This is a genomic window from Kosakonia sp. N21 (assembly GCF_050587465.1).
In the GTDB taxonomy this organism is placed as follows: domain Bacteria; phylum Pseudomonadota; class Gammaproteobacteria; order Enterobacterales; family Enterobacteriaceae.
Genome location: NZ_JBOBHR010000002.1, coordinates 459,815 through 690,500 on the forward strand (window position 1 = coordinate 459,815; position 230,686 = coordinate 690,500).

The 230,686-nt window shown below is 53.8% G+C and carries 210 protein-coding genes, 2 tRNA genes, 1 other RNA gene, 2 pseudogenes and 1 riboswitch (1 of these 216 only partly in view); of the genes and pseudogenes, 90 read left to right on the forward strand and 125 right to left on the reverse strand.

What is annotated here, in order from left to right; genetic code table 11:
- Window positions 1-532: the 3' portion of a methionine ABC transporter ATP-binding protein gene (locus ACQ3G7_RS05890; protein ID WP_430889173.1), read on the forward strand. Its footprint begins 260 nt before the window's first position; only the last 532 of its 792 coding nucleotides appear in the window; its start codon lies off the left edge, out of view; its stop codon occupies window positions 530-532.
- Window positions 529-1,188 (forward strand): methionine ABC transporter permease, encoded by a 660-nt coding sequence (locus ACQ3G7_RS05895; RefSeq protein WP_263100952.1) that lies wholly within the window; start codon window positions 529-531, stop codon window positions 1,186-1,188. Before ACQ3G7_RS05890 ends, ACQ3G7_RS05895 begins: the two co-directional genes overlap by 4 nt.
- A 1-nt stretch (window position 1,189) precedes the next feature.
- Here ACQ3G7_RS05895 and ACQ3G7_RS05900 read toward each other — a convergent pair whose 3' ends face one another.
- Window positions 1,190-2,560, reverse strand: coding sequence for a PTS transporter subunit EIIC (locus tag ACQ3G7_RS05900; protein WP_430889174.1), 1,371 nt, complete (start codon window positions 2,558-2,560; stop codon window positions 1,190-1,192).
- Between the two features lie 276 nt (window positions 2,561-2,836).
- Between ACQ3G7_RS05900 and ACQ3G7_RS05905 the strand changes: the two genes are divergently transcribed.
- On the forward strand, window positions 2,837-4,036 hold the full coding sequence (locus tag ACQ3G7_RS05905) for an enolase C-terminal domain-like protein (protein WP_430889175.1): 1,200 nt from the start codon (window positions 2,837-2,839) through the stop codon (window positions 4,034-4,036).
- Window positions 4,037-4,038: 2 nt separating this feature from the next.
- Here the strand turns inward: ACQ3G7_RS05905 and ACQ3G7_RS05910 are convergent, their stop codons facing one another.
- Window positions 4,039-4,755 (reverse strand): GntR family transcriptional regulator, encoded by a 717-nt coding sequence (locus tag ACQ3G7_RS05910; RefSeq protein ID WP_430889176.1) that lies wholly within the window; start codon window positions 4,753-4,755, stop codon window positions 4,039-4,041.
- Window positions 4,756-4,854: 99 nt separating this feature from the next.
- On the opposite strand from ACQ3G7_RS05910, the gene pdeB reads away from it, so the two are divergent.
- Together pdeB and ACQ3G7_RS05920 are read left to right on the forward strand one after the other, a co-directional pair.
- Window positions 4,855-6,414, forward strand: coding sequence for a cyclic di-3',5'-guanosine monophosphate phosphodiesterase PdeB (pdeB, locus tag ACQ3G7_RS05915; RefSeq protein ID WP_263097770.1), 1,560 nt, complete (start codon window positions 4,855-4,857; stop codon window positions 6,412-6,414).
- 43 nt (window positions 6,415-6,457) lie between these two features.
- On the forward strand, window positions 6,458-7,003 hold the full coding sequence (locus ACQ3G7_RS05920) for a flavin reductase family protein (protein ID WP_430889340.1): 546 nt from the start codon (window positions 6,458-6,460) through the stop codon (window positions 7,001-7,003).
- Window positions 7,004-7,011: 8 nt separating this feature from the next.
- Here ACQ3G7_RS05920 and ACQ3G7_RS05925 read toward each other — a convergent pair whose 3' ends face one another.
- The 7 genes from ACQ3G7_RS05925 to yczE all read right to left on the reverse strand — a co-directional run bounded on the left by ACQ3G7_RS05925 (window position 7,012) and on the right by yczE (window position 14,015).
- Window positions 7,012-7,365: a DUF1428 domain-containing protein gene (locus ACQ3G7_RS05925; protein WP_263097771.1), complete on the reverse strand. Its 354-nt coding sequence runs from the start codon at window positions 7,363-7,365 to the stop codon at window positions 7,012-7,014.
- 60 nt (window positions 7,366-7,425) lie between these two features.
- A complete protein-coding gene (locus ACQ3G7_RS05930; RefSeq protein WP_430889177.1) occupies window positions 7,426-10,506 on the reverse strand; it encodes a beta-galactosidase in 3,081 nt (1,026 codons plus the stop codon).
- Between the two features lie 106 nt (window positions 10,507-10,612).
- Window positions 10,613-11,692: a LacI family DNA-binding transcriptional regulator gene (locus tag ACQ3G7_RS05935; protein ID WP_430889178.1), complete on the reverse strand. Its 1,080-nt coding sequence runs from the start codon at window positions 11,690-11,692 to the stop codon at window positions 10,613-10,615.
- 251 nt (window positions 11,693-11,943) lie between these two features.
- A complete protein-coding gene (locus tag ACQ3G7_RS05940; RefSeq protein ID WP_263097774.1) occupies window positions 11,944-12,162 on the reverse strand; it encodes a hypothetical protein in 219 nt (72 codons plus the stop codon).
- A complete protein-coding gene (locus ACQ3G7_RS05945) occupies window positions 12,159-12,410 on the reverse strand; it encodes a hypothetical protein (RefSeq protein ID WP_430889179.1) in 252 nt (83 codons plus the stop codon). Before ACQ3G7_RS05945 ends, ACQ3G7_RS05940 begins: the two co-directional genes overlap by 4 nt.
- 387 nt (window positions 12,411-12,797) lie before the next feature.
- A complete protein-coding gene (locus tag ACQ3G7_RS05950) occupies window positions 12,798-13,265 on the reverse strand; it encodes a hypothetical protein (RefSeq protein ID WP_430889180.1) in 468 nt (155 codons plus the stop codon).
- 138 nt (window positions 13,266-13,403) lie between these two features.
- Window positions 13,404-14,015: a membrane protein YczE gene (gene yczE / locus ACQ3G7_RS05955; protein ID WP_430889341.1), complete on the reverse strand. Its 612-nt coding sequence runs from the start codon at window positions 14,013-14,015 to the stop codon at window positions 13,404-13,406.
- An 84-nt stretch (window positions 14,016-14,099) separates the two neighbouring features.
- On the opposite strand from yczE, the gene yczR reads away from it, so the two are divergent.
- The gene (gene yczR, locus ACQ3G7_RS05960; RefSeq protein WP_430889181.1) at window positions 14,100-15,521 is read left to right on the forward strand and encodes a MocR-like transcription factor YczR; all 1,422 of its coding nucleotides are present in this window, start codon (window positions 14,100-14,102) and stop codon (window positions 15,519-15,521) included.
- A 3-nt stretch (window positions 15,522-15,524) separates the two neighbouring features.
- Here the strand turns inward: yczR and ACQ3G7_RS05965 are convergent, their stop codons facing one another.
- A complete protein-coding gene (locus tag ACQ3G7_RS05965) occupies window positions 15,525-16,118 on the reverse strand; it encodes a hypothetical protein (RefSeq protein WP_430889182.1) in 594 nt (197 codons plus the stop codon).
- Window positions 16,119-16,288: 170 nt separating this feature from the next.
- An RNA gene (gene ffs / locus ACQ3G7_RS05970) (signal recognition particle sRNA small type) lies at window positions 16,289-16,385 on the reverse strand.
- Window positions 16,386-16,550: 165 nt separating this feature from the next.
- Between ffs and ACQ3G7_RS05975 the strand changes: the two genes are divergently transcribed.
- The gene (locus ACQ3G7_RS05975) at window positions 16,551-16,862 is read left to right on the forward strand and encodes an MGMT family protein (RefSeq protein ID WP_430889183.1); all 312 of its coding nucleotides are present in this window, start codon (window positions 16,551-16,553) and stop codon (window positions 16,860-16,862) included.
- Between the two features lie 37 nt (window positions 16,863-16,899).
- Here ACQ3G7_RS05975 and ACQ3G7_RS05980 read toward each other — a convergent pair whose 3' ends face one another.
- Window positions 16,900-17,469 (reverse strand): YbaY family lipoprotein, encoded by a 570-nt coding sequence (locus ACQ3G7_RS05980; protein ID WP_430889184.1) that lies wholly within the window; start codon window positions 17,467-17,469, stop codon window positions 16,900-16,902.
- 214 nt (window positions 17,470-17,683) lie between these two features.
- On the opposite strand from ACQ3G7_RS05980, the gene tesB reads away from it, so the two are divergent.
- Window positions 17,684-18,544 carry an acyl-CoA thioesterase II gene (gene tesB, locus ACQ3G7_RS05985; RefSeq protein ID WP_430889185.1) on the forward strand — a complete coding sequence of 287 codons (861 nt, stop codon included), beginning with the start codon at window positions 17,684-17,686 and terminating at the stop codon, window positions 18,542-18,544.
- Between the two features lie 69 nt (window positions 18,545-18,613).
- Here the strand turns inward: tesB and amtB are convergent, their stop codons facing one another.
- The 5 genes from amtB to ACQ3G7_RS06010 form a co-directional block, all read right to left on the reverse strand.
- The gene (gene amtB / locus ACQ3G7_RS05990; protein ID WP_263097783.1) at window positions 18,614-19,900 is read right to left on the reverse strand and encodes an ammonium transporter AmtB; all 1,287 of its coding nucleotides are present in this window, start codon (window positions 19,898-19,900) and stop codon (window positions 18,614-18,616) included.
- Window positions 19,901-19,930: 30 nt separating this feature from the next.
- Window positions 19,931-20,269, reverse strand: a complete 339-nt coding sequence (gene glnK, locus ACQ3G7_RS05995) for a P-II family nitrogen regulator (protein WP_002891893.1) — start codon at window positions 20,267-20,269, stop codon at window positions 19,931-19,933.
- Window positions 20,270-20,525: 256 nt separating this feature from the next.
- Window positions 20,526-22,304, reverse strand: coding sequence for a SmdB family multidrug efflux ABC transporter permease/ATP-binding protein (locus tag ACQ3G7_RS06000; RefSeq protein ID WP_430889186.1), 1,779 nt, complete (start codon window positions 22,302-22,304; stop codon window positions 20,526-20,528).
- On the reverse strand, window positions 22,297-24,060 hold the full coding sequence (locus ACQ3G7_RS06005) for a SmdA family multidrug ABC transporter permease/ATP-binding protein (RefSeq protein ID WP_430889187.1): 1,764 nt from the start codon (window positions 24,058-24,060) through the stop codon (window positions 22,297-22,299). Before ACQ3G7_RS06005 ends, ACQ3G7_RS06000 begins: the two co-directional genes overlap by 8 nt.
- Window positions 24,061-24,112: 52 nt before the next feature.
- Entirely contained in the window at window positions 24,113-24,571 is a 459-nt protein-coding gene (locus ACQ3G7_RS06010) for an Lrp/AsnC family transcriptional regulator (protein WP_263097786.1), read from the reverse strand.
- 115 nt (window positions 24,572-24,686) lie between these two features.
- Here ACQ3G7_RS06010 and ACQ3G7_RS06015 point away from each other — a divergent pair, with 115 nt between their 5' ends.
- Window positions 24,687-25,733 carry a PLP-dependent cysteine synthase family protein gene (locus ACQ3G7_RS06015; RefSeq protein WP_430889188.1) on the forward strand — a complete coding sequence of 349 codons (1,047 nt, stop codon included), beginning with the start codon at window positions 24,687-24,689 and terminating at the stop codon, window positions 25,731-25,733.
- Window positions 25,734-25,777: 44 nt separating this feature from the next.
- On the opposite strand, the gene cof is transcribed toward ACQ3G7_RS06015, so the two are convergent.
- Window positions 25,778-26,596, reverse strand: a complete 819-nt coding sequence (gene cof, locus ACQ3G7_RS06020; protein ID WP_430889189.1) for an HMP-PP phosphatase — start codon at window positions 26,594-26,596, stop codon at window positions 25,778-25,780.
- Window positions 26,597-26,695: 99 nt separating this feature from the next.
- On the opposite strand from cof, the gene ACQ3G7_RS06025 reads away from it, so the two are divergent.
- Both ACQ3G7_RS06025 and queC read left to right on the forward strand, forming a co-directional pair.
- Window positions 26,696-28,393, forward strand: a complete 1,698-nt coding sequence (locus ACQ3G7_RS06025) for an SgrR family transcriptional regulator (protein WP_430889190.1) — start codon at window positions 26,696-26,698, stop codon at window positions 28,391-28,393.
- A gap of 66 nt (window positions 28,394-28,459) precedes the next feature.
- The gene (gene queC / locus ACQ3G7_RS06030) at window positions 28,460-29,155 is read left to right on the forward strand and encodes a 7-cyano-7-deazaguanine synthase QueC (RefSeq protein WP_430889191.1); all 696 of its coding nucleotides are present in this window, start codon (window positions 28,460-28,462) and stop codon (window positions 29,153-29,155) included.
- A gap of 70 nt (window positions 29,156-29,225) precedes the next feature.
- On the opposite strand, the gene ACQ3G7_RS06035 is transcribed toward queC, so the two are convergent.
- The 9 genes from ACQ3G7_RS06035 to bolA form a co-directional block, all read right to left on the reverse strand.
- Entirely contained in the window at window positions 29,226-29,633 is a 408-nt protein-coding gene (locus tag ACQ3G7_RS06035) for a YbgC/FadM family acyl-CoA thioesterase (RefSeq protein WP_263097791.1), read from the reverse strand.
- A gap of 95 nt (window positions 29,634-29,728) precedes the next feature.
- On the reverse strand, window positions 29,729-30,109 hold the full coding sequence (locus tag ACQ3G7_RS06040) for a helix-hairpin-helix domain-containing protein (protein WP_430889342.1): 381 nt from the start codon (window positions 30,107-30,109) through the stop codon (window positions 29,729-29,731).
- 157 nt (window positions 30,110-30,266) lie between these two features.
- Window positions 30,267-32,138: a peptidylprolyl isomerase gene (gene ppiD, locus ACQ3G7_RS06045; RefSeq protein ID WP_430889192.1), complete on the reverse strand. Its 1,872-nt coding sequence runs from the start codon at window positions 32,136-32,138 to the stop codon at window positions 30,267-30,269.
- 206 nt (window positions 32,139-32,344) lie between these two features.
- The gene (gene hupB, locus ACQ3G7_RS06050; RefSeq protein WP_007373541.1) at window positions 32,345-32,617 is read right to left on the reverse strand and encodes a nucleoid-associated protein HU-beta; all 273 of its coding nucleotides are present in this window, start codon (window positions 32,615-32,617) and stop codon (window positions 32,345-32,347) included.
- A 210-nt stretch (window positions 32,618-32,827) separates the two neighbouring features.
- Window positions 32,828-35,182 (reverse strand): endopeptidase La, encoded by a 2,355-nt coding sequence (lon, locus tag ACQ3G7_RS06055; protein WP_263097793.1) that lies wholly within the window; start codon window positions 35,180-35,182, stop codon window positions 32,828-32,830.
- A 183-nt stretch (window positions 35,183-35,365) separates the two neighbouring features.
- Entirely contained in the window at window positions 35,366-36,640 is a 1,275-nt protein-coding gene (gene clpX / locus ACQ3G7_RS06060) for an ATP-dependent protease ATP-binding subunit ClpX (RefSeq protein ID WP_263097794.1), read from the reverse strand.
- Window positions 36,641-36,767: 127 nt separating this feature from the next.
- Entirely contained in the window at window positions 36,768-37,391 is a 624-nt protein-coding gene (clpP, locus tag ACQ3G7_RS06065; RefSeq protein ID WP_017458886.1) for an ATP-dependent Clp endopeptidase proteolytic subunit ClpP, read from the reverse strand.
- A 282-nt stretch (window positions 37,392-37,673) separates the two neighbouring features.
- The gene (gene tig / locus ACQ3G7_RS06070) at window positions 37,674-38,972 is read right to left on the reverse strand and encodes a trigger factor (protein WP_263097795.1); all 1,299 of its coding nucleotides are present in this window, start codon (window positions 38,970-38,972) and stop codon (window positions 37,674-37,676) included.
- A gap of 350 nt (window positions 38,973-39,322) precedes the next feature.
- Window positions 39,323-39,640 (reverse strand): transcriptional regulator BolA, encoded by a 318-nt coding sequence (gene bolA / locus ACQ3G7_RS06075; protein ID WP_061500132.1) that lies wholly within the window; start codon window positions 39,638-39,640, stop codon window positions 39,323-39,325.
- Window positions 39,641-39,943: 303 nt separating this feature from the next.
- Here bolA and ACQ3G7_RS06080 point away from each other — a divergent pair, with 303 nt between their 5' ends.
- Together ACQ3G7_RS06080 and ampG are read left to right on the forward strand one after the other, a co-directional pair.
- Window positions 39,944-40,522, forward strand: coding sequence for a lipoprotein (locus ACQ3G7_RS06080; RefSeq protein ID WP_061497181.1), 579 nt, complete (start codon window positions 39,944-39,946; stop codon window positions 40,520-40,522).
- 40 nt (window positions 40,523-40,562) lie between these two features.
- Window positions 40,563-42,038 (forward strand): muropeptide MFS transporter AmpG, encoded by a 1,476-nt coding sequence (gene ampG / locus ACQ3G7_RS06085; RefSeq protein ID WP_430889193.1) that lies wholly within the window; start codon window positions 40,563-40,565, stop codon window positions 42,036-42,038.
- Window positions 42,039-42,078: 40 nt separating this feature from the next.
- Here ampG and ACQ3G7_RS06090 read toward each other — a convergent pair whose 3' ends face one another.
- The gene (locus ACQ3G7_RS06090) at window positions 42,079-43,410 is read right to left on the reverse strand and encodes a hypothetical protein (RefSeq protein WP_430889194.1); all 1,332 of its coding nucleotides are present in this window, start codon (window positions 43,408-43,410) and stop codon (window positions 42,079-42,081) included.
- A 1-nt stretch (window position 43,411) separates the two neighbouring features.
- Window positions 43,412-45,118, reverse strand: a complete 1,707-nt coding sequence (locus tag ACQ3G7_RS06095) for an Hsp70 family protein (protein WP_430889195.1) — start codon at window positions 45,116-45,118, stop codon at window positions 43,412-43,414.
- Window positions 45,119-45,660: 542 nt separating this feature from the next.
- On the opposite strand from ACQ3G7_RS06095, the gene cyoA reads away from it, so the two are divergent.
- The 6 genes from cyoA to ACQ3G7_RS06125 all read left to right on the forward strand — a co-directional run bounded on the left by cyoA (window position 45,661) and on the right by ACQ3G7_RS06125 (window position 51,956).
- The gene (gene cyoA, locus ACQ3G7_RS06100) at window positions 45,661-46,608 is read left to right on the forward strand and encodes a cytochrome o ubiquinol oxidase subunit II (RefSeq protein ID WP_430889196.1); all 948 of its coding nucleotides are present in this window, start codon (window positions 45,661-45,663) and stop codon (window positions 46,606-46,608) included.
- A gap of 19 nt (window positions 46,609-46,627) precedes the next feature.
- Window positions 46,628-48,619 (forward strand): cytochrome o ubiquinol oxidase subunit I, encoded by a 1,992-nt coding sequence (gene cyoB, locus ACQ3G7_RS06105; protein WP_430889197.1) that lies wholly within the window; start codon window positions 46,628-46,630, stop codon window positions 48,617-48,619.
- Window positions 48,609-49,223 (forward strand): cytochrome o ubiquinol oxidase subunit III, encoded by a 615-nt coding sequence (locus ACQ3G7_RS06110; protein ID WP_430889198.1) that lies wholly within the window; start codon window positions 48,609-48,611, stop codon window positions 49,221-49,223. Before cyoB ends, ACQ3G7_RS06110 begins: the two co-directional genes overlap by 11 nt.
- The gene (locus tag ACQ3G7_RS06115) at window positions 49,223-49,549 is read left to right on the forward strand and encodes a cytochrome o ubiquinol oxidase subunit IV (RefSeq protein ID WP_061497195.1); all 327 of its coding nucleotides are present in this window, start codon (window positions 49,223-49,225) and stop codon (window positions 49,547-49,549) included. Before ACQ3G7_RS06110 ends, ACQ3G7_RS06115 begins: the two co-directional genes overlap by 1 nt.
- 11 nt (window positions 49,550-49,560) lie before the next feature.
- Complete coding sequence (gene cyoE, locus ACQ3G7_RS06120; protein ID WP_263097803.1) at window positions 49,561-50,448, forward strand: heme o synthase; 888 nt, start codon at window positions 49,561-49,563, stop codon at window positions 50,446-50,448.
- 146 nt (window positions 50,449-50,594) lie between these two features.
- Complete coding sequence (locus tag ACQ3G7_RS06125) at window positions 50,595-51,956, forward strand: MFS transporter (RefSeq protein ID WP_430889199.1); 1,362 nt, start codon at window positions 50,595-50,597, stop codon at window positions 51,954-51,956.
- Between the two features lie 37 nt (window positions 51,957-51,993).
- On the opposite strand, the gene ACQ3G7_RS06130 is transcribed toward ACQ3G7_RS06125, so the two are convergent.
- Window positions 51,994-52,485: a YajQ family cyclic di-GMP-binding protein gene (locus ACQ3G7_RS06130; RefSeq protein WP_430889200.1), complete on the reverse strand. Its 492-nt coding sequence runs from the start codon at window positions 52,483-52,485 to the stop codon at window positions 51,994-51,996.
- A gap of 139 nt (window positions 52,486-52,624) precedes the next feature.
- On the opposite strand from ACQ3G7_RS06130, the gene panE reads away from it, so the two are divergent.
- Together panE and yajL are read left to right on the forward strand one after the other, a co-directional pair.
- The gene (panE, locus tag ACQ3G7_RS06135) at window positions 52,625-53,536 is read left to right on the forward strand and encodes a 2-dehydropantoate 2-reductase (protein WP_263097806.1); all 912 of its coding nucleotides are present in this window, start codon (window positions 52,625-52,627) and stop codon (window positions 53,534-53,536) included.
- Window positions 53,499-54,089, forward strand: coding sequence for a protein deglycase YajL (gene yajL / locus ACQ3G7_RS06140; protein ID WP_430889201.1), 591 nt, complete (start codon window positions 53,499-53,501; stop codon window positions 54,087-54,089). Before panE ends, yajL begins: the two co-directional genes overlap by 38 nt.
- Before the next feature lie 45 nt (window positions 54,090-54,134).
- Here yajL and thiI read toward each other — a convergent pair whose 3' ends face one another.
- Window positions 54,135-55,583, reverse strand: coding sequence for a tRNA uracil 4-sulfurtransferase ThiI (gene thiI / locus ACQ3G7_RS06145; protein WP_430889202.1), 1,449 nt, complete (start codon window positions 55,581-55,583; stop codon window positions 54,135-54,137).
- A 213-nt stretch (window positions 55,584-55,796) separates the two neighbouring features.
- Here thiI and xseB point away from each other — a divergent pair, with 213 nt between their 5' ends.
- The 4 genes from xseB to ACQ3G7_RS06165 are packed head-to-tail and all read left to right on the forward strand — an operon-like array spanning window position 55,797 to window position 59,862.
- Entirely contained in the window at window positions 55,797-56,039 is a 243-nt protein-coding gene (gene xseB, locus ACQ3G7_RS06150; RefSeq protein ID WP_061497209.1) for an exodeoxyribonuclease VII small subunit, read from the forward strand.
- Window positions 56,040-56,939 carry a (2E,6E)-farnesyl diphosphate synthase gene (gene ispA, locus ACQ3G7_RS06155; RefSeq protein WP_061497211.1) on the forward strand — a complete coding sequence of 300 codons (900 nt, stop codon included), beginning with the start codon at window positions 56,040-56,042 and terminating at the stop codon, window positions 56,937-56,939.
- Window positions 56,940-56,964: 25 nt separating this feature from the next.
- Window positions 56,965-58,827: a 1-deoxy-D-xylulose-5-phosphate synthase gene (gene dxs, locus ACQ3G7_RS06160; RefSeq protein ID WP_430889203.1), complete on the forward strand. Its 1,863-nt coding sequence runs from the start codon at window positions 56,965-56,967 to the stop codon at window positions 58,825-58,827.
- A 60-nt stretch (window positions 58,828-58,887) separates the two neighbouring features.
- On the forward strand, window positions 58,888-59,862 hold the full coding sequence (locus tag ACQ3G7_RS06165) for an aldo/keto reductase (RefSeq protein WP_430889204.1): 975 nt from the start codon (window positions 58,888-58,890) through the stop codon (window positions 59,860-59,862).
- Between the two features lie 83 nt (window positions 59,863-59,945).
- On the opposite strand, the gene pgpA is transcribed toward ACQ3G7_RS06165, so the two are convergent.
- From pgpA to nrdR, 6 genes are all read right to left on the reverse strand, one after another.
- Window positions 59,946-60,461: a phosphatidylglycerophosphatase A gene (pgpA, locus tag ACQ3G7_RS06170; protein WP_430889205.1), complete on the reverse strand. Its 516-nt coding sequence runs from the start codon at window positions 60,459-60,461 to the stop codon at window positions 59,946-59,948.
- Window positions 60,439-61,416, reverse strand: a complete 978-nt coding sequence (gene thiL / locus ACQ3G7_RS06175) for a thiamine-phosphate kinase (RefSeq protein ID WP_430889206.1) — start codon at window positions 61,414-61,416, stop codon at window positions 60,439-60,441. Before thiL ends, pgpA begins: the two co-directional genes overlap by 23 nt.
- Window positions 61,417-61,491: 75 nt before the next feature.
- Window positions 61,492-61,911, reverse strand: a complete 420-nt coding sequence (nusB, locus tag ACQ3G7_RS06180; RefSeq protein WP_061497221.1) for a transcription antitermination factor NusB — start codon at window positions 61,909-61,911, stop codon at window positions 61,492-61,494.
- A gap of 21 nt (window positions 61,912-61,932) precedes the next feature.
- Entirely contained in the window at window positions 61,933-62,403 is a 471-nt protein-coding gene (gene ribH / locus ACQ3G7_RS06185; RefSeq protein ID WP_263097815.1) for a 6,7-dimethyl-8-ribityllumazine synthase, read from the reverse strand.
- An 89-nt stretch (window positions 62,404-62,492) separates the two neighbouring features.
- Window positions 62,493-63,596, reverse strand: a complete 1,104-nt coding sequence (gene ribD / locus ACQ3G7_RS06190; RefSeq protein ID WP_430889207.1) for a bifunctional diaminohydroxyphosphoribosylaminopyrimidine deaminase/5-amino-6-(5-phosphoribosylamino)uracil reductase RibD — start codon at window positions 63,594-63,596, stop codon at window positions 62,493-62,495.
- Between the two features lie 2 nt (window positions 63,597-63,598).
- Window positions 63,599-64,048, reverse strand: coding sequence for a transcriptional regulator NrdR (nrdR, locus tag ACQ3G7_RS06195; RefSeq protein ID WP_054804396.1), 450 nt, complete (start codon window positions 64,046-64,048; stop codon window positions 63,599-63,601).
- A gap of 153 nt (window positions 64,049-64,201) precedes the next feature.
- On the opposite strand from nrdR, the gene ACQ3G7_RS06200 reads away from it, so the two are divergent.
- Both ACQ3G7_RS06200 and ACQ3G7_RS06205 read left to right on the forward strand, forming a co-directional pair.
- Window positions 64,202-64,744: a SadB/YajI family lipoprotein gene (locus tag ACQ3G7_RS06200; RefSeq protein ID WP_263097817.1), complete on the forward strand. Its 543-nt coding sequence runs from the start codon at window positions 64,202-64,204 to the stop codon at window positions 64,742-64,744.
- A gap of 296 nt (window positions 64,745-65,040) precedes the next feature.
- Entirely contained in the window at window positions 65,041-65,913 is an 873-nt protein-coding gene (locus ACQ3G7_RS06205; protein ID WP_263100956.1) for a nucleoside-specific channel-forming protein Tsx, read from the forward strand.
- An 81-nt stretch (window positions 65,914-65,994) separates the two neighbouring features.
- Here the strand turns inward: ACQ3G7_RS06205 and ACQ3G7_RS06210 are convergent, their stop codons facing one another.
- The 7 genes from ACQ3G7_RS06210 to queA form a co-directional block, all read right to left on the reverse strand.
- Window positions 65,995-66,687: a helix-turn-helix transcriptional regulator gene (locus tag ACQ3G7_RS06210; RefSeq protein WP_263097818.1), complete on the reverse strand. Its 693-nt coding sequence runs from the start codon at window positions 66,685-66,687 to the stop codon at window positions 65,995-65,997.
- A 53-nt stretch (window positions 66,688-66,740) separates the two neighbouring features.
- A complete protein-coding gene (locus ACQ3G7_RS06215) occupies window positions 66,741-67,106 on the reverse strand; it encodes a VOC family protein (RefSeq protein WP_430889208.1) in 366 nt (121 codons plus the stop codon).
- Window positions 67,107-67,236: 130 nt separating this feature from the next.
- Complete coding sequence (gene secF, locus ACQ3G7_RS06220) at window positions 67,237-68,208, reverse strand: protein translocase subunit SecF (RefSeq protein ID WP_430889209.1); 972 nt, start codon at window positions 68,206-68,208, stop codon at window positions 67,237-67,239.
- Window positions 68,209-68,218: 10 nt separating this feature from the next.
- The gene (secD, locus tag ACQ3G7_RS06225) at window positions 68,219-70,066 is read right to left on the reverse strand and encodes a protein translocase subunit SecD (RefSeq protein ID WP_430889210.1); all 1,848 of its coding nucleotides are present in this window, start codon (window positions 70,064-70,066) and stop codon (window positions 68,219-68,221) included.
- 27 nt (window positions 70,067-70,093) lie between these two features.
- A complete protein-coding gene (gene yajC / locus ACQ3G7_RS06230) occupies window positions 70,094-70,426 on the reverse strand; it encodes a preprotein translocase subunit YajC (protein ID WP_061497239.1) in 333 nt (110 codons plus the stop codon).
- A gap of 21 nt (window positions 70,427-70,447) precedes the next feature.
- A complete protein-coding gene (gene tgt, locus ACQ3G7_RS06235; protein WP_263097822.1) occupies window positions 70,448-71,575 on the reverse strand; it encodes a tRNA guanosine(34) transglycosylase Tgt in 1,128 nt (375 codons plus the stop codon).
- A 181-nt stretch (window positions 71,576-71,756) separates the two neighbouring features.
- Window positions 71,757-72,821, reverse strand: coding sequence for a tRNA preQ1(34) S-adenosylmethionine ribosyltransferase-isomerase QueA (gene queA / locus ACQ3G7_RS06240; RefSeq protein WP_430889211.1), 1,065 nt, complete (start codon window positions 72,819-72,821; stop codon window positions 71,757-71,759).
- 92 nt (window positions 72,822-72,913) lie between these two features.
- On the opposite strand from queA, the gene acpH reads away from it, so the two are divergent.
- The gene (acpH, locus tag ACQ3G7_RS06245) at window positions 72,914-73,495 is read left to right on the forward strand and encodes an ACP phosphodiesterase (protein ID WP_430889212.1); all 582 of its coding nucleotides are present in this window, start codon (window positions 72,914-72,916) and stop codon (window positions 73,493-73,495) included.
- Between the two features lie 167 nt (window positions 73,496-73,662).
- Window positions 73,663-74,265 carry a peroxiredoxin C gene (locus ACQ3G7_RS06250; RefSeq protein WP_263097825.1) on the forward strand — a complete coding sequence of 201 codons (603 nt, stop codon included), beginning with the start codon at window positions 73,663-73,665 and terminating at the stop codon, window positions 74,263-74,265.
- A 54-nt stretch (window positions 74,266-74,319) separates the two neighbouring features.
- On the opposite strand, the gene ACQ3G7_RS06255 is transcribed toward ACQ3G7_RS06250, so the two are convergent.
- The 3 genes from ACQ3G7_RS06255 to malZ are packed head-to-tail and all read right to left on the reverse strand — an operon-like array spanning window position 74,320 to window position 80,245.
- On the reverse strand, window positions 74,320-75,696 hold the full coding sequence (locus ACQ3G7_RS06255) for a DUF3999 domain-containing protein (RefSeq protein ID WP_430889213.1): 1,377 nt from the start codon (window positions 75,694-75,696) through the stop codon (window positions 74,320-74,322).
- Complete coding sequence (locus ACQ3G7_RS06260; RefSeq protein WP_430889214.1) at window positions 75,693-78,374, reverse strand: DUF2339 domain-containing protein; 2,682 nt, start codon at window positions 78,372-78,374, stop codon at window positions 75,693-75,695. The genes ACQ3G7_RS06255 and ACQ3G7_RS06260 overlap by 4 nt, the downstream gene beginning before the upstream one ends.
- 53 nt (window positions 78,375-78,427) lie before the next feature.
- Window positions 78,428-80,245: a maltodextrin glucosidase gene (malZ, locus tag ACQ3G7_RS06265; protein WP_430889215.1), complete on the reverse strand. Its 1,818-nt coding sequence runs from the start codon at window positions 80,243-80,245 to the stop codon at window positions 78,428-78,430.
- A 231-nt stretch (window positions 80,246-80,476) separates the two neighbouring features.
- On the opposite strand from malZ, the gene ACQ3G7_RS06270 reads away from it, so the two are divergent.
- A complete protein-coding gene (locus ACQ3G7_RS06270) occupies window positions 80,477-81,415 on the forward strand; it encodes a 2-hydroxyacid dehydrogenase (protein ID WP_430889216.1) in 939 nt (312 codons plus the stop codon).
- A 76-nt stretch (window positions 81,416-81,491) separates the two neighbouring features.
- Here the strand turns inward: ACQ3G7_RS06270 and proY are convergent, their stop codons facing one another.
- The 4 genes from proY to phoB all read right to left on the reverse strand — a co-directional run bounded on the left by proY (window position 81,492) and on the right by phoB (window position 86,665).
- On the reverse strand, window positions 81,492-82,844 hold the full coding sequence (proY, locus tag ACQ3G7_RS06275) for a proline-specific permease ProY (RefSeq protein WP_263097830.1): 1,353 nt from the start codon (window positions 82,842-82,844) through the stop codon (window positions 81,492-81,494).
- A gap of 84 nt (window positions 82,845-82,928) precedes the next feature.
- Window positions 82,929-84,248, reverse strand: coding sequence for a branched-chain amino acid transporter carrier protein BrnQ (gene brnQ / locus ACQ3G7_RS06280; protein WP_263097831.1), 1,320 nt, complete (start codon window positions 84,246-84,248; stop codon window positions 82,929-82,931).
- A gap of 407 nt (window positions 84,249-84,655) precedes the next feature.
- Window positions 84,656-85,954 (reverse strand): phosphate regulon sensor histidine kinase PhoR, encoded by a 1,299-nt coding sequence (phoR, locus tag ACQ3G7_RS06285; RefSeq protein ID WP_430889217.1) that lies wholly within the window; start codon window positions 85,952-85,954, stop codon window positions 84,656-84,658.
- 21 nt (window positions 85,955-85,975) lie between these two features.
- Window positions 85,976-86,665 carry a phosphate response regulator transcription factor PhoB gene (gene phoB / locus ACQ3G7_RS06290; RefSeq protein ID WP_007373472.1) on the reverse strand — a complete coding sequence of 230 codons (690 nt, stop codon included), beginning with the start codon at window positions 86,663-86,665 and terminating at the stop codon, window positions 85,976-85,978.
- 198 nt (window positions 86,666-86,863) lie between these two features.
- On the opposite strand from phoB, the gene sbcD reads away from it, so the two are divergent.
- Both sbcD and sbcC read left to right on the forward strand, forming a co-directional pair.
- A complete protein-coding gene (gene sbcD, locus ACQ3G7_RS06295) occupies window positions 86,864-88,066 on the forward strand; it encodes an exonuclease subunit SbcD (protein WP_430889218.1) in 1,203 nt (400 codons plus the stop codon).
- The gene (sbcC, locus tag ACQ3G7_RS06300) at window positions 88,063-91,209 is read left to right on the forward strand and encodes an exonuclease subunit SbcC (RefSeq protein ID WP_430889219.1); all 3,147 of its coding nucleotides are present in this window, start codon (window positions 88,063-88,065) and stop codon (window positions 91,207-91,209) included. The genes sbcD and sbcC overlap by 4 nt, the downstream gene beginning before the upstream one ends.
- A gap of 56 nt (window positions 91,210-91,265) precedes the next feature.
- Here sbcC and mak read toward each other — a convergent pair whose 3' ends face one another.
- Window positions 91,266-92,174, reverse strand: coding sequence for a fructokinase (gene mak, locus ACQ3G7_RS06305; RefSeq protein ID WP_430889220.1), 909 nt, complete (start codon window positions 92,172-92,174; stop codon window positions 91,266-91,268).
- A 99-nt stretch (window positions 92,175-92,273) separates the two neighbouring features.
- Between mak and rdgC the strand changes: the two genes are divergently transcribed.
- Window positions 92,274-93,185 (forward strand): recombination-associated protein RdgC, encoded by a 912-nt coding sequence (gene rdgC / locus ACQ3G7_RS06310; protein ID WP_263097836.1) that lies wholly within the window; start codon window positions 92,274-92,276, stop codon window positions 93,183-93,185.
- 90 nt (window positions 93,186-93,275) lie between these two features.
- Here rdgC and ppnP read toward each other — a convergent pair whose 3' ends face one another.
- The 5 genes from ppnP to ACQ3G7_RS06335 form a co-directional block, all read right to left on the reverse strand.
- Window positions 93,276-93,560, reverse strand: coding sequence for a pyrimidine/purine nucleoside phosphorylase (gene ppnP, locus ACQ3G7_RS06315; RefSeq protein ID WP_061497265.1), 285 nt, complete (start codon window positions 93,558-93,560; stop codon window positions 93,276-93,278).
- Between the two features lie 85 nt (window positions 93,561-93,645).
- Window positions 93,646-94,323, reverse strand: a complete 678-nt coding sequence (locus tag ACQ3G7_RS06320; RefSeq protein WP_430889221.1) for an AroM family protein — start codon at window positions 94,321-94,323, stop codon at window positions 93,646-93,648.
- A gap of 217 nt (window positions 94,324-94,540) precedes the next feature.
- Window positions 94,541-94,732, reverse strand: coding sequence for a protein YaiA (gene yaiA / locus ACQ3G7_RS06325; RefSeq protein WP_263097838.1), 192 nt, complete (start codon window positions 94,730-94,732; stop codon window positions 94,541-94,543).
- Between the two features lie 50 nt (window positions 94,733-94,782).
- Window positions 94,783-95,307 (reverse strand): shikimate kinase AroL, encoded by a 525-nt coding sequence (gene aroL, locus ACQ3G7_RS06330; protein WP_263097839.1) that lies wholly within the window; start codon window positions 95,305-95,307, stop codon window positions 94,783-94,785.
- Window positions 95,308-95,579: 272 nt separating this feature from the next.
- The gene (locus ACQ3G7_RS06335) at window positions 95,580-96,041 is read right to left on the reverse strand and encodes a YaiI/YqxD family protein (RefSeq protein WP_263097840.1); all 462 of its coding nucleotides are present in this window, start codon (window positions 96,039-96,041) and stop codon (window positions 95,580-95,582) included.
- Window positions 96,042-96,185: 144 nt separating this feature from the next.
- Here ACQ3G7_RS06335 and proC point away from each other — a divergent pair, with 144 nt between their 5' ends.
- Window positions 96,186-96,992: a pyrroline-5-carboxylate reductase gene (proC, locus tag ACQ3G7_RS06340; RefSeq protein WP_430889343.1), complete on the forward strand. Its 807-nt coding sequence runs from the start codon at window positions 96,186-96,188 to the stop codon at window positions 96,990-96,992.
- A 41-nt stretch (window positions 96,993-97,033) separates the two neighbouring features.
- Here proC and ACQ3G7_RS06345 read toward each other — a convergent pair whose 3' ends face one another.
- From ACQ3G7_RS06345 to ACQ3G7_RS06370, 6 genes are all read right to left on the reverse strand, one after another.
- On the reverse strand, window positions 97,034-98,557 hold the full coding sequence (locus ACQ3G7_RS06345; RefSeq protein ID WP_430889344.1) for an FAD-dependent oxidoreductase: 1,524 nt from the start codon (window positions 98,555-98,557) through the stop codon (window positions 97,034-97,036).
- 180 nt (window positions 98,558-98,737) lie between these two features.
- The gene (gene psiF / locus ACQ3G7_RS06350) at window positions 98,738-99,058 is read right to left on the reverse strand and encodes a phosphate starvation-inducible protein PsiF (protein WP_430889222.1); all 321 of its coding nucleotides are present in this window, start codon (window positions 99,056-99,058) and stop codon (window positions 98,738-98,740) included.
- A 91-nt stretch (window positions 99,059-99,149) separates the two neighbouring features.
- Window positions 99,150-100,565, reverse strand: coding sequence for an alkaline phosphatase (gene phoA, locus ACQ3G7_RS06355; protein WP_430889345.1), 1,416 nt, complete (start codon window positions 100,563-100,565; stop codon window positions 99,150-99,152).
- A 102-nt stretch (window positions 100,566-100,667) separates the two neighbouring features.
- Complete coding sequence (iraP, locus tag ACQ3G7_RS06360; RefSeq protein WP_430889223.1) at window positions 100,668-100,928, reverse strand: anti-adapter protein IraP; 261 nt, start codon at window positions 100,926-100,928, stop codon at window positions 100,668-100,670.
- A 261-nt stretch (window positions 100,929-101,189) separates the two neighbouring features.
- Complete coding sequence (locus tag ACQ3G7_RS06365) at window positions 101,190-102,380, reverse strand: multidrug efflux MFS transporter (protein WP_430889224.1); 1,191 nt, start codon at window positions 102,378-102,380, stop codon at window positions 101,190-101,192.
- A 153-nt stretch (window positions 102,381-102,533) separates the two neighbouring features.
- The gene (locus ACQ3G7_RS06370) at window positions 102,534-102,677 is read right to left on the reverse strand and encodes a hypothetical protein (protein WP_430889225.1); all 144 of its coding nucleotides are present in this window, start codon (window positions 102,675-102,677) and stop codon (window positions 102,534-102,536) included.
- Window positions 102,678-102,785: 108 nt separating this feature from the next.
- Between ACQ3G7_RS06370 and ddlA the strand changes: the two genes are divergently transcribed.
- Window positions 102,786-103,886, forward strand: a complete 1,101-nt coding sequence (gene ddlA, locus ACQ3G7_RS06375; protein ID WP_430889346.1) for a D-alanine--D-alanine ligase — start codon at window positions 102,786-102,788, stop codon at window positions 103,884-103,886.
- A gap of 3 nt (window positions 103,887-103,889) precedes the next feature.
- Here the strand turns inward: ddlA and ACQ3G7_RS06380 are convergent, their stop codons facing one another.
- Entirely contained in the window at window positions 103,890-104,111 is a 222-nt protein-coding gene (locus tag ACQ3G7_RS06380) for a DUF2754 domain-containing protein (protein ID WP_430889226.1), read from the reverse strand.
- 279 nt (window positions 104,112-104,390) lie between these two features.
- Here ACQ3G7_RS06380 and ACQ3G7_RS06385 point away from each other — a divergent pair, with 279 nt between their 5' ends.
- Window positions 104,391-104,693, forward strand: coding sequence for a DUF2755 family protein (locus ACQ3G7_RS06385; RefSeq protein WP_430889227.1), 303 nt, complete (start codon window positions 104,391-104,393; stop codon window positions 104,691-104,693).
- Window positions 104,694-104,695: 2 nt separating this feature from the next.
- Here the strand turns inward: ACQ3G7_RS06385 and ACQ3G7_RS06390 are convergent, their stop codons facing one another.
- The 3 genes from ACQ3G7_RS06390 to ACQ3G7_RS06400 form a co-directional block, all read right to left on the reverse strand.
- The gene (locus ACQ3G7_RS06390; RefSeq protein ID WP_430889228.1) at window positions 104,696-105,811 is read right to left on the reverse strand and encodes a DUF1615 domain-containing protein; all 1,116 of its coding nucleotides are present in this window, start codon (window positions 105,809-105,811) and stop codon (window positions 104,696-104,698) included.
- A 13-nt stretch (window positions 105,812-105,824) separates the two neighbouring features.
- The gene (gene sbmA, locus ACQ3G7_RS06395) at window positions 105,825-107,045 is read right to left on the reverse strand and encodes a peptide antibiotic transporter SbmA (RefSeq protein WP_430889229.1); all 1,221 of its coding nucleotides are present in this window, start codon (window positions 107,043-107,045) and stop codon (window positions 105,825-105,827) included.
- 138 nt (window positions 107,046-107,183) lie between these two features.
- Window positions 107,184-107,717 carry a cysteine hydrolase family protein gene (locus ACQ3G7_RS06400; protein ID WP_430889230.1) on the reverse strand — a complete coding sequence of 178 codons (534 nt, stop codon included), beginning with the start codon at window positions 107,715-107,717 and terminating at the stop codon, window positions 107,184-107,186.
- Window positions 107,718-107,908: 191 nt separating this feature from the next.
- On the opposite strand from ACQ3G7_RS06400, the gene ampH reads away from it, so the two are divergent.
- The 12 genes from ampH to ACQ3G7_RS06460 all read left to right on the forward strand — a co-directional run bounded on the left by ampH (window position 107,909) and on the right by ACQ3G7_RS06460 (window position 123,019).
- Window positions 107,909-109,066 (forward strand): D-alanyl-D-alanine-carboxypeptidase/endopeptidase AmpH, encoded by a 1,158-nt coding sequence (gene ampH / locus ACQ3G7_RS06405; protein ID WP_430889231.1) that lies wholly within the window; start codon window positions 107,909-107,911, stop codon window positions 109,064-109,066.
- 122 nt (window positions 109,067-109,188) lie between these two features.
- Window positions 109,189-110,160 carry a porphobilinogen synthase gene (hemB, locus tag ACQ3G7_RS06410; RefSeq protein WP_263097851.1) on the forward strand — a complete coding sequence of 324 codons (972 nt, stop codon included), beginning with the start codon at window positions 109,189-109,191 and terminating at the stop codon, window positions 110,158-110,160.
- Window positions 110,161-110,307: 147 nt separating this feature from the next.
- Window positions 110,308-112,026: a bifunctional ornithine lipid synthase OlsF gene (olsF, locus tag ACQ3G7_RS06415; RefSeq protein WP_430889232.1), complete on the forward strand. Its 1,719-nt coding sequence runs from the start codon at window positions 110,308-110,310 to the stop codon at window positions 112,024-112,026.
- A gap of 665 nt (window positions 112,027-112,691) precedes the next feature.
- Entirely contained in the window at window positions 112,692-114,068 is a 1,377-nt protein-coding gene (eat, locus tag ACQ3G7_RS06420; protein ID WP_430889233.1) for an ethanolamine permease, read from the forward strand.
- Between the two features lie 9 nt (window positions 114,069-114,077).
- Window positions 114,078-115,466, forward strand: a complete 1,389-nt coding sequence (locus tag ACQ3G7_RS06425) for an ethanolamine ammonia-lyase subunit EutB (RefSeq protein ID WP_430889234.1) — start codon at window positions 114,078-114,080, stop codon at window positions 115,464-115,466.
- Complete coding sequence (gene eutC, locus ACQ3G7_RS06430) at window positions 115,463-116,242, forward strand: ethanolamine ammonia-lyase subunit EutC (protein WP_430889235.1); 780 nt, start codon at window positions 115,463-115,465, stop codon at window positions 116,240-116,242. The genes ACQ3G7_RS06425 and eutC overlap by 4 nt, the downstream gene beginning before the upstream one ends.
- Window positions 116,243-116,617: 375 nt before the next feature.
- Entirely contained in the window at window positions 116,618-117,646 is a 1,029-nt protein-coding gene (locus ACQ3G7_RS06435; RefSeq protein WP_430889236.1) for a phosphotransferase family protein, read from the forward strand.
- Window positions 117,643-118,914, forward strand: a complete 1,272-nt coding sequence (eno, locus tag ACQ3G7_RS06440; protein ID WP_430889237.1) for a phosphopyruvate hydratase — start codon at window positions 117,643-117,645, stop codon at window positions 118,912-118,914. Before ACQ3G7_RS06435 ends, eno begins: the two co-directional genes overlap by 4 nt.
- A gap of 143 nt (window positions 118,915-119,057) precedes the next feature.
- On the forward strand, window positions 119,058-120,368 hold the full coding sequence (tcuC, locus tag ACQ3G7_RS06445; protein ID WP_263097858.1) for a tricarballylate/proton symporter TcuC: 1,311 nt from the start codon (window positions 119,058-119,060) through the stop codon (window positions 120,366-120,368).
- Window positions 120,369-120,441: 73 nt separating this feature from the next.
- Window positions 120,442-121,401 carry a D-2-hydroxyacid dehydrogenase gene (locus tag ACQ3G7_RS06450; protein WP_430889238.1) on the forward strand — a complete coding sequence of 320 codons (960 nt, stop codon included), beginning with the start codon at window positions 120,442-120,444 and terminating at the stop codon, window positions 121,399-121,401.
- Between the two features lie 27 nt (window positions 121,402-121,428).
- Window positions 121,429-122,211 carry a 2-keto-4-pentenoate hydratase gene (locus tag ACQ3G7_RS06455; protein ID WP_430889239.1) on the forward strand — a complete coding sequence of 261 codons (783 nt, stop codon included), beginning with the start codon at window positions 121,429-121,431 and terminating at the stop codon, window positions 122,209-122,211.
- A 43-nt stretch (window positions 122,212-122,254) separates the two neighbouring features.
- Window positions 122,255-123,019: an HpcH/HpaI aldolase family protein gene (locus tag ACQ3G7_RS06460; protein ID WP_430889240.1), complete on the forward strand. Its 765-nt coding sequence runs from the start codon at window positions 122,255-122,257 to the stop codon at window positions 123,017-123,019.
- A 71-nt stretch (window positions 123,020-123,090) separates the two neighbouring features.
- Here ACQ3G7_RS06460 and ACQ3G7_RS06465 read toward each other — a convergent pair whose 3' ends face one another.
- The 4 genes from ACQ3G7_RS06465 to dgcN form a co-directional block, all read right to left on the reverse strand.
- A complete protein-coding gene (locus ACQ3G7_RS06465) occupies window positions 123,091-124,119 on the reverse strand; it encodes a LacI family DNA-binding transcriptional regulator (RefSeq protein ID WP_430889241.1) in 1,029 nt (342 codons plus the stop codon).
- A 124-nt stretch (window positions 124,120-124,243) separates the two neighbouring features.
- Window positions 124,244-125,089: a D-amino-acid transaminase gene (locus tag ACQ3G7_RS06470; protein ID WP_430889242.1), complete on the reverse strand. Its 846-nt coding sequence runs from the start codon at window positions 125,087-125,089 to the stop codon at window positions 124,244-124,246.
- A gap of 23 nt (window positions 125,090-125,112) precedes the next feature.
- A complete protein-coding gene (gene dgcA, locus ACQ3G7_RS06475) occupies window positions 125,113-126,090 on the reverse strand; it encodes an N-acetyl-D-Glu racemase DgcA (RefSeq protein ID WP_430889243.1) in 978 nt (325 codons plus the stop codon).
- The gene (dgcN, locus tag ACQ3G7_RS06480) at window positions 126,090-127,091 is read right to left on the reverse strand and encodes an N-acetyltransferase DgcN (RefSeq protein WP_430889244.1); all 1,002 of its coding nucleotides are present in this window, start codon (window positions 127,089-127,091) and stop codon (window positions 126,090-126,092) included. The genes dgcA and dgcN overlap by 1 nt, the downstream gene beginning before the upstream one ends.
- 587 nt (window positions 127,092-127,678) lie before the next feature.
- Between dgcN and ACQ3G7_RS06485 the strand changes: the two genes are divergently transcribed.
- From ACQ3G7_RS06485 to ACQ3G7_RS06505, 5 genes are read left to right on the forward strand one after another with little or no spacing between them, the layout of a single operon-like run.
- Window positions 127,679-128,785: an ABC transporter substrate-binding protein gene (locus tag ACQ3G7_RS06485; protein ID WP_263100961.1), complete on the forward strand. Its 1,107-nt coding sequence runs from the start codon at window positions 127,679-127,681 to the stop codon at window positions 128,783-128,785.
- Window positions 128,786-128,821: 36 nt separating this feature from the next.
- The gene (locus ACQ3G7_RS06490) at window positions 128,822-129,721 is read left to right on the forward strand and encodes a branched-chain amino acid ABC transporter permease (RefSeq protein ID WP_263097866.1); all 900 of its coding nucleotides are present in this window, start codon (window positions 128,822-128,824) and stop codon (window positions 129,719-129,721) included.
- Window positions 129,721-130,767 (forward strand): branched-chain amino acid ABC transporter permease, encoded by a 1,047-nt coding sequence (locus tag ACQ3G7_RS06495; RefSeq protein ID WP_263097867.1) that lies wholly within the window; start codon window positions 129,721-129,723, stop codon window positions 130,765-130,767. Before ACQ3G7_RS06490 ends, ACQ3G7_RS06495 begins: the two co-directional genes overlap by 1 nt.
- Window positions 130,754-131,536 (forward strand): ABC transporter ATP-binding protein, encoded by a 783-nt coding sequence (locus ACQ3G7_RS06500; protein WP_430889245.1) that lies wholly within the window; start codon window positions 130,754-130,756, stop codon window positions 131,534-131,536. Before ACQ3G7_RS06495 ends, ACQ3G7_RS06500 begins: the two co-directional genes overlap by 14 nt.
- Window positions 131,529-132,224, forward strand: a complete 696-nt coding sequence (locus ACQ3G7_RS06505) for an ABC transporter ATP-binding protein (protein ID WP_263097869.1) — start codon at window positions 131,529-131,531, stop codon at window positions 132,222-132,224. Before ACQ3G7_RS06500 ends, ACQ3G7_RS06505 begins: the two co-directional genes overlap by 8 nt.
- Window positions 132,225-132,272: 48 nt before the next feature.
- On the opposite strand, the gene ACQ3G7_RS06510 is transcribed toward ACQ3G7_RS06505, so the two are convergent.
- The 6 genes from ACQ3G7_RS06510 to ACQ3G7_RS06535 form a co-directional block, all read right to left on the reverse strand.
- Window positions 132,273-132,872, reverse strand: coding sequence for a LysR family transcriptional regulator (locus ACQ3G7_RS06510; protein ID WP_411554156.1), 600 nt, complete (start codon window positions 132,870-132,872; stop codon window positions 132,273-132,275).
- Window positions 132,873-132,959: 87 nt separating this feature from the next.
- Complete coding sequence (locus ACQ3G7_RS06515; RefSeq protein ID WP_430889246.1) at window positions 132,960-133,739, reverse strand: heme ABC transporter ATP-binding protein; 780 nt, start codon at window positions 133,737-133,739, stop codon at window positions 132,960-132,962.
- On the reverse strand, window positions 133,732-134,727 hold the full coding sequence (locus ACQ3G7_RS06520) for a FecCD family ABC transporter permease (RefSeq protein WP_430889247.1): 996 nt from the start codon (window positions 134,725-134,727) through the stop codon (window positions 133,732-133,734). The genes ACQ3G7_RS06515 and ACQ3G7_RS06520 overlap by 8 nt, the downstream gene beginning before the upstream one ends.
- A complete protein-coding gene (locus ACQ3G7_RS06525; protein ID WP_061497333.1) occupies window positions 134,724-135,545 on the reverse strand; it encodes a heme/hemin ABC transporter substrate-binding protein in 822 nt (273 codons plus the stop codon). Before ACQ3G7_RS06525 ends, ACQ3G7_RS06520 begins: the two co-directional genes overlap by 4 nt.
- Entirely contained in the window at window positions 135,542-136,600 is a 1,059-nt protein-coding gene (locus tag ACQ3G7_RS06530) for a hemin-degrading factor (RefSeq protein ID WP_430889248.1), read from the reverse strand. The genes ACQ3G7_RS06525 and ACQ3G7_RS06530 overlap by 4 nt, the downstream gene beginning before the upstream one ends.
- 99 nt (window positions 136,601-136,699) lie before the next feature.
- Window positions 136,700-139,063: a TonB-dependent receptor domain-containing protein gene (locus tag ACQ3G7_RS06535; RefSeq protein ID WP_430889249.1), complete on the reverse strand. Its 2,364-nt coding sequence runs from the start codon at window positions 139,061-139,063 to the stop codon at window positions 136,700-136,702.
- A gap of 224 nt (window positions 139,064-139,287) precedes the next feature.
- Between ACQ3G7_RS06535 and ACQ3G7_RS06540 the strand changes: the two genes are divergently transcribed.
- Window positions 139,288-139,569, forward strand: a complete 282-nt coding sequence (locus tag ACQ3G7_RS06540) for an Rdx family protein (RefSeq protein ID WP_430889250.1) — start codon at window positions 139,288-139,290, stop codon at window positions 139,567-139,569.
- Between the two features lie 1,028 nt (window positions 139,570-140,597).
- On the opposite strand, the gene ACQ3G7_RS06545 is transcribed toward ACQ3G7_RS06540, so the two are convergent.
- Window positions 140,598-140,780 (reverse strand): con-10 family general stress protein, encoded by a 183-nt coding sequence (locus ACQ3G7_RS06545; RefSeq protein WP_061497343.1) that lies wholly within the window; start codon window positions 140,778-140,780, stop codon window positions 140,598-140,600.
- A 320-nt stretch (window positions 140,781-141,100) separates the two neighbouring features.
- Window positions 141,101-141,478 (reverse strand): fluoride efflux transporter CrcB, encoded by a 378-nt coding sequence (gene crcB, locus ACQ3G7_RS06550; protein ID WP_430889251.1) that lies wholly within the window; start codon window positions 141,476-141,478, stop codon window positions 141,101-141,103.
- 84 nt (window positions 141,479-141,562) lie between these two features.
- Window positions 141,563-141,632, reverse strand: a riboswitch (Fluoride riboswitch).
- Window positions 141,633-141,788: 156 nt separating this feature from the next.
- On the opposite strand from crcB, the gene zinT reads away from it, so the two are divergent.
- Window positions 141,789-142,433 carry a metal-binding protein ZinT gene (gene zinT, locus ACQ3G7_RS06555; protein ID WP_430889252.1) on the forward strand — a complete coding sequence of 215 codons (645 nt, stop codon included), beginning with the start codon at window positions 141,789-141,791 and terminating at the stop codon, window positions 142,431-142,433.
- Window positions 142,434-142,492: 59 nt separating this feature from the next.
- Here zinT and ACQ3G7_RS06560 read toward each other — a convergent pair whose 3' ends face one another.
- Window positions 142,493-142,852, reverse strand: coding sequence for a hypothetical protein (locus ACQ3G7_RS06560; RefSeq protein ID WP_430889253.1), 360 nt, complete (start codon window positions 142,850-142,852; stop codon window positions 142,493-142,495).
- 392 nt (window positions 142,853-143,244) lie between these two features.
- Here ACQ3G7_RS06560 and ACQ3G7_RS06565 point away from each other — a divergent pair, with 392 nt between their 5' ends.
- From ACQ3G7_RS06565 to ACQ3G7_RS06610, 10 genes are all read left to right on the forward strand, one after another.
- Window positions 143,245-143,502 (forward strand): YjhX family toxin, encoded by a 258-nt coding sequence (locus tag ACQ3G7_RS06565; RefSeq protein ID WP_263097880.1) that lies wholly within the window; start codon window positions 143,245-143,247, stop codon window positions 143,500-143,502.
- Window positions 143,503-143,512: 10 nt separating this feature from the next.
- Window positions 143,513-144,244, forward strand: a complete 732-nt coding sequence (locus tag ACQ3G7_RS06570) for an SAM-dependent methyltransferase (RefSeq protein ID WP_430889254.1) — start codon at window positions 143,513-143,515, stop codon at window positions 144,242-144,244.
- Between the two features lie 203 nt (window positions 144,245-144,447).
- A complete protein-coding gene (locus ACQ3G7_RS06575) occupies window positions 144,448-145,677 on the forward strand; it encodes an oligosaccharide MFS transporter (RefSeq protein ID WP_430889255.1) in 1,230 nt (409 codons plus the stop codon).
- A 15-nt stretch (window positions 145,678-145,692) separates the two neighbouring features.
- Complete coding sequence (locus ACQ3G7_RS06580) at window positions 145,693-147,702, forward strand: beta-galactosidase (protein WP_430889256.1); 2,010 nt, start codon at window positions 145,693-145,695, stop codon at window positions 147,700-147,702.
- A 30-nt stretch (window positions 147,703-147,732) separates the two neighbouring features.
- A complete protein-coding gene (gene araC, locus ACQ3G7_RS06585) occupies window positions 147,733-148,641 on the forward strand; it encodes an arabinose operon transcriptional regulator AraC (protein ID WP_430889257.1) in 909 nt (302 codons plus the stop codon).
- A 283-nt stretch (window positions 148,642-148,924) separates the two neighbouring features.
- The gene (locus ACQ3G7_RS06590) at window positions 148,925-150,061 is read left to right on the forward strand and encodes a D-alanyl-lipoteichoic acid biosynthesis protein DltD (RefSeq protein ID WP_430889258.1); all 1,137 of its coding nucleotides are present in this window, start codon (window positions 148,925-148,927) and stop codon (window positions 150,059-150,061) included.
- On the forward strand, window positions 150,058-150,180 hold the full coding sequence (locus ACQ3G7_RS06595; protein WP_263097886.1) for a hypothetical protein: 123 nt from the start codon (window positions 150,058-150,060) through the stop codon (window positions 150,178-150,180). The genes ACQ3G7_RS06590 and ACQ3G7_RS06595 overlap by 4 nt, the downstream gene beginning before the upstream one ends.
- A gap of 10 nt (window positions 150,181-150,190) precedes the next feature.
- Complete coding sequence (locus tag ACQ3G7_RS06600) at window positions 150,191-151,309, forward strand: membrane-bound O-acyltransferase family protein (RefSeq protein ID WP_430889347.1); 1,119 nt, start codon at window positions 150,191-150,193, stop codon at window positions 151,307-151,309.
- Window positions 151,306-152,739: an AMP-binding protein gene (locus tag ACQ3G7_RS06605; RefSeq protein ID WP_430889259.1), complete on the forward strand. Its 1,434-nt coding sequence runs from the start codon at window positions 151,306-151,308 to the stop codon at window positions 152,737-152,739. Before ACQ3G7_RS06600 ends, ACQ3G7_RS06605 begins: the two co-directional genes overlap by 4 nt.
- Window positions 152,740-152,756: 17 nt before the next feature.
- Window positions 152,757-152,978 carry an acyl carrier protein gene (locus tag ACQ3G7_RS06610; RefSeq protein WP_061497358.1) on the forward strand — a complete coding sequence of 74 codons (222 nt, stop codon included), beginning with the start codon at window positions 152,757-152,759 and terminating at the stop codon, window positions 152,976-152,978.
- A 128-nt stretch (window positions 152,979-153,106) separates the two neighbouring features.
- On the opposite strand, the gene ACQ3G7_RS06615 is transcribed toward ACQ3G7_RS06610, so the two are convergent.
- The gene (locus tag ACQ3G7_RS06615) at window positions 153,107-153,682 is read right to left on the reverse strand and encodes an NAD(P)H-dependent oxidoreductase (protein WP_430889260.1); all 576 of its coding nucleotides are present in this window, start codon (window positions 153,680-153,682) and stop codon (window positions 153,107-153,109) included.
- Between the two features lie 65 nt (window positions 153,683-153,747).
- Entirely contained in the window at window positions 153,748-154,056 is a 309-nt protein-coding gene (locus ACQ3G7_RS06620) for a superoxide dismutase (protein WP_430889261.1), read from the reverse strand.
- A gap of 143 nt (window positions 154,057-154,199) precedes the next feature.
- Here ACQ3G7_RS06620 and ACQ3G7_RS06625 point away from each other — a divergent pair, with 143 nt between their 5' ends.
- The 4 genes from ACQ3G7_RS06625 (at window position 154,200) to ACQ3G7_RS06640 (ending at window position 159,315) form a co-directional block, all read left to right on the forward strand.
- Entirely contained in the window at window positions 154,200-155,096 is an 897-nt protein-coding gene (locus tag ACQ3G7_RS06625; RefSeq protein WP_430889262.1) for a LysR family transcriptional regulator, read from the forward strand.
- 100 nt (window positions 155,097-155,196) lie between these two features.
- Window positions 155,197-156,138 (forward strand): AraC family transcriptional regulator, encoded by a 942-nt coding sequence (locus tag ACQ3G7_RS06630; protein WP_430889263.1) that lies wholly within the window; start codon window positions 155,197-155,199, stop codon window positions 156,136-156,138.
- Window positions 156,139-156,327: 189 nt separating this feature from the next.
- Window positions 156,328-157,659 (forward strand): glycoside-pentoside-hexuronide (GPH):cation symporter, encoded by a 1,332-nt coding sequence (locus tag ACQ3G7_RS06635; protein WP_430889264.1) that lies wholly within the window; start codon window positions 156,328-156,330, stop codon window positions 157,657-157,659.
- A gap of 54 nt (window positions 157,660-157,713) precedes the next feature.
- Window positions 157,714-159,315 (forward strand): glycoside hydrolase family 43 protein, encoded by a 1,602-nt coding sequence (locus ACQ3G7_RS06640; protein WP_430889265.1) that lies wholly within the window; start codon window positions 157,714-157,716, stop codon window positions 159,313-159,315.
- A gap of 163 nt (window positions 159,316-159,478) precedes the next feature.
- Here the strand turns inward: ACQ3G7_RS06640 and ACQ3G7_RS06645 are convergent, their stop codons facing one another.
- The 7 genes from ACQ3G7_RS06645 to ACQ3G7_RS06675 form a co-directional block, all read right to left on the reverse strand.
- On the reverse strand, window positions 159,479-160,993 hold the full coding sequence (locus ACQ3G7_RS06645; RefSeq protein WP_430889266.1) for an EAL domain-containing protein: 1,515 nt from the start codon (window positions 160,991-160,993) through the stop codon (window positions 159,479-159,481).
- Window positions 160,994-161,519: 526 nt separating this feature from the next.
- Window positions 161,520-163,289, reverse strand: a complete 1,770-nt coding sequence (gene uidA / locus ACQ3G7_RS06650) for a beta-glucuronidase (protein WP_430889267.1) — start codon at window positions 163,287-163,289, stop codon at window positions 161,520-161,522.
- Between the two features lie 48 nt (window positions 163,290-163,337).
- On the reverse strand, window positions 163,338-164,612 hold the full coding sequence (uidC, locus tag ACQ3G7_RS06655) for a glucuronide uptake porin UidC (RefSeq protein ID WP_430889348.1): 1,275 nt from the start codon (window positions 164,610-164,612) through the stop codon (window positions 163,338-163,340).
- Between the two features lie 129 nt (window positions 164,613-164,741).
- A complete protein-coding gene (locus tag ACQ3G7_RS06660; protein ID WP_430889268.1) occupies window positions 164,742-166,016 on the reverse strand; it encodes a PTS sugar transporter subunit IIC in 1,275 nt (424 codons plus the stop codon).
- Window positions 166,017-166,073: 57 nt separating this feature from the next.
- Window positions 166,074-166,379 (reverse strand): PTS sugar transporter subunit IIB, encoded by a 306-nt coding sequence (locus ACQ3G7_RS06665; protein ID WP_430889269.1) that lies wholly within the window; start codon window positions 166,377-166,379, stop codon window positions 166,074-166,076.
- 15 nt (window positions 166,380-166,394) lie between these two features.
- Entirely contained in the window at window positions 166,395-166,718 is a 324-nt protein-coding gene (locus ACQ3G7_RS06670; RefSeq protein WP_430889270.1) for a PTS lactose/cellobiose transporter subunit IIA, read from the reverse strand.
- Between the two features lie 105 nt (window positions 166,719-166,823).
- Window positions 166,824-168,872: a BglG family transcription antiterminator gene (locus ACQ3G7_RS06675; RefSeq protein WP_430889349.1), complete on the reverse strand. Its 2,049-nt coding sequence runs from the start codon at window positions 168,870-168,872 to the stop codon at window positions 166,824-166,826.
- 396 nt (window positions 168,873-169,268) lie between these two features.
- Here ACQ3G7_RS06675 and ACQ3G7_RS06680 point away from each other — a divergent pair, with 396 nt between their 5' ends.
- Complete coding sequence (locus tag ACQ3G7_RS06680; protein ID WP_430889271.1) at window positions 169,269-170,543, forward strand: glutamine synthetase family protein; 1,275 nt, start codon at window positions 169,269-169,271, stop codon at window positions 170,541-170,543.
- A gap of 111 nt (window positions 170,544-170,654) precedes the next feature.
- Here ACQ3G7_RS06680 and ACQ3G7_RS06685 read toward each other — a convergent pair whose 3' ends face one another.
- On the reverse strand, window positions 170,655-171,398 hold the full coding sequence (locus ACQ3G7_RS06685) for a GntR family transcriptional regulator (RefSeq protein WP_430889272.1): 744 nt from the start codon (window positions 171,396-171,398) through the stop codon (window positions 170,655-170,657).
- A 237-nt stretch (window positions 171,399-171,635) separates the two neighbouring features.
- Here ACQ3G7_RS06685 and ACQ3G7_RS06690 point away from each other — a divergent pair, with 237 nt between their 5' ends.
- Together ACQ3G7_RS06690 and ACQ3G7_RS06695 are read left to right on the forward strand one after the other, a co-directional pair.
- Window positions 171,636-172,988: a class-II fumarase/aspartase family protein gene (locus ACQ3G7_RS06690; protein WP_430889273.1), complete on the forward strand. Its 1,353-nt coding sequence runs from the start codon at window positions 171,636-171,638 to the stop codon at window positions 172,986-172,988.
- Window positions 172,989-173,011: 23 nt separating this feature from the next.
- Window positions 173,012-174,433 carry a DASS family sodium-coupled anion symporter gene (locus ACQ3G7_RS06695; RefSeq protein WP_430889274.1) on the forward strand — a complete coding sequence of 474 codons (1,422 nt, stop codon included), beginning with the start codon at window positions 173,012-173,014 and terminating at the stop codon, window positions 174,431-174,433.
- Between the two features lie 1,186 nt (window positions 174,434-175,619).
- Here ACQ3G7_RS06695 and ACQ3G7_RS06700 read toward each other — a convergent pair.
- Window positions 175,620-177,446 carry a DUF4365 domain-containing protein gene (locus ACQ3G7_RS06700; protein ID WP_430889275.1) on the reverse strand — a complete coding sequence of 609 codons (1,827 nt, stop codon included), beginning with the start codon at window positions 177,444-177,446 and terminating at the stop codon, window positions 175,620-175,622.
- Window positions 177,447-178,067: 621 nt separating this feature from the next.
- Here ACQ3G7_RS06700 and ACQ3G7_RS06705 point away from each other — a divergent pair.
- Window positions 178,068-178,670, forward strand: a pseudogene (locus ACQ3G7_RS06705) (site-specific integrase); the annotation flags it as partial.
- A 14-nt stretch (window positions 178,671-178,684) separates the two neighbouring features.
- Here ACQ3G7_RS06705 and ACQ3G7_RS06710 read toward each other — a convergent pair.
- Window positions 178,685-178,796 (reverse strand) — tRNA-Ser (locus tag ACQ3G7_RS06710).
- 25 nt (window positions 178,797-178,821) lie between these two features.
- Here ACQ3G7_RS06710 and ACQ3G7_RS06715 point away from each other — a divergent pair.
- From ACQ3G7_RS06715 to ACQ3G7_RS06725, 3 genes are read left to right on the forward strand one after another with little or no spacing between them, the layout of a single operon-like run.
- On the forward strand, window positions 178,822-179,895 hold the full coding sequence (locus ACQ3G7_RS06715) for a site-specific integrase (protein ID WP_430889276.1): 1,074 nt from the start codon (window positions 178,822-178,824) through the stop codon (window positions 179,893-179,895).
- Window positions 179,896-179,904: 9 nt separating this feature from the next.
- Window positions 179,905-180,795 carry a hypothetical protein gene (locus ACQ3G7_RS06720; RefSeq protein ID WP_430889277.1) on the forward strand — a complete coding sequence of 297 codons (891 nt, stop codon included), beginning with the start codon at window positions 179,905-179,907 and terminating at the stop codon, window positions 180,793-180,795.
- Entirely contained in the window at window positions 180,782-181,009 is a 228-nt protein-coding gene (locus ACQ3G7_RS06725) for an antitoxin VbhA family protein (RefSeq protein ID WP_430889278.1), read from the forward strand. Before ACQ3G7_RS06720 ends, ACQ3G7_RS06725 begins: the two co-directional genes overlap by 14 nt.
- Window positions 181,010-181,030: 21 nt before the next feature.
- Here ACQ3G7_RS06725 and ACQ3G7_RS06730 read toward each other — a convergent pair whose 3' ends face one another.
- The 4 genes from ACQ3G7_RS06730 to trbJ all read right to left on the reverse strand — a co-directional run bounded on the left by ACQ3G7_RS06730 (window position 181,031) and on the right by trbJ (window position 183,689).
- Complete coding sequence (locus tag ACQ3G7_RS06730; RefSeq protein ID WP_430889279.1) at window positions 181,031-181,243, reverse strand: hypothetical protein; 213 nt, start codon at window positions 181,241-181,243, stop codon at window positions 181,031-181,033.
- 69 nt (window positions 181,244-181,312) lie between these two features.
- The gene (gene trbL, locus ACQ3G7_RS06735) at window positions 181,313-182,707 is read right to left on the reverse strand and encodes a P-type conjugative transfer protein TrbL (protein WP_430889280.1); all 1,395 of its coding nucleotides are present in this window, start codon (window positions 182,705-182,707) and stop codon (window positions 181,313-181,315) included.
- A gap of 2 nt (window positions 182,708-182,709) precedes the next feature.
- Entirely contained in the window at window positions 182,710-182,883 is a 174-nt protein-coding gene (locus ACQ3G7_RS06740) for a hypothetical protein (protein WP_015965741.1), read from the reverse strand.
- 11 nt (window positions 182,884-182,894) lie between these two features.
- Window positions 182,895-183,689, reverse strand: coding sequence for a P-type conjugative transfer protein TrbJ (trbJ, locus tag ACQ3G7_RS06745; protein WP_430889281.1), 795 nt, complete (start codon window positions 183,687-183,689; stop codon window positions 182,895-182,897).
- Window positions 183,690-184,999: 1,310 nt separating this feature from the next.
- On the opposite strand from trbJ, the gene ACQ3G7_RS06750 reads away from it, so the two are divergent.
- Window positions 185,000-185,251, forward strand: a complete 252-nt coding sequence (locus ACQ3G7_RS06750; RefSeq protein WP_430889282.1) for a HigA family addiction module antitoxin — start codon at window positions 185,000-185,002, stop codon at window positions 185,249-185,251.
- 146 nt (window positions 185,252-185,397) lie between these two features.
- Here the strand turns inward: ACQ3G7_RS06750 and ACQ3G7_RS06755 are convergent, their stop codons facing one another.
- Both ACQ3G7_RS06755 and ACQ3G7_RS06760 read right to left on the reverse strand, forming a co-directional pair.
- On the reverse strand, window positions 185,398-186,516 hold the full coding sequence (locus ACQ3G7_RS06755) for a UvrD-helicase domain-containing protein (RefSeq protein WP_430889283.1): 1,119 nt from the start codon (window positions 186,514-186,516) through the stop codon (window positions 185,398-185,400).
- Window positions 186,513-188,165: an ATP-dependent nuclease gene (locus ACQ3G7_RS06760; RefSeq protein WP_430889284.1), complete on the reverse strand. Its 1,653-nt coding sequence runs from the start codon at window positions 188,163-188,165 to the stop codon at window positions 186,513-186,515. Before ACQ3G7_RS06760 ends, ACQ3G7_RS06755 begins: the two co-directional genes overlap by 4 nt.
- Window positions 188,166-188,523: 358 nt before the next feature.
- On the opposite strand from ACQ3G7_RS06760, the pseudogene ACQ3G7_RS06765 reads away from it, so the two are divergent.
- A pseudogene (locus ACQ3G7_RS06765) lies at window positions 188,524-188,645 on the forward strand (STM2901 family protein); the annotation flags it as partial.
- A gap of 166 nt (window positions 188,646-188,811) precedes the next feature.
- Here the strand turns inward: ACQ3G7_RS06765 and ACQ3G7_RS06770 are convergent.
- From ACQ3G7_RS06770 to proB, 6 genes are all read right to left on the reverse strand, one after another.
- Window positions 188,812-189,555, reverse strand: coding sequence for a hypothetical protein (locus tag ACQ3G7_RS06770; RefSeq protein ID WP_098066955.1), 744 nt, complete (start codon window positions 189,553-189,555; stop codon window positions 188,812-188,814).
- Window positions 189,540-189,935 (reverse strand): hypothetical protein, encoded by a 396-nt coding sequence (locus tag ACQ3G7_RS06775; protein WP_098066956.1) that lies wholly within the window; start codon window positions 189,933-189,935, stop codon window positions 189,540-189,542. Before ACQ3G7_RS06775 ends, ACQ3G7_RS06770 begins: the two co-directional genes overlap by 16 nt.
- A gap of 445 nt (window positions 189,936-190,380) precedes the next feature.
- Window positions 190,381-190,632, reverse strand: coding sequence for a hypothetical protein (locus ACQ3G7_RS06780; RefSeq protein ID WP_430889285.1), 252 nt, complete (start codon window positions 190,630-190,632; stop codon window positions 190,381-190,383).
- A 651-nt stretch (window positions 190,633-191,283) separates the two neighbouring features.
- Window positions 191,284-191,359 (reverse strand) — tRNA-Thr (locus ACQ3G7_RS06785).
- Between the two features lie 111 nt (window positions 191,360-191,470).
- On the reverse strand, window positions 191,471-192,724 hold the full coding sequence (gene proA / locus ACQ3G7_RS06790; protein ID WP_430889286.1) for a glutamate-5-semialdehyde dehydrogenase: 1,254 nt from the start codon (window positions 192,722-192,724) through the stop codon (window positions 191,471-191,473).
- Window positions 192,725-192,735: 11 nt separating this feature from the next.
- Entirely contained in the window at window positions 192,736-193,839 is a 1,104-nt protein-coding gene (proB, locus tag ACQ3G7_RS06795) for a glutamate 5-kinase (protein ID WP_263097917.1), read from the reverse strand.
- A gap of 298 nt (window positions 193,840-194,137) precedes the next feature.
- Here proB and phoE point away from each other — a divergent pair, with 298 nt between their 5' ends.
- On the forward strand, window positions 194,138-195,208 hold the full coding sequence (gene phoE, locus ACQ3G7_RS06800; protein ID WP_430889287.1) for a phosphoporin PhoE: 1,071 nt from the start codon (window positions 194,138-194,140) through the stop codon (window positions 195,206-195,208).
- Between the two features lie 140 nt (window positions 195,209-195,348).
- On the opposite strand, the gene crl is transcribed toward phoE, so the two are convergent.
- The 3 genes from crl to gpt all read right to left on the reverse strand — a co-directional run bounded on the left by crl (window position 195,349) and on the right by gpt (window position 197,615).
- Entirely contained in the window at window positions 195,349-195,747 is a 399-nt protein-coding gene (gene crl, locus ACQ3G7_RS06805) for a sigma factor-binding protein Crl (protein WP_430889288.1), read from the reverse strand.
- Window positions 195,748-195,804: 57 nt separating this feature from the next.
- A complete protein-coding gene (gene frsA / locus ACQ3G7_RS06810) occupies window positions 195,805-197,049 on the reverse strand; it encodes an esterase FrsA (protein ID WP_430889289.1) in 1,245 nt (414 codons plus the stop codon).
- A gap of 107 nt (window positions 197,050-197,156) precedes the next feature.
- Window positions 197,157-197,615, reverse strand: coding sequence for a xanthine phosphoribosyltransferase (gene gpt / locus ACQ3G7_RS06815; protein WP_010427903.1), 459 nt, complete (start codon window positions 197,613-197,615; stop codon window positions 197,157-197,159).
- Between the two features lie 257 nt (window positions 197,616-197,872).
- Here gpt and pepD point away from each other — a divergent pair, with 257 nt between their 5' ends.
- Window positions 197,873-199,330 carry a cytosol nonspecific dipeptidase gene (pepD, locus tag ACQ3G7_RS06820; protein WP_430889290.1) on the forward strand — a complete coding sequence of 486 codons (1,458 nt, stop codon included), beginning with the start codon at window positions 197,873-197,875 and terminating at the stop codon, window positions 199,328-199,330.
- A gap of 223 nt (window positions 199,331-199,553) precedes the next feature.
- Here pepD and dinB read toward each other — a convergent pair whose 3' ends face one another.
- A complete protein-coding gene (gene dinB / locus ACQ3G7_RS06825) occupies window positions 199,554-200,609 on the reverse strand; it encodes a DNA polymerase IV (RefSeq protein WP_430889291.1) in 1,056 nt (351 codons plus the stop codon).
- Window positions 200,610-201,194: 585 nt separating this feature from the next.
- Here dinB and dpaA point away from each other — a divergent pair.
- On the forward strand, window positions 201,195-201,932 hold the full coding sequence (gene dpaA, locus ACQ3G7_RS06830; RefSeq protein ID WP_430889292.1) for a peptidoglycan meso-diaminopimelic acid protein amidase: 738 nt from the start codon (window positions 201,195-201,197) through the stop codon (window positions 201,930-201,932).
- Here dpaA and ACQ3G7_RS06835 read toward each other — a convergent pair.
- Together ACQ3G7_RS06835 and lpcA are read right to left on the reverse strand one after the other, a co-directional pair.
- Window positions 201,903-202,670 carry a class II glutamine amidotransferase gene (locus tag ACQ3G7_RS06835; protein ID WP_263097925.1) on the reverse strand — a complete coding sequence of 256 codons (768 nt, stop codon included), beginning with the start codon at window positions 202,668-202,670 and terminating at the stop codon, window positions 201,903-201,905. The two genes, dpaA and ACQ3G7_RS06835, sit on opposite strands and share 30 nt — an antisense overlap.
- A gap of 152 nt (window positions 202,671-202,822) precedes the next feature.
- Window positions 202,823-203,404, reverse strand: coding sequence for a D-sedoheptulose 7-phosphate isomerase (gene lpcA / locus ACQ3G7_RS06840; protein ID WP_430889293.1), 582 nt, complete (start codon window positions 203,402-203,404; stop codon window positions 202,823-202,825).
- A 239-nt stretch (window positions 203,405-203,643) separates the two neighbouring features.
- On the opposite strand from lpcA, the gene fadE reads away from it, so the two are divergent.
- Complete coding sequence (fadE, locus tag ACQ3G7_RS06845; protein ID WP_430889294.1) at window positions 203,644-206,091, forward strand: acyl-CoA dehydrogenase FadE; 2,448 nt, start codon at window positions 203,644-203,646, stop codon at window positions 206,089-206,091.
- Window positions 206,092-206,208: 117 nt separating this feature from the next.
- Window positions 206,209-206,979, forward strand: a complete 771-nt coding sequence (locus tag ACQ3G7_RS06850) for an amidohydrolase (RefSeq protein ID WP_430889295.1) — start codon at window positions 206,209-206,211, stop codon at window positions 206,977-206,979.
- Between the two features lie 51 nt (window positions 206,980-207,030).
- Here the strand turns inward: ACQ3G7_RS06850 and ACQ3G7_RS06855 are convergent, their stop codons facing one another.
- The 8 genes from ACQ3G7_RS06855 to ACQ3G7_RS06890 all read right to left on the reverse strand — a co-directional run bounded on the left by ACQ3G7_RS06855 (window position 207,031) and on the right by ACQ3G7_RS06890 (window position 216,009).
- Entirely contained in the window at window positions 207,031-208,632 is a 1,602-nt protein-coding gene (locus ACQ3G7_RS06855) for a gamma-glutamyltransferase family protein (RefSeq protein ID WP_430889296.1), read from the reverse strand.
- A 9-nt stretch (window positions 208,633-208,641) separates the two neighbouring features.
- Entirely contained in the window at window positions 208,642-209,517 is an 876-nt protein-coding gene (locus ACQ3G7_RS06860; protein ID WP_263097930.1) for an ABC transporter permease, read from the reverse strand.
- Window positions 209,517-210,461 carry an ABC transporter permease gene (locus tag ACQ3G7_RS06865; RefSeq protein ID WP_430889297.1) on the reverse strand — a complete coding sequence of 315 codons (945 nt, stop codon included), beginning with the start codon at window positions 210,459-210,461 and terminating at the stop codon, window positions 209,517-209,519. Before ACQ3G7_RS06865 ends, ACQ3G7_RS06860 begins: the two co-directional genes overlap by 1 nt.
- A gap of 19 nt (window positions 210,462-210,480) precedes the next feature.
- The gene (locus ACQ3G7_RS06870) at window positions 210,481-211,995 is read right to left on the reverse strand and encodes an ABC transporter substrate-binding protein (protein WP_430889298.1); all 1,515 of its coding nucleotides are present in this window, start codon (window positions 211,993-211,995) and stop codon (window positions 210,481-210,483) included.
- Between the two features lie 12 nt (window positions 211,996-212,007).
- Window positions 212,008-213,075: an ABC transporter ATP-binding protein gene (locus tag ACQ3G7_RS06875; RefSeq protein WP_430889299.1), complete on the reverse strand. Its 1,068-nt coding sequence runs from the start codon at window positions 213,073-213,075 to the stop codon at window positions 212,008-212,010.
- A complete protein-coding gene (locus ACQ3G7_RS06880; protein ID WP_430889300.1) occupies window positions 213,072-214,085 on the reverse strand; it encodes an ABC transporter ATP-binding protein in 1,014 nt (337 codons plus the stop codon). Before ACQ3G7_RS06880 ends, ACQ3G7_RS06875 begins: the two co-directional genes overlap by 4 nt.
- Window positions 214,082-214,798 (reverse strand): FadR/GntR family transcriptional regulator, encoded by a 717-nt coding sequence (locus ACQ3G7_RS06885; RefSeq protein ID WP_263097935.1) that lies wholly within the window; start codon window positions 214,796-214,798, stop codon window positions 214,082-214,084. Before ACQ3G7_RS06885 ends, ACQ3G7_RS06880 begins: the two co-directional genes overlap by 4 nt.
- A gap of 446 nt (window positions 214,799-215,244) precedes the next feature.
- Window positions 215,245-216,009 (reverse strand): DeoR/GlpR family DNA-binding transcription regulator, encoded by a 765-nt coding sequence (locus ACQ3G7_RS06890; RefSeq protein ID WP_430889301.1) that lies wholly within the window; start codon window positions 216,007-216,009, stop codon window positions 215,245-215,247.
- Window positions 216,010-216,146: 137 nt separating this feature from the next.
- Here ACQ3G7_RS06890 and ACQ3G7_RS06895 point away from each other — a divergent pair, with 137 nt between their 5' ends.
- On the forward strand, window positions 216,147-216,551 hold the full coding sequence (locus tag ACQ3G7_RS06895) for a hypothetical protein (protein ID WP_430889302.1): 405 nt from the start codon (window positions 216,147-216,149) through the stop codon (window positions 216,549-216,551).
- An 11-nt stretch (window positions 216,552-216,562) separates the two neighbouring features.
- On the opposite strand, the gene hpxK is transcribed toward ACQ3G7_RS06895, so the two are convergent.
- The 3 genes from hpxK to ACQ3G7_RS06910 form a co-directional block, all read right to left on the reverse strand.
- Window positions 216,563-217,813, reverse strand: coding sequence for an allantoate amidohydrolase (hpxK, locus tag ACQ3G7_RS06900; protein WP_430889303.1), 1,251 nt, complete (start codon window positions 217,811-217,813; stop codon window positions 216,563-216,565).
- Window positions 217,810-219,051: a pyridoxal-phosphate-dependent aminotransferase family protein gene (locus tag ACQ3G7_RS06905; RefSeq protein ID WP_430889304.1), complete on the reverse strand. Its 1,242-nt coding sequence runs from the start codon at window positions 219,049-219,051 to the stop codon at window positions 217,810-217,812. The genes hpxK and ACQ3G7_RS06905 overlap by 4 nt, the downstream gene beginning before the upstream one ends.
- A gap of 204 nt (window positions 219,052-219,255) precedes the next feature.
- Window positions 219,256-220,095, reverse strand: a complete 840-nt coding sequence (locus ACQ3G7_RS06910; RefSeq protein WP_263097940.1) for a MurR/RpiR family transcriptional regulator — start codon at window positions 220,093-220,095, stop codon at window positions 219,256-219,258.
- Window positions 220,096-220,212: 117 nt separating this feature from the next.
- On the opposite strand from ACQ3G7_RS06910, the gene ACQ3G7_RS06915 reads away from it, so the two are divergent.
- Genes ACQ3G7_RS06915 through hpxZ form a run of 4 tightly spaced genes read left to right on the forward strand, consistent with a single transcriptional unit; the run spans window position 220,213 to window position 223,747 of the window.
- Window positions 220,213-221,796 (forward strand): gamma-glutamyltransferase family protein, encoded by a 1,584-nt coding sequence (locus ACQ3G7_RS06915; RefSeq protein ID WP_430889305.1) that lies wholly within the window; start codon window positions 220,213-220,215, stop codon window positions 221,794-221,796.
- A 9-nt stretch (window positions 221,797-221,805) separates the two neighbouring features.
- A complete protein-coding gene (hpxX, locus tag ACQ3G7_RS06920; RefSeq protein ID WP_061497429.1) occupies window positions 221,806-221,994 on the forward strand; it encodes an oxalurate catabolism protein HpxX in 189 nt (62 codons plus the stop codon).
- Window positions 221,991-223,367, forward strand: a complete 1,377-nt coding sequence (locus ACQ3G7_RS06925; protein WP_430889306.1) for an AtzE family amidohydrolase — start codon at window positions 221,991-221,993, stop codon at window positions 223,365-223,367. The genes hpxX and ACQ3G7_RS06925 overlap by 4 nt, the downstream gene beginning before the upstream one ends.
- Entirely contained in the window at window positions 223,364-223,747 is a 384-nt protein-coding gene (gene hpxZ / locus ACQ3G7_RS06930; protein WP_263097943.1) for an oxalurate catabolism protein HpxZ, read from the forward strand. The genes ACQ3G7_RS06925 and hpxZ overlap by 4 nt, the downstream gene beginning before the upstream one ends.
- A 34-nt stretch (window positions 223,748-223,781) precedes the next feature.
- Here hpxZ and cysH read toward each other — a convergent pair whose 3' ends face one another.
- Genes cysH through cysJ form a run of 3 tightly spaced genes read right to left on the reverse strand, consistent with a single transcriptional unit; the run spans window position 223,782 to window position 228,093 of the window.
- Entirely contained in the window at window positions 223,782-224,516 is a 735-nt protein-coding gene (gene cysH / locus ACQ3G7_RS06935) for a phosphoadenosine phosphosulfate reductase (protein WP_430889307.1), read from the reverse strand.
- A 59-nt stretch (window positions 224,517-224,575) separates the two neighbouring features.
- On the reverse strand, window positions 224,576-226,288 hold the full coding sequence (gene cysI / locus ACQ3G7_RS06940) for an assimilatory sulfite reductase (NADPH) hemoprotein subunit (RefSeq protein WP_430889308.1): 1,713 nt from the start codon (window positions 226,286-226,288) through the stop codon (window positions 224,576-224,578).
- Window positions 226,288-228,093, reverse strand: coding sequence for an NADPH-dependent assimilatory sulfite reductase flavoprotein subunit (cysJ, locus tag ACQ3G7_RS06945; protein ID WP_430889309.1), 1,806 nt, complete (start codon window positions 228,091-228,093; stop codon window positions 226,288-226,290). Before cysJ ends, cysI begins: the two co-directional genes overlap by 1 nt.
- A 356-nt stretch (window positions 228,094-228,449) precedes the next feature.
- Between cysJ and queD the strand changes: the two genes are divergently transcribed.
- Window positions 228,450-228,809 carry a 6-carboxytetrahydropterin synthase QueD gene (gene queD / locus ACQ3G7_RS06950; RefSeq protein ID WP_061497441.1) on the forward strand — a complete coding sequence of 120 codons (360 nt, stop codon included), beginning with the start codon at window positions 228,450-228,452 and terminating at the stop codon, window positions 228,807-228,809.
- A 45-nt stretch (window positions 228,810-228,854) separates the two neighbouring features.
- Here the strand turns inward: queD and queE are convergent, their stop codons facing one another.
- Entirely contained in the window at window positions 228,855-229,526 is a 672-nt protein-coding gene (queE, locus tag ACQ3G7_RS06955; RefSeq protein WP_430889350.1) for a 7-carboxy-7-deazaguanine synthase QueE, read from the reverse strand.
- A 203-nt stretch (window positions 229,527-229,729) separates the two neighbouring features.
- Between queE and ACQ3G7_RS06960 the strand changes: the two genes are divergently transcribed.
- The gene (locus tag ACQ3G7_RS06960; RefSeq protein ID WP_430889310.1) at window positions 229,730-230,686 is read left to right on the forward strand and encodes a TPM domain-containing protein; all 957 of its coding nucleotides are present in this window, start codon (window positions 229,730-229,732) and stop codon (window positions 230,684-230,686) included.

A 230,686-nucleotide genomic window follows, 5' to 3' on the forward strand; every position in this document is an offset into this window, starting at 1 on the left:
GCACTTCAATTTACTGCATGCGCGCACGGTGGCCGACAATGTCGCCGTGCCGCTGGAAATCGCTGGCGTACCGAAGGTGTTGCGCCAGGCTCGCGTTGAAGAGTTGCTTTACCTCGTCGGTCTGAGCGAAAAAGCACAGGCTTTTCCTTCTCAGCTCTCCGGTGGTCAGAAGCAGCGCGTTGGCATTGCCCGAGCGCTGGCTGCCAGACCGGATGTCCTGTTGTGCGACGAAGCCACCAGCGCGTTAGATCCGGAAACCACCGCCTCGGTGTTGCAACTTCTTGCCAATATCAACCAACAGTTAAAACTGACCATCGTGCTGATCACCCATGAGCTGGAGGTGGTGAAAACCCTCTGCGATCACGCCGCGTTGCTGGAAAACGGCGAAGTGGTTGAAAGCGGGCGCATCGCCGATCTACTGGTCGCCCCCTGGTCGCGTCTGCGTCAGGCGTTATTGCATGATCCCCAGGCCGAGCGGGATTTCCTCGCCCGCCATGGTTTCGACGGGAGGCCCTTATGCGTGGTCGCATGAACTGGGAAGATCTCTGGCCATTGCTGGTCAACGGCACGCTGGAAACCCTCTATATGGTGGGGCTGGCGGCACTTTTCACCATCCTGATCGGTCTGCCGGTCGGCGTATTATTGTTTATTTCCCGCAGCAATGGCCTGGCGCCAATGCCAAAAATAAATGCCATCCTGGGCACGCTGATCAACATCGGTCGTTCGTTGCCGTTTATCGTGCTGCTGATTGCGTTGATCCCTTTCACTCGTCTGCTAATTGGCACCACGCTTGGCAGCACCGCGGCGGTGGTTCCGGTGACCATTGGCGCGTTTCCCTTTTTTGCCCGCCTGACGGAAAGCGCACTGGATGAAGTCGATTACGGGCGGATAGAAGCCATTCTGTCGATGGGCGGCAATATCTGGCATGTGATCGGCAAAGCATTATTGCCAGAAGCCCTGCCAACGCTGCTGGCAGCGATCACCTTAACCGTGGTGATGCTGATTGGTTTTACTTCGATGGCCGGGGTCATTGGCGGCGGTGGTCTGGGCGATCTGGCTATTCGCTATGGCTATCAGCGGTTTAACGATCAGGTGATGGCCGGAACGGTGATCATACTGGTTGTCATGGTGCAGGGGGTACAAATGACCGGAGAGCGCCTGGTGCGCCGACTGGCGCACCGACGGTAACTTAGGCCTGCGTCTCTTTGCCCACCAGCAGGGTGGTAAGGATAAACGACAGCACCAGCGCGATCGCCACCCCGGAAACGGCAAAGATAAAATAGGGCCCAATGTAGGCAGGCAGGCTGAAAATGCTCGACAAAATATAGCCATACAGCCGTACGCCAAAGAAGGCAATAAACGCGGAAGCGAGCGAGCTGGCGACAGTGGCGGCGATAAACGCTTTTTTGTAGCGCGTCAGTACGCCAAACAGCGCCGGCTCGGTGATCCCCAACAGGGCAGAGATGGCCGCCGACAGCGTAACGGTTTTATCCTGGCGGTTTTTGCTCAGTCGCCAGATAGCAAACGTTGCGCCAGCAATCGCCATATTGGCCATAAACATCATCGGCATCAGCATGTCGTAGCCGCGTTCGCTAAAGTTTTGCAACGCAATCGGCGTCATCGCATGGTGCATGCCGGTGAGGATCGCCACCGGGCGGATCGCCCCGACAATCAACCCGGCAAAGCTGGCGGAGACACTAAACAACCCTTCGATAAACAGCGCCAGCCCTTTGCCCAGGTAAATGCCAATCGGGCCAATCACCACCAGCGCTGCCAGCGCGCCGAGAAACAGCGTCAGGGTTGGCGTAAACACCGTTTTCAGCACATCCGGCATGATGCTATCGACCCAGCGATGAATATAACTGAGCGCCAGTATGGAGAAGATCACCGGGATCACGCTGGCCGAATAGTTAAACACCGATACCGGAACAGCGCTCAGCAGCCAGAACGCGCTCACTGCGCCGTCCTGATGCGCCGCCAGCGCTTTCGCGGCGTCAATCAGCGACGGGTACATCAGGCAAGCGGCAATCGCAGCGGCCAGATACTCGTTGGTTTTGAAGATTTTCGCTGCCGATACGGCAAGGAAAAAGGGCAGAAAATAGAAAACACCGCTGGCGATCAAATCGATGATCACCACCGTGTCGCTCTTCGCCGAAACCACTTTCAGCGCAATCAACCCGGCAAGCAGGCCTTTGATCATCCCGGCCCCGGCAATGGCGGGCACAATCGGCCCGAAAACGCCGGAAACGGTATCCATAAACATCGACACCAGGCTTTTACGGGCTTTTCCCTGCCCTGCCGTATGCTCCGGCGCTTTCCCCAGCATGGTGAGCAGTTGTTCGTACCAACTGGTCACTTTGGGACCAATCACTATCTGGAACTGGTCGCTTTGCAACTGCGCACCCAGCACGCCAGGCAGTTTTTTGATTTCGCCCTGGTCCACTTTGTCATCGTCAATCAAGTCAAAGCGTAACCGTGTCATGCAGTGCCAGACGTTGTTGATATTATCTCGGCCGCCAACCAGGCGAATAATATTGCTGATGGCTTCTTGCGTCCCCATAAAAACTCCTGCCGGAATGTTGTCGTTTTAGTCATTGCTATAAATGGTAGAGAAAGCCAAATCGCAAAACAAACCAATAAAATATGAATTTCATCACAATTAACCACCAACAAGGCAATGAAAACACCTAATAATCAAAATTGGTACGGTTTTTAATTAAAAAATAAAGCAATAACAGACCAAAAAATTTATTCCACAAAATGGTTTACCTTTCCGCAAAATTAGGGCGAAGATAATAGCGTTCAGTCGCTTATTTCACGCTATAAAGGAGTTCCCGTGACGCCAACGCTTATTGAAAATATCGAATGTTTTATTACTCGTCCCGACCGCCATAATCTGGTAACGGTGCGGGTCACAACCGATAAAGGCGTGACGGGGCACGGCTGTGCAACCTTTCAGCAGCGCCCGCTGGCGGTCAAAACGCTGGTTGATGAGTACCTGAAACCATTGCTTATCGGGCGGGATGCCAACCACATTGAAGACCTGTGGCAAATGATGAACGTTAACGCATACTGGCGTAACGGGCCGATTATGAATAACGCCATCTCCGGCGTGGATATGGCGTTGTGGGATATTAAAGGCCAACTGGCTGGCATGCCGCTCTATCAATTGCTGGGGGGAAAATCCCGCGATGCCATCGCTGCTTATAGTCATGCCAGCGGCGAAACGCTGGAAGCGTTGTTCGCCTCGGTGGATACGCTGATCTCACAAGGCTATCGCCATATTCGCTGCCAGCTCGGGTTTTACGGCGGTACGCCTGCGAAAATACATACACCGGAAAACCCGACCGCTGGCGCGTATTACGATCAGCAGGAATATATGACCAATACCGTCGCCATGTTTAAAGCGCTGCGCGAAAAATATGGCTATCGCCTGCACATTCTGCACGATGTTCATGAACGACTGTTCCCGCAGCAGGCGGTGCAACTGGCGAAGCAACTGGAACCCTGGCAACCCTATTTTATTGAAGATATTTTGCCACCCGCGCAAAGCGCATGGCTGGATCAGGTGCGCCAGCACAGCAGCGCACCGCTGGCGATGGGGGAGCTCTTTAATAACCCGGCGGAGTGGCACGATCTGATTGTGAACCGCCGCATCGATTTTATCCGCTGCCATATTTCGCAGATTGGCGGTATCACCCCGGCACTTAAGCTGGCCATCCTTTGCCAGGCCTTCGGCGTACGCCTGGCGTGGCATGGTCCGGGCGATATGACACCGATTGGCGTGGCGGTGAATACGCATCTCAATATTCACCTGCATAATGCGGCAATTCAGGAGTTTATCCCCCGCTCTGCCAGCACCGACGACGTTTTCCCCGGCGCGCCGGTGGTGAAAGATGGCTTTGTTTATGCCACGGAAACAGCAGGTATCGGTGTGGGCTTTAATGAAGAGCGCGCACGCGCATTTCCGGGCTGCTATCGCCCGCATGAGTGGACGCAAAGCCGGATCGCCGATGGCGCGATCCACACGCCGTAGCTTCACCCGCCGCCCTGGCGGAACGTCAGATTTTCACGGTTGTGAGGAATAACGTACGTGCAGGTGTAGTTGATATCAATAATGTCGCTGATTTCATACACCTGCCCGCCTTCAAGAATACCGCGGTTATTGATGTGCATCGCCGGGCTGCCTTTTTTACACCCCAGCAGCGCAGCCTGTTCACGGCTCACGCTTACCGCGCGGTAGGTGGTCAGCAAGTGTGAAATGCGATAGCCCTTACTGAGCACATACTGCTGTAGCGAGCGCTCAATCACTTGCTGATTCAGATCGGTGAAATCCCGTACCGGCATGCTGGACACTTCAATCTGCACCGCCACGTCATCCACAAAACGCAGGCGGCAAAACTGCCAGATAAAACTCTCGTCAGTCAGACCAAAGATTTGCTGTTCATCGCGGCTCGGGCGTTTTTTATGCAGGCTAATCATGCGAAAGCGGATCTGATCGAAACGCTTTTCGGTGATCGAGTTGTACACCATCGGGTTATTGCGCGCCTGCTCGTTAATCCAGATACCGGACCCCTGCACGATGCGGACAACGCCGATGCTGGCCAGTTTTTCCACCGCCTGACGGATGGTAAAACGCGATACGCCATACTCCTGCGCCAGTTGTCTTTCCGGAGGGAGTTTACGCGGGCCTGGTTCGCTGATTTGATAAATTTTGCTTAGCAAATCCTGCGTCACGAAATCTTTTTTCTTCATCCATCCGATCCTGAAAGAAAACAATCACTGCGCCGTGTTATAACATCAGCAAGTTAAAGATACTCTACGTTTATCAGTATCAAAGAGGGATTTTTGGTGATGACGAACCGACGATTGGTGAGTCTTATTACAGGCGTGCTGGTGCTCGCCTTTTTTCTGCCTGTGGCGCTGAGCATCTGGTTCACACACCGCCAGGCTGAAGAAACGTTTATGAATGAACTGGACACTTACTCGGAACTGGCGGATATGCGCACCCAGCGCGTCGTTAATCAGAGTAAGGAAGCGCTCCGGCAACTGGAAAGCTACAAGGGCGAGCGCTGCACCCCGGCGCACCTGCTGGCGATGCGTCGCATCTCCTGGTCCTGGCGCTATGTGCGGGAAGCCATCTCCATGAACGGGTTGCAACCCGAGTGTTCATCAATGGAGATAGACAGCCACGTTCCGCCGTTTCCGCAGCCGGAAAAAATCACCGACGACGGCTTTCGCGCGTGGCTTACACGCCATAACGATGTGGGTTTGTCGCAGTATATGATTGCCATTGGCACCGACCATTATGTGGTGATGACCGACCCGCTGTCGTTTATTGACGTACTCTCGTTTGGCTCCTGGCCGGTGAATGTGGCGTTGATCAGCACCAAAACGCACCAGATCATTGCGGGCAGTTCAACGCTGGATCCGCAGGTACTGACGCAAATCACCCCGGACGGGCCAAAGAAAATGCAAGTCGATGGATCGGCTTACGCCATTCTGCGCGATGCAGATATGGGGCTGGCGATTGTCACCTGGGCATCGCTTGCTCCGCTGGCGCAAAACTGGCATCGGTTGCTGGTGATCTGGCTGCCCTTTGGTTTACTGATGAGCATGCTGATTGCGCTGTTGTTGCTGCGGATATTGCGCCGCTTGCAATCGCCCAAATATCAGTTGCAGGACGCCATCCGCAGCCGCGAAATCAGCATGGTTTATCAACCGATTGTCGCACTGGGCAGCGGGCGAATCGTCGGCGCAGAAGCTCTGGCGCGCTGGCGACAACAGGACGGAAATCTGCTCGCGCCGGATATCTTTGTTCCGCTGGCGGTCCGCAGCGGTTTGATGCCACAGCTCACACAACTGATTATCGAGACGGTGTTTAACAACCTGGGGCGCTGGTTGCAGCAACACCCCCAACAGCATGTCTCGATAAACCTTGAACCCTCCGATCTGCTGGATCCAGCCCTTCCTGCGCTGCTGGCGCACCAGCTCGAACGGTGGCAACTCTCCCCGGCCCAGGTGGCGCTTGAACTGACCGAACGCGGCTTTGCTGACCCGGCCGTGAGCAACCCGGCGATTCACCGATTACGCCAGGCGGGACACGCCATCTACATTGATGATTTTGGCACCGGCTACTCGAGCCTCAGCTATCTGCAAAACCTGGATGTCGATATCATCAAAATCGACAAGTCCTTTGTGGATGCGCTGGAGTACAAAACCGTGGCACCGCATATCATCGAGATGGCAAAAGCGCTGAGGCTGGCGATGGTCGCCGAAGGGATTGAAACCGAAGGCCAGTTGCAGTGGCTCACGGAGTATGGCGTGGAATATGGTCAGGGATGGCTGTACAGCAAAGCGCTACCGACTGAAGAGTTTATCCACTGGGCGGAAAATAATCTGCTGTCCCGCTGAGTTTGCTACTGTTAACAGTAGTTAAACACGCGGAGGAAGCATGATGAAAAAGCAATCCTGGCCGCTGCATGATGTCCGGCACTGGCTGGAACCTGGCCCGGTGGTGCTCTTAAGCAGCCGCTGGCAAGGGCGAAACAATATAATGACCTTAGGTTGGCACACTATTCTGGAGTTCTCGCCGTCGCTGGTCGGCTGCATGATTTCGGCGGGCAACGCCAGCTTTGAGCGCATCCGACAGAGCGGCGAATGTGTGATAAACCTTCCGGATGCGCAGATGATCGACACCGTCGCCCGTATCGGTAACTGCACCGGCGATGAGGTCGACAAGTTTGCCGAATTTGGCCTGACAGCAGAGCAAAGCGAAAAGGTCAGCGCACCGTCCATCGGCGAGTGTTATGGGCAGTTTGAATGCCGCCTCTATGATGACGCCATGGTGGATAACTATAATTTTTTTATTTTTGAAGTGGTTGCCGCGCGGGTTAACCCCCAACCCCAATGGCCGCAAACGCTGCACTATGTGGGTGGGGGCGTATTCCGCACCGATGGCGAGGTGATGGAGCGCAAAGCGCTGTTCACCAAAGTGTCCTGAAGGACAGTTCACTCATCAAGAATAGGAACAAAGCCGCCGTAGATCATACGTTTACCATCAAATGGCATCTCCTCACCCAGTTCACGCATTCTGGGATCGGCCATGATTTTCTGGTTTGCCGCATCGCGCACGGCTTTCGACGGGTATTCTATCCAGCTGAAGACCACCTCTTCGTGGTCTTCGGCTTTTACCGCCATGCGAAAATCAGTGATATTCCCGGCAGGTACATCTTCCGCCCAGCACTCCACAATACGCGTGGCGCCAAACTCCTTAAATAACGGCGCCGCCTTCGCCGCCAGTTGGCGGTACGCGTCTTTTCTGTCCGCCGGAACCGCGACCACAAAACCATCGACATACTTCATGCGTCAGCCCCCGAAGTGACTGCGCGGCAGGAGGGTCCTGCCGCATCAGGCCCGATAAGTTTAGTCCTGCCGCCAGCAAAAGGCGTAACGCACTCTCTCACTGCGCAGAATAAACTCCGGCGACACGCTCGGGCTCCAGGAATCATCACCGCCGACACCCATGTGGAATGCATCCAGATGCAGCCAGCAACCCGCCTCTTCACGCAGCAAATGGTGGTGCGTCGTTTCACGCAACTGCCTGTCGCTATAGCGGCCAAGGGAGAAATGGAAATCCCCGTTCAGATGATGCGTACCATAATGCAGCTCGCGGGTATCACAGCGCAGACCATTTTCGCCCGGGAAAATATACGGCGTGTGCAACGCAGCAAGCGGTAATGTCCATCGCCCTTGGCGCGCCGCCAGTTTACGGTCAGGGTAGTTTTCATGCGGCCCCAGCCCCAGCCAGCTAACCGATGCCTGCACCTCCGCTAACTGACAAACCAGCCCGATACGCGCCGGCGGCGGGATATCGGTCGCCACCTGTACGTCTACCTCACCGTGTAAAACCCCTTCACCATCAATACGCCAACGCTTATGGCTGACAAACCCGGTTTTACCGGCTCCCAGCCAGCGGTGCGTGGTCGTGACCACGATGTCCGCGGCGTGTTCTTCAACCTCACAGGCCAGCAATTCAGCACTGAGATCATACATACCCGCCGCTTTCCAGCGCTCAACCCAGGCGTTAGGATCGATACGCGTCACCTCGCTGATGCCGATGTCATTATCCAGCGGCGCACGGGCAAAACTATCCCTCAGCGGCGTGAGCAGCGTGGGTTGCTCATTTCGCCACCACTGGATCAGCTCACCACTACGGCGGCAGAACTGCCAGCGCTGGTTGCGGTGATGAATCACATAATCGTCCTCACTCACGGCAAGCGTTGGGCGAGAAGAGACCGTCTTACGCGGCGCAATAAAGAGCGGCGACGGCAAGCGCCACTGATCCCAGGCGCAGTGATGATCAGCGTCCGACCAGCGCGTTGCCGCTTTCTGGTACACGTCGACATTCAGCCATACTTCGCCCGGCGCACTCTCCAGTTCGGGAATGGTCAGCGCAATCTGCTGTTTACCTTGCGGGGCGATCTCCAGCGTGGTCTCGCCCTGCGCCAGCACCACACCATCACGAACCACGGCCCAGCGGAGATACTCGTTATCGGTCGCTCGGAACAGGTACTCGCTCTCCACGTCAATAATCAGCGGCGTGGTGCTGAGCAGCCGGAACTGGAAAAATTGTTGCGCGCGCTGCGCCTCGTACAGCGCCGGGTGTGGCGTCCGATCGGGAAAGACCAACCCGTTCATACAGAACTGGCGGTCGTTCGGTGTATCGCCAAAATCACCGCCGTAGGCCCAGAATGCTTGTCCGTTGGCGTCGGTTTTTGTCAGCGCTTGATCAACCCAGTCCCAGACGAAACCGCCCTGCAAACGCGGGGTTTCGCGAAACGCCTGCCAGTATTTGGCAAAGCCGCCGAAGCTGTTGCCCATTGCATGGGCGTACTCGCATAAAATCAGCGGCCGCGTTTCATCCGGCAGGCCGATCCATTTTTTGATTGACCATTTCGGCACCGCCGGGAACGGCTGATCTTCATCGACGCGGGCATACATTGGGCAGATGATATCGGTCGCGGCGGTATTCGCCCCGCCGCCTTCATACTGCACCGGGCGGGTGGGATCGGTGGTTTTCAGCCAGCGGTACAGGGCATCATGACTGGCACCGTGACCGGATTCATTACCCAGCGACCAGATAATGATCGACGGATGGTTGCGGTCACGCTGTACCATACGCGTAACGCGCTCGCTCATCGCTGGCAGCCATTGTGGATCGTCCGACAAGCGACTCATCGGGGTCATACCGTGGGTTTCAATATTGGCTTCATCCACCACGTACAGACCGTACTCGTCACACAGGCGGTACCACAGCGGATGATTTGGATAGTGGGAGCAGCGCACCGCATTGAAGTTGTGCTGCTTCATCAGTTCAATATCGCGGCGCATCGTCGCTTCATCGATAGCCTGACCGTTTTCCGGGTGGTGCTCATGGCGGTTAACCCCACGGATCAGCAGCGGTTTACCGTTAAGTTTCAGCAAACCGTTGCTGATTTCCACTTTGCGAAAGCCCACATCGCAGGCTTCGGCTTCCAGCACATGACCCTGCTCATCAAGCAGCGTCAGGGTCAGGCGGTAAAGGTGCGGCGTTTCCGCGCTCCACAACAGTGGGCCGGAGACGGGCAACGACACGCTGAGGCGCTCTGCCCATGCGCCGCGCTCATCGACAATGGCGCTGCCGGGCGCTTGCTGCGCCTGGGCGATTTTCTCTTCGTCACGCCACAGCGTAACGGCGACGTGACACGCGCGATATTCACCTGCAAGCTGGAGATCCACCTTTACCAGCCCGTGCGTGAACTCTGCGTTCAGTTCCGTAGTGTGGTGGAAATCCGCAATGTGCGTCGCCGGTTTATGCTGGAGCGAAACATCGCGGAAGATACCGCTCATGCGCCACATATCCTGGTCTTCCAGATAACTGCCATCACACCAGCGCAGCACCATTACCGCCAGTCGGTTCTGCCCGACGAGCAGCACATCGCTGAGATCGAACTCTGCCGGTAAGCGGCTGTCCTGGGAGTAACCGATCCACTGACCGTTGCACCACAGATAAAAAGCCGAGTTGACGCCATCAAACACGATACGCGTCTGCGTCTGCCCCTGCGCCAGCGCCTGCTCTGTCATCTCAAATGTGAGCGAGTAACAACCAGTCGGGTTTTGCTGCGGCACAAAGGGCGGATTAACCGGAATCGGGTAGGTCACGTTGGTATAAATCGGCGTATCAAACCCCTGCATCTGCCAGTTAGACGGCACCGGCATAGCAACCGCATCGTCGCTCTCTTCCGTTATCCAGCTCTCCGGCACCGCTTCCGGCGCGGGGAAAAAGCGAAAGCGCCATTCGCCATTCAGCAAACGGCGCGCGGGCGATGGCGTATCGTCTCTCGCCGCGTGTTCATCGCGCCAGCTACGCAGTGGGGCATGGGCCGGTAAACGATGCCAGTGGGTGATCACCGGATTTTCCCAATCACGGCGGGCGATCAACGTACGTAATGCGGAAGCAGACATAGAAACCTCATTTTTGCGAAGCGCTCACAATTCAGAGCACAATGACGCACTTTTCACCGCAGGTAAAGCCACGGATCCGCCGAAAGCGAATGGGATCACAAAAGCGTTAGCGACGATCCAAAAGTACCGCCAGTTGCGCCAGTTCATGTAAGCGTCGGGCCAGCACTTCACCGCTGACCTCCTGCGTTTGCGCCGGTGCGGTGGACAGACGTTCAATCAGCGTCACGGGTAAGCAGATCTGGTTTACTGCATCCTGCTCAGAAGCGTTAAGCAACCAGTCAACGCTCTGCTCTCCCGCCTCTTTAAACGCCTGTCGTACGGTGGTTAGCGGCGGAGAAAACCAGGCGCTGTCAGCAGTGTCATCGTACCCCACCACCGAAATCTGCCCGGGTACAGCAATCCCTTTTTCCGCACAGGCGCGCATCACGCCAAGGGCCATCTGATCGTTCGCCACCAGAATGGCCTGCGGAGGTTGCGCGGCGGTGCTGAGCAGACCATGCGCTTTTTCATAGCCGGACGCTGCGCTCCAGTCGCCACAGGCACTGGCGCACGGGGTCAGACCCGCATCTGCCAGCGCGGTTACCCAACCGGTAAAACGCGCCCGCGCGGAGACCGAGGTTTCCGGTCCACCCAACAGCGCAATACGGCGATGCCCTTGCGCCAGCAGATGCTCAACGCCAAGACGCGCACCCTGCCTGGCATCGAACACCAGACTGTTAACCCCGGCCGTCTCCCCCACATCGAGGAACAGCACCGGCGTGGGATGTACCTGCGCCGCCAGCTGTTGCGCCAATGCATCATCCAGCGGCACATTGATCAACACCCCTTCCACGCGCTGCGCCAGCAACTCTTGCAATGCCGCCACGCAACTGGCGGCGTCGTGCTGTTCAAGCATGGAGATAATCACGCTGGCGGAGGCCTGCCCGGCGCGGGATTTAACGGCAGAGGCAATTTGCGAAGGGGCATGCAGCGCCAAATCGGTCGTCAGCAACCCCAGCGTTTTGCTGCGTTTGCCAGCCAGTTGCTGTGCGCCGCGATTGGGAACGTAATGCAGCTCCGCCATGGCCGCCAGCACCTTCTCACGGGTTCGCGCAGAGACGTGTTCCGCATCGTTGATCACACGGGAAACGGTCTGATAAGAGACCCCCGCTAAACTCGCGACATCGTAAAGGGTGATGGTTTTCATGATGCATCCTGGCTGCAAACAATTTGCGCCAGTATACCCGTTTTACCGGATAGCGCCTGTGAGAGCGGTCAGGGTGAATACATGAGAGGAGGAAATAATGATGAAACCGGCAAAAAGAAATAGCGACGAGCCACAATCGGCCCGCCGTAAACATCATCCTTAATGTGTTTTGAGATGGTTATGTATTGTTATTGTCAAACCATCCTCACATTTTCGAATGCAAATTTAATGACGGTTTCATGACAAAAAGATTACTGCTGGCGTGGAATAGGGAATCCCTTAATGGAAATAATAAAGCTGCTTCCCTCTTTTTTGATTTTCGCGCCAGCGTCACACCAGTCAGATGCGATGCGAAAGAACTCATCGCTTCCGATATTCCAGTCCAGGCGAACTTGTTTTACAAAGCCGGAGCGCAACATCTCGCAGGCTTCGCCATAGTTGCTGGCCGTTTCGAGCAGTTGTTGGGTCATTTTTTCTTCTTCAGAAGTTTGCGTAGTGCTTTGATTTCTTTGGGATTTAACGGAGCGGTATTTTCTTCTTCAGTATGCTGATTATCAATATCTTCTTCCGATACTCCCGCCTCTTCCACTGCCTGAAATGCCACCAGCAGCAGTTTCTCTGTCGCCGTGCTGAGATTTTCACTATTCACTTCCGCGTAATGGCGGAGTTTTTCTTTTAGCGCTTCATCAATTTTTACATTCAATACGGCACTGGTCATGATTATCCCTTCTGTGTGAATAAGCACGCTAATTAATACACGAACTTATGAAAGTGATCCAGAAATATATTTCAAATTTATAACAAGTTAAAAAATTCCCACAACAATTCTGCCTTATTTTTATGACATTTAAATGAAGGAAATATTTCAATAAAATGACAGATTAATGCGAAGCGAATAAATATATCCCCGAAAAGCAGAAATAAACCCGCCAGCCATCACAGCTGACAGGTTTCAGTGATTCAAATTCCGCCATTCTTCACGGGTGTTGATTGCGGCTTTTGCCGCGCACAGGACATCGCGATGCCAGGGGTTCAAGGATCAGTCGTGCTGTTTCAAGCCAGGGGGTTGCCATACACCGTCGCTCCTTTAGACAGGTAAACCGGCTTAATAGGTATTACATACCGTCTGCCAGCCAATCTTATTGCAGTAGGTGGTTTTCGGCATCGTGCTCTGTAGCGTCTGCATGGACTGGTTAATTTGTTGTTGCTGCTGTAGCGCTAACTGTTGTTGCTGGTAAGCCTGCTGTTGCTGCTGGTTACGCTGGATAACGGACACGGAAAAGGCATCACACTGGCTTTTGCCTGGCGGGTTTGTTGCCGCGCTGGCGGCGACCGTTGCAAAAACGGACCGGTAAACAACAGGGTCGTAAGTCCAGCTATTCAAATCCTGGGCGGCAAAGTTTTTTGCCGCCGCAGCGACCTGAAAATCCATATAGCCCAGTTCCGCACACTTGTTGGCCGCCACTTCCTGCACGGCGATCCGTTGGTAATTCTGATAGGGAATGGTGGGTTTTTGCGTTGCACAGCCAGCAAGGGTAGCCGCAGCTATCACAACGACAAGCGGGTATTTCACATCGCGTTCCTCTTAACGGGGACTAAGAACATTCTTATCTTACCCCAGAATCCTCCATCCCTTTTGTAAAGTAAACCCGTATGCTGACTACAAAATTTAGGGTATGGACGGAGGATAACGCGACATGCTACCCCTCCGTCAACTCACAACTTCCGCTGGCGACGCAGGTTTTATCCGGGGGGTGTGGCGAAACCACGGCAGACAAATCTGGATCAGCGGGCCGATCGCCAGCGCGTACAGAACCGTGCCGACGCCAACGGTCCCGCCCAGTAGCCAGCCAATCAGCAGCACCGACACTTCAATAGCTGTGCGTACGCTGCGTACCGACCAGCCCGTGCGGGCGTGGATCCCCGTCATCAATCCATCGCGCGGCCCTGCGCCAAATCCCGCGCCAATATACATCCCGGTGGCGAGGGCGTTTACGATCACCGCAAGCACAAGCAGTGCACCGCGAGCGGGCAATGTCTCCAGCGTTGGCATCAGCGATAGCGCGGCATCCGCCGCCAGACCAATCACAATCACGTTGCTGATGGTTCCGAGCCCTGGACGCTGGCGAATCGGGATCCAGAACAGCAGCACCAGCGCGCCGGTAATGATCATCACCGTGCCGATATCCATCGTCAGCAGTTTCGCTACCCCAAGGTGAAACACGTTCCACGGATCGGCGCCCAAATCCGCGCGCACGAACATGGCGGTGGAAAGACCGTACAGGCTTAAACCAATATAGAGTTGCAGTAATCGACGTAGCATCATTGTTCTCCGGCTGTTCTGGCTTTTATCTTTACCGGAAATGGCATTATGATTAATGTCCAGTTTTCAAATAGTGGACTGCATATGTCATCCCGCCGATTGGGTAGTCAATCGCTACAGCGCCTGTTGGGACGCTGGCAGCAAGCCCCCTCACGCACACCGCTCTGGCGTCAGCTTGCCGATGCCCTGCGCTTGCTGATCCTCGATGGCAGACTGGCGCTGGATACTCGCCTGCCGGGAGAGCGGGAGCTGGCATTAACCCTGGATGTTAGCCGCACCACCGTTGCCAGTGCGCTGGCACATCTGCGTGATGAAGGGTATCTGGAAAGCCGCCATGGCAGCGGTTCCCGCGTGATCCTGCCGGACAATCGCAGCGTTCCGACACTCAGCACTGCGGGCATGTCGCTGGATCTCTCCACCGCCGCGCTCAGTGCTGGCCCGGAAATCCACCAGGCCTATACCCACGCGCTGACCGCTATGACGCCGTGGTTGTCGCAAACGGGCTACGGCCAGCTCGGCCTGCTGCCGCTGCGTGAAGTGATTGCTGCGCGCTATAGCGAACGCGGTTTACCCACGCATGCGGATGAAGTGATGATCGTCAATGGCGCACTCAGTGGACTGGCGCTGGTGCTACGGATGCTCACCGGGCCGGGCGATCGCGTGGTGGTCGATCATCCAACCTACCCGTTGGCTATTGCCGCTATTCAGGGGGCATCCTGCAGGCCGGTTGGCGTATCGCTCCCGCAAAGCGGCTGGGACACCGACGGCTTTGCCGCCACGCTGGCGCAGACTGCGCCCCGTCTGGCATACCTGATGCCTGATTTTCATAACCCTACCGGGCGTTGCATGGACAGCGCCACGCGTGCAGAGATCGCAGCCATTGCCGCACGTACCCGCACCACGCTGGTGGTGGATGAAACAATGGTGGACCTCTGGTATAACGCGTCGCCTCCGCCTCCGCTGGCGGCGTTCGATCCGCAGGGAACGGTCATTACGCTCGGTTCAGCGGGTAAAAGTTTTTGGGGAGGACTGCGTTTGGGCTGGATCCGCGCCTCATCACGCACCATTGCGACGCTTGCCCAGACCCGCGATACCCTGGAACTGGGGTCACCGCTGCTGGAACAACTGGCAACGCAGTGGTTAATGGAGAACGCGCGTAGCTTCTTACCGGCACGCCGGGAGATGCTCAAAACACGTCGCGATCGTTGCGCTGCATTGATGCAGGCACACTTTCCCGACTGGCGTTTTCAGACGCCGGATGGCGGGCTCTCGTTCTGGGTAGAGCTTCCCGACAGACTGTCGACACTCTTTGCCGCTCGGGCGGAGGGGATTGGCATCCATCTCGGTCCGGGCACGCGCTTTGGCCTGCCCGGTGCGTTTGAGCGCTATTTGCGGATGCCGTTCGCACTGGATTCGGCAGAACTTGAGCACGCACTGCTGCGGCTCAAGCCTCTGTGGATGACACTGAATCAACACCACACGCTGGTAAAAAGGAGCATGGTGTGACGATCATGCTGCGGGCGGTGTTAAGGGTTTGATTTTGCTGTTTTCTAACCAGCCGGTGGTGGTTTTACCGCTTTCGCTAACAAACTCGATCTGCGTCCAGTCAGACTGGTTTTTCACCACGCCGACCACGTCGCCTTTGACCAGCCACGCTTTGCGCCGCGTTGCAACATCCGGTGAGTTGCTTAAATAGACCCGCTCACCGCTGACTTCCGCCATCGACAACCAATGGGTCTTCCGCGTACTTTCCAGTTCCAGCCCTTCATCAATTAGCGGCACCATCACATTGATGCAGCCGTCGTGACTTTGCCCCTGCGGAATGCGCAACACGACGCCGTTCTTCGTTGCCGCAATATGCCCCGGCAGTACGTCTGATGACCAGCTGCGGATATCCGCTTCCTGCGATGCATTCACTTTTCCCGCCAGCGCAAAAGAGCAGTTACGGGTGACACCTTGCCCCAGGGTTTCAGAATAGTAACCCGTGACATCCCCTGCCGGGGAAACCGCAAGTTGCAGCCCTTCGTAAATCCCCGATTGCAGGCTGGCTGCATAAGATGCCGTAGAGATTGATAACGCTAATACCATTAAAAAGTTACGCATTTCCCTTCCTGTTTATCCTGTGCATTTTTGCGAAAATCGCCACTAAGGTTGAAAGCGTTGTTCCGGTCTTGATTAACGAGGAGAAGCCATGTCGGAAACGTTGAAAGTGCAATGTCACTGCGGGGTTATTTTTGCGCGACTCCGCTAAATGAGGCGCAAATGGGTGGGGGCCCTGCCAGCTACATCCCGGCACACACGTCCTCTGCCCTGGCTGCTTCCTTCCGGACCTGACCTGGTGAACAGAGTAGCGTTGCGGGAGAACCAACAGAGCCCCCATTGAGAGCGTTGTTAACCAACGCGCTGGCGCATTATCCCTGTCCGGGGTGGCAATTGCAAGTCATGGCCGGACGGATGCTGGTTTCTTGCACAATCCCCTCTTCACAGCATCCACAAGGCTGTTTATGCTGCAAATTCACTCTTCAGGAACTGATTATGGAAAGAGAGGATTCGTTTCCGCAGCGCGTCTGGCAAATCGTCGCCGCCATCCCGGAAGGTTGCGTCACCACCTATGGCGATGTGGCCAGACTGGCAGGTTCGCCGCGCGCAGCAAGGCAAGTGGGCGGCGTACTCAAACGCTTACCGGAAGGCAGTACGCTGCCGTGGCACCGGGTGGTGAATCGTCATGGCCGAATCTCACTGACCGGGCCGGATTTACAACGTCAGCGCCAGGCACTGCTGGCCGACGGGGTGGTGGTCGCGGGGAATGGGCAAATTGATATGCAGCGCTACCGCTGGAACTATTGAAGGCTCCTCCCCCGAAGGAGAGGAGCACAGGTGCGGATTAATACTGTGTCGGCGCCGGTGTGGCAGAAGAAGGGTTCACCTGCGTGGGTGACGTCGACGGCACCGTCGTTGCTGCGCCGCCGCTCTGCTGCAACGGCACAGCGGTTTGCTGTACCGGTACCAGCGTCAGGTCAACTTTGGTACCCCCCTGGTTGATAACCGGCTTAACGGTATCGGTAATAAAGACAATTTTGTCGTCAATGGTAATCGCCGAACTCAGCAGGATACGCGCATTGGGTTGAACATCCGCCGGGTTAAACGGCAGCACAAAACTGAATGGCGCTTGTTTGCCTTCGGTACGCACTGCTTTTTGTGCAATCACTTTCGACGGTGCGTCAGCCAGTGACGCATCAGAAACCGTGACGGTTAATACGGCGTCCGGTGGCAGCGCCACTTTCTGGCGGATCCAGATCGTACCGGAAACGTTCGGTTGCGCAATGGCGGCTTTATTGGTCGCCGCTGGCGCATTCGGGTTGGGTGCAGGCGTTGGAATATCGCCGCCTTTATGGGCGCAGGCGGACAGTGCAACCGCCACTGCTAAACCACTTAACATGTGCACGAGTTTCATTGAATTCTCCTTATCGTCAATGCACCGGCAGGGTAGCGCCTGCCAGGATGTGTGGTTAAACCATCGTAACGAGAACAAGTGTGGCACATACCCGCGATTTCTTCCTGTAAACCCCCTACTATTCAGATTATTGCACCCATCGGACCACTTTCATTTCCAGGTTATAATCAATTAAGCATTCGCTTTGTCGGCCGTTATTTATCTGAGGAAATCTATGAGTCAAGCGCTTACGAATCTGCTGGCATTATTGAATCTGGAAAAAATTGAAGAAGGTCTGTTTCGGGGACAGAGCGAAGATTTAGGCCTGCGCCAGGTATTTGGTGGGCAAGTGGTCGGTCAGGCGCTGTATGCCGCCAAAGAGACAGTGCCCGCCGACCGCCTGGTTCACTCCTTTCACAGCTACTTTCTGCGTCCGGGCGATAGTCAAAAACCTATCATCTATGATGTGGAAGTCCTGCGTGATGGCAACAGTTTCAGCGCCCGTCGGGTGGCGGCAGTGCAGAACGGCAAGCCGATTTTCTATATGACCGCCTCGTTTCAGGCGCCTGAGCAAGGGTATGAGCACCAGAAAACCATGCCTTCTGCGCCACCGCCGGACTCGCTGAAGTCCGAAACCGATATCGCCCGCGATCTCTCCCATCTGTTGCCGCCGATGGTCAAAGAAAAATTCATCAGCGACAAACCGCTGGAGATCCGCCCGGTTGAGTTTCATAACCCGCTGAAAGGCCATGTTGCCGGGCCTGAGCGTCAGGTGTGGGTGCGTGCCAATGGCCCCGTGCCGGAAGATTTCCGCGTCCATCAGTACCTGCTGGGTTACGCGTCTGACTTCAACTTCCTGCCGGTTGCCCTACAACCTCACGGCGTGGGTTTTCTTGAGCGCGGTATGCAGGTCGCCACCATCGATCACTCTATGTGGTTCCACCGTCCGTTTAATATCAACGAGTGGTTGCTCTACAGTGTGGAAAGTACTTCGGCTTCCAGCGCGCGCGGCTTTGTCCGCGGCGAGTTTTACACTCAGGATGGCGTGCTGATCGCCTCCACCGTACAGGAAGGCGTGATGCGTAATCGCGGTTAACTGCCCGCAACAAAAGGAAAAGCCTCCCATCGGGAGGCTTTTTTATGCTCAGGAGATAACGTAACTCAATCAGGCGTTGTAGGCGTTTTCGCCATGGCTGTTCACATCCAGACCTTCACGCTCTTGATCTTCCGGTACACGCAGACCCACTGTCATGTCGGCCAGTTTGTAGCCGATAAAGGCCACAACGCCGGACCACACGATAGTGATAGCGATACTTTCTAACTGCACCAGCACCTGGTGGCCCATGGTCACGCCCTGGGCATAACCTACGCCGCCCAGTGACGTGGAGGCGAAGATACCGGTCAGGATACAACCGACGATGCCGCACACACCGTGGACACCAAACACGTCACACGGATCATCGACACGCAGCATACGTTTCAGTGCAGTCACGCCCCACAGACCCGCCAGACCGGCAATCAGACCGAGGATCAGCGCGCCACCGACACCAATGTAGCCACAAGCCGGGGTTACGCCAACGAGACCGGCAATAGCGCCAGAACATGCACCCAACAGAGACGGTTTACCGCGCATTGCCCACTCACCGAAGACCCATGCCAGGATAGCGGCTGCGGTCGCGACCACAGTGTTAACAAACGCCAGGCCTGCGATTTCGTTCGCCGCAGCGGCAGAACCGGCGTTGAAACCAAACCAGCCCACATACAGGATTGCAGTACCAGTGAAGACCATCGGCAGGTTGTGCGGTTTAAACGCTTCTTTGCCAAAACCCACACGTTTGCCAATCAGGTAGGCACCGACCAGCCCGGCGATAGCGGCGTTGATATGTACAACGGTACCGCCCGCAAAGTCCAGTGCGCCATCTGTCGCCAGCAAACCGCCACCCCATACCATGTGCGCAATCGGCACATAGGAGAGCGTCAGCCATACCACCACGAAAATCAGCACTGCGGAGAAGCGAATACGCTCCGCCAGCGCACCGACAATCAGGCCGACGGTGATACAGGCGAAAGAGCCCTGGAACGCAACATGGATGTACTGATAAATGGAGCCCATTACAGCGGTCAGCTCAATATTTTTCAGCATCACCCAGTCAAAGCTGCCGAAGAAACCATTGCCGGTGCCGAACGCCAGCGAGTAGCCGTAGACCACCCACAGAACGCACACCAGTGCGAATGTGACGGTAACCTGCGTCAGCATGGAGAGGACGTTCTTGCCACGGATCAGACCGCCGTAAAACAGCGCAATGCCCGGAATCGACATGAACAGCACCAGCGCGGTGCAGATCATCATAAAGCCGTTGTCCGCTTTGTCTGCAACAGCGGGAGCCGCCATTGCCAGACCCGGCAGGAGTGCCAGGGAAGCGAGCGTTGTTTTTAATGTTGTGTTCTTCATTTTTCCATCCCTATCACTGTGTGCCAGGTATTACAGTGCCGCTTCGTCGGCTTCGCCGGTACGAATACGAATGACGCGTTGCAGCTCGGCAACGAAAATTTTGCCGTCGCCAATCTTTCCGGTGTAGGCCGCTTTGCTGATGACATCGATCACTTCATCAAGCTGATCATCAGCAATCGCCACATCAATTTTCACTTTCGGCAGGAAATTGACGCTATATTCCGCACCGCGGTACAACTCGGCATGACCCTTCTGACGTCCGAAACCTTTTACTTCTGTTACGGTCAGCCCTTGAATACCAATAGAAGACAGTGCTTCACGAACGTCTTCGAGTTTGAATGGCTTAATCACCACGGTAACCAGCTTCATAGATCCCCCTCCAGTCGAAATTCGATAATGGCCGCAGCTAATACATAAGGGATATTGCAAGCGGTGTGCCAAGAATGAAAACAGGGAGGATTTCAGTTTGTTAGTGCGTGCGGACAGGGAAAAGGTGAAAAAGACAAAACGCAGGTGACGGTTCGGAATGTTCCTGGCAAAGAAAAACGCACCATGATAGTGCATGGTGCGTTACTTTTTTGCACCAACAGAGAAGAGTCTCAGTAGCGTGCTTAATTTTGGTGCATTACGCGATAAGCGACTCTTCTCGCGCGCTGGCCGCCAGCTCTTCGCCCGCCAGTTGCAATTGATACATCTGCCAGTAGCGTCCTTTCGCCGCAAGCAATTGTTGATGCGTACCGCGCTCAACAGCCTGGCCGCGATGGAGCACCAAAATGGTTTCAGCCTCGACAATGGTCGACAATCTGTGGGCTATCACCACTAACGTTGTCTGTTCCCGAACAGCGGCCAGTGCCTGTTGGATCGCCTGTTCAGTCCCGGAGTCGATATTGGCAGTCGCCTCATCCAGGATCAGGATCTGCGGCGTATCCACCAGCACACGCGCCAGCGCCAGCAACTGTTTCTGCCCAACGGAGAGATTATTGCCCTGCTCACCCAGTCGCGTATAAATGCCCTCGCTCATACCCCGCGCCAGCTCCGCCAGTTGCACCACTTCCAGCGCATGCCAGACCTGCGCTTCGCTGATGTCGCGCCCCAGCGTCACATTGGCGAAAAAGCTGTCGGCCAGCACCACCGGATCCTGCTGCACCATCGCGATACCTTTACGCAGCGCATCATGACTCAGCGCAGAAAGCGGGCGACCATCGAGACGGATTTCCCCTTGCGTTAACGGGTAGTACCCCATCAGCAGGCTGGCGAGCGTGCTCTTTCCGCTGCCGGTATGTCCCACCAGCGCAACAAAGCTGCGCGGTTCAACGTGCAGGGAGATGTCCTGTAACACCTGCTGATCTTCGCGGTAGGCAAAAGAGACATTTTCAATGTCGATGGCGCCGCTGTGCAGTGGCGTATCATCATCGCCGTAAGACTGGCGTGGCCGGTCCATCAGCTCAAATACGCGCTCACCGGCGACCACCGCCTGCTGCAACATCGACTGCTGAGTAGTCAGTTCGATCAAGGGTTCATTCAGACGACCAAGGTAGCTGATAAAGGCATACAACACCCCGACTTCAACCGTACCCGGAGAAGAGAAACCAAACAGCATCAGCAAGCCGCATAGCACCAGCGCAGAGAAAAGGCTCAACAGCGGCCGCAGCAAAAAGCCATCCAGCCGCAGGGTTTGCATACGCGCGAGATAATGTGAACGGCTGGCGTCGCCCAGTTGCTCGCCAAATCTCGCCTGTTGGCGGAACTGCTGGATCACGCTCATGCCGTTAATGATTTCATTAAAACCGTCATTGATATCCGCCAGGTACGCGCGCATCCGCCGCACAATCGGCGTGCTGTAACGCTGATAGATCAGCATCACGATCAGTACCGCCGGGAAGATCGCCATCGCCACCAGCGCCATGCGCCAGTCCAGGCTGAACATCGCCACCAGCATCGCGCCAATCAGCGCGGCGCTGCGCAGCACCGTTGCCACCACCGTAACGTACAGATCGCGGATCACTTCCGTATCGTTGGTCACGCGGGAGATAATTTGCCCGACAGGCTGAACATCAAACTCACTTAACGGCTGACGCAGCGCGGCGTCCATCACGTCGGTGCGCAGTTGTTGCACTACGCCGACCGCCGCCTGGTTGAACAACAGCGACTGCGAATAATGCAATAGCGCCGCCAGCAGTTGCAGGCCGACATACACTGCCGCCATCCCCACCACCAGCCCCAACGGCAGATAGCTCTTCGCTACCATATTGTCGATAAAGTAGCTGATCAACGCCGGGCCAGAGACTTCCGCCGCCGCCGCGACCCACAGCATTAGAACCGCTTTCAACAGGGATTTTCGCCATGGCGAGCCATATTTCAGCAACCGTTTCAGGGTCGGCCACTGTTTGCCCAAATTACGCATCGATGGCCTCCTCCGGCGCATCCGTCAGCGCAGCTTCCAGTTGTTGATAGCGGTACATGTCACGATACCAGCCGGGCTGGCGGGAAAGTTGCTCATGCTGACCACGCTGAGCGATATGCCCATGTTGCATCACTAAAATTTCGCTGGCTTCCGTCAGCGCCGACAGACGATGGGCGCTGATGATCACCGTTCGCCCTTCTCCCCACTGGCGCAGGTTATGCAGAATCTGGTGCTCGGTGCGCCCGTCGACGGCGGAGAGCGCATCGTCGAGAATTAAGATCTCCGCATTAAGCAGCAACGCGCGGGCAATAGAGATACGCTGCTTCTGGCCGCCGGAGAGCATTACGCCGCGTTCACCGACTTCGGTGGCGTAACCCTGCGGCAGACGCAAAATATCCTCATGCACGCTGGCCAGTCGGGCCACATGCTCGATCTCTTCCTGCGTCGCCCCCGGTTTACCCAGCGCAATATTACTGGCGACGGAATCGGAAAAGAGGAACGGTGTCTGATTCACTACCGCCAGACGGCTGCGCCAGGCATCCAGTTTAAGCTGCGTCAGCGGCATATTGTGAAAACGGATATCTCCGTCGGTCACATCAAAATGGCGCTGAATCAGCGACAGTAACGTACTTTTCCCTGCGCCTGTCGGGCCGCAAATGCCCAGCATCTGCCCTGGGTTCAGTACCGCACTAACATTGTTCAGCGTCGGTTGCTCCGTTTGCGGGTAACGGAATTCGCGAATGGCGATACTCAGGTTTCCACGGCCTTCCGGCACGGGCTCGCTGCCATCTTTCACTACTGGCATTTCCGCCAGCATATCGCGAATACGGCTATAAGCCGCGCTACCACGCTCGACAATATTAAACATCCAGGCCAGCGCCAGCATCGGCCAAATCATCAACCCAAGGTACATGGCAAAACTGGTGAGTTGCCCGAGGGTTAAGCTGCCATGCACCACCATCCAGCTTCCGCCGCCGATGGCCAGCATGTTCGCCATACCGATCGCAATATAGATGGTGGGATCGAAACGGGCGTCAACACGCGCCACACGCATGTTTTTCGCGCCGGTGTCCGCCGCTTCGCTGGCAAACAGCGCAGACTGGCGATCCTCAAGGCCAAATGCCTTGATCATGCGGATGCTGGTCATGCTTTCCTGCGTGCGATCGTTCAGCGCGGAGAAGGCCGCCTGCGCCAGTTTAAAGCGCTGATGCAGTTGATCGCCGTAGCGTTTGATCACCAGCGCCATAATTGGCATTGGCAATAACGACAGCAACGTTAACTGCCAGCTGATTTGCGTCGACATCACCACCAGCACTACGCAGCCCATCACCAGCGAATCCACCAGCGTCAGCACGCCTTCGCCAGCGGCAAACACCACGCGATCGACGTCGTTGGTGGCGCGGGCCATCAAGTCGCCGGTACGGTGGCGTAAATAGAATTCCGGATGCTGGCGGCTTAGCTGGCGGTAAAAATCCTCGCGCAGCTCAACGGCCAGTTGATAAGACGCGCCAAACAGCCAGACGCGCCAGACATAGCGCAGCAGGTAAGTGACCACCGCAACAACGATCAGCAGTCCCACCCACATCCACACCTGTTGCGTGGTGTAATGGTGTTCGGTCACGCCATCCACAATAACGCCCACCACTTTCGGCGGAATAAGCTGAAGGATAGCAATGATAATAAGTAAGGCTACTGCGCCGAGATAACGTCGCCATTCCCGGCGAAAGTACCAGCCTAACTGAGCAAATAATCGCACGCGGTTACATCCTGAACGTGATTTTCCGGCTGTCGGTTAACAACCGGGAGGGTTATTCAATGGGCAAAGCCGTGGTGTATTTTATCTGTTCCATGGCGAAGCTAGAAGTGACATCTGACAGCCCCGGCACGCTGTTGACCAGTTTCTTATAGAAGTCATCATAGCGTTTCATATCCGCGACCTGCACCCGCAGCAGGTAATCATACTCCCCCGCCATACGCCAGAAACCCAACACTTCGGGCATCTGCGTCACTTCGCTGACAAAGCGACAATACCATTCGCTACTGTGATGCTGGGTTTTGATCAGCACAAAGGCGGTCAGATTTAAGCCCAGCTTTTCGGCATCCAGCACCGCCACACGACCGAGCAATATTCCGTCGTCTTCGAGGCGTTTCAGACGTTTCCAGCAGGGCGTGGTGGTCAGATTAACGGCATCTGCCAGCGCCTGCAAAGAGAGCGAACAATCCTGTTGCAGCAGCGAAAGGAGCTTGCGGTCAATTTTATCTAACATATCCCACTCCGGGAGAAAAAATTTCTCCTTAGAGTCTATATCAAAGGCGAAATGGCAACCTTTTTTTCTTCTGCTTTCGCTAGACTGGGCACAAAATGACAAACGGAAACGCACCATGAATAGCTGGGTTAAATACGCCATTAACGAGATCAACGCCGATGCACAGCGCTCAGCGGATACGCACCTGATCCGTCTGATGCTGCCGGGTTTTCCGGGGATCAATCTCTATCTGAAAGATGAGAGCACCCATCCTACCGGCAGTCTGAAGCATCGTCTGGCGCGCTCACTGTTTCTGTACGGTCTGTGTAACGGTTGGATCAAAGAAGGCACAACGATTATAGAAGCTTCTTCCGGTTCCACCGCCGTTTCGGAAGCCTGGTTTGCCCGCCTGCTGGGTTTGCCGTTTATCGCGGTCATGCCCTACTGCACGGCGAAACGCAAGGTTGAACAGATTGAGTTTTATGGCGGCCGTTGCCACTTCGTGGACAGCGCCTGCGAGATTTACGCCGAATCTGAACGGCTGGCGAAAACGTTGAATGGTCACTATATGGATCAGTTCACCTATGCCGAACGCGCTACCGACTGGCGTGGCAATAACAACATCGCCGACAGCATATTCCGGCAGATGAAAAACGAACCCTATCCGCAGCCCGACTATATTGTGATGAGCGCGGGAACAGGTGGCACCTCAGCCACCCTTGGCCGCTATATTCGTAGCCAAGGCTATGACACTCAGTTGCTGGTGGTGGATCCGGAAAACTCGGTCTTCCTTGATTACTGGCAGCAACGCGACGCCACTTTGCGCAGCCCGGTGGGCAGTAAAATTGAGGGGATTGGCCGCCCGCGCGTCGAGCCTTCATTTATTGCCGATGTGGTGGATGAAATGTTGCGCGTACCGGATGCCGCCAGCGTCGCCACCGCGCAGTGGCTGGAAACGCAACTGGGCCGCAAAGTCGGCGCATCGACCGGCACCAATATGTGGGGCGCATTACAACTTGCCGTGCGAATGCGTGACGAAGGGCGTCGCGGCGCTATCGTGACACTGCTGTGCGACAGCGGCGACCGCTACCTCGATACCTATTACAACCCGCAGTGGGTGGCGGCGAACATGGGCGATATTACGCCCTGGAGCGCGGAAGTCGCCCGTCTGGTCCAGGCATAAAAAAAGCCGGGTAACAGTGACCCGGCTTGCTGGAAATATCGTCGTCATTCGGGGGAATAAGGAAGATGTGGTGTGTCCAGCCAGTGTGTCAAAAAGTGAGACACTGCCTGATCGCGGCAGTGCCCGATAACCGGTAAGTGAGGCAATGCCGCCCGCAGTTGCGGCATGGCGTTGCCCATAATCATGCCGTAGCCCACGCTTTCGAGCATTTCCCGATCATTCATCGCATCGCCAAACGCCATACAATCCTGCAGCGTATAGCCCAGCGACTCGCTTAGCACCGCCAGCGCAGCGCCTTTGTTGCAACCCAGCGGTAATACTTCCAGGCAATATTCTGCGGAAAAGCATAAATGCGCGCGCTCGCCGAGCGCCTCATTAAGCTGAATATGCAGCCGGCAAAGATCATCATGATCGCCAACAAAACAGATTTTGGTGACATCGTAAGCCGATAACCGCTTGAGATCCGCCAGTTGGTAAGTAAAACCGCTTTGCATATGCGCTTCCAGCATTTCCGGAAACACGCGGTCCGTCAGCCATCCCGAGTCATTAAAAACATGAACAGTGGCTGAGGTCTCCCATGTGCTGTGCAGCACCCGATCGGCCACTTCCGGATCCAGATCCTGCCGGTACAGCACCTCGCCTTCGCGCGAGTGGATGCGGGTGCCATTACCGGTAATCAGAAATGCATCCAGCGCCAGGCTCCGGGTGATGCGCTGCATCTCAAGCGCATGTCGGCCAGTGGCAAACGCCAGCGTAATTTCGCGATCATGCAGGCGACGGAGCGTAGCCAGCGTTTGTTCGCCTAAACGATGGTCGGGCATTAACAGGGTGCCATCCATGTCAAAAGCGGCCAGACGAGCCATAAATATTTCTCCGAATAGGGTGCCGTTGTGTTGCTATCCAGTATTGCCTGATATATACGGAAGTAATACTGAATAGATAAAAATTATTGTTCCGGGTTTATGCGACAACTCAATCGACTCCATCAGTACCAGCGCCTGTGGCACGCCACAGAGGGCGAAGCGCAATCCGTGAGCGTCACCGAGCTGGCGACGCGCTGCTTTTGCAGCGAGCGTCATATGCGCACGCTGTTGCGGCAAATGCAGCAGGCAGGATGGTTAAGCTGGAAATCACAGTCCGGGCGCGGTAAACGGGGTGAGCTGCATTTTCGGGTGTCGCCTGAATCGCTGCGTAGCGAAATGCTGGAACAGGCGCTGAATACCGGACAGCAGCAAAATGCGCTGGCTCTCGCACAACTTGATGCCGACGACCTGCGCACTTTGCTCAATCCGTTCCTCGGCGGCTTCTGGCAAAACGAAACACCCACGTTGCGTATTCCTTACTATCGCCCATTGGATCCGCTGGAGCCCGGTTTTCTTCCGGGCCGCGCGGAACAACATCTCGCCGGGCAAATCTTCAGTGGATTGACCCGCTTTACCTCACGCAGCACGCTGCCGCAGGGCGATCTGGCGCACCACTGGGACATCAGCAATGACGGTCTGTCCTGGCGCTTCCATCTGCACTCAACCCTGCACTGGCACAATGGCGATGCCGTCACCGCCGGACACTTACAGCAACGATTACGGCTGTTGCTGGAACTCCCTGCGCTGCGCAAGTTGTTCGCCAGCGTCGCCTGCATTGATATCACGCCCCCCTGGTGTCTGGCCTTTACCCTGCACCGACCGGACTACTGGCTGGCGCATCGTCTTGCCAGTTATGTCAGTTGTCTGGCGCATCCGCAGTACCCTCTCATCGGAACCGGCCCATTTCGACTGGTGACCTTTAGTCAGGAACTGGTGCGGCTGGAGAGCCACGATCACTATCATCTGGGCCATCCGTTGCTAAAAGCCGTCGAGTTCTGGATCACGCCACAACTGTTTGATCGGGATCTGGGTACCAGTTGTCGGCACCCGGTGGAAATTGCAATTGGCGAACCGGATGAGCTTCGGCATTTACAACCCGTGAGTAACAGCATCAGCCTGGGGTTCTGTTACCTTGCTCAACGACCGGGCGCGCGGCTGAGTCAGGCGCAGTTACGCCGCCTGGTGCAGATTATTCACGATACGTCGCTGTTGCAGACGCTGCCGCTGGACGAAAACCTGATCAATCCCACCCGTGAATTATTGCCCGGCTGGAAAATGCCGGACTGGCCGCCACAAAATGAGCCTCTGCCCAAAAAACTCACCCTGCTCTACCACTTACCGGTTGAACTCCACACCATGGCAGAGCAGTTGAAGCATTATCTCGCCACGCTCGGCTGTGAACTGACGCTGATTTTCCATGACGGTAAAAACTGGGATGGGTGTACCCAACTGGCGTCGGCCGATCTGATGATGGGCGATCGGTTAATTGGCGAAGCGCCGGAATATGCTCTTGAACAATGGTTGCGCTGCGATCAACTGTGGCCAAACCTGCTGAGTGCGCCACACTTTGCTCATCTGCAAGCCACGCTGGACGCCGTACAACGTCAAGCCGATGAACGAGAGCGCAACCTGGCGCTACAGGATGTGTTCAACACGCTGATGAACGATGCGATCCTGACGCCACTGTTTAATTATCAGTACCGTATCAGTGCGCCGCCCGGTGTTGAGGGGCTTCATTTAAATACCCGCGGCTGGTTCGATTTTGCCGAAGCCTGGTTACCCGCTCCCGCGCGGTGAAGAAGCTGGTCGCTGTCGGCGGCACGCGCTACCATAGTGTTTTATTTGTGATTGCCAGGAAGAATTATGAAACGTGCCGTTGTTGTGTTTAGTGGCGGACAGGATTCCACGACCTGCCTTGTTCAGGCGTTGCAGCAATATGATGAAGTTCACTGTGTCACCTTTGATTATGGTCAGCGCCATCGCGCCGAAATCGACGTGGCACGGGAACTGGCGCAGGCGCTTGGCGCACGTGCCCACAAAGTGCTGGATGTCACCCTGCTAAATGAACTGGCGGTAAGTAGCCTGACCCGCGACAGCATTCCTGTGCCGGACTATGAGCCCGACGCCACCGGTATCCCGAATACCTTCGTGCCAGGACGCAATATTCTGTTTCTGACGCTGGCGGCGGTGTATGCGTATCAGGTGCAGGCTGAAGCCGTGATCACTGGCGTGTGTGAAACGGACTTTTCAGGTTACCCGGACTGCCGGGATGAATTTGTCAAAGCGCTTAACCATGCCGTAAACCTGGGGCTGGCGAAAGATATCCGCTTCGAAACGCCGCTTATGTGGATCAATAAAGCCGAAACCTGGGCGCTGGCCGATTACTGGGGCAAACTGGATCTGGTGCGTAGCGAAACGCTGACCTGTTATAACGGTATCAAAGGCGATGGCTGCGGCCATTGTGCAGCCTGTAACCTGCGCGCAAACGGTTTGCAGAACTACCTGGCGGACAAAACCGGCGTAATGGCGGCAATGAAACAAAAAACCGGCCTGAAATAACAGGGATGAGCAGACCGGACGCACGTGAAAGATCCGGTCTGCAAACTGACAATACGACCAGGGTATTTACTCAGTCTCCTTCACGGATCATCTTTTCCAGTTTTTCCCGTAGTTCGCCTTCCAGCGCCAGCGCTTTTTGGGTTTTCAGATCGATACAGACAAATGTCACCAGCGCATCCGCAACAACCTGCCCATCCGGATCTAACGTAACAACCTGGCTCAACACCCCGCTTTTACCATTGATCTGTTGAACGTGGCTGGTCACAGTTAACACATCGCCAAGCACCGCCGGGCGACGATAATTAATGTTGATATTGACCACCACGAAAGCGATGTTGTTGGCGGTCATCCACTTAAAACTGTCGTTGTTTTCCAGTCCATCCCAGCGCGCTTCTTCGAGGAATTCAAGATAGCGGGCATTATTGACGTGCTGGTACACATCAAGGTGGAAACCACGAACTTTGATTTGAGTCTGCATAGCGCGTTAACCTTTACCGTTTATTGTTATAGAGACAGAGGTCATACTGGTATGACCTCTTTATTCTGGCAAAGATTTTCGACTACGCAAGCACCTTACAGTTTCAGGTGTGACAGGTTGCGTTCAACCAGTGCGCCGCCCATTCCTGGCACCTGTTTAAGATCCTCCAGCGTTTTGAAGGGGCCGTATTCATCACGGTAGCTGACAATGGCTTGCGCCTTCTTAAGACCGACGCCATTCATCACTCTCGCCAGTTCTTCAGCGCTGGCACTATTAATGCTGATCCGGGCGCCATCCTCCTCTTCCGTTGTTTTTGCCGAATCCTGCGCTTTTACCTGCAGCGAAGAAGAGGCATCGCTTTTGCTCTGTGTCATCGGCGGTTTTGCCCCTGCCGCAGGTGCGGCAAGTGCGCTGTGACTCAGTGCCGAGCATGCAACGGTAAGGGTAATTAAAAGTGCTTTGATTCCATGTTTCATCCTGTTTTCTCCTTTGTTTTCAAAAGCAAGACAACAATACCCAGGAGAGTAACAACGGACAAACGGCAAAATCATAAAATGGAAAAGGCCGCGAAAGCGGCCTTTGAAGATTGCAAAACGTTGCAAATTTTTGAGAGGTTCTTCGAACCCTTGCGGCTTACTGCTGCTCAGCCATGCTGCCAAGTTTGATTTTGGCTTCTTTACGTAAATTACTCATCAGCGCTTCAAAAGCGATCTGCGCGTTATTCTGCGTGATGCCCTGAACCATCGCTTTCTTCTGCGCATCCGGCATGCTGCCTGCTTTAACTTCGTCCAGCGCGATAATCACAACGTTGCCCTGCTGATCGCTGGCGGTGCCGAAGGAGGGTTTGTCCTGCGCCGGCAACGGCAGGTTAAAGGCAGCCTGGCTGATCGGATCCTGACCTACACGACCCAGCGTTTTTGCCTGACCAAAGCTCAGACTTGCCGCTTTCAGCGCATCATCACCTTTACCCGCTTTCAGGTCGCTAACCAGTTTGTCCGCATCCAGCTTCGCCTGCTGCTCCGCTTTGGTATGCTTCACGATCTCGCTAACCTGCGCTTTTACATCATCCAGCGGTTTGATGGCTTCCGCTTTATGGTCGGTAATACGCAGCACGAATGCGCGGTCGCCATCAACAGTAATGATATCGGAGTTACTGCCTGGCGCGCCGTTCTGCCCAACCAGACCACCGTTGAAAATGGCGTCGCTCACTGGTTTAAAGTTCAGTTCTTCCGGCAGGTTATCGTGACCGAACCACCCGGTCTGCACCGCTTTAGCACCTGCTGCCTGCTCTGCGCCGGCAAGGGATTCATTATCGTTGCTCGCGGCTTCGCTCACTTTCTGCTGCAGTGCATACCAGGCATCCAGCGCTTTTTCCTGTTTCACTTTCTCTGCCAGTTCGCTGCGCACATCGTTAAGCGGCTTAACCTGCGCGGGCTGAATGTCGTCAAGACGCGCGACCAGGAAACCGACAGAGGATTTGATCACGCCTGACAGCTGGCCTTTCTCTTTCAGACCCGCGTTTTTCAACTCATCCGGGGTTGTCCCCTCTTCCAGCCACCCCATATCACCGCCATTACGGGCAGAGATAATGTCAGAGGATTTCGCCTTCGCAACGGTCGCAAAATCAGCGCCTTTATTCAGCTCATCCAGTACGGCTTTAGCTTCATCTTCCGTTTTGGTCTGGATAATGCTGTAACGATTACGCTGCGGCTGAGTGAACTGATCCTGATGCTGATCGTAGTAAGCCTGAATTTCCGCATCGCTGGCGTTTTCCTGCATCGCTGCTGCATCCAGCTTGATGTAGCTCACGCGGAACTGCTCCGGTGAAACAAAACGGCTCTTGTTCTGATCGTAATAGCTGGCAATTTCCTGATCGCTGGCAGTCTGTTTGGCCGCCAGTGCATTAACGTCAATCACCGCCTGGCGCACAACGCGCTGCTGAGCGACCAGCGCCGCCAGCTCATCCGTTTCACCTTTCAGCATAAAGTCAGTGCCTGCGACCGCATTGATCAACTGCTGGGAGGTTAACTGGTTACGCAATGCCTGCGCGTATTGATCGGCACTCATGCCCATTTGGTTTACGAGAGCGTTGAAACGGGCATTATCAAATTTGCCGTTGGACTGGAAAGCCTGGGTCGAGAAAATGGCTTTTCTCACCTGCTCATCGCTGATACCAAGGTTTAGCTTTTTGGCGTACTGGTCCAGCAGCGCTTCGTCAATCATGCGATTGAGCACCTGCTGGCGTACAGATTTCATGTAGTTTTCGTTAGCGGCCAGTTCTGAAAACTGATCGCCCAGTTGCTGCGCCATACGGTTACGTTCACCGGTCACGGCGTTTTCAAACTGTGCGCGGCCAATCTCCTGGCCATTAACTTCTGCGGCATAATTATTGTTACCGCCAATCAGGTAGTTACCCACGCCAGTCAAAATGAATGACACGATAATCAAACCCAGAATGATCTTGAGCACGACGTGATTCGCCGCCGCGCGTAAATTGTCCATCATGGTGTAACAACACTCCGCTGTAGGTGACTTTATATCTCAGGCAGCACAGTTGCCCGCTGCGCGTGAACGCGTATTCTGACAAGAAAACGGGGCAATTGTTAGCCCACAATGCGGATAAACTCGCAGAAAGTACATTCGGATAAAAAAAAAGGCACATCTCGCGATGCGCCCTTGATATTTACCGCTATCCCTCAGGGGATAAACGATCAGTTTACCGCGTCTTTCAGTGCCTTACCTGCGCGGAACCCCGGAACTTTCGCTGCGGCAATGGTGATTTCTTTACCGGTCTGAGGGTTGCGACCAGTACGGGCAGCACGCTCTTTAACCGCGAAAGTACCAAAACCTACCAGTGCCACATCGTCCCCGGATTTCAGTGATTCGGTCACGGAAGCAATTAAAGCATCTAACGCACGTCCAGCCGCAGCTTTAGAGATATCGGCACCTGCGGCAATCTTGTCTATCAGTTGAGATTTATTCACTCTTCTCTTCCTCTCTTTATAATTTATATCGCACCTGCATCCTTCACAGCGCGACCGCGCAGCAGTTATATCAGGCCTCTCATGCCCTTACAACACCAGTTGTTGATGACACACCCAACCAGCAATCTAAATTAGCTATACAAAAAAAGGCTGGCAAGTACGAATTCACTCACCAGCCTTGTTTTTATCAACGCACTTTGCGCGAGGTCACTATTTTACCGTCGCAACCTGCATACCAAAGGGTTCATTCTGCAACGCAAGGCTCAAAACTTCCTCAATACGCTTGACCGGATGAATATCCAAATCAGCCACGACGTTATCCGGAATCTCTTCCAGGTCACGTTTGTTTTCGTAAGGAATCAGAACAGTCTTAATGCCGCCACGGTGCGCAGCCAGCAGTTTTTCTTTCAAACCGCCGATCGGCAGAACCTGACCACGCAGGGTAATTTCACCGGTCATCGCCACATCCGCACGAACCGGGTTACCGGTCAGGCAGGAAACCAGCGCGGTGCACATCGCAATACCCGCGCTCGGGCCATCTTTCGGCGTCGCCCCTTCCGGAACGTGAACGTGAATATCACGTTTTTCGTAGAAATCACCGTTAATGCCCAGTTTCTCCGCACGCGCACGTACGACCGTGAGCGCCGCCTGGATAGACTCCTGCATCACTTCGCCCAGCGAGCCGGTATAAGTCAGTTTGCCTTTACCCGGTACACACGCGGTTTCGATGGTCAGCAGGTCGCCGCCCACTTCCGTCCACGCCAGACCGGTGACCTGACCCACGCGGTTTTCGTCATCAGCGCGACCATAATCGAAGCGCTGAACGCCCAGATAGTCATGCAGGTTGTCACCATTAATCTCAATGTGTTTGAGAGACGGATCCAGCAGCAACTGTTTAACCGCCTTACGACACAGTTTTGAGATTTCACGCTCCAGACCACGCACACCCGCTTCACGGGTGTAGTAACGAATGATGCCGACGATTGCGCTGTCATCTACCGTCAATTCGCTTTCTTTCAGTGCGTTACGCTCAATCTGTTTTGTCAGCAGATGGCGTTTGGCAATGTTCAGTTTTTCGTCTTCGGTATAACCGGAAAGGCGGATCACTTCCATACGATCCAGCAGTGGCGCCGGAATGTTCATGGAGTTGGAGGTCGCCACAAACATCACATCGCTGAGATCGTAGTCCACTTCCAGGTAGTGATCGCTGAACGCCACGTTCTGCTCCGGATCCAGCACTTCCAGCAATGCAGAAGCCGGATCGCCACGCATGTCAGACGACATCTTGTCGATTTCATCGAGCAGGAACAGCGGGTTTTTGACCCCCACTTTCGCCATCTTCTGGATCAGTTTGCCCGGCATAGAGCCGATGTAGGTACGACGGTGACCGCGGATTTCCGCTTCGTCACGCACGCCGCCCAGCGCCATTCGGATGTATTTACGCCCTGTGGCTTTCGCAATGGACTGACCCAGAGAGGTTTTACCTACCCCCGGCGGTCCTACCAGGCACAGGATCGGCCCTTTGAGTTTGTTCATACGGCTTTGTACCGCAAGGTACTCAAGAATGCGGTCTTTCACGCGCTCAAGGCCGTAATGGTCAGTGTCGAGGATCTCTTGCGCCTGACGCAGGTCTTTTTTGACCTTGCTGCGGGCATTCCAGGGTACCTGCACCATCCATTCGATATAGCCGCGCACCACCGTCGCTTCCGCTGACATCGGCGACATCATTTTCAGCTTCTGCAGCTCGGATTCGGCTTTCTCTTTCGCCTCTTTCGGCATTTTCGCCGCATCGATTTTACGCTTCAGCGCTTCGTTTTCGTCCGGCGCATCATCCATCTCGCCCAGCTCTTTCTGAATGGCTTTCATTTGCTCATTCAGGTAGTACTCGCGCTGGGATTTTTCCATCTGCTTTTTCACGCGGTTGCGAATACGTTTCTCAACCTGCAGAAGATCGATTTCAGACTCCATCATCGCCATCAGATATTCCAGACGCTCATTCACGTCGGACATCTCCAGCACGGACTGCTTATCCGCCAGCTTCAGCGGCATATGCGCAGCGATGGTATCCGCCAGGCGGGCCGGATCGTCGATGCTGTTCAGCGACGTCAGCACTTCCGGGGGGATCTTTTTGTTCAGCTTGATGTAGCCTTCAAACTGGCTGATGGCTGTGCGTACCAGAACTTCCTGTTCACGCTCGTCAATGGCGGGGGATTCCAGGTATTCTGCTTTCGCTGAGAAGTGCTCGCCGTCATCAGCAAGTGTCGTGATGCGCGCGCGCTGCAGCCCTTCGACCAACACTTTTACAGTGCCATCAGGCAGTTTCAACATCTGCAAAATAGACGCCACGGTCCCGACGGTGAAAAGATCGTTTACACCCGGCTCATCCGTTGACGCTTCCTTCTGCGCAACCAGCATGATTTTTTTATCATGGTCCATGGCCGCTTCCAGACAACGGATAGACTTTTCCCGTCCCACAAATAACGGAATGACCATGTGCGGATAAACCACCACATCGCGCAATGGCAATACGGGGATTTCAATGCGTTCAGAACGCTCAGGATTCATAGAGCTCTCTCTTAGTTTAAAGTCCGCCAGGTAATCAGGTGACGTGACTGTGCAACACGCACCATTAACATGTAAAGCAGTATATGGGGATGTTTCCCACACATTCAACGGCGGGAATACGGAAAAATAAAAGGGGGGATAAAATCCCCCCTTTTTGATTAACTGATTGTATGAATTGATGAATTATTCACCAGATGCTTGCTGCGCTTCCGGCTTGCCGTAAATCAGCAACGGCTTGGTTTGCCCGGCGATCACCGACTCATCAATCACCACTTTTTCGACATCTTCCATCGACGGTAAATCGTACATGGTGTCGAGCAGCGCGGCTTCAACAATCGAACGCAGACCACGCGCACCAGTTTTACGCACCATGGCTTTTTTAGCGATGGCATCCAGCGCTTCGTCACGGAACTCCAGATCCACACCTTCCAGATTGAACAACGCCTGATACTGTTTGGTCAGGGCGTTTTTCGGCTCCTTCAGGATCTGGATCAGCGCTTCTTCGCTCAGCTCATTCAGCGTTGCCACTACCGGCAAACGGCCAATAAACTCCGGAATCAGACCAAATTTGATCAGATCTTCCGGCTCAACCTGCGACAGCAGTTCGCCTTCGTTGGCTTTTTCTGATTTGGCCTTCACCGTCGCGCCAAAACCAATGCCGGAGCCGGTTTCAACACGGTGAGAAATCACTTTGTCGAGGCCAGCAAATGCACCACCGCAAATAAACAGGATTTTGGAGGTATCAACCTGCAAGAACTCCTGCTGCGGGTGTTTACGACCCCCTTGCGGCGGAACGGCAGCCACGGTGCCTTCAATCAGTTTCAGCAACGCTTGCTGTACGCCTTCGCCGGAAACATCACGGGTGATCGACGGGTTATCCGATTTACGGGAAATTTTGTCGATCTCATCAATGTAGACAATCCCGCGCTGGGCTTTCTGTACGTCGTAATCGCACTTCTGCAGCAGCTTCTGAATAATGTTTTCGACGTCTTCGCCCACATAGCCCGCTTCGGTCAGCGTGGTGGCGTCGGCCATCGTAAACGGAACATCCAGCAGGCGCGCCAGCGTCTCCGCCAGCAACGTTTTACCGGAACCTGTCGGCCCGATCAGCAGAATGTTGCTTTTGCCCAGTTCCACGCCATTGCTGGTGTCGCCATTGCGCAGACGTTTGTAGTGGTTATACACCGCCACTGCCAGCACTTTTTTCGCCTGTTCCTGACCAATCACGTAATCATCGAGATGGTGGCGAATTTCATGTGGCGTCGGCAGCGCGCTGCGCTCCCGGTGCGGCGCAACTTCTTTAATCTCTTCGCGAATAATGTCGTTACACAGATCAACACATTCGTCGCAGATATACACGGACGGCCCGGCAATCAGCTTACGCACTTCATGCTGGCTTTTGCCGCAAAAAGAGCAATACAACAGTTTGCCCGAACCATCTTTGCGTTTATCTGTCATGAGTCAAAACCTCTTATCTGTTCTTTGTGCCGCACATGACGACGCAAATGCCATTCCAGGCGCAAAACGTTACTCAAGCATTATGCCGCTTGTACTGAATAGTATAGCGGCACATGCAGCCAGGGCATTAGTTACGATGGGTTAAAATTGAATCAACCAGGCCGTATTCCACGGCTTCCTGCGCAGCAAGGAAGCGGTCACGTTCAGTATCTCGTTCAATTTGTTCTAATGATTGACCCGTGTGGTGCGCCATAAGTTCATTCATGCGCCCTTTCACTTTCAGGATTTCGCGGGCGTGGATCTCAATGTCCGTCGCCTGCCCCTGATAACCGCCCAGCGGTTGGTGAATCATGACGCGTGAGTTCGGCAGGCAGAAACGCTTGCCTTTTGCGCCAGCCGTCAGCAGGAATGCGCCCATTGACGCGGCCTGCCCCATACAAATGGTGCTGACGTCCGGCTTGATAAACTGCATGGTGTCGTAAATAGACATCCCGGCGGTGATCACCCCGCCCGGTGAGTTAATGTACAGGTAAATGTCTTTTTCCGGGTTTTCCGCTTCCAGAAACAGCATTTGCGCCACAATCAGGTTCGCCATATGGTCTTCAACCTGGCCGGTCAGGAAAATCACGCGTTCCTTGAGAAGACGGGAGTAGATATCGAAAGAGCGCTCACCGCGTGAGGTCTGTTCAATAACCATTGGCACCAGGGCCATATGGGGTGCAAAGTTATCTCGTTCGCCGCTGTATGACATTTCCGTCTCCTGGATATAAAAATAAACAAACCTGCTGTACTGATTGTACTTGAGTGAGCGGGGTCTGACTATGACCGCTCACGGACGGATATCAGCCAGAGTTTTACTGTCACTATTCCCTTAGTGGGGATGACACTGCCTGTTTTCAAGCATAACAATCTTTTGCTGTTACGCTAACACTGAAACGCTCTTTTAGCACAGATCTGATAATGTCGATGCGATAAAAAAAGCCCGTCACCTGCAGGTGACGGGCTTATTGATTTTAGCTATCGCAGAAGTCGATTAAGCCTGCTGGTTCATCAGTTCGTTAAAGGAAGTGGCTTTCTCAGTCACTTTCGCTTTTTCCAGAACCGCTTCAACCGCTTGTTCTTCCAGCGCGACGTTACGCATGTTGTCCATCAGCTCTTTGTTTTTGCTGTAGAACTCGATAACTTCGGTCGGATCTTCGTAGGCAGACGCCATCTCTTCGATCAGGCCTTTCACACGGGCTTCGTCAGCTTTCAGCTCGTTGGTGCGAATCACTTCGCCCAGCAGCAGACCAACAACAACGCGGCGTTTAGCCTGCTCTTCGAACAGCTCGCGCGGCAGTTCCAGAGCCTGTTTCTCGTTGCCGCCGAAACGCTGTGCAGCCTGGCGGCGCAGAACGTCGATTTCGCTGTCGATCAGCGCAGCAGGCACGTCGATTTCGTTAGCCTGAACCAGACCTTCGATAGCCTGAGATTTCACGCGGTTACGCACGGCGCCTTTCAGCTCGCGCTCCATGTTTTTACGCACTTCAGCGCGCAGACCAGCAACAGAACCATCTTCAACGCCGAAACGTTTGATGAACTCTTCGGTCAGCTCCGGCAGTTCGCGCTCTTCAACTTTTTTCAGGTTGATGGCGAACTTCGCTGCTTTACCTTTCAGGTTTTCAGCATGGTATTCTTCCGGGAAGGTCACGTCGATGGTGAACTCTTCGCCCGCTTTGTGACCTTTGATACCGTCTTCGAAGCCCGGGATCATACGGCCCTGGCCCATAGCCAGCACGAAATCAGTGGCTTTGCCGCCTTCGAACTCTTCACCGTCAACAGAACCGCTGAAATCAACGGTAACGCGATCTTCTGCGTCAACAGCGCCGTCTTTATCTTTCCAGGTCGCTTGTTGTTTACGCAGGGTTTCCAGCATGGTGTCAACGTCAGCGTCGGTCACTTCGACAACCGGTTTTTCAACTTCGATGGTGTCCAGCGCTTTCAGCTCAACTTCCGGATACACTTCGAACTCAACGGAGTAAGTGAAGTCTTCGCCCAGTTTGTATTCGCCCGGAACATAGTTCGGTGCGCCAGCCGGGTTGATTTTTTCCTGGATGATCGCGTCGATGAAGTTACGGCTCATCAGGTCGCCCAGCACGTCCTGGCGAACAGATGCGCCATAACGCTGAGCAACGACGGTCATCGGTACTTTGCCCTTACGGAAGCCGTCAATGCGAACTTTCTTCGCTACGTTGACCAGCTCGCTCTTCACAGCGGTCTCGATGCTGTCAGCAGCGATTGTAATCGTTACGCGGCGCCCAAGGCCCTGAGTGGTTTCAACTGAAACTTGCATCTTGTTACCTCAAAAAATCACAGTGCTCGGTCAACTCTACTCTGCGAAGCAAACCTTTTCGCTTTGCAGAACCGGAATGTTCTCTCAAATCAGATATACATTCCCTGTCGTCAGAATCATCCCGGAGACATTCCGAAAAATAAGACGCAGCATTATAGCGGCATCACAGATATGAGTCGAGAACGGGAATGCCGCAAAGCTGCGCCATTTTTCACACTTCTGAAGCAATTTCGCTCAAAAAATTGCGTTTCTCGCTCAAAATTCAGACAAAACAAAACGGCCCGTAGGCCGTTTTCACATAATCTGCATGCAACATACTGGAAAAGTTCAGCCTGTTGCAACCTGGTTTTCTAGGCGTGGGTTCCGGCTCCGCGACAGGGCGGCGAGGCGAAGAGGGTGTCCTGCAACCCTTCCCATTCTTTATGGGTGTAGGTATGCAGCGCAAGTGCATGCACCGTTGAAGACAGTTCTGCTGTCAACGTACCGTAAATCATGCGATGGCGGTTGAGAAAACGTTCGCCGGTAAAGCGATCGCTTACCAGCACCACTTTGAAATGACTTTCAGAACCGGCAGGAACATTGTGACGATAGCTCTCATCAACGACCTCCAGAAACAGGGGTTCAAATTCAGCTTTTAGCTTTTCTTCAATTTGTTCACGCATCATCATGATATACACCTCCGACAACGCTGAGATGCCAGCCATCTCTTTAAATGTTAGCCGCTTTTACCGTCTTCGTAACAATAAAACAACAAAAAATTAGCGTTCGTCTGATTTTCTCGTCCAAGAGGATGATCTCTACTAAAACCGTCATCACTTTTGCCCAGGTTTGCGGTTAAAGAGGTTATTCGCGCCGAAAAAAAGGACAAGACGATGAATTTACATGCGTTGAGGACTTCCCCTTGACGGCGGCGATGTTATGATGGCGAGAATTTTCTCCATAAAAGCTTACGATCCCTTGAGAGCATGAACATGTTAAAAAAACTTCTCTTCCCGTTGGTCGCATTATTTATGCTGGCAGGTTGCGCTACCCCGCCATCCACTATTGACGTTTCTCCGAAAATCTCCCTGCCGCAGCAGGATCCGAGCCTGATGGGCGTTACCGTCAGCATTAACGGCGCGGATCAACGTCAGGATCAGGCGCTGGCCAAAGTGACCCGCGACAACCAACTGGTGACCTTGACGGCATCCCGCGATCTGCGTTTCCTGCTGCAGGAAGTGCTGGAGAAACAGATGACCGCGCGCGGTTATATGATTGGGCCGAACGGTGCGGTTAACCTGCAAATCATCGTTAACCAACTGTATGCCGATGTTTCCCAGGGCAACGTGCGTTACAGCATCGCCACCAAAGCGGATATCGCCATCATCGCTACCGCAGCAAATGGCAACAAGATGACCAAGAACTACCGCGCAAGCTACAATGTTGAAGGCGCGTTTGATGCCACCAACACCAAAATTGCCAATGCGGTTAACAGCGTGCTGACCGACACTATTGCTGATATGTCTCAGGACACCAGCATTCACGACTTCATCAAGCAAAACGCCCGTTAATCCATTTCTGGCCCGGTTCTGCCGGGCCAGTTTTTCACTCATGTCCAGTCACTACTTACGCATATTCACACAACCCAGATCAGCCATCTTGCTGATACTCGGTTTTGCTTCCGGTTTGCCACTCGCGTTGACCAGCGGCACGCTCCAGGCGTGGATGACCGTTGAGAATATCGATCTAAAAACCATCGGATTCTTTTCTCTCGTCGGCCAGGCTTACGTGTTTAAATTTCTGTGGTCACCGCTGATGGACCGCTATACCCCGCCTGTGTTGGGGCGGCGTCGCGGTTGGTTACTGCTGACCCAGCTTCTGTTACTGGTCGCTATTACCGGTATGGGTTTTCTCGATCCGGCCAACCACCTGCGCTGGATGGCGGCGCTGGCAGTGGTTATCGCTTTCTGCTCCGCATCTCAGGATATCGTGTTCGACGCCTGGAAAACCGATGTCTTGCCCTTTGAAGAGCGCGGCGCTGGCGCAGCGATAAGCGTGCTGGGTTATCGTCTCGGGATGCTGGTTTCCGGCGGTCTGGCGCTGTGGCTGGCGGATCGCTGGCTGGGCTGGCAGGGTATGTACTGGCTCATGGCGGCGCTGCTCATCCCCTGCATTATTTCCACGCTGCTGGCGCCGGAGCCAACAGATGTGATCCCGGTGCCGAAAACGCTGGAGCGTGCGGTAGTCGAACCGCTGCGTGATTTCTTTGGGCGTAATAATGCCTGGCTGATCCTGCTATTGATTGTCCTTTATAAGCTGGGCGATGCCTTTGCCATGAGTCTGACCACCACGTTTTTGATTCGCGGCGTCGGTTTCGATGCGGGCGAAGTTGGCGTGGTGAACAAAACGCTGGGGCTTGCCGCCACCATCGTCGGCGCCCTCTTTGGTGGCGTATTAATGCAGCGACTGTCGCTGTTTCGCGCGCTGCTGATATTTGGTGTACTGCAAGCCATCTCCAATGCCGGTTACTGGCTGCTGTCGGTAACAGCGAAAGACATTATCACCATGGGCGCCGCCGTGTTTTTCGAGAACCTGTGCGGCGGCATGGGGACGGCAGCCTTCGTCGCGTTGCTAATGTCGCTCTGCAACAAGTCTTTCTCTGCAACCCAGTTCGCCCTGCTTTCGGCGCTCTCCGCTGTCGGTCGGGTATATGTTGGCCCTCTCGCCGGCTGGTTTGTGGAGACGTATAACTGGTCAACGTTCTACCTGTTCTCTATTGTTGCCGCCGTGCCCGGCCTGATACTGCTGGTGATGTGCAAGAAAACGCTGGAGTTTACACAGCGCACCGAAAGCTTTATGCGGCGCACTGAATACGCGGCGGCCTATCAACTGGCATTGCGCATATTAAGTGTGGGTTGCCTGTTGCTGGGAGGCTGGCTGGTGGTGCTGATTGTCAACGCCACCGGCCTGGCGGAGTGGGCGTTTGGCGTGCGTTTACTGGAATGGGGCGCGTTGCTGGCTATTGCAGGCATTCTTTTCGGCGGTGTTCTGGATTTGCTGGCGCTACGTAAAACGCAACTCATCTGAGCCTCGCGCTTGCCGCACCGATGGCAAGCGCGAGGGCTGATTATCCGAAGAAAAACAACCAACGAACGACATGACTGAAGAATATTGGCAAAAGTAATATCCCAACGGCCGCCATGGTGGGCGAGAAATGCCGGAGAAACAGGATCGGCAACATGATCATCGTGGAGACGCCTTTCAGGGGCATTGCATACCAGCGGTAGAGATTTCTGCGGATCAGCCACCAGGCGGGATAAGCAAGGACCACACCAAACATCACGAGTCGCGCCGGGCCCTTTTCGGTGGGTGGATAGGTGAACAGCAGCTGACCGAGATGAAACAGCGGCACGGCCATAATCGCCCATCCCAGCAGCCAAAAGACGGGCAACAGCACGCGCGCTAATACTTTTCTTTGTGCGTATCCTTCAAGAAGAAGAGGCACGCCCCACAGATAGATCACAATCATCACCAGCATCACCGCAGCCTGCCCGACTGCCGACGGTGACCGTGAAACTTCCAGCCAGAGTGAAAATCCCCAGAACCAGAGCACAACAATGCCGTCCCAGCTTACCGCAAGCGTCGGTGTGGAGAGTGATTGCTGTAACGCCGGGTTCACCCGAGCAAGTAATTGCGGATGGTACTGCTTAATGGTTGAAAGCTGCCCCGTTAACGCTTGAATAAAACCGGGGATTAACCTCGTCCACCAGGGTAATGACCTGATCTCGCCGCTCAGTATCCGCCATGCCAGCTTTGCCTGACGGTCGCCATCCTCATCGCCCTGTCGGGAAAGAAACGCCCAATAGTCATTGGCCTCGCTAAGTGCAATCTGCGTTTCAAGGGCCTCAATGACCTGCCCCGATAACTGGCGGGCACGGTAGTTTTCCAGCCCCCAGCCCATGATTTCAGAAACGGCATTAATCAGTCCGCGAGTTATCCCTTCACGCTGGCTTAATGCCTGTGCAAGCGCCTGGCTGAAGACACTGCGCGCCTCCAGCGCATCAGGCAGTTCATGCTCCAGATAATGCCTTAACGCATTCAGGGTAGAGAACTCATCCGCCAGCAACCTGACGGAAAAACGTTCCGCGTCATCTTCCAGCGCATCATGCTGCCAGCCAGGGTGCAAATCGACGTCGTGATGTTTCTCCAGAAGTTGCAGGTAATCTTCTGTAGCAGAAGATGCAGCCACAGGCTGCTCGTCCTCTTCAACAGCGTCGGTCTGCCATAGGGTCATACCACTGGCATACCGCTTTGCCAGGTCAAAGGCTTCCCGCAGTTCCTGATATCCCTGAGGATCTTTGTCAGGACGGTGCAGTTTAAGTTGGCGAGCATACGCGCGGCGGATAGCTGCATCATCCGAAGTGGCATCAATGCCCAGGGTTTCCCAAATCGTCATCACATCACATCCCGTCATCAAACTGCGCAAGCACCTGGCGTAACGCCTCGCGTGCACTGGCGATATGGCGTACATCCTGGCTGTTCAGCGCCATTTCAAACTGGCTGGTGTAGTGATCCAGCATCAATCTGCGCTCCCCCAAAAGCTGCTCATAACGGCGAGAGGCCTCAGCCAGCAACTGACGATTTTCCGGCACATCGCGCGGGCGCATTTTCAGGCCATCAAGCTGACGCAGGCGTTCGGCAATCTCCTCTTCGCTTAATACACCCGGCGCTTTTTCGATGATCATCGTCGATGTCTTCGCCTCCCCCTGCAGGGTGCACTCCACTTCAAGAATGCCATCCAGCGTGTAGGTAAAACGCACATCGACGCTCACTTCTCCGGCGCGACGTGCGGGAATATCGATTTGCATACGATCAAGCAGTAAATTGTCACTGACCCGCCGGGCCTCGCCCTGATAAACCGCAATCTCGATTGCCCGCTGGTTATCCTGTAGCGTTGAGAATGTTTCCACGATGCTGACCGGTACAAAGGCGTTACGCTCAATCAGCGGCATAAAATACCCCGCGTCGATGTTGCCGCCTTCCAGCCGCTTGCCGACCGCAACGCCCAGCGAATAGGGCATAACATCGGTCAGTACGATATCGTCCAGCGCACGATCTTCCGCAATAAGCCCGGCCTGTACACCTGCCCCCAGCGCGACGACCTCATCCGGGTTCAGTTCATTACGTGGGAAGCGGCCAAACATCCGCGTGGCCAGCTGGCGCACCAACACCATACGCGTTGCGCCGCCAACGAGGATGATATGATCGAGCTCGCGAGCATCAAACTGCGCATCCTGTAATACCTGAACAACGGTCTTTTTCAGCCGCGCCAGTAAAGGCGCAGCACACTCCGCGAAAGTTTCCGCCTGCAAGGTCCACTGATGTGTGACACCGGCATAAGTGAGCTGTGCCGCAGCGCTGTCCTGCATACTCAGCGTCTGTTTGAGCGTTTCGGCCAGGGCAGTCAGTTCAGCCGCACAGGTTAAAGGCACATCAGCAAGCGCAGGCGACTGCACGAGCATCCATTGACGAATCGTATCGGTGAAGTCATCGCCGCCCAGCCAGGCATCGCCGCTGCTGGCGCGGACTTCGATAACCCCTTCGAACATATCGACAATCGACACATCAAAAGTGCCGCCGCCAAGATCGAAGATCAGAAATTTTTGTTCGCTATTGTCGGCAAGTCCATACGCAAGCGCTGCCGCTGTCGGTTCATTAAGCAGGCGCTCAACGTGAAGGCCGGCAAGTTTCCCGGCGGCCTTTACCGCTTTACGTTGCGCATCGTTAAAATAGGCGGGAACGGTGATCACCGTACGGTTAACCGGGCAACCCAGCGCGACTTCCGCATCCGTTTTGAGTTTTCGCAACACCAGCGCAGACAACTCCTCCGCGCGAAACGGGCGTTCACCGAGCGTCCAGGTTTTATCGGTGCCCATATAACGTTTGAAACTGGCGACGGTCATCTGTGGATGGCTGACAAGCCGGGCTTTGGCCGCAGCGCCGATGATCAGGTTCCCTTCATCATCCAGCCCGACAACGGATGGCGTTAAGCGTTCGCCCTGCGAGCCCGTGATCAGTCGCGGGGAGCCGTGTTCAAACCAGGAGACAGCACTGTTAGAGGTGCCCAGATCGATACCAATAATGGGAGATATTTTTTCTTCTCTCACAACTTCATTCCTTCGCCATGACGGGTCCGTAATATTTCGCTTTAAAATCAATTCAGAAGATAAAAACGCCGCAAAACAATTCACCATCGTTATTATTATGCTCAATAAATAAGCGTTATTTACATTACGGCATAATCGTTATTTATCGTGTTACGGATACTTTTTCTTTAATTATTTTGTGCCCTTTAAATTAAAGTCTATTCTTTAACGATTCAGCACTGTAATTAATTATCGCGTTTCACATTGGTTCCAATAATGTGCAGTAATTGCTGGATAAATGTTAATTAAATGTTTATTTGATTGATTGGTTATACCAATTTACCCTCAACGCTGATTGTAATGTAATATTTTCGTTATAATCTCAATCTCTGGCTGTGCGAATGCCCGATTTTACAGATTGTTGCATTCCGTGTGACATAAACGGCAGAACCCAGTAACACCTTACTGACACAATGCCAATCATGTTTACAGTAACGTAACCTTTCCGTAAAATGCCCGCACACTTTAAGCGCCACCAGATCCCGTGGAATTGAGGTCGTTAAATGAGACTCAGGAAATACAATAAAAGTTTGGGATGGTTGTCATTAATCGCCAGCACTGTTTTACTCAGTGGTTGCGATTCTGCACTTCTTGACCCCAAAGGACAGATTGGACTGGAGCAACGTTCGCTGATACTGACGGCTTTTGGCCTGATGTTGATTGTCGTTATTCCCGCCATCTTGATGGCCGTTGGTTTCGCCTGGAAGTACCGTGCGAGCAATAAAGATGCGAAGTATAGCCCTAACTGGTCACACTCCAATAAAGTGGAAGCTGTGGTCTGGACGGTGCCGATTCTGATCATCCTGTTCCTTGCCGTATTGACCTGGAAAACCACCCACTCGCTCGAGCCGAGCAAACCACTGGTACATGACGAACACCCAATTACGATTGAAGTGGTCGCGATGGACTGGAAATGGTTCTTCATCTACCCGGAACAGGGCATTGCCACCGTAAACGAGATCGCCTTCCCGGCGAACACGCCAGTGGAATTCAAAGTGACCTCCAACTCCGTGATGAACTCGTTCTTTATCCCGCGTCTGGGCAGCCAGATTTATGCGATGGCCGGTATGCAAACCAAATTGCATCTCATCGCCAACGAAGCCGGTACCTATGATGGCATCTCCGCCAGCTATAGCGGACCAGGCTTCTCCGGTATGAAGTTTAAAGCCATTGCTACGCCGGACCGCGCCGCATTCGACCAGTGGGTCGCCACAGCAAAACAATCTTCGAACGCCATCACTGATATGGCGGCATACGAGAAGATTGCTGCGCCAAGCGAATACAACAAGGTTGAATACTTCTCCAGCGTGAAACCCGATTTGTTTAAAGACGTTATCAACAAATTTATGGGCCACGGCAAGAGCATGGACATGACCCAACCTGCGGGCGAGCATAGCGAGCACGAAGGGATGGAAGGCATGGACATGAGCCACGCGGAAAGCTCTCACTAAGGGGCCGAGGAAGAAAACGATGTTCGGAAAACTTACACTGGATTCAGTGCCGTACCATGAACCCATTATCATGGTTACGATCGCTGCGATTATCGTCGGTGGTCTGGCGGTAGTCGGCTTGATCTCTTACTTCGGTAAGTGGTCCTGGCTGTGGAAAGAGTGGTTGACCTCGGTTGACCATAAACGCCTTGGCATTATGTATGTCCTCGTCGCGGTTGTTATGCTGCTGCGTGGCTTTGCTGATGCTGTGATGATGCGTAGTCAGCAAGCGCTGGCTTCGGCGGGTGAAGCAGGCTTCCTGCCTCCCCATCACTACGATCAGATCTTCACCGCTCACGGCGTGATCATGATCTTCTTCGTGGCAATGCCATTCGTTATCGGTCTGATGAACCTCGTGGTTCCGCTGCAGATCGGTGCGCGCGACGTGGCGTTCCCGTTCCTGAACAACCTGAGCTTCTGGTTCACGGTTGTCGGCGTTATCCTGGTTAACATCTCTCTGGGCGTGGGTGAATTCGCGCAGACAGGTTGGCTGGCTTATCCGCCACTATCGGGAATTGAATACAGTCCTGGCGTCGGGGTTGATTACTGGATCTGGAGTCTCCAGCTATCCGGTGTCGGTACGACGTTAACCGGTATTAACTTCTTCGTGACCATTCTGAAGATGCGTGCGCCGGGCATGACGATGTTCAAAATGCCGGTCTTCACCTGGGCGTCTCTGTGCGCTAACGTGCTGATCATCGCCTCCTTCCCGATTCTGACCGTTACCATCGCGCTGCTGACCCTGGATCGCTATCTGGGCACCCATTTCTTTACCAACGATATGGGTGGCAACATGATGATGTACATCAACCTGATTTGGGCCTGGGGCCATCCGGAAGTGTACATTCTGGTGCTGCCGGTGTTCGGGGTGTTCTCCGAAATTACCGCCACCTTCTCGCGTAAACGCCTGTTTGGCTACACCTCACTGGTGTGGGCGACCGTGTGTATTACCGTCCTGTCGTTTATCGTTTGGCTGCACCACTTCTTCACCATGGGTGCCGGTGCGAACGTTAACGCCTTCTTCGGTATCACCACGATGATTATCGCCATCCCGACCGGGGTGAAGATTTTCAACTGGCTGTTCACCATGTACCAGGGCCGCATTGTGTTCCACTCTGCCATGCTGTGGACCATCGGCTTTATCGTCACCTTCTCCGTAGGTGGGATGACCGGTGTGCTGCTGGCCGTTCCGGGCGCAGACTTCGTACTGCACAACAGCCTGTTCCTGATTGCGCACTTCCATAACGTAATCATCGGCGGCGTGGTGTTCGGTTGCTTCGCAGGTCTGACGTACTGGTGGCCGAAAGCCTTCGGTTACACCCTGAACGAAACCTGGGGTAAACGCGCATTCTGGTTCTGGATCATCGGCTTCTTCGTGGCCTTTATGCCGCTGTACGTGCTGGGCTTTATGGGTATGACCCGTCGTCTGAGCCAGCAAATCGATCCGCAGTTCCATAGCATGCTGATCGTTGCCGCATGTGGTGCAGCGCTGATCGCTATCGGCATCCTGTGCCTGCTGATTCAGATCTACGTTTCCGTTCGCGACCGCGATCAGAACCGTGACCTGACCGGTGACCCGTGGGGTGGCCGTACGCTGGAGTGGGCAACTTCCTCTCCGCCGCCGTTCTACAACTTTGCCCATGTTCCGCAGATTCACGAGCGTGACGCATTCTGGGAAATGAAAGAGAAAGGTGAAGCGTACAAACAGCCAGCGCACTATGAAGAAATTCATATGCCGAAAAATAGCGGCGCCGGTATTGTTATCGCGGCCTTTGCCACGGTGTTTGGTTTCGCCATGATCTGGCACATCTGGTGGATGGCGATTGTCGGCTTTGCTGGCATCGTAATTAGCTGGATTGTGAAAAGCTTCGACGAGGACGTGGATTACTACGTACCGGTTGCAGAAATCGAGAAACTGGAAAACCAGCATTTCGATGAGATCACTAAAGCAGGGCTGAAAAATGGCAACTGATACTCTGACCAACGCGCACGCCCACGCGCACGAACATGGGCATCATGATGCAGGACCGAATAAAGTCTTCGGTTTCTGGATCTACCTGATGAGCGACTGCATTCTGTTCTGCTGTCTGTTCGCGACCTATGCCGTTCTGGTGAACGGCACAGCGGGCGGTCCGACCGGCAAGGATATCTTTGAACTGCCGTTCGTTCTGGTCGAAACCGCGCTGCTGTTGTTCAGCTCCATCACCTACGGCATGGCGGCTATCGCCATGTACAAAAACAACAAAAGCCAGGTTGTCTCCTGGCTGGCGTTGACCTGGTTGTTTGGCGCAGGCTTTATCGGGATGGAACTCTACGAGTTCCACCACCTGATCGTCGAAGGCATGGGTCCGGATCGTAGCGGCTTCCTGTCAGCGTTCTTTGCGCTAGTCGGCACCCACGGTCTGCACGTAACGTCTGGCCTGATCTGGATGGCGGTACTGATGTTCCAGGTATCCCGTCGCGGCCTGACCAGGACGAACCGTACCCGTATCATGTGCCTGAGCCTGTTCTGGCACTTCCTGGACGTGGTGTGGATTTGCGTGTTCTCTGTTGTCTATCTGATGGGGGCGATGTAATGAGTCATACTAACGATCATGGCGCTTCCCACGGCAGCGTAAAAACCTACATGACAGGTTTTATCCTGTCGATCATCCTGACGGTGATCCCGTTCTGGATGGTGATGAGCGGGTCTGCGTCTAAGCCGGTGATTCTGGGCACTATCCTGATCACCGCCGTAGTACAGATTCTGGTGCATCTGGTTTGCTTCCTGCACATGAACACCAAGTCTGATGAAGGCTGGAACCTTACCGCCTTTATCTTTACCGTGATTATCATCGCTATCCTGGTAGTGGGTTCAATCTGGATTATGTGGAACCTGAACTACAACATGATGGTTCACTAAGAGCGGCGAGTATGTTTAAGCAATACCTGCAAGTAACGAAACCGGGCATTATTTTTGGCAATCTGATCTCCGTGATCGGGGGGTTCCTGCTGGCTTCCAAAGGCCACATTGACTATCCCCTGTTCGTCTACACGCTGATTGGCGTGTCGTTGGTGGTCGCCTCGGGTTGTGTATTCAACAACTACATCGACCGTGACATCGATAAAAAGATGGAACGGACGAAAAACCGTGTGCTGGTCAGAGGGCTGATCTCGCCAAACGTGTCGCTGGTGTACGCCGCCTTGTTGGGTATTGCTGGCTTTATGCTGCTGTGGTTTGGTGCTAATCCGCTGGCCTGCTGGCTGGGGGTGATGGGGTTCGTGGTGTATGTGGGCGTCTACAGCCTGTATATGAAACGTCACTCCGTTTACGGTACGCTGATTGGCTCTCTCTCCGGCGCCGCGCCGCCGGTGATTGGCTACTGCGCAGTGACCAACGAGTTCGACAGCGGTGCGCTGATCCTGCTGGCTATTTTTAGCCTCTGGCAGATGCCGCACTCCTACGCCATTGCGATTTTCCGTTTTAAGGATTATCAGGCGGCGAACATTCCGGTACTGCCGGTAGTCAAGGGCATTTCCGTAGCCAAAAACCATATCACGCTGTATATCCTCGCGTTTGCCATCGCCACACTGATGCTGTCGCTGGGCGGTTACGCCGGTTACAAATACCTGGTGGTTGCCGCAGCCGTCAGCCTCTGGTGGTTAGGAATGGCACTGCGCGGCTATAAAGTGGCGGATGACAAAGTGTGGGCGCGCAAACTGTTCGTCTTCTCGATTGTCGCTATCACTTCGCTCTCCGTGATGATGTCCGTCGATTTTATGGTGCCGGATTCGCACAGTCTGCTGACTTACGTCTGGTGATCCATACCGCGATATAAAGGGTGCTTCGGCACCCTTTTTTCATTCTGCCGCCCCGAAACAGAAGGGTAATATTTGTTAATCAAGCTGTTATTTACCCCGCCCTGCCCCCGCACTACACTATGTCCGGTTTTCAATTTGAGGTAGTAATGAACGATTACAAGATGACGCCAGGCGAGTTGCGCGCCACCTGGGGTTTAGGGACTGTTTTCTCATTGCGCATGCTTGGCATGTTTATGGTCCTGCCCGTTCTGACCACCTATGGTATGGCGCTGCAGGGCGCCAGCGAAGCCCTGATAGGCCTGGCGATTGGCATTTACGGCCTCGCGCAGGCCGTATTTCAAATTCCGTTCGGTCTGCTATCGGACCGGATCGGGCGTAAGCCGCTGATTGTCGGCGGGCTGGCGATCTTTGTCGTCGGCAGCGTCATTGCCGCACTCTCCGATTCAATCTGGGGCATTATCCTTGGCCGCGCATTACAGGGTTCCGGCGCCATTGCCGCCGCCGTTATGGCGCTGCTTTCCGATCTCACCCGTGAACAGAACCGCACAAAAGCGATGGCGTTTATCGGCGTCAGCTTTGGCGTTACCTTCGCCATCGCCATGGTGTTGGGTCCGATAATCACCCACCAGCTGGGCCTGCATGCCCTGTTCTGGATGATTGCCGGACTGGCGCTGGCGGGTATTGTGCTCACCCTGTGGGTGGTGCCGAACAGCCAGTATCACGTGCGAAACCGCGAGTCGGGCATGGTGAAAGACTGTTTCCGTATGGTGATGGTCAACCCCAAATTGCTGAAGCTCAATTTTGGCATTATGTGCCTGCATATTTTACTGATGTCGACCTTTGTGGCTCTGCCCGGTCAGCTCGAATCAGCAGGCTTCCCCGCGCCGGAACACTGGAAAATCTACCTGATCACCATGCTGGTTTCCTTCGTCTCGGTGGTGCCGTTTATTATTTACGCCGAAATGAAACGCCGCATGAAACGCGTATTCCTGTTCTGCGTGGCACTGCTGCTGATTGCTGAAATTGTGCTGTGGGGTGCCGGGCCGCACTTCTGGGAAATCGTTATCGGAGTCCAGCTTTTCTTTCTTGCTTTTAACCTGATGGAAGCGTTGTTGCCTTCGTTAATCAGCAAGGAAGCGCCTGCCGGTTACAAAGGGACAGCGATGGGGATTTACTCCACCAGCCAGTTTATTGGTGTGGCGATTGGTGGTGCGCTCGGGGGCTGGGTAGATGGCTTGTTCGACTCGCAAACCGTATTTCTGGCCGGCGCGCTGCTGGCAGCGGTCTGGTTACTGGTTGCCGGCACGATGCAAGAACCGCCTTACGTCAGTAGCCTACGTATCGCTATTCCGGATGATGTCGCGATCGATGCGGCGCTCACGCAGCGTCTGCAAGCCAAAGCCGGGGTAAGTGAAGTGATGGTGGTGGCGGAAGAGCGTAGTGCTTATGTCAAAATCGACAGCAAAGTGACCAACCGTTTTGAGGTTGAGCAGGCCATTACAGGCTAAGTTAACGCCTCTCCCTTACGGGAGAGGTAGTTTGACATCAGTCGCGGAAGTTTTTGAACTGGAACGGCTGACCTAAATTGCCGCCGCGCACCAGCGCCATTACGGATTGCAGGTCATCGCGGGATTTCCCGGTAACGCGGATCTCTTCGCCCTGGATCTGCGCCTGCACTTTCAGTTTGCTGTCTTTAATCAGCTTGATGATTTTCTTCGCTGTCGGCGCATCAATGCCCTGCTTCAGTTTCGCTTCCACAAACCAGGTTTTGCCGCTGTGAACAAACTCTTCCGGCACGTCAAGCGACGCGCCTTCAATACCGCGTTTCAGCAGTTTACCGCGCAGGATATCCAGCAACTGGTTAACCTGAAAATCTGATTCGCTCAGCACCTTAATTGTCTGTTTTTCTTCGTTCAGTTCGAAAGTGGCTTCAATGTTGCGAAAATCAAAGCGTGTTGCCAGTTCACGGGTCGCATTCTCTACGCCGTTTTGCACTTCACGCATTTCAACTTCGGAAACAATATCGAAAGATGGCATCTTTTCTTCTCCCTCTGTATTTGTTGCGATGCATAATACCCGCAACGATGCATAACTCAACTTGTAATACTGGAAGCTTAGCTGACAGCGCTATAATGGTTGAAGCAACACCTGGCGCAGTTGCAGGTGAGGAGGATAAATGAGAATTACCGTACTCGGATGCGGTGCTTTAGGGCAATTGTGGTTAACGGCCTTGTGTAAGCACGGGCATGAAGTACAAGGATGGTTACGCGTTCCACAGCCGTTTTGCAGTGTGAATGTCGTTGATGAAGACGGCTCCATTTTTAACGAATCCCTGACGGCCAACGATCCTGAATTCCTGGCTCGCAGCGACTTACTGCTGGTCACGCTGAAAGCGTGGCAGGTTTCCGATGCGGTGAAGGGCCTGGCCTCCGTGCTCTCCCCGACCACGCCCGTTTTACTGATCCATAACGGCATGGGCACCGTGGAAGAACTCAAAGCACTGCCCAATCCTCTGCTGATAGGCACCACGACCCATGCCGCCCGTCGCGACGGTAATGTGATAGTGCATGTCGCCAGCGGGACAACCCACATTGGTCCGGCGCGGCAGCAGGACGGTGACTTCAGTTACCTGGCGGACATTCTGCAGGACGTGCTGCCAGACGTCGCATGGCATAACACCATTCGCCCGGCGCTGTGGCGCAAGCTAGCGGTGAACTGCGTGATCAACCCATTGACCGCGCTGCGTGACTGTAAAAACGGCGACCTGCGGGATTTTCCGGATGAGATCCAGAAAGTCACCCGCGAAGTGGCCGCGGTGATTGAGCGAGAAGGCCACCACATCTCGCCAGACGATTTGCTGTCTTATGTACATCAGATCATTGAAAATACGGCGGAAAATATCTCGTCAATGTTGCAGGACGTGCGCGCGATGCGCCACACAGAATGTGATTATATCACTGGCTATTTGCTCAAACGGGCGCGCGCGCATGGCATCGCTGTGCCGGAAAACGCCCGTTTGTATGAAATGATTAAACGTAAGGAGAGTGAGTATGAGCGCATCGGCTCTGATATGTCTCGCCCCTGGTAGTGAAGAGACCGAAGCGGTTACCACTATCGATCTGCTGGTGCGTGGCGGTATTGCCGTCACCACCGCCAGCGTCGCCAGCGATGGCAACCTGACTATTACCTGTTCTCGCGGCGTTAAACTGCTGGCGGATGCGCCGCTGGTTGCCGTGGCGGATGGCGATTACGACATTATCGTGCTGCCTGGCGGGCTGAAAGGCGCGGAGTGTTTCCGTGACAGTCCGTCACTGGTGGAAACGGTGCGCCAGTTTCATCTTTCCGGGCGTATTGTCGCGGCGATTTGCGCGGCGGCTGGCACCGTACTGGTGCCGCACGAGATTTTCCCGCTCGGCAATATGACCGGTTTTCCGGGCCTGAAAGAAACCATTCCGGCCGATCAGTGGCAGGATAAACGCGTGGTGTGGGATCCCCGGGTCAATTTACTCACCAGCCAGGGGCCTGGCACCGCCATTGACTTTGGGTTGAAGATTATCGACCTGCTGGTTGGGCGCGAGAAAGCCCATGAAGTGGCCTCACAGTTGGTGATGGCGGCAGGGATTTATAATTACTACGAATAAGATGTATGCCGGATGGCGGCGTTTGCCCCCCTCCGGCATCTTCACTTACGGGCGATAAACCTTCACGTTCTGGAAGCCCTGCTCGCGCAGGTAGAGCGCCTGAAGACGACTCATCACACCGCGTTCACACCACAGTAGCCAGGTTTTGCTCTGATCGAGATCGCCAAATTTGGTGCTCAGCTTGTAGAACGGCAGCGAAACCACGTCGACACCCTCCAGCTGTAATGGCTTGTCATCCTGTTCATCAACAGAACGAATATCCAGTACCACATCATTCGGACCAAAGCCGCTGACGGTTTCAACTTCAACCACGTCTTCTTTGGTCTGCTGGGCGATTTCACGAATATCGATGTTGCTGGCATCCGCGACCACCTGATCGAGAATCGCAAAATCGAAATGCGCTTCTTCCGCTTCGATCTTCGCTTTTACCGCTTTTACCGTCGGGCTTTTGGAGATCACGCCACAATATTCCGGCATGGTGCGGGCGAAATCTTCGGTACCGATTTCGCGCGCCAGGTCGATGATGTGCTCTTTGTCGTAGGAGATCAGCGGGCGCAGCACCAACGTATCAGACACGTTATCAATCAGTCGCAGGTTGGTCAGCGTCTGACTGGAGACCTGACCCAGCGCTTCACCGGTAACCAGCGCCTGCACCCCGTAGCGCTCGGCTACTTTTGATGCCGCGCGCACCATCATGCGTTTCAGCACCACGCCCATCTGGCCGTCATCCACTTTTTCGAGGATCTCGCCGACCACCGGCTCAAAGTTAATCGCCACAAAACGCACACGGTGCGAGCTACCAAAACGGTTCCACAGATAATGCGCCACCTGGCGAACGCCGATTTCATGGGCCGCACCGCCAAGGTTAAAGAAGCAATAGTGCACGCGACAGCCACGGCGCATCAGCATATAACTGGAAACGCCGGAATCGAACCCACCGGAAATCAGCGACAGCACATCTTCCTGGGTGCCAATCGGGAAACCCCCGATACCTTCGTAACGGCCTTTAACCAGCAGCAGACGATCGTCTTCAATTTCGAGGTTAACCGTCACATCCGGGTGAGTCAGTTTGACGCGCGCCGACTCAACATGCTGGTTCAGACCGCCGCCGACATAGCGTTCCACTTCAATGGAGCTGAATTCGTGCTTACCGCGGCGTTTCACGCGTACGCAGAAGGTTTTACCTTCAATCTGCTCACGGTACTGCACCAGCGCTTTTTCAAAAATGTCGTGCAGCGAAGTGAAAGGGACGTCTTCCACTTCCAGAATATGGTGAATACCCGGAATGCGGGTTAGCGCGTCGCGGATAGCCAGGCGCTGGTTTTCATCTTTGGCGCGGACTTCAATGTTGTCCCAGTGGCGGACAACAGCAAGCGTCTCGTCATACTGCTTTAGAACGTTACGAATGTTCCCGGTAAGAATTTTAATAAAGCGCAAACGCACAGATTGGCTTTTGATGGTGATTTCCGGGAACAATTTAATGATAAACTTCATGGCGGCAATGGTTCGTTGGCAAGCCCGTAAGGCCTGTGAAGGGAAAAAATACAGCAGCCCATACCCGCGGCTGCATCCAGGCGCGCAAGTATACCACCATCGCGAAGATCTTGTGCAACGCATTACCATTGCGCGTTATTTGCTTAGTTCCGCGACTTCGCTACCATAACGTCATTGGATTGAGTCGGAAAACAGAAGAGTCAGACATTCACTATGCCAAAGAAAAATGACGCACCGGCCAGTTTTGAAACTGCGCTGAGCGAACTGGAACAGATTGTCACTCGTCTTGAAAGCGGCGATCTCCCGCTGGAAGAGGCGCTCAATGAATTTGAACGTGGTGTGCAACTGGCGCGCCAGGGACAGGTAAAACTGCAGCAGGCAGAACAACGCGTGCAAATCCTGTTGTCCGACAACGAAGAAGCGCCGCTTACGCCTTTCGCACCGGATACCGAGTAAATGGATTTTAACCAACAGCTGCAAACCTGTGTAGATCAGGCCAACGACGCGCTGCGCCGTTTTATCGATCCGTTGCCCTTTCAGAACACTCCTCTGGTTGAGGCCATGCAATATGGCGCACTATTAGGTGGTAAACGGCTGCGTCCATTTCTGGTTTACGCCACCGGCGGCATGTTCGGCGTGAGCCGACAAACGTTGGACGCCCCCGCCGCTGCGGTGGAGTGCATCCATGCTTATTCACTGATCCATGACGATCTGCCCGCCATGGATGACGACGATTTACGCCGTGGTTTGCCAACGTGCCATATCAAGTTTGGCGAAGCTAATGCCATCCTCGCGGGAGATGCATTGCAAACGCTGGCGTTCTCGATCCTTGCCGATGCGCCCATGCCGGAAGTCGCCCCCCGCGATCGACTGAGTCTGGTTTCAGAGCTGGCTACCGCCAGTGGTGTGGCCGGGATGTGCGGCGGTCAGGCTCTGGATCTGGCCGCAGAAGGCGAGCAGGTTTCGCTGGAAGCACTGGAACAGATCCATCGCCATAAGACCGGCGCACTGATCCGCGCAGCGGTAAGAATGGGAGCGTTAAGCGCTGGAGACAAAGGCCGGGAAGCATTGCCGTTGCTCGATCGCTATGCGGAAAACATCGGTCTGGCTTTCCAGGTTCAGGATGACATTCTGGATGTTGTCGGCGATACTGCGACGCTTGGTAAGCGCCAGGGCGCCGATCAGCAACTTGGTAAAAGCACCTATCCCGCACTGCTGGGCCTTGAGCAAGCCCGGACAAAAGCCCGCGACCTGATTGACGATGCCCGCCAGGCGCTAAGCCAGCTGTCGGCGCAATCACTGGATACAACGGCACTGGAAGCACTGGCGAATTACATAATCCAGCGTGATAAATAAACCAACATGCTATAACGAGTTGCTGATGAGTTTTGATATAGCCAAATACCCGACGCTGGCGCTGGTTGATACCACACAAGAGTTGCGTCTGCTGCCGAAAGAGAGCCTGCCGAAGCTGTGCGACGAGCTGCGTCGTTACCTGCTGGATAGCGTGAGCCGTTCCAGCGGGCACTTCGCTTCCGGGCTTGGCACGGTCGAGTTGACCGTTGCGCTGCACTACGTCTACAACACCCCCTTCGACCAGTTGATCTGGGACGTTGGCCATCAGGCCTATCCGCACAAGATCCTGACCGGGCGCCGGGATAAAATCGGCACTATCCGGCAGAAAAATGGCCTGCACCCCTTCCCGTGGCGTGGCGAAAGCGAATATGACGTACTGAGCGTGGGCCACTCGTCCACCTCAATCAGCGCCGGGATCGGTGTTGCCGTCGCAGCCGCGAAAGAGGGCAAACAGCGGCGCACCGTCTGCGTGATTGGCGACGGCGCGATCACCGCCGGGATGGCGTTCGAAGCCATGAACCACGCCGGGGATATTCGCCCCGATATGCTGGTGGTGCTCAACGACAACGAAATGTCGATTTCCGAAAACGTCGGTGCGCTGAATAACCATCTGGCGCAACTGCTTTCCGGCAAGCTTTACTCCACGCTGCGCGAGGGCGGTAAAAAAGTCCTCTCCGGCGTACCGCCGATCAAAGAGCTGATCAAGCGTACCGAGGAACATATCAAAGGTATGGTCGTACCGGGTACGCTGTTTGAAGAACTGGGCTTTAACTATATCGGCCCGGTGGACGGGCACGACGTGCTGGGGCTGGTGCAAACGTTGCGCAATATGCGCGACCTGAAAGGCCCGCAATTCCTGCATATCATGACCAAGAAAGGCCGTGGGTATGAGCCGGCTGAAAAAGATCCGATCACCTTCCACGCGGTGCCAAAATTCGATCCCACCAGCGGAACATTACCGAAAAGCAGCGGCGGAATGCCCTCCTATTCGAAAATCTTCGGCGACTGGCTATGCGAAACGGCGGCCAAAGACAATAAGCTGATGGCGATCACCCCGGCAATGCGCGAAGGCTCCGGTATGGTGGAATTTTCACGCAAATACCCGGATCAATACTTTGATGTCGCCATCGCCGAGCAACATGCAGTGACGTTCGCTGCGGGCCTGGCCATTGGCGGTTACAAACCTGTCGTGGCGATCTACTCAACGTTCCTGCAACGCGCGTATGATCAGGTGATCCACGATGTGGCGATCCAGAAACTGCCAGTGCTGTTCGCTATCGATCGCGCAGGGATCGTCGGCGCTGACGGGCAAACGCACCAGGGGGCCTTTGATATCTCCTATCTGCGCTGCATTCCCGATATGGTGATCATGACGCCGAGCGACGAAAACGAGTGTCGCCAGATGCTGTTCACCGGTTATCACTATGCAGAGGGGCCAAGTGCGGTGCGCTACCCACGGGGCAACGCCGTTGGCGTGCCGCTGCAACCGCTGGAAAAACTGCCTCTCGGTAAGGGACTGGTGAAACGTCGTGGTGAGAAGCTGGCGATCCTCAACTTCGGCACCCTGCTGCCGGAAGCGGAAAAAGCGGCGGATGCGCTGAACGCGACGCTTATCGATATGCGTTTTGTTAAGCCGCTGGATGAAGCGCTGATTCTGCAAACCGCCGCCACTCATGACGCGCTGGTTACGCTGGAAGAGAATGCCATTATTGGCGGCGCGGGCAGCGGCGTGAATGACGTCCTGATGGCTCACCGCAAACCGGTGCCGGTACTGAATCTTGGCCTGCCGGACTTTTTTATCCCGCAAGGTACGCAGGATGAAGCGCGCGCAGAACTGGGGTTGAATGCCGCAGGCATTGAAGCCCGCATCCGTCACTGGCTGGCCTGACCCTCCCCTTTCCACTCCTGCTATGCTTAAACGTACGTTTTGACGAGCAGGAGTGGAACCATGCAATACAACATATTAGGAAAAACAGATCTTCGGGTTTCCCGCCTTTGCCTTGGCTGCATGACATTTGGCGAACCTGACCGGGGTAAACACGCCTGGACGCTGCCGGAAGAGAGCAGCCGCCCGATTATCCGGCGCGCGCTGGAAGGCGGTATCAACTTTTTCGACACCGCGAACAGTTACTCTGACGGCAGCAGTGAAGAGATTGTTGGTCGCGCGCTGCGCGATTTTGCCCGCCGCGATGAGGTGATTGTTGCCACCAAAGTCTATCACCAGGTGGGGGATCTGGCGGAAGGCCTCTCCCGGGCGCAGATCCTGCGCTCCATTGATGACAGTCTCAAACGTCTGGGTATGGAGTATGTAGACCTCCTGCAGATCCATCGCTGGGATTACACCACGCCGATTGAAGAAACCCTCGAAGCGCTTAACGATGTGGTGAAAGCCGGTAAAGCGCGCTATATCGGTGCGTCTTCCATGCATGCCCGGCAATTTGCCCAGGCGCTGTCGCTCCAGGCGGAACACGGCTGGGCGCGTTTTGTCACCATGCAGGATCACTACAATCTGATCTACCGGGAAGAAGAGCTCGACATGCTGCCGCTGTGCGACAAAGAAGGGGTCGCGGTGATCCCGTGGAGCCCGCTGGCGCGCGGTCGTTTAACCCGTCCATGGGGAGAAACCACCGCCCGTCTGGTCTCCGATGAGTTTGGTAAAACGCTGTACAGCGAAACCGATGCAAACGATGCACAGATTGCAGAGCGTCTGGCGGGTGTGGCAGAAGAGACAGGGGCCTCGCGCGCGCAAGTGGCGCTGGCATGGTTACTCAGCAAACCGGCCATTGCCGCACCGATTATTGGCGCATCCCGGGAAGAGCAACTCGACGAACTGCTGGGCGCAGTGGATTTAACGCTGGAGCCGGAACACATCGCCGAACTCGAAACGCCGTATCAGCCACATCCGGTGGTGGGGTTTAAATAATAAACAGCCCGGCAGCGTTTCGCTTACCGGGCCTGCATATTTTACTGCCGGGAAGGCATTAACCGCCCTCAGGCACAGCACCCTTAAATCAGCCCAATCGGCCAGTGATGGCCAATCAGGTACAGCAACCCGGCGGCGATGATCCCGGCGACAATATCGTCCACCATGATCCCCATCCCGCCGTGAACGTTGCGATCAAACCAGCGGATCGGCCACGGCTTCCACATATCCAGAATACGGAACAGCACAAACCCCACGGCCACCCACTGCCAGTCATGGGTGGGTAATGCCATCAGCGTTATCCACATCCCAATGAATTCATCCCAGACAATGCTGCCGTGATCGTGTACGCCCATATCTTTTGCCGTCTGGTGACAAAGATAGACGCCAATGGAAATGCCCAGCATCACCAGCAGTGAATAGATCTGCCAGGGTAAAAACGTCATCCCCCACCAGAAAGGAATCGAGGCCAGCGAGCCCATCGTTCCGGGTACTATCGGGCTCAAACCACTGCCAAAGCCGGTAGCCAGCAGATGCCAGGGATTGCGTAAATTGAGGCGGCTTTTGGCGGTGTCTTTAGTGCGCGGCAAAGTGGTCATATCCTTTCATATCGAGCGTGACGGGCTTGCCGTCGCGCGTAAAATGCAGCCCGTCGACATCGGCGCTCATCTGCCCTATACAAGTAACAGGCACGCCAAGGTGACCAATTGCCACATCCAGCGCGCCGCGGTTCAGTTCCGGCACAGTAAAGCACAGCTCATAATCTTCACCACCAGAAAGCGCCCAGCGCAGCCCCTGCTCTTTCTCTACATGTCGGCGGAAAGCGTCTGAATAGGGCAGCAAATCCAGGTCGACGCGCGCTCCACAGCCGCTGGCGTGCAGAATATGGCCCAAATCGGAAATCAGACCATCAGAAATGTCGATTGCCGAGCTGGCAAGATTGCGTAACGCCTGGCCATGCAGAAGGCGCGGTGTCGGTCTAAGGTGGCGCTGGCGCAGATAAGCCGCATCTTCGTGGTTTTTCACCACTAAACGCTGCTGCAAAATCGCCAGCCCGGCAGCGCTATCGCCCGGCGTGCCGGTGACATAAATCCAGTCGCCAGGTTTTGCACCGTCGCGTTTCATGGCGCGCCCAACCGGCACATAGCCATGAATGCCAATCGTCATCGACAGCGGTCCGCGCGTGGTGTCGCCGCCAATAAGTTGCATATCGTAGTAACTGAGTTGTTCAAACAGACTATCGCTGAAGGCCTGCAGCCAGGCGTCATCTGCTTCAGGTAAGGTCAACGCCAGCGTCATCCACGCCGGATCGGCGCCAACCGCAGCCAGATCGCTAAGGTTAACCGCCAGCGCTTTATACGCCAGATCGGCCGGATCGATATCCGGCAAAAAGTGGTTGCCCGCCACCAGCGTATCCACGCTTATTGCCAGCGTCTGTTTTTCGGGAACATTGAGCAGTGCGCAGTCGTCGCCGATGCCGGTTTCTACATCGCGACGGGAGTGACGTACACGGTCAAAATAACGGGCAATCAGGGAAAATTCGCCGCATGCCATACGTTATGCCTCGGTAGAAAAAAGAAAAAGCCGGGACAAGCGAGCAGAGTGCAGCGCTTATCACCGGCTTGCGGATCACTTTTTGTGGGGACGGATCGCAGGTGCGGCTTTATCCAGCACGCCGTTAACAAACTTGTGGCTGTCTTCAGCGCCAAAGGTTTTTGCCAGTTCGATAGCTTCGTTGATGGCCACTTTATACGGCACATCATCACGTTTAGACAGTTCGAACAGTGCGATACGCAATACCGCTTTCTCGACCTGGCCCAGCTCTTCCAGCATGCGGGACAGGTACGGCTTCATTAAGCCATCGAGATATGCGCTATTGGTCGCCACCCCGCTCAGCAGTTCACGGAAGTACAGGACGTCAACATCTTTAACGTCTTGCTCCGCCAGGAACTGGTATTCAACATCAGCGATGTCGTTCTGGGACAACTGCCAGGAGTAAAGCGCCTGGACGGCACACTCACGGGCGCGGCGACGAGCAGCAGGTTTCACGGAATTCCCCTTACAAAAAAATCAGGCCTTAATGGCTTTCAATACATTAATCATTTCAAGCGCGGTCAGCGCAGCTTCTGCGCCTTTGTTACCGGCTTTGGTGCCAGCGCGTTCGATGGCTTGTTCAATACTTTCAGTGGTCAGCACGCCAAACGCGACAGGAATTTCGCTATCCTGCGCAACATGCGCCAGGCCATTGCTTGCACCACCAGCAACATATTCGAAGTGCGCAGTGCCGCCGCGGATCACCGTACCGAGCGCGATCACCGCATCGTATTTGCCGGTTTTCGCCAGCGCGCCTGCCGCCAGCGGCAGTTCGTAAGCGCCAGGCACCCACACGACGGTGATATTGGCGTCTTTCACCTGACCGATGCGTTTCAGCGCATCAATCGCGCCTTCCAGCAGGCTGTCGTTGATGAAGTTGTTGAAACGCGCGATGGTGATGGCGACGTGAGCGTCAGGAGCAGCGACGTTGGCTTCAATAATGTTCATACATATCCTTCACAGGTTCAGTTCGGACCCCGCAGGGGGGCGGATTTTATCATAATATTTTACGCGCTGCTTCCCTTTTACAGCGGGCATCACGCGTGGGTAAGATGCAGGCAGACATCCGGGCCAACCTGACGTATCTCATTGAATTTAAATTGTGGAGCATCGGCCAGCGCCGACAGTCCCGGCAATACGCATAACCCGCGCGCATCGCTGCCAAGCAGCTTAGGCGCGAGGTAAATAATCAGTTCATCCACCAGGCCGGCCTGCAATAACGCACCAGCAAGGTTAGCACCGGCTTCTACCCACACACTGTTGATTTGCTGTTTTCCCAGCAACATCATCAACGTAACCAGATCCGCATGGCCGTTATGCTCCGGGACAATAATTTCCCGCACGCTTTGCGGCCAAGCGCGATCGTCTGCTTTCGTCCGGGCAAACCAGGTTTCGCCCGCCTGCTGGCTAATGCGGTGCTGCGGTGTGACCCTGTTCTGGCTGTCGACAACAATACGCACCGGCTGGCGTACGTTCTCTTGCGGATAAAGCGCTTGCGTGTCGGCGTTTAACTCCTCCCAGCGTACGGTCAGCGCGGGGTCGTCCGCCAGCACGGTTGCGCTGCTGGTCAGAATGGCATGGCTCTGCGCGCGCAATAACTGTACATCGCGACGCGCCTGCGCCGAGGTGATCCACTGACTTTCGCCATTAGCCATCGCAGTGCGGCCGTCCAGCGACGCCCCCAGCTTGAGCTGCACATAGGGAAACCCGGTGCGCATGCGTTTGAGGAAGCCCTTATTCAGCGTTTCGGCTTCGCTCATCATTAGCCCGTGGCTGACTTCAATGCCTTCCTGTTGCAGACGGTATAAGCCGCGACCAGCAACCTGCGGATTGGGGTCCTGCATCGCTGCGACAACGCGCGCGACGCCAGCGGCAATCAGCGCTTCGCAGCACGGCGGCGTACGGCCATGGTGACTGCACGGCTCCAGCGTGACATACGCCGTTGCGCCGCGGGCGCGATCGCCTGCCATACGCAGCGCATGCACTTCAGCATGGGGTTCACCCGCACGATAGTGAAAACCTTCGCCAACGATCTCGCCATCTTTCACAATCACGCAACCGACGCGCGGATTCGGATGGGTGGTAAAGCGACCTTGCTGCGCCAGTTTCAGCGCACGGGCCATATACATTTCGTCCTGCATGCTTAGTCCTGTAGGCGAGCGATCTCTTCGCCAAACTCGCGAATATCTTCAAAGCTGCGGTAGACGGAGGCAAAGCGAACATAGGCCACTTTATCGAGCTTTTTAAGCTGCTCCATCACCAGATTACCGATCATTTTACTCGGCACTTCGCGTTCGCCTGTTGCGCGAAGTTGCGATTTAATGTGGTTCAGCGCCATTTCCACGTCATCCGCGCTTACCGGACGTTTTTCCAGCGCTTTCAGCATACCGCTGCGCAGTTTGTCTTCGTTGAACGGCTCACGCACATCATTGCTCTTCACCACCCGCGGCATCACGAGTTCCGCCACTTCAAAGGTGGTGAAACGCTCGTTGCAGACCAGACACTGCCGACGGCGGCGAACAGAAGAACCTTCACCCACCAGACGAGAATCAATTACTTTGGTATCCACGGCGAAACAGAATGGGCAATGCATACGGTGTCCTGAGGTTAGAGTTAACTGAAATCTATTTTACCCTGAACTGGCATGACTACAAAGGCAGACCGTTTTTGAGACAATGGATCGATGGCAACCACAGCGTTGCGATCTACCATTACTGAGATCCTCATTTTCAAGGAAACAGACACAATGACAAGACGTTACCTAAGAACACTCTTACTGGGAAGCCTTTTTGCCCTCAGTGCCTGCGCCCAGCAAAGCGAAGTCCGTCAGTTGCATCAGAGCGTCAGCACGCTGAACAACGAAATGAGCAAACTGAATAAAGAAACGGTCAAAATCACCCAGCAAAATACCCTGAATGCGAAATCCGGCAGCGGCGTATATTTGCTACCGGGTGCGAACACCCCGGCTCGCCTGAATAGCCAGATTGGTATGTTGCGCATGTCATTGCAAAACATTGCGCCAAACGCTGGCGGCACCCGCGTCGTACTGCGTATCCAGGGCGAGTCCAACGATCCGTTGCCCGCCTTCAGTGGTACGGTCGAGTGGGGGCAGATTCAGGGGACAACCGAAAACTATCAGGAAGTGAATGTGCAGAATCAGCTGATTAACGCGCCTGCCAGCACCCTTGCGCCAAGTGATGTGGACATTCCGCTGCAACTCAACGGCATTACGCCGGACCAGTTAGGCTTTGTGCGCATTCACGACATTCAGCCCACCAATTTGCAGTAAGTCGTCAGGGGTGACGTTGTCGCCCCTGCTTGCTTTTTGTCACGCTTTTTCTTCTTTTCCTTCATCCAGTCATCACATTCACGAATTTGCAATATTGATAAATGCCAGTACAATCGCCCTCGTTTATTGCACGCAAACGTGAACGCAATCGATTACGCGCGTGTCAGTAATGTGAAACAACACATATTTTTGTGAGCGCGGATACTTATAATAGGCGTCCAGAAATATGAAACATTTAGAAACTCAATGCGTGCTTTCTTTCACTCCCGTCTGGGATCTCAATCAGTGGCGAAATGATGAAAAAAATAATTCTCGCAGCCGGTGCTGCTCTGACGCTTTCCGCTTCTTTCACTGCCAACGCAGCGGATAACAGCAAACCTGAATACCTTTCCGACTGGTGGCACCAGAGCGTAAACGTGGTGGGGAGTTATCACACCCGTTTCGGACCTGTCCCGCGTAACGATACCTACCTGGAATATGAAGCATTCGCTAAGAAAGATTGGTTTGATTTCTACGGCTATATGGATGCGCCGGTATTCTTCGGGGGTAACACCGGTGCGAAGGGGATCTGGAACCACGGCTCCCCGCTGTTTATGGAAATCGAACCGCGTTTCTCCATTGATAAACTGACCGGCACTGACCTGAGCTTTGGCCCGTTCAAAGAGTGGTACATCGCCAACAACTACATCTACGACATGGGCCGCAACGCGTCTGGTCGCCAGAGCACCTGGTACATGGGTCTGGGTACCGACATCGACACCGGTCTGCCGATGAGCCTGTCTCTGAACGTGTATGCGAAATACCAGTGGCAGAACTACGGGGCCACTAACGAGAACGAGTGGGATGGCTACCGTTTCAAAGTGAAATACTTTGTACCGATCACTACCCTGTGGGGCGGCCAGCTGAGCTATATCGGCTTTACCAACTTTGACTGGGGTTCAGACCTGGGCGACAGCCGTTACTACGTGAATGGCGAACAGCTTCGTACCAACAACTCCATCGCGTCCAGCCATATTCTCTCTCTGGGCTACGATCACTGGCATTACTCTGTTGTTGCGCGTTACTGGCACAATGGCGGTCAGTTCAAAGATGATGCATCACTGGGTGGCGATGTCTACGCGCGTTCTACCGGTTGGGGTGGTTACCTGGTCGTGGGTTACAACTTCTAATTCCGTGCTGACGCTTGCCGGGTGGCGTTCAGCCACGGCCAGCGCATCCAGCCCGAAAAGCCGATCGCAAGGTCGGCTTTTTTATTTCGCGTAGGCTTCTTTCTGCAAGCGGATAAACTCTTGCATTGAGCGATCAGGCCGCTCGGCGAATGCTTTCCCGGTAAAGGTCACGCCCTGGCAACGATCCAGGCGAAAACAGCGGTAATCATCACGCAGTTCACACCACGCCACCAGTACCCACGTCGCCCCCATAAAGGATAATCCCAGCGGATGGATCACCCGTTCGGAGGCTTCACCCTTCTCGTCCTGGTAGTGCAGATACAGTTCCTGATGCAGACGCATTGCCTGATGAATAACATCAAACCAGACGCGAACCTGCGGAAATCTGTCAAAATTCGGCGAAATAATGCGGTTACGTTCAGCCGCGATGCGCTTATCGTACGGCAACACTGCCAGCAGTTTCTCTTGTGCTGAACCGGCAGCCTGCGCCAGCACATCGCCGCTCCAGGTTTGGAGCATACCAATCGCGGCGATCAGCGCCTCTACTTCCATGCTGGTAAACATCAATGGCGGGAGATCAAAACCGGGCATCAGGCGATACCCACTTCCGGCTTCGCCCTGAACCGGCACGCCAGACAGCGATAAATCGCGGATATCGCGATAGATGGTGCGTTCAGAAACCTCCAGTCGCTCAGCCAGCAACGCGGCCGTGACTCGTCGGCGGGTTCTCAGGACTTGTACTATCTGAAACAGACGATCGGCGCGGCGGCTCATGGTCGTTTTCCGGGAAAAATCAGCCTGCGCGGTATGCGCAGGCTCAAAGTATATTATGCAGGCTGGTGCAAACCTACCCGATTACCTTCACTGTCAATAATCAGAGCAATTGTACCAATATTGTCCGGTAACACCTGTGGGCCAAAGCAGCATTCCCCTTGTTTCTCACGCACGCGCTCAAGTGCGGTGTTAATATCTTCCGTCGCGAGGTAAATCACTGCGCCGCCGTTCGCAGGCTGGAACATCGGGCCTTTTACCAGCGCACCACCAGTAGCAGGTTTGACATGCGGGAACACCGCCATCTCAATACCTGTCACCGTCTCACGACGAAATTCACCGCCCAATACATGTTGATAAAACGCCACAGCGCGATCGAGTTGCTGCACCGGCAGCTCAAACCAGTTAATTAATGTGTTCATGTTCATCTCCTTTCTGTTTAGTCAGCAAGGAGATTTTGCCGCCCCCCTCCTGACAGCATACTGTCAGGAGCGATCGTCAGACGAAAAAAAACCGCAGACTGAGCTGCGGTTTTTCACAACAAACAAACGCTTACGGCAGAATGGACGGCTGATCCGCCCCTTCTTTCTCGACTTTCTGCTGTAGCAAGTGCTCGCGCTTCATCCCCATTTTCAACGCCAGTGCGGAGGCGACGTAAATGGAAGACGCCGTACCGATGGAAACCCCGATCAGCATGGTCAGTGAGAAGCCTTTCAGCATCGCGCCACCGAACAGATACAGCATCAGGATCACCACCAACGTCGTACCGGAGGTGATCAAAGTACGATGCAGGGTCTGCGTCAGCGAGATGTTAAAGATCTCATACGGTGTACCGCGACGGATCTTACGGAAGTTTTCACGGATACGGTCAGATACCACGATACTGTCGTTAAGGGAGTAACCGATCACCGACATCAGCGATGCCACAATGGTCAGGTCAATCTCAATCTGGAACAGCGACAGCACGCCCATGGTGATGATCACGTCGTGCGCCAGCGCGATAACCACACCAGCAGCCAGACGCCATTCAAAACGGAAACCGACATACACCAGAATGCTGATCAGCGCCACCAGCAGCGCCATGCCGCCCGTTTGCGCCAGATCCGCCCCCACGCTCGGGCCGACGAATTCAATGCGCTTCACTGCGGCATTCTGGCTGGTAGCTTCATTAATGACGCTCACAACCTTACTGCCCAGTACCTGCCCGCCGGTTTCACCCTGCGCAGGCGGCATACGCACCATAATGTCGCGGCTGCTGCCGAAGTTCTGCAGCAGCGGCTCTTTGAAGCCCGCTTTCTCCAGCGCGTCGCGCATCAGATCCATATCCGCTGGTTTTTCCAGCGAAATTTCGATAACCGTACCACCGGTAAAATCCAGGCCCCAGTTAAAGCCGCGAACGCCCATCACCACGATGGACAGGATCAGCAGCCCGCCGGAAATCAGAAAAGCCCAGTTGTCCCAGCGCATAAAGTCCCAGACTTTACGGCCGTGGTTCAATTGTTCAACAGTATAATCCTGTGCCACAACGCACTCCTCAGATAGACAGCTTGTTAATGCGTTTGCCGCCGTACAACAGGTTGACGATGGCACGGGTACCGACAATGGCGGTGAACATCGAGGTCGCCACACCGATACCGGTAGTGATCGCAAACCCTTTAATTGACCCCGTACCTACCGCGTAAAGAATAAGCACTTTGATCAACGTGGTGATGTTCGCATCGAAAATAGACGAAAACGCGCCCTGATAACCTTCGTGGATAGCCTGCTGGATCGAACGACCGTTGCTCAGCTCTTCCTTAATACGTTCGTTTATCAGTACGTTGGCGTCCACCGCCACCGCAAGCGTCAGCACGATCCCCGCAATCCCCGGCATGGTCAGCGTTGCGCCAGGCAACAAGGACATAATACCGACAATTAATACCAGGTTAGCCACCAGCGCAGAGGTCGCGATAAGACCAAACTTCTTATAGAAGAAGATCATAAAGATGATGGAGACCACCAGACCCGCCAGGCAGGCTTCCAGACCCTGAGTAATGTTCTGTGAACCCAGCGTTGGGCCAATTGTGCGCTCTTCAACAATCTGAATCGGCGCAATCAACGCACCAGCGCGCAGCAGCAGCGACAGCTGGCGTGCTTCGTTCGGATTGTTAATCCCCGTAATACGGAAGCTGTTGCCAAGGCGAGACTGGATATTGGCGATGTTAATCACCTCTTCCTGTTTCACCAGCACCGCACGACCGTTAGCATCTTTTTTACCGCTGTCTTTGTACTCCACGAACAGGGTCGCCATCGGCTTGCCGATGTTGTCCTTGGTGAAGTTAGACATGATGTTACCGCCCGCGCTATCCAGCGAAATGTTGACCTGCGGCTGGTTGTACTCATCCTGGCTTGAGGTTGAGTCGGTGATATGGTCACCGGTCAGGATCACGCGTTTGTACAGGACAACCGGCTGACCTTCACGCGTCTGTTTGACTTCAGAATCGCCCGGTACACGGCCAGCGGCGGCTGCGGAAGCATCCACACTGCTGTTAACCAGACGGAATTCCAGCGTTGCGGTCGCGCCCAGAATCTCTTTAGCACGCGCAGTATCCTGAATACCCGGCAGTTCAACCACAATACGGTCAGCACCCTGGCGCTGCACCAGCGGTTCGGCAACGCCGAGCTGGTTAACACGGTTACGCAGGATGTTGATGTTCTGCTGAACCGCGTATTCGCGCGCTTCGCTCAGACGCGCATCGCTCATCACTGCGCGCAGTACGTTGTCGCCCTGGTTGGAGATAACCAGATCGCGGTGACGGTTTGTCAGATAAGCGTTCGCCTGATCGCGCGCCGCGCTGTCGCGGAACTGAATGCTCAGGCCATAGTTATCTTCCTTACGCACTGTGGTGTAAGGAATGCCTTTATCGCGCAGATCGCTGCGCAGGCTGTCGATATTCTGTTCCTGCAATTTGCCAAGCGCCGTTTGCATGTCGACTTCCATCAGGAAGTGCACGCCGCCACGCAAGTCGAGGCCGAGTTTCATCGGTTCGGCTTTAATGTAGGTCAACCAGCGCGGGGTTGCCGGCGCAAGGTTAAGCGCCACAACGTATTGGTCGCCTAACGCGCTGACCAGTACTTCGCGGGCACGGAGCTGCGTATCGGTAGAATCGAAGCGAGCAAGAATCGCGCCCTCTTCCAGTGCCACAGACTTCGCGTTGATTTTTTCTTTTTGTAGATCGTTCTGGACCTGGATCAGCGTTTGCTCACTGGCGGCGACGCCGCGCGCGCCAGTGATCTGAACAGCCGGATCCTCACCATACAGGTTGGGAAGTGCGTAAAGCAGGCCGACGATAATCACGACGACCAGCATGATGTACTTCCACAAAGGATAACGGTTTAACACGGCAGTTCCCTTTGGGAAAACGATAGATTACAGCGCCTTCATGGTGCCTTTCGGCAGAACGGCAGCTACGAAGTCACGTTTGATGACCACTTCAGTGGTGTCGTTCAGCGCGATAGCAATGTAGCCGGTTTCCGCTACTTTGGTTACGCGACCCACCAGGCCACCGTTGGTCAGCACTTCATCACCCTTCGCGATGGAGTCCATCAGCTTTTTATGCTCTTTGGTGCGTTTTTGCTGCGGGCGCAGGATCATGAAGTAAAAAATCAGACCGAACACAACCAGCATCAGGATCAGAGACATCGGGCTGCTCTGTCCCGGCGCGCCTGCTGCGGCTACCGCATCAGAAATAAAAAAGCTCATTCAAATTCCCTCATTATTAAATTAATCAACGTTCAAAGGTGGAACCGGTCGACCCTGACGTTGGTAAAAATCCGCTACGAAGCTCTCTAATTTACCCTCTTCAATAGCCTTGCGTAAACCAGCCATTAAGCGCTGATAGAACCGCAGGTTATGAATGGTGTTGAGACGCGCGCCCAATATTTCGTTGCAACGATCAAGATGATGCAAGTAGGCGAGCGAATAATTGCGACATGTATAGCAATCACACTCGGGATCGAGCGGGCCGGTATCGCTTTTATATTTCGCGTTACGGATTTTCACCACGCCATTGGTCACAAACAGATGGCCATTACGGGCGTTACGCGTCGGCATAACGCAGTCAAACATATCAATACCGCGACGCACACCTTCAACCAGATCTTCCGGTTTCCCCACGCCCATCAGGTATCGTGGTTTGTCTGCCGGGATCTGCGGGCAGACGTGCTCCAGAATGCGGTGCATGTCTTCTTTCGGCTCGCCAACAGCCAAACCGCCGACAGCGTAGCCATCAAAGCCAATCTCTACCAGACCTTTGACAGAGATATCGCGTAAATCTTCGTAAACGCTGCCCTGGATAATGCCAAACAGCGCATTTTTATTTCCCAGCCCATCAAAACGGTCACGGCTGCGCTTCGCCCAACGCAGAGACATCTCCATGGAGCGCTTTGCATAGTCCCACTCTGCCGGGTAAGGCGTGCATTCGTCGAAAATCATTACGATATCGGAACCGAGATCGTATTGAATCTCCATCGATTTTTCCGGATCGAGGAAAATCGGATCGCCATTGATCGGGTTGCGGAAATGAACACCCGCTTCGGTGATCTTACGGATGTCGCCAAGGCTAAAGACCTGGAAGCCGCCGGAATCGGTGAGGATCGGCCCTTTCCACTGCATAAAATCGTGCAGATCGCCGTGCAGCTTCATAATTTCCTGGCCCGGGCGCAGCCACAAATGGAAGGTATTGCCCAGAATGATCTGCGCACCAGTCGCTTCCACTTCTTCCGGCGTCATCCCTTTTACGGTGCCGTAAGTGCCCACAGGCATAAATGCCGGCGTTTCCACAACGCCACGCTCAAACACCAGACGGCCACGGCGCGCGCGCCCGTCGGTAGTATCGAGTTCAAATTTCATTTCTTCTCCAGCATCAGAGAAACAGTCTGATGATAACTAACCTGTTGCGGAATCACTCCACAACGTCGAATTGACCAATCCGCACGCAAGGCGTTATTGGCGCAGCCTTTCTGGACGCGGGCAACGCACACATGTTGTGCGAGCACTACCCAGGTCCAAAATGGCAAGTAAAATAGCCTTATCAAGGACGCTCTAAAAGAGCTTGCGGATTGTACGTGATAAACATCGCATCACCGTAACTAAAAAAGCGATATTTCTCCGCAACTGCGGCGTGGTACGCATTCATGGTGTGTTGATAACCGGCGAAAGCGGAAACCAGCATAATCAGCGTCGATTCAGGCAAATGGAAATTGGTGACCAGCGCATCGATCACCTGGTACTGATACCCCGGATAGATAAAGATCTGCGTATCGCCGAAGAACGGGGCAATCAACGCATCCTTCGCCGCCTGCGCGGCGCTTTCCAGCGAGCGCACAGAGGTGGTGCCGACCGCCACCACACGGTTGCCGCGGGCTTTTGCCGCCAGCACTGCGTCCACAACCTCCTGCGGCACTTCAGCGTACTCGGAATGCATGATGTGGTCTTCAATGCTGTCAACGCGCACGGGCTGGAAAGTCCCGGCCCCGACATGCAGGGTGACAAAGGCCATTTCAATGCCTTTTTCGCGCAGACGCGCCAGCAAAGGTTCATCAAAATGCAGGCCCGCTGTCGGTGCAGCTACCGCACCGGGTTTCTGGCTGTAAACGGTCTGATACAGCTCGCGATCGGCGTCCTCATCGGGTCTGTCGATATACGGCGGCAACGGCATATGGCCGATGGCATTGAGAATATCCAGCACCGGTCGTTCATCATGGAATTCCACTTCGAATAACGCGTCGTGGCGCGCCACCATGGTTGCCTGAATATCTTCCCCATCACCCAGCAACAGTTCTGCTCCGGGTTTCGGCGCTTTAGAGGCGCGGATATGCGCCAGAATACGTTTATCATCGAGCATGCGCTCAACCAGCACTTCAATCTTGCCGCCGCTGGCTTTGCGGCCAAACAGACGCGCCGGAATAACGCGGGTGTTATTGAACACCAGCAGATCGCCGGGGTTGAGCTTATCGAGTAAATCGGTGAAAGTACCATGCGTCAGCGCGCCTGTTGGGCCATCCAGCGACAATAAGCGGCAACTGCTGCGCTCGGGCTGCGGGTAATGGGCAATCAGGGATTCAGGTAATTCAAAGGAAAAATCGGCAACGCGCATGACACTAACTCGATACATATTTAAGAGGCGGGTAGTCTAGTGCCCACGCCCCTTCGCTGCAACCGTTAGCCGCTTTTGGATAAACAATAGAGATGAACTTTTTAGCACACCTGCACCTTGCCCATCTGGCTGACAGCTCCCTTCCCGGTAACCTGCTGGCGGATTTTGTGCGCGGCAATCCGGAAAACCTCTACCCGCAAGCGATCGTCGACGGTATTCATCTGCATCGCCGTATCGATGTGATGACCGACAATCTACCGGAAGTGAAAATTGCCCGTGAAGCCTTCCGCCCGCTAACACGCCGGGTCGCGCCTATCACTCTCGATGTGATGTGGGATCACTTCCTGTCGCGCCATTGGGCGCAGGTATCGCCGGATTTTCCGCTGGATGACTTCATCCGTTACGCCCACGCGCAGGTGGCTACCATCCTGCCCGATTCCCCGCCGCGTTTCGTCAATCTGAACAATTACCTGTGGTCAGAACGCTGGATGGAGCGCTACCGTGAAATGCACTTTATTCAGAACGTACTCAACGGCATGGCCAACCGCCGCCCACGCCTTGAAGCGCTGCGCGCTTCCTGGCAGGATCTGGACGCCAATTATGCGCTGCTCGAGCGGTTATTCTGGGATTTCTACCCACGAATGATCGCTCAGGCGAGTGCCCGGTCGTTATAACGCTTGCGCTTTTTCCCATCGCCATTATCTTTATAACGATAAAAAAGAACCGTTCAATAGCCAAAACCTATCTCAACGATTGGCAGTGGCACTTTGAGCAGGCCGTCACCTCTCCCTATAATCCCCCGCGTTGCGTTCTATTAACCTTGTAAATCAAAGGAGTACTTATGGTACTGGTGACTCGTCAGGCCCCGGACTTTACTGCTGCCGCCGTACTGGGCAACGGTGAAATCGTTGAAAACTTCAATTTCAAACAGCACACCCACGGTAAAGCCACCGTGCTGTTCTTCTGGCCGATGGACTTCACGTTCGTTTGCCCGTCTGAACTGATCGCCTTCGACAAACGCTATGCCGAGTTCCAAAGCCGTGGCGTAGAAGTGGTTGGCGTCTCTTTCGATTCCGAGTTTGTTCACAACGCATGGCGTAATACGCCGGTGGATAAAGGCGGTATCGGCGCGGTGAAATACGCGATGGTTGCTGACATCAAACGTGAAATCCAGAAAGCCTACGGTATTGAACATCCGGACGCTGGCGTTGCTCTGCGCGGCTCCTTCCTGATCGACAAAGACGGCATCGTTCGTCACCAAGTGGTAAACGACCTGCCGCTGGGACGTAACATTGATGAAATGCTGCGTATGGTTGATGCGCTGCAGTTCCACGAAGAGCACGGCGAAGTGTGCCCGGCACAGTGGGAAAAAGGCAAAGAAGGGATGAACGCCTCTCCGGACGGCGTCGCGAAATACCTGAGCGAAAACGTCTCCAGCCTGTAACCGGCAACGTTTTGCTAAAAGGCCCGCATGCGGGCCTTTTTTGTCACCGGGAAACTAACGCGGTTTCGCTTCCCGCCAGATGCGCAGCGCCATCCATACCAGCGCTGCCACGCCCAGCACAAGCACACCCCACACCAGCAGCGTTTTCCACATTGCCTGCCGTTCCGCAGGGGATGTCGCTGTCAGCCGCACGTCGCCACCCAGCGTCGCGCGCGCCTGAGGCTGCGCTTGCGGTATTGCCTCCACATCGATTTGTTTACGCAACGCCAGTGGGATCAACGCATCCAGCGTTACCGCTGCGGGCTGTGCGGCCTTATTGCCCCATGCCAGCATAAACGGCCCTTTGCCCTGCGCATTAAACAGTACCGTTTGCCGATCGCGGCTACCGTTCACCTGCGGCAACGATGCCGGTAAGCGGGCATCCAGCGTCACAATCCGCACCGCCTGCACCGGTTCATCCGGCATTGGCACAGGGGCGGAGGATTGCCCGTTTAGCTGCCACAGCACCGTTTTAGTCAGGCTGCGCCAGGGGGCGTTCACGGCACTACGCCAGCTGATCTCCACCGGTAACACGCCGTCGTCCGCAAGCGTCACAGACAGCGCGCTCAACGGCTGCGGTTGCGTCCATTGATAGTGCGCTTCGCTGGAGGAAATCCGCTGCCCCTCCCCGGCCATTTGCACTTGCTCTAGCGGCGTCGGTTCGCTCCCCAGCGTCGCGCTGGCGTGCGTTATCGTGACCGGCAGTTGCGGCGTGTCAAACACCATCAGCAGGTAACGTACACCGTCGGCAGAGAACGTTTGATTGACGGTAATCTGGTCAAGCGTCAACCGATCAGTGCCGCTGGTCAGTTCCATCACCGGCGAGTCCTGTTGCAGCAGATCCCAGTCACGCATATTGCTGCTATAAAACAGCGACACCTTGCCCTGCCAGTTTTTAACTGGCGCATCCCATGCCAGTTTCAACTGCGCCAGCGTAAAACTCTGCGGCAGATTTTCCGGCAACGCCAATAAATAGCTCTGGCCGACGCGTTTCGCCGTCTCCCCTTCAATGCGGATATCAATCCCGCTGGCAGACCGCAAACGCACCACGCTTTGCCCTTCGCTCTCCGTTTCTACCGGAGAGGCATCCAGCGGGAAAAGCCGTAGCGGGATCGGCGCAGGCTCAGCCACGGCGGTTTTCTGCGTCTCCAGAGTAAACGGCACCCGTTCGCCATCATGATTAAAGATCCGCACATCGCGCAGATCCGGCCATGTGCTTTGGGCATAGACATCCAATGGCAGATCGACGCGATACCAGGATGCGGTCTCCGGCAGATCCAGCGCCGCCCCCCAGGCATAATCTTGCGGGGCCTCGGGGATCTCTTCGCCGCTTAACGCGGGCAATGCGCAACCCATCAACGCCACCGCCAGTAATGCGAATACCCCTCTCATTGTTTTTCTCCCTTTTCCTGCTCCGTTGCAGCCCTGGGCGGCAGCGGCGAAAAATAACCGACAATCAACACCAGCACGGCCACGCCAATAAAGGCAATCGCCCGCGCCAGCCCACCACCACCGGCACTGTCCACCAGCATCAGTTTGAGCAGCACGACACCGAGCAAAACGCCGCCGCACAACCACTGCCGACGGCTGGAATGACGCGTAGCATGGATCATCACCACCAGCGCAATCAACATCCAGAACAGAGCGAAACAAGTCTGGATCAACCGCGACTGCCACAAACTACCGGCATCCCACGTCACGTTTCCGTAGCAGGCCAGCGCACGTAATAACGCGCCATTGAGCCACCAGAAAGCCAGCGCCGCGATCGCCCACGGGCGTGCTCGCCATACCTGTGGTACCCACGCCGAATAGTGTGTTTCAGCAAAGCGGCTATAGAGCCACAACCCCAGCAACGCAAAGGCCGCGCCCTCTTCCAGTGGGTTGATAAGCGGCAGGTACGCCAGTTCTCTCACCACGCCGTCCCCCAGGTTGGCATAGAGCAAGTATCCGAAGAGTAGCGGGATCAGTGGCAACAGCGCCAGCGCGCCATACAATGCAGGCCAGACACGCACCGGCCACATCTCTCTGCGGATCGCCGCCATCACCAGCGCAATCACGATACCGCCCGCCGCCATCGGCAAACCGGCACGCCACGGTTCAAAGCCCCAGCCAAGCGATCCGACAAACCACCACAGCTCGCTACCCGCTGCCAGCAGCAACAGCCAGAACAGCGAAATATGCAGCCCTTGCGACACACGCACAGGCACCGTTTCGTTATCCCGGTACAGCAGAATGAGCGCCGAAGGCAACGCGATGCACCAGGCCAGGTTTTGCCATCCGCCCGCCAGAATATGCCCCTGCACGGTAATCTGATACAGCAGCGCCATCGCCATTGCGGGCCACAGCAACCAGCGGGCATAGCCCAGCTCTGGCCAGCGCAAACGCTGCTGCGCCGCTCGCCACAGCCAGACGGATGCAGACAGAAGCGCCAGCACCGCAAACGCGGCATGCGCATCGGCAACCAGCATCCGTTTCGCCGCGCCACCCAGAGCGATGATCCAGAACAGAATGCCGCCCGCCAGCAACAGCCAGCTGACTTCGCGCCGCATACCGCGCCACAACAGCGCCCCTGCCAGCCAGCAGCCGCTCAGTACGGCGAAAATCATCAGCACCGAGAGCGCAGGCAGACCATCCGCCGCAGCCCACAGCGCACTGAACAACGCCAGTAGCAATAAGGCCGTGCCGCTGTAGCTCATGCGTCGCTGGTTCTGCTGCACGCCGAGCCATACGATCCCCAGCCCTTCCAGTGCCCAGGCCATGGATGTCCAGCGCGCCGACAGCGCCAGCGGAATCGCCAGCGTGGCAAACGCGCCGCCCAGCGCCAGCGCTGCCAGCACCAGTGGTTTCGCCGTGGTCGGATAACGCTTCAGCGCCAGTGAAGCCAGCGCCAGGTAAAAGAGACCGAAACCGAGGGCGCTAAAGGCCGGGCCGTAGGCCCAGTGCTGCGTGATAGCGTACTGCATACCGAAGCCCGCCAGCGGCGGCGCAAACAGCAATACGCCATCAATAATACGTTCGCCCCGCCGCTGCGCACGCAGGGATAACACCACGCTTAACACGCCGAAAATAACAATATTGGCGATCAGGAACAGTTGGCAGCTCAGGTAAAATTCCGGGCGATAACTCTGCATTCCCCACACGCCGGCAACGCCGAAGGTGAAGAACATGCCCAGCAAATTCAGCTCACGCCAGTGCTGCCACAGGCTGATGGCGAGAATGCCAACCGAAAGCAGTAAATAGAAGGAGAACAGCGCAATGTGGCTGCCGCCGCCGGTCGAGAGCAAGATCGGCGCAAGATAACCGCCCAGACTCGCCAGCAGCGCCAGACTTAGCGCTTTTTGCAATACCGCCAGCCCCACACTCGCCGCGCAAATCACCAACAGCAGAACGAAAGCCAGCGTCATCGGCAGCATTTGCCACAGCCGGAACGCGCCAAACACGGTGAGATAGAGCGCGCCAACCGCGCCCCCCTGCAAAATCAGGGCAAATACCGTCTGTTTATGACGTAAACGCCAGCCCAGCCCCAGCAGCACCATCGCCGCCAGTGCAACGCTGGCAAGGCGCAACTCCAGCGGGAACAGCGAATACTCCACGGTATAACGCAGCAGAAAAGAGAGGCCGATAAACAGCAGCACAATCCCCAGCTTGGCCAGCGGATTACCCTGCATAAACCAGCGCGCCAGGGATGAGGCCAGGCCCCAGGAGGCGGTTTCGTTTTTGGGTGAGACAACGTCGGGTGATGCAACGGGCGCGATCTCAGCCGCCGCAGAGCCGTCCACTTTACGGCCCCAGGGCGACACCGCCACCGGTTCGCTATGTTGCACAACCTCAACAGGTTCGCTAACGGCAACAGGATCGCTAACCGGCAACGGCTGCGCCGTAACAGGCGCAGGATCAATGTTGACCGGCGCATTGACCCACCGCTGTTCAAGCACACTCAGCCGCTGGCGCAGCCGGGTGAGTTCATCCTGCGTGGCCACGCTGCGACGCCAGGCGGTGATTGCCACAATCGGCACCACCACCAGAGCAAAAAACAGCACGACCGCGCCGAAGAATAAAAGACCATCCATGTACTTCGCCTTCGCTAAAGGGGAGACGCAAAGCCCCCTTTTCGCGCTTCAGCTCAGGAGGCAGACCAAACAGAAGCGCTAATCGCCGGTAGCGTTAGCACATCATCCTGTAGCGTACCTGTACCTTCTTTAAGCCGCCAGTTTTTCCCGTGCAGCAGCGGCGAATCCTCCAGCACCACTTCACAGGCGTCGCTGCGATTAAGCGCTACCAGCACCCGCTGCTGCTGATAAACGCGCACAAACACCAGCACGTTTTCCTGCGCATACACAACCTGGCAACCGCCGTAGCGCAGCGCCTGACTGCGGGCGCGCAGCTTCGCCATCCGTTGGTAGAGGGCAAGTAAGCGGGTATCCTGCCGTTTCTTGTCCCACGGGAAGGGTTTGCGACAGAAGGGATCGTTTGCGCCATCCAGCCCGACTTCATCGCCATAATAGATGCAGGGTGTACCGGGCCAGCTAAACAGCCAGACCACTGCCAGCGGCAAACGGGCGACATCTTTACCCAGGACCGTCTTAAAGCGCGGCGTATCGTGGCTGTCGAGCTGATTAAACATGCGCAGCTGCTGTTGATGCGACAGCCCGGCACGGTAGTTATCCATCCACGCCGCGCAACTTTGCGCATCCATTTTCTGGGGATCATAAGCGTTGTCGGTATTCGCCAGGAACGCCCATACCGGCAGCGTAAAGCCGCGATAATTCATTGCCGCGTCTTCAACATCCGCCTGCAGCCACTGACGCGCATCGCCAAAATGTTCGCCGACGATGTACGCCTGCGGTTGGGTCTCTTTCGCCGATCGGGCAATACCGGCAACGTGCAGCAGGTTGTTACGCGCACCGCCATCCTCCCCCAGCATATGCACCACATCCAGCCGCCAGCCATCCATGTTCCACGGCGCTTTTAGCCAGTGGCGAACGATGCTGTCCTCCCCCTGATACATTTCATCAACCAGCGTCGATGACTGGTAATCCAGCTTCGGCAAGCTCGGGTAACCCAGCCAGTCGCGGGCGTGCCCCTGATCATCAAAGCTGAACCAGCTACGCCAGCGAGAGTCCGGATTATGACAGGCGCCACCCGTGCCGCGATTATGCCTGTCGAACCAGGCGTGAGAATCGCCGCTGTGATTAAACACACCGTCAAGGATCAGCCGCATCCCCAGAGCTTGCGTGTTGTGGCGCAGGCGCAGCAACGCCTGATCACCGCCAAACTGCGCATCAACATGGCGATAATCTTCCGTGTCATATTTATGCACGCTGGGCGCAACAAAGACCGGGTTAAGGTAGAGTGCCGTCACGCCCAGCTTTTTCAGATAGGGCAGTTTTTCGCTGATACCGTCCAGATCGCCGCCATAAAAGGTGGATCCCCCGGCGTCCTCCGTCAGCGGATCGTCCCAGTCGCGCAACACAATCGACTGGCCCGCGGCGTGGTGGTAATAAACATTATCCTGATCGGCATCGCGCGTCTGGCTGCGGGCAAAACGATCCGGGAAGATCTGATAAAACACCTGATCGGCTACCCACTGCGGGCCGTTATCCGGCGCATCCACCGCAAACTGCTCCAGCCGGGCGGGCGGGAAGCGGTTGAATCCCTGCGGGGTAAACCACAGTTGCTTATCCTGCCACAACAGCTTGAAGCTGTAGCGGCGGCGCGGCTGCCCGCTCTTTACATCCACCGCCACCCGCCAGACGGTCACACCATTACCGATGGTGTGACGCGCGCGATGCATCGCCAGCGGGGTTTCTTCATTATCGACTTCCACCCGCAGCGTTACCCGCGAGGGCAGCGATGTTCCCGTCAGCCAGAGGGTGATAATGAGCTGGTCTTTGTGCTGTTTGACAAACGGCGCGACCGGCAGGTGCCATGCGTTCAACATCAACAATCCCCTTTGTTCAAAATGACGCCACTTTTTCACAGCCCTTGCCGTCTCGCCTCCTTCTTTCGCATTTTTTCCGGGGGTGAGAGACGGGGCGCAGATGTGATCTGACGGGATATTCACCGGGCATTTGCGTGAGTTTTTTCACGCCCGCTTCGTGCCGATGCCCGAAGTCTCGCCCCCGGTGGGTTTTTATACTGATAAAAACTATAGCGCGATAAGAGAGCGAGCATGAGCAAACCTGAAATCCTCGTCATTACTGAAATCCCCCAGCCGATGATCGATACCCTGCAACAGCACTTTGTGGTGCATCAATACTGGCAACCCGGTGCAGAGACGGTGGTGCGCGAACGCGGGCATCTTATCCGGGGTGCATTGACCCGTGCGGCAAAAGGCATCAGTACGGCGTTAATTGCACAGCTTCCGGCGCTGGAGGTCATTAGTGGTTTCGGAGTTGGCGTTGATGCCACCGACCTCGATACCTGCCGCAGCCGTGGCATTCGCGTAAGCAATACGCCCGACGTACTTAACGAATGCGTGGCGGATACCGGACTGGCGTTGATGCTGGCGGTGACACGTAAAATTTGCGCCGCCGATCGTTTTGCCCGGGCGGGCGAATGGGAGCATGCGGCCTTTCCGGGCGCGTGGAAAATGAGCGGTAAGCGCTGCGGTATCGTCGGGATGGGCAACATTGGCCATGATGTCGCCGAGCGCGCTGCCGCGTTCCGGATGCCGATTCATTACTTCAGCCCCCGTGAGGCGCGTAACAGCCAGTGGCAACGTCATGATTCCCTTGTCGGTCTGGCAAACGCAGTGGATTTTCTGGTATTGACCCTGCCGGGCGGTGCGAAAACGCACCACATTATCAACCGCGAAGTACTGGACGCGCTGGGGCCGGAGGGCATTCTGGTGAATATCGCACGCGGTAGCGTGGTGGACACAGAGGCGTTAATTGCGGTGTTACAGGAAGGGAAACTGCGCGGCGCCGGGCTGGATGTGTTCGAGCAGGAACCGCACATCCCGCCCGCGCTGCGCGACTTACAGAATGTAGTGTTGCTGCCGCATATCGCCAGCAACACGGCGGAGACACGCCAGGCGATGGCGGATCTCACCATCAATAACCTGGTCAGCTATTTTACTGACGGGAGATTATTAACCCCGGTCGTGTAAGCCCGCTTTGTGTACCGGCCGGATGCGCGCTGCGCCATCCGGCCTGGTGCCCGCTGGCGCGGGCTTGTATCGACAATTACGCGTTACGGCGTTTAAATGCCCAGCCAATCAGCAGCAGCACAATCCATGCAAACCCCACGTACAGCGAGATGCGGGTTTCCGGGTGCCAGCCAATCAGCGCGATGATAAAGACCAGGAAAATCAGGCCGACAACGGTAGTCGCCACCCCGCCCGGAACTTTAAACTTCAGCGCGCGGACTTCCTCTGCCGACAGACGACGACGGAAGCCAATCTGCGACAGCAAAATCATGATCCATACCCATACCGTGGCGAAAGTCGCCAGTGAGGCGATCACCAGGAAAACATTCTCCGGCATGATGTAATTCAGGTACACCGCCAGCAGCAGCGCGATGGTCATCACCATCACCGTCACCCAGGGAATCCCGCGGCGCGACGTTTTGGCGAACATCTTCGGCGCACTGCCCTGCTCAGCCATCCCGTGCAGCATACGCCCCACACCAAACACATCGCTGTTAATCGCCGAGAGCGAGGCGGTCAGCACCACAAAATTGAGGATACTGGCGGCAAAGGTAATGCCCATATGCTGGAAGGTCAGTACAAACGGGCTTCCGTCAGTACCCACCTGGTTCCACGGGTAAATCGACATGATCACAAACAGCGTACCGACGTAAAACACCAGAATACGCATCGGCACCGAGTTGATAGCGCGCGGAATCGACGTCTCCGGATCTTTCGCTTCCCCGGCGGTGATACCGATAATCTCGATGCCGCCATACGCGAACATCACCATTTGCAGCGCCATCACCGTGCCCAGCCAGCCATTGCTGAAGAAACCACCGTGGCTCCATAAATTGCTGATCCCGGTCGGCTGCCCGCCGTTGCCGATCCCCCAGATAATGATGCCGAAACCGGCCACGATCATGATGATAATGGTGGCGACTTTAAAGAAGGAGAACCAGAACTCCAGCTCGCCGAAGACTTTGACGCTCATCAGGTTGATGGCGCAGATAAGCAGCACCACGCTCAGCACCCAAATCCAGTGCGGCACCGTCGGGAACCAGACGCCCATGTAAATACCAAACGCGGTGACATCGGCAATGGCGACAATCAGGATTTCAAAGCAGTACGTCCAGCCGGTGATATAGCCGGCCAGCGGGCCGAGGTTTTCCTGAGCATAGCGAGAGAAGGAGCTGGCGGAAGGGTTGTGCACGGACATCTCGCCCAGTGCGCGCATAATGATATACGCAGCCACACCACCAATAATGTAGGCCAGCAACACGCTTGGGCCAGCCATCTTGATTGCATCTGCGGAGCCGTAAAACAGGCCGGTGCCAATTGCCGAACCCAGCGCCATAAAGCGAATGTGCCGGGTGCTTAGCCCACGCTTTAGCTTATTAGTACTTTCCATCGTTTCCACTGCCATTATTCAACACAAAAATAAAAAACCACGGAGTGCGCTACCCCGTGGTTAAACAAGCCGTGTTTGCCGCGATTAATGGGCGCTGGAAGTGACCTGCCGACCTGCGGCGCGATCCCAGACTGCCGCCAGAACCACCATCACCAGACTTGGCATCAGCCAGGCCAGTCCCTGTTCCGCCAGCGGCAAACGCTGGGTCCAGGCCGGAAGGTGTTCTGCAAACGCAGACGCTTTCACGCCGTCAAGGATACCAAAAAGCAGACTAATAAACATGGCCGGTGCAATAACGCGTGTGGAACTGTTCCATAAAGAGCGGGTAAAGCTCAGCACCACCAGTACGATGCACGGTGGGTAGATCATGGTCAGCACCGGAATAGAGATCTGAATCAGATGGCTCAGCCCCAGGTTGGAGACCGCCATGGAGAAGATGCCCAGAATAAAGACCAGCGTGCGGTAAGAGAGCGGCAGATACTGCGCAAAGAACTCCGCACAGGCACAGGTCAGGCCAACCGCCGTCACCAGACAAGCAATAAAAATCAACGCCGCCAGCAGCAAACTGCCTGCGCCGCCGAAGGTATGCTGAACATAAGCATGCAGAATGGCCGCGCCGTTAGCCGACTGCTCAACCAGCGCAGAGCTGTCGGAACCGAGACGGAACAACGCCAGGTACAGCAGCGTCAACCCTGCGCCCGCCATCAGCCCCGCCCACACCGTATAACGGGTCAGCAAACGGGCTTCGGTGACACCGCGCGAACGCGCTGCATTGACAATCACGATGCCAAACACCATGGCTCCCAGCGTATCCATGGTCAGATAGCCATTGACGAAACCGTTTGAGAACGGCGCAGTCTGGTAGGCTTCCAGCGCATGGCTGATAGGACCGGCCGGCCAGATAATCGCCGCGATAGCGAGAATAGTCAGTGCGATAATTTTCAGCGGCGCAAGAAAATTGCCTACGGTATCCAGCAGTTTGCCCGGATAGAGGGAAATCAGGATCACCAGAGAAAAATAGATCACGCTGTAAATCAGCAGCGGCATTGCACCTTCGCCAGTCAGCGGCGCGATACCCACTTCAAACGACACCGTCGCCGTACGCGGCGTGGCGAACAACGGCCCGACCGCCAGATAGCACACCGTCGCCAGCAAGACGCCCGCCACTTTACCAATCGGCGTGCTCAGGCTGTCCACGCCACCGCCGACTTTCGCCAGCGCGACAACGGTAAGCACCGGTAAGCCCACAGCGGTGATCAGAAAGCCCAGCGCCGCCGTCCAGACGTGTTCACCGGCCTGCAAACCAACCATGGGAGGAAAAATGATGTTACCTGCGCCGACGAAGAGGGCAAATGTCATAAAGCCCAGAGCAACAATGTCGCGTGGTTTTAAGTGATGGGTCATATTTTTTACTGCCTGTGGATGTGGTGTCGTAAAAATGATGTTTTTTTCGCCTTTCCCAACCGGACGATACCGCGCCAATGTCGCAGAAAGTCAGCGGGAAATGCTCTATGCATTGCGTAGCGAAGAATAGTTTTTCGATTTACCACGCAAATACAGTTGGTCTGACAATATACGGGGCGCAATTTAAACGCTTATAACGTTTAAAGGCAAGGTGGGATCGCAAAACCAGATGGTTATACTATCCATACAATTAATAGTAGTTAATAACTCCAATTATAAGAAAAACACATGGCTGATCATGCGAACAAAAAAGCAGCATGCGTACAAAATACGTTTCAGGGGGGAGAAAACATCGGAATAAGCGGCCTGTTGATACAGGCCGCTGGAAAGATAAGCTGACAGACGCGTCAGGACGCGGCTTTTTTGGCAACCAGACGTTCCGGCAGAACAAAGCTAAAGCGCGTTCCCTTGCCGGGAGTACTGACAATTTCGAGGCGACTTTCGTGATGATTCACCGCATGTTTCACGATCGCCAGCCCCAGACCACTCCCGCCAGTCTGCCGGGAACGGGCTTTATCCACGCGATAGAAACGCTCAGTGAGACGAGGAATGTGTTCAGCGGCGATGCCGGGGCCGTTGTCTTCGACGCTGAATTCCGCCCCCAGCGGCACGCGCTGCCAGCGCACGGTAATCTCCGTTCCTGCTGGCGTGTGGTTCACGGCGTTGTAGACCAGGTTGGAAATCGCGCTGCGCAGTTGCTCTTCATTTCCCAGCACTTTCAACGCGTTATCAACTTCAAAATGGAAGTGATGCTTCTGCTGACTCAGGGTTTGCGCTTCCCGCTCCACGACCCGCAGCATCATTGGCACATCAATGGTTTCATTCGGCGGCAAGGTCGGCGCTGCTTCAATCTTCGAAAGCGTCAGTAACTGGCGCACCAGTCCTTCCATTCGCGAGGTTTGTTCGCGCATGGTATGCAGCGCTTTCTCCCGCGGCGCGCCTTCGAGCGTCTGCTCCTGCATCATCTCCAGGTAGCCCTGCAGCACCGTTAATGGCGTGCGCAGTTCATGACTGACGTTGGCAAAAAAGTTGCGCCGCGCCCCTTCCAGTTGATGCATTTGCGTGACGTCGCGGGCCACCAGCAGCAGGTGTTCCTCGCTGTAAGGCATCACGCGGATTTCCAGATGGCGACCGGTGTTGAGCACCAGATTCAGCGGCTTGCTAAACTCTTGTTTTTTAAGATACTGCGTAAATTCCGGGTAGCGCAGCAAGTTAAGGATATTCTGCCCGCTGTCGTCCGGCCAGCGCAAACCCAGCACCTGTTGCGCCAGGCCATTACACCAGAAAATCGCCCCCTCTTCGGTGGTGAGGATCACCGCATCCGGCAGCGACTCCGCGCCGCTGCGAAAGCGTTTAATCAGGCTTCCCAGCTCACGACGGCGCTTTTTATTACGCATCTGCATCTGGTGCAGCCCGTATAACAGCGGCTCCCAGCTCCCTGTACCCGGCGGCGGGGTCATACTTTTATCGACCCATAACCACCATGAAAGACGCAGTAAATTCCAAAAGTGCCAGATCAACAACCCGGTTACCGCAGCCAGTAAAAACCACGGCAGGTAACCGAACATGACGCCGAGAATCAAGGCGGGGATACAACAAAGGAGGAGCTCCAGCACCAGCCTTTTCCATGACAGCCGTTCCAGCACGCGTCACACTCCTGTTAAATGTCAGAAACGGGTCGAAAAACGGTAACCCGTGCCGCGCACTGTTTGCACCATACGATCGTGGCCGCTGTGTTCCAGCGCTTTGCGCAGACGACGAATATGCACATCCACCGTCCGGTCTTCAACATACACATTGGTTCCCCATACGTGGTTCAACAGCTGTTCACGGCTGTATACGCGTTCCGGATGGGTCATAAAGAAGTGTAAGAGTTTAAACTCTGTCGGCCCCATATCCAGGGGATTTTCACCGGTCATGACGCGGTGAGAGGAAGGATCAAGGCTCAGGCCCTGCATTTCGATCACCTCTTCCACCGCCATCGGCGAAATGCGGCGCATCACAGCTTTAATGCGCGCCACCAGCTCTTTGGGTGAGAAAGGTTTGGTAATGTAGTCATCTGCCCCGGTTTCCAGACCGCGTACGCGATCTTCTTCTTCGCCGCGCGCCGTCAGCATCATGACCGGAATATCACGGGTCATCGCTTCACGTTTCAGGTGTTTAATAAACTGAATACCGGAACCGCCAGGCAACATCCAGTCCAGTAAAACAAGATCGGGCCAGGGTTCATTAAGTTGGTTCACCGCACTGTCATAATCTTCAGCTTCCACCGGTTGAAAACCATTTTGTTCGAGCACGAAGCACACCATTTCCCGGATTGGAGCTTCGTCTTCTACGACCAGAATTCGTCTCGCCATAATTTGCCCTGTCTTATTTAAGTCATCAATATATATAGCGGCGCCATTATGCGTCAGTTTTATGACAGATTTATGAATAACATGACCGCCAGATGACCCCAGCAAGTGCTCTGTGACAGTCCCTATTTTCGTCAGGTTATGTCCCTCATCTGCTTAATGTTTATAATCTGCTTTATGCTTTTTTGCCACGGAACCGCTATGCGCATTATTCACACCTCTGACTGGCACCTGGGTCAAAACTTCTATAGCAAGAGCCGCGCCGCTGAACACGCCGCTTTCCTCGACTGGCTGCTGGCCACGGCGGAAGAGAATCAGGTCGACGCCATTATTGTGGCGGGCGATGTTTTTGACACTGGCTCCCCGCCCAGCTACGCCCGTGAGCTGTATAACCGTTTCGTGGTCAAACTTCAGCAAACCGGCTGCCAGTTAGTGGTGCTGGCAGGCAACCATGATTCGGTGGCCACGCTCAACGAATCGAAAGAGATCCTCGCGTATCTGAAAACCACCGTCGTCGCCAGCGCAGGCGTAGAGCCTTTCTGGCTTTACCGCCGCAACGGTGAACCGGGCGCGGTATTCTGCCCGGTGCCCTTCCTGCGCCCGCGCGACATTATGCTCAGCCAGGCCGGGTTGTCCGGGCAGGAAAAACAGCAACACCTGCTGGCGGCGATCACCGGGTATTACCAGCAACAATTTACCGCAGCCAGCGAACTGCGCGGCGATAAACCACTGCCGATCATCGCCAGCGGCCATTTAACCACCGTCGGCGCCAGCAAAAGCGACGCCGTACGCGACATTTATATCGGCACGCTGGATGCGTTCCCGGCGCAGAACTTCCCTCCCGCCGACTATATCGCCCTTGGGCATATCCACCGGGCGCAAAAGATCGGCGGTGAGGAGCGCATCCGCTATTGCGGCTCGCCGATCCCACTCAGTTTTGACGAAACCGGCAAAAGTAAAAGCGTCAATCTGGTGACCTTTACCGCAGGCAAACTGGCCGACGTTACCGCACTGGATGTTCCTGCCACGCAGGCGCTGGCGGTTATCAAAGGCGATTTTGCTGAGATTTGCCGCCAGCTTGAACAGTGGCGCGACAAACCTGGCGACACCCCCGTCTGGCTGGATATCGAAATCGTCAGTGGCGAATACCTGGCCGATATGCAACGAAAAATCCAGCAGGTGACGGAAGATCTCCCGGTTGACGTCCTGCTGGTTCGCCGTAGCCGGGAACAGCGGGAACGTATACTTGCCGGTGAATTGCGCGAGACCCTCAATGAATTAAAAGTCGAAGAGGTCTTTGCCCGCCGCCTGGCGCAGGAAGAACTCGACGAGACGCAGCAAGGGCGATTACAGGCGCTGTTCAGCGAAACATTGCAGGCGCTGGACGAGGAGAAAGAAGCATGAAAATTCTCAGTTTGCGGCTGAAAAACCTTAACTCGCTGAAAGGCGAATGGAAAATCGACTTCACCGAAGAACCCTTTGCCAGCAACGGTCTGTTCGCCATTACCGGCGCGACCGGCGCGGGCAAAACCACATTGCTGGATGCCATCTGCCTGGCGTTGTACCACGAAACGCCGCGCCTCAGTACGTTGTCACAATCGCAAAACGATTTAATGACCCGCGACACCGCCGACTGTCTGGCAGAGGTGGAGTTTGAGGTCAAAGGCGTGGCCTACCGCGCGTTTTGGAGCCAGAGCCGCGCCCGCGGTTTGCCGGACGGCAATCTGCAAGCGCCGCGCGTGGAGCTGGCAACCTGCGCCGACGGTAAGATCCTCGCCGACAAAGTCAAAGATAAACTCGATCTTACCGCCTCGCTAACCGGGCTGGATTACGGGCGCTTTACCCGCTCGATGCTGCTCTCACAGGGGCAATTCGCGGCCTTTCTCAATGCCAAACCTCGCGAGCGCGCAGAGCTGCTGGAAGAGCTGACCGGCACCGAAATTTACGGGCAGATTTCCGCCCGCGTGTTTGAGAAACACAAAGCGGCGAAAACCCGACTGGAAACATTACAAGCACAGGCCGAAGGGGTGGTGGTGCTGAATGATGAGCAGCGCCAACAGCTTGAGCAAGGTTTGCAGGCGCTCACTTCACAAGAACAGCAGCTCATGGCAGGGCTAGGCAGCGCCCAGGCGCAGGCAAACTGGCTGAACCGCGATGGCGAGCTACGCGCCGCCAGAGGCCGTGCGCAGGCGGCGCTGGTACAGGCGCAACAGGCGCAGACCAGTGCGCAGCCGCAACTGGCGGCGCTGGAACGCGCGCAACCAGCACAGCAGCTTCGCCCCCTTTGGGACAGACTGGAAGAGCAACGCAATGTGCAGCGTCGCACCCGCAACCAGAGCGAAGAAGTAAACACTCGCTTACAGGCCAGTCTGCTCCAGCGTGCACGCATCCGCGCCAGCGCCGTGCAACAACTCGCGACCCTGCAAGCCACGCACAAAACGCTGGAGAGCTGGCTGAGCGAACATGCGCGTTTCCAGCGTTGGCAAAGCGAGCTGACTGGCTGGCGGGCGCTGTTTAATCAGTTAGACGATGAGAAAAAGCAGTGGCTGAGCCTGCAACAGCGCATCCAGAGTCATGAGACCAAACTGCGCACCCTGCCGATCGCCACGCTGGAACTCAGCGTGGAAGAGACAGCCGCTGCCATGCACCAGTGCGCGCAAAACCGCCCGCTGCGCCAGCAACTGACCGCCCTGCACGCCCGTTTTGCACCACTGCGCAAGCAATTAAGCCTGCGCCAGCAAAGTTTGCTCGACCTGAAAGCCGAACAGGAAACGCTCAGCGCCGGGCTGGCGCGCAAGCGCGAGGTGTATAAAGAAAAGAACCAGCTGTTGAGTGAGGTCACCACCATTTGCGAGCTGGAAAACCGCATCAAAGACCTGGAGAGCGAACGCGCCCGTCTGCAACCGGGGCATCCCTGCCCGCTGTGCGGCGCAACCGAGCACCCGGCAATTGCGCACTATCAGACGCTCGAACCGGGCGTTAATCAGGCCCGGCGTAACGCGCTGGATCTGGAAGTCCGCCAGGTCAAAGAGGAAGGTGTTGCGCTCGGCGAACGGCTGAAAGGGCTCGGCGAACGCTATGAAAAAGATGAGCGCGAAATTGCCACGCAGCAACAGGACGAGAAAGCGTTGCTAGAGGCATGGGCGAAGGCCTGTGCAGAGCTGAACGTGGTGCTGGAGCCGCATCGCGAACTGACCAGTTGGCAAAGCGCGCAGGACGCGTATGAGCATCAGTTGTATCTGCTCAATCAGCGCCAGACACTGCAACTTCAAATCCACGAATTACACCAGCAGGGCGAACATTATCAACAGGCGGTGGTTCGTCGTCGCGCCAGTCTCGCCGAGGCCTTGCAGCCGCTGGCGCTGAGCCTGCCACCGGAAGGTGAAGAGGAAGCGTGGCTGGCCGCGCGTGCGCAGGAAGCGGAGCAGTGGCAACAGCAACAACAACAGCTGACCGCCCTGCATGAGCGTATGGCGTTGCTTACGCCCATCATCGACACGCTGCCCGCCGATGAGATAGCGGTGGATGAGCAGATTATCCCGCTGGAGGGCTGGCGCCAGGTACATAATGATTGCATTTCGCTGCACAGCCAATGGCAGACGTTGCAACACCAGCTTGCACAGCAGAGCGAAAGCGAAAAGACGCTGGAAAACCAGTTTTCCGACACGTTGAAAAACAGCGTGTTTGCCGATCAGCAGGCGTTTCTCGCCGCTTTGCTGGATGACGGAGAGCGCCAGCGTCTGGAGCAGTTACGGCAGCAACTCGAACGCGATTGCCAACAGAAGCAGACGCTTGCCGCCAGCGCTGAGCAGGCCTTCACGGCGCACCAGGCGCAACTGCCCGCCGGAATGGACGCCAATAGCACGACGGAGAGCGCCAGCCTGGCGCTGGAACAACTCGGTCGCCAGTTACGGGAAAATACCACCCGCCAGGGCGAGTTCCGCCAGCAACTGAAGCAGGATAGCGATAACCGCCAGCGCCAGATAAACGTGTTGCAGGAGATAGAACAGGCCACCGCCCGCTGTGACGATTGGGGGCATCTGAACGCGCTGATTGGCTCCAAAGAGGGTGATAAGTTCCGCAAATTCGCGCAGGGCTTAACGCTGGATAATCTGGTGTGGCTGGCGAACAATCAGCTGACGCGCCTGCATGGCCGCTATCTGTTGAAACGCAAAGCCAGCGAAGCGCTGGAGCTGGAAGTGGTGGATACCTGGCAGGCGGACGCCGTGCGCGATACGCGCACGCTCTCCGGCGGCGAAAGTTTCCTGGTCAGCCTGGCGCTGGCGCTGGCGTTGTCCGATCTTGTGAGTCACAAAACCCGCATCGATTCACTGTTCCTCGACGAGGGTTTCGGCACACTGGATAGCGAAACGCTGGATACCGCCCTCGATGCGCTGGACGCGCTCAATGCCAGCGGCAAGACCATTGGCGTTATCAGCCATGTCGAAGCAATGAAAGAGCGTATTCCGGTGCAGATCAAAGTGAAGAAGATCAACGGCCTGGGTTACAGCAAACTCGACGGCAAATACGCCGTTTTGTCGCGCTGACTGGCAGGCCTGATAAGCAAAGCGCCATCAGGCCTGCACACTCACATACGCATTGATTACTCGCCCAGCGGCCATAACCAGGCCGCGCCGCGCACGCCGCTGGAATCGCCGTGCAGCGCCTTACGGATTGGGGTCTCGCACTCACCGCCAAAGACCCAGTTTTTCACCAGCCCAGGTACGGTCTGGTACAGACGATCCACATTGCTCATCCCGCCGCCCAGCACAATCACATCCGGATCGAGAATATTGACCACATGCGCCAGCGACTTGGCAAGCCGCAGCTCATAACGGCTCAATGCTAACTCCGCTATTGGATCCTGCGCCTCCGCCAGACGAATAATCTCGCTGCCCTTTAACGGCTGCCCCCCTAAACGGTGGTAATCGGTCGCAAAACCGGTGCCGGAAATAAACGTCTCAATACAGCCCTGTTTGCCGCAATAACAGGCGACTTCCGCGCGGTAATGCAGCTCGTCGTCATCCATCCACGGTAGCGGATTATGCCCCCACTCTCCCGCCGTACCGTTACCGCCAATGTGTGAATGCCCGTTGATCGCAATACCGGAACCGCAACCGGTACCGATAATCACGGCGAAAACGGTATGCTCGCCTGCCGCCGCGCCATCCACGGCTTCAGATACCGCCAGGCAGTTGGCGTCATTGGCCAGTCGCACTTCGCGGTTCAGTCGCTGACTCAAATCTCTGTCGAACGGTTTACCGTTCAGCCACGTGGAGTTAGCATTTTTCACTACCCCGGTGTAGGGCGAAATCGACCCCGGGATCCCCATACCGACCGTGCCAGTCTGACCCGTCTCTTTTTCCGTCAGATCCACCAATGAAGCAATCAGCTCTATGGTTTGCAGATAATCATGCGGCGTGGACTGACGATGGCGAAATAACGCGTTGCCGCTATCGTCCAGCGCAATGATTTCTGTTTTTGTCCCACCTAAATCGATACCGATACGCACATCAAACTCCTCATAGTGGACCACGCATTAGCAATGCAACGACGACAACAATTCGCTATCATGCCCGCTGCATTTAACGACAAGGCCGTGGAAAAAATCATGCTGTGGTTCAAAAATTTAATGGTATACCGTCTCAGCCGCGATGTTGCGCTGCGTGCGGAAGAGATGGAAAAACAGCTTGCCCCACTATCGTTTACTCCATGCGGTAGTCAGGATATGGCGAAAACCGGATGGGTTCCACCGATGGGTTCACACAGCGACGCGCTGACCCATACCGCCAATGGCCAGATTATTATCTGCGCCCGTAAAGAAGAAAAAATTCTGCCGACGCCGGTGGTCAAGCAAGCACTGGAAGCCAAAATTTCCCGTCTCGAAGCTGAACAGGGCCGTAAACTGAAAAAAACGGAAAAAGACTCCCTGAAAGATGAAGTGCTGCACTCCCTGTTGCCGCGCGCGTTTAGCCGCTTCAGCCAGACCATGATGTGGATCGACACCGTCAACGGCTTAATTATGGTTGACTGCGCCAGTGCCAAAAAAGCGGAAGATACGCTGGCGTTGCTGCGTAAAAGCCTCGGCTCGCTGCCGGTGGTTCCGCTGGCGATGGAGAACCCGATTGAGCTGACGCTGACCGAATGGGTCCGCTCCGGCACCGTCGCACAAGGGTTCCAGTTACTGGATGAAGCTGAACTCAAAGCGATGCTGGAAGATGGCGGCGTGATCCGCGCGAAAAAACAGGATCTGGTGAGCGACGAAATCGCTGTACATATTGAAGCCGGCAAAGTGGTCACCAAACTGGCTCTCGACTGGCAGCAACGTATCCAGTTCCTGATGTGCGACGACGGTTCCGTTAAGCGCCTGAAGTTCTCTGACGAACTGCGCGATCAGAACGAAGATATCGACCGGGATGATTACGCTCAGCGCTTTGATGCCGATTTTATTCTGATGACCGGCGAGCTGGCGGCATTGATTCAAAATCTGGTGGAAGGCTTAGGCGGCGAAGCGCAACGCTAAACCGATCTTGCCGGATGGCGCTTCGCTTATCAGTCCTGCAAAATTCCTTGCAGGCCAACTAAGGCGGAGCCGTCATCCGGCGGCATGATATTACAAATAGCGGCAGAGATAAGAGCTCGGTTCCGCAACCTGCAAATGGAATTCACTGTGGCCAGGCACGTTGAACACGTCGCCGGCACTGTAGACTTTCCACACGGTTTCCCCCGGCAGCAACACATTCAGCGCGCCGCTCACGACCGTCATCTCTTCAGGCTGCGCAGTCCCGAAGGTGTATTCCCCTTCCGCCATAACGCCAACGCTGGCACGGCCAGTGCTACTGCTGGTAAACCCAATGGATTTCACTTTACCGGAAAAGTATTCGTTACTTTGAAGCATGAACTGGCCCTTTTAAAAATGTATGAAAAAACAATATAGAGGCCGTGCTTTGCTTCTGTCACGCGAAATTGCGCAGTACTGCGGCCTAGACCAGCAGTTCTGACGCAAGGCGCGCCGCCAGTACATTAGATAATAAAACCGGAACATCCAGCGCTTTCTGGAGTAAATCACGGTGCTGCTGATGGAAACCGAGACAATCGAGCATTAACACATCTGCACCTTGTTCCAGCAATGTCTTCCCGGCGCTGATCAATTCAGAGTCTGTCGCCAGCCAAGGATGAGCCAGCACATAGTAAGGCTCATTTTCCAGCACCTGCCATTTTCTTTTTTGCTGCGCCATCAATTCCGGGATCGGCACCATCACGCCGACCTGGTGCCCGTCGACAATCGAGGCCACCAGAGGAGGGATAATGCGCTGCGGCTCCACGAGGATCGCATTACGCGCCACCAGCCCCTGAATATCCGCCGTACTCAGTAGCAGGATGACATCGTAGCCCTGGTTATCCAGCACTTCGATAACGCTTTGCAGATCGCGCTCGACTTTTGCGCGGGAGAGCATCCCCAGACTGTCATCCTGCAGACGCGTCGGAACAGCGACATCGCCAGCTTCAACGCGGTATTCACTGCGCACCTCATCGGGAGACATTTTACCCAGCAGGCTGATATGGGTGATCTGCTGCGCTGACACATGTTCTGTCAGGAGCGGTAAGGTCTCTTCTACCGGCACCACACCAATGGTGAGGATCGCCAAAGTCGCACTCATTCTGCTTTCCGCCTTTCAATCATTCTGACTGCTTATGCGTTAACCACTACCCCGGCAGATGCCACTGCACGTAGGGTCAACGAACCGCTCCCGTGTTCATGTAGATTCCAGTAATAATGAAATATACCAACTGAGGGGCAATCAGCCAGCCCCAAAATGTGATGTAAGTCCGTTTCTAAAATTTTCAGAAAATAATGCCGCTGGTTGACTATCCGGCTTAGCTTTTATCCGGATCTTCATAGCGTTTTTTAGCATCCAGCGCTTCCTGCTCGGTAGGATGCTCACTGATTAATGCATCGGGCTTAGGATGGTCTGCACGTAGCTGGTACCAGGTCACCGTCTGAGTGCCTGTACCTTTTTCAACGGCAACAATGCGGGCTTCACGCGGATAGGGTGGTTTCGTCGGCATAGCTCTTCCTTTTTTATCGGTCGGGCTATTAAGTATAGACAAACGTTTCGCTAACTGGCGCGAGCCAGCTGTAGTGCCGCTTCAATGTCCGTCACCACCTGCTCTGGCGGTAGCGCCGCATCCACCACATAGTGCGCAGCTTCACGGTATAACGCATCGCGGAGCGCCAGCACTTCACTCACCTCTTCGCTGATAGGCTTCCCGGTTAGTGTTGGGCGCTGCCCCTCTTCCGGGAACGCCTCCAGCCGATCGGCCAGTACTGACACCGGCGCGCACAGATAGATCACCACACCTTTTTCACGCATAAAACGGCGGTTATATTCGCTAAGCACAATGCCGCCTCCGGTGGCGATCACCCTTGCCGGCGCGGTTACCGCCTCCAGCGCCGCCGTTTCTTTTGCACGGAATCCGTCCCACCCTTCATTATCAACAATGGTCGCAATACTCTGCTTAACCTCTTCCTGCAACCAGTGATCGGTATCGATAAACTCGCATCCCTGCGCCAGTGCCAGTGCCAGACCCACGGTGGTTTTACCGCAACCGCGTGCGCCAATTAAAAAAATGGGTAGCGTCATGAACTGGTGTTTCCTCCGGGTCCTGCGCAACGCAGGACGGATAATGAGACAGCGAATGATATCACTAAACTAGTACAATATTCACTGTAAGATTTACATTACACTTTTATGTCCACCACGGAGCATAATCTCATTTTACCCAGAGCGGATAACGACTAAGGCTGTAAAGATTCCGTGGCAACACATGTAGCGGCAACATTACTGAATGTATCACAGGCTGACAAGCCCGCAAGGCGGCAAACCATACCCTGTTACGCGAGGTTGCGCAAAATTTATTCTGCCTGGCGGCGCTTAACCTCCAGCAGCCACTTATCCAGTTGCGCAGCAAACTGCTGACGATCCCGCTGCGAAAGGCTATCCGGGCCGCCAGTCTGAATGCCGCTGGCGCGCAGCGTATCCATAAAATCACGCAGGGTCAGTTTTTCACGAATGGTCGCTTCAGTATAACGTTCACCGCGCGGGTTCAGCGCCGCGGCGCCTTTGGCCAGCACTTCCGCCGCCAGTGGAATGTCCGCCGTGATCACCAAATCTTCTGCGCTACACAGCCGCACGATTTCGTTATCGGCCACATCAAACCCTGCCGGCACTCTCAACGTGCGGATCACCCGCGACGGTGGAACGCGCAAACTCTGGTTAGCCACCAGCGTCAGCGGGGTTTGCGTGCGCTCAGCGGCGCGGAATAAAATCTCTTTGATCACGTTCGGACAGGCGTCCGCATCGACCCAAATCGCCATAGTTGCTCCTTTTGATTGCGCCGCATTGTCGCTTTAATTCCCCGCAGTGGAAAGTCGTACGATCGTCGCAGAAGCTTTAGCCCTGCGCGGCAATCCACGTTAAGCTATATGCCACAAGCAATTACAAGCAGAGAGACAGACGTGATGGAAAAAAAAATCGGTTTTATCGGCTGCGGTAACATGGGTAAGGCGATCCTCGGCGGCCTGATCTCAAGCGGGCAGGTTCTGCCCGGGCAAATCTGGGTGTATACCCCGTCGCCTGATAAAGTCGCCGCCCTGCACGATCAGTTTGGCATCAATGCGTCGCAAAGCGCGCAGGAAGTGGCGCAGATCGCCGACATCGTGTTTGGCGCCGTGAAGCCGAACATCATGGTGAAAGTACTGAGCGAAGTGGCCTCCAGCCTGAATAAAGAGACGCTGGTTGTCTCTATTGCCGCGGGTGTGACGCTCGATCAACTGGCGCGCGCACTCGGCCACGATCGTAAAATTGTGCGCGCCATGCCGAATACCCCCTCGCTGGTCAACGCCGGGATGACCTCCATTACGCCAAACGCCCTCGTCACGCCGGAAGACATCGCCGATGTCCTCAATATCTTCCGCTGCTTTGGTGAAGCCGAAGTGATTGCCGAACCGATGATCCACCCGGTAGTCGGCGTGAGCGGTTCCGCGCCCGCCTATGTGTTTATGTTTATTGAAGCGATGGCGGATGCCGCCGTGCTGGGCGGTATGCCGCGCGCGCAGGCTTACAAATTTGCCGCTCAGGCGGTCATGGGCTCAGCCAAAATGGTGCTGGAAACCGGCAAGCATCCGGGCGAGCTGAAAGATATGGTCTGCTCCCCCGGCGGCACCACCATTGAAGCGGTAAAAGTGCTGGAAGAGAAAGGCTTCCGCTCGGCGGTCATTGAGGCCATCGAAGCCTGCATGGCAAAGTCCGATAAACTCAGCAAGTAACCCGCCACCTCTCCCCAACGGGGAGAGGATTTCAGCGCCTGTCAGGCCAGCATTTCGCTGGCAACATTGAGGCTGACAGGCTGCTGCATCTTCAACAGTAATCCCGCCGTCGCGCTGTACTCGCCACAGCTTAATACCGCTTTTAACACTCCCGCTTCGCCGTACAGCACCGCAAAACGTTTATCATCAAACGAACCGAGCATTTTTATGCTGTCCCACTCGCGGGCATAACCGAGGTACTCAAAACGGGTGCCAAAGTGGGTGGTCCAGAAAAACGGCACCCGATCAAATGCATGATGTTCGCCCAGCATATTCAGCGCTGCAATATGCCCTTGCTGCTGCGCGACGCGCCAGTGTTCAATCCGTCTGCGCCCTTCTGGCGCCGGGTAACTGGCAATATCGCCAACCGCCCAGACGTCCGGCGCGGCGCTCAGGGTTTCATCCACGCTCAGACTACCGTCTTGTTCATGGGGCAGATCGTGGGCTAACTCCGTGGCGGGGCGCACACCTGTCGCGAAGACCACCACATGCGCAGGCAGGGTGCGACCATTTTTCAGCTTCACCCCCTGCACATGGCCGTTCCCTTCCAGCGCGACCGGCTCGCCGGTCATAAATTTCACACCATTTTGCTTATGCAGATCGCGAAAGCGCCGCCCTATCTCTTCACCAAATTGCGGCACAAACGGCAGTGCATGGCGCGACAGCACCGTGACATCAATATCCTGGTTACGCAGCGCCGCCGCCAGTTCCATGGCGATAAAACTGTTGCCGATCACCACCAGTTGTTGTTCCTGCTCCACCTCGTTGAGCAGGCGCTGTGCCTGATGAATATCCCGTAAGACATGCACACCCGCCAGGTGATTACCGGGGATCTCTGGCCATACTGGCTGACCGCCCGTTGCCAGCAACAATTTGTCGAAGTGAACAGGCCGCCCATTGGCAAGCGTTAGCTGATGCGCGTGGTAATCCAGCGCAGTCACCTCGTCACGCAGACGCTCAACACCGGGCTGGCTGTAAAATGTCTCATCCAGCAGATGGGGAACCTCGCTGATTTTCATTTTGCCGGCAGGGACAAATTTACTCAGCGCCGTGCGATCGTAGGGTGCACCATCGTCTTTATCGATCAGGATCAGATGCCCCGAAAAACCGGCGTCACGCAACGTGATCGCCGCTGCGCTGCCTGCTGCGCCCGTGCCGAGGATCACCGCTGTTTGCGGGCGATCGCCGCGGATGTTCGGTCTGCTGGCGGGAGATCGTGGACGCGGGTTCACTAACACACGGTTTTGCTCAATAAGCACCGGGTACTGTTTGAGATTGGTTAACGCCAGCGGTTCGCGCCACTCACCATTGGTAATGTCGAACGCCGCTTTATGCCAGGGGCACACCAGTTTGCCGTCGCAAATCGCCCCCTTCTCCAACGGCCCGCCCGCATGGGGGCATTTGCTCTGAAAAGCGCGAACCTGACCAAGCGTGCGGATAAGGATCAGAGTGGTTCCCGCCACATCCACTTTTACCGGTTGGTTTTCCGGCAAGGAATTGAGGTCGGTAACATATTGATAGTTCATCATATTGCTCCCGTGTCAGTGTTGCAAAAACGGGCGTCACGCCAGACAGCGCACAACCACGAGGAGAGGAAAAAAGAGAACGTTGCTCACCTGTTAAGCCTGGCAGAGATTAGCCAGCGGGCAACCGGGTGAAGAAGACAGGAACAGGAGGGTGAGCACGAACAACCGCTCACCCCTTTTTTAGCCCTGTTTTTTCAGGCAGGCGCTCATGAATTTACTGCGATCGTCGCCTTTCAGCGATTGCTGCGTCGCCTGCGCATTACACTCGCGCATGCGTTGCTGCTGCGGCGTCAGGCTTTTCTGACCGGGTTCAGTTTTGGTGTTCTTCAGGCAGTCGCTCATGTAGTGCTTACGGGCATCGCCTGAGAGCGTTTGCGCCGTGGCCTGTTGATTACAGAGGGTCATGCGTTGCTGCTGAGGGGTAAGATTTTTTTCGGCGGCGCTCAGCGCCGTGACAAACAGCAGACCGAATACGAGGGTAACCAGGAATGTTATTTTCATCGCACCATCCTTCTGTCAGTGTGGCTCTTTAAGGATGGCCCTGAACAGGGAAAAAACCACCCGGCGGCAAAGATTTACCGCCGGGCAGCAATCATTTCAGGCTCAGCGCCGCTTTCATGGTATAGAACAGATCGGTCTGATCGGTCAGTCCCACCACGTTCCCGGCATGTGGGCCATAGGCGGCAATGCGAACTTGCGCACCAGTATGCTCCATCGACTCTTCTTCGGAGTTGCCATACGTCATAGCCATTACCGCACCATCTTTGGTGTTCAGTAACTGACTCAGACCCGGCGCTTTGCTGTCCGGCGCGATGATCTGGCTGGCGTGGGCATGATCCGCCGTGACGATCACCAGCGTGTTACCGTCTTTCTTCGCGAATTCCAGCGCTTTCTGCACCGCTTCGTCGAGATCGACCGTTTCACCAATCTGACCGCACGGGTTTGCCGCATGATCCTGTTTATCAATGGAAGCGCCTTCAACCTGCAGGAAGAAGCCCTTCTCATTTTTGTTCAGCAGTTCAATCGCTTTTTCGGTCATCGCCGCCAGCGTCGGTATGCTGTCGGTACGTTTCGCGTTCGGCGTACAGGTCACGGCTGGCTTATCGAGATTGCCATGCAAAGAGGCTTTCGGCCCTTCCCAGCGCACCGGCATGTTGCCATCAGAGAACAGCCCCAGCAGCGGTTTACCCTGGTTCGCTTCCGTAATAGCCGCCAGCGTTGACGCGTCGCCCACCAGTTGATAACCGCGCGCCTGCGCCTGCTCACGCAGCGTTTTTCCTTTCCATTCGCCCGCTGTCGCCGTTTCGCTAAAGGTTTTTGCCCCGCCGCCCAGCGTCACATCCGCACGGGCATTCAGCAACTGTTCGGTAATCGACCCTTTACCGCCTTTTTCCAGCGCGTTGAGGGCGCATTTTTCACTGGTCACTGTCGGGCCATAGCAGCGACGAGAGATCACATGGGAAACCAGCGCCGCAGGCGTCGCATCCTGCAATTCAGCCGTGGAGACGTTACCGGTCGCCAGGCCTGCCGCTTTCGCCATTTCGAGGATAGTTTGATGATCTTTTTCGTGAATATCGACGCCGAGCGCGCCGTTATACGTTTTGACGCCGGTGCTCCACGCCGTTGCCGAGGCCGCGGAATCCGTCACGTAGTCCGGTTTCCCGGTTTTTTTGTCCAGCGCGTAATGGGTGTATTGACCCGTTAATGGCAATGCATCGATGCCTTTAAACGCACCGCCCGCCCCTTCGGCATAATTTCGCGCAGCGGTAATTTCGGAGTCGCCCATGCCATCGCCAATCAGCAGAATAATATTCTTCGCCGGTTTGTCATTCAGCGAATCGCGCAACGCAGCGGTCTGGTCGCCGCTCAAACGGCGCGCGCCGCCTGGCGTGGAAATATCCCCCTGCGCTGCACGATTATCAAGCACAGCGGTAGAGGTAGTATCGGCATAAATAGCAGGGGTAAATAACAGCGGTAATAAAGCAAGGTATAATGCGCTCTGTTTCACTTTAATATTCTCCATGTACAAATACTTAAAGAAAATAAAACAGAGCGACTATAGGCAGCGCGCATGACAGTCAGATGACAGTCCTGTCGATGTATCCGGGGGTTAGCTGCGCGGGTGCCTTAACAGCTTTTTTACGTACTGTTGCAGCAACTCCGTATCCTTATTGGTCACGTGGGAGCCAGGACGGGCATCATCCAACGCCCCTTCGATGCTTTGAATTAACGCCTGTTGCTCAGAAGACGCCATATGACGCAGCAGCGCAGTCACGACAATTTCCAGCGCTTCGACCTGGGCGACCAGCTCTTTCGATTCCTCTTCTTTTTCGGCAAGCTTCACCAACAACTCTGCAATGAGATTTTTCATAGCGCTATTTCCTGATGGGATATTCGACGACGTTAACACTCTGCCCAGATGTTGCAAAGTAGATACATGTATTATTTTTGCGGATTTTCTCACAACGCTTACGGGAATTTAAAAAGCGCAAGTAACGAAACGTTTCTATGAAAAATCAGAGCGGATTAATTTAAGACGTTAGTCCCAAATTATAAATTCCAACAGGCGGCTTATTTATATAAGAAAACATTATAGAAAGGCCGGGAATATCTTCCCGGCTCGTTTATATACTTAGCGGCGAGCGCGACGAAATGCCAGCCCCAATTGCCAGAGATTAATAAACACCACCACGGCGGTAGCAGCAAATACCCAACGGAAACCGGCCACGGCCGACACGGTTGCGCCCATCAACGGCCCGGCGACATTGCCAAGGTACATAAAGGACTGGTTGTAACCAAAAATTCGCCCGGTCACCTGATCGCTGGAATATTTCAACAGCAGTGTCTGCACGGCGGGCAACATGGCGCCATCGACGAAACCCAGCATAAAACGCAGGATCCCCAGTTGCAGCGGCGAAGTAACAAATGACATGGCGAAAAACAGCACCACCGCGATGCCCATAGTGCCCATCAATATGCGCGACGTGCCAATGCGATCGCCCAGTTTGCCAAGCCGCGGTGCGGAGATCAGCGCAGAAACGCCCGGAATGGCGGCAATCAGGCCACTGAGAAATGCGATATTCGTGGTATGCGGCGCAAGCGACTGGATAAATAAGGTGAGGATCGGGCCAATCGAACCGTTGCACAACTGGATCACCAGCGTCGTGACAAACAAGCTAAGCACCAGGCCAGGATAAGGCAGCGTTGAAAAAACCGCTTTGCCACTGAGGCGGTCGCCCTTCTTGACCTTCGGCCTGACGCCTTCTTTAATCAGAAACAGCGTCACCAGGAAGCTGACCATTAATAACAGCGCAGTGATAAAGAAGACCATCCGCAACCCTAAATGGTCAGCGAGAAAACCGCCCATCAACGGCCCGCCAATCACGCCGCTGATTTGCGCGGTGGATAAGGTACTCAGCGCCCAACCGCTGCGTTCACGCGGTACCTGGGAGGCCACCAGCGCCATCGCATTCGGAATATACCCCGACGTTAACCCCATCACCCCACGCAGCAACAGCAGTTGCCAGACGTTGGTGGCGAAGGCCTGCAACAGAATGGCAATCGCCATGCCCAGTGAGGCGCGCAGTAGCATCAGTTTGCGACCCTTGCGATCCGCAAGGCTGCCCCACATCGGCGAGACAATGGCCGACACCAGGAAGGTCACGCTGAACGTCAGCCCTGACCACATCGACAGCGCTTCGTGGGACGTCACGCCTAATTGCGCAACATACAACGGCAAAAACGGCAGAATTTGACTGATGGCGAGGCCGGTAAAAAAGCATCCGAACCACACCGAGATAAGATTAACCTTCCAGGATTCCATAAACAGGCGTAATTATTCAGGTTTTGACAATCAGCGCACAGATTAACAATAACGTGCGCCAGATGGGTCGCCAGAGATGCGTTTAACAGAACTTTGGTGTTTTATCTGTTAAGTGTCGGACATGGCGGAGGTCCGATGAAAAAACCACATAAATCACAGCGATTTATGCTTTAACGGCCCGGCGTTCCGGCGACAGGCAGCGGAGCGTGTGCTGCGTAATGCACCACGCAGGTCGTGATAACCGATGAAAATCAGCGCCAGCACACTGCTCAGCGCAATCAGGCTTTTCCCTCTCACGTCTCCCCCTTCAGGTATACAAAAAACATTATGGCAGAAGGCCGCGAATCGTGCGTTTTGACGTGCTATCGTATGGGCTTTGTGGAATCAGTGTGAGTGAACGTAGAAATGGCAAAACTGCGGGTAGGGGTGGTCTTCGGCGGTAAATCGGCAGAGCATGAAGTGTCGTTGCAATCGGCGAAAAATATCGTCGACGCGATGGACAAATCACGGTTTGAGGTCGTGCTGCTGGGGATCGATAAACAGGGTCAGTGGCATATCAGCGACGCGAATAATTACCTGCTGAACGCCCACGATCCGGCGCACATCGCGCTTAATCCTTCCGAAAACAGCGTTGCGCTGGTGCCGGGTATCGAGCAACAGCAGTTGATCGAAGCAGGAAGCAGCACGCCGTTGCCGAATGTTGATGTGATCTTCCCGATTGTCCACGGTACGCTGGGCGAAGACGGTTCCCTGCAGGGCATGCTGCGTCTGGCGAATCTGCCGTTCGTGGGTTCCGATGTGCTGGCGTCCGCCGCCTGCATGGATAAAGACGTCACCAAACGTCTGCTGCGCGACGCCGGGCTGGCAATCGCGCCTTTTGTCACCCTGACGCGGGCAAACCGCCAGCAGATCCGCTTCAGCGACGTGGAAGCGAAACTCGGCCTGCCGATGTTTGTCAAACCGGCGAATCAGGGCTCTTCCGTTGGCGTCAGCAAAGTCACCAGCGAAGCCCAGTACCATGAAGCCGTGCGCCTGGCGTTTGAATTCGACAAAAAAGTGGTGGTGGAAAAAGGCATCACAGGCCGCGAGATCGAGTGTGCAGTGCTCGGTAACGATGACCCGCAGGCCAGCACCTGCGGCGAAATTGTGCTGAACAGCGAGTTCTACGCCTACGACACCAAGTATATCGATGATAAGGGCGCGCAGGTTGTCGTCCCGGCGGCGATTGATCCGGCAATCAACGACAAGATCCGCCATATTGCGGTGCAGGCGTACCAGACGCTGGGCTGTGAAGGAATGGCGCGCGTGGACGTGTTCCTGACGCCGGACAATGAAGTCATCATTAATGAGATCAACACGTTGCCGGGCTTCACGAACATCAGCATGTACCCGAAACTGTGGCAGGCGAGCGGCATTGGCTATTCAGCGCTGATTACGCGTCTGATTGAACTGGCGATTGCGCGCCATCAGGCCAACAGCGCGCTGAAAATTTCCGTCAACGGTTAAGCGTTACTCTGGCTTATCCGCCGTCTCTTCGTCATCGGGGCGGCGGCGGATAATCAACCCGGCCAGCCAGAAACCGATGACCCAGGTGACCAGCCCTACCGCGTAAGTCTGCCAGCCTTTGGCCTCAAACCCCAACAGTCCCACCACTCCATTCAGAATAAAAATCAACCCAATCGCAAATGCGTAATAGTGCCAGTCACGGCGGATTTTCACAGGCAGCTTCATGACAACTCCGGCAGTTAAAAAGGCATCATCGCATAACCGGCGCGTCGGGTCTGTGGCGTATGCGTTAAATCTGAAATGTTGCGATAGTAATTAAAACGTTACAAAAATGTGAGCGCGTACAAAAATAGATCAACCGGGATCCTTCCCGTGGCGAAATTATCACCTTTCTGATGTTGACAAAGCGGTACAACTGCCAAAATTACCCCGAACTGAGGTCACTGAACCCATTACGTTGCGTGTCAGGTTGTTGTTTAATTGTTAAAGAGTACCGGAGGTCTTATGGCTGACTTTACACTGTCAAAACCCTTCACGGGTGCAAAAAAACGTGACGCCTCCAGGCCGGGTAATATTGCTTATGCTGTGTTCGTTCTGCTCTGCTTCTGGGCTGGTGCCCAGTTGTTGAACCTGCTGGTGCACGCGCCGGGCGTGTTTGAACACCTGATGCAGATGCAGGACGCGTCCCGTCCCCAGGTAGAGATGGGGCTCGGCGTAGGCACTGTCTTCGGCCTTGTGCCTTTTTTAGCGGGAAGCGCCCTGCTTGGCGTCATCGCCCTTGTGCTGCGCTGGCGACGACACCACTGACGTTAATTCTGCGCCATGCAGGCTGCCCGTCGATCATCCACGCGCTTTGCAAACCATGCGGTTGTCAGGTTGCGGGTGATCTTCGGGCTTTCTAACTGAATGCCCGGCAACATCTCACGCGCCAGCGTTTTGCCACTCTTCTTCTCCGCCAGACGATACACTTCACGCCACAGCGTGGTCTGCTCAAACGCCTGGCTATCACCGCGTTCCAGCTGACGACGAATATCGCGGTCGCTCATCCCAAGCTGGGGACCGAGTTTGCGAATAGCCCGCTCAGTGCTGCCGGTATCACTGCTGCCGTAGAGGATCAGGTCGCCATCCAGCGCCAGTTTCACGCCGGTTGCGATGCTGACCGCATGCTGGAATGCCGCGTTGCGGCTGGCATACAAACCGGCGTTGAAATCCGCAAAGCGGTAAATCGGTGCGGTATAACTGGCGGGATAATTCAACAGATGGTAAGTCCCGAACCACAACCCACCGCGACGGCTGAACACTTCCTGACGCACGGTGCCTGCCATTTTCCACGGATAACCGTCCGTATGCTGCTGGGCAAAAGCGACGCTGATTTGCATCGGTCCGCCGGTACGTACCGGGTTCAGGGAACCGAACAGTTTCTGCCCCATTGGCACCATGCCGATAAAGTCATCAAAAATGGCGCTCAGCTCTTTTTCGGTTCTCACGTTATCCAGCCGTTCGCTGTAACTTTTGCCATTCGGCGAAGGGATTTTTAACGCGGTATGCACCAGCACCGTCGGAATGTGCATGCGTTCAGCACGCTTATCGATCTCTTTCCAGGCGATTTTACTGAGCCCCGGTACAACGGGATCGGACTGATAGTTAGACTCCTGCTGCGCCACCGCCAGTACCGAACAGATGTTTTCAAGCGTTGGCGCAAGCTGCTGGCTACTAAACGTGGTGGCAAGATCCTGCGCCCAGCCCTCGCGGTCTTTCACGCTGGCGGGAATTTTCTGGCGCACAACACTCGCCACATCCAGCGGTTGTGCTTTCTCCCGCTCTTTTTCTTTCTCCACTTCTTTCTGCGATACCGGGCCTTGCGTCGAACAGCCAGCGAGGATCAATGCCGCCAGCAACCAGGAAAAACGGGGCACGTAAGACATACCGTTCCTTGTATTAACCGAAAATAGAGGGCACGGGCCGGCTCTCCTGCCCATCCAGCTCACGCTCAAAACTGCGCAAACGTTTATAGATAGACATCAGCTCCACCAGCGTCGTCCAGGAGGTGATTAAATACTGGAACGAACTGCGCACCTGTTCAAATACGTTAGTTATCTGGCGCATCAGACCGAAAGTGATGGCCCCGGCGGCAATGGTCGGGAACAGCACAATCAGGCCGAACACCACATCAACCTGCATATACAAAATACGGGCGATGTTGAAATACATATAGTGGAAATAGAGGCGGAAATAGTTACGCCGCACCGCAGAGAACAACTCGCTAATGGTATTCGGTCTTGCGCGCCCGGCATCATCTTCACCGTACACCAGCTCTTTGCGGTATGCCGCTTCCACACGCTGATTTTTAAACTCCAGCCCTGGCAGCTTGATACCGACAAAGGTCAGCAGCGCCGTTCCCAGCAACGCCCAGCCAATGGCGGCGATAACCAGCCCGTAGGCCACATGCCCGACGATCGGCAGTTGCTGCACATGCGGCGACAACGCCACCAGCACCGGCAAAAATGCAATCAGCGTCATCACCGCGTTAATAAAGCTGGTGCCCATATCTTCCAGTGTCGTGGCAAAACGCATCGTGTCTTCCTGCACACGTTGCGCCGCCCCTTCGATATGCCGCAGATGCTCCCAGTGCGCCATATAGTATTCGTTCATCGCCGCGCGCCAACGGAACACATAATGGCTGACAAAAAAGTTGTTCAGCACCGCAACCGTCACGGCAATGAGTGCGATCCACAAAAACACGCCAATCTCGCTATAGAGCTGGCCGATGCTGACTTTATTCGGCGCACTGAGCGCAGTCTGAATCAGATCATAAAACGGCTGATACCAGGCGTTGATGGCCACATTCACTTCCACCAAAAACCAGGTGACAAAGATGATCAGCGCGGTGCCTAAAATCGACCAGCGCTGCCAGCGGTGCGGCGAGAAGGTAAACCAGCACAGCGCAAATACGCCAACGCAGAACGCATAATAGGCATAGAACAGCAGGTAGCCAGGGGCCCAGAAACGCGCGGCGCTGATCGGTACGTCCGCCGATGCACCCGTCAGGCGCATCAACCAGGCTTCGCCGCCCGCCTGCCAGAAAATGACGGCGATAGCGGTCCAGATAAAGGCCGACAAAAAGAACAGTGTCGGCCGGGGGAAGAAGGACTTAAACATCGTGCTCTCCTGCTTACTTCTTATTATTTACCACACATGCTGTGCAACCTGGATTTTGCACCGCGCCAAAACGCGCAGTGACAAAAAAGCGCCGCAGATGCGACGCCGGATAATCTCTTCAGACCTAAGGGTAACCCCTTAGTTCGTTTGCCATTCGTGAACAATTGTTTCGACGGGTTTCACCCGCACAGGATTGCCCGGTACGGTGAGCGTCCGCCACACCTCGTTATAGTGCTCAATTAACGTTGCCGCCTGCGCAGCCGGACGGTTGGCAGTGGTGTGCGCATCCTGTGCCACGGTTATCGCATAGCCGCGACTGGCGCCGTTTTTCAGGGTGGTGTCGACACAGTAGTCGGTGGCGCAACCGCACATGACGAATGCATCAATATCATGCTCGCGTAATACGCTTTCCAACTGCGTTTTGTAGAACGCATCGCAGGCGGTCTTGGTGACGTACAGCGCGCCCGCTGGCTGGTTCAGCTCCGGCAACAAATCGAACCCGGTGCTCCCCTCTTCCAGCCCGCCCGCCTCGGCATGCTGAATGAAGATCACCGTGTCTGCGGCTGCCGTTAACCGGTTGATGCGCGCCACGCACTGCTCGCGCTGAATACGCGGTGTCGCGAACACGCCGTTTTGCATATCCACCACCATCACTACCCGTTTACCTGCCATTATCTGACTCCTGTTTTCGGGAAAGAGAGAGGTTATCACATGCGCTGGCGGGCGCAGTCATAGGGAAAAAATTTCATATTTACCCATCGTTACGTATTAGGGCGAAAGAATACGCTTATTAGTGCTTTGCAACGGGACGCTAAGTAGTATAAATACGCTCTATCTTTCCCATTATTCTATGGATCCCTTCGTTGAAACGTTGTTTGCTTTTTTCTGCGATGCTGTGCGCACTCAGCCTGACCACCGCCCGGGCGGCGCAACACTCTCCTGACCCGGTTTTTGCTTCGGATATCGTCGACCGCTACGCCAATCATATTTACTTTGGCAGTGGCGCGACAGGAATGGCGATCGTCGTGATTGACGGTAATCAGCGCGTATTCAGAAGTTATGGCGAAACCCGACCGGGCAATAATGTACGCCCACAACTGGACTCGGTGATTCGTATTGCCTCGCTGTCGAAGCTGATGACCAGCGAGATGCTGGTGAAGCTGCTCGATCAGGGTACCGTGCGTCTGGACGATCCCTTAAGTAAATATGCGCCGCCGGGCGCACGCGTCCCGACGTATCAGGGGACACCCATCACGCTGGTGAATCTCGCCACGCACACCAGCGCCCTGCCCCGCGAACAACCGGGCGGCGCGGCGCACCGCGATGTGTTTGTCTGGCCAACGCGTGAACAGCGCTGGAACTGGCTCTCAACCGCCGCGCTAAAATTTGCGCCCGGCACGCAGGCCGCCTACTCCAACCTGGCGTTCGATCTGCTGGCCGACGCGCTGGCAAAAGCAGCGGGAAAACCGTATCCCCAACTGTTTGAAGATCAGATCACGCGCCCGCTGGGCATGAAAGACACCACCTTTACCCCCTCGCCGGATCAGTGCAAGCGCCTGATGGTGGCCGAGAAAGGCGCCAGCCCCTGTAATAACACGCTGGCGGCAGTCGGCAGCGGCGGCGTTTACTCCACGCCCGGCGACATGATGCGCTGGATGCAACAGTTCCTCTCGTCGGATTTCTACTCCCGCAACAACCAGGCCGACCGTATGCAGACGCTGATTTACCCGCGTAATCAGTTAACGAAAGTGATCGGGATGGACGTCCCCGGTAAAGCGGACGCACTGGGTCTGGGCTGGGTGTATATGGGGCCGAAAGAGGGGCACCCTGGCATCATTCAGAAAACCGGCGGCGGCGGCGGATTTATCACCTATATGGCCATGGTGCCGCAGCACAACGTCGGTGTGTTTGTGGTGATCACCCGCTCGCCGCTGACGCGCTTTACCGCGATGAGCGACGGCGTCAACGACCTGGTTAGCGAGCTGAGCAACAACAAGCCGCAAGTGGTTCCCGCCTCCTGATGCGAAAACCGGGGCAGGCGGCAGTCGCCCTGGCCCCGGTTTTTAACAGCGATTTTGGTAAAACAGCGCCTCCCCTTTTCAGTTACAATGGCGTCATCTGTTCCACAAATATCAGGCATACCATGACCGATTTAATCACTCGCCCTCGCCGCCTGCGCCAGTCCCCTGCGCTGCGCGCTATGTTTGAAGAGACAACACTGAGCAAAAACGACCTGGTGTTGCCGATCTTTGTTGAAGAAGAGCTGGACGACTACAAAGCCATTGAGGCCATGCCAGGCGTCATGCGCATTCCGGAAAAATACCTCGCCCGTGAAATCGAACGCATTGCCAAAGCGGGCATCCGTTCGGTAATGACCTTCGGTATTTCTCATCATACCGACGAGACGGGCAGCGATACCTGGCAGGAAAACGGCCTGGTGGCACGTATGTCGCGCATCTGCAAAGAAACCGTGCCGGAGATGATTGTGATGTCCGACACCTGTTTTTGCGAATACACCTCGCACGGTCACTGCGGTGTACTGTGCGACCACGGCGTGGATAACGATGCCACCCTGCTCAACCTGGGCAAACAAGCCGTGGTTGCCGCCGCCGCTGGCGCAGACTTCATCGCGCCATCCGCCGCCATGGACGGTCAGGTAAAAGCCATTCGCCAGGCGCTGGACGCGGCAGGCTTCACCGACACAGCCATCATGTCTTATTCAACCAAGTTCGCCTCCTCATTCTACGGCCCGTTCCGTGAAGCGGCAGGCACGGCGCTGAAAGGCGATCGCAAAACCTACCAGATGAACCCGATGAACCGCCGCGAAGCAATTCGCGAGTCGCTGATCGACGAAGCCGAAGGCGCAGACTGCCTGATGGTCAAACCGGCGGGCGCGTACCTCGACATTCTGCGTGACGTTCGCGAGCGCACCGGGCTGCCGCTGGGTGCTTATCAGGTGAGCGGCGAGTATGCGATGATCAAATTCGCCGCGCTGGCGGGCGCCATTGACGAAGATAAAGTGGTGCTGGAAAGCCTGGGTGCCATCAAACGCGCGGGCGCGGATCTGATCTTCAGCTACTTCGCGCTCGACCTCGCCGAACGCGGTATCCTCTGAGTTAACCCTGCCTTCCGCCCTCTTCCTGCCGGGAGAGGGCACATGTGACAAAACATGCCATTTTGTATTGTCATATGTTCATTGTAATGAAACGTAAACGTCATCTTCTGCCTTTACTGTCTTCGCAAGACGGGAGGAGAAGCCACCATGTTTAGTCTCGACAATGTACTCGATGACCTCTGGCCACAGGCCAGACCCGCACCCTGGCAAAAGAATCTGCTCAGACGCCTGCTTTATGAACGCGAGTTCCAGCAATTTGCGGAACGCCATCCCCACCTGAAAGGGCTGGATATGGTGGAACAGGTGCTTGAACACCTGCAGATCCGCTGCACCGTTCCCGCTCACGATCTTGAACAGATCCCCGAACACGGCCCCTTAGTGATTATCGCCAACCACCCCACCGGTACGCTCGACGGGCTGGCGCTGATGTATGCCGTTTCCCGTGTTCGTCGCGATGTCAAAGTGGTCACCAACCGTATGCTGACCCACCTGGAGCCGCTCAGTTCACTGTTTATTCCGGTGGATAACATGGGCGGACGCACGCGTAAATCGTCACTGCAACAGATGGAAAACCATCTGCAACGAGGCGGCGTGCTGATTTTCTTCCCGGCGGGAGAAGTCTCACGCGTAACGCGTAAAGGCATCCGCGATAAAAGCTGGCATACCGGCTTCATTAAACTGGCGAATAAATTCCGCGCTCCGCTGCTACCGGCCTGGATCGATGCCCGTAACAGCGCGCTGTTCTACGCAAGCGCAATGGTTTCGGACACGCTACCGCTGTTGCTGCTGATGCAGCAGATGTTTCGCCGCCGCAACAGCAACCTGCCGATCAAAATCGGTCAGCGCATTCCCTGGAATAGCTGGCATACGCCGCAACTCTCCTCGCGGGAACTGGCCGATAAGTGTCGCAAGCATGTCCTGCGTTTGGGCAAGGGATTGCCCGGCCCCTTCAAAACCGAGTGCGCCATTGCGCGCCCGGAAGAGCGGATCACGCTGCGCCGTGAACTCAACAACGCCGAGTGCCTTGGCCACACGGCGGATGGCAAAATTATCTACCTCTGGCAGCGCAAGGGGCAGGAAGATGCGCCGTTGCTGCGTGAGCTGGGACGGTTGCGGGAAATTGCTTTTCGCGCGGTGGGCGAAGGCAGCGGTAAACGTCGCGATACGGATAAATATGACGACGATTACCTGCACCTGATCCTCTGGGATGAGAACGATCTGGAAATCGTCGGCGCGTATCGCTTTATGCCTACCGCACAGCAGGTCGAAGCCCGCGGCATTGAAGGGCTTTATAGCCACAGTCTGTTCCACTATGACGAGCGGATGGCGGACGTGCTGCGGCATGGCATTGAACTGGGGCGCAGTTTTATTCAACCGCGCTACTGGGGACGCCGTGGTCTGGATTATCTGTGGTCGGGAATTGGCGCGTACCTGGCTCGGTATCCGCAATACCGCTACTTGTTTGGCCCGGTATCGATTTCTGGCGGTATGCCGCCGGCGGCAAGGGATCTGCTGGTGGCGTTCTACCGTTTGTGGTTCCCGGCAACCTGGCCACTGGCCGCGTCACGTCGCCCGTGGCCTGCCACCATGCCGGACGTGCTCGCACAGTTTACCGGTGAGGATTACACCGAAGATCTGACGCGTCTGAAGTCGCTGCTGGGCAATCTGGGCTGCGGTATTCCGCCGCTGTATAAACAGTATTCCGAGCTGTGTGAAACGGGAGGCGTGCAGTTTATTGATTTTGGCTGCGATCCGGAATTCAACAACTGTGTCGATGGTCTGGTATTGGTGGATTTAACCTACCTGAAAGCCAACCGCTACGAACGTTATATTGCCGCACATCTGCCCGAGCAGAAAGCCAGCTAGCTACCTGCCCTCTCCCTCTTCCTGCCGGAAGAGGGAATATTACCCATGCACCAGGCGCAGATGCGCCCGTCGACTATTAAGTTGCGGATTATGCGTAAAAATGACATATAAAATAGGACGCCAGGCCATTATTTCCTCCTTCGTTAAACATACCCGAAAATTGCGCTGAATTTTTTGCTACAAACTAAAGTGCCGGACAATTCAGGTCAACCCATTCTCACGGATTACATTTAACATCAGGCTCACGCCTGAATAATATGCGGAACACTTCACAAAAAATTATTAAATCAAACTATAAAATCAACATGTTAAGTTAATGTGAAGCAATTCAATATTTTAAACTACAATAATATAATTAAAGCCTGCAATGAAAATAATAACTTAAGAATATTCGCATTTAATTTGTCTTTATTAGCTACAAAATACCTTCACCTTGTAACAAGTCATTATTTTCCTAACCCAGCGGCAATAAATTTACGCTTAAGCAACATATCCTCTGTTAGCGCAAACTTCACCATCGCAGGGCAGCCCCTGCACCAAAAACACGCCTGCAACCAGGCTAGATCGGCTTACCGTGCGTAACTATATGAATAATAAGGATTCTATTTTCTGGCACTCCCTTTGCAATCGCCATAGCAAGATATTCAATGGCGAGGCAGTACATTATGAGCACACAAACAACACTAAAAAGAACACTGGGCAGCTTCCGGCTGTGGGGGATCGCTGTCGGGCTGGTGATTTCCGGGGAGTACTTTGGCTGGAGCTACGGCTGGTCGCAGGCCGGTACGATGGGTTTCCTGATCGTCGCATTACTGATTGCAGCCATGTATTGCGCATTTATCTTCAGCTTTACCGAACTGACCACCGCGATCCCGCACGCAGGCGGCCCTTTCGCTTATGCCTATCGCGCTTTCGGGCCGACGGGTGGGTTTATTGCGGGATTTGCCACCCTGATTGAGTTCGTCTTTGCCCCACCGGCGATCGCCATGGCGATCGGGGCTTATCTGAATGTGCAGTTCCCGTCGCTCGATCCGAAATGGGTGGCCTGCGGGGCGTACATCATCTTTATGGCGCTGAATATTCTCGGCGTGGGGATCGCCGCCACCTTCGAACTGATTGTCACCCTGCTGGCGATTTTCGAACTGCTGGTGTTTATGGGCGTGGTCGCACCGGGCTTCTCCTGGAGCAACTTCACCGCCAACGGTTGGGCGGGCGCCGACAGCTTCAGCGGACTGGCGCTGCCGGGCATGTTCGCCGCGATCCCATTTGCTATCTGGTTTTTCCTTGCCATTGAAGGCGCGTCTATGGCGGCAGAGGAAGCCAAAGATCCGCAACGCACCATTCCGCGTGCGCTGGGCGGCGGTATTCTGACGCTGACCGTGCTGGCGGTAGGCGTGATGATGTTTGCCGGTGGCGTGGGCGACTGGCGTGCGCTGTCCAATATTAACGATCCGTTGCCGCAGGCGATGAAAGTGGTGGTCGGCAACAGCAGCGGCTGGTTGCACATGCTGGTATGGCTGGGCCTGTTCGGTCTGGTGGCCTCTTTCCACGGCATTATCATGGGCTATTCCCGCCAGATTTACTCGCTGGCGCGCGCGGGCTACCTGCCGGCAAGCCTGGCGAATCTGAACCGCAAAACACGCACCCCGCATCTGGCCATCCTCGCCGGTGGCGTAGTCGGGATTGCGGCGATTTTCTCTGACTCGTTAATCACCATCAGCGGGATGCCGCTGACCGCCTGCATTGTGACGATGTCGGTATTCGGGGCTATCGTTATGTATATCACCTCGATGGCGGCGCTGTTCAAACTACGCCGTAGCGAGCCGGAACTGGCGCGCCCGTTTAAAGCGCCGCTGTTCCCGTATGCGCCCGCATTCGCCTTAGGCATGGCGGTGCTCTGCCTGGTGGCGATGGTCTGGTACAACACCCTGCTGGCGCTGATCTTCGCCATTATGATGCTCGGCGGTTATATGTGGTTCCGTAAAACGGCGCACGCCCGCGAACGCGCCAGCCTGGATCCGCAACTGCGCGCGATTTCCTGAGGAGTATCAATGTATCAAACCACTCTGGCGCACCGTACCTACCGGTTCGCCAGCCTCAAAGAACTGATGGCAAAAGCCTCCCCGGCGCGATCCGGGGATGTGCTGGCCGGGGTGGCGGCGCAGTCGGCGGAAGAGCGAATGGCGGCAAAAATCGCCCTCGCGGATGTGCCGCTGCGCGATATCCTCGCCACCCCGTTAATTCCTTATGAAACGGATGAGGTCACGCGCCTTATTCTCGATACCCACGACAGCGCCGCTTTCGCGCTGATTGCCCACCTGACGGTGGGGGACTTTCGCGACTGGCTGCTGGCGGACAGCACCGACACGGCCATGTTGAGCCATGTTGCCCGCGCGATCACCCCGGAAATGGCCGCCGCCGTTAGTAAACTGATGCGCAACCAGGATTTGATCCTCGCAGCCAGCAAATGCAGCGTGATTACCCGCTTTCGTAATACCATCGGCCTGCCGGGTCATCTCAGCGTGCGCTTGCAGCCCAACCACCCGACCGACGACCTGAAAGGTATTGCCGCCAGCATGCTCGATGGGTTGCTGTACGGCGCGGGGGACGCCGTGGTCGGCATTAACCCCGCCAGCGACAGCCTGCCAGTCCTGGAAAAGCTCAATCATATGATGGCGGACATTATTGACCGCTTCGCCATTCCCACACAGTCGTGCGTACTGACCCATGTCACCAACACCGTGCAGTTGATCGAACGCGGCGCACCGGTGGATCTGGTGTTCCAGTCGGTGGCGGGTAGCGAAGCGGCGAACAGCGGCTTTGGCATCAATCTCGCCCTGTTGCAGGAGGCGCACGAGGCGGCGTTAAGCCTGAAACGCGGCACGCTGGGCAACAACGTCATGTATTTTGAAACCGGCCAGGGCAGTTGCCTTTCCGCCAATGCCCATCACGGTGTCGATCAGCAGACCTGCGAGGCGCGCGCCTACGCCGTCGCCCGGCATTTTAACCCGTTGCTGGTGAACACCGTGGTCGGCTTTATTGGCCCGGAATATCTCTACGACGGCAAACAGATCATCCGCGCCGGACTGGAAGACCACTTCTGCGGCAAACTGATGGGACTGCCGATTGGCTGCGATGTCTGCTATACCAACCATGCCGAAGCGGATCAGGACGACATGGACACCCTGCTGACGCTGCTGTGCACTGCCGGGCTCACCTTCCTGATTGGCGTGCCGGGCGCGGATGACATCATGCTCAATTACCAGAGTACCTCGTTTCACGATGCGCTCTACGCCCGCCGCCTGCTGGGGCTTAAACACGCGCCCGAGTTCGCCGCATGGCTTACCCGCATGCAGATTATCGACACCCACGGGCAGCTACGCCTGACCGGTGCGAACCACCCGCTGCTGGCTGCGTTGCCGCAAGGAGCACCTGTATGAACGGTCCCGATGCCTGGACACTGTTGCGCGAATTCACCGATGCGCGTATCGCACTTGGCCGCAGCGGCGCCAGTTTGCCCACGCGCGAAGTGCTTAACTTCGGTCTGGCCCATGCGCAGGCCCGCGATGCCATTCACCAGCCGTTCGACAGCGAAACGCTGGCGCGCCAGTTACATGAACTGGGGTTGAACACGCAGGAGGCGCACAGCGCCGCGCCGGACAGACACACCTATCTCAACCGTCCGGACCTGGGAAGAATGCTCAGCGACGAGAGCCGCCAGACCCTGGCGGAGCGCCGCCCTCCTGCTCACGATCTGTTGCTGGTCATTGGCGACGGATTATCGTCACATGCGGTGCACCGCCAGTCGGTGGGGCTTATCAGCGCCCTGTTGCCCTATTTGCAGACGCTGGGGATTTCACTTGGCCCAGTGGTGCTGGCGCACCAGTCACGCGTGGCGCTGGGCGATGACATCGGCGAAACGCTGGGCAGTAAAGCGGTCGCGATCCTGATTGGCGAGCGCCCGGGTTTATCCTCACCGGACAGCCTTGGCGTTTACCTGACCTGGAAACCCGAGCGGCAGCGCATTGAGTCCGAGCGCAACTGCATTTCAAACATTCGCCCGGAAGGGCTGGGCTACGACGCCGCCGCCTTTAAACTGGCGTGGTTGCTGGAGCAGGCTTTTTTACGCCGCCTGACCGGCGTACGGCTGAAGGACGAAAGCGACAACCCCGCGCTGCATGGTCGGGTTACGCCACGTCTCCCCGCTCACCACTGACAAACCGGCAAAGCGCTTTTCACGAAGCGCTTTCTGTTTTCCCCCTGCGCACGCGCATCGTTAATAACCTTCTGACCCCCTTAACAGGGTATACCTCCGCACCACTTCGCCTCTTTTTAACCTGGCCCGCCAGCCGTTCCTTTTTATAAACCAGCAGAATGTTACATCGCTAAAAATGGCATCAAAACAGGCTTATTATGATAAATATGATTGCGATCACATTTTAATTTTTAATTAAAATTCAATTAATTAACAACAATAAAATCGAATTTATGACAACCGTCATCATAATGACAAACCCCGCCAATTGATCTTTAATGCACACGTGTGCATTACTAATTGCATTCCTGAGCAACATTCACTGTGTGGTGACGCATGGCAACGTGTTTTAACGATCTTTCACTCAACCAGGATGCAATACGCGAGGTTCTGCAGAACATGGGGTTAATCACCCCGCAGGATCCGTTGCAGGTCACACCGCTCACCGGCGGCGTTTCCTCGACGATTTTAAAAATCAGCACGGGCGAGCGGCAATTTTGCCTGAAACAGGCGCTGCCAACGCTGAAAGTCGCCAAAGCGTGGCATGCGCCGCTGGAGCGGGTTTTCGCTGAAATCGACTGGATGAACACCGTCGCCGACATTGCGCCGCAGGCGGTCGCGCATATTCAGGGGGTGGATCGCAGCGCCCTCTGTTTTGTGATGGATTATCTTCCCGCCGGGCACTATGAAAACTGGAAAAACCGCTTACTGGCAGGCGATATTGACGTCGATTTTGCCGCCCGCATGGGCGATGTGTTGGGCATTATCCACCAGCAAACGGCCAATAATACGGCGCTGGAAAAGCAGTTCGCCTACGACGACAACTTTTTTTCGCTGCGTCTGGATCCCTACCTTGGGGAAACCGCCCGGGCTCATCCACGCCATGCCGATCGTATTCTCGCGATCCTCAATCGCACGCAGACCACTCACCGCGCACTGGTGCATGGCGATATCAGCCCCAAAAACATTCTCTGCGGTCCGGACGGCCCGGTGATCCTGGATGCGGAATGCGCCTGCTACGGCGATCCGGCATTCGATTTAGCCTTCTGCCTCAATCATTTCTTACTGAAAACAGTCATTGCGCCCAACAGCGCACAGCAAACACACCTGCTGGCGGCGTTTGAGGCGTTATACCGCGCTTATCTTCGCCGGGTGGACTGGGAAGCGACCAGCGCCGTGGAAATGCGCGTGGCAACGCTGCTGCCCTGCTTACTGCTCGCCAGGGTCGACGGCAAATCCCCGGTGGAGTACCTCAACGATCAGCATACGGCGTTCGTCCGCCGGGCTGGCTGCACCTTACTGGAACAGGCATTTATTCACCTGCACGCGATCCAGGCATTCTGGAGAAAGGAGATTGGGTTATGAGTCGCATTAAAAACGTACGCGGACGCCGCATCTGGGATTCCCGCGGCTGGCCAACGGTGGAAGTGGAAATCCGCCTTGAAAACGGCATAACCGGCCGTGGTCTGGCCCCGGCTGGCGCGTCCTGTGGGACGCATGAAGCCGTTGAACTGCGCGATGGCGGTACGTCACTGGCGGGCAGAGATGTGCAAAAAGCACTGCGGAATATTCACACCCTGATTGCACCAGCGCTGGCGGGTATCGACATCCACGATCAGCAACAGATCGACCGCATTCTGACAGAGCTGGACGGCAGCGGCACATTTTCACGCTTAGGCGGTAATGCCGCGGTCGCCTGCTCGATGGCGGCAATTAACACCGCCGCCGCTGATGCCGGTCTGCCACTGTGGAAATACCTCGCCGGGGATCAAACGGTGGCGCTGCCGCTGCCGCAGATCCAGATTTTTGGCGGCGGCGCGCATGCCGGTCGCCGCATTGATATTCAGGATCTGATGGTCATAGCCACCGGCGCAGACTCTTTCCAGCAGGCGCTGGTGATGACCGCCGAGGTCTATCACAGCGCCGGGCGCATCATGAAACAGCGCGGGCAATTAAACGGCGTGGCCGATGAAGGCGGCTGGTGGCCGGCGTTTTCCAGCAATGAAGAAGCGCTGGATACGCTGGTGAAAGCCATCGAAGGCGCAGGTTTCGTGCCCGGCGAAGAAGTAGCCATCGCGCTGGATATCGCCGCCTCCGAATTCGGCAAAAACGGGCATTACCGGCTGGCGCTGGAGTCCTCCGACTATGATTCCGACGGCATGTGCGAATTGCTGCTCGGCTGGCTGGAGAGGTATCCGATTGTCTCCATTGAAGATCCGCTGGCAGAAGATGATGAACAGGGGCTGATTGCCTTTACCAAAGCCGCCGGGTCACGGGTGCAAATTGTCGGCGACGACTATTTCGTGACCAATGCGCAACGGGTGAAAACGGCGGCGGAAAAAGGCGCCTGTAATGCGGTGTTATTAAAAGCCAACCAGGCGGGCACCCTCAGTGAGTTACGCCAGGCGTTTAGCGAAGCGAAAAAAGCGGGCTACGGCACGATTGTTTCCGCGCGTTCCGGTGAAACCGAAGATCACCTGATTGTGCACCTGGCGCTGGGTCTGAACGCCGGGCAATTAAAAGTCGGCTCAATGGCCCGTTCCGAACGCACGGCAAAATGGAATGAAGCGATACGACTGGAAGATTCGCATCCGCTGGGATTCTTTGGCGTAAACGCGCTTAACCATCAATAACACGCTGACCTTTTTAATTTTCTGATGATGTGAACAGGCGTTACCTCTTCAGGCCCTACACCCTGCTGAACCGAGTCTTTGCAATGTCTGTTCTGGTTGTATGAGTTTTTCCAAATTGTCCAAATACATTGAAGGAGATTCAAATGACCGAGTACAGCAGCGAGGCATTGCCTGCCGCCAGAAAGAAAATTCAGGTAAAGCCCATCGTCCAGGTGGGCGCAGGCAACGCGCTCGAAATATATGATTTTATGGTGTACGGCTATTATGCCCGTTATATTTCGCAGGCCTATTTCCCGTCCGATAATGAATATGTGTCATTAATGCTCACCTTAATGACCTTTGCATTAGGCTTTTTCGCCCGCCCCTTTGGCGCAATTATCTTAGGCGCATATACCGACCGTCACGGACGCCGCAAAGGGTTAATTATGGCGCTGACGTTAATGTCGATCGGTATTTTGTGTATTGCTCTGACGCCAACCTATTCCGCGATTGGTATTGCCGCGCCCATCATTGTTATTTTTGGCCGTTTGTTACAGGGCTTCTCCGCAGGCGCTGAACTGGGTGGCGTGGTGGTTTATCTGGCGGAGATTTCCCCGCCAAACCGCCGCGCGTTTTACACCTGCTGGCAGGTCGGTTCACAGCAGTTTGCGGTGATGGCCGCCTCGCTGATTGGCCTTGTCATGCTCTACACCCTGGAGACCAAAGATTTGCATGACTGGGGCTGGCGCGTTCCGCTGCTAATCGGCTGTGCGGTGATCCCGCTGATGTTCTGGCTGCGTAGCAATCTGCAAGAAACCGAGGTCTTTGCGAAGAAGAAAACCACGCCGTCCGTCAAAGAGATCTGCACCAGCCTGATCACCGGTTGGCGGGTGATTGTCACCTGCATGGGGATGGTCGCCATGGCTACCGTCACCGCCCAGACCGTGACCACCTATGCGCCGACCTTTATCAAGAGCCTGAATCTCGGCGAACACGTCGGCTTTATCACCCTGTTTTTTGTCGGCTTGTCGATCCTGTTCTGGCTGCCGATTACCGCCATGATCGCCGACCGCGTCAACCGAAGAACCATGCTGATTGTTGTCACGCTGGTCGGGGCCATTTCGGCCTGGCCGCTGCTCTCATGGCTGGCGGCCGATCCGACGGTGTTCAAATTTGTGGTGTTTGAACTGTGGTTCTCTTTTATGTACGCCTGCTATAGCTCGGTACAGGTGGCAGCGATGGTGGAACTGGTTCCGGCCCATGCCCGCACGGCCGGTTACTCCTTCGCCCAGGCGGTGGCGGCAGCGGTGCTCGGCGGACTGACACCGGCAATTTGCACCTGGCTCAACCATACCTTTAACAGTAATGCGATGGTGGGTGTATGGCTGGGCTTTAACGCCGTGCTCAGTTTGATCGCGGTCCTGACGCTCGATCACAAAAAAACCGCCCGCAACCAGACCATGGAATTGCATTAAAAAAGTGCTTACCACCCGGCAGTGCATCGACTAAGTTGATGTACTGCCGAGTAAAAAACCAAATGGGTAATGTATGAAAATTGTTGTGTTAGATGGCGGTGTGCTTAACCCCGGCGATCTGTCTTGGGAGAAGCTGGAACAACTGGGGACCGTTGCCGTTTACGACGACACCCCTGCGGAGCAGGTCGCCGAACGGCTTGGTGATGCCGATGTCGCGATCACCAATAAAGTGGTGCTGAACGATAACGTGTTCCGCCAGTGTCCAAACCTGACGTTTATTGGCGTGACGGCCACCGGCTATAACGTGGTGGATATCGCCGCGGCAAAAGCGCGGGGGATCGTGGTCTCCAACGTTCCCACCTACGGCACCGCCACGGTGGCGCAATTTACCACCGCGTTGATGCTCGAATTGTGCAACCGCGTTGGCGAACACGATGCCGATGTCCACGCGGGCGGCTGGAGCACGCGCAATACATGGTGCTACTGGCTACAACCGATGATCGAAGTGGCCGGGAAAAATGTCGGCATTATTGGTTATGGCCGCATCGGTCAGGCCTTCGGCGCAGTGGCGCAAGCGCTCGGCATGAACGTACTGGCCTGTTCGCAGGGGCAAAAAAACCTGCCGGAAAGCGACAACCTGCGCTATGTCGACCTCGACACCGTGTATGCCGAAGCGGATGTGATCAGCCTGCACTGCCCGCTGACGCCGGAAACTAAAGGCATGATCAATCGCCAGGCGCTGCAAAAGATGAAGAAAACCGCCCTGCTGCTCAACGCCTCGCGCGGCGATCTGGTCAATGAAGCGGATCTTGCCGCCGCACTCAACGCGGGGCGGATTGCCGGGGCGGCGGTCGACGTGCTCTCCCGCGAGCCCGCCCAGCCGGAAAACCCGCTGCTGACGGCAAAAAACTGCCTGATCACCCCGCATATCGCCTGGGCGTCGGTTGAAGCGCGCGGTCGTATCCTGTCGACAACGGTAGAGAACGTCGCCGCGTTTTGTCACGGCAAGGCGCAAAACCGGGTCGATGTTTAATGTTAACCCACACAAGGAGTTGTCCGCGTGGAAAACAGCATCAGAACGGCTGGCGATCTTCTGCGCCAGGCTTATGAAAGCGGCGTCGCGCGTGAACCGATACGCAGTCTCGTCGACGATGAAAACCTCGCCACCGCCTATCAGGTGCAGGACTATAACGATAAACAATGGCAGGCGCAGGGTCGCCGCCGGGTCGGACGGAAGCTGGCGCTGACCAACAAAGCCGTGCAGCAACAGTTCGGCATTTCGCAAGCGTGCCACGGCACTCTCTATGCCGATATGGTGCTGACCGACGGCGCAGAGATCACCCAACGCGCACTGAGCGATCAGCGTGTAGAGACGGAAATCGCCGTGGTGCTGAAAAAAGATCTCACCCACAGCCAGCATACCGTGCTCGACATTATTGATGCCTGCGACTACCTGCTGGCGGCCTTTGAGATCGTCGACAGCCGGATGATCGACTGGAACGTTAACGCCTGCGATTTTGTCGCTGACAACACCTCCGCAAGCCTGGTGGTGCTCGGTACCAAACCGGTGTACCTGAATGCGTGTGATATTACCCGCTGCGTAATGACCACCAAACGCGGCGATGAGGTGGTATCGGAAGGGCTGGCGACCAACTGCCTGGGTCACCCGCTGCATGCCATGGTCTGGCTGGCGGATGAGATGGTGCGCGCGGGTAAACCCCTGCGGGCCGGTGAATTTGTCATTACCGGCGCGATGGGACCGGCGATTTCCGCCAAACCCGGCGATGTTTTCACGGCCGAACTCAGCGGTATTGGCGCGATCTCCGCACGTTTTGCCCGGTAAAGGACAACGCAGGAAACGTCCCCCTCACGTTTAAGGAGCCACGATGGAACTCAAAAAAAACGCGTTCAAACAGGCCATCCGCCAGGGTCAGTTGCAACTGGGACTGTGGACGCAACTGGGCAGCGCGATCACCAGCGAAATCCTTTCCGGCTGCGGTTACGACTTTATCGGACTCGACGCGGAACACGGCCCCAGCGAGTTTATGGAAATCTATGCGCAATTACAGGCGTGTGCTGCCGGAGGGCCTTCGCAGCCCATTGTGCGCATCCCCAACCACGATGCATCACTGATCAAGCGCTACCTGGATGCCGGGGTGAACACGCTGATGGTGCCGCAGGTCGATACCGCCGAACAGGCGCAAGCGCTGGTCTCCGCCGTGCGTTATCCGCCGCATGGCGTGCGCGGGTATTGCGGCGCGCCGCGCGCGTCCGGCTTCGGGCGGATCAAAAATTACGCCACCGCCTGCGATGCGGAGATCTGTCTGATCGTGATGCCGGAAACCCGGCAGGCGCTGGAAAATATTGAAGCGATGGCGGCTATTGAAGGGGTGGACGCCTTCTTTATTGGCCCCGGCGATCTGGCCGCCAGTCTGGGCTATATCGGCCAACCTATGCACCCGGAGGTGATCCGCGTGATTGAAGAGACCGGCAGACGGATACAGGCGGCAGGCAAAGTGGCAGGTATTCTGTGTACCGATGATGCGCAAACCCGCCGCTACATTGATGCGGGCTTTAAAATAGTGGCGATTGGCTCCGATCAGGGGCTGCTGCTAAAAGGCGCGGAAAAGCTGCTGGCGACGTTCAGATAGTTTCCTCGAAGCACTTTATATTGGCGTTTCATTCCGGATGTCAGCCTGGCTTGCATCCGGTTTTTTTACGTTTAACGCCGTGGCGTAAAGGCGCTGGTTGAGCCGCCCGGAACCAGTTGCGGCGTAAAAATGTGGCTCTGCGTGGCGGCATAAAACGCCTCCGGCGTCACCGGCGTTTCCGCGCTCATCCACTGGCGAATGATCGCCACGCAGGCACTGGCAATCTCCGTTTCCGGTAGCGTAATGGTGGTCAGCTTCACGTCCAGCAAGCTCCCCCACGACACATCACCGTACGCCACCAGCGACAGATCGTCAGGAATGCGAATGTTCTGCGCTTTCGCCGCCAGCAGAATGCTCATCGCATAGCGCGGACTGCCGAGCACCAGTGCGCTCGGCGGGTTGGCCGATCCCATAATGCGCGCAAACGCCTCGCCGCCAAACGCCGCCTGTGGCGGCCCCATTGCGATGACATCCTCAAGTGCGGCCTGCTCCTCTGCGCTGAACCCTTGCAGGAACCCCTGCAAACGTTCCGCGCCGGTGCTTAATGCCAGCGATGAGCCAATGTAGCCAATGCGCGAGTGCCCCAACCCGCGCAGATGCTGTACCGCAAGGTGAATGCCATAACGATCGTCAATGGCTATCACCGGTGCGGGTAAACTGTCGTGTCGGCGTAATAGCTGAACGGCATTCGTGCGCAACAGCAGCTCGCGGCTCTCGTCCAGCGGGCTGGCCGTCGGGGCGAAAATAATACCGTCCACCCGCGCCGTCATTAAGCGGCGCAGCACGGTATGCTCCATCTCCGGTTTATCGCCGGTGATCGCCAGCATCATTTGCCAGCCCTGCTCCGCCGCCTGGTGGGCAATGGCATTGGTGATGGTAATAAAAAAGTCGTTTTGGATATCAGGAATGACTAAACCAAATGCGCCGGTACTGGCATTACGCAATGCCCGGGCGGCGCTGTTGGGAATATAGCCATACTCCCTGGCGGCCTGTAATACGCTGTTTTTTGTCGCCTGACTGATCGCAGGATGATCGTTTAACGCACGGGAAACCGTGGTGTGCGATAAGCCCAGAATGGCAGCCAATTTTTTGATTGTCACCGCGTTACCTTCATATCGTCCTTTTGCCTTAAGAATATCAGCCATTGATATGAATCTCGCCCTCTTTATAACCGCAGAGAGCGAGGAAAAAGACGCGGGTGGCAATGTATGTGGCGGGGATTGCTCAGAGCATCTGCAAATAGATCTTCCGCAGCAACAAGGTGACAGGTCCGGGTTTCCCGTCACCGATAGTCTGCCCGTCCACCGCGATCACCGGCCAGACAAAGGTCGTCGCCGAACTGATAAACACCTCACGGGCATTGCGCGCCTCCTCCGGGGTGAACAACCGCTCCTCGATCGTCACGCCGTGCTCCTCCGCCAGCCGCACCAGCGCTTTACGGGTAATCCCGTGCAGAATGCTGTTGCTGAGCGGGCGGGTTACCACGGTGTTGTCCGCCTGCACGATATAGCAGTTACAGGAGCTGCCCTCGGTGATATAGCCATTTTCCACCAGGAAGGCGTCATCCGCGCCTTGCGCTTCGGCAAAGGCTTTCGCCATGCAGGGCGCAAGCAACTGCACGGTTTTAATATCCCGCCGCTGCCAGCGAATATCCGGGCAGGTCACCACGCGAATCCCCTTACTGGCGGCAGGATGATCCACCACCGCACGCGCCTGCGTAAACAGCACCAGCGTGGGGGGCGTGTCAGCAGGCGGATAGTGAAAATCACGATCGCCGCCGTTACCGCGCGTCAGTTGCAGGTAGATGCCCCCTTCCTGTAGCGCATTTTCCACAATCAGCCGCTGGTGAATGTCACGCAGAGCGCGTTCATCCAGTTGCAGCGTTAAACCCAGCTCGGCGCAGGAGCGCACCAGACGCGCATAGTGGCCGTTAAAATCGACCAGCTTCCCGTTAACCACCGCCGTGACTTCATACACCGCGTCGGCAAATAAAAACCCGCGATCGAAAACCGATATTTTCGCCGCCTCTTCCGGCAAAAACTCGCCGTTCACATATACCGTGCGTGACATCACCCTCTCCTTGATTTACGGCGTCAGCCCCACAGGGCTGGCGTCGGGGGAAAAAGTTCGCTGCCTTCATAATGCAGCCCATGTTCGCGGTCTTTCGCCAACAGCAAAGGACCGTCGAGATCGACAACGCTCGCGCCTTGCGCCACCACCACCGCAGGCGCCATCGACAGCGAGGTCGCCACCATACAGCCCACCATCACCTGTAACCCCAGCCGCCCGGCTTCCGCCTTTACGCGCAGCGCTTCGGTTAACCCGCCACTCTTGTCGAGCTTGATGTTGACCATCTCATAGCAGCCAGCAATGCGCGCCAGCGACGCCACATCGTGGCAGGACTCATCGGCGCACAGCGGAACCGGGTGCGGCAGTTGCGCCAGCACCGCATCTTTACCCGCCGGGAGCGGCTGTTCAATCAGCGTGACGCCAAGCTTGCCAAGCGCAGTGGCCTGTTGCAGGTAAAGATGTTCATCCCACCCTTCGTTGGCATCGACAATCAGCCGCGCATGCGGCGCGCCTTCACGTACCGCCGCAACGCGAGCGCCATCCTGATTATCGGCCAGTTTCAGCTTCAGCAGAGGGCGCCAGGCGTTTTCCCGCGCCGCTTGCTGCATCTTTTCGGGCGTATCCAGCGACAGGGTATACGCGGTCTGCAAATGATGCGGCGGCTGGCTGGCAGTGCGTTGCCAGATGGTCTGCCCGGTGAGTTTACACTCCAGATCCCAGAAGGCGCAGTCCAGCGCATTTCGCGCCGCCCCCGCCGGGAGCGCAAGCTGCAACGCGTCGCGGGTCATGCCGTTCGCCAGCGCCGCACGCATCTGCTCAATCTGCGCTATCACGCTCTCGACCGACTCGCCGTAACGGGCATATGGCAGACACTCCCCGCGCCCGGTAACGCCATTAACCGTTAAGGCCACCGCCACCACATCCGCAACGGTGCGACTGCCGCGGGCAATGGTGAACGCCTGGCGCAGCGGCCAGCGTTCATGTGCAACCGAGAGTTCCATTACAGCGCCGCCAGCGCATCAACGATCGCCCCGACGCCCTGGCGGAACGGATCGACCACCGGCAGACCGAGGCGTTGTTGCAGCGCGTCCATTAACGCACAGGCTTGCGCCTCGTCCAGCGCGGCGGTATTGACGGAAACGCCCACAAACCGGGCATGCGGATTGGTCAGCTGCGCCATTTTCAGGCTTAACGCCATGCAATCACTGAGGTCGGGAATCGGGTAATCGACACCGCGCATATGCGTGCGGGTCGGTTCATGGCACAGCACCAGCGCATCCGGCTGCGCACCGTGGATAAGCCCGGTGGTCACTCCCGCGAATGACGGGTGAAACAGTGACCCCTGACCTTCGATGATATCCCAGTGGTCGGCATCGTTATCCGGCGACAGCGTTTCCACTGCGCCAGAGACAAAATCGGAGACCACCGCATCGATGCTGACCCCGCTGCCGCTGATCAGAATGCCGGTCTGCCCGGTAGCGCGAAAGGTCGCTTTACCGCCGCGCGCCAGGATCGCTTTTTCAATGGCCAGCGCGGTATACATCTTGCCGCAGGAGCAGTCCGTTCCCACCGGCAGCAGTCGCTTACCGCTGCGTTTGCGCCCGCTGGCGACCGGATAGTGCTGAGTCGGATGGCGCACATCGAACAGTGAGCGCCCGAGGCGATCGGCCAGTGCTTTTAATTCCGGGACATCGGCCAGCTTATTATGCAGCCCGGCCGCCAGGTCCAGACCGCTTTCCAGCGCCTGGCTGAGAATAGAGACCCAGGCCGGAGAAATAACGCCGCCACGGTTAGCAACGCCCACGACCAGCGTTTTCGCACCGGCTTTTACCGCTGCGTTAATATCCATATCCGGGACATGACAATCTGCATGGCATTCCGCCATCCGGTATTGGCCTACGCAATATTCCGGGTGCCATTGTTTAATCCCATCGGCAACTTTCGCCGCCAGTTGATCGTGCGCATCACCAAGAAAAAGCAGATAGGGCTTTTGAATATTCATTATTTACCGTCCTCAGAATAAGGCTGAACAAAATAATTAACGCAGAAATAACATTTCCGAAAAAACAGGTAATAAACTGACTGCCAATACAAAATAACAAGGGTTTTATTATTGTCAATAGCGGCAATAACAGGCGTTATTTACCATATTAATTGCGATTATCTGGTTTTTTATTCTGTCTATGCGTTTATTAAAATCCGCAAAAAATATTTTCTTTCTTAAATCCACGCATCGCCTTCATAACACCAGATAATTATTTTGATCCCTCTCACAATGATGGTATTCGCGCACCAACAAAGCGCATACGCACTATTTTAGCGCGCCAAAACGGTGCTATTGCGCCCGTTAAATCTATAAGAAGAATGGATGAGAAAAATCTAATTAATGGATGTAAGGTTGATTTCGTTATTGACAGTAAAACCCTTCGTAATTTAGCGCCATAAATCAAAAACATTATGCGTTATTGACTATTTCTCCAGGCGCATCGGTATTCATCAGTGTTACGCAGTAATTGATGGTTAAACATAAACAATCAACTGACGGACGGTGAGGTAACAATGAAGAGTTTTTGTGGGAAAGTCTCTTTAATGGCAGTACTGGTCTCTGGCCTGGTGGGCGCACACAGCGCGCTGGCGGCGGAAGTGAAAATCGGCGTGGTGCTGCCACTTAGCGGTGCACTGAGCGGTTACGGCCAGCCGTCGCAAAAAGGTCTGGAGCTGATCCAGGGCATTACGCCGACGCTGAAAAACGGCGATACCATCAAACTGGTGGTGATCGACGACAAGAGCGACAAGGTGGAAGCCGCTAACGCCATGCAGCGCCTGGTTTCCAGTGATAAAGTCGACGCCGTCATTGGCGAAGTCACCTCCTCCAACACCCTGGCGATGGTCAAAATCGCCGATGACACCAAAACGCCGCTGGTCTCCTCTACCGCCACTAACGACCGCGTCACCCGTAACCACCCGTATGTCAGCCGCGTTTGCTTCTCCGACAGCTTCCAGGGCGTGGTCGGCGCGAACCTTGCGTCCCGCGATCTGAACGCCAAAACGGCCGCCATCGTGTTTGACAGCAGCAACGACTACTCCGTCGGCCTGGCAAAAGCCTTCCGCACGCAGTTCCTGAAAAACGGCGGCACCATTCCAATCGAAGTGCAGGCACCGTCGGGCAGTAAAGACTTCAAAGCGCAGCTCTCCAGTGTGAAAGCCAAAAACGTCGACATGATCTACATGCCTATCTACTACACCGAAGGCGCATTGATTGCCGTTCAGGCCAAACAACTCGGTCTGGATAAACCGGTGGTCGGTGGCGATGGGCTGGCGGCGGATCCGGTGTTCTTTGATGTGGGTAAAGACGCGGTTAACGGCTATATGACCACCGATTACTACTCGCCAAACGCCAAAGAACAGACGCCTTCCGGCGAAGCGTTTATCAAAGCGTGGGAAGCGAAATTTAACTCTCCGACCCACACCTGGGGCGCGATGGCAGCCGATGCCTACAACGTGATCGTCAACGCCATGAACCAGTGTAATGACCCGCGCGACCGCGTGTGCGTTAACGAAAAAATCCGCGCCACCAAAGACTTCCAGGGCGTGACCGGCGTACTGACGCTGAAAGATGGCGATGCGGTGCGCAGCGCGGTGATCAATGAAGTGAAAGATGGCCAGCTCGCCTTTAAGACCGTGGTTAATCCCTAACGCAGTGACAGGCCGTTGTTAACAAGAGGTGCTTCAATGGATGGTGCCATTTTTCTCCAGCAGGTGGTCAACGGCATGAGTCTGGGCGGCATGTACGCACTGATCGCCATTGGCTACACCATGGTTTACGGGGTGCTGCGCCTGATCAACTTCGCCCATGCGGACGTCATGATGGTCGGCGCATTCGCTACCCTGTTTCTGTTCTCGTCAATTGGGCTACCCTTTGGGGTAGCCATTTTGCTGACCCTCGGTTTATGCGGCCTGCTGGGCATGTTTATTGACCGGGTCGCCTACCGCCCTCTGCGCCAGGCGTCGAAAATCTCGATGCTGATCACCGCCATCGGGGTGAGCTTTTTTCTCGAAAACCTGTTCAACGTCCTGTTTGGCGGCAGCTCCCGCTTCTTCTCGGCACCGGACTATTTCAACAGCACCCTGACCTTCGGGCAGATAATCATCACCAACGTGGCGTGGATCGTGCCGTTGATCACCGTCCTGTTGCTGTTGGCGATCCTCTGGCTGCTCTATCGCACCCGCTACGGCATGGCGATCCGCGCGGTGGCGTTTGACGTGAACACCGTGCGGCTGATGGGCATCGACGCCAACCGGATCATTTCGCTGGTCTTTGCATTGGGCAGCAGTCTTGCCGCGCTGGGCGGCGTGTTCTACTCCATCAGTTACCCGACAATTGACCCGTTAATGGGTGTGCTGATTGGCCTGAAAGCCTTTGCGGCTGCGGTGCTTGGCGGGATAGGAAGCGTGACCGGCGCGGTGCTCGGCGGCTTTATTCTTGGCTTTACCGAAGTGGTCGCCGTCGCCCTCTTTCCTGAACTGGGCGGCTATAAAGACGCCTTCGCCTTTATGTTCTTGATTCTGGTCTTGCTGTTCCGCCCGGTTGGCATTATGGGTGATGAACGTCTGGAAAGGAGCCGTTTCTGATGCGCAACCCCACAACGACGCTTGCCGCGCAGGGGCGCAATCTGCTGATTATCCTCATCACCATTGCGCTGCTGGTCGCCATCAATACGCTGTTTAACGATTACATTGTCCGGGTGATCAGCACCGTTTTCGTCTTTATGATCCTCGCGGTCAGCTACAACCTGATCAACGGCGTTACCGGGCAGTTATCGCTGGAGCCAAACGGTTTTGTCGCCGTGGGCGCGTATGTCACCGCGCTGTTTATTCTCTCCAGCGACAGCAAACTGGATATGTTCGAAATGGCGGCTCCCAGTCCCTTTATTATGCTGCTGCACGCCAGCTTCCTGCCGGCGTTGTTGATAAGCGGCCTGTGCGCCGCAGCGCTGGCGGTGTGCCTGGCTTTCCCGGTGTTTCGCGTGCGCGGCGACTATCTGGCGATCGTCACGCTGGGCTTCGGGTTCATCATCAAGATCCTCGCGATTAATAACCCGCAAATTACCAACGGCGCGATTGGGCTCAACGATATTCCGCAGCAGCCGCATTTGCTGTTCTGGTGCGGGCTTATCGCCCTGCTTGCCACCGGGATGATCCTACAACTGGTGTGGTCAAAGTACGGCCGCATGATGAAGGCCATCCGCGATGATGAAGATGCCGCCATTGCGATGGGCATCAATACGTTCCGCATTAAAACCTGCGCCTTTGCCACCAGCGCCTTTTTTGAAGGGATTGGCGGCGGTTTGCTGGCGTCGCTGCTGACCACCATCTCGCCGGGGTTGTTCGACTTTATGCTCACCTTCCAGTTGCTGATCATCATTGTGCTCGGTGGACTGGGCAGCACCACCGGCGCGCTGCTCGGCACCATTGTGGTGGTCGGCAGCGGCGAGTGGCTGCGTTTTCTCGATCAGCCACTGTCGCTGTTTGGTCACGATCTGGGTTCCTATCCTGGGCTGCGCATGGTGGTGTTCTCCCTGCTGCTGCTGCTGATCATGTTGTTCGCCCGCGAAGGGCTGCTCGGCAAGAAAGAGATCTGGCAATTACGCAAAAGGAGCCGCCATGACAGCCAGTAACGTCATTTTGCAAGTGCAGGACATTGTGATGCAGTTTGGCGGGCTGCGGGCCATCGACGAGGTGAGTTTTCACGTCGACGAAGCTGAGATCTTCGGCCTGATTGGCCCGAATGGCGCGGGCAAAACCACCCTGTTTAACGTGATTACCGCCAACTATAAACCCACCAGCGGCAGCGTGACGCTGGCGGGGAAATCCATCAAAGGACTGAAGCCTAACCAGGTGGTGAATGCCGGCATTGCGCGCACCTTTCAGAACATCCGGCTGTTTAATTCCATGACGGTGCTGGAGAACGTGATGGTCGGGCTGGATCACGCCAGCCGCTACTCCCTGCTGGAAGCGGCGCTGCATATTGGCCGCTATTTCCCGGCTGAACGCGCCGCGCGGGCAAAGGCGATGGAACTGCTGGCCTACATCGGTATTGCCGACTATGCCAACGTGCAGGCCACCAACCTGAGCTACGGCAACCAGCGCAAAGTGGAGATCGCCCGCGCACTGGCCACAGCGCCAAAACTGCTGTTGCTGGATGAACCCGCCGCCGGGATGAACCCGAAAGAGACCGAAGATCTGGCCGGGCTGATTTTCCGCATGCGCAAGGATTACCAGTTAAGCGTGTTGTTGATTGAGCATGATATGCCATTCGTTAATGCGCTCTGCGAGCGCGTGATGGTGCTGGAGTACGGCAAGCCGTTGTTCAGCGGTTTGATGGCGGACGCGATCCAACATCCGGAGGTGATCTCCGCCTACCTGGGAGAGGTACGTTATGCTTAGCGCACGCGAGTTAAACGTCTTTTACGGCGTCATTCAGGGGCTAAAAGGGGTGGATATTGACATCCATGACCGGGAGATCGTCACCCTGATCGGCAGCAACGGCGCGGGGAAAACCTCCACGCTGAACGGCATTGTAAATATGGTGCGCTCCACCGGCACGGTGAACTTTCTCAATGAGGATATCTCGCGCAGCCAGACGCACCATATTGTGCGAAAAGGACTGGCGCTGGTGCCGGAAGGCCGAAAAATCTTCACCAACCTGACCATCGAAGAGAACCTGCGGATGGGGGCCTATAACAATCTGGCGAATTTCACCCGCCTGCGGGATCGCATGTTTACCCTCTTCCCGCGCCTGAAAGAGCGGCGTAAACAGATGGCGGGCACCCTGAGCGGCGGTGAACAGCAGATGCTGGCGATAGCCCGCGCGCTGATGAGCGAGCCGGTATTGCTGATGCTCGATGAACCGAGCCTTGGCCTTGCGCCCAAGATTGTCGGCGAGTTGTTTACCACCCTTCGCCAGTTGCGCGACGAGAACATCACGATTCTGCTGGTGGAGCAAAACGCCACGGCGGCACTGACCATTGCCGATCGGGCTTATGTGCTGGAAAACGGCAAAATCGTGCTGAGCGGCGCGGCGCAGGAGGTGTTAGCCAACCCGGATGTGAAAAAGATGTACCTTGGCGGGTAGCGCCCGGATGGAGCCGCAACCCGGCGTTTTTGGCGTTACGGCTTGTTTTTACACGTTATCCGCCGCGGTTTTCTCCAGCAGCCAGTCGCGGAAATCGTAGCAAACCGGCTGCAAAATGGCGGCTTTATCATAGACCAGCGCCATATTGCCGCCCGGCAACCGGGGCGCGTGAAGCAACCGGTGCGACACCCATTCCGCAGCGGCATGCGCCTCATGACACACGGCAAAATCGATCCCTTCACTGCGCAGATCAACGGTGCGGTGGGTGGTGTTAATGATCACTTCCACCCCCGGATGATAGTACTCAAAGCCCCTCAGGCGGGGTAACAGCCACTGGCTGGCGATCTCGGCCGTACAACTGACGGTCACCGTCGTCTGCCAGCCGGAGTCCATCAGCCGCTGCGTCGCCCTGGAGAGTTGATTAAACGCAGGCTGGATCTCGCGCAGATAGATCTGCCCTTCCGTCGTCAGCGTCAGAAAACGCGGGCCGCGCATAAACAGCCGCACATTGACCCAGGCTTCCAGTTTGGCGATTTGCTGACTCACCGCGCTGGCGGTGATGTGTAACTCTTGCGCCGCCTCTTTCATACTCCGGTGTCGTGCTACAGCTTCAAAACAGATCAGCGCCTGCAGGGGCGGTAAGGTCATCGCAGATCTCCGCTTCAGTTCATCACACTAAACTGTAGCAAAAATACGCGGTTGTCATCCTCCCTGCGCCCGCCCGCGCTACGCCTGTCAGGCGGAAAGAAAGACCTGCGGCGCATCACCGCCCGGGTGTTCGCCGACCAGCACGTCTGCGCCATACCATTTGGCAATGACCGCGCGCTGGATAACCGCTCCCGGAGCGCCCTGCGCCACCAGCTTGCCGTTATGCAATAACAGGATGCGGTCCGCCCACAGCGCAGCCAGATTCAGATCGTGCAGCACGGCGCAGACATGCAGTTTTCCTTTCTGCGTGAGCCGCTTCAGTAAGCGCAATAACTGCTGCTGATGGTAGAGATCCAGCGCCGAGGTGGGTTCATCCAGAAATAACCAGCCTTCAGGAGCATCGTCACGCCAGAGTTGCGCCAGGCTGCGCGCCAGTTGTACCCGCTGCTGTTCACCGCCGGATAGGGTGGTATAACGCCGTCCGCATAACGCATCGCAACCGGTCAGCGCCAGCACCTGCTGCACAATTTCTCGCTCGCCTTTTTGCCCCCAGGGCGCACGGCCCATGGCGACAATCGCCTCCACGGGCCAGTCGAACCCCGGTTGCGTGTGTTGCAACATCACTGCGCGATGGCGGGAGAGCGCCGCAGGCGACCACTGGCTGAGCGCGCGCCCGGCAAGTGAGCACTCCCCCGCTGCTGTTGGAAGGTAACCAGTCAACAAGCGTAGCAGCGTTGACTTCCCTGCACCGTTAGGGCCAATGAGCGCCACCCTTTCACCGCATGTCAGCGTTAACGACACATCCTCAATCAGTTGCCGTGCGCCAACCTTCAGGTGCAAATGGGTGGCGGTTAACGTGTTATCCACGTGCAGTTCTCCTTTGTCGGAAGATCAGCCACAAAAACCAGGGCGCGCCCAGCAGGCTGGTAAGCAGACCCACCGGCATCTCGGCAGGCGCAACCACCGTGCGTGCGACCGTGTCGGCAATCAGTAGCAAACCGGCCCCTGTCAATAACGAACCCGGCACCAGCCCGCGGTGATCCGGCCCCAGCCAGATGCGCATCAGATGCGGCACCACCAGTCCGACAAAGCTGATAATGCCGCTGATCGCGACTGCCGTGGCCACCAGCAGCGCGCTGCACACCAGCAGTAACCGCTGAAGCGCAGGAACATTGACGCCGAGGTAGTGCGCCTCTTCCTCCCCCAGTTGCAGCAGATTAAGCGGCTGCGCCACCTTCCAGATCACCACCGAAGCGGGGAGGATCAGCGTTGCAGCCACCCCCAGCGTTAGCCACTCTGTCTGCCCGAGACTGCCCATTCCCCACTGCGAAAGTTGACGTAGCTGCGCGTCGTTACTGATCCACGACAGCACTCCCACCCCGGCGCCACACAGCGCATTAATGGCAATCCCCACCAGCAACAGGCGCGACAGCCCGCTCTCCGCTGTTTTGCTGAGCAGATAAATCACCACCATCACCGACAGACTGCCAATAAATGCTGCCAGCATCGGTGCGTACAGCGCGACCAGCATCGGAACCGACACCGGCAGCACCAACCAGCACGCCACCATCAGCGACGCGCCGCCGCTGATGCCCAACAACCCCGGGTCGGCAAGTGGGTTACGAAACAGCCCCTGCATCACACAGCCGGAGAGCGCCAGCGCCGCGCCGACCAGTAACGCCAGCAGCACGCGCGGCAGACGGATGGTCAGCCAGATCTGACGCAGTCCCTCATCCCCCGCAGACCATAAGCTTGCAAGCGGCAAGTGCATCGCCCCCTGGGTGGTCGCCAGCATCGTCACCCCCAACAGCAGCAGAAACAGTCCCCAGAGTATGCGGGACACGGCGCGACTCATTCTGGCGTGTGCTCCGCTTTACGGCGCAACTCCAGCACCGCGTGCGGCGTACTCAGGCCAAACCCCAGCAGCGCCGTATCATCAATGATCAGCGCCTGTTTATTGCGCCCGGCGGGGGTTTGCGCCAGACCGGGCAGCGCCCAGAGACTCGCTTCACCGCCCATACTTTTCACCCCGTCGGCGGAGATCACCACCAGGTCCGGTTTGCTGGCGATCACCCCTTCCTGCGACAGGGCGCGGTAATGGGCAAAGCCCTGCATCGCATTCTGCAAACCTGCCGCGCGGATAGCGCCGTCCGCCGCCGTTTCCTGCCCGGCGACCATCGCCCCCATGCCGCCATGACTGAGAATAAACAACACCCGCTTATTCACCGGCTGCGCGGGCAGTGCGGCAATCTCCGCTGCCAGTGTTTTACGCACCGCGTCGCCTGCGGCGGTGCGCCCGATGGCCGCCGCAATCACCGCGACTTTTTTATCGATATCCGCCAGCGTGTAGCCGCCCGGCACGGAGACCACCCGGACATGGTTCTCCTGCACTTTTTGCAGCACCTGCGACGGCTGCGCCTGGGCGCTTGCCAGCACCACGGTCGGGCGTAGCGAGAGAATGCCTTCCGCGTTGAGCTGCCGCAGATACCCCACATCCGGCACTGTTTGCGCCTGCGCAGGCCAGGTGCTGGTGCTGTCGCGCCCCACCAGTTGCGCCTGCGCGCCCAGCCCGTACACAATGCCGGTGACGTCGCCGCCAAGGGAGACGATTTTCTCCGCCGCCGCGCTGACCGCCAGCGGCAGCGCTAACAGCAACATCAGTACTGTTTTCATGCTGCTTTTCCTTTGCCGATCAGGGCATCAATCTGTGCTCGCCACTGCGCTTGTTCCGGCTGACCTTCGCTGCGCTGACCATACAGTTGCGCTATCTGCACGCCATCGTCGGCGAAGAGCTCAAGGCTGGTGACATGACCGCCGTCGGTCGGCTTGCGGGTGATCCAGCATTCGGCGATCCCCGCGTCGCGCAGATGCAGGGTGAAGGTTTCGTTGAAAATGTTGATCCACCCTTTCATCGGCGTCAGCTTCTCCAGCACGCCGGTAAAAATCTGTACGCAGCCGCGATTCCCCACGAAGATCATGATTTCATTGCCGTCCTGCAATACGTTCTCCAGCAGGGTCGGCAGCGCGTCATTGCTGACCTGGCAGGCCAGATCGTCGCCCACCAGCCGGAACGCCTGCTGACGGGAGAGGTTGTACTTTTTCAGTAACCCGAAAAACTGGTGGACATCGGTCATCGCCCGCCACGCCTGATCCAGCGCGGTAGCGTCGGCGGCGTGCGCATACTGAGTCGCTTTGGCGGCGACGATCGTCAACGGCTGCGCAGAGGTGGCGCGAAAACGGGTGATCACCGCGTCCCATGCCGCCATATCGGTACGCGCCGTGGTGTAAACCTTCAGTAGCGCATCTCCCTGGCGGTCGAAAAACTGAATGCTCTGACGCTCGCCGCGCGGGCTTTGTTCGCAGAGGTGAAACACGCTGGCCCATTCACCGAGGAACAGACGCAGATCGAGCGCACGCGGGTTGAGCACCAGCCCGGCGTGTTCGCTGATATGTTGATGGGTAAACTCGCCCAGTTGCTCGTGTACCGCATAGTCATTGCGGCAGATCGATTTTATTTCGCCCACCGGTTCCAGTGCCGCGAGAATGTCACGCACGTCGCCCGTCAGGCGCACCGCATCGTGCCCGACGCGGGAGTGGGTTAATTCTGCTTCGCTGATCGCCATCTCACTGGCGATGTCACGGGCGTATTTTGCCGGTTCTTGCGTTTTGATGGTCTGATACTGACGCCAGATGGCGGCGAAGTCGTGTGCAGATGCAGGCATAAACATAGCGTCCTTTAGGATGTGAAAAACCCCGGCAGCGATACCGGGGAGAAACGTTAACGGTGGAGACCTGTTCGCCCGGGCAGCCCGAGCGATAACATCGCCTTAGAAGTCGACATTGACGCCCAATTGCCAGGTGCGTCCCGGCATCACCGCCAGCGCTTTATCGTAGGCATTCTGGTTGGTGGACTCTTCCTGAGTACGGCTGTTCAGGTAGTCCCAGTACTTACGATCGGTGATGTTGTAAACGCCGCCGTTAACTTTGACGTGTTTCGCCACCTGCCAGTACGCCGTCCAGTCCAGCAGACCGTAGCCCGGCACGCGCATATATTCGACACTGGAATCCCCCAATGCACCGCCGGTATTGGTATAGGACTGGCGGTTGGTGGCGGTCGCCTGCTTGCCTTTGACAAAGGTGGCGGTCAGCGCGGTGCCGTAGCGTTTTGCCGGATCATCCCAAGCAACGCCGACAATGGCTTTCATTGGCGCGACGCTGTCGAGATCGACGTATTTGTCGCCGGAGTAGCTGGATTTGGACTTCCCTTGGGTATAGCCGTACGCCAGCGTAGCGCTCAGGCCGTTCAGTTGTTCGAACCAGGTGCCAACGTTGAATTTCGCGCTGACTTCACCGCCATAGATAAAGGCCTTATCGCGGTTTTCCGCCTGATAAGTGGTGTAGATATTGGAAGGAACGTTGGTGAATTTATCCGGGTTACCTGAACGAGTGTAACGGGTATAGGCGATAAAGTTTTTATAGCTGTTGTAGAACAGCGCCGTACGCAGCGTTACCCCGTCGGTGACGTCGCCCTTCATGCCCCATTCCAGGTTGTTGCTGGTTTCGGTTTTCAGATCGGTGTTGCCGATCAACGCATACTGCCCACGTCCGGCATAGCTTGAACCCAGGTTCCACGAGCCGTACAACTGGCTGGCGTTCGGGAACTCCGCCCCGCGCTTATATTGCAGGTAGGTCATCAGGCGCGGCGTGAGGTCGTACTGGAAGGTCAGCGACGGCAGCAACTGGGTGTCTGAATTTTTACCGTACAACGACGAGACGGACGACTCCGTCAGCACGCTGCTGTTGGTCGTCAGGCTGGAGAGGTTATCCGGTTTGGTGGACTGATGCACAACGCGCGCGCCAGGAATGATGGCGAAGTGGTGGCCATCTGCATCGAAGTTAATCTGATCCTGCACGAACCCGCCCACGGTGTAGCTGCGGCTGTTCGCTTCCGGCTGCATGATCACACTGAAGGCGCTCGGTACCGGCGACTGACTAAACGGGCGCTCGGTTTTGCTGGTACTGGCGTTAAAGCCTGCGCTCAGATCATGACGACCGAGCGTTTTCGCCAGCGCATTCTGAATGCCCCAGGTGTCGGTATCATAGTTGGAGTAGACCGTCTCCATGCTACCGGTGGTGCTGTCCGGCATCCAGGTGCGGTCATGCGCCTCGGTGTGCTGGTAGTAGACTTTGCTGGACATGCTATCGAGCCAGTCGTTCATTGGCGTCCAGTCATCTTTCAGGCTAACGCCCCAGCGCCGGGTCTGACTGGTTTGCTGCGCATCGCCGAGGATCGTGCTGCCGCTGCTGTTCCAGCTATCGTAGTGGGTGTGGTTGGTCTTGTGGTAATAATCCAGCGTCGCCGTCAGTTTGTGCGCCTCATTGGGCTGCCAGATGCCGGAGGCCATCATCGCATCGGAGTGCCAGTTCGCCGGATAAGCGTCCAGAGTGCCGCTGTTGTTACGGGTCTGCTGACCGTCGCGGCGGCTGTAGACAAAAATGCCGCGCAGGGTGTCGTCCCCGGCCGCGCCGGTTATGCCGTTGTGCCAGCTACGGTCGGCGGAGTCGTAATCGCTCTGGTAACCAAAGTAGGTCTCTTTCCCCTGACGCAGGTAGTCGTCGGCAGATTTCGGTTTAAAGGAGACGTTGCCGCCAATCGAGGTGTTGGCGTTATCCGTTGATGTCGCGCCGGACTGAATATCGACGCTACCGTACATATACGGATCGATGTAATCGCGGCCAATGCCGAAGGTGTTCAGGCCTGCGCGACTGACATAGCTGCGGCCGGTGGCATCGGGCTGTGGGATCCCATCAACATCAATGCCGACACGGTTGCTTTCCAGACCACGAATGTTATAGCCGGTGTAACCGCCGCGATCAAAGCCGCTTTTCCCGTTGCCGGAACCGCCGCTGGCGCCGGTGGCGCTGATCAACGGCTCATAGCGCATAATGGAGCCAAAATCTTTCGCGCCTTTATTTTGCAGATCCTGCGCGCTGACCGAATGGTCGCTCCCGGCTTTTAATACCGGCGCAGGCGCTGTGACGACCATCTCTTCAGCGGTATCTTGCTGGGAGTTGGCGGAAATTGTGGGGGTATCAGCCGCACTGGCGGAGGTCTGATACAGTGCTGCGAGTAGTGAAGTCACCAGCACACGCTTGCTAAAGCGAGGCCGGGAAAGTTGCGATGTATACATAGTTTTGCAAGCCCAGGTGTTATTAGTATCAGGCTCACTGCTTACTTCCAGTCGTACGTGGAATTGTGCCGTGTCCGCACCCGACACTGATGGCCAACTCTCATCTTATTGAGCCAGATAATAATGATAATAATTATCACTTGCAATAACTTAATTATTCTTCACATTCCTCCCCCTACATTGCCTACAATGGTTGTCTACTACGCGCTTACGGTGACGATAAAATGAGCAAACCCACCATTACTCTGCATTACTGCTCCCAGTGTAACTGGATGCTACGCGCCAGCTGGATGGCGCAGGAATTACTGCATACCTTCAGTACCGATCTCGATGCGGTCACCCTGAAGCCAGGCACCGGCGGGATTTTTGTTATCGATATTGACGGTCACGTTATCTGGGATCGCAAGCAGGATAGCGGTTTCCCCGATGCCGCAGAATTAAAACGCCGCGTACGCGACTACTGCTTCCCGGAAAAAACGCTGGGCCATGTGGAGAAAAGCATGTAAGGAGGGATAAGGCGCATGACAGCGCTTCGCGTCTCAGGCCCGTTGAAGTTCCCTCCTTTGCTAACACGCAGAAAATAGCCTGTTGCGTGGGCAACAAAAAGGTCGCCGTAGCGACCTTTTTGTTACTTTTTCACCGGTTGCGGCTTTTTATCGCCGGACTCGGGTGCGTTGTGTGGATCATCTTTTTCAACTTTCAGCACAGGATCCTCCCTATTGCCTTCCGTCCTTTGACTATAGATACCCACAGCGAAAAGAAGCCAGGCGGCAAACGAAAAAAAAACCGCTCAGTCAGAGCGGCTGCAAATGCGACACCAGGGTTTGGTAAAGTGTAGAACTGCATGAAATATAAACATTTTTTGGATAACTTCAATGCAATTACCATGAAAAAAATCATTCCAAATGATCGGTATATTTCATTACAACAAATTGTTTTATAAGGATATTCTTGTACACATTTTGCGAATGGTTAGCAGGCTCATTGTTAGTAACGAATATGCAATTGCATACCTTCAGGTACAGAGCGGATTTCCTGTCCCTGAGGGTGATTTTTTCGTCATTTCTCCGCAGAAGAAGAATGCGCTGTCAGCCTGGATTATCGGCCTTGCGCGTCTGTATCCGGTTAGCCATTTTGTTAACCAGACGCCGTTGGCTGGGGGTAAGATGAAGGGTTACTGCTGCCTCATTAATAAAAATAAGTGTTGATATCATTCTGTTAGGGTCGATATACAGGAAATTCTCACACCCTTCTATTGCCATTATATCGCTGGGGTTTTCTTCTTTATTTTCTCTCATCATTTTACTCAGGTTTTTATTTCATAGCACAGCAATGTACTCGTTGCGCTGATGAACAATAATCTTTGCAAAAGATTACCGTTGCATAATATTATGCGGGTCATCATATTTTAATTTCACAATAAAGAATCAGTTAACGTAATATCACTCTCACAATAACGAAGTAAACGAGCCGTTTCCGACCCGCTTGCTATTGACGTACCATTTCAATGATGACTGACCGTTATAAGCCACTGTCAGGACTCAGATTTACGTCCACCACCATGACTGTTTTTTCCACCTTTCTTACCGGCTTCGGATGCACGTTCGGGATCATTTTTAAAGTTGCCCCCGCTGTGTTGTCCACCTTTACGTCCCGCTTCAGAAGCCTTTTCACGATCTTCTGCGAAATTTCCGGAACCACCTCTATGCTCGGCCATTTTATATCTCCAATGGTATTTTACGAATAATCGAAAAAGTCATTACGTACTCTAATCGATCGCGTTGGAGATTTAAGTTTGGTTGCTAATGAAAATTAGTCAACGCCATTCACAAAATTAATCACAATAAAAATTACGCAGTTTATTTTTACATTTAGATGCATATATTGCATTTAAAATAAAACTTATATTTATAAAGGAGTTGAAAATGGATATATCTTCTAAAGAGATAATTCAGAGGCGTCATTTATTTTTACGGAATTTACCGAAGCGGTTATTCAGAGTGCAGGGAGAACGCACGATCCTCCCTGCCACGGAGATCAAAACAACGCGTTAATCACCACAAATCCCAACGCCGTCATCAAAATCGATCCCACGACATGTACCAACACGGAAGTGAGCGCCCACAGATAATCCCCCGTTTGCAGCAGTGCAAAGATCTCCAGTGAAAACGTTGAAAAGGTCGTCATGCCGCCGCATAAACCGGTGGTGATCAGCAGTCGCCAGGTGGGATCAAGATGCGGCTGCCGGGTAAAGAACGCCAGCGCACCGCCAATGATTAACCCGCCGAGCAGATTCACCAGTAAGGTGCCTGGCGGCAGATTGGGAAACAGAACATTCAACCGAATGGAGAGCAGCCAGCGGATAACGCACCCCGCAGAACCACCAATAATCACGGCAAATAAAGATTTCAGCATGTTTTCCTCATTAATCGCGCGAATGAATGAAGAGACATGCCGGGAGGGGTAAATCAAAAACGCCCGACATGCCTCCGTCAAAGAGTCATATCAGGCGTCATCAGCTTCTCAGGGAAGCGGTTGGGAAAGGTGGAACGCCATCACCTTAGCGCGCATTGTTGACGATTTTGGCTTTCCAGGCAAGCGCAGGGCTGGCAGTAAGCGTCAGGAAAATCGCCAACGCGTTTTCTCTGTGTTGACACAGACGGCAAAATGAATTGTTATATTATAACATTTCAATTTGTCACAAAGGATAACCAGGGACTACACGATGATCATGAAGAAATCCGCGTTCTTACTCGGTATGGGCGTGCTGCTTGGCAGCGCACAAAGCGTTGCCCACGACCACCATCACGGTAAACCGCTGTCGGAGGTTGAACGCAAAGCCAGCGAAGGCATTTTTGACAATAAAGAGGTAAAAGACAGAGCGCTGAGCGACTGGGATGGCATCTGGCAATCGCTGGAACCTTACCTGCTGAATGGCGATCTGGATCCGGTGCTGGAGAAAAAAGCGAAACAGGGCGACAAAACCGTGGAAGAGTACCGGGCTTATTACAAAAAAGGCTACGCGACAAACGTTGAGATGATCGGCATCGAAGACAACGTGATGGAATTCCACACGGGCAACACGGTGAACCGTTGCCGTTATGATTACGCCGGGTACAAAATCCTCACCTATACCTCCGGTAAGAAAGGCGTTCGTTACCTGTTTGAATGCACAGACAGCCAGTCCAAAGCACCAAAATATGTGCAGTTCAGCGACCATATTATCGCGCCGCGCCAGTCACAGCATTTTCACATTTTTATGGGGAATGTCTCTCAGGAGGCGTTGCTCAAAGAGATGGATAACTGGCCGACGTACTACCCGTACAATATGACCAAAGCGCAAGTAGTCGAGGAAATGCTACATCACTGATGTGCACCGGCGGGCGGTAACGACTACCTCCCGCCGGGCTGCGATGGCGTTACACCGCATCACTCGATTTGCGTGTCCACTTTAATGATCGCCTGACAATCTTTTTCGCGCAGACCATAAACCTCTGCCAGACCGTTCTCGCCGCAGCCTGATGTGGCTAAATCCCGTAATGCGGCTTGCGCATAGTCGTAGCCGTTTTTAGCCAGCAATTTCTGCGCATCGTCACCAAGCGTAGTGCTCGTTGCCCCGTTGCTCATTGCATCCAGACCCGCGTTACCAATCGCCCCCTGCTGAATAGCAGCCTTAATGGTTGGATTCGTCGCCAGCTCAGGCCAGGCATTAATAAAATCAGCCACGGTTTTGGCGTGTGAAGTGAAAGAGAGACAGACCAGAGAAATGATGAAAACAGTGCGTTTCATATAACCTTCTTACCTTTATTATTTGAACGCCCATCATATTCCGCGCCAGAGCAAAAAAACAATTATCACAATAATTATAATGCCTTATTCCACGGGGTTCGTTGCCACGCGCGCCACCATATTGGGAGACGGTGGTCTGGTCTACCCACGCCAATAATCGTACTCCGTCACACTTCGGCGGCAGATTGATTTCCCCCTCAACCGGCTGTGATAGTATCCATCACGTTATCCCTTTCTACGCTCACCGAGGCTTTGATGCTGGAGAATGTCACCATCAGATAATCAGTTTCCCGACCTGCAAGGCCGGACTGATTATCGCTGCGCTTAAACCTTACGCGAACACCTGCGGGTGTTGGCTCGTTTTTGCTCATGATGATGAACAGGTTTTCAGTATGAATTTATCCCGTCCGGAACAACGTACCTTACACGTTCTCGCCAAAGGCGGACGCATTGCGCATATCCGCGATGCATCAGGCCGTATTACCACCGTTGAATGCTACACCCGCGAAGGATTACTGCTCAGCGACTGCACTCTTGCGGTGTTCAAAAAACTCAGGACCAAAAAGCTGATCGCATCGGTAAATGGTCAGCCATACCGTATCAATCCTACCGGACTGAGCCATGTTCGCGCCCGGACAGACAACCAATAAGGAGCTGAAGATGACAATGACGCTGCACACGCCATTTACCGACCACTATGACCGCGCTTTTCTTCTGGAGACCATGATGGGACCGAATGCGATGCGCATCACCGAAGAGATGGCGGCCATGCTCCCTCTGTCTCCCGGTATGCGCATTCTGGATCTCGGTTGCGGAAAAGGCATTTCCTCCATCCTGCTGGCGGAAAAATACGGTGTGACGGTATTTGCCGCTGATTTGTGGATCGCGCCGACGGAAAATGCGCAACGCTTTACGACGCTGGGTCTGGACCAGAAGATCTTTCCTCTGCGGGTGGATGCCACTCAAACACTCCCGTTTGCGGATGACTACTTCGATATGATCATCAGCGTGGATGCGTATCAGTACTTTGGCAATAACGACAGCATGCTGGCGAAGCTCCTGCCGTTGCTGAAAAAGGACGGGCTTATCGCTGTGGCCGTACCGGGGTTTATCGGGGATTATACAGAAGGCAATGTGCCGGACGTGGTGAAACCCTTCTGGACGCCGGACTGGTACTTTTACTCCCGTCACTGGTGGCAAACGCTTTGGGAGCAGGAACCCGGCATTGAAATTATCCAGTCGCGAGAGATGGCCTCATGCCAGCAGGCCTGGGATGACTTTATGCCCTGCGCCCTCGCACAGGAAATGATGGTTCCGATAATGGAAGCCGGCGCGGGTGACTATTTTTCATTCATCCAGCTTGTCGGGCGAAAAGTGTCACGCTCCCAGTGAGATAGCGCTTAATAATGACAAAAAGCGCCTCTTCTCTGAGGCGCTTTATCGCCCCCCCTGGAACGTGAGCCACTTCACAGCCACCTGCGGATAGCAGATTTTTACTGGTCGATAGCGAGAGTTTTATGACTGCGGCTTCACTGAAAAGGTAATTTGCTGGGGACAAAACCCCTGTACCCAGGTTCCGATAATGTGAGGGCATCATGATAGATTCAAATAAAAACTATTATATGAGCTGTCTGTTTTTTCTTTTCTTCTTTATTGGCTGGGGATGTTGCTATCCCTACCTCTCACTATGGCTAACAGAAACAATTGGTATTAACTATGGCGACGTTGGACTGGTCTATTCATTTACTGCGATAGTGGCTGTGTGTATCCAACCGTTGTTTGGTTTTATTTCCGACAAATTAATTTACCGCAAAAACCTGATGTGGATGCTGGCCATTATCATCACGTTGTTCGCGCCTTACTGGATTTATATCTTCGCCCCATTACTGAAAATAAATGTGGTGCTTGGCGCGCTGGCCGGCGGTATTTATATCGGGATGGCCTACGGCGCAGGTTGCGGGGTTTGCGAAGCGTACATCGATAAAGTCAGCCGTGCTTCCGGGTTTGAATTTGGACGCGCCCGGATGTTTGGCGGTATCGGTGCAGCCATTGGGACGTTTGCTGCCGGGAAATTATACGGCATTGATCAGAACCTGATTTTCTGGACAGCAAGCGGCGCGGGCATCTGCTTACTGTTTACCGTCTGGAAAACGCAGGTCAAAACCACCGCCCCGCAGACGCATCATCGGGTGACAACGCCCGTCACGCTGGCGGACGCCACCGCATTGTTGAACATGAGGAAGTTCTGGTTCTTTGCCCTCTATATGATAGGCGTCGGCGCAGTGTATGAAACTTACGATCAGCAATTCGCCATTTATTACAGTCACTTCTTTGAAAGCAAAGCGCGAGGCGCAGAAGCGTTCGGCTACCTGACGACCGGGCAAATCTTCCTTGACGCCGTGGTGATGTTTTTTGCCCCCTGGTTTGTGAATAAGATCGGACCGAAAAATGCCCTGCTCTATTGTGGGTTGATCATGAGCCTGCGCATTATCGGTTCCGCCTGGGCGATTGGCCCGGTATCGATAAGCCTGATTAAACTGCTTCACGGTTTTGAAAGCTCGGTACTGCTGGTTGCTGCGCTTAAATATATTGCCGCTAATTTTAACCCGCTACTTTCGGCGACCGTTTACCTTATTGGCTTCCAGTTTTCAAAAAGCTTCAGCTCGATATTTCTGTCGACGGGCATTGGCCATATGTACCAGAAATTAGGCTTCACCGACAGTTATATGGTGCTGGGATCTATTGCGCTTTTATTTACGCTGGCGTCGTTTATTACCCTCGACAACGCCCGTTCTTTTAATGCTGTACCTGCAACGCAGGTTTAATCCAGGAGGTGGTGAATGGCCGAATTATATTATGGCGTGGCTTATTATGATGAATATATGCCACAAGAGAGGCTGGAGCAGGATATTTCATTGATGCTGGAAACGGGTATCAATGTGGTGCGCATTGCAGAATCGACCTGGAGTACCTTAGAGCCGCAAGAAGGCACCTATAACTTTTATCATATTGATCGCGTTCTCAACGCCATGCACGCCGCCGGAATTGCGGTCATTATTGGTACGCCGACTTACGCCATTCCGGCCTGGCTGGCAAGAAAGCATCCGGAGGTGCTGGTCACCACCGTTGACGGGCAGCAAAAGTACGGGCCCCGGCAGATCATGGATATTGTTAATCCGGACTTTCGTCGCCATGCGGAGAAGATCATCCGGGTGTTGATGGCGCACGTCAAAAATCACCCCGCGGTGATCGGTTTTCAACTGGATAACGAGACCAAACATTACGACAACGTCGGGCGTTATATGCAGGCAGGATTTGTCCGCCATCTGCAAGAAAAGTACGCCACGCTGGCGCAGCTCAACAAGGATTTTGGCCTCGACTACTGGAGCAACCGTATCGATAACTGGGAAGATTTTCCCCCGGTCGAGAATACGATCAATGCCAGCCTGGCGTGCGCATTCAGCCGTTACCAACGCCAGCAGGTAACGGAGTATCTGGCCTGGCAGGCCAGCATTGTGCGCGAATATGCCCGCCCCGAACATTTTGTCACCCATAATTTCGATTTCGAATGGCGGGGCTACTCTTTCGGTGTGCAACCACGGGTCGATCACTTCGCCGCAGCGCAATGCCTGAGCGTGGCCGGGGTCGATATTTACCACCCGAGCCAGGATCAGTTAACCGGCAAAGAGATCGCCTTTGGCGGCGCGGTCACCCGTGGGCTGAAAAAAGGGCACAACTATTTTGTGCTGGAAACCCAGGCGCAGGGATTTCCGCAATGGACTCCCTATCCCGGTCAGTTACGGTTACAGGCCTTCAGCCATGTCGCGTCGGGCGCGTCGATGGTTTCCTACTGGCACTGGCATTCGATCCACAATGCTTTTGAAACCTACTGGAAAGGTTTGCTGAGTCATGATTTCGCGCCTAACCCGACATGGCGCGAAGCCACCACTATCGGCGCTGACTTTAAAAAACTGTCGCCCCAGCTGGCAAACTTACAGGCAGAGCATGACGTGGCGTTGCTGGTGAATAATGAAGCCATGGATGCGCTTAACCACTTTAAGCCGGGAACTGCGCAGACCAATGTCTATAACGATATTGTTCGCCGCTTCCACGATGCGCTCTACGAACAGAATGTCGCGGTCGACATTATTAATGATATCGACGACAGCGCGGTACGCTATCGCGCCATTATTATTCCTGCGTTATACGCCGCCGACGATGCGCTACTTACACGCATCAATCGTTATATTGAACAGGGGGGCCGCGCGCTGATCGGTTTTAAATCAGGCTTCAGCGATGAGCATGTGAAAGTCCGGACCGGTGCGCAACCCGGCGGCTTAAGCGAGGCCTGCGGCGTGCATTACAACCAGTTCACTCTGCCGGAAAATGTCACCGTTGCCGCCTGCGTGGAAGAGATCACGTGCCAGCAGGATAACAACGTGGAGCTGTGGATGGAGTTGCTGACCCCGGCGCCCGAAACCCGAACCTTGCTGCGTTACCAGCACCCGGTATGGAACGCCTATGCGGCGGCTACGGAAGCACATTTCGGGAAAGGCGTGGCGATGTATGTCGGCTTTCTGCCGGAAAAAACGCTGATAGCCAGCCTCTTTAACCATCTGACGCGTGACCTGCCGCTACGCTCCCGGACATCCGACTACCGCTTCCCGGTGATCGTCAGAAAAATGCGGAACCGCAACGGCCAGAAAATCACCTTCATTTTCAATTACTCAGGAGAGCCGCAAACCCTGAAGAGTGACACAGACGGCACGCTGCTCTTGCAAGACGCGGCAATAACCCGCGGCGCACCGTTGCGGTTAGGCGCATGGGATTTTAGTATCATCGCAAGCTGAACCGGAGCCGGGATTATCAACGAGGCAAACATGGAACTGGATATCAATGAACTGCTGAATTTTTCTCCATTGATAAAAACCTTTACCTTTAATGCATGGATAGTCTCCGGCTTTACCCCTATTTCCAGAGGATCCTCGCTGGATTATTACATTAACCGCCCCAACGGCATGAAAGGCTACATTATCAACCTGACATTACGCGGCCAGGGGCGGGCGAAGGTGGGAGAGAACACGCTGCAATACGAGGAAAATGATCTGCTACTTTTCCCGCCCGGCGTGCCTCACCAATATGGTCGCGACGAACACAGCGAATACTGGGATCATCTGTGGATCTACTTTATTCCGCGCCCCTACTGGCTGGACTGGCTAAAGTGGGATAAAAATATTCTCGGCATCGGGAAAACCCGGGTCACGGAGCCGGTAAAACAGGCGCATCTGCGGGAACTCTTTTATGAGGTGATCCGCCACAATTCCGACGACGCGCCCTTGTCCGAAGCACTGGCGATGAACGCCCTCGAACGGTTGATCCTTGCCTGCTTTCAGCTACAGCCGGTCAGCAATCACCACGCTCACGATCCCAGAATCAATGCCGTCTGCGACTATCTCAACGATCACATAGATGAAGAACTGAAAGTCGAAAAACTCGCCAGCATGGTGTTTCTGTCCCCTTCCCGTTTAGCACATCTGTTCAAAAAAGATTTGGGTGTTACCATTTATGCCTGGCGTGAACAACAACGCATAAACCGTGCGCGTTTACTTATCCAGTCAACGTTATTGCCCATATTTAAAATCGCTCAATCAGTGGGTTATAGCGACCCGGTCTATTTCACTAAAATATTTCGCAAACATAATGGCATCCCGCCGGCGGAGTATAAAAAACGCTATGAGAAGATGAATAATTTGCCAGGTAATCAAACACTGAAACCGGGCGAACGCTAAGCCGATCCTTATTGCCGTTTGCCATAGGGACAGGGCGTAGCGCGTATGACTCTCATTCGCGAAAGCGACGGCAAACCGTTTCCCCTCCTATCCCACGCTGCCTGCGTGAAAATTCGCCCCGTAATATGATGCCAGATCAAATCTGTACATACCGTTACACAGCAACGCTCATCATCCGCGAGGCGTCTGGTATATAGTGTCGTGAACATAGAGGTCGGTTTGCTGTGAAGATAAAAAGCAACAAACTTTAAACAAATAAATATTATGCTTTCTTAATATTATAATGAAACTTAAAAATACACTCTGCCTACATATCTCGATGGCGACCCTTGCTATCCTGTTTTTATGTGTTCACCCGCTGGTGAACAGCTTTGATCCGCCGCTGACTTTCCAGCCGTTGATTAAATCAATGGAAGGCACGCAAAAAGAACAAGCCGAAAAAATAGCCACTATTTCTCATGCATTGCAGGGCAATGCGATTTTTTTCATCGGCGCTTCTGAAGTCGCTACCTCAGAAGATGAACATTACGCTGTATATAATTACTTTAATAATGATTTGCACCGTCCGGTTGTCGCATTTGGTGACAGCTTCGATGACAGTGTTACACATTTTTTACTGTTCTCACGTTTTAAAAACGACCTTAATGCAAACAGTAAAGTGGTATTGTTACTTTCCCCGGACAGTTTTTATTCATTCGGCGTTCCACCCGCCATTTTTGCGGATAATTTCCCGGCACCGGTATTTAATCCGTTAATCCAGGATGAGCAAACCCGCCCCTTCCTGGTCAATTACTTACACAATATTGATAAAAAAGAGATCAGCCATTTAACCTTTTCGCAAATGAACGTCTATGGCTGGCACGCGGAAAATATCTGGCAGGAAGTGAGTTTCCAGTTTGCTAATTTCTGCACGCTGATAAAAAACGACTGGCTGGCCATGCTGCACATTGAGCCGGAAGAGGCGCAACCGTGGCCGCAACAACCGACATCCGTAGCAACACCGGACTGGGATAAAGAGCTGGCCCACGCTCGCGAGCTGAACGCGTATCGCCAACAAAGCGCCGCCACGCTGTGGATGGACAAATCCATTTATGAGCCGGGCGAAAAACCGGAAGTGTGGGATGACTCCCCCGTCGTTCCGGCGCAAATACAGGCGTTTGAGGCCACCATCAAATTGCTGAAATCCCGCCATGTTCAGGTCGTGGTCATTATTGATTCCATTAACCGGCGGGCAGTACAGAACCCGGAACTGGTGCAGCCCGCCGTGACTCAGGCGACGGCCATTCTGAAGGCAAATCAGATCCCTTATCTCGATATGTACTCAATGCCTTATCAGGAGGGCTGGAACTGGGATCGCCTGCATCCCACCGACCTGGCATGGGTACCGATGGACCGCTTTATTCTGGAGAGTTTTAAATGATGAAAAACGCTATTCGCCTTTTTTTCCTTTATCTCCTGCTGGCGGTCACCATCATCGCGTGGTCTTCGGTGGATGAGAGCATGAATTTGAAAGTGCATTTTGAATATCAAAAGTTCTGAGGAATGAATGATGTACAGCTCCGGAACGTTTTTTTTATATCTGTTCTCATCGGCGTTGATCTTTGCGCTGGTTAACCGCGTATTGCACTACCGGTTGACCTATTTATCTGCCTTTTCCGTCCTGGCAGCGCTGGGCTGGGGTTATATCTTCCAGGGGGATTATGCGGTTCCCGTGGCGGTCTTCTTCAGCTTTTACGCGATTGTCACCTTAAAAGAGAAAGGCTGGTTGAAAACCTGGCAGGCAGTCAGCCTGACGCTGCTGCCACTGTTGTTGGTGAAACTGCACCTGAACAACCACTGGGGCATGATCGGCTTATCGTTTATGACCTTCCGCGCTATTGATGTGCTGCTGTACCGCAGCAAAAAAGATGGCCGCCATTTCCTGCACTATTTCTGCTACCTGTTTATGCCATTTATTATCCTGGCAGGCCCCATGTATCGCTGGCGGACCTGGGTAACGGACATCAATAAACCGGTATTCAGCCTTACCCGTGAGCAGTTTTTAACGGCGATGGAGCAAATTTTCACCGGTATTGTGCAGAAGTTTCTCTTCGCGATGCTCATCGACAACCTGGTGATCCAGTCGTGGAGCCATCGCCCGTTTACCCTCAGCGTGGGGGTGGTGATGTCGCTGGCTTACAGCGCCTATTTGTGGTTTGACTTTGCCGGTTACAGCAATATGGCGATTGGTGCCGGGCGCCTGTTTGGCCTGAATATCCCGGCGAACTTCAATATGCCCATTCTGGCGAAAAACCCGCAGGATTTCTGGCGACGCTTCCACATCAGCCTCTCTGAATGGCTGAGGGACGTGGTGTTTATGCCGATTTACATGAACTTAATGAAGCTCGACTTTTTCCGTCAGAACAAAACGCTGGCGCAGAACATCGGTATCTTCTGCACGCTGTTTTGTATGGGGGCATGGAACGGGCTCGAAAGGCACTATGTTATCAGCGGCGCGCTGTTTGGCGCTATTTCCGTTGCGCACAACATGCTTCAGTGGTCAGCCAAACGCAGTCCGGCGCTGACGACCAGGTTACAAAACCCGGTGGTTATCTTCCTGGGCCGTATTTTAACGCTGGCAAGTGCTGCGGCTTCTCTTTACATCTTTAGCGGAATGTCACCTCTATGAACCTTCACAACGAGCTTCAGGAACTGCAGGATTTCCTGCGTGCGGCATTACTTGATCCCGCGAACCCACAGCAGTTGGCCATCAGCGGCAGCGATGAAGCCCTGACCTGGCAACAGCTCAGCGTCGCCGTGACAGACTGGTCACAGCGCTTACAGCAGTGCCAGTTGCCCGCCGGTATGCCAGTAGTGCTGTACGGCCACCAGCAGACGGAGTTCGCGGTGGCTATCTATAGCTGCCTGCTGCATAACATTCCGTATATTCCGGTGGATTGCATTTATCCGCAGGAACGGCTGAAAGAGATATGCTCGCTGGCAAGCGCGCCCTGGTACTACGATATTGCCACCCGGCAGTTTGTGGCGACCGGTGAAGCAGGTAAGACGCTGGAAGAGCAGGATCTGGCGTACATCATGTTCACCTCCGGCAGCACCGGCAAACCCAAAGGCGTGCAGATCGGGCGTGAAAGCCTGTGGCACTTTATGAAATGGGTTAGCCAGGACTTTTCACTGCCGGCATCGCCGGTGCTGATGAACCATGCGGTGTTCAGCTTCGACCTCTCTTTGATTCCGCTGCTGGCAAACCTGGCCACGGGCGGGCATATCGTGCTGAATGCGAAAGAGGATATCGCCGCCGACAACTGGCTTGATCGCCTGAAAAGCAATGCGGTTTCCGTATGGGTATCCACGCCGTCCTTTGCTTACCAACGCCTGCTCTCGCCACAGTTCAACAGCGAATACCTGCCTGACCTCAACGTGTTCGTGTTTATTGGCGAGGTGCTGAACAAGGCGCTGGTCAAACAGTTACGCCGCCGCTTCCCGCAGGCCAAAATCCTTAACTCCTATGGTCCAACCGAAGCCACCATCGCCACCACGGTGATTGAAATCACCGATGAGATCCTGAACAGCGAGAACGATCTGCTGCCGGTTGGCGCGATGATGCCGGACTCCAGAATGGAAATCACTCCGGAAGGCGAGCTGATCATTTGGGGTAAAAATGTGATGCGCGGTTACCTCGGCCTGCCGAAAGAGAACGCCGAGAAGCTGCTGCGCCGGGAGAACGAAGCGTTCCGCGGCTACAGAACCGGCGACCTGGGCTACGAAGATGGGCTGCTTTACTGCCAGGGCCGTAATGACAGCCAGATCAAATTGAATGGCTACCGTATTGAGATCAACGAGATCGAAAACCGCCTGCTGGCGATGTCCGGTATCAGTGAAGCGGTGGTTCTGCCGCTGATGAAATCCGGCGGCGGGGTGTTGCGTATTGCAGCATTCTGTGTGACGAAACTGGCGCCGGAAGCGATTAAAACATCGCTGTCGAAGGTGATCCCGCCCTATATGGTGCCGTCGCAAATCATTATCAAAGACGCTTTGCCGCTCAATCCCAACGGCAAAATTGACCGTAAGCTGCTGGACACTCATGCCCGCACGAACTGATGATTCAGGAAATAGAGATGGAACAAGAAATTCTCGCGCTGTTTGAAAAGATCTTATCCCGCAAAGTGGGCTTTAACGATGAGCTGATTGAGTCCGATATCCTCGACTCGATTCTGGCGGTGGATATGGTGCTGGAAGTGCAGGACGTTTATGGCTGTATGATCCCACCAACCGAAGTGGCGACCGTGCTGAAAACCCCGGCGGATCTCGCGCACTTTATCGAAGAGAACCGCAGCTAACCACGCGGGTGGCGGCATATTTTCACATTCCCCCGCTTCGAAGACCCCGGCTTACCGGGGTCTTTTTTTATCAACAGACAGAGCTGGCTGCTGTTTAGGGTATGGCTTCGTCTTTACCCGCCTCTGCTTTACGCCACCCGCGCCGGTTCGGGAGATAACATGTTCAGCGCAGCCACCAGGCGCGCGGCATGTTCTTTGGCGGCTGTTTTCTGCTGCGCAATCAGGGCGTCATCGCGACCGGCGTAGCTTATCCCACTGGTATAAACAGGTGGCTGCAAATCCAGATTGCACAGCCGAGCCGTGGTCTCAAACTGAATCAGGTAATCCTCAATCGTGTGACCGAAAAACCCGTCAGTGGCATAAAGCGCCTGCGGTGCGCCGGTGGTAAAAGAGAGAATGAGTTTTTTACCACCCAGTTTTGCCGTAGAGCCATGAGCAAAACCATGCACCATGACCTGATCGATCCACAATTTCATTAAGCCCGGTACCGAATACCAGGAAAATGGAAACTGCCAGACGATCACATCCGCTTTGAGCAGCGCGGCCTGCTCTGCGGCGACGTCGATTTGGTAGTCCGGATAAAGCGTATCCAGCCTGCGGATTTCTGCCTGCGGCAACGCCTGTGCAATGTCGTGCAGAATGGTCGCATTGCCAACAGATTCCTGAAGATTGGGGTGCCCTGAAATAATCAATACGTTTTGCATTTTCAATTCGTTAACGGTAAGTGAGTGAAGAGATGCGATCGGTTCGGCGACGCGGGTTAGCCTGTTCAGGCAAGGTTTTTATAGTCGGGAGAAAAGAGACTTTCCCAGCCAGCGAATGAGCCCAGAGGAATGCACTCGAACGTCAGCAAGCCTGCTTTTGCCAGCGGGAAGTCCGCCACGGCGGCGCTGGCGTCTTCGACCGAATCACACTCGAGAAACATCGCCACGCCCGGACGATCCTGGCGGAAATAGATATCCCGGATAACACCGGATTTATATAAATCCCAGGCATGTAAAACCTCGGCGGTCAGATGAGGGGCATAGGCTTGTGGGGTCGCGCCAGCGGCGGGGATATCCAGACACAAAATTCGCATTTCAGGCTCCTGAGAGGATCACATCGGTGAAAAAGTCAGGAGGAGTATAAGCTCGCGATTTCGATAAAATTAGGCCACTATTGGCTCATGGATAGTTAGCCATTGGCTAATAATCCTCACTCCATTGCATAACGGATGGCGCTATGAATAACGCGATTTACAATCAGCTACGCATCTTCCAGAGCATTGCACAGGAGGGGAGCATTTCGGCGGCGGCAAGAAAACTGGAAATAACGCCCCCCTCCGTCAGTAAAGCGCTGAAACTTCTGGAACAGCATATTGGCCATCCGCTGTTTACCCGCACCACACGCCGTATTGAGCTGACTGACGCCGGGCAGCAGTTGCTGGCGCAGACGACAGTGGCCGTGGACGCGCTGCAAAAAGCCGTCGAAAGCATCAAAGACCAGAGCCAGCAACCGTCAGGTCTGGTAAGGATCACCCTCTCCCGTTTTGCTTATCTGCTGATCCTCAAACCTTGTATGGCCGAATTTTGCCAGCGTTATCCCGGTATTCAGCTTGAGGTTTCTGTCAATGACGGGACCATCAACATTATCGATAAACGGTTCGATCTCGGCATCCGCTTCGGCGACATCCTGGAAGGCGGCGTGGTGGCGCGCCAGTTGATGACGCCTTTTCGCGAAGGGCTGTATGCATCGGCCGCTTACCTTGCAGCCTTTGGCACGCCCGCATCACCGGCCGATCTCCAGCAGCACAAGCTGATCGGCTATCGGTTCATAACGAACAACCGCATTCTGCCGCTGATGCTGGACGACAACGGAGAACAGTTAACCGTCGAGATGCCAGGCCAGCTTATCGGCAATGATATCGAGGTGATGGCGGATGGGATCCGCAGCGGGCTGGGGATCGGCAGGCTGTTTGAGCCGATTCACGCATTGCAGCCGGATAAAGAGACATTTATTCCCGTTATGGAGCCTTACTGGAAAAGGTTTCCCCCGGTGTATCTCTACTACCCGAAAAGCGCCGGGAAAACCAAACGCGTAAAAACGCTGATTGATTTCTTACTCAGCAAATCGGCTTAACCCTTTTTTATCAATGCCTTAAAAGGTGAGAACTAGAAACAGACCTGATAACGCGCGTGTTATCAGCGACGCTCGATCCGGCTAACATTATCCGCTGTGAATGACCGCTATACTGGCGAAACGCAAGGATGAGACATTAACGTTAGCGACAGCCATTATGCGAAACTTAATCAGTGAAGATCATTTTTTTGAAAATTTAGAAACATCGACAGAGCTGGATTACGTCTTACGCGCTGGAGAAGGCGTTCCGGAAGAGGGATTAGAGATCAAATCGCATATGCATCTGGAGCATGAAATTATGTGGTTTCATAAAGCTCAGGGCAGTTACAGTATTGGCAGTGAAAAATTCGCAATAAAAGACAATACGTTAATTTATATCAGCCCGTTGGTACTCCATGATATGGCACTGGAATTCACCTGCGATCATGAACGTTTTCTCTTTCAGTACGACCGTGCGGTACTCAACAGGTTAAAATATCCCATCCCCACCATGAATCCACACATTGGAATCATAACCCAGCCCAATGAACTGGAAGCCGAACGATTACAGTTTTTATTCAAATGGCTGGCTCAGGTGCACGAAACCGGGCATTCAACAGACGACACAAACCCGGTCATGATCCTCTTACTCAATACCGTTTTTCAGTGCGCCTCCCGCGCGCAGCCAATCTCACCGGAGAAGGACAACCTCTCATTATTTGAGAAAATCATTACTTTTATGGGGGAAATGGAAAAGCGAACCTCGTTGAATATCAGTTTGAATGAAGCCGCTGCAGCTGTAGGTCTGTCTTCGTGCCATTTCTCCCGGACGTTCAAAAAAATCATGCAAATCAGCTTCAAAGAGTATCTGTTACGCAAGAAAATTGCCCGCTCCGTAGATATGCTGCGCAATACTGCGCTAAGCATTACCGACATAGCTTATCAGTGCGAGTTTACGGATGCGGCATATTACTGTTTTCAGTTCAAAAAACTGATTGGCGTTACCCCAAAAAAATTCAGAAATCATAGTCTCACCAGCGTGCAACTCCACAAAAATCGCTGATGTTCGGTTTGATACCCCTTGCTGACGTTTTTACGCTAAGTGTGATCGATGCGGACGTGCTGGCGCAAAAAAATTATATAAAAACACCTCGTCGATACATTTTTTATGATTAATCAGAATTACCTTTTCATCAGGTAACAGAGTGTTCGCGTTAACGCTATTTTAAACTCCTTATGAAAAGGTATGGTTATGAATAGAATCGGATTCAAAGAAAAGATTGGCTATGGAATCGGCGATGGCGCATCGAATATTATCTGGCAAACCATCATGCTATTTATGGCCTATTTTTATACCGATATTTATGGGCTCAGTGCTTTTCATATGGGCACTATGTTTCTTTTCGTCAGGGTAGTTGATGCGTTCGCCGATATCTATATCGGCTATATTGCCGATCATACCCAAACCCGGCATGGTCAGTTCAGACCCTATTTATTATGGTTCTCGCTACCCTTTGGTATTTTTGGCGCATTAACCTTTTACACGCCAGAATTGGGTGAAACCGGTAAAATCATCTATGCCTATATTTCTTATACCGCCCTTTCCATTTTTTACTCACTGGTGAACGTTCCATACTGTGCGTTGATCAATAATATTTCTCAGGATGCAAAAGAACGGGTGTCAATTCAGGCATACCGTTTTGCCTTCGCGGCGTTAGGCGGCATTATTGTCTCCGTTATTGCCCTGCCCTTAACAAAAATTTTAGGCAATGGCGACCTGCAGAAAGGCTACTTCTGGAGCATGATCATCATGGGCGGCCTGAGTACCATACTGTTCTACGCTTGTTTTTCCATGACCAAAGAGCATTACCGTAAAGAGGTCGACAGAACGCGGAAGTTTAGTGGCATTTATAAAGAGCTGTCAGTGCTGATTAAGGATCATAACTGGCGTTGCATCTTTGCACTCAACATCGTGAGCCTCATCGCCGGGATATTAAAAACGGGTGGTGCTATGTACTTTGTTCACTATTATTTGAATCGTCCCGATTTAACCAGCACTATTCTATTAGTGATTCTCGGCACCCGGTTTGTTGGTGCGGTGTTCACCACTTCATTATATGGAAAGTTTGATCGCTTAGTGTCCTATAAAGCGTCGTTACTTCTTCAGGCTGTCGTTCTGGCGGCACTGTTTATGGTCCCCTCTGAATATATTATTACAATCTGCATTATCATCAGCGTGATTCATTTTATCGACGCGAGTTCAGCACCGCTGCAATGGAGCCTGCTGAGCGATATTATCGATAATGTCGAGAAAAAGTCGGGAATATCGCTTAGCGGCCTGGTTTTCTCTACCAATCTCTTTGCCATTAAAATTGGCATTGCGGTTGGCGGCGCGATTATCGGCTGGTTACTGACTTTTGGCGGTTATGTGGGTAGCGCCGCAGTACAGACGGATATGGCTGTTCTGGTCGTCCGGCTGATCTTTACGGTTATCCCTGCTATTTGTGTTGTCATGATGTTTTTTATTATGACCCACTATCGAAACGATACTGTGTATACAGAATCGGCGACAACCATGATGTAAGAACAAACAAAACAGTCGCTAATTTATTTATATTTACCTTATAGGGAGTCTTATATGACAACAATTACTAACCCGGTTATTGCTGGTTTTAATCCTGACCCGTCAATTATCAGAGTCGGAGAAGCGTACTATGTCGCCACGTCCACATTTGAATGGTTTCCCGGTATCTGTCTCTATAAATCCTACGATTTAAAAAACTGGCAACGGATCGCCTATCCGCTTAATCGAAAAAGTCAGTTGAATATGATCGGCAACCCCGACTCCGGCGGTATATATGCGCCCTGTCTGAGTCATGATGGCGGACGTTTTTATCTCATTTTTACGGATGTAAAAAATGTCGCCGGGCGTTTCTGGGACACCAATAACTATATGGTGACCACGGATGATATTGAAGGCGAATGGTCTGAGCCTGTTTATCTTCACAGCCGCGGAATTGATCCTTCTCTGTTTCATCATAGCGATGGCACCAAATGGCTGGTGAGTATGGAGATGAGCCATATGGATGGCGGCGAACCCGGTTTCCCGAAATGGAACGGTATTATCATTCAGCAATATGACGAGCAGACGAAAAAATTAGTGGGCGAGTGCCGCAAAATTTATGCAGGTAGCGCGCTGGGCATCACCGAGGGCCCGCATATTTATGAAATCAACGGTTGGTTTTATCTGTTAACCGCCGAAGGCGGGACGTTTTACAATCATGGCGTCACGATAGCGCGTTCACGTCAACTGTTTGGGCCTTATGAAACCGACCCTGCCGGCCAGATGATGACCTCACGTTACGACTGTCGTTTGCCATTGCAGAGGGTCGGGCATGCGGATCTGTTTGAAAACAGTGTGGGTGAGTGGTTCATCGTGCATCTGTGCGGTCGACCGTTACCGTCAAAAGGGCGCAGCCCAATGGGGCGTGAAACGGCTATTCAACAGGTTTACTGGAGTGATGACGGCTGGCTACGGTTGGTTAACGGTAAAACAACGCCAGAAATGACAGTGCACACGCAACTGGAAGAGCGTGCGTGGCCTGAACAACCCGTACGGGATGAGTTTGATTCACCGACGCTCCCGCTGCACTATCAGTCATTGCGCATCCCATTAGGCGAGGATATGTGCACGCTCAATGAGAGAAAAGGATGCTTGCGTTTACGGGGTCATGAATCGCTGAGCTCGCACCATTATCAAAGCCTGGTGGCCAGAAGACAGACGGATTTTGCGTTCACCGCGCAGACCTGTGTAGATTTCAACCCGCGTTCTTTCCAACAGATGGCCGGCTTAGTCTGTTTTTACGACACCACAAATTACATTTATTTGTATCTCTCCTGCGATGAAAGCGGAGAGCGAACCGTGAATTTGATGGTCAACGACCTCAATAAATTCTCGATGCTAACCGGTGAAGGCATAAAAATAACTGGCGAAGGCTACGTTTATCTTCGGGTTAACGTGCAAGATGACCGGGCTAATTATTATTACTCCCTGGATGAAGAGACATGGATCCCGGTAGGGGGCTATGTGGAATACAGTAAACTCTCCGATGAATATTTCAAAGAGCGGGGCATCGAGCGCTTCACTGGCGCGTTTGTAGGCATGTGCTGCCAGGACTTTACCGGCGAACATCGCTATGCGGATTTTGACTACTTTCACTATTCAGCGAACAACCGCTAACCGGTTCGGGCAGACACCGTAGCGCTCAGAAATAAAACTTCCATACGGTACCAGCAACTGTGTGGAAGGTTTTTAACGTTATTCAACCTTCGCATTTAAACTGGCATGCGACACCAGCGTCAGGAGCGGGAGGGATCGAATGCGTGAACGGGCAATCACCGCATCATGCATTACCGCCAGGCAGTAGTGCCGCTATCCCGGTAAGCGCTACTGCACGGGAAAAATACCAACCCTGCGCACAGCACTCCGGCAAATTCTCTTTAAGGAACAGGTATTGCAGTTCATTTTCAACCCCTTCGAAAACCACTATTCTCGGCATATTTCTGAACATGCCAATCAATCCGGGAAGGATATGTTTATTAATTGACTCGGTACCAATCGAATCGGTTAACGATTTATCAATCTTTATTTCATCGACATCAATTAAGGATAACCAGCTCAGATTCGAATAACCGGTACCGAAATCATCCAGAGCAAACAGGATGCCCTGCGATTGATAAAATTCAACAGACTGTTTGATCTCTTCGATACTTGCACTTTGTCTCTCGGTGATTTCCAGCATCAGAGAACCACCGGAAACACCTTCTTTCTGCATGGTGTTGACAAGCGTTTGACGAAACAACTCAGAGCAGATATCCGAACAACTGACATTAATACTGAGCGTTATGGCATGTTTCTGTAATATCGGCGCACACTCTTTTATTGCATTCTCAACAACATACAATCCAATCTTATTAATTAAGCCATTTTGCTCTGCGAGAGGAATGAAGATATCCGGGCCAATACTCCCCACTTTGTCATCATTCCAACGGATAAGCGCTTCGATGCCAATAAGGCTGTTATCTTTCACCCGATAAATGGGCTGATAGACAAAATGCAATTTTCTATGATCTATTGCATATTCCAGCCGGGAAAGTAACGACTGGTTTCTCTCAAGGTTATTAATAATAAGCGCGCTGACCAGCAGGCCAATCACCAGTGAAATGCTCAACAAAAAAAACAGCGCATAAAAATTGCCGTAAAAAAAGAACGGAAGCTGAGTTCCAACGATAACACAAATGTCATTTACTGAATTACAGGTTCTTATCAAAATAAATGATAACGACTTTTCTCTTCCATGTTCTATGGCTTCAAGCCTGTTAACATCCTTGCCTATTCTGAAAAAATGAGACTCATGCTTAGTATCGCCGACAACAGCATTAAAATTCATTTTATCCGCATCTTCCCAGAAGCGCTGAAACGCAAAAGGCGATACGGTAATGGCAAAATTATCGGTATAAAGGATATCGGCGGTAATCCCCTCTTCTATCATGGCATCAAAAACCCAGGTATAGCCCGACCGTTCAACTTTATTCCTGAAGACATTCAGCAAAAGCGGAACAGTAAACTTGCCCCACAGCGCTGAGCAGATCACCCTGTCGTCTTTGATGTAGGAGATATCTTTGATCAGCGGGTATGGCCACAGGCGCTTTCTGAGGGAATGCAAATATTGGTCGCTGCACGGGGTGTAGATAGCGAATTCATTGCGCAGATCGTCAATTTCTTTCACCTGCGAGATGAGACTATTACTTCGCATAAGTATCGACTCAGCATACCTTTCTAATTTTTCGTGAACGTATGCATAGGAAATGATCTGCGCAACGCCATAAAAAAAGAGGAACGATAGCGCTAATGTCATTATGGATACAGATACTCTGTTTTTTAGAATTCTTATCAATTTTGGCACCTTGTGAGCAGATATCTGCCCTTGCTTCACGCTTTCTGACTTTTGATCATCCCATCAAGCAGAAAAGTCGAAATCATCAACCGTATGCCCGTTCTTTTCATCGACATCATGCCACATCAACACGACGTGTTATTGTTATCGGCGGTTTGGTTAGAGACTTTAAAAATGGCAAATAAAAGCGTTATCTTGATAAGGCACTGAAATGCAGAGGATACCGTTAAATAAGCATGAAAAAACAGGTTAAATCCAAAAAAAGCGCTTGATAACATCATTGCATGAAAACCAGACACGCAGGTTCCGGATGGCCCTGTTTCCAGACAGGAGATCATATTAACGATAGAGCCTGACGGCGAAGGATAAACGACAGGAGACACCTCCTGTCGTTTTTTAAATGTCCATACAACGCAGTACATTACGATAGAAAATCGGATATCGTCTGCGTAAAGGTATCTCACACGAAAGCAAAAAGTCAGCGCACCTATACCTCAGAATTTTTATCCGCCCAACGTTTTTTCAGCAGAAAGGCGGCAGCTTTAGGTTTTCGATCGCGCGTAAAGACACCTTTTTTATTTCCGCCAACCCGGATGATGCCCTGCGAGGTAGCGAAGTCGGCAAAATTCCAGACATGCTCGCCTACCACGAACGGCAACCGATCAAACACCTTATGGTACATGTCAAGAAATGCACATTGATACTCTTCTGACCACATTTCGTTATAGACAGAATGCAGTCCCGCCAGCGTATCCGTACCATATTCCGTAATAATGATGGGTTTCTTATGCCGGTCATGCCAGGCAACCAGCTCATTTTCTAGCGTTTTTTCTGCTGTAACCAGATCGGCAGGGTTCTCATACCAACCGTAATAGCGATTCAGGCACAGAACATCAAAAAGATCGCTTATCTGGTCTTCATTCAGCGATGACTTGGTGATGTTAACGCAACAAACAGGACGGTGAGGATCCAGCTCCCTCGTCGCTTTAACGAGAGGTAAGAAATAGTCCCGGCTGGATGGCTCACGAGCATCCGGTTCGTTGGCAATGCTCCACATAACCACCGAGGGATGATTTTTATCCCGCGCAATCAGTTCATGTATCGCGTCAAGATGCGCCTGCTGAGTCACTTCATTAATGGCCTCCGGACAAAAAAGTTTCTCTGGCCGGGTAAAATTGCGGATCATCGGTAGCGAAACGTTGAACCCAACTGCCGGGGTTTCATTAATAACCACGATACCGTGCTCATCGGCCCAATCCAGCATCTCTTCAGCATATGGATAATGCGCAGTCCGATAGGAGTTTGCCCCGGCCCAGGACATTAACGCGTGATCATGCACCAGCAGCACATTATCAAAACCTTTACCGCGTAAATCGGCATCTTCGTGCCGGCCAAACCCTTTAAAATAGAACGGCTGGTTGTTTATCAGGAAGCGATCCCCGTCGACTTTGACCGTTCGGATACCAACAGGAAGCGTATAGCAGTCGGTACCGGCAGTAACGAGCAATTGATAGAGGTAAGCGTTGCCGGGTTGCCAGAGGATTGGTTGCGTTACCTCGAGCACGCCCTCCGAGCCAGAGCTCTGCGCAACACTATTCCCACCACGATCCAGTAACTGGCATATCACCTCACCGGGGGAATCGATGCGATATTGCACATAGCCTTTGCTGAAATCGTCCAGGGAATGCGTGTTGACATCAATATCACGAATAAAGTGGTGCGGCGTGCTATAAAGCCACACATGACGGTGAATGCCGGAATAATTAAAGAAATCATGAAAATAATGCTGCTTTCGCACGCCGTTATCTTCCACAACAACACCAGGCGGAATGGTATGCCACGACAACTCATTATTAACGCATACCGTGACACGTACCATCCGTTTTTCACCGACCAGCGCACTAATATCCACCTCAAACGGTGTATACCCCCCTTGGTGGAACATGATCTGTTCATCATCCAGCCACACCGTGCCGCGATGCGTCACCGCATCGAAACGGAGCACAATGCGCTGACCATCCCAACGTTTAGGAATGCGGACATCAGTTTGATACCATACATCGCCAACATGTGTACGCACGACTTCATCAGCGAATTGATCATTAAAACTGGCTGGGACTGCTATTTTGCGTGCATCCTTAAGGGGACCTTTCCACCATGCTTGTGAAAATCCACAGCGGTCTTTATCAATTTTAAAATCCCACAGACCATCAAGTAATTTACATTCCCGCGATTCGGTTTCAATTGGTTTTAACATCACAAATTCCTTCTATCTGCATTTATATCGGGAGGGAAAACACGACATCTATTTCAACATGAAGTCATATTGTATTCCCGCTTTGACATCCCAGTAATGCAACTCATTGCCCAGCGTACTGCCATTTCTTTTTTCTTTGGCAATATCCGATGCCACATACATTTTCATTCCGGCAAGTACACCATCAGTTACGTTGTAGAAAATGCCGGTAAGGACGCCTCGGCCATTAATTTCAATTGTTCTCTGCGGGTCTTCATACCCACGAGTAATCAGCGGCGCAACCATGACACTGAGGTTCGGCTGGAAATAATATTGCGCTCCCACCTGCACAGAAAACATATCTTCTTTATTTCGATCAATACTCAGCGAGTTGGGATAACCAATATCTGTATCAACGTTCGAGCCAATATTGTTCATTGCATGCGTTACCATACCTGCTGCGCCAAAAAAACTTATTTTCGGCATGCTATAGGTCACCTGACCTGAATATACTTGCGTATTATCATGGGTACTACGGGAACGTGAAATACCGTCCAACATGGCGTGGAAGGCAAGAAGCTCAACTTTGATTGTATCTTTATTCTCAAGTAGGAATTTTTTCTCAACAATAGCTTCATATTGCGACGAAACATCATCCTGCCAGGAGCCGCCCAAAGAATAACGGCTGCTGTTATCATGCCAGCTACCGGCCAGAAAAGAACGCGCACGTTTCGTGTCATAATGACCTGTCGTTGGGTTGTAGATCCCTTCATTACGCACGCCGACAGCGGCATCTGGCCATAAAAATACGCGGGTACGGTACATAGCCCATAGATCGATATTATTGCTGGGTTCGTAACGGCCTATCACCCCTTCCGAAAGAGTTGGCATCGTTCTTGTTGAGCCAGATGCAATAAGCGGGATGCGATATGGCAAGCTGCCGTAACCATTATCAGTCCCAAAGCGCCCTATTTTAAAATGGAGATTATCGGTCGGTTTGAGTTTAACCGCGCCAGAAACAAGACCAAAACTATCATGATCGGCAAGATACCCACGCGTGCTCCATCGGTTTTTGGCACCTAGTTTATAAACATAATATCCTCCGGCTTCTGCGCCAATAAAATCGGAATAATAGTGTGTGTTTACGTCAAGCATCGCGCCCTGAACCCAGCCATAAATATCTCTTGCTGTTTCACCGGCACTGGGTCTGTCCGCACGACGAAAATCATTTTTAAGTCGGATCCGTAGTGCATCCTCATTATCATTAATTTCTGCGGCCTGGATTGTGAATGTGCTAAACGCCAGAAGTAAAAGCATAATGGCTGTTTTTTTATTTTTCATCATCATTATTCTCTATAATAGTACATGGGGAGGTCGTTCTTTTAAAAAGAAATAAAATAGATGTTACAGCTTTTTATATTTCAAATATCAGAGTGTGGCGACATCATAAATACCAATACCGCCTTCATTTTATTATTTTATTCCCTCACCGTTCATTTCCAACGCATAAGACTCTTTATCAGCCTTTTTAAAGAATGGATACCAGACAATGAGTTGTATTCCCACAAGGAAAACCTGTAATACAGCGATTTTCCAACTCCCTTCCATAATACCACTTAAAATAATTGGCATACCGGTTATCGGCGTAATCCCTGCGACTCTGGGGACAAGCCCAATATAAGTCGCCAGATAAGCAATACTCAGGCTAATTGCATTCATGAAAATAAAAGGGATGGCAAATCGGAAATTAAAGACCATTGGTGTACCGAAAACTAACGGTTCACTGATACCAAACAGCGCCGGGATGGTAGTCAGTTTGCCCAATGTCTTATACTGCTGACTTTTTGCAAAAAACAACATCAGTAAAGTAAGACCAATCGCGCTGGCAGACATTGTATAAGTGCTGACAAATGATCGCCCGGTAATATTAGGCAACGGATCACCAGCCGAATAAGCCGCAAGTTGTACTGCATCCATTGCGGTAAAAATCGGCAATATGACAGAGTAAATAACCATCGTGCCATGAATGCCCATAAACCACAGCAATTGCGCTAATGTCCAAAGAATTATGACAGAAGCAATATTGCCACCCACACCTTGCAACGGCAATTGCAAAAATGCATAGATAAACTGATGCATAGTTTTAAACGGTGTGGCCGTAAAAAGCACTGAAACTGTAGCAAATAGCAGGATGGAGACAAATCCTGGAATAAGGCTACTGAAACTACTGGAAACAACAGGAGGCACACTTGCTGGCATTTTTATTGTGAAGCCCTGCCGTTTAACAAAAATATAAAGCCAGGTTGAGAGTAAACCAACAATAATTGCCGTGAAAATACCCGTACCGCCCAACCATTGCATTGGAATGTTCGGAGCGCCATTTTCAGAAAAAGTCACAGGTGTAACAATAAAAAAGTTCAGCAAGGTCAATAACCCGCAGAATAGACCATCTTCATCATGTTGCTTTGCATAATTTCCGGCAATGGCGACACCGAAGATAACTGCCAGAAAGTTAGTGGTAAACATTATGATGACTTTTAACGCGGCAGCAATACCTACACTGGCGATAAATTCTTTATATGCTGGAATGGGTAAATTCAAAAATAGCGCTGCAAATGCCCCTAAGATGGTAATAGGCATCGCACCCATCATTCCGCCTGTAATGCCATTCACCAACTTACTGGTCTGGATTTTATTCACTACAGGATGAATTTTATTGGTTATCGTTTTTCTGTCAAATTTGGACATAGTGATCCCCTGCCAATGTGTATTAGCTATGCAAGTCTATGCTTATCTTATGAGTTTTTAGCTCAATAAGGCCAGTGCATCAGCCAGCACTTTCTCGCCGTTCATCATGCCGTAATCAACCATGTCGATGACTGCGACTTTGATTCCGCGAGACTCATATTTCTCCTTTAGATCATCCTCAAGATACGAAATTTGCGGACCTAACAGCAAAATATCCGTTTGCCCTTTATACGTTTTAAATTTCTCTTCAGGCATGGCGATAACAGTGGTATCGATATTTTTGCTTTTCGCACTTTGCTGCATTTTAGCCATCAGCATAGAGGTAGACATGCCAGCAGCACAAACCAGAGTTATATGGGTCATATGCATTCCTTGTTGTTATTTGCTTTTAAGAAGTTTGTACATTTCAATCATTTCCAGGGCAATATCTCTTGTGGTCATGGCATTCATCAGATGATCCTGTCCATGAACCATAATAAGTGATACCGAGGCTTTCTTTTCTCCTCGAGCTTCTGCCTGAATCAATTCCGTCTGGAAATAATGTGCCTGCTGCAAAGAGGTATTCGCTTCCGAGATCCGCATCTCTGCTGTTGCAAAATCGCCCATCCTCGCGGCTTTCATTGCCTGCATTGCTTTACTCTTTGCGTTACCACCATTCACCACCAACTCGGTGATAATATCTTCCAGGCTAATTTCCGTCACTTGTACTACTCCTCACTATGATTATTTCAGATGATACTAACCACCTGAGCTCAGCTTCTCCAGCGAGAAAATTACCACGTTTAATCTGGTAAAAATTGCCACAATTCACGATAAAACGGCTCCTTTCAATAACGCCATTAACACCTCAAAGCGTTGGTCATTAAGCAGTTGCTGTAAGGCCTCACCATCAAACAACAATTTTGTCGTCAATTGATAAAACCGTCCGATCTCTGAATCTTCTTCTGAAGAGATGGATATGAGGAAAATAACCTGTACCTCGTTGTTTCCCCACCAAATGGGCTGCCGTAATATACCAACTGTGACAAAACTTTTGCTGGTCATGACCTGAAATGGATGAGGAATCGCGATCAGGTTTCCAAAATCCGTTTGCCCCAACGCTTCTCTCTTCAGCACCGCATCTAAAAAACCTTCCGGCAATGGAAAGTATTTTTCCGTATGCATGCAAAGTAGTTTGAGTGCCTCTCCTTTATTCTTCGCCACAATATCCGTAAGAAATAGATCAGGCAGATAATATTTATGCAGAAAGGCATTGCTACTTGCCTCGAATATTTCACTACATGTGACAATATCTTTATTCTCAAGGAACAAATTTACTTCAAACACAGGAACCGGAACGTCAATATTGATGGGGACGGTTGTAAATATATAATCAATGTTGTTGGCTTCAAAATCAAAGAACTCCAACTCCCATGCTGTACATTCATGAATGTTGTCGATATATTTACCAAACGCCTGCTTATATTTATACATAAAAAGTTGCGTAGTGCCTTTTCCTGATGCGCACACCACAATTATGTTCTTCTTATCAATCTTCTTATCTTTTTTTTCAAGTGCAAGTTCAAAAAGGATAGCAAAATAAGCAACTTCATCTTCGGGAATGCTGGTAATATAATGTTCTGACAGCGCGATGCACGCTGTTGCAGCCATTGTATAGGCAAATGCATATTCTTTCTTTATTTCATGCAGCAGCGGATTAATGAGCGGAATACCGTACTGCATTCGTATATCCAGCGGCACCATATGCTGATTTAACGACATCCTTAATTCCAGATTATCCATAAAATCAATATTAAAGCTTTTATGTACAATCTCCAGCATCCGCCATGTCAGTTCATCAATCTTGCTGGAAATAATAACATTTGAGCCAGGCGTGTTATAAGAACCAGATGATAATTTAGCCCCCATATGTAGCGCTATATATGACTGCTCACTTGCAGAGATAAAGGTCTGAAGTTCTTGTTGGGTGCGCAGGGCGATCTCTTTAGTTGCCTCCAGAACATCGGGCTTCACTAACTGTTGAATCCTGTTTCCATCGATATCTATAGATTGCGCATACTTAGATCGATATTCTGCGATAAAAATATGTGAAACAAGATTTTCCAGTGAAACTTCTGATATACGAAACTCGTGGTTATGCAAGACAGACAAGATAATGTTACCAATAATTTTTAATTGTTCTTCTTTTTTACCATCAGCATTCATAAAATCGTTACGCTTGATGAGATTATTCGCTATACATACCCTCTTATTGAATTCGCTGCCACTAATGATAATACCATAATTAGGTCGTCTTTCTAAAACCAGATGGTGTATGCGCAGTATATACTCTACTTTTTTCAAATCCGCAGTCATTGTGTTGCGAGAGACATAACACTGTTCGCATAAATCATCCAATTTTATATAATCATAACGATTTAATAAAAAGGCAAGAATGAATATCACTCTTTCATTCGATGTTGTTGGTCTGGCAGTTTTATTTTCCCCGTTACCAGAATATGCAAATCGTTTAAATTTATCGTAATCATTCACGGTTAATCGGTATCCCATATTCGATTTCGATGTGACCGTAGCGCCATGTAATACGACAATATCATTCACTTCTTTCAAGCGGACACGTACTGTCTTTTCGCTCACGTTAAGCCTCACGGCCAGTTCGCGAGCCGTATGATATTCCTCATCCATCAATTCCTTAAAAAGGACTGATAACTTGCTATACATTGCATCCCCTTGATGATAATCATCATCTTTCACCCTGTCTGACTTTACCATTGAGGAATAAGGAACTCCACCCAGACAATCGCCATCCAGATCTGGTAACGGTTTGGGTATCGTATTATTTTTTTTGACATGCATCACAGAAATAAATCACAAAAAGAAACAATCAGGTTTACAACTTATCCGGTGGCTAAAATATAACTCTCTTACTCTTATTACGCTAAGAAGTGAAAAATATAACCACATTAACATTCCCACTATAATTTGCACGGCCACTTAAATTTATACTTTTTTTACTTAACCCATTTTATTCTTTATGTGTTTTTTATATCAATGCGCATTGCCGTTTTTTATACTCCTGTTGTCGCCGTCAGGCTTAGCTGAAAGATAACAATGAACACAATGCTGAAGTTTCCACTTTTACAGAACATCCGCACGCTTTTGACATTAGCGCAAACGCCCCAGATAGCAGAGGTTGAGTCTAAAGAAAAAGGAAATAGTGACAATGAGTTCCAGCGCGCATTTCAACAGGAAGTGCAAACCTATCTTTTACACTATCCGGCAACAAAACACGTTGATATCTATCTGAACGATATTAACGGAACATTCAGAGGAAAGCGGATTGCCGTTGGGGATCTTTATTCTGCTGCGAAAGGGTGTTATTTCCCGCAATCTGTTTACTCAATGGATCGGGAAGGTAAAGTGGTCTGTACTGCGGCTGACCACCAGGTTCTGGATGAGCCCGACCGGATTTGCCTGCCGGTAAAAGGGACATTGCGCCCCTCCGCTTACGATCCCCATGAGAACGCCCAGCTTTTGCTATCCATGCAGGATGCCAGCGGCGCACCGTATGCGCTTGAGCCAAGGGTGATTCTGGAAAACGTTGTTCGCCGGTTCCATCACCATGGTTTGTATCCGGTGATCGCACCGGAGATTGAGTTTTACCTTATCGACCAGCAGGCCCAGGTCATGCGCAGTCAGGGGTGCTTCCACATGGCCGTCCCTTCTACGTACGCCCCCTTCATCGAGCGGCTGGAAGAGATGGCTGCTGCACAGAATCTGCCGTTAACGGGGATTGTCAGCGAAGCAGAGCCTGCACAATTCGAGCTTAACCTGCGCCACTCTCACCAGGTTGTCGAGGTCTGTGAGAACGTCCTGGCGCTACGCAGGTTAACCAGCGTGATCGCGAATGAATTCGGCTATAAGGCCAATTTTATGGCGAAACCTTTTTCCCAGCTTGCTGGCAACGGCTTGCATTTTCATATCAGCCTGAATGACAGACAGGGCGATAACCTCTTTGCCTCTCCCGCCCAGGAACTGAACGAGATGACGCGCCAGTGCCTGGCCGGGTTACTTCATCTTATGCCTGCGTCGCTGGCGGTAATGGCTCCCGGGGTAAACGCTTTTCGCCGTTTGCGAAAAAACCTGGACGAACCCGTGTTTAGCTCATGGGGTTACAACACGCGTTCCGCTGCGTTACGCATTCCCTGCTCCAGCGAAGAGAATCGTCGCATTGAGTACCGACTTGCTGGCGCTGATGCCAACCCCTATCTGGTGATGGCCACAATTCTGACCGGCATGTTGTATGGTCTCGAGAATATCGATGGCGATTCAGAAGAGGATATTCTGCGCGCTGCCCCGCCTTTACCGTTATTTCAGCACCAGGCAATCGCCACTTTTCAGGAATGCCCGTATCTGCTCGACAGCCTGGGAGAGGCATTTTCCCGGCAGTGGATCCACAGCAAACTGGAGGAACTGACCCTGTTCGAAGGCATTGTTACGCAAGAAGAAACGGCGATTTCGTTCTGACCCCTGTTTTACTTTCCGTTACTGCCAATGACAAATGTGAGGTGATGATGTCGCGGTTTATTATTCTTTCTCATGTTCGGGAAACACAGGGGTAATAAACTGCAGGCAACATCACGCCAGGCCTGCTCCTGAGCCCTGATGTTTCAGCACGATACTGCAGGTGTATCGCCCGGCAGGATGCAGCGACACGGTGGTTTCGAATGTTTTTCCTTGAGCATCAAGGTAACGACGTACAATTCTCAACGCAGGTGACCCGGCTTCCACGCCCAGTATTTTCGCGATTTTGACCGGCACACCAACCGCCGTTATCGACTGATGCACTTCATTGCTGCGGATACCGTAGTGCTTTTCAATCAGCGCGCTGATTAATGCATACGGATCGCTACGCACCAGTTTTCCGACCTTCACATACGCAATGCTGATATAGCTGTCGGTCCAGCAAATGGGGGCATTTTCTTGCTGAGGATCTTCGCGGGTACTGGCGATGTGCAGCCAGCGCGAACCCGGTTCACAACCAATCACCTGCGACAATTCGACGTCCACCACCACCTCATCGGTCTTTTTCACCACTCGCAGGTTGTTTTTTGCCAGCACCAGTAAATCTTCAAGTGAGGCCAGGGGATGATCCTGCATTTCCGGCTTCTGTTCGCAGACGCGTGTCCCTGCGCCTTTTCGCCTGCTGATAAGCCCCTGCTCCGCGAGTTCCCGCAGTGCTTCGCGCACCGTATGACGACTCACCTGCCAGCTTTCACATAGCTCCATCTCCGTTGGAAACAGCGATCCTGGCGGGTATTTCCCCTGTGTGATCGCCAGCGCCAGTTCACGGGCCATTTGCTTATACAGAGACTCTTTCATCGTTTCACTCTTCAAAGAATTAAATGATCGACATCACAAAGGTGAGCGATAGCGCTTCCTTGCTAACTGTGTGGTCATTATAAATGTCCGTACATATTCAAATGTCCGGACAAATAAAACCAGAAGACTAAGATATGTCAGGACAAAAAAATGGCCAATTCAACGTTAACAAACCCTGATTCTGACTGTTTTTTCTGTCCCGCAGTCTATCACCAATCAGACCCCCAAGGAGTGGTTATGCCTTCAAATGTGCTTGATTCTGTTTTGTTCAGGGATTCCTTCGGAACGCCGGAAATGCGCGCAATTTTCGACGATCACGAGTTGATTCGTAAATACGTTGAAGTCGAGATTGCCCTCGCGCAGGCCCAGGCAAAATGTGGCGTTATCCCACAAGAAGCCGCCGATGAGATCGCGGAAAAATGCACTGCGGATACGCTGGATTTTGATCTCCTGCGCCATGAAACCGAAATTGTCGGTTACCCCATTTTGCCGCTGGTGCACCAAATTTCTAAACAGGCAGGTGAGTCAGGCGGCTACGTCCATTGGGGTGCGACCACTCAGGACATTATGGATACCGCCGTCGTCTTGCAGATTCGCGATGCCTTCGACCTTATCGAAAGCGAACTAAAACAGCTTTGCCTGACGCTGGCCGGTCTGGCGCGCCGCTATAGGGACACACCGATGGCGGGCAGGACGCACCTGCAACAGGCGCTGCCGATTACCTTCGGATACAAAGCGGCTATCTGGCTGGATATGTTTGACCGCCACACCGAGCGCCTTGCCCAGGCACGACCACGGATTTTGGTGGGGGAATTTGCCGGAGCGGCCGGAACACTTGCGTCGCTTGGCGATAAAGGTCTCGCGGTACAAGAGGCCATGATGGGCATCCTCAAGCTGGGCGTCCCCTCTTCCACCTGGCATGTTGCCCGCGATGGCTTTGCCGAAGCGACGAACCTGCTCGGGCTTATCACCGGATCGCTTGGCAAAATCGGCTATGACGTGATGCTGCTTGCTGCCAATGAATTCGGCGAGCTGTACGAACCGTTTGTGAAAGGCCGCGGTGCCAGCAGCACCATGCCACAAAAACGTAACCCGATTTCCAGTGAGCTGATGCTGGCATGTGCAAAAGGGGTACGCCAGCACGCCGGATTAATGCTGGACGCGATGGTGCAGGATTTAGAACGTGCCACCGGGCCGTGGCATGCGGAATGGATTGCGATCCCGGAGAGCTTTGTGCTCGCCGCCGGGGCATTACATCAAGCCAACTTTATGCTCGCCGGCCTGATTGTGGATGAAGCAGCGATGGCGAAAAACCTGGATATGACCAAAGGGTTGATCGTTGCCGAAGCCGTCATGATGGGTCTGGCGCCATACATTGGCCGCCAGGATGCGCACGATGTTGTGTACGATGCCTGCCGCGTGGTGAACGAACAAGGGGGACGACTGGCTGATGTGCTGAACAGCATGCCGGGGGTTTCCAGCCGCCTTGATCCGCAGCTCATTGAGCGCCTGACCGACCCGACGAATTATCTGGGTATGGCACCAGAAATGGTGGATCGGGTTCTGGAAAAATTCGCGCAACGGCAATAATCCTGAGGGATAAGGAGAGACATATGCCATCCGCTTGTTCTGCACGGAAATCTGTTATCGCCTTTCTGGTTCCTCTTATCCTCGGAACCGCTATCTGGTTCTTTCCTGTTCCGGAAGGATTGACTCCGGAAGCATGGCATATGTTTGCCATTTTCGCGGCCACCATTGCCGCTATCCTGACCCAGCCTCTCCCGTCCGGGGCGGTGATGCTGATTGCTCTTTGCGTGGTCATTTTTACCAAAACCTTGTCAGAGGCAAAAGCGCTGTCGGGGTTTGCATCGGGCACGGTGTGGCTGATTTTCTGTGCGTATGTACTTTCGCTGGGCTTTGTGACATCCGGGCTCGGCAAACGCATCGCGTATAAGATGCTGTCGCTTTTTGGCGGCAGCAGTCTGGGAATAGCCTATTCACTGGGCGTGTCGGATCTCATCATGGCCCCTGCCATGCCATCGGTGACCGCGCGTTCAGGGGGGATTATTTTTCCCATCACGCGTTCGATTAACGACGTTCTGGGCTCTTCACCCGGTGAATCGGGTAAACGCATCGGCGATTTTCTGACCATGGTGTGCTTTCAGTTTACGCCCATCACCGGGGCGATATTCCTCACCGGGATGGCGGCAAACCCGCTGGTCGGCAGCCTGGCGAAAACCTCGCTCGGTGTTGATATCACCTGGAGTAGCTGGTTTGTGTCAGCGGTTGTCCCGGCAATGGCATGCTTCTGCCTGATGCCTCTGCTGGTGTACAAGTTACTGAACCCACAACTGAAACGAACGCCCGAAGCCAAAGCCATGGGGAAACAGTTCCTGGCCGAATTGGGTGCAATGAGCAGTGCGGAAAAGAAAGTGGCATTCGGCTTTGTTCTGGCGCTCATTGGCTGGGGAACCAGTCTGGTTACCGGCCTTTCCGCAACCTCCGTCGGGCTGGGGCTCGCGGCGTATTTATTCGCTTCAAAAGCCGTAAGCTGGAAAGCGTTACTCAACGATCACGCCGCCTGGGATACAGTTATCTGGTTTAGCGTCATTATCTCTCTGGCCAGTGGGCTCGCCGACCTTGGCTTTATCAAATGGATGACCCTCAAGCTTGGCGGCAGTATCCATGGCTTTAGCGGGATGGAATCCTTTGTCCTGCTGGGGCTTATCTATATTTACGTGCATTATTTATTTGCCACCGCCACCGGGCATGTGGCCGCGCTGTATGCCCCGTTCGCCGCAACCGCCATTGCGGCAGGCGCACCGCCCATGATGGTGGCGATCTGTTTCGGTATTTTCAGCAATCTGATGTGGGGGAATACGGAATATGGCGGCGGTCCTGGCCCTATCTATTTTGCTCAGGGGTATTTTGAGCGCCCCCGGTTCTACAAAATTAATTTCTGCGTTGTCACGTTTAATGTGGTGTTGACTTTTGCCATCGGAATGGCCTGGTGGAAAATGCTCGGTTACTACTGATTGTTCTGCCCGTTGCGGCAGGGCGGACATCCGCCCTGCCGCATCTTCGTTTACCGGCAAAGGAATGATAATGGATAGTTGTCAGCAATCGTGCGATACCGCATCCCAAAAAACGCACCACCGCGAAGGAAATTCGCAAAGTAGATCACTTGAAATTTCATGAGTTGGGAGACATTCTGTTTCACCTTAAACTGAATTAAGGTGTCATCAGTGTTCGTGGCAAGGAGATTTTCATTGATTACACTGCCTATCAGCAGTGGTTATGTTCTGAGTGGCACAGGATTTCGGGTCAGGGTCACCATGAGCGAGTACATCAGTTTATTGCCCCCAAATTTTATTTACTCCGGGAATTACGTGCTTTTACCCGTACCAGTGGCTATAACAAATCCTATATTTTGAGATACCTTGAAGAAGCTTTTGCTGAGATGATAGGTCAAATGAGAGCAAACGGGATGTCGTCTAAAAATATTATTGCAGGCTTCAAATTCCCCTTAGCAGATAACTACCAGATTACCTTTACCACCTTACGGCATGAAGCAGCCGGCATTCTCCTGGGCCCGGTAGTTGTGGGAGGAATTATGTATAATGTTTTTTATGAAATGCAAAATACTTACTAAATACGAAGCGATCAACATAGCCAAAAATAACGCTGCAAAGTACCGGCTATCCTGGAGCGACAAGAATTTATACGTCAAGGAAGGCGAATTAAACGGGATAGAATGCTTCGTCGTATCCACTCTGGATAATGGAACGGATGAGTCCGAATCATGGCTGAATTTTCAGTTTACCAATCCTATGGATTTCTATGTTAGTAGAGCTGATGGAACTTTTTTAGGCTACGGAATCGCCAATCGGGAAATAATCACTATTCATAAAGATTAATTACATTTAGCTCACCGTTTCATGCAAAAAAGAGCTTTGCCACAATTTTGCCACACTCACAACGCGTAAAAACGCAATCTAGTGTTGAACAAAGCAAAAAACTGCAATGATAACTTGATGATTTTACTAGAAAAGATGGTGCGATAATGGGAACACATCAGAAAGGCAGTCCATTGAATAATATAAAAATAATTTAAACACTCTAATAAAGTGCCCCCATAAATGCCCCCTTAGGTAGTTGTGTTGAATACTCCCTAATGTAATCACCAGTATACTTGTGAGCCTTAGGGGCAAAGCATCATTACTACCAACGTTCCAGGGGGGCCAGAAGGTCTTTGTGGATTTCAGTTTGTTCTTCCTGCCATGCACTTGTCCATTTCCAGTCAGTACTTCTCGGACAGTTGTCCTGACAGTTTTTACAAAACTCTTCTTTGAAGCCGCCGGTCGGATTAAAATGGTATATATCGTCTAACTTCCATCCTCCCATTATGTATTTTTTCTTCGTACATACCAAGTATTTCATTGATGCAGAGTACAAGCCAACCATCCTCGCAGGAATACCTAGGGAGCGTGAAGCAAACATTAATAAATGCTCGCAGTTTTTAACTACTCGTTCAGGATTATAATCTAACAAGCCTTGTTTTATTATCCTCCCCATTTCATCATCAGGATCATCAATTTTGAATCCTAGCTGTTTTGCTCTACTAGTGAAAAACTCCACTTCAAAATCAGGATCTTCACGTTGTAAGTAAGTATTCTTCTGCGCACTGATTTTATCAAGTGAGTCATTTAACTCAGCTTTTATTTCATCATTATGGAAATAATCAGCTTTCGATCTTGCTTCTTCGATATATTGTTGATAATTATCTTGATTCACTCTGATCGTCGCATACATCAAGATAAATTTTCCATGTAGCCCTTCATTCCCTTGAAACTTACAAACCTCTATTGCAATATTTAAACAATAATCTAACCAGTTGAATAAATATTCTGATGATTCAACTCGCTCATCAATTTTTAATCTGTGCGCGTATACACTCAATTTAATAGCAATTCTTGATATAGCATCAACAAAAAAATTTTCATTGCCATGTAGGATCATATTATTAATTGTATATATTATTTTCTCTACATGTTTAGCTGTTGTAGTAATAACCCTATCATTTTCACGATTCAACATCCAAGAGGTTAGAGGATCGCTTGCAGTGTTTTGTTTAGTTATTACAACATGATAGTCGGTTTCGATAAGTTTATCTGCAATAAATGCCCTCATAAGAAAAATGACATACATTCTATAATACTTATTCATTTTCTCTGTGCGAACTAGATAAATCAAAGACTGATACAAATTAAACAAACATTCGTCTTTGATTTCTGGTTTATCTTTAAGAGCACGTAAATAAACTTGCTCAATATAAATACCTGAATTAAATCTTGTATCAAAAAGCTCAGAGGTAGACTCAAAAGTAACTTTTGCATGATTAAATAACTCTTGATATGAGCTACTCTTGAGCAATCTATCATATTGTTCAATGTAAAGATAAAAATTAAACTCTTTATTTCTTTGAATCAACTCATCAATCAACTGAGAAGGACTATTCTTCAACATCTCATGGATAGGAGTTTTTATTTTATTAAGAGCATTTATCTTGAGCCATGACAGATTAGCCATCACAGCATCAATTAATTTATCACCATCACCAGATAAAACATTATCGGAAGGAATATGAATTGTTATGGTTTTATTTCTTTCACCAAGAGATATTGCTAGCCGATCATTCAACTCTTGATTGTCTTGTAAAGTACACCAGTATACAATTTTGGTTGTAACATCTACTACAACAAGAATAATTGGCAAATCTAACTGGCTCATGTAATAACTTAATCTCTCTGTTGAAAGATTAAAAGATACAACCTGCCCATTATTAATTATATTTACACGCTCCTGTCCTTTAATCTGGGCTTTAAAAATAAAGCCAGTTGCTTTTTCATTTTCTCCAATCAATTCAATTTCCGCATCCACACCATAATCTTCCTGATCTTCTTGTGGACGATATGCCCAATCAATTGGCATTGCTGATTGAAATATTCTTCCTGCAGATCTACCTATTTGCTTTGGAGTCAGTGCCATTTGCTTTCCATTCCGTAAAATTGACCTCACTAAATTCTACTTCCATTTGAACAAAATCGCATTGCTTCTGAGGATTCCTCGTTTTGCATCTCCATCGTTCTATCAACTTCAAGTCCAATCTTCCTAAGGCATGACTATGGACAAAAAATTATTAAAGTGACCAAAATCACACTACACCGCACCCGCCTGCCCTTTCTGTATCAGTAAAATTTTTCAGTTTTGTTTTTCTACAAACCATTCAGCCATACCGCGCCAGTGCTGCCTCTCTGGCATGAAAACCAGACTGAAAAAATTGAACCGGATTTCAGTTTCTTCCATTTCAAAACTGACCGTATTTTTTCAGGTTTTTGTTTCGGAAGGGATTTTTAATTTTACGTCACTATTCGAGAAAAAATAACGCTGAATTAGAAAACAATAACGTTATTAAATTCAATAAATTATCGCAGGGAGAAACTGAAAAAGCTTCATCACATTTCAGCAGTACCGGGCACACGTTTCGTATCCCGGTCTGCCGCCATTAAGCCCTTTTTTTTGCCTGAAGCAGAAGTTCCAGCGACTTATCGCGATCCTGTTCCGGCAGGGCATCAATCAGTTCTTTAACCCTTCTCCGCCCCTTAAGGGCGCTGGCTTATGGTATGCGAAAGGGACATGCTCATTACAAAAGTGTGGCCGGAACCATTTAAAACAGTCGTAGAGTTGCGCTTTCTACTGGCTTAAGACACAGACATCATCAATCAGGAATGGCAGCAGATAAAAATGCAGTGGATCCCCCCGGAGTGGAGTAAATCAACTAAGGCCATTGGTGTGGCGCTCAATGAGACTGTTTGCCATGTGCTGAAAAAGTAAATCGGCAATCATCACAAATGGGTGTTTGTCTACCGTGAAAGCAGCACTAAGCCAGATGGGACAAAATCACTGGTTATCAGGAAAATGCGCTATGACGCTAACACAGCATGGCGGGCTGCATTAAAGCGGGCTGGCATAGAGGATTTCAGATTTCATGACTTACGGCATACCAGGGCAAGTTGGTTAGTACAGGCTGGAGTGCCAATGTCAGTATTGCAGGAAATGGGAGGGTGGGAATCTATCGAAATGGTTCGCCGGTATGCACACCTGGCACCGAATCACCTGACAGAACATGCGCGGCAAATTGACTCTATTTTCGGGCTTTCTGTCCCAAATTTGTCACATAGTAAAAATAAGAAGGGTATGAATGATGTGTAACGTATTGAAAATGTTGGTGCCGATAATAGGAGTCGAACCTACGACCTTCGCATTACGAATGCGTAAATTGCTCTTTTAAAATCAATACCTATCGAATTTAAATGGATTTTTTGCCACAATATTGCCACAGTTCGTTAGGAATCTGACAGAAATGGCGACTATACGCAAACGTGGTAACTACCAATGGGAAGCTCAAATCCGTAAACGTGGTTTTCCCTCTCAAACCAAAACCTTTAACACCAAAGTGGAAGCAGAAGCTTGGGCCAAAATGATCGAGTCAGAAATGGCGAGAGGAGTTTGGCTTAGCCGCAGCGAAGCGGAATCTACGACATTGTATGAAGCCCTAGCGCGATATGAAAAAGAGATTGTTCCCGACAAAAAAGGGGCAGTGCAAGACCGATCATTGGTGCGGATACTAAAAGGCACTCAGCTGGCGAAAAACTATATGGCCAGCATCAGGAGTGCCGATGTCGCCAAGCTGAGAGATGAATGGTTGAAAATCTATGCTCCTGCAACCGTTTTAAGGCGTTTGGCCTTACTTTCTCATGTATTCAATGTTTCGCGCAAAGAATGGGGCATGGAGAGCCTGCTGAACCCCGTAGAGGCCATTCGCAAACCCCAACCCAAGAACTCCAGGACCAGACGCCTAGAAGCGCTGCCTGTAGTTTCTGAGAAAACCGGTGTTACGTCAGGAAAGGAAATAGCCAACGAGATTGAACATATCATCGCCGCAACACATTCATTAGTATTGCCAGCAATCATTCTTCTGGCGTTAGAGACAGCCATGCGCCGTAGCGAAATCGCAGAGCTTCGATGGCGCTTTATCGATCTTGATCGGCGAGTTGCACATCTGCCGGATACTAAGAATGGTAATGCCCGCGATGTCCCTTTATCAACGAAAGCCATTACGATACTGTCCAGTCTCAAGGAACATTCCAAGCCAGCTGCTGATAAGGTTTTTGATATGCGTGCAGACGCGATTACCCGAGCTTTTGACCGAGCTGTAAAACGAGCCAGAGAACGATACGAGAAAACAAACTCATTATGTGATGAATCTTTCCTTAAAGATTTAAGATTTCATGACCTTCGACATGAAGCAACTTCTCGACTTGCTGAAATTTTCCCTATGCATGAACTAACCAAAATTACAGGACATAAAGATCCAAGAATGCTAATGCGGTATTATCATCCAAAAGCTGAAGATTTGGCGTTAAAGTTGAAATAAGGACGTTGTATGGATTATAAAAATAAGTTAGTTGATGCATCACCAAAATTAAACAACCCTCAACTATTGGCTATAATATACTTAATACCTTTTGGATACTTGATTGTAGAAAACCCATTATGGCTAGAAAATATATACATTGCCGCTCCAATTTTCCTATCATCTATAGCTTTATTAACCAGTGTATACATAGGATATCGTGATTTATTAAATAAAGTATTTAATAATGCAGTAGTTAAATGGGGCGTAACTGGCTTTACATATTCCGTATGCTTATGGTTCGCAAAGTTTAAGCTTGACATAGCTTATGGTATAGTCCCAGAAAATCTTAATTACTCGACATTAGCTTATGCTTTCATGCTCTCATTTCCAATAGGAGCAATGATTTGTGCAATTACAGTCTATATATACATATTTTTGCGAGATGTATCTCCAGCAAAAATAGTAATATCCTCTATAATTTCAGCATATATTGGAAACTTGGCTCAACATCATATGCAAATTAATAATCTTCCTGAAAAAATAATATTAATAGGACTCATAATTATGGTCCCCTATAACATGGTCAATCTAGCCAGTTCGTTAGTTATTAAAAGGAAATTTAATTTTAATCGTTTAGTATCAGGCTTATCCCTTTTTGCTGTGTCAGTTGCTCTTTTTATTATTAGCATGACAGCAATGAAATATATTGAAAGATATCAAGAAAAATTTATTTTTCTTGATGCAAGAACATCTACGACATGTGATAGCTCAGAAAGCAAATCGCTTTATATTGAAAAAAATGAAAATCAGTGCTATAGAATATCAGGAAATAAATTCTCTGAGTTAAGACTAACTCTTGTAGATAAAAATATCTCGAATATAAATAACAAGGGCACTTCAACTTATGAACAAAAATAACTCTGCAAATTCATTTTCTATAGAAGCAAGGAAAGAAGCTTTTCGGAGAGCTGAAGCCAGTCTTTTTTTATCAAATAAAGATCCTAAAGGCTCCTCATTTTTTAATGAAATAAAAAATAAGGTGATCAATGGAGAGCTAACCTATGAAGATGCAAAGAGAGAAGTATTAAATTATCACATTGAACAATCTAAAAATAAAAATAAAAAAGGCTAACATTTAGTTAGCCTCTTCTCACTAGTGAGCCATTTTATAGTCCCTTAATGCATTTTTAAGTAACTCAGTTTGCACATCAGCATCATCGTAATTATAAATTCCGGTAGCAGAATAATACTCTTCGATGCATAGAATATTTATCAATGGTTCACAAATCTCTTTAATAAACTCCTTGTTGTTACCGGCAAAAATAATTTTTATTCCTTCCAAAACAAAGCTATTATAATCAGCCATTATACACCTCCTTACAGGTGTTTAGTGGAAGCGTCAGTTAACGTTATCGCGCTAACTGACGCGCCTAAATCAAGATTTTTTATTGCCAGTTAAACTATCACCCTCAAACTCATCCTGTTCGTGGTTACTCTGACGATCGGCTGTGTGTTTACGTATTTGATTCGCTATTTCCCCACCAACGGTCTGTTGTTTTCGGATAGAATTAGTACTTCCCTTCATCATCTGATACTCCGAAGCTCCATTAGACAGCCCGCTCTCCATGTGAGAAGCCATGCGGCCAGCTCGTGAGAATGATGAAGCAAACCCCTGGCTTCCTCCGCTGACGCTACCTGTATTGCTTCCTGCAGAAGAACCACCGGAACCGCCTGATGGTTGTCCTCCAGAAGTATCTACGGAACCGGTATCTTCCCCGCCGCCAAATCCTCCACCTGAACCACCTCTATCACCAGAACCAGATTCTTCGGCCATCGCCGCTTGTGCAGATTCAAATGCTGCTTTTAGAGCGGAAGCACCACCACTGACTTGAGCTGTAGCGCTCATTGCCATTGCCCCAGCGCCACTGATTGCAGTAGCAGCAGCGCCAGTAATCATACCTGCTCCAAAACCACCGATCCCTTGTAAGGACGCTCCTCCAACAACGCCTGATAACAACAACGGTAATTTATTCGTCAATACTAAAAGAATAATTGACGCCAGAAGTAAAACAATAAGACTATTAAGATCAGGAATATCATTTTTAATAATAGAAAAATACTGATCTATAAATGATTGCCCAATCCCAATGATTAATGTCATCGTAAATAACTGAATACCAATCGATAATACTGTGCGTAAGTAATTTATTGCTATATCAGAAGTCCATTTCGAACCACCAAACCCAAACAAAATAACTCCTGCATAACACAACACCCATGCAGAAACTAACATTATTAGCATATTTATCGCGATAAGCGCCATTACTACTAATACTATTATCGCGACGGTTATCATAATGGTCGAAATCATTGGAGACCAAATTGATGCTGCTGAACTGACCTTTGTTAATATCACAAAAGCCATATCAACTATGCTGGATGGTGAAATACCAGTACTTGTTCCTAAAGCATTTGCTGCAAGTTGTCTCATTGAGTTAATTATAGATTGTGATATAGCTGGGCCGTTGATTAAAAGATAATAAAAAAAACCAATCACGGCAAAAAAACGAACTATTTCTGCAAGTGCACTGATTAAACCTTCCCCTTGCATCGCCAACATACCAAATGTCCAAACCATACTTATTAATACCAGCCCCCAGAAGAGCCAATTTGCATAATCACCAATTACTAATGACCATGTGCTGGCTACTTGCTGAAACTTATCTAATAACGTATCAAGTAATCCGCTACTATCTAATTGACCAGCATAAGCATTTACAGAAAACAAAAAAATCATTCCTAAAAAAGTGAGTTTGCTTACTATTCTCATAATTACCATTCTCGCTTAGGGCTAGGATTGTTATTACTGCGCAGGGCACATTTATCGTAGTTATGTTCGTTCAATTTATTCTCTGGCGTCGATAAACAATCTTCATCTTTTTTATCGCAAGAGCATAGAATCAATGGAATGATTAGAATAAAAATGACCAAAAGTTTATCTTTCATGCAGCTATCCCTCACCAAATTCGCTTCGGGCTTGGTGTGTTCTCGCCAGCTAACGCTTTTTCATCAGCTACTATTTGTTGGGACTCTTTATCGGTCTGAGCCTGTGCCAGTGTTGCTGCAGCGTTTTGTTGGGATACCAGAAGCGAGCGGATTTGCAGCAACTGGTTCGTTTGAGCACTGGCAAGCTGGTTAGCGGCCTGAATAGCTTCCATTTGCCCTTGTGCGCTGGTTGCCTGAGTCTGCAAATCTGCAAGGTTATCAGCATCGCTTTGCAGTGTTTCCTGCTGTTCGTCGAGAGCCTTAAACACGGCGTCATTGGCCTTTTTACGTGCCTCAGAACTGTTCTGTTCAGCTTTACGCAGTGCGCTAATTTCATCCGCAGTACATTCAACATTACTGTTAAAACACGGTGATGAGCGGTAGTAATTCACGTCCTGATAACGTTTCAGATATGAATCAAGACTCCCGGCCTGATTTTTGTAGTAATTAAGGGTGTCCTGCGCCTGCAACAATTTGTTGATGGTCGAATTGGCCTGATCCCAGATATAGGCAGCAGGTGCGACTGTATTTTTGAGCATGTTTTCATACTGCTGCAGCTGCGTCTGGTACTGCTGGATCTGTTTTGCCACAGCCTGAACGTTGTTGACTGCGCTGATTGTGGTCTGCACCACATTAGTACCATCGATGACAGGGATACCGGCTGTCGCCGGTAATGCCATGATTGACACCACGAAAGAAACTACTAAGGCCTTTTTAGCGGCTAAAATTCCTCTCTGTAATGAAAATACTCGGAGCATTAACTTCATTTGCTTACCTCAATTTCAACAGATTATTAATATTGAATACATTCTCTATATAGGCGGTAGCCGATCAGCCTCGCAGAGCAGGACTCCCCTTGAGAATCGAAGATACGAAAACGGGGAGAGTAAAGTTGATAACCTGTTTACAGGTTAGCTAACTTTACATGTCCTGCCCCACGGTTGCCGTTGTATATCTGTATACCCATTGTGTATTCCGGTGTACGCAGTGTGTTTTCTTGGTGTATTTCTACAGGTTTAGTCATGTATTAAGTTTGTAATGCATGTGTTTTCTTAAAGGAAACTTATTTAATTACCCAACTTTAAGATAATTATTCTCTCGGTTTTATCTTTGGCGGCCTACCTCGTTTCTTTTGAACCATTTCAGCACGTTGCATTAAATCGCGGTTTTCCAACTGTGATTCGACAGAATTATCTATCCACTCCTTAACATCTTCTCGACGCCACAAAAGGCGCTTATTGCCAGGAAGGCGGCATCTGGGTGGGAGGCATTTAGGATTCCGAGTTGCATCGCTACGGATGCTTTTTACTGTTTTCTTCAAAGCAAAAGCTAACTCTTCAACGGTTATAAGTTCAGGCATAACTGGTTTCATAGCAGAACCTATTTCTCATAAAATATTATCAGGATTTTAGCCGCTAAAATTTTAGCCGCTAAAATTTGCAAACCAACGTTAAGAACTGAGAATACCAAAAAATTAACACCTGAAATATTTCTGTCAACAATTCTAAAACCCGAAAAAATATAAAACCATTTAAATTACATTTTTTTTGGCACTTTTCTGAACAACCCTAAGGTTTTAATAAGTCTTTTAGTCTTTTGGTTATATATATGGTTAAAGATCTGGTTAGAGAATCACAAAACCATATCTAACCCATTGTTTTATAATTTGATTTAAAAATAGAGCGTACCTCATATGTCATGAAAGTGCCCCTCATATGTCATGAAAGCGCCCCTCATATGTCATAAACAAATATAATTAAGCACAGCTTATGAACACACTTATCAACAGATTTTTTAGGTAAACACACAGGATATACGCAAAAAATATAAATTGTTTAGCCAAACAAAATAGCAACAAATAAAATGAAACAAAATGTAAACAACAGAGGGTTGTAGATGACTTATAAAATTGGTTAGCTAACCTTTATAACAAACACCGTTGGTAAATGTTTCATTTCTGACAACGGATATATCGAAAATGAGTAAGAAAAATACTTTAACTAACCTTACTCCCTGATTTGTTTAGCTAAACAAATTACTCTAAGGAATCCTGGGACGTTTGAAAAAAAGGGGTGATATGAGGACGATAAATGCTGCACCTTCTACTGTCGGAGAGATTTTATACGAAGAATTCTTGAAGCCATTGGATATGTCTCCCGCAAGACTTGCTGAACTGATGGATACGTCATATGAAAAAATTTGGGCAATAATTAAAAATGAGCGAGATATAACTCTTGAAGAGGCTATTCAACTCTCGATAATTTTCAATACAGATGCATCTTTTTGGGTGAAACTGCAAGAGCTACGTGAATTGCAACTGTTTCTATAGTCACTTTTCTGGGAGCAGTGGACTGACCCCGCCTCGCTCAGAGCGGACCTTTTGCTCAGTGAGTTAGTCCGCTCCGTGCCAACAGCAGACATATCAATAATTCAGTTATGGCTGGGCGTGGATTATGGCTGTGATGCGTACAAAAATTATCCAGCAGCGTAAATATTAATTCCGTTTGAGTTGAAAGTCGCGCCTCCATCAAAAACAATCGCAACACTTTTAACCGGTCTAGTAAGTCCGACATACAATTTTGCGCGCGTATCATTGGTTAGAGCAGCAGAGTTATCCTGAAACCACTGAAGCATAGGTTTGGTCGGATAAATAACCACACGCTCGAATGTCAGCCCCTTAGATGTACCAAATGTAAAGACCGGGTAGCGTTCATCTACAGAGCGTCTCTTATCCCAGCGAAGCTGAGTGGGAGTAAACGCTTCCAGATAATGGCTCAGGAGCTTTTCAGGGAGCAGAAAAATCCCATCATGTCCTGAAAGGCTCCGTACGTTAGAGATTGATGGTGCGATGTCTGGGTATAGTTTATTGGCAAAATCATTGATTTCATGAAAGCACCGAAAGTTCTCATTCAGCATTTTGGCATCGACCGTAACCCCTACCGCCTTGTCATCAAAGAAATTCACGATCGCCGCTTTTTTGTACTTCGCATTTTTTTCGATATTGACGGTGCTGTAAGTTGCCTGACGCGGATCCCCGACCAAGGTAATTTTAATGGGGGACTTGAACAATTTTTGTAGAATTTCAAGATCGTAACCGGCCAGATCTTGCACCTCATCCACATAAATCTCATCAAAACATGCAGCCAGCCTAGCCATGACCTTTCCGCCTGAATTTTCATCACAGCGAAGGGAGAGCTTAGCCATTTTATCAGAGTAAACTTTAAAATCAGGGCTGAAATAGTGCATCCTGAAATCATTTTCTCCCCAGTAGATGGTCCTCCCCCCCGCTGCTTTATAAGGCTTTTCACCAGATTTGCTGCTGCAAAGGATCATGCCTTTGACGTCGTAGTCAAACAAGCATCCTTGGTAAGGTTTAATCCAATGTTTAATCAGAAAAGAAAACCAAGTGATGACATAAAGATTGGGCGGGACACATCCATTTTCTTTAATGATTTTTAGATTGATCTCATCCCGGCAGGCCTCAGTAAACGTGGTAATCAATACACGCTTTCCTAAGGCAGCTGACTTTAATGCTTCACAGACCACAAAGGTACTTTTACCTGCTCCAGCAGAGGCGATGATGACTTTGTTCATTTGATCGCATCTAGAATGTATTGTGGATATTGAATACTGAGCGCCGCCGTATTCGCATAGTTAAAAAGTTTCAACGCGCATTCTGTCTTGTTTCCACGCATGTAAATACGCAGATCATCATCGGAAGCATGTGTGGTTCCAAAAATGGCATTGAGATTTACCCGAGTGTTCGCCTTTAGCAATTTAGGCTCAAGCGTGTTGTAATTATATTTTTTTGCTCCAACCAAGAGTGGACCGGTATCAACAATCGGATCGAAACAGATATCAATGTGTGGTTTTTTGTTCACACCCAAATAGGCATCGTATTTTTTATTAATTGCGGCAATATCGCCGTCATTGTCAGTTACCACGCGAGTGGGTTTATCGATAATAGCGGCAATTTCCAGAAATCTCAGAAATGAAATCCCCACAGAAATGACTTCAATTCCGTCCTCAACGGGAAGTCGTCCCTGATTTGCATCCATGTAAGCTTTCTGAACCACCAGTTCGTCCGAATCGCCTTCAACCAGAATGGCGCCCTTACACAGCATCATTCGTAGCGTGTCGTAACCAGCAATTTTTTCGAAAAACTCCTTTGTACCCGGAGTTAATGAAGCCAGTTTGGTCGTCTTACGGTTTGAGAGGAAAATCAGATCGCCAAGGCCGAGTTTGTTCGCAACAAAACTGCTGTGTGTTGTGATGATAATCTGTTTACCTGAGCAGTTATCTTTAATGGTCTTGATAAGCAGATTGAGCTTAGTATGCGACAGGTTATTTTCAGGCTCTTCAATCAGAATGATATTCGACTCTTTCGCTTTATTATGTGAGAGTGCCAGATTTGTCTTCACGATGCTTTGCTCACCCTTTCCTATGTAGTTAAACGGAACATCATTGAGACAGGTGATTAGACTGGACTCCCACGCCTTTTGGGAAGAAAGCTCAACCGAGATGGTGACTTTTTTACTCGTAATCTTACTCGCGGTTATGATTTTCTGATTAATGGTTTCGATGGACTTGTCTGTTAGGAAAGCTTCTTTCATTTTTCGGTGCGATTGGGAAACACTGATGACTTCATCATCGGTCAGAAGATCTTTAATTATTCTGCTGATGTAAACATCTGACCCGTTGTTACCTTTTGCAGAAGACGAATCAATAAAAGCTGATTTTAGAGGGATGTTGCGTGATAAAATCGCATCTCTATTAAAACCTTTCCACTCAATATCGTAATACTCGATGGGCAGCGTCCTGATATCGCCCGCTTGTAATAACTTCTCATAGGCTGCTTTGTAGTCCTCGTTAAACTTAATTTTGAATACCACACCTACAGAGGATGACTTATAACAGTTACCGTCTCCTTCGAGGAAGGCGGTATCTGGCCCTTTTTTAAAGTGAAGTTCAACGAACAGTGACGGGGGCGAAAGTTTATTCACAGTAGTGAGACTGGCCAGATACTCCTTTACCAACTGATCGTTAAACAGATACTGACTGATGTTGTTCTTAACAGGTTTTCCCGCGTACAGCCCCGTCAGCCCCAAATTAATTGCCTCAAGGATTGTACTTTTGCCTGCTTCGTTATCGCCAACAATAATGTTCACTGACTCATTGAACTCGATGCAGAATCTGTCTTTGAAACCCTTAAAGCCTTCAATAATTAACTTTTCGATAACCATTAACATCTCCATTACATGTTATTTGGAATCAGTTCAGGAAAATTTCCCTAGCGAAAAATGAATAGGGATTTATTTCGGCGAATGAACTATCAAGCTAGCGATTGTCTTACTATTTGTCGATTAAAGATACGCCAATGTTAGTAATGCCTCTATCGATTGTTGAGGAAATTGTGAGCTTCCTCTTTTCGCTCGCAGCGGACCTTCACCCCAGTAAACCCGTCCGCTCAGTGCCAGGAGCGGACATTGCAAACACAGGAAAGTACTAATCTGTGTGGGCAGGCCAGGAAGCCTCTGATGGAAATTTGTTAAATTTTCGACCATGCTTTTGTCCAAAGAAAATTTCAGTAGAATGAAGATGATGGACACGGTAGAAGAGCTTAACGGAACATACTTCTATAAAGGAGTAGCTAATATTTCGGCAGGCGAACTTTTTTCTGGATTTTTTTATATGAAGTGAATGAATACTTTAACGACATTGCAGATATTGTAACTATGCGAAATAATAATTACGTGAAAACAAGCTGTTTTCTTATGTGCCTATTAGGCTAATGCGGGTCGGCAACGGTGTAAAGGCCAGATTGTAGGCGGTGATATGAATTTTGAGGAATAAAAAACCCGCAGAAGCGGGTTAGTAGATGCTCATGGCTCAGGGGATAAAGCCAATTCTGAGGCAGGTTCCTCGGGATATAATCAGCACGATAAATTTTTGAACTGTAGTTTGGAGCTGATTAGGGTCCCATTGGGAGGTGTCAAATAAGCGACCTCGGTTCCAGGGCAGGAAGCCGTTATGCCTACCAATACCTTTCTCGCCAAGCACATCTTCGAATGAACCGCCATTCTCATTATAGATTCGCACTTCACCAGCACGAATCATCGGGCCAGCCCAAATGCGCGCACCAGGTATCGTCTGCATATCATCACACACTAAATGCTCATACCAGTTCAGCATGAAAACATATGTCCTGCTCATGATGCCTTTACGATGGCTTGTAGGCTGGATATAAGCTCCAGCGACCTGGAAACAATCTATGTCCTGGCCATCTTCAACGAAGCTATAGTTACGAAGCCCAACCCGTCCAGCGGTGACGTTATTAGCCTCATCAACGACGCCAGATCGGAGAAGTTCCTGAATAATGTCCTGCTCGTTTAGCCCGTCATCTTCGTAGTCTAAAATCATGTTGCTCAGTTCAACATCGGGGATGTTCGCACCTACACGCTCAATGAGAACGTAGCGAACGACATCATCCTCTGGTTCGATGATTTCGTGTTCTGAGATTTTGAAAAGTGACCTGGAGGCAAGGAGGAAGCCGAAACGAACAGAGCGAGTGTCCCCTGTGTGAGGCCACTCGCTCAGATCTTTTCTGTAGGATTCTATTAATGTAGGAGCCATTTCTCAGCAGAACCATTAGCTTTAATATTGCTCATGATTCTACCATTAGTATCAAAGAAACGACGAATAGAATGTTCAATAACCTCAACGAGATCGGCCATTGATCGAGCCATCTCAGGGTACTGTTTCGCAGGTTTAACAATGAAACGAACGCGATCACCAAGCAGGACTGCTTCTGCCAACGGCTTAACCGTAGCATCAGCATTGTCCACGTCATCTTTGAAGGTGACAATGAAGTGAAAATCTTCAGGCGCAGTCATCCCTTCATTGTCAAGTGTGCGCACCTGAAGCATATGCTGCTTAAAAGTGTGCGTGGCAATGATGCTGGTATGATCACGAATTGTCTGAATAGAACGTTTTTCGTTCATTACGTCGTGCATGTGTCCACCTTAGCTGTGGGCCGCATTGGCCTCTCCAGCGAAAACCGCGAAAGCATTGCTTATGCGGTCAACTAAGCCGTGGGCCACATTGGCCTCTCCGGCGTTCTCCATCAAGGGAGAAAAGGCTACGAGTATGCGTAGGTCTACATTAACTACTGACGCACTCGTCAGCAGTTGACTAAATCTACGTCATTACTCAAAAATGATCAAGCCGCTGGTTGTCAGTTACCGAGCAAACAAAGGGGGTTTGCTGGATTGTCATTGCTTTTTTGAAGCTAATTAGACATCCAAAATCATCACTTGTTGCGATGATTTGACCAATGGCACAACGTAGCACCTTGAACGTTGTGGGAAAGGATCTCACGTTTCGTTTCCTGCTTTAGCTGATCGCTATGGCTAACATAAATCGGGTTTGCAGCATCGCAAAACAACATGAGCCGGCGGCTTAATCACGCATCCAATCAGCGACAAGCTGAGCGTCAACGGTAGTATCATCCGAGCTTCGGACTGCATTGATAACGTCATTTTTCATATCCAATGTGTGCCGCAGGCGCTTTCTGTCTTCGCGCTCTGCTTTGATTTCCATTGACCGGCGAGCATCCTGGCCACCGAGATAGTAGGCGCCAGCAAGCACCATGATGACGGCTGCAGCCGTCAACAGGTACTGCCTGGCCTTAATGTAAAGGCCAAGAAGCATTACGCGATTCCCTTCTGGTATTTGCAAACCTGAGACAAGGCAATGAACACGGCAATTGCAGCTGTGGCCACACCGAACACAATCCTAATAGTGTCACCGCTGGAAATGTTGTCCTGAGCCTTATCCATTGCATGAGTGATCTGCGGATGTAAGCATCCCGGTAAACCGGACCATTCGCTTTTAGAGAATATCCAAAAAAAGGTTCAGTTATCCTCTGTGGGGCCAATGTCTGCTCCTTGCTCAAAGCTGCCTGTCAATAGCAAGGTATCGGATGCATTTTTTGTTAGAGATGACTAAGTGAAATGCAAATGGGTCGTCAAGTGAATACAAATACCCAAATGGAAGACTAAACGTGTTTGAATGCCTGTGTAGGTTATCGTAGTAACATCCTTTAGGCCAAACCGTGCTGGCTGTGAACTGGACTGACAACATCCTTAATCTGAAACCATCAAAGTAGTAATATTGCTCAAAAGACAAGACTGGCGGGAGCTACAAGGTAACACATGCTGTTAGCATACCCTTGCATTGAGCCACAAACAATCTCACTGTACCTGCCACAATTTTGCCACACCTACAACGCGCAAAATTGCACATTGGTGTTGAACAAAGTAAAACAATGCAATAGTAACTTGATGATTTCGCGAGAAAAGATGGTGCCGATAATAGGAGTCGAACCTACGACCTTCGCATTACGAATGCGCTGCTCTACCAACTGAGCTATATCGGCCCTGCGATGCGTTCACGAGCGTGAATCACGGTGTAGAAGGTTAAAACTAAGAGGGTGATGCGTCAATGCCCTTGAGAATCAAACGGCTACTTTTGCATCACCCTTCTTCAATTAAGCACGAATGGTATCGTCGCCGAAACCCACCCACTTATAAGTTGTCAGCGCTTCCAGCCCCATCGGGCCGCGCGCGTGCAGTTTCTGCGTGCTAACGGCCACTTCTGCGCCCAGGCCAAACTGCCCGCCATCGGTAAAGCGCGTGGAAGCATTCACATACACGGCAGAGGAGTCCACTTCATTCACAAAGCGATTCGCATTGCCCAGCGTGCGGGTCAGGATCGCATCAGAGTGCTGAGTGCCGTGCTGGCGAATATGATCGATGGCATCATCCAGATCGGCAACGATTTTCACGTTCAGATCCAGCGACAGAAACTCATCGTCGTACTGCTCCGCCCTTACCGCTTCGACTTTTGCCGGACCGTTTTGCAACAGCGCCAGAGCCTGTTCATCCGCATGCAGCGTCACGCCGCTTTCCGCCATCTGCTTGCTCAGCGCAGGCAGGAAAGTCTGCGCAATGCCCTTGTGCACCAGCAGCGTTTCAACGGTGTTGCAGGTGCTCGGGCGCTGGGTTTTAGCGTTAACGATCACCTTCAGCGCGGGCGCGATCTCCGCCGAGTCATCCACCAGAATATGGCACACGCCAATACCGCCAGTGATCACCGGGATCGTTGACTGCTCGCGGCACAGCTTGTGCAGGCCTGCGCCACCGCGCGGGATCAACATGTCGATGTACTTATCCATGCGCAGCATTTCATTGACCAGCGCGCGATCCGGGCTTTCAATCGCCTGAACGGCACCCGCTGGCAAACCACACTCTTCCAGCGCTTGCTGGATAACCTTCACCGTGGCCGCATTGGTGCGCCAGGTCTCTTTACCACCGCGCAGGATCGCCGCATTGCCGGTTTTCAGGCACAGCGAGGCCACATCAACAGTCACGTTAGGACGAGCTTCATAAATCACGCCAATCACGCCCAACGGCACGCGGCGACGCTCAATGCGCAGGCCGCTGTCCAGCAAACCGCCGTCGATCACCTGCCCGACCGGATCCGCAAGCTTACAGACCTGGCGCACATCGTTAGCAATACTGCTTAAGCGCGCCGGGTTCAGCGCCAGGCGATCGAGCATCGCGTCGCTCAGCCCGTTACGACGGGCTTCCAGTAGATCCTGCTCGTTTGCCAGTAAAATATCTTCCGACTGGGATTCAAGGTAATCGGCTATTTTTTCCAGCACGCGGTTTTTTTCGCGGCTGGAGAGCAATGCCAGCTTATACGATGCTGCTTTCGCAGCGATGCCCATCTGTTCCAGCATACTTCTGCTCCTTAACGGGTGATCATATCGTCGCGGTGGACAGCGACGGGGCCATACTCATAGCCCAGAATGGCGTCAATCTGCTGCGAGTGATGACCCGCAATACGGCGCAGCGCATCGCTGTTGTAACGGCTAACGCCGTGGGCGATGTCGCGGCCTTCAAGATTACGAATACGGATCACTTCACCACGGGAGAAGTTGCCTGTCACGCTTTTAATGCCTTTTGGCAGCAGCGAACTGCCGCGCTCAAGAATGGCGGCGGTAGCGCCTTCATCGACGGTGATCTCGCCCGCCGGAGGCGCACCAAAAATCCAGCGTTTACGGTTTTCAAGGGGAGATTCCTGCGCGTGGAAACGCGTGCCCACGGCAATGCCTTCCATCACATCGCCAATCACGCCAGGTTTGCTGCCAGCGGCAATAATGGTGTCGATGCCCGCACGGCACGCCACATCGGCAGCCTGCAGTTTGGTGCCCATGCCACCCGTACCAAGGCCAGAAACACTGTCACCGGCAATGGCGCGCAGCGCATCATCAATACCGTAAACATCCTGGATCAGCTCAGCATCGGGGTTATTACGCGGATCGGCGGTAAACAGCCCTTGCTGATCGGTCAGCAGCAGCAGTTTATCCGCACCGGCGAGGATTGCCGCCAGCGCCGAGAGATTATCGTTATCGCCCACTTTGATTTCAGTGGTGGCGACGGCGTCGTTTTCGTTGATCACCGGCACGATATTGTTATCCAGCAGCGCGCGCAGGGTATCGCGAGCGTTGAGGAAACGTTCACGGTCTTCCATATCGGCGCGGGTCAACAACATCTGACCAACGTGGATGCCATAAATGGAAAACATCTGTTCCCACAGTTGAATCAAACGGCTCTGCCCTACCGCCGCCAGCAACTGTTTAGAAGCGATGGTCGCAGGCAGCTCCGGGTAACCGAGGTGCTCGCGCCCGGCGGCAATCGCGCCGGAAGTCACAATTACAATACGATGCCCGGCGGCATGCTGCTGCGCACACTGGCGTACCAGCTCCACAATATGGGCGCGGTTCAGGCGACGGGAACCGCCTGTTAAAACACTGGTGCCGAGTTTTACCACCAGCGTCTGGCTGTCACTCATGATTCTCTGCCGTTTATAAGGAAAATTTACGATAACTGAATGTAATCAGACGTTGTAACAGGACTCAAGGCGCTTGCCAACTGCCAGTGTAAATAGCCTCACGTTTGTTGCGCGGGATCAGCAAGCCTAACGGCGGGATTTGACACTTTTATGGCAAACACAAAAAAACATACATTTTTAAAAATATTCTGAATTTGTCATAAATCTTTAATTTCGCAGCGTTACAACCCTTTCTGTTTTTTCACGGGGCCAAAAGACCCAGCGAATATTAGCGCGTTTGTTAAATCAGGAACTTAAAATGAAGAAGAGCACTCTGGCATTAATGGTGATGAGCGTTGTCGCATCTGCTTCTGTTCACGCAGCAGAAGTGTATAACAAAAACGGCAACAAACTGGACGTGTACGGCAAAGTGAAAGCCGAGCACTACTTCAGTGACGATACCAGCAACGACGGTGACAAAACTTACGTGCGTTTCGGCTTCAAAGGCGAAACTCAGATTAACGATCAGCTGACCGGTTTTGGTCGCTGGGAAGCTGAATTTGCGGGCAACAACGACGAAACAACGTCAGGTCAGAAAACCCGTCTGGCGTTTGCTGGTCTGAAAATCAAAGATTTTGGTTCTCTCGACTACGGTCGTAACCTGGGCGTGCTGTACGACGTAGCCTCCGTTACCGATATGTTCCCGGAATTCGGCGGCGACTCCCTGACCCGTACCGACAACTTTATGACCAAACGCGCCACCGGCGTTGCAACTTACCGCAATACCGACTTCTTCGGTGCCATTAATGGTCTGGATATGACCCTGCAATACCAGGGTAAAAACGAAAACGGCCGCAGCAGCGTCATCAAACAGAATGGCGACGGCTGGGGTACTTCTCTGGCTTATGACTTCGGCGGTAGCCCGGTTACCCTTATCGGTGCCTATGCTAACTCTGACCGTACCAACGCACAGAACACCAGCCTGGCGCTGGGCCGTGGCGAGAAAGCCGAAGCCTGGGCAACTGGCGTGAAATACGACGCAAACAATCTGTACCTCGCCACCATGTACGCCGTGTCTTACAACATGACACCGGTCTCTTCTACTCGCGGCTTTGCTAACAAAGCGCAGAACTTTGAAGCCGTGGTCCAGTACCAGTTCGACTTCGGTCTGCGTCCGTCCCTGGGCTACGTCCTGACCAAGGGTAAAGACATGGAAAACGGCATTGGCGACGAAGATCTGGTTAACTACATCGACGTTGGCGCAACGTACTACTTCAACAAAAACTTCTCGGCAATGGTTGACTACAAAATAAACCAGATCAAAAGCGACAACAAACTGGGCATTGCTGACGACGACATCGTGGCTGTTGGCGTGACTTACCAGTTCTAAGTTGTTCTACCCGTTACACCCTCGTTATATGAAATGCCCTCGCAAGAGGGCATTTATTTAACCGGATTCGGTACACGCTGGCGCATGCCAGTCCCGGCCCGATACGCATGCTGCGATCGGGCTTTTTTTTATGGAGGGCGTTACGCGGGGAGTTTCAGGTTTTCTTTGAAGTTTTCAGCGGGTTCGAGCTTCAGCTCAAGTGAAGCCAGCATATCGCGTGCGCGTTCATGGAATTCGCGCAGCGTGTGCTCCAGACGATCGAGCACTTCCTGATCTTTAATCGCGGTGGGTTTCCACTGGCCTTCTTTGTCAAACAGGCCGAACTGATAGCGATAGGTAAAACGGCCTTGCTGCGCTTCCATTTCCATCCACCAACCCCAGAATTCACGCTTCTCCGGTGCCGGTTTTACGTTGACGCAAACGGCCAGGCAATCAAAGAAAAAGCGGTTATCTTCGCACTGCTCTTCGCGGATATAAGGCCCAAGCGCAGTAAATTTTTTGATCAATCTGCTTTTCGGATGTCCACTCGGTAACGTCATTGCGATCTCCTTTTGTGAAGCAACTGTTTTACCAAACCAATAGAATTTATCAATCTATTAACGGAAATGGTGGTCGATCCATCCGGTTATTTGTTGCAACGCCTTATCAAAATTGCGATACACCGGGTTAAACGGGATCTCTAACAGTTTGCCATCACAAGATGACGAGGTGATTAACCGCGACTCCTCTTCCGGGCTGAACGGATCATTTTGCCAGAAGCCGGAAAGCATCGGCGTTGGGCAGCGTCGGCCCAGCAAGCCCTGGGTTTTTAGCGAATAACGGTTCAATTCCACGCGCAACGCTTCGTCAGACGCATCATGCATACCCAGCCGGCTGGCCAGCACATCCAGGTACATCTCCGGGACTTTACCCTGCCGTAACGGCTCATTCAGCAGCGCGTGCACCACCGGGCCAAGACAGGCCACCGCTTTTAGACGGTGCGCTTCCAGATACGCCAGACGCACCGCCACGTTAGCGCCAAAACGGAAGCCAAACGCTGCAACCCGCGTGTGATCCACCCAGGGAATATTCGGCAGGGCCTGCAACACATGCTGATGCAGCAGGCTGGACTCCTGGGTCAATTTCCACTTTGAGGAGAAACCTACAGACGGCATGTCCAGCGTCAGCATCGCCATACCCTGCGGCGCGAAATAGCGCTCATAAAGGGTGTAATAATCGCTTTGCAGGCTGTCCAGCCCGCCGCACATCAATACCGTCGGGAAAGGTCCTTCGCCGGGCGGCATATGCAAAAAGCCGGTCACCGGCGCACCGCCGGGGATGGCAAACTCCATCTCTTTAATGGTGCCGGGTAAACGCTGCGCGGCTTCTTCATAGGCGCGATTGGCCAATGCCTGCGCCTGCTCGGCAAGCATATCGCCTTTGATATGGGGGTAGGCGGCAATGCTGTACAAACTACAGGCATGCAGCCAGTGGCGACCGCTTACGTCGACACGCTCTTCCTGCATCGCTTTTTGCTGCCAGAGCATCGCCTGCACGGACCACTCATAGATCCAGTTGCCATTGCGATAGCCCACCACCGTATCGTACAACTCCGGTTCGGTGCGCTCGGCCTGAGACATCACGATACGCGCCTGCACTTCGAGGATCTCCCGCGCGTCCACGCCGCGCCAGATCCACATCAGCCGGTTTAGCATGCGATACCAGTGCGGTACGTTTTTGCCATCCAGCGTGGATTGCACCTGCGGCTGCGTGCCCGGGTTAAAACGGCGCACCAGCGTAGACGTTTCCGGATGCTTAAAGCGGGGTTTGAACAGGGTTTCGCTGAGATTTGACTGTGACATTGTACGCAGCCTCCATGTATCTATCACTGGAGGTTATTGTAACCTGTTGCGCGCTGAAAAGAACAACGCCCGGTCAAACCGGGCGTTAGCAGAACGTGCGCAGGGAATTAGCGGCCGCTGATTGGCGGTACAAAGACCACGCCCATATCCCACGGTTGCTCAATCCAGGTATCCTGAGGAATATCAATCACATAATCATCAACCAGCGGACGACCAGCCGGTTTAGCGAAAATGGTCACAAAATGCGCTTTAGGATACATTTCACGGATAGCCACCGCCGTGCCGCCCGTGTCCACCAGATCGTCAATCACGATAAAGCCTTCACCGTCGCCTTCCGCGCGTTTCAGCACTGTCAGCTCACGCTGATTATCGTGGTCATAGCTGGAGATGCATACGGTATCAACATGACGAATGCCCAGTTCACGCGCCAGCAATGCACCCGGCACCAGACCGCCGCGGCTAACGGCGATAATGCCTTTCCATTGTTCAGAAGGCATCAGTCGGGCGGCCAGTTTGCGTGCGTGAATCTGCAACATGTCCCAGGTGACGACGTATTTTTCGCTCATGTGAAGTGTCCCAGCCTGTGTTTTACGGCTTAAAAAGTATTCTAGGGGGAAATAGGTTGCGCGAGATTATAGAGATCTGAAGCGGTAAAAACCAGTGTTACCCGGCAATGCAGGTGCTTTTTACATCTTCCTGTGCTCGCAAACAGACAATAAGTGTTATTCTCAACGCCATCTCGCAAGGTCTCTTGCGACGTCGTTTATTTAACCCTGTGACCTGTAAGGCAATGTTTAGCAGGTCCTTTGTAAGGAGACTCATTGTGTCTGAACTGTCTCAACTATCTCCACAACCGCTGTGGGATATTTTTGCCAACATTTGCGCCATTCCTCACCCGTCCTACCACGAAGAACAGCTGGCCGAACACATCATGGGTTGGGCAAAGGAAAAAGGCTTGCACGCGGAGCGCGACCAGGTTGGCAACATCCTGATCCGTAAACCCGCTACGGCCGGAATGGAAAACCGTAAACCGGTAGTATTGCAGGCGCACCTGGACATGGTGCCGCAGAAAAACAACGACACGGTGCACGATTTCACCACCGATCCGATTCGCCCGTATGTCGATGGCGAATGGGTGAAAGCCCGCGGCACCACGCTCGGTGCGGATAACGGCATCGGTATGGCTTCCGCGCTGGCGGTGCTGGCGGATAACAGCGTTGAGCACGGTCCGCTGGAAGTGCTGCTGACCATGACCGAAGAAGCGGGCATGGATGGCGCGTTCGGTTTACAGCCCAACTGGCTGCAGGCCGATATCCTGATTAACACCGACTCTGAAGAAGAGGGTGAAATCTACATGGGTTGCGCGGGCGGCATCGACTTTATCACCGACCTGCCGCTGACCCGTGAAGCCGTTCCGGCAGGTTTCGCGACGTTTACCCTGACGCTGAAAGGCTTGAAAGGCGGTCACTCCGGCGCGGAAATCCATGTCGGTCTGGGCAACGCCAACAAACTGCTGGTGCGCTTCCTTGCTGGTCATGCGCAAGAGCTGGATCTGCGTCTGCTGGATTTCACAGGCGGCACCCTGCGCAACGCCATTCCGCGTGAAGCCATCGCCACCGTGGCAGTACCGGCGGATAAAGCTGAGGAACTGAAAACACTGGCCAACGACTATCTGGCGATCCTGCAGAACGAACTGGAAATGAAAGAGAAAAACCTGACCGTTCTGCTGGCGAGCGCAAGCAGCGATAAAGCCGCGCTGACCACCGCGTCGCGCGATACCTTTATCCGTCTGCTGAATGCCATGCCGAATGGCGTGATCCGCAACTCGGATGTCGCCAAAGGTGTGGTGGAAACCTCCCTCAACGTGGGCGTGGTCACGCTGGCGGATAACAATGCTGAGATCGTCTGCCTGATCCGTTCGCTGGTAGATACCGGTAAAGATTATGTGGTGAGCATGCTGGAATCGCTGGGCGCGCTGGCGGGTGCAACAACCCACCCGAAAGGCGGTTACCCTGGCTGGCAGCCGGATGCGCATTCACCGGTGATGGCGCTGGTGCGTGAAACCTATCAACGTCTGTTCAACAAAACCCCGAACATTCAGGTGATCCACGCCGGTCTGGAGTGTGGTCTGTTCAAAAAACCGTATCCGAATATGGATATGGTGTCGATTGGGCCAACCATTACCGGCCCGCACTCTCCGGATGAGCAAGTGCATATTGAAAGCGTGGGCCACTACTGGACCCTGCTGACCGAACTGCTGAAAGCCATTCCGGCGAAATAAGCCTGCTGTCCGCGCCGCCCGGCGCGGACATTTTCCTCACCGCTTATAGCTCTCACAGAAAGGCATTTTGCCCGGCATGCCTTTTTTCATTTGGGCGATTTAGACATTTCTGTTGCTATCTCATTAAAAGCACTGACATAAAACTTCATCGCTAATTCAGCTACAACCCTGGGTTCTTCCACGCCTTCACACTGTTTTGACCTGCTCCCCGGTTATTGATGCACTATAGCCCCAACACCAGTTGTCGCTCGAGTTGGGGATCGAGCAGAGTGACATGCAACCCCACCAGCCGGACACCACGCCCGCCGCGGCGCTCATCCCAGGTCTTACGCGCGGTTGTCAGCAGATCCTCTTTATTTAAACGCGGCCAGACATGCTCCTGAGTGGTGAGCTGAAAATCATTAAATTTCAGTTTTACGCCCTGGCGGGCAATTAACAGATCCGGTTTAACTTTCGCCAGCCGTCTTTCCAGCTCGGGATATAAATGCTCAATAATCGCCTCGCACTCTTCCCAATGATGAATATCCTCCGCCAGCGTACGTTCCACGCCGACCGATTTACGCAGGCGCTCACTGTTTATTTCCCGCTCATCAATCCCCTGGCTGCGTTCCCATAATATGCGGCCAAACTTTCCAAAGCGTTTGAGCAGCATCGCCAGATTGCTGTTTTGCACATCCTCGCAGGTGCGCAAGCCCATGCTTTCCAGCTTTGCCGCCGACACTTTTCCGACACCGGGGATTTTGCTGAGTGACAGCGTACGCAAAAACGCGGGCACCTCCGCTGGCGTGATCACATATTGTCCGTTGGGTTTATTGAGATCGGAGGCGATCTTGGCAAGAAATTTTACCGGCGCGACGCCCGCTGAGGCGGTCAGTTGCGTCTCGGTAAAAATAGCCTGACGGATCTCCTGCGCCATCAGCGTTGCCGAGCCGTGGCAGTGCGGGCTGTCGGTTACATCCAGATAGGCTTCGTCCAGCGAAAGCGGTTCGATAAGCGCAGTGTAACGGGAAAAGATCTCACGGATTTGGTTGGAGGCTTCTTTATAGGCATCGAAACGCCCCGGTAACAAAGTGAGGTGCGGGCAGAGTTTTAACGCCATCGCCGTTGGCATGGCGCTGCGTACGCCAAATTTGCGCGCCGGATAATTGGCGGTGCTGATAACGCCACGTTTAACGCGGCTGCCGCCAATGGCGATGGGAATATCGCGCAGGGCCGGGTTGTCGCGCATTTCTACCGCCGCGAAAAAGCAGTCCATATCGACATGAATGATTTTGCGCATGCGTACGCCCTCACAGAACACTGGATAAGTATACAGCACATTCAAATGAAATGAGAAGCCAGCGCGAAAAACGGGGAGATAACTCACGATCTCGCTGTTAATTCAGCGTTTATGCGAACAGAATAACCGGCAAGCAAACGGCAAACGAACACAAAATCATTTGCGCTGCATCGCTGTAGCAGGTCAGCAAAGAGGTAGCGGAAGAATGACGTGTTATACACAAAATCATTCTCGCTGCATCGCGGCGGCAAGGCTGAGCATCCCCGGGAGCTTACACAAGTCAGTGACCGGGGTGCGAAGGCGCAGCCAACAAAGAGGTAGCGGAAGAATGACGTGTTATACACAAAATCATTCGCGCTACGTCGCGGCGGCAAGGCTGAGCATCCCCGGGAGCTTACACAAGTCAGTGACCGGGGTGCGAAGGCGCAGCCAACAAAGAGGTAGCGTGAAGGATGACGTGTATTGGGGCTTGCGAAAAAATGCCGTAATGCTAATGTGGGCGCTCCAAAACAGAATAGTCTGAATTTTGGGCGTCTTTTGCCGTCCTGGCAATGTGGTATTAGCTTTATCAAGGAAACAAGTAGTATGCGCAAAATCGCATTATTTATTGCGATGCTTCTGATTCCGTGCGTCTCGTTTGCTGGCCTGGTGAGCAGCAATGGTTCAATCACGCCGGTCAGCAAAGAATATAAGCAGCAGTTGATGGGGTCGCCGGTTTATATCCAAATCTTCAAAGAAGAGCGCACCCTTGATCTTTACGTCAAAATGGGCGAGCAGTACCAGTTGCTGGACAGCTATAAAATTTGTAACTACTCCGGCGGGTTAGGCCCCAAGCAGCGCCAGGGGGATTTTAAAAGCCCGGAAGGGTTCTACTCCGTGCAGCGCAACCAGCTCAAGCCGGACAGCCGTTTTTATAAAGCCATCAATATTGGTTTTCCGAACAATTATGACCGGGCGCACGGCTATGAAGGCAAATACCTGATGATCCACGGTGCCTGCGTTTCGATTGGCTGCTATGCCATGACGGACTCAAACATAGACGAGATCTTCCAGTTTGTCACCGCCGCGCTGGTGTTCGGGCAACCGAATGTGCAGTTGAGCATTTACCCGTTCCGCATGACCGATGCCAATATGCAGCGTCATAAATATTCAACCTATGCGGATTTCTGGAAGCAGTTGAAGCCCGGCTACGACTATTTCGCCGCCACCCACCAGCCGCCGGTTGTCTCGGTTGTGGATGGCCGCTACGTGGTAAACAAACCGCTCAACACATCGACGCAGCCGCAGCTGGCGTCAAACTACACGCTCCCCCAGGCAAAATAACGCCCACTCGCCTGGCATAATCTTGTGCCAGGTTTCATTGCCGGTTAGCGGTTGTGTGGCAATCACGGTAACCACATCATTGGGTGTGGTTTCCCGCTGAAAATCGATCTCCACATCCTGATCCAGCAGTTTCGCCACACCAAACGGCGCGCGACGCGTGATCCAGAACAGATTGGTGGAGCAGAACGCCATCACATAGCGCCCGTCCGATAGCAGCATATTGAAAACGCCCTTCTCCCGCAGTTCCGTCGCCAGCGCCGCAATGTACTTAAAGACCGCCGTCATGTTGCCCGGCGTACGCGGGTAACGCTCCGTCAACTTATGCAGTAACCAGCAGAAGGCTTTTTCGCTGTCGGTCTCCCCTACCGGACGAAAATTACCGGTTTCCAGCGACTTATAACCGGTAAGCTGCCCGTTATGGGCATAGGTCCAGTTACGGCCCCACAGTTCGCGGGTAAACGGATGGGTATTTTCCAGCGCCACTTCGCCACGGTTTGCCTGCCGAATATGGGCAATCACCGAGCAGGATTTGATGGGGTAGTCCTGCACCAGTTTAGCGATGGGGGAATTAAAGCTGGGTTGCGGATCTTTAAACGTGCGGCAGCCTTTGCCTTCATAGAAGGTGATGCCCCAGCCGTCTTTATGCGGCCCGGTGCCGCCGCCGCGCTGAACAAGCCCGGTAAAACTAAAGCAAATATCGGTTGGCACATTGGCGCTCATCCCGAGCAGTTCGCACATACACACCCCCACACAGCGCCCTTACCAGAGAAGGCGTAATTGTTCAGTCAGTTTGGGCACGGACAGCACACAGAAACCGGAGCGTACACGCAGTACGTGAGGATTTCGGGCACTGCCCGGGGTCAAAATGGCAAATAAAGTCGCCGTCTTGATTAAGCTTTAACCATCTCTTTTTCGATCAACTGAATCAGGATATGAATCACTTTAATGTGAATCTCCTGAATACGATCGGCATAACCAAAATGCGGCACGCGAATTTCGATGTCCGCCGTACCGGCCATTTTGCCGCCGTCTTTACCGGTCAGGGTGATCACTTTCATGCCTTTCTCACGCGCTGCGGCAATCGCTTTGATCACGTTGCCGGAGTTGCCGGAAGTGGAAATCCCCAGCAGCACGTCGCCTTCACGGCCTACAGCTTCGACATAGCGCGAGAAAACATAATCGTAACCGAAGTCATTGCTGACGCAGGAGAGATGGCTGACGTCGGAAATCGCAATCGCCGGGTAGCCAGGGCGGTTTTCGCGATAGCGCCCGGTCAGCTCTTCTGCAAAGTGCATGGCGTCGCAATGCGAGCCGCCGTTACCACAGGACAACACCTTGCCGCCGGCTTTAAAGCTGTCCGCCAGCAAGACCGCCGCGCGCTGAATAGCGTGAATATTGGCATCATCTTTCAGAAAATTCGCCAGCGTTTCCGCCGCTTCATTCAGTTCGTTACGAATCAGATCCTGGTACATGAGGATATCCTTCAGCATAAATGTAAATAACACCGGGCAGTTTACCGGATAGCATGCCGGGCGAGAAGCTAAAGCCTTACCTGCTACCGGGGGTTTTCATTTTCCGTGCGCGAAATGCCCTCAACAATGTGAACCAGGTTGTAATTATTTTGTAAACACATTGATAAAAGATTTCGCATCCACTACAACCATATCATCACAAGTGGTCAGACCTCCTACAAGACAGGGAGCTTTTCTTTATGATGACGTTGAGCCTTATCGCTACGGTTGTACTGCTCGGGGTGCTGTTTTACCACCGGGTTAACCTGCTGCTGAGCAGCGTGATTTTACTGGCGTGGACCGCCGCGCTGGGGATATCCGGCCTGTGGTCTGTTTGGGTGTTGCTGCCGCTGGCGATCATCCTGGTGCCGTTTAACCTGCCGCCCATGCGGAAAGCGCTGATTTCCGCCCCCGTATTCCGCGGTTTTCGTAAAGTGATGCCGCCGATGTCACGCACGGAAAAAGAAGCCATCGACGCCGGGACCACCTGGTGGGAAGGCGACCTGTTCCGTGGTAACCCGGACTGGAAAAAACTGCACAACTATCCGCAGCCGCGTCTGACCGCCGAAGAACAGGCGTTTATCGACGGCCCGGTGGAAGAAGCCTGCCGCATGGCGAATGACTTCCAGATCACCCACGAAATGGCCGATCTGCCGCCAGAGCTGTGGGCATTCTTAAAAGAGCACCGCTTCTTCGCGATGATCATCAAAAAAGAGTACGGCGGTCTGGAATTCTCCGCTTACGCTCAGGCCCGCGTGCTGCAAAAACTGGCAGGCGTATCCGGTATTCTTGCCATCACCGTAGGCGTGCCGAACTCCCTCGGCCCGGGTGAATTGCTGCAACACTACGGCACCGAAGCGCAGAAAGATCACTATCTGCCGCGTCTGGCACGCGGCCTGGAGATCCCCTGCTTCGCGCTGACCAGCCCGGAAGCGGGTTCCGATGCGGGCGCCATTCCGGATACCGGGGTGGTGTGTATGGGTGACTGGCAGGGTCAGCAAGTCCTTGGCATGCGCCTGACCTGGAACAAACGCTATATCACGCTCGCACCGATTGCCACCGTACTCGGTCTGGCGTTTAAACTCTCCGACCCGGATAAACTGCTGGGCGGCGAACAAGAACTGGGTATCACCTGTGCGCTGATCCCCACCTCAACGCCAGGCGTAGAAATTGGTCGTCGTCATTTCCCGCTTAACGTCCCGTTCCAGAACGGCCCGACCCGCGGCAACGATATCTTTGTACCGATTGATTACATCATTGGCGGGCCGAAAATGGCCGGTCAGGGCTGGCGCATGCTGGTGGAATGCCTGTCTGTCGGGCGCGGCATCACCCTGCCGTCCAACTCTACCGGCGGTGTGAAATCCGTCGCCCTGGGGATTGGCGCTTACGCTCACATTCGTCGTCAGTTCAAAGTCTCCATCGGTAAAATGGAAGGGATTGAAGAACCGTTAGCACGCATTGGCGGCAACGCCTATGTAATGGATGCAGCGGCGTCGCTGATCACCTACGGCATTATGCTCGGTGAAAAACCGGCGGTGCTGTCGGCGATTGTTAAATATCACTGCACTCATCGTGGTCAGCAGTCAATCATCGATGCGATGGATATCGCAGGCGGTAAAGGCATTATGCTCGGCGAAAGCAACTTCCTCGCCCGTGCTTACCAGGGCGCACCGATCGCCATCACCGTGGAAGGGGCCAACATTCTGACCCGCACCATGATGATCTTTGGTCAGGGCGCGATTCGTTGCCATCCGTATGTGCTGGAAGAGATGGCCGCCGCGCAGAACAACGATGTGGACGCCTTCGACAGACTGCTGTTCAAACATATTGGCCATGTTGGCAGCAACAAAATGCGCAGTTTCTGGCTTGGCCTGACGCGCGGCTTAACCAGCGCCACGCCGACCCGCGACGTCACAAAACGCTATTACCAGCATCTGAACCGCCTGAGCGCCAACCTCGCGCTGCTGTCAGATGTGTCCATGGCCGTGCTGGGTGGCAGCCTGAAACGTCGCGAACGCATCTCCGCACGTCTGGGGGATATTTTAAGCCAGCTCTTCCTTGCCTCGGCGGTACTGAAACGCTATGACGACGAAGGCCGCCAGGAAGCGGATCTGCCGCTGGTGCACTGGGGCGTGCAGGACGCGCTGTATCAGGCGGAACAGGCCATCAGCGACCTGCTGGAAAACTTCCCGAACCGCTTTGTCGCCGGTGCGTTGAGCCTGGTTATCTTCCCGACCGGACGCCACTACCGCGCGCCGTCGGACAAACTGGACCACAAAGTGGCGAAGATCCTGCAAACCCCGAGCGCCACCCGCTCACGCATCGGTCGCGGTCAGTATCTGACAGCAAGCGAGCACAACCCGGTGGGCCTGCTGGAAGAAGCGCTGCTGGATGTTATGGCCGCGGATCCTATCCATCAGCGTGTGTGCAAAGAGCTGGGTAAAAACCTGCCGTTCACACGTCTGGATGAGCTGGCTCAGCAGGCACTGAGCGCAGGGCTTATCAATCAGGAGGAAGCCGCGCTGCTTATCAAAGCCGAGGCCAGCCGTCTGCGCAGCATTAACGTCGATGATTTCGAGCCAGACGCACTGGCCACTCAACCGGTGGTCGCCACGCCGGAAAAGGTGCGTAAGATAGAAGCCGCCTGACCAAAAGGGGCGCGAAACGCCCCTTTTTCCTCTCATGCCTGAACCCGCATTTCGCGGGTTTTTTTATCACGCCTCATGCTACAGTGTGAAAATGCTGTCTTACGGGGAGTCGACACTGTGCCTGGTTTAAAAATTACACTGTTACAACAACCGTTAGTCTGGATGGATGGGCCAGCCAACCTGCGCCATTTCGACATCCAGCTTGAAGACGTCACCGGGCGTGACCTGATTGTACTGCCAGAAATGTTTACCACCGGCTTTGCGATGGAAGCCGCAAAACAGTCTCTACCGCAGGACGAAGTGGTGGCGTGGATGCATGAGAAAGCCCGCCAGACGAATGCGCTGGTCGCCGGGAGCGCTGCGCTGCAAACCGATCGCGGGCCGGTAAACCGCTTTTTACTGGTCGAGCCGGGCGGTAACGTGCATATCTACGACAAACGCCATCTGTTCCGCATGGCCGATGAACATCATCATTACGAAGCGGGCAATGAGCGGGTGGTGTTTGAGTGGCGCGGCTGGCGCATTCTGCCGCTGGTCTGTTATGACCTGCGTTTCCCGGTGTGGTCGCGCAACCGCAATGATTACGACCTGCTGCTGTATGTCGCCAACTGGCCAGCACCGCGCTCGCTGCACTGGCAATCTCTGCTGGTGGCCCGCGCCATTGAAAACCTTGCCTGGGTGGCAGGTTGCAACCGCGTCGGCACCGACGGCAATGGTCACCACTACCGCGGCGACAGCCGGGTTATCAGCCCGCAGGGCGAAATCATCGCCACCGCCGAACCGCACCAGGCCACACGCATTGACGCCGAGCTGTCATTAAGCGCGTTGCAGGAGTATCGCGAGAAGTTCCCCGCCTGGCAGGATGCAGACCCGTTTACGCTGGGTTAACCCTGCACCGTCCAGTTCCCCTCCCCTCAGAGGGAGGGGAAAATCAGGGCATCAGCTCACCAGTGCCTGACCATCCTTCCGGCTTTCTGTCGCCGCCACGTAGTGGCCTTCCGCCATCCGATAAACCACCTGCGCACCGCCAAAGTTATAGCCCGCCAGCGGATCTTCCACCGTAATCTGGTGCCCGCGCTCGCGCAGCGCCGCAATCACATTGCGGTCGAAGGTCGCCTCAATGGAGACGTCCCGACCCTGCACCACGCGCCAGCGCGGCGCATCAATGGCCGCCTGCGGGTTCTGCCCGTGCAGCATAATACGCAGCGCCATTTGCATATGCCCCTGCGCCTGCATCGGCCCGCCCATAACGCCAAACGACATCAACGGTTTGCCGTCTGCGCCCAGCGCAAAGCCGGGAATGATGGTATGAAGCGGTCGTTTACCGCCCGCCAGCGCATTCGGATGTTTGGGATCAAGCACAAAGCCGCAGCCGCGGTTTTGCAAACTGATGCCGGTATCCGGCACCACCACGCCAGAGCCAAACCCCATATAGTTAGACTGAATAAACGACACCATCATGCCGCTGGCATCGGCGGTGGAGAGGTAAACAGTCCCGCTTTGCGTCGGTTCACCGTAGACAAAATCCGAGGCCTTATCCGGATTGATCAACGCCGCGCGCGACTTCAGGTAATCATCGCTGAGCAACCGTTCCGCCGCAAATTCCAGATGATCTTCATCGGCGACATAGCGATCGAGATCCGCCAGCGCCAGTTTCATCGCTTCAATCGACAGGTGCAGCGACTGTACCGAGTCCGGGTGATAACGGCCAATATCGCACTGCTCAAGAATGCCCAACGCAATCAGTGTTGCAATCCCCTGCCCGTTGGGCGGCAACTCATGCACCGAACCACCGGCAAACTCGCGCGACAGCAGCGTTACCCAATCCGCTTTGTGGTTCGCCAGATCTGCTTCGCTCAGGTGCGCGCCATGCTCTCTGGCAAACGCGGCGATCTTCTGCGCCAGCTCCCCGCGATAGAACGCCTCACCGTTGGTCTGAGCGATCAGCTCCAGCGAACGGGCCTGCGCCGGGTTACGGAAGATTTCGCCAATAGCAGGCGCACGCCCTTGCGGTGCAAAACAGGTGCTGAAACCGGGCTGATCCTTCAGCTTGCGGTAACCGCGCTGCCACAGATGGCCAATCAGCGGTGACACCGGAAAACCGTTGCGGGCATACTCAATCGCAGGCTGCGCCAGCGTGGTTAATGGCAGCGAGCCGAAACGCTCCGCCAGCGCCACCCAACCGGATACCGCGCCAGGCACGGTTACCGCGTCCCAGCCCAGTTCCGGCACCGCGTTTTTACCCGCGAACATATCCGCATGCCAGCTTGCCGGGGAGCGCCCGGAGGCGTTCAGACCGTGCAGCGTATTCCCATCCCAGACAATGGCGAACGCATCACTGCCAATACCGCAGCCGGTCGGTTCCACCACCGTCAGCGCCATTGCCGTGGCGATCGCCGCATCCACGGCATTACCGCCGAGCATCAGCATACGCATTCCCGCTTGCGCCGCCAGCGGCTGGGAGGTCGCCACCGCATTACGCCCGATCATCGGCGCGCGCTGTGAGGCATAACCGACGTTAAAATCTATCGCTTTGGTCATCGAAACTCCTTAGTCGTGGCGCGGATCGAGCGCGTCGCGCAGCCCATCGCCGAGTAAATTAAATCCCTGCACGGTCAGAAAAATCGCCACACCGGGGAAAATGGACATCCACGGCGCTTGTTCCAGAAAACCTTTGGCGGTATTGAGCATCGCTCCCCAGGAGGGATCCGGCGGCTGTTGCCCAAGGCCAAGGAAAGAGAGGCTGGCTTCCGTGATGATCGCCGACGCAATCGCCAGCGTGGCCTGCACAAGGATCGGTGACATCACATTTGGCAGCACATAACGCACGATTATCCAGCGGTCTGGCAGGCCAATCGCGCGTGCTCCGTCGATGTACTCTTCATTGCGAATGGCGATCACCTGCCCCCGCGTCAGGCGGGCAAAAATGGGCATCGCCGACAACCCTATCGCAATCATGGCGTTCGTCAGGCTGGGGCCAAGAAACGCGCCGAGGGCAATGGCCATAATCAGAAACGGACAGGCCAGCAGCGCCTCAATCACGCGCGAGATCACCCCATCCCAAATGCCCTGAAAGTAGCCCGCCAATAGTCCCAGCGGCACGCCAATCACTACGGCGATCACCACAGAGACACAACCTGCCAGCAGCGAGGTGCGCGCCCCCCAAATCATGCGCGATAAAATGTCGCGCCCCAGCTCATCCGTACCAAACCAGTACAGCTCAGAAGGCGGTTTACGCACGGCCAGGAAATTCGCCTTTACCGGATCAAACGGCGCAATCCACGGTGCCAGCAGCGCGATCAATACAAATACGCCGACGATCGCCGCGCCAATGACGGCACTCCTGTTGGCGAGAAAGGCCTTCAATACCCGGTTTTCCGCGCGCGGCAACGAAGCCGCGACACTGTTGGTGGTCAGTTCGGCCATTATTCGCTCCGCATTTTCGGGTTAATCAGCACATACAACACATCGGCCAACAGGTTAAGCAGCAAGAAGCCGATAGCCACCACCAGCACCACGCCCTGTACCACCGCGTAGTCGCGGTTAAACACCGAATCGACAATCATCTTGCCAAAGCCAGGAATGGTGAACACCTGCTCCGTCAGCACCGCGCCGCCCAGCAATTCGCCAAACAGCAGCGTCGTCAGGGTGATAACCGGCACCAGTGCATTACGAAACGCGTGCTTCATGATCACCGCTTTTGGCAACAGCCCTTTGGCGCGCGCCGTACGGATATAATCCGCCTTCAGCACGGCAATCATGGATGCGCGCGTATGACGCATCAGCGTTGCCGCCAGCCCGGTGCCCAGCACCAGCGCAGGCAGCAGCAGCGTGCGCAGGTTCTGTAGCGGATCTTCGCTAAACGGCACAAAACCGGACGCGGGTAGCCACTGCAAGTTGACGGAAAAAATCAGGATCAACAAAATCCCCAACCAGAAATGCGGCACCGAAATCCCGGAAATCGCCACAAAGTTCGCTCCGTGGTCAACCCAGCTATGACGGTTGACGGCCGCCAGGATGCCCATGCTGATACCGAACACCAGCGCGATGATCATCGCCAACAGCGACATTTCCAGCGTCACTGGCAACTTGGTGGCGATCAGGTGCGTCACCGGTTCCTGGGTGCGTAACGAAACGCCAAGATCGCCCTGTAGCGCGCGGGTCAGCCAGTTGAAATACTGCACCGGGATCGGCGCATCCAGGTTTAGCTCGGCACGCAACTGCGCGATCACCACCGGGTTGCGCTCCTCGCCGAGCATGGCGGTCAGCGGATCGCCGGGCAGCAGTTTTTGCAGCCCGAAAACCATCATACTGACCAGCAGCAGCGTCGGAATGGCGAGCAGCAGGCGTTTGCATATCAGTTCCAGCATGGTAACTCCTCAACCCCTGTTACTTCGCCAGCGTCAGCCCCGCCAGACGCACAATGCCGTCCGGATAGGGTTTAAAGCCCTGCACGCTTTTGTTAAGGCCAAACAGACGCGGCTCAAAGTAGAGATAGGCAATCGGCATGTCGGTTTGCAGTTGTTTCACCACGTTTTCATACAAGCCCTGACGGATCGCCGGATCGTTATGCAAACGCGCCTGCGTCAGCCACTCGTCAACCTGCGCATTGCTGTAGCGACCATCGTTAAGCGTGCCTTTGCTGTGAATAAAACCAAAGATGCTGCCATCCGGATCCGGGCGTCCCGACCAGCCGGAGAAGCTGAGCTGGAAATCGCCGGTTTGCTGCCTGTCCAGTAGCGTGGCGAACTCGGTCATTTGCAGGTTGACGTTAAAACCGGCTTCGGCGGTCATAGCCTGCAATACCTGGCCGACCTGCTGCGAGATAGGGTTATTCGGCACCAGCATTGAGACCGTCAACGGTGTGGTAACCCCCGCCGCTTTCAGCAGCGCTTTGGCTTTTTCCACATCACGCGGCGGCACTGCCAGCTTCACGTGGTACGGGCTGACAGGGGAAAACGCCTGGTTTGCCGGTGCATACAGACCTTCGAACACCACCTGATTCAGCGCTTCGCGGTCAATGGCCTGCGAGAAGGCTTCACGCACGCGGGCATCTTTAAACGGATCGTTAGCCGCAACCTTGCCATTGTTGATGTTAAAGGTGATGCCCTGGTAACCCAGCCCGGTCACTTTCGCCAGTTGCAGCTTGCTGTCGTTCTGCACGGTTTTCACATCACTGGCGGCAATGCCTTCCGTCAGATCCAGATCGCCGGCGCGCAGGTTCGCCAGCCTCACGGAGGCGTCCGGGATCGGCAAGTAGATAACTTTGTCGAAGTGATAGGCGCTTTTGTTCCAGTAATTCTCAAAGCGCGACAGGACAATGCGATCCTGCGATACGCGGCTGTCAAACTTGTACGGCCCGGAGCACACCGGGTGCGCGGCGAAGTTCGGTTTTTTCGCCGCTTCCGGCGCCAGCATCGCCCCGGCGCGATCGGTTAGCTGCATTAACAGCGCGGAGTCCGGCGTTTTCAGATGCAGAGTGATTTGCAGCGGCCCGCTCACTTCAACGGATTCAATAGAAGAGATTTCGCTTTTGCGCAGCGAACCCGGCAGCGTCAGCGCGCGATCCAGGCTGAATTTTGCCGCCGCAGCGTCAAACTTTTCGCCATCGTGGAAGGTCACGCCTTCGCGCAAATTCATGGTCAGGGTCTTGCCGTCTTCACTCCATGACCAGTCTTTTGCCAGCCCCGGCACCACTTGCAAGTTTTCATCAACATCCACCAGCCGGTCGCACAGCGACGCAAACACAAAGCGGCCATAGTAGGTGCGCGCCAGATGAGGATCGAGCATATCCGGATCGGCTCCCAGCCCAATGCGCAGCACATTTTCAGCCTGCGCAGGCAGTGCCGCGCCCAGCAACATGACACTTCCCAGAACGGTTAAAAGAGAATTTCGCACAATCATTAACATATTCCTTTAAGGAGAGGAGTGAGAGGCCGCCTGTTCAAACAGTGCGCGACGGCGCAGGAACGCGGCGGAGGGCGGAGCGATATGAATCACACTGCGATCGCGGTTGATCTCTTGCCAGCGATGGCAGGAGACCTGACGACCGCCGTCGAGCACCTGAGTAATGGGCTCGCGTTGACGACACTCTTCGGTGACATAAGGACAACGGGTATGAAAACGGCAGCCCTGCGGCGGGCTGGCCGGGTTGGGTAAATCGCCTTGCAGCAGCGGCGTTTGCCGAGCAAGACCTGGCTGCGTCTGCGGTGCAGAAGCAATCAATGCCTGGGTGTAGGGGTGCAAGGGCGCATCGAAAATCTCATCGACGCGGGCCATCTCGACAATTTGCCCGAGATACATCACCGCCACGCGATCGCTCATATGGCGGATCACCGCCAGACCGTGCGCCACAATGATCAGCGTCAGCCCAAGCTGCTGTTTGAGATCTTCTAACAGGTTCACCACCTGCGCCTGGACGGAGACATCCAGCGCAGAAACCGGTTCATCACCGAGCAGCAGCTTTGGCCCGGACGCCAGCGCGCGGGCAATGCCAATACGCTGGCGCTGTCCGCCGGAAAACTCGTGCGGGTAGCGCCGCGCCCAGGCCGCTGGCAACCCCACGGTGCTGAGCAATTCAGCGACCCGCGCCTGGCGCTCCGCTTTGCCCATTTTTTGATGCAACCACAGCGGCTCACCCACAATCTGCTCCACGGTCATTCTGGGGTTCAGCGAGGCAAAAGGATCCTGAAAGATAATTTGCAGTTCACGACGCAACTGATTCAGGCGCGAGCCGCTGGCGTGGGTGATCTCCTCGCCCTGGTAATAAACGCGGCCTTCAGAAGCGCTCAGCAAACGCAGCAGCAGGCGGCCAAGGGTGGATTTACCGGAGCCGGACTCGCCGACAATCGCCACGGTTTCACCGGGGTAAACACGCAACGAGATGCGATCGACGGCGGTGACGTAACGCTTTGGTGCAAACAGCCGTGTTGGTCCGGCAAAGCGTTTGCTCAGATCGAGCGCTTCAAGGATCGGTGTGCTCATGCGGTTTCTCCCGGCGCAATATGCTGTTCAAGGGGGGCGCGGAAACAGGCCACCTGATGGCCCTGCCCCAGCGGCTGTAGCGAAGGTTTTTCCTGATGGCAGCGCGGTTGTGCAAACGGGCAACGCGTGGCGAAACGACACCCTTTCGGCATCGCTTCCGGCAGCGGCACCGCGCCGGGAATGGTGGAGAGCTGCCCTTTGCGCGCGCCGAGCGAGGGAATCGATCCCATCAGCCCAATGGTGTAGGGGTGCTGCGGATCGGCGAAAATCGCCTCCACGCTGCCCTGCTCCACCACCTGCCCGGCGTACATTACCGCCACCTGCTGGGCAACTTCCGCCACCACACCAAGATCATGGGTGATCATTAACACCGCCGTGCCGGTTTCGGCTTTCAGGGTGTTGAGCAGCGCCAGGATCTGCGCCTGAATGGTCACATCCAGCGCCGTGGTGGGTTCATCGGCAATCAACAGACGCGGTTTATTAATCAGCGCCATGGCGATCATCACGCGCTGGCGCATACCGCCAGAAAGCTGGTGTGGGTAAGCTTTCAGACGCATTTCCGCCGCCGGGATTTGGACTTTTTCAAGGATCTGTAACGCCACCGCCATCGCCGCCTGGTGCGAGAGGTGCTGATGGCGCATCACCGCTTCGCTAAGCTGATCGCCGAGGGTGAACGCCGGGTTCAGGGAGGTCATCGGCTCCTGAAAGATCATCGCCAGCTCATTGCCGCGCAGGTTGGCATACTCACGCGCAGAGAGGTGGCGCAGGTCATGCTGGCGAAAGTGCATCTCACCGCTGACAATCTGCGCGCTGCCGGGCAGTAGCCCCATCAGCGCCAGCGAGGTAATGCTTTTGCCGCAGCCGGATTCCCCCACCAGCGCCAGCGTTTCACCGCTGTTTACGCTCAGCGAAATGCCATCCAGCACGCTGATGGGCGATCCGCTAAATTGCACATTCAGGTTATTCAGCCGCAATACCGGCGCGGCCTCTTTATGCGGGAGGGTCGTCATGGCGTATCGTCCCCAAGATGAATGGCCTGCATCAGGGCATGTTGCAGATCGAGCAGATGTTCACGCATCGCCGCCGCCGCAACATGCGGCTGCCGTTCCCGGATGGCGTGCATAATCCGGTGATGGTGATCGTTATAGCGATCCACTTTTGCCGGAGTGCGCGCCAGCTCCCGCAGATGGTGCCAGCCGGGTTCGCGACGCACCGCGTCCAGGGTGTCAAAAAGACCGAGCATCAAGCGGTTTCCCGCCGCTTCTGCGATGGCCCGGTGAAAAGCGCTGTCCCACAGCTCATTAAGATCCGGATCGTCCGGACTGACGTTATCGATGCGTTCCAGCATGCGTTGCATCAATGCCAGGTGCTCGTTGCTGGCGCGTAACGCCGCCAACCGTGCGAGACCCGGTTCTATGTGCAAACGCGCTTCCATCACTTCCAGCATATTGGTTTGTTGCACCAGCCCCTGGATTGCAGCCGGTGCGACGGGCGCGGCGGGGCCAATAAAGGTACCTTTGCCCTGTTTACGCCAGATGCGCCCCTCTTCTTCCAGTACATCGAGCGCGCGGCGCACTTCGCGTCGCCCGACGCCCAGGCTTTCCGCCAGTTCGCGTTCTGTGGGCAGAGGAGTCCCTGGTGTTGACTCATGTTGATGAATAAGCCCACGAAGTTGTTCAAGCGCTGTACTGGAATTTGCCAGATAGCGTGATGGTCTTTCCATATTGGTTCATCCACGTTTGGTGTTATTTTTCATTAAATTACAAATGGTTAAATAAAAACGCATTTGCACCACCCGCGATGAATAAAGCAATTACCGAACCAATTACTCATTGGTTCGGTCATATTTTTGAAATTTTTGTTAATGCTTTGATTTGATAATGTTTATTTTTCACCCTGCAATGACGGGTATCCGCCACGCAAAACAGGCTGTACGCAAAACGCACACTTAGCGTGCAAACGATGCACTAAAAAGGGGGCAATGCTCCGATCGGGGTTGATGACGGTGAGCCGGGGAAGGCGTTGACCCTCATCCGCGGATTGTGCCCGATAGCGCTGCGCTTATCGGGCTCGTCAGAGAGGGGGATCTGATGGGTTTGGTGAAGACAGGCCGGAGGCCTGGGCAGACAGTGACAATCAATCAACACAACTTAACACAACCGAGCAACGCTATTCTGCTACCTCAAACCGCAGGTTGGTATGGCGGAACGTGTGCGTGGGGGTCTGTGTACTGGCGACAACAATGTCGATTTCCTCGCAACCCGCGACCTTGTAGCGCGCCACCTGCGAAATTTTGTCGGCCGTGACGGCAGCAATCACTTCATTGCTCTGGTTAAACACCTCTTTTTTGAAGCAGGCATCATCGTAATAGGCCGCGCTGAGCCCGGCCTGGGGGTCCAGCCCACAGACGCCGATAAATGCCTGATCAAACAGCATATTGCGCAGTTGATTCACCGTCTCTGAACCCAATGCACTCCCCACCAGCGGGTTCACTTTCCCGCCCAGCATAATCAGTTCGCCGTTTTTGCGGCTGCTCAGCGCGGCGGCAATTTGGGGGGAGTTGGTCACAATGGTTAACTCCATTTCATGCGGGATGAAGTTCACCATTAAGAGATAGGTGGAGCCGGAATCAATAAAGATGCAGCTATCAGGCTTGATCATTTGCGCGCACCGGCGGGCAACCTGCTCTTTTTCTTCCACATTCTGTGCAACCCGCGTTTCGAAACTGGCGGATTGTTTGAGCTGACTGACGGCGCCGCCATACACTTTTTTGCACAGCCCCTTTCGCGCCAGCTCTTGTAAATCGCGGCGAATGGTATGTTCGGACACGCCTAACTGACGGGCAACATCCACGCCAATCACCCGGCCCGTGTCGATCAGCATCTGATGGATCAGCGCTTGCCTCTGCTCAGGCAATGCATTGTAGTCAGTCACATTCAGCCCTCAAATTAACACAACCTTGCACAAATGAACACAATCTATCATAGTATATCTCGATCCATGATACATGTTCAGGCCGGGCATGACGACAACGTGGATAAAGAATCAACGGGTTATAAGGGGAGCAGAGTATGTATCAGGACATCATCTATCAGGATCTGGATAAAACCTTCGACCATCTTGAACATCGCACCGTCGCCTGGTTTACGGAAAATAAGCACCAGCCGCCAGCCGGGCTGTTTTATCTCTACCTGCGGGCCGCCCGCACGGGGGAATTTTGCGCGGACTATGCCCGGTTACTGGATGGCTCAATGGAGTGCCTGACCGGCGTCCTGCCACAGCTGACCAATCGTTTAGCACCGCGCATCGCGACGGCGGCAGGCTTGTCCGGCCTGAAAACGCGGCGCATTCTGAGCATGCTGCTTTACTGGCTGAGTCAGCACCACAGCGGCCAGAGCGACGCGTTACCGGGGCGCGAAGAAGTGATGGACATCTTTTCCAGCATTCTGGAAAACACCACGCTGCGGCTGTGGTAAGCCGCAGCGCGCTACGGCTTCAGCACCAATTCACGCACCGCCAGGCTCATCGCCCGAAGCGCCAACGCCACATCACTCACCATGACGTTTTCCGCCGGGTGATGGCTAATGCCTTTTTCACAGCGCACAAACAGCATGGCCGACGGCCAGCGTTCGGCAATGGCAATCGCGTCATGGCCTGCGCCGCTGGGCAACAGCAACACCCGCCGTTGAACGTTTCGCACCGCATCAGCCAGCTTGTCGCGCAATGCGCCATCGCACGGTGTGGCGGCAATGGTATAAAAAATATCGTGGCTAAAATCCACACCGCGCTGTTCTGCAATGCGCGTGGCCTGCGCCAGTAAGTGGTTCAGCAACGTTTCACGCTGCGGGTCATCGGGGCTACGAATATCCAGCGTCAGCGACACCACGCCGGGGATCACATTGACCGCGCCGGGTTCACACTGCAAGGTTCCCACGGTGGCAACCAGCTCCGGACCGGCTTGCCGCGCGGCGTGCTCAATCAACACCATCCATTCCGCTGCGGCGGCAAGTGCATCGCGGCGATGGCTCATCGGTACAGTGCCAGCATGCCCGGCTTCGCCGGTAAAGCGGCAGTGCAAACGGCGAGCGCCGTTAATGGCCGTGACGACGCCGATCGCCAGATCTTCCTGCTCAAGCACCGGCCCCTGCTCGATATGCAACTCCAGATAGGCTGAGAAATCCGCCGCCGGGCGTTGCGCATCGCCAATACGCGACGCATCAAGACCGGCGTGCGTTAGCGCCTGCGCCACGCTTATCCCCTGTGCGTCTTCACACGCCAGCCATTCAGCGGGCCAGCTTCCGGTAAGACCGCGGCTGCCAAGAAGCGTGATATTAAAGCGAGTGCCTTCTTCATCGGCAAACCCCACAATCTCAATCGCCTGGGTTCCACGCACGTTTGCCCGGTGCAGCCCGTCGACAATTTCAATGGCGGTCAACACGCCCAGCATGCCGTCGTAACGCCCGGCATCGCGCACGGTATCAAGATGCGACCCCAGCAGCACCGCCGGAGCACCTTCCGAGGCGGCTTCGTAGCGCCCACAAATATTGCCTACCGCATCCTGCCAGGTGCGCATCCCCGCCTGCTGCATCCACGTGGCGACCAATGCGTTGGCCCGCAGGTGCTCCGGCGACAGATAGACGCGGGTTAACTGCCCCGGCGTTTCACTGATACACGCGAGTTCATCGCAGCGCGCCATTACCCGCTCTGCGGCGCGGGCGGCCTCCTCTGCGGTCATCATCCGTTCGCTCCGTCGTAGATATCCCACGCGGCCTGCATGCCCGCGCCCTGAACGGTACGCAACCCCAGACGATTAAGCACGGCTTCCAGCGCCGTCAGGGTTTGCAGGACGCAATCTTTCCGCGCGTTATACCCCATGGTGCCAATGCGCCAGATCTTGCCCTGTAGCGGACCAAACGACGTCCCGATCTCAATATGGAAATCATCCAACAGCCGTTTACGCACCTCTTCGCCATGCACTTCCTGCGGAATAATCACCCCCAGCACGTTATTCATCTTGTGGGTGACATCGCCGAATACCGCCAGCCCCATCCCCTGGATGCCAGCCAGCAGCGCGCGACCGTGCAGTTCATGGCGGGCGATCAGCGCATCCATGCCCTCCTCCAGCATAATGCGGGCGCATTCGCGGGCGGCAAATAACATGCTGGTCGCCTCGGTGTGGTGGTTCAGACGTTCCGGGCCCCAGTAATCCATCACCATGCCAAGATCGAAATAGTTGGAGTAGATCATCTCATCCGCGCCGTCCTGATGCGCGTCGGTACGGATCCCCTGTTCCACACATTTACGCGCGCGGATCGCGGCTTCCATCGCCGGGCTTAGGGTCACCGGCGAGCTACCGGACGGGCCGCCCAGGCATTTTTGCAAACCGGCGGAGACCGCATCCAGCCCCCAGGCATCGCTCTCCAGCGCGTTACCGCCCAGCGAGGCGGTCGCGTCGGTATAAAACAGCACACCGTGACGGCGGCAGATCTCACCGAGGTGCTCCAGCGGTTGCAGCATAGTGGTGGAGGTATCGCCATGCACCGTCAGCAACAGGCGCGGCTTAACCCGAACGATCGCGTCTTCGATCTGCTCCGGCGTAAAGACCTCGCCCCAGGGGACCTCGATGGTGTGCACTTCCGCACGGCAGCGACGGGCAATTTCACACAGCAAATGGCCAAAGCGACCAAACACCGGTACCAGCACTTTATCTCCCGGACGAATGGCCGACACGAGGATCGCCTCAATACCCGCGCGGGAGGTGCCGTCCACCAGCATCGTCCAGCGGTTTTGCGTGCGGAAAACCTCGCGGTAGAGCGCCATCACCTCGTTCATATAGCCGGTCATCACCGGATCGTATTGCCCCACTAACTGACTGGCCATGGCACGCAGTACGCGCGGATCGGCATTGATCGGCCCCGGCCCCATCAACAGGCGTTGAGGCGGGTTTATTTGCGGGAACTGCTGAAAATCGAACATGGGCGCGTCCTTTGATGTGCGACAGCACAGATGATGAAACGAAAGATTCTTTGATGATATTTCTGCAACTAATGTGCCACAGACAAAAAGACGAAGCCATCCCTGGATTAACGGGGTATTTAGCACGATTAAGCCATAAAAAACGGGACGCCAGGCGCCCCGTTATGCATCATCATGGTGGTGCAAAAGCACCATTACAGTGCACTACCGTTGTTCCAGTTCATCCAGATCGGTGTACAACGATGCAATGTGATGAATGCGCTGTCGCCCTGCGGTCAGGGTGGTATGCAGCAAGGCGTTCGCCAGTAAATTCACCAGACTCATGGCGCAGCTGTAGCTATCAAATGCCGAGACGCTGTCCAGCGGTAGCCCAATATGCCAACGGCACAGCGCTTTGATACTGGTTGCCTGCGGCTCGCTGATCGCCAGCACCGGTACGCCCTGTTGATAGAGCGCCTCCAGTACCGGGCGCACTACGCGCGGACGGCGGCGAAACGCGACCACCACCACCATGTCGGCAGGCGTGATATCCACCAACTCTTCCGCCAGCGTCTGCCCCGGCTGCGGCAACACCATCACCTGCCCCCGGCTTTGCAGCAGTTGCTGGCGCAAATGCAGCGCGACCGGCGCACTGTTGCGCAGGCCAATGATCACGATCCGCCGGGCCTCGCCAAGCGCGGCGATCACCGCGGCAAATTGCCCGGCATCGAGCGCATTGACCCATTGGGTCAGGTTTGCCATCTCCTGCTTGTAATGACGCGCCAGCAACGTATTGCCCTGTACGGCATCACGGTTCTCCGTCAGCGGCATTCCGCTCTGGCGCAGGGTGCGTAACTCGTCGCGCATCTCTTTAAAACGATCGTAGCCTAGCCGTTTAAACAGACGACTGACGGTGGCTTTCGACACCCCGCTGAGCCGCGCCAGTTCTGCGCTGTTATAGCTCACCAGATCGTCAAAATGATCGATGATAAATGACGCAACGCGTTGTTCCTGCGGGGAAAGCTGGTCATAGCACTCCCGCAGACGTTCATCCAGCTGCTGCATAGCCTCTCCTGCAACTTTTGTTTCACGATAAGCTGACACAGTGAAACGCTTGCCGTCAATCTGGAACAGCTCTTGCTTAGTCTTCTCCACTTACCGAAGACTAAAGGAAGCGTGACGATGCAAAGTAATATGGCCCCCTCTGGCATGGCGGTGACCCCGCACCATCTCGCCAGCGAGTCGGCGCTGTCGGTTTTACGCCACGGCGGCGATGCCATTCAGGCGATGGTTGCCGCCGCCGCGACCATTGCGGTGGCTTACCCGCATATGAATGGCATTGGCGGCGACGGCTTCTGGCTGATTGTGCCGCCGGAAGGCGAACCGTTAGCCATTGACGCCAGCGGCGCGGCCGGGCAACGGGCGACTCAGGCGTTTTATGCCGGACATGCCCATATTCCTCATCGCGGCCCGCTTGCCGCCCTCACCGTACCCGGCACGCTCAGCGGCTGGGATGAGGCGTTAGCGGTTTCCGCCACGCTGGGCGCTGCGCCGTTACCCCTGTCGCGCCTGCTGGCCGATGCCATTCGCTACGCGGCAGACGGTATTCCTGTCACGCAGTCGCAGGCCAGTGCCAGCCAAAGTAAATTTCAGGAACTGGTGGACGTGCCCGGTTTCGCCAACACCTTTTTGCCACAAGGCACAGCGCCGCAGGCAGGCAGCCGTTTTTGCCAGCCAACGCTGGCCCGCACCCTGACCCGACTCGCCACCGAAGGGCTGGACAGCTTTTATCGCGGGGGGCTCGCGCAACTGATGGCCGATGAGATGCAAACGTTGGGCATCCCCATTACCGCCCAGGATCTGGCCAATCACCGCGCTCAGCGCCGCGTACCGCTAAAACTCCGCCACAGCCAGGGCGAGGTGTTTAATATGACGCCGCCCACGCAAGGACTGGTGTCACTGGCCATCCTCGGCATCACCGATCATCTCGACATGGCCCAGGCGAACGACGTGCAAACCATCCACCGTATTGTGGAAGCGACCAAAAAAGCGTTCGGCCTGCGCGACCGCTACATCACCGACCCGCGCCACGTCACGCTACCGGTACAAAGCCTGCTTGAGCAAGCGCCACTGGCGCTGCTGGCTGACAGCATTGATGAACAGCGCGCAGCGCCCTGGGGCCAGGGCAAAGGGCCGGGGGATACGGTGTGGATGGGCGTGATCGACAAAAACGGTCTGGCGGTCTCGTTTATCCAGAGCATTTACCATGAATTTGGCAGCGGCGTGGTGCTACCGGAGAGCGGCGTTCTGCTGCAAAACCGTGGCGCGGCCTTTAGCCTCGATCCGTCACATTTGCTGGCGTTAATGCCGGGCAAGCAACCCTTCCATACCTTAAACCCCGCAGCAGCGCGGCTCAGCGACGGGCGCACCATGGTGTACGGCACGATGGGCGGCGACGGTCAGCCGCAAACCCAGGCCGCCATTTTTACCCGCCATGTGATGCAGGGAATGCCGTTACAGGCGGCGGTCTGCGCACCGCGCTGGCTGCTGGGGCGCACCTGGGGACAGGCGTCGGAAAGCCTGAAACTGGAAGGCGGTTTTAGCGAAGAGACATTCCTCGCATTGCGCGAGATGGGGCATGAGGTGGAGTGGCTGCCCGGCTTAAGTGAAGCCACCGGACATGCTGGCGCGATCCTTCGCCATGCCAATGGCATGCTGGAAGGGGCTTTCGATCCGCGCAGCAATGGCAGCGCAGCCGGTTTTTAAGGAGCAAAGATGAACACCACTGATTTTGACTGGCCAACCTACATCCGGCTGATGGAGCAACTGCTGGCGGTGCCGCTGGACGATGCCCGCCGCGCGGAACTGGAAGTGCAGCTCACCCGTATCGCCGCCATGGCGCAACCGTTAATGGCCTTCCCCTTACCGCACCGCCAGGAAGGCGCCGGGGAGTACCGCCTATGAGCTTATCGATTGGCGATATTCAACGCGGCCTGCGGGAGAAAACCTTTAGCGCCAGCGAACTGGCGCAGCGCACCCTGGCGCACATTGAGCAGCATAACCCGCAGCTTAATGCCTTCACCGCTATCACCGCGTCGCGCTTACGGGCGGAAGCGGCGCGTATTGATGTGCGCATCGCCCAGGGTGAACCGCTGCCTGCACTGGCAGGCGTGCCTTATGCGGTAAAAAACCTGTTTGATATCGCAGAGATCACCACCCTTGCCGGGGCCGAACTGTTCAGCACCCAACCGGCGGCCACCCAGGATGCCTTTGCCATACGCCAGCTCACCCGTGCCGGGGCGACGCTTGCCGGGGCGCTGAATATGGACGCCTACGCTTACGGTTTCACCACGGAAAACAGCCACTATGGCGCAACGCGCAACCCGCGCGATCCGCAACGTGTGGCGGGCGGATCGTCCGGTGGTTCCGCCGCGGCTGTGGCGGCGGGTATGGTCAATTTTGCCCTCGGCACCGATACCAACGGATCGATTCGCGTACCGGCGTCGCTGTGCGGTATTTATGGCCTGAAACCCACGTTTGGTCGTCTCTCCCGCACGGGTAGCCACCCGTTTGTCGCCAGCCTCGATCATATTGGCCCGCTGGCTCGCAGCACGGAGGATCTGACACGTGTGTATGATGCGTTGCAGGGGCGCGATAACGACGATCGTTGGCAGTCCACTCGTGCCACCGATATTGCCCTGCCAGGCCTTGCCGCAGGCAACGCGTTACGCTGCGCGGTGCTGGATGGCTACTTCTCAACCTGGTGCGATGACGATGCACGGCAGGCCGTCAACGCCGTTGCCCAGGCGCTGAGCGCAGATCGCGCCGTAACGCTACCGGAAGCCGAACTGGCACGTTCCGCGGCGTTTTTGCTGTCGGCAGCGGAAGGGGGAAATCACTATCTCCCCGCACTGCGCAGCGAAGCGTCGCGCTTTGAACCGAACTCCCGCGAACGTCTGCTGGCCGGGGCCATGACGCCTTCAGCCTGGTACACCCAGGCACAGCGTTTCCGCGCCTGGTTTCGCGATAAAACCTTACCGCTGTTTGACCAGCTTGACCTGCTGCTCGCGCCGGCAACGCCCTGTAGCGCAACACTGATTGGTGCGCCGACCATGCGTATTAACGGGGCGGATCTGCCGGTGAAAGCGAGTATGGGTATGCTGACGCAGCCGATCTCCTTTCTGGGCCTGCCGGTGGTCACCGTACCGGTAAAAACCCGTAGCGGCTTGCCAATTGGCGTGCAGATTATTGGCGCGCCCTGGCAGGAAACCCGTTGTTTACAGGCGGCATGGCGGCTCGAACAAGCCGGAATACTTTACCCACAGGACGCAGCATGAACCGAGACAATATCGATCGCCCGGCGATCCTCAACGAAGTGACGGCGGCCTTTTACCGCTACGAGCAGGCACTGATAAGCAATGATGTAGACGTGCTGGATGAGCTGTTCTGGGACGATGAGCGCACCGTGCGTTATGGCGCGACGGAGAATCTGTATGGCATTGCCGCCATTCGTGATTTTCGAAATTCACGTCCTTCCGCCGGGCTGGACAGGTTGCTGCGCAATACCACCATCACCACGTTCGGCGAGGATATGGCAGTGGCCAGTACGGAATTTACCCGTGAGAACAGCGAACGCGTGGGCAGACAGATGCAGACGTGGGTGAAATTCCCGTGGGGCTGGCGCATTGTGGCAGCGCATGTGAGCTTGATGGGGTGAGAAAACCCCCTCCCGTACGGGAGGGGGAGATACATTAACCTTCGTGCAGCCCGCATTCGCGTTTCAGGCCGAAGAAGCGGGTCTCTTCCTCCGCCATCCCCGGTTCCCATTTACGGGTGGTGTGGGTATCGCCGACCGAGAGATAACCCTGATCCCACAGCGGATGGTAGCCCAGTCCGTGTTTTTGCAGGTACTGATATACCGTGCGGTTATCCCAGTCGATAATCGGCAACACTTTAAACACGCCGCGCTGGATGCCTAATACCGGCAGGTTGGCGCGACTGCCGGATTGCTCGCGGCGCAGCCCGGCAAACCAGGTTTGCGCGTTTAATTCCGCAAGCGCGCGATTCATCGGCTCGACTTTGTTGATGTCATTGTATTTCTCAATGCCTTCAACGCCCTGCTCCCACAGTTTGCCGTAGCGCGCTTCCTGCCAGGCCGGGCTTTGCTCAGCGCGGTAGACTTTCAGGTTGAGCTTGAGCTTGTCCGTCAGCTCGTCGATAAACTGGTACGTTTCCGGGAACAGATAGCCGGTATCGGTGAGGATCACCGGGATGCCCGGACAGATCTGATTGACCAGATGCAGGCTTACCGCCGCCTGAATACCGAAGCTTGATGAGAGCACATACTCGCCCGGCAGGTTTTCCAGCGCCCAGGCGACACGCGCTTCAGCGCTCAGCGTTTCGAGCTGCGCATTCGTTTCGGCAAGCTGGAGCACTCGCTCAACTTGCGGCAGCGCGTTCAGCGCATTAAGATCGAGTTTGGACATACGTTCCTCACTGTGTTCGTTGCCTGATAGCGCGACGCTTATCAGGCTTACAGGCTGCGTTATTCCCAGAAATCCCGCGCGGGATCGAGCACCGGACGAATGATGCCGGCGCGGACGGTGAAATCGCCGAAACCTTCACCCTCTTTGCGTTCACTCGCCCAACGCGCGACCAGCTCATCAATCGCGTTGAGAATTTCCGTTTCCGTAATGTTTTCACGGTACATCCGCGGGATCCGCGTACCAATACGGTTACCGCCAATATGCAGGTTATAGCGCCCTGGCGCTTTGCCGACCAGGCCGATTTCCGCCAGCATCGCGCGGCCACAGCCATTCGGGCAGCCGGTCACGCGCAGCACAATGTGGTCATCACCCACGCCGTGTTTCTCCATCACCGCTTCCACTTTGTCGACGAAAGAGGGCAGGAAACGTTCGGCTTCCGCCATCGCCAGCGGACAGGTCGGGAACGACACGCAGGCCATGGAGTTTTCACGCTGCGGTTTGACCGCGTCCATTAACCCGTGCGCACGGGCCAGTTTCTCGATTTTCGCTTTCTGGCTTTCCGGGACGCCCGCCACAATCAGGTTCTGGTTGGCGGTTAAGCGGAAGTCGCCTTTATGGATCTTAGCAATTTCCAGCATGCCGGTTTTCAGCGGGCGGCCGGGATAATCCAGAATACGGCCATTTTCAATAAACAGCGTCAGGTGCCATTTATTGTCGATCCCCTTCACCCAACCAATACGATCGCCACGACCGGTAAACTCATACGGACGGATCGGTTCAAATGTGATGCCAGCGCGACGCTCGACTTCCGCTTTAAAGGTGTCGACGCCCACGCGCTCCAGCGTGTATTTGGTTTTCGCGTTTTTACGATCGGTGCGGTTGCCCCAATCGCGCTGCGTGGTCACCACCGCTTCCGCGACGGCCAGCGTATGCTCCAGCGGCAGGTAGCCGAATTCGCTCGCCGTACGGGCGTACGTTTTCTTATTGCCGTGCTCAATGGAGAGACCGCCACCGACCAGCAGGTTGAAGCCCACCAGTTTGCCGTTTTCCGCCACCGCCACAAAGTTCATGTCGTTGGCGTGCAGATCAACATCGTTCTGCGGCGGGATCACCACCGTGGTTTTAAATTTACGCGGCAGATAGGTTTTACCGAGGATCGGCTCTTCGTCCGTGGTCGCGACTTTCTCGGCATCGTGCCAGATTTCCGCATACGCGCGGGTGCGCGGCAGCAGGTGCTCAGAGAGTTTTTTCGCCCATTCGTAAGCTTCGGCGTGCAGTTCCGACTCAATCGGGTTCGAGGTGCAAAGCACGTTGCGGTTCACGTCGTTGGCGGTCGCCAGCGCGTCAAGACCGACTTCATGCAGCATCTGGTGCGCCGGTTTCACGTTCTTTTTCAGAATGCCGTGAAACTGGAACGTCTGGCGGTTAGTCAGACGAATGCTGCCATAAAGGGTTTTATCGTCGGCGAACTTATCGATCGACAGCCACTGCTTAGGCGTAATGATGCCGCCCGGCAGACGGCAACGCAGCATCATGGCATGACGCGGCTCCAGTTTCTGCTCGGCGCGCTCGGCGCGAATATCGCGGTCATCCTGCTGATACATGCCGTGAAAGCGGATCAGCAGAAAGTTGTCGCCGTTAAAACCACCGGTCAGACCGTCGTTCAGATCTTCAGCAATGGTGCCGCGCAGGTAATTGCTTGCGTCTTTAAGACGCTCGGCATCCGCCAGTTTTCCTTCGACCACCAGCGGGCCAGGATGTTTTTCGCTCATTAGTAGACATCTCGCTGATAACGGCGCTCAACGCGCAGCTCACTTAAAAATTCATCCGCCGCTTCGGCATCCATCGCACCGAATTCGGCAATCACGTCCAGTAAAGCCTGCTCAACGTCTTTCGCCATGCGATTGGCGTCGCCGCAGACATAAATGTGCGCACCGTCATTAATCCAGCGCCACAGTTCCGCGCCCTGTTCGCGCAGTTTGTCTTGTACGTAGACTTTTTCTTTTTGATCTCTGGACCAGGCCAGATCGATACGGTTCAGCACGCCCTCTTTCACATAACGCTGCCACTCCACCTGGTAGAGGAAATCCTCCGTGAAGTGCGGGTTACCGAAGAACAGCCAGTTTTTGCCTGGCGCGTCATCGGCGGCGCGCTGCTGAATAAAGGCGCGGAACGGCGCAATACCGGTACCCGGGCCAATCATAATGACCGGCGTTTCCGGGTTTGCAGGCAGGCGGAAGTTATCGTTGTGCTCGATAAACACCCGCACTTCGCCCTCTTCTTCTACGCGATCGGCAAGGAAGCTGGACGCGCCGCCAGCACGGGCGCGGCCTTCCACGTCATAGCGCACCACGCCAACGGTGACATGCACTTCGCTCTCGACTTCCGCCTGCGAAGAGGCTATCGAATAGAGGCGCGGCGTCAGCGGACGCAGCAGGCCAATCAACGCATCGGCATCCAGTTGCGCAGGGGAGAAACGCACCATATCGACAATCGGCGTGGTGGCAGCGTAATGCTGCAATTGCGCTTTATCGCCCACCAGCGGCAGCAGGGACTCGCTGCGGGTCAGCGTGGCGTAGTTTTCCACGATGTTGGCGGTGTTGACCGTCAGTTCGAAATGCCACTGCAACGCTTCTGCCAGCGGCAGCGATTTACCGTCGACAGTGACCGGCTCGTCGCCTTTCAGCCACAGCAGTTCAACCAGCTCTTTCACCAGCGCCGGATCGTTTTGATACCACACGCCCAGCGCATCGCCAGGCTGGTAACGCAAGCCTGAGTCACCCAGATCGATTTCGATATGGCGAACATCTTTCTCAGAACCGCGCCCGGTGATTTTCTGGTTTACCGACAGGTTCGCGGTAAGCGGCGCGTCTTTGCTGTACGGGCTGGAGAACACCTCATTCACGGCGCCAGTTGCGCTCGCAACCGCCTGAGCAGGCGTGCCTTGCGGTACGCGGGCTTTCAGCACGTCCACCACGCGGGCGCGCCACTCGGCCGCCGCTGCCTGGTATTCCACATCTGCATCGACGCGATCCAGCAGGCGTTCTGCCCCCAGTTCCGCCAGCTTGCTGTCGAAATCTTTCCCGGCCTGGCAGAAGAACTCATACGAGGTATCGCCAAGGCCAAAGACCGCAAACGCAGTGCCCTCCAGCTTCGGCGCTTTTTTGGAGAACAGGAATTTATGCAGCGCAACCGCTTCTTCCGGCGCTTCGCCTTCCCCTTGCGTAGAGGTCACGACCACCAGCAGTTTTTCACTGGCGATCTGTTTGAATTTGTAGTCGCCCGCGTTGACCAGAGTGACGTTGAGTTTTGCCGCCAGCAGATCGTCGCGCAGCGCTTCGGCGACGCGACGGGCGTTGCCCGTTTGCGAGGCGGAAATCAGCGTGATGCCCGGGATCGCCACAGCAGGCGCCGGAGCCGTTGGCGCCGCGCCAGGCTGCTGGTTCAGCACGCCCCAGAAATAGCCGGAAACCCAGGCAAGCTGGGTGGGAGTTAAATCAGTGGTGGCCGCCTGAAGGCGCGCCAGTTGCTCCGGATTGAGCGGGAGCAACGCGGAAGGTGGGACCTGAGTCGTCATGCGTCGTTATGTTCCAGTAGCAAAATCCCCTTCGCTTTTCACGACGCCTCCGGGTGGGCAGCAACGCAAAATCCTGCGGGGTTATAATGTAGAAAAAACTGAAGTGAAACTAAGGTTAACGGTGGGGATAATAACAATTAAAGAAAGGTTGGAAATAACAAATAACCAAAAGAACTAACCTGTTTTGGTTATAGTTATTAACACTAAAACAGGTTAATCAACTCATTGAATTTTATAGATAAAACAGACTTTACATTCTATTCTGTCGATGTTAACCGCTTTTAGTGATTTTAATTAATGCTAAAAAAGGTCATTTCCGCTACCATGCGGCGGTTTTTTTAGCCAGAGAGTGCATTATGTCTACCACGTTGTTTAAAGATTTCACCTTCGAAGCCGCTCACCATCTGCCGCATGTACCGCAGGGGCATAAGTGCGGTCGTCTGCATGGCCACTCTTTTATGGTGCGCCTGGAGATCACCGGCGAGGTGGATCCTTATACCGGCTGGATCATGGACTTTGCGGAACTGAAAGCGGCGTTTAAACCGCTCTACGACCGACTCGATCACTACTACCTGAATGAGATCCCGGGACTGGAAAACCCGACCAGCGAAGTGCTGGCGAAATGGATTTGGGATCAGATGAAGCCCGTCGTGCCGCTGCTGAGCGCGGTAATGGTGAAAGAGACCTGCACCGCCGGGTGCGTCTACCGCGGCTGATCCACACGTCGTAAACAACAAACCCGCCGCTGGCGGGTTTGTGTATCAGGCAATATTCAGATACTTGTGCGTCTGCATCGACAGCCGCCAGTTGCGGGCGATACAGGTTTCGATACATAACCGCGTCGCGTCCTCTTTCTGGCTGATGGGCTGCAGGGCAATCACCCGGTGTTTATCATCAGCAAGCTGCGACAGCAGCGCATCCAGCGCTTCAATGTCGCGCAGACGCCCTACCGGGTGTTTGATCTCATCCGCGCGCTCCAGCGCCTGCTGTAACACTTCATAGCCGCCGCGCATATTGACCTTCGGCGAAACCGTCACCCAGGTGCTGTGCGAAGCGCGCACTTCGTGAGTGCCGCTGGTTTCTATCTGGCAGCTAAAACCGTTTTTCTCCAGCGTTGCCGTCAGTGGGAGAAGATCGTGAATGCAGGGTTCGCCGCCGGTAATCACCACATGGCGCGCAGTCCAGCCCTGGCGTTGAATAATGGCGAGCAGATCTTCACTGTTCGCCGCGCCCCACTTGTCGCTCTCTTTGGTCTTCGCGAGGATGCTGAACAGCGACACCTCCCGATCCGCAAGCTTATCCCAGGTGTGTTTGGTGTCGCACCAGGCGCAACCCACCGGGCATCCCTGTAAACGAACAAAAATAGCGGGAACGCCGGTAAAGTAACCCTCGCCTTGCAAGGTCTGGAACATCTCATTAATCGGGTACTGCATCATCACTCTTACTGAAAGTATAAAGAGGTAATTATTGCAGATTACCGCCCATCGATCATGTGCCATTTGCGCCACCCGCGCCATGATCGTCTTTAACACCCAGAAATGAATGACTATCAGTTATGGCAAATTGTCATACCTGAAGAATAGCCGCTATTATGCTGGGGTAATTCCTCTCTTATTGCCCTGCAAGGATGATGCATATGGCGCGCATACTGGCACTGTTGCTGGTACTGACAGGCTTTGCCGCTCAGGCTCTGGCCTCCCCAATTCCGCCGATGAACGGCTTTGTTAACGATCCGGATGAACTGTTGACCTCATGGGAACGCGCGGAGCTTACCCGCCAGGTGAATACACTCAATGAACGTTCCGGCACGCAAACCGCCGTACTGGTGGTGCCTGGTACCGGCAGCGACACCATTGAGCAGTTTGCCTGGCAGGTGTTTAACCACTGGCGATTAGGCAACGCCCAGCGTAATGACGGCGTATTGTTGCTGGTGGCATGGCAAGACCGACACGTCCGAATCGAGGTGGGCAGTGGGCTTGAAGGGATGCTGACGGACGCGCTGGCGAGCAGAATCATCAATGAGTACATCATTCCGCCCTTTAAGTCCGGCGAGCTGGCAACCGGCATCACAAGGGGCGTGGAGGGGATCAGTACCGTACTTGCCAGCCAGCCCTTACCCAAAGCGGAACCGCCGACGTTTTGGCAGGAGATTTCTGCGTATTTTTCCCTGTGGAAGAGCCTGCTGGCGCTGGCGCTGGTGATTATTTACCTGACGATAACCGGCAGACTTCGGTTATTAGCGGTACTTTTTGTTGTTGCCTGCCCGCTGACGCTGATACTGCTGTTTTTCAGTGACCAGTCACCGTGGCTGATGCCCTATGTCTGGTTCAGCGGTTCGATTCCGGTTGCCATTCTCATTATGGTGCTCGGCGTCCTGTTCATTTATCCTCAGCGCCTGAGCGCCGCAGGGCGGCAGAAATACCGCGAGAGCCGCCAAAGCAATCACCTGAGCAGCGCCGCAACAGTCTGGACCAGCACCGACAGCACGCATTACAGCAGTAGCGATAGCACAAGCCATAGCAGCAGTGACAGTTCCAGCTCCGGTGGCGACGGCGGTTCAAGCGATGGCGGTGGATCGTCAGGCAATTGGTAA

What these genes read in the sequence shown, in the direction of transcription:
- ACQ3G7_RS06460 (WP_430889240.1), top strand. Translation starts at nt 122,255, where the DNA reads ATGGAACTCAAAAAAAACGCGTTCAAACAGGCCATCCGCCAGGGTCAG.
- cysH (WP_430889307.1), bottom strand. Translation starts at nt 224,516, where the DNA reads ATGTCCAAACTCGATCTTAATGCGCTGAACGCGCTGCCGCAAGTTGAG.
- ACQ3G7_RS06015 (WP_430889188.1), top strand. Translation starts at nt 24,687, where the DNA reads ATGAATAGCTGGGTTAAATACGCCATTAACGAGATCAACGCCGATGCA.
- ACQ3G7_RS06665 (WP_430889269.1), bottom strand. Translation starts at nt 166,379, where the DNA reads ATGACCCATATAACTCTGGTTTGTGCTGCTGGCATGTCTACCTCTATG.
- ACQ3G7_RS06870 (WP_430889298.1), bottom strand. Translation starts at nt 211,995, where the DNA reads ATGATTGTGCGAAATTCTCTTTTAACCGTTCTGGGAAGTGTCATGTTG.
- ACQ3G7_RS06640 (WP_430889265.1), top strand. Translation starts at nt 157,714, where the DNA reads ATGACAACAATTACTAACCCGGTTATTGCTGGTTTTAATCCTGACCCG.
- ACQ3G7_RS06605 (WP_430889259.1), top strand. Translation starts at nt 151,306, where the DNA reads ATGAACCTTCACAACGAGCTTCAGGAACTGCAGGATTTCCTGCGTGCG.
- ACQ3G7_RS06630 (WP_430889263.1), top strand. Translation starts at nt 155,197, where the DNA reads ATGACCGCTATACTGGCGAAACGCAAGGATGAGACATTAACGTTAGCG.
- ACQ3G7_RS06365 (WP_430889224.1), bottom strand. Translation starts at nt 102,380, where the DNA reads ATGGAATCCTGGAAGGTTAATCTTATCTCGGTGTGGTTCGGATGCTTT.
- ACQ3G7_RS06525 (WP_061497333.1), bottom strand. Translation starts at nt 135,545, where the DNA reads ATGAAAACAGTACTGATGTTGCTGTTAGCGCTGCCGCTGGCGGTCAGC.
- pgpA (WP_430889205.1), bottom strand. Translation starts at nt 60,461, where the DNA reads ATGACCACTTTGCCGCGCACTAAAGACACCGCCAAAAGCCGCCTCAAT.
- tig (WP_263097795.1), bottom strand. Translation starts at nt 38,972, where the DNA reads ATGCAAGTTTCAGTTGAAACCACTCAGGGCCTTGGGCGCCGCGTAACG.
- ACQ3G7_RS06025 (WP_430889190.1), top strand. Translation starts at nt 26,696, where the DNA reads ATGCGACAACTCAATCGACTCCATCAGTACCAGCGCCTGTGGCACGCC.
- ribH (WP_263097815.1), bottom strand. Translation starts at nt 62,403, where the DNA reads ATGAACATTATTGAAGCCAACGTCGCTGCTCCTGACGCTCACGTCGCC.
- dxs (WP_430889203.1), top strand. Translation starts at nt 56,965, where the DNA reads ATGAGTTTTGATATAGCCAAATACCCGACGCTGGCGCTGGTTGATACC.
- sbcC (WP_430889219.1), top strand. Translation starts at nt 88,063, where the DNA reads ATGAAAATTCTCAGTTTGCGGCTGAAAAACCTTAACTCGCTGAAAGGC.
- eutC (WP_430889235.1), top strand. Translation starts at nt 115,463, where the DNA reads ATGAACGGTCCCGATGCCTGGACACTGTTGCGCGAATTCACCGATGCG.
- ACQ3G7_RS05910 (WP_430889176.1), bottom strand. Translation starts at nt 4,755, where the DNA reads ATGAAGAAAAAAGATTTCGTGACGCAGGATTTGCTAAGCAAAATTTAT.
- proB (WP_263097917.1), bottom strand. Translation starts at nt 193,839, where the DNA reads ATGAGTGACAGCCAGACGCTGGTGGTAAAACTCGGCACCAGTGTTTTA.
- ACQ3G7_RS06335 (WP_263097840.1), bottom strand. Translation starts at nt 96,041, where the DNA reads ATGGCGATTTGGGTCGATGCGGACGCCTGTCCGAACGTGATCAAAGAG.
- ACQ3G7_RS06915 (WP_430889305.1), top strand. Translation starts at nt 220,213, where the DNA reads ATGCAAAGTAATATGGCCCCCTCTGGCATGGCGGTGACCCCGCACCAT.
- thiI (WP_430889202.1), bottom strand. Translation starts at nt 55,583, where the DNA reads ATGAAGTTTATCATTAAATTGTTCCCGGAAATCACCATCAAAAGCCAA.
- ACQ3G7_RS06125 (WP_430889199.1), top strand. Translation starts at nt 50,595, where the DNA reads ATGAACGATTACAAGATGACGCCAGGCGAGTTGCGCGCCACCTGGGGT.
- ACQ3G7_RS06730 (WP_430889279.1), bottom strand. Translation starts at nt 181,243, where the DNA reads ATGGCTGATTATAATAGCTTTGTTTTGGAAGGAATAAAAATTATTTTT.
- ACQ3G7_RS06470 (WP_430889242.1), bottom strand. Translation starts at nt 125,089, where the DNA reads ATGTCACGCACGGTATATGTGAACGGCGAGTTTTTGCCGGAAGAGGCG.
- crl (WP_430889288.1), bottom strand. Translation starts at nt 195,747, where the DNA reads ATGACGTTACCGAGTGGACATCCGAAAAGCAGATTGATCAAAAAATTT.
- xseB (WP_061497209.1), top strand. Translation starts at nt 55,797, where the DNA reads ATGCCAAAGAAAAATGACGCACCGGCCAGTTTTGAAACTGCGCTGAGC.
- ACQ3G7_RS06770 (WP_098066955.1), bottom strand. Translation starts at nt 189,555, where the DNA reads ATGGCTCCTACATTAATAGAATCCTACAGAAAAGATCTGAGCGAGTGG.
- ACQ3G7_RS06715 (WP_430889276.1), top strand. Translation starts at nt 178,822, where the DNA reads ATGGCGACTATACGCAAACGTGGTAACTACCAATGGGAAGCTCAAATC.
- queE (WP_430889350.1), bottom strand. Translation starts at nt 229,526, where the DNA reads ATGCAGTACCCGATTAATGAGATGTTCCAGACCTTGCAAGGCGAGGGT.
- ACQ3G7_RS06865 (WP_430889297.1), bottom strand. Translation starts at nt 210,461, where the DNA reads ATGCTGGAACTGATATGCAAACGCCTGCTGCTCGCCATTCCGACGCTG.
- acpH (WP_430889212.1), top strand. Translation starts at nt 72,914, where the DNA reads ATGAACTTTTTAGCACACCTGCACCTTGCCCATCTGGCTGACAGCTCC.
- ACQ3G7_RS06425 (WP_430889234.1), top strand. Translation starts at nt 114,078, where the DNA reads ATGTATCAAACCACTCTGGCGCACCGTACCTACCGGTTCGCCAGCCTC.
- ampG (WP_430889193.1), top strand. Translation starts at nt 40,563, where the DNA reads ATGTCCAGTCACTACTTACGCATATTCACACAACCCAGATCAGCCATC.
- cysJ (WP_430889309.1), bottom strand. Translation starts at nt 228,093, where the DNA reads ATGACGACTCAGGTCCCACCTTCCGCGTTGCTCCCGCTCAATCCGGAG.
- ACQ3G7_RS06255 (WP_430889213.1), bottom strand. Translation starts at nt 75,696, where the DNA reads ATGAGAGGGGTATTCGCATTACTGGCGGTGGCGTTGATGGGTTGCGCA.
- nrdR (WP_054804396.1), bottom strand. Translation starts at nt 64,048, where the DNA reads ATGCATTGCCCATTCTGTTTCGCCGTGGATACCAAAGTAATTGATTCT.
- cof (WP_430889189.1), bottom strand. Translation starts at nt 26,596, where the DNA reads ATGGCTCGTCTGGCCGCTTTTGACATGGATGGCACCCTGTTAATGCCC.
- rdgC (WP_263097836.1), top strand. Translation starts at nt 92,274, where the DNA reads ATGCTGTGGTTCAAAAATTTAATGGTATACCGTCTCAGCCGCGATGTT.
- ACQ3G7_RS06600 (WP_430889347.1), top strand. Translation starts at nt 150,191, where the DNA reads ATGTACAGCTCCGGAACGTTTTTTTTATATCTGTTCTCATCGGCGTTG.
- ACQ3G7_RS06760 (WP_430889284.1), bottom strand. Translation starts at nt 188,165, where the DNA reads ATGGTTATCGAAAAGTTAATTATTGAAGGCTTTAAGGGTTTCAAAGAC.
- ACQ3G7_RS06590 (WP_430889258.1), top strand. Translation starts at nt 148,925, where the DNA reads ATGAAACTTAAAAATACACTCTGCCTACATATCTCGATGGCGACCCTT.
- ACQ3G7_RS06685 (WP_430889272.1), bottom strand. Translation starts at nt 171,398, where the DNA reads ATGAAAGAGTCTCTGTATAAGCAAATGGCCCGTGAACTGGCGCTGGCG.
- trbJ (WP_430889281.1), bottom strand. Translation starts at nt 183,689, where the DNA reads ATGAAGTTAATGCTCCGAGTATTTTCATTACAGAGAGGAATTTTAGCC.
- ACQ3G7_RS06645 (WP_430889266.1), bottom strand. Translation starts at nt 160,993, where the DNA reads ATGACATTAGCGCTATCGTTCCTCTTTTTTTATGGCGTTGCGCAGATC.
- phoE (WP_430889287.1), top strand. Translation starts at nt 194,138, where the DNA reads ATGAAGAAGAGCACTCTGGCATTAATGGTGATGAGCGTTGTCGCATCT.
- pdeB (WP_263097770.1), top strand. Translation starts at nt 4,855, where the DNA reads ATGACGAACCGACGATTGGTGAGTCTTATTACAGGCGTGCTGGTGCTC.
- proY (WP_263097830.1), bottom strand. Translation starts at nt 82,844, where the DNA reads ATGGAAAGTACTAATAAGCTAAAGCGTGGGCTAAGCACCCGGCACATT.
- queC (WP_430889191.1), top strand. Translation starts at nt 28,460, where the DNA reads ATGAAACGTGCCGTTGTTGTGTTTAGTGGCGGACAGGATTCCACGACC.
- ACQ3G7_RS06635 (WP_430889264.1), top strand. Translation starts at nt 156,328, where the DNA reads ATGAATAGAATCGGATTCAAAGAAAAGATTGGCTATGGAATCGGCGAT.
- zinT (WP_430889252.1), top strand. Translation starts at nt 141,789, where the DNA reads ATGATCATGAAGAAATCCGCGTTCTTACTCGGTATGGGCGTGCTGCTT.
- ACQ3G7_RS06435 (WP_430889236.1), top strand. Translation starts at nt 116,618, where the DNA reads ATGGCAACGTGTTTTAACGATCTTTCACTCAACCAGGATGCAATACGC.
- ACQ3G7_RS06505 (WP_263097869.1), top strand. Translation starts at nt 131,529, where the DNA reads ATGCTTAGCGCACGCGAGTTAAACGTCTTTTACGGCGTCATTCAGGGG.
- ACQ3G7_RS06625 (WP_430889262.1), top strand. Translation starts at nt 154,200, where the DNA reads ATGAATAACGCGATTTACAATCAGCTACGCATCTTCCAGAGCATTGCA.
- ACQ3G7_RS06495 (WP_263097867.1), top strand. Translation starts at nt 129,721, where the DNA reads ATGCGCAACCCCACAACGACGCTTGCCGCGCAGGGGCGCAATCTGCTG.
- hpxZ (WP_263097943.1), top strand. Translation starts at nt 223,364, where the DNA reads ATGAACCGAGACAATATCGATCGCCCGGCGATCCTCAACGAAGTGACG.
- ACQ3G7_RS06860 (WP_263097930.1), bottom strand. Translation starts at nt 209,517, where the DNA reads ATGGCCGAACTGACCACCAACAGTGTCGCGGCTTCGTTGCCGCGCGCG.
- ACQ3G7_RS06200 (WP_263097817.1), top strand. Translation starts at nt 64,202, where the DNA reads ATGACAAGACGTTACCTAAGAACACTCTTACTGGGAAGCCTTTTTGCC.
- uidC (WP_430889348.1), bottom strand. Translation starts at nt 164,612, where the DNA reads ATGATGAAAAATAAAAAAACAGCCATTATGCTTTTACTTCTGGCGTTT.
- psiF (WP_430889222.1), bottom strand. Translation starts at nt 99,058, where the DNA reads ATGAAAATAACATTCCTGGTTACCCTCGTATTCGGTCTGCTGTTTGTC.
- ACQ3G7_RS05925 (WP_263097771.1), bottom strand. Translation starts at nt 7,365, where the DNA reads ATGAAGTATGTCGATGGTTTTGTGGTCGCGGTTCCGGCGGACAGAAAA.
- glnK (WP_002891893.1), bottom strand. Translation starts at nt 20,269, where the DNA reads ATGAAGCTGGTTACCGTGGTGATTAAGCCATTCAAACTCGAAGACGTT.
- ACQ3G7_RS06165 (WP_430889204.1), top strand. Translation starts at nt 58,888, where the DNA reads ATGCAATACAACATATTAGGAAAAACAGATCTTCGGGTTTCCCGCCTT.
- yczE (WP_430889341.1), bottom strand. Translation starts at nt 14,015, where the DNA reads ATGCTACGTCGATTACTGCAACTCTATATTGGTTTAAGCCTGTACGGT.
- ACQ3G7_RS06720 (WP_430889277.1), top strand. Translation starts at nt 179,905, where the DNA reads ATGGATTATAAAAATAAGTTAGTTGATGCATCACCAAAATTAAACAAC.
- ribD (WP_430889207.1), bottom strand. Translation starts at nt 63,596, where the DNA reads ATGCAGGACGAAATGTATATGGCCCGTGCGCTGAAACTGGCGCAGCAA.
- hpxX (WP_061497429.1), top strand. Translation starts at nt 221,806, where the DNA reads ATGAACACCACTGATTTTGACTGGCCAACCTACATCCGGCTGATGGAG.
- hpxK (WP_430889303.1), bottom strand. Translation starts at nt 217,813, where the DNA reads ATGATGACCGCAGAGGAGGCCGCCCGCGCCGCAGAGCGGGTAATGGCG.
- ACQ3G7_RS06320 (WP_430889221.1), bottom strand. Translation starts at nt 94,323, where the DNA reads ATGAGTGCGACTTTGGCGATCCTCACCATTGGTGTGGTGCCGGTAGAA.
- ppnP (WP_061497265.1), bottom strand. Translation starts at nt 93,560, where the DNA reads ATGCTTCAAAGTAACGAATACTTTTCCGGTAAAGTGAAATCCATTGGG.
- ACQ3G7_RS06905 (WP_430889304.1), bottom strand. Translation starts at nt 219,051, where the DNA reads ATGTTCGATTTTCAGCAGTTCCCGCAAATAAACCCGCCTCAACGCCTG.
- ddlA (WP_430889346.1), top strand. Translation starts at nt 102,786, where the DNA reads ATGGCAAAACTGCGGGTAGGGGTGGTCTTCGGCGGTAAATCGGCAGAG.
- ACQ3G7_RS06080 (WP_061497181.1), top strand. Translation starts at nt 39,944, where the DNA reads ATGTTAAAAAAACTTCTCTTCCCGTTGGTCGCATTATTTATGCTGGCA.
- ACQ3G7_RS05895 (WP_263100952.1), top strand. Translation starts at nt 529, where the DNA reads ATGAACTGGGAAGATCTCTGGCCATTGCTGGTCAACGGCACGCTGGAA.
- ACQ3G7_RS06740 (WP_015965741.1), bottom strand. Translation starts at nt 182,883, where the DNA reads ATGAAAGATAAACTTTTGGTCATTTTTATTCTAATCATTCCATTGATT.
- ACQ3G7_RS06690 (WP_430889273.1), top strand. Translation starts at nt 171,636, where the DNA reads ATGCCTTCAAATGTGCTTGATTCTGTTTTGTTCAGGGATTCCTTCGGA.
- brnQ (WP_263097831.1), bottom strand. Translation starts at nt 84,248, where the DNA reads ATGACCCATCACTTAAAACCACGCGACATTGTTGCTCTGGGCTTTATG.
- ACQ3G7_RS05975 (WP_430889183.1), top strand. Translation starts at nt 16,551, where the DNA reads ATGGAAAGAGAGGATTCGTTTCCGCAGCGCGTCTGGCAAATCGTCGCC.
- ACQ3G7_RS06260 (WP_430889214.1), bottom strand. Translation starts at nt 78,374, where the DNA reads ATGGATGGTCTTTTATTCTTCGGCGCGGTCGTGCTGTTTTTTGCTCTG.
- cysI (WP_430889308.1), bottom strand. Translation starts at nt 226,288, where the DNA reads ATGAGCGAAAAACATCCTGGCCCGCTGGTGGTCGAAGGAAAACTGGCG.
- ACQ3G7_RS06895 (WP_430889302.1), top strand. Translation starts at nt 216,147, where the DNA reads ATGTATCAGGACATCATCTATCAGGATCTGGATAAAACCTTCGACCAT.
- ispA (WP_061497211.1), top strand. Translation starts at nt 56,040, where the DNA reads ATGGATTTTAACCAACAGCTGCAAACCTGTGTAGATCAGGCCAACGAC.
- ACQ3G7_RS06510 (WP_411554156.1), bottom strand. Translation starts at nt 132,872, where the DNA reads ATGACCTTACCGCCCCTGCAGGCGCTGATCTGTTTTGAAGCTGTAGCA.
- ACQ3G7_RS06575 (WP_430889255.1), top strand. Translation starts at nt 144,448, where the DNA reads ATGATAGATTCAAATAAAAACTATTATATGAGCTGTCTGTTTTTTCTT.
- ACQ3G7_RS06115 (WP_061497195.1), top strand. Translation starts at nt 49,223, where the DNA reads ATGAGTCATACTAACGATCATGGCGCTTCCCACGGCAGCGTAAAAACC.
- olsF (WP_430889232.1), top strand. Translation starts at nt 110,308, where the DNA reads ATGTTTAGTCTCGACAATGTACTCGATGACCTCTGGCCACAGGCCAGA.
- iraP (WP_430889223.1), bottom strand. Translation starts at nt 100,928, where the DNA reads ATGAAAAATCTCATTGCAGAGTTGTTGGTGAAGCTTGCCGAAAAAGAA.
- ACQ3G7_RS06530 (WP_430889248.1), bottom strand. Translation starts at nt 136,600, where the DNA reads ATGTTTATGCCTGCATCTGCACACGACTTCGCCGCCATCTGGCGTCAG.
- ACQ3G7_RS06775 (WP_098066956.1), bottom strand. Translation starts at nt 189,935, where the DNA reads ATGCACGACGTAATGAACGAAAAACGTTCTATTCAGACAATTCGTGAT.
- proC (WP_430889343.1), top strand. Translation starts at nt 96,186, where the DNA reads ATGGAAAAAAAAATCGGTTTTATCGGCTGCGGTAACATGGGTAAGGCG.
- ACQ3G7_RS06910 (WP_263097940.1), bottom strand. Translation starts at nt 220,095, where the DNA reads ATGCAGCAGCTGGATGAACGTCTGCGGGAGTGCTATGACCAGCTTTCC.
- ACQ3G7_RS06215 (WP_430889208.1), bottom strand. Translation starts at nt 67,106, where the DNA reads ATGAACACATTAATTAACTGGTTTGAGCTGCCGGTGCAGCAACTCGAT.
- yaiA (WP_263097838.1), bottom strand. Translation starts at nt 94,732, where the DNA reads ATGCCGACGAAACCACCCTATCCGCGTGAAGCCCGCATTGTTGCCGTT.
- dpaA (WP_430889292.1), top strand. Translation starts at nt 201,195, where the DNA reads ATGCGCAAAATCGCATTATTTATTGCGATGCTTCTGATTCCGTGCGTC.
- queA (WP_430889211.1), bottom strand. Translation starts at nt 72,821, where the DNA reads ATGCGCGTTGCCGATTTTTCCTTTGAATTACCTGAATCCCTGATTGCC.
- queD (WP_061497441.1), top strand. Translation starts at nt 228,450, where the DNA reads ATGTCTACCACGTTGTTTAAAGATTTCACCTTCGAAGCCGCTCACCAT.
- gpt (WP_010427903.1), bottom strand. Translation starts at nt 197,615, where the DNA reads ATGAGCGAAAAATACGTCGTCACCTGGGACATGTTGCAGATTCACGCA.
- ACQ3G7_RS05930 (WP_430889177.1), bottom strand. Translation starts at nt 10,506, where the DNA reads ATGTCTGCTTCCGCATTACGTACGTTGATCGCCCGCCGTGATTGGGAA.
- ACQ3G7_RS05920 (WP_430889340.1), top strand. Translation starts at nt 6,458, where the DNA reads ATGAAAAAGCAATCCTGGCCGCTGCATGATGTCCGGCACTGGCTGGAA.
- ACQ3G7_RS06535 (WP_430889249.1), bottom strand. Translation starts at nt 139,063, where the DNA reads ATGTATACATCGCAACTTTCCCGGCCTCGCTTTAGCAAGCGTGTGCTG.
- ACQ3G7_RS06595 (WP_263097886.1), top strand. Translation starts at nt 150,058, where the DNA reads ATGATGAAAAACGCTATTCGCCTTTTTTTCCTTTATCTCCTGCTGGCG.
- tesB (WP_430889185.1), top strand. Translation starts at nt 17,684, where the DNA reads ATGAGTCAAGCGCTTACGAATCTGCTGGCATTATTGAATCTGGAAAAA.
- ACQ3G7_RS06835 (WP_263097925.1), bottom strand. Translation starts at nt 202,670, where the DNA reads ATGTGCGAACTGCTCGGGATGAGCGCCAATGTGCCAACCGATATTTGC.
- fadE (WP_430889294.1), top strand. Translation starts at nt 203,644, where the DNA reads ATGATGACGTTGAGCCTTATCGCTACGGTTGTACTGCTCGGGGTGCTG.
- ppiD (WP_430889192.1), bottom strand. Translation starts at nt 32,138, where the DNA reads ATGATGGACAATTTACGCGCGGCGGCGAATCACGTCGTGCTCAAGATC.
- ACQ3G7_RS06875 (WP_430889299.1), bottom strand. Translation starts at nt 213,075, where the DNA reads ATGAGCACACCGATCCTTGAAGCGCTCGATCTGAGCAAACGCTTTGCC.
- tcuC (WP_263097858.1), top strand. Translation starts at nt 119,058, where the DNA reads ATGACCGAGTACAGCAGCGAGGCATTGCCTGCCGCCAGAAAGAAAATT.
- tgt (WP_263097822.1), bottom strand. Translation starts at nt 71,575, where the DNA reads ATGAAATTTGAACTCGATACTACCGACGGGCGCGCGCGCCGTGGCCGT.
- dgcN (WP_430889244.1), bottom strand. Translation starts at nt 127,091, where the DNA reads ATGAATATTCAAAAGCCCTATCTGCTTTTTCTTGGTGATGCGCACGAT.
- lpcA (WP_430889293.1), bottom strand. Translation starts at nt 203,404, where the DNA reads ATGTACCAGGATCTGATTCGTAACGAACTGAATGAAGCGGCGGAAACG.
- ACQ3G7_RS05945 (WP_430889179.1), bottom strand. Translation starts at nt 12,410, where the DNA reads ATGACCAGTGCCGTATTGAATGTAAAAATTGATGAAGCGCTAAAAGAA.
- ACQ3G7_RS06545 (WP_061497343.1), bottom strand. Translation starts at nt 140,780, where the DNA reads ATGGCCGAGCATAGAGGTGGTTCCGGAAATTTCGCAGAAGATCGTGAA.
- ACQ3G7_RS06560 (WP_430889253.1), bottom strand. Translation starts at nt 142,852, where the DNA reads ATGAAACGCACTGTTTTCATCATTTCTCTGGTCTGTCTCTCTTTCACT.
- ACQ3G7_RS06660 (WP_430889268.1), bottom strand. Translation starts at nt 166,016, where the DNA reads ATGTCCAAATTTGACAGAAAAACGATAACCAATAAAATTCATCCTGTA.
- thiL (WP_430889206.1), bottom strand. Translation starts at nt 61,416, where the DNA reads ATGGCATGCGGCGAATTTTCCCTGATTGCCCGTTATTTTGACCGTGTA.
- trbL (WP_430889280.1), bottom strand. Translation starts at nt 182,707, where the DNA reads ATGAGAATAGTAAGCAAACTCACTTTTTTAGGAATGATTTTTTTGTTT.
- cyoB (WP_430889197.1), top strand. Translation starts at nt 46,628, where the DNA reads ATGTTCGGAAAACTTACACTGGATTCAGTGCCGTACCATGAACCCATT.
- panE (WP_263097806.1), top strand. Translation starts at nt 52,625, where the DNA reads ATGAGAATTACCGTACTCGGATGCGGTGCTTTAGGGCAATTGTGGTTA.
- aroL (WP_263097839.1), bottom strand. Translation starts at nt 95,307, where the DNA reads ATGACGCTACCCATTTTTTTAATTGGCGCACGCGGTTGCGGTAAAACC.
- ACQ3G7_RS06780 (WP_430889285.1), bottom strand. Translation starts at nt 190,632, where the DNA reads ATGCTTCTTGGCCTTTACATTAAGGCCAGGCAGTACCTGTTGACGGCT.
- ACQ3G7_RS06885 (WP_263097935.1), bottom strand. Translation starts at nt 214,798, where the DNA reads ATGGAAAGACCATCACGCTATCTGGCAAATTCCAGTACAGCGCTTGAA.
- uidA (WP_430889267.1), bottom strand. Translation starts at nt 163,289, where the DNA reads ATGTTAAAACCAATTGAAACCGAATCGCGGGAATGTAAATTACTTGAT.
- ACQ3G7_RS06490 (WP_263097866.1), top strand. Translation starts at nt 128,822, where the DNA reads ATGGATGGTGCCATTTTTCTCCAGCAGGTGGTCAACGGCATGAGTCTG.
- frsA (WP_430889289.1), bottom strand. Translation starts at nt 197,049, where the DNA reads ATGTCACAGTCAAATCTCAGCGAAACCCTGTTCAAACCCCGCTTTAAG.
- ACQ3G7_RS06390 (WP_430889228.1), bottom strand. Translation starts at nt 105,811, where the DNA reads ATGTCTTACGTGCCCCGTTTTTCCTGGTTGCTGGCGGCATTGATCCTC.
- yajL (WP_430889201.1), top strand. Translation starts at nt 53,499, where the DNA reads ATGAGCGCATCGGCTCTGATATGTCTCGCCCCTGGTAGTGAAGAGACC.
- sbmA (WP_430889229.1), bottom strand. Translation starts at nt 107,045, where the DNA reads ATGTTTAAGTCCTTCTTCCCCCGGCCGACACTGTTCTTTTTGTCGGCC.
- ACQ3G7_RS06880 (WP_430889300.1), bottom strand. Translation starts at nt 214,085, where the DNA reads ATGACGACCCTCCCGCATAAAGAGGCCGCGCCGGTATTGCGGCTGAAT.
- ACQ3G7_RS06270 (WP_430889216.1), top strand. Translation starts at nt 80,477, where the DNA reads ATGAGCAAACCTGAAATCCTCGTCATTACTGAAATCCCCCAGCCGATG.
- ACQ3G7_RS06040 (WP_430889342.1), bottom strand. Translation starts at nt 30,109, where the DNA reads ATGAAACATGGAATCAAAGCACTTTTAATTACCCTTACCGTTGCATGC.
- ACQ3G7_RS06565 (WP_263097880.1), top strand. Translation starts at nt 143,245, where the DNA reads ATGAATTTATCCCGTCCGGAACAACGTACCTTACACGTTCTCGCCAAA.
- malZ (WP_430889215.1), bottom strand. Translation starts at nt 80,245, where the DNA reads ATGTTGAACGCATGGCACCTGCCGGTCGCGCCGTTTGTCAAACAGCAC.
- ACQ3G7_RS06000 (WP_430889186.1), bottom strand. Translation starts at nt 22,304, where the DNA reads ATGCGTAATTTGGGCAAACAGTGGCCGACCCTGAAACGGTTGCTGAAA.
- ACQ3G7_RS06450 (WP_430889238.1), top strand. Translation starts at nt 120,442, where the DNA reads ATGAAAATTGTTGTGTTAGATGGCGGTGTGCTTAACCCCGGCGATCTG.
- ACQ3G7_RS06725 (WP_430889278.1), top strand. Translation starts at nt 180,782, where the DNA reads ATGAACAAAAATAACTCTGCAAATTCATTTTCTATAGAAGCAAGGAAA.
- ACQ3G7_RS06385 (WP_430889227.1), top strand. Translation starts at nt 104,391, where the DNA reads ATGGCTGACTTTACACTGTCAAAACCCTTCACGGGTGCAAAAAAACGT.
- ACQ3G7_RS06610 (WP_061497358.1), top strand. Translation starts at nt 152,757, where the DNA reads ATGGAACAAGAAATTCTCGCGCTGTTTGAAAAGATCTTATCCCGCAAA.
- ACQ3G7_RS06130 (WP_430889200.1), bottom strand. Translation starts at nt 52,485, where the DNA reads ATGCCATCTTTCGATATTGTTTCCGAAGTTGAAATGCGTGAAGTGCAA.
- ACQ3G7_RS06110 (WP_430889198.1), top strand. Translation starts at nt 48,609, where the DNA reads ATGGCAACTGATACTCTGACCAACGCGCACGCCCACGCGCACGAACAT.
- ACQ3G7_RS06570 (WP_430889254.1), top strand. Translation starts at nt 143,513, where the DNA reads ATGACAATGACGCTGCACACGCCATTTACCGACCACTATGACCGCGCT.
- ACQ3G7_RS06620 (WP_430889261.1), bottom strand. Translation starts at nt 154,056, where the DNA reads ATGCGAATTTTGTGTCTGGATATCCCCGCCGCTGGCGCGACCCCACAA.
- amtB (WP_263097783.1), bottom strand. Translation starts at nt 19,900, where the DNA reads ATGAAGAACACAACATTAAAAACAACGCTCGCTTCCCTGGCACTCCTG.
- ACQ3G7_RS06695 (WP_430889274.1), top strand. Translation starts at nt 173,012, where the DNA reads ATGCCATCCGCTTGTTCTGCACGGAAATCTGTTATCGCCTTTCTGGTT.
- ACQ3G7_RS06380 (WP_430889226.1), bottom strand. Translation starts at nt 104,111, where the DNA reads ATGAAGCTGCCTGTGAAAATCCGCCGTGACTGGCACTATTACGCATTT.
- proA (WP_430889286.1), bottom strand. Translation starts at nt 192,724, where the DNA reads ATGCTGGAACAGATGGGCATCGCTGCGAAAGCAGCATCGTATAAGCTG.
- sbcD (WP_430889218.1), top strand. Translation starts at nt 86,864, where the DNA reads ATGCGCATTATTCACACCTCTGACTGGCACCTGGGTCAAAACTTCTAT.
- ACQ3G7_RS06345 (WP_430889344.1), bottom strand. Translation starts at nt 98,557, where the DNA reads ATGAACTATCAATATGTTACCGACCTCAATTCCTTGCCGGAAAACCAA.
- ACQ3G7_RS06500 (WP_430889245.1), top strand. Translation starts at nt 130,754, where the DNA reads ATGACAGCCAGTAACGTCATTTTGCAAGTGCAGGACATTGTGATGCAG.
- yajC (WP_061497239.1), bottom strand. Translation starts at nt 70,426, where the DNA reads ATGAGCTTTTTTATTTCTGATGCGGTAGCCGCAGCAGGCGCGCCGGGA.
- eno (WP_430889237.1), top strand. Translation starts at nt 117,643, where the DNA reads ATGAGTCGCATTAAAAACGTACGCGGACGCCGCATCTGGGATTCCCGC.
- ACQ3G7_RS06675 (WP_430889349.1), bottom strand. Translation starts at nt 168,872, where the DNA reads ATGCATGTCAAAAAAAATAATACGATACCCAAACCGTTACCAGATCTG.
- ACQ3G7_RS05900 (WP_430889174.1), bottom strand. Translation starts at nt 2,560, where the DNA reads ATGGGGACGCAAGAAGCCATCAGCAATATTATTCGCCTGGTTGGCGGC.
- cyoA (WP_430889196.1), top strand. Translation starts at nt 45,661, where the DNA reads ATGAGACTCAGGAAATACAATAAAAGTTTGGGATGGTTGTCATTAATC.
- ACQ3G7_RS06520 (WP_430889247.1), bottom strand. Translation starts at nt 134,727, where the DNA reads ATGAGTCGCGCCGTGTCCCGCATACTCTGGGGACTGTTTCTGCTGCTG.
- dgcA (WP_430889243.1), bottom strand. Translation starts at nt 126,090, where the DNA reads ATGGAACTCTCGGTTGCACATGAACGCTGGCCGCTGCGCCAGGCGTTC.
- ACQ3G7_RS06615 (WP_430889260.1), bottom strand. Translation starts at nt 153,682, where the DNA reads ATGCAAAACGTATTGATTATTTCAGGGCACCCCAATCTTCAGGAATCT.
- lon (WP_263097793.1), bottom strand. Translation starts at nt 35,182, where the DNA reads ATGAATCCTGAGCGTTCTGAACGCATTGAAATCCCCGTATTGCCATTG.
- ACQ3G7_RS06010 (WP_263097786.1), bottom strand. Translation starts at nt 24,571, where the DNA reads ATGTTAGATAAAATTGACCGCAAGCTCCTTTCGCTGCTGCAACAGGAT.
- bolA (WP_061500132.1), bottom strand. Translation starts at nt 39,640, where the DNA reads ATGATGATGCGTGAACAAATTGAAGAAAAGCTAAAAGCTGAATTTGAA.
- ACQ3G7_RS05965 (WP_430889182.1), bottom strand. Translation starts at nt 16,118, where the DNA reads ATGCGTAACTTTTTAATGGTATTAGCGTTATCAATCTCTACGGCATCT.
- ACQ3G7_RS06035 (WP_263097791.1), bottom strand. Translation starts at nt 29,633, where the DNA reads ATGCAGACTCAAATCAAAGTTCGTGGTTTCCACCTTGATGTGTACCAG.
- ACQ3G7_RS05935 (WP_430889178.1), bottom strand. Translation starts at nt 11,692, where the DNA reads ATGAAAACCATCACCCTTTACGATGTCGCGAGTTTAGCGGGGGTCTCT.
- ACQ3G7_RS06700 (WP_430889275.1), bottom strand. Translation starts at nt 177,446, where the DNA reads ATGGCACTGACTCCAAAGCAAATAGGTAGATCTGCAGGAAGAATATTT.
- hemB (WP_263097851.1), top strand. Translation starts at nt 109,189, where the DNA reads ATGACCGATTTAATCACTCGCCCTCGCCGCCTGCGCCAGTCCCCTGCG.
- eat (WP_430889233.1), top strand. Translation starts at nt 112,692, where the DNA reads ATGAGCACACAAACAACACTAAAAAGAACACTGGGCAGCTTCCGGCTG.
- ACQ3G7_RS06205 (WP_263100956.1), top strand. Translation starts at nt 65,041, where the DNA reads ATGAAAAAAATAATTCTCGCAGCCGGTGCTGCTCTGACGCTTTCCGCT.
- ACQ3G7_RS06925 (WP_430889306.1), top strand. Translation starts at nt 221,991, where the DNA reads ATGAGCTTATCGATTGGCGATATTCAACGCGGCCTGCGGGAGAAAACC.
- ACQ3G7_RS06755 (WP_430889283.1), bottom strand. Translation starts at nt 186,516, where the DNA reads ATGAACAAAGTCATCATCGCCTCTGCTGGAGCAGGTAAAAGTACCTTT.
- ACQ3G7_RS06855 (WP_430889296.1), bottom strand. Translation starts at nt 208,632, where the DNA reads ATGACCAAAGCGATAGATTTTAACGTCGGTTATGCCTCACAGCGCGCG.
- ACQ3G7_RS05980 (WP_430889184.1), bottom strand. Translation starts at nt 17,469, where the DNA reads ATGAAACTCGTGCACATGTTAAGTGGTTTAGCAGTGGCGGTTGCACTG.
- yczR (WP_430889181.1), top strand. Translation starts at nt 14,100, where the DNA reads ATGTCATCCCGCCGATTGGGTAGTCAATCGCTACAGCGCCTGTTGGGA.
- cyoE (WP_263097803.1), top strand. Translation starts at nt 49,561, where the DNA reads ATGTTTAAGCAATACCTGCAAGTAACGAAACCGGGCATTATTTTTGGC.
- ACQ3G7_RS06750 (WP_430889282.1), top strand. Translation starts at nt 185,000, where the DNA reads ATGAGGACGATAAATGCTGCACCTTCTACTGTCGGAGAGATTTTATAC.
- dinB (WP_430889291.1), bottom strand. Translation starts at nt 200,609, where the DNA reads ATGCGCAAAATCATTCATGTCGATATGGACTGCTTTTTCGCGGCGGTA.
- araC (WP_430889257.1), top strand. Translation starts at nt 147,733, where the DNA reads ATGGAACTGGATATCAATGAACTGCTGAATTTTTCTCCATTGATAAAA.
- clpX (WP_263097794.1), bottom strand. Translation starts at nt 36,640, where the DNA reads ATGACAGATAAACGCAAAGATGGTTCGGGCAAACTGTTGTATTGCTCT.
- ACQ3G7_RS06210 (WP_263097818.1), bottom strand. Translation starts at nt 66,687, where the DNA reads ATGAGCCGCCGCGCCGATCGTCTGTTTCAGATAGTACAAGTCCTGAGA.
- phoB (WP_007373472.1), bottom strand. Translation starts at nt 86,665, where the DNA reads ATGGCGAGACGAATTCTGGTCGTAGAAGACGAAGCTCCAATCCGGGAA.
- ACQ3G7_RS06580 (WP_430889256.1), top strand. Translation starts at nt 145,693, where the DNA reads ATGGCCGAATTATATTATGGCGTGGCTTATTATGATGAATATATGCCA.
- ACQ3G7_RS06485 (WP_263100961.1), top strand. Translation starts at nt 127,679, where the DNA reads ATGGCAGTACTGGTCTCTGGCCTGGTGGGCGCACACAGCGCGCTGGCG.
- ACQ3G7_RS06960 (WP_430889310.1), top strand. Translation starts at nt 229,730, where the DNA reads ATGGCGCGCATACTGGCACTGTTGCTGGTACTGACAGGCTTTGCCGCT.
- ACQ3G7_RS05940 (WP_263097774.1), bottom strand. Translation starts at nt 12,162, where the DNA reads ATGACCCAACAACTGCTCGAAACGGCCAGCAACTATGGCGAAGCCTGC.
- ACQ3G7_RS06540 (WP_430889250.1), top strand. Translation starts at nt 139,288, where the DNA reads ATGAGCAAACCCACCATTACTCTGCATTACTGCTCCCAGTGTAACTGG.
- crcB (WP_430889251.1), bottom strand. Translation starts at nt 141,478, where the DNA reads ATGCTGAAATCTTTATTTGCCGTGATTATTGGTGGTTCTGCGGGGTGC.
- ACQ3G7_RS06400 (WP_430889230.1), bottom strand. Translation starts at nt 107,717, where the DNA reads ATGGCAGGTAAACGGGTAGTGATGGTGGTGGATATGCAAAACGGCGTG.
- ACQ3G7_RS06250 (WP_263097825.1), top strand. Translation starts at nt 73,663, where the DNA reads ATGGTACTGGTGACTCGTCAGGCCCCGGACTTTACTGCTGCCGCCGTA.
- clpP (WP_017458886.1), bottom strand. Translation starts at nt 37,391, where the DNA reads ATGTCATACAGCGGCGAACGAGATAACTTTGCACCCCATATGGCCCTG.